This is a genomic window from Bradyrhizobium sp. WYCCWR 13022 (genome assembly GCF_030435535.1).
Classification (GTDB): Bacteria; Pseudomonadota; Alphaproteobacteria; order Rhizobiales; family Xanthobacteraceae; genus Bradyrhizobium.
The window spans coordinates 56,601-269,655 of sequence record NZ_JAUIZJ010000016.1 but is presented as its reverse complement, the minus strand read 5'-3'; the positions used below and the strand labels follow the sequence as shown (position 1 = coordinate 269,655).

Here is a 213,055-nt window from a genome sequence, read left to right as displayed (position 1 = left end):
TCACATCCGAGGAATGCGCCAACTACCTGAAAAACTCAGGCTATCGAACTTAATGCCATCATGCTTTAACCACCCGTTCACCATGACGCCCTGCGTTCTCATCCGAATGCGGGCGCGCACCCGCGTGTTTCTACGGGGGCCGGCGCCGCTCGAATAACGCGGCGTTCACCATCTGCCCAAAACGCACACAGTCACGGGGCATCACACTCGCCCTCGCAACACCCCTTATACTTTTACTCCCTACTCATCGATGCGGGGGAACCCGCCACGTGCGGTTCGAGTGCCCCGCGTAAGAGTAGAAGCGTATGAATACCGCACGCATTGTCGTTCTCGTCATCGCGCTCGGCGCCGGCGGCGTCGCTGCGTATCTGGCGAGCCACTACGACAACAAGCCAGCGCCCGTTCTCCCGGTTGCCGAGAAGCTGCCGACGGTCGAGGTGCTCGTCGCCAAATCCGACATCCAGCTCGGCCAGGCCGTGAAAGCCGAGGATCTGCAATGGCAGACCTGGCCGCAGGCGACCGCCAGCAGCGCCTTCATCCGCCGCGACAACCGGCCCGACGCGCAGACCCAGATCGCCGGCTCGATCGCGCGCGTGCCGCTGATGCAGGGCGAACCGATCCGCGAGCAGAAGCTGGTGAAAGCCGATGGCTCCGGCTTCATGGCCGCGATCCTGCCGACCGGCATGCGGGCCGTGTCCACCGAGATTTCAGCCGAGACCGCCGCCGGCGGCTTCATCCTGCCGAACGACCACGTCGACATCGTGCTGACGCGCCGCCTGAAGAACCCCGACGGCGCCAACACCAACGGGCAGACCGGCGGCAATGACCTGATCCTGTCGGAGGTCATCCTCACCAACATCCGCGTGCTCGCGATCGACCAGGCACCGAAGGAAAAGGACGGCCAGAGCTCCCTGCTCGGCAAGACCGTCACCCTCGAGCTGCGGCCCGACCAGGTCGCCGCGCTCTCGGCCGCGCGCCAGGGCGGCACGCTCACACTCGCACTGCGCAGCATCACCGATGCCAACGCCGCCGACGGCTCGCCCGAGGACCAGGCGCTGAAGCGTCCGGGCGGCATCAGCGTCATCCGCTACGGCGTGCAGGCACGACAACTGACGTCACAGAAGTGATGGGGACAGCATGAAGTATGGGGACTATCGGACGGGCCTGCGCATTCGGGGGAAGCGCGCCGGCTCGTTCTGGGCAGGGGCAATGCTGATGCTGGGGCTGATGGCAGCCCCCGATGTCGTCCGCGCCGCGGATGCGCCGGTCGGCGACCAGGCGCCGATGCAGGCACCGGACCTCGGCGTGGCGCCGGTCGCGTCCATCGCGCCCGCCAGGACGCGCTCGCTGTCGCTCGGCGTCGGCAAATCGGTCGTGATCGACCTGCCGCGCGAGGTCAAGGACGTGCTGGTGGCCGACCCCAAGATCGCCAATGCAGTGATCCGCTCGTCGCAGCGCGCCTATATCATCGGCGCCCAGGTCGGCCAGACCAACGTGGTGTTCTTCACCGCCGACGGCCAGCAGGTCGCCTCCTACGACATCGCGGTGAAGCGTGACCTCAACGGCATGCGCGCGGCACTGCGCCAGTCGCTGCCGGGCGTGCAGATCGAGGGCGTCGGCGACAGCGTGATGCTGACCGGCTCGGTGTCGAGCCCGGTCGAGGCCCAGCAGGCCGGCGACGTCGCCGCCAAGCTGGTCGGCAGCCCGGACAAGGTCGTCAACAACATCGTCGTGCGCGGCCGCGACCAGGTGATGCTGAAGGTCGTCGTCGGCGAAGTCCGCCGCGACATCGTCAAGCAGCTCGGCGTCGACCTCAGCGCCAGCCTGAATGCCGGCACCGCGGTGGTGAACTTCAACAATTCCAACCCGTTCACCGTTTCGGGCGGACCGCTGGTCAGCGGCAACGGGCTCGGCGTGAGCGGTCTCACCAAGGGCGTCGCCACCGTCACCGCCACCATGCGCGCGATGGAAAGCGCGGGCGTGATGCGGACGCTGGCCGAGCCGAGCCTGACGGCGATCTCGGGTGAATCCGCGACCTTCGTCGCCGGTGGCGAGTTCCCGATTCCGGCGGGCTATTCCTGTGATCCGACCACGCATGTCTGCACCACCCAGATCACCTACAAGAAGTTCGGTATCTCGCTGAACTTCACGCCGGTCGTGCTCAGCGAGGGCCGCATCAGCCTGCGCGTGATGACCGAAGTCTCGGAGCTGTCGAGCCAGAACGCCATCACGGTGTCGCAGGCACTGTCCTCGAACACCACGAACTCGATCACCATCCCCTCGGTCCAGACCCGCCGCGCCGAGACCACGCTCGAGATCCCCTCGGGCGGCTCGATGGCGATGGCCGGCCTGATCCAGCAACAGACCAAGCAGGCCATCAACGGCCTGCCGGGCCTCGACCAGGTGCCGATCCTCGGCTCGCTGTTCCGCAGCCAGGACTTCGTCAACAACGAGACCGAGCTGATGGTGATCGTGACCCCCTATGTCGTGCGCGCGGTCGCCCAGAAGGATTTGTCGCGCCCTGACGACGGCTTCGCACCGTCCTCGGATGCGCAATCGGCGCTGCTCGGCCGCATGAACCGCCTCTATGGCATCGCGCGCCGCGTCGATCCGATCGACGGCGACCGCGGCGATTTCGGCTTCATCATCGACTGACACGAACGGTTTGGGGACCGGGGCAAGACAGGGGCAGGAGGGGACCAGGCGATGACGAAGACATCGGATCGACGCCGCAATTTGCGCATCGCGCTCGCATTGACGGGGCTCTCCGTCATGCTGGGCGCGTGCAACACCACGGGTGACGTCGTCACCACCCAGACGGTGCCGACCGACTACCGTATGCGCCATCCGATCGCGGTGCAGGAAGGCAAGCGCTCGATCGTGATCTTCGTCGGCAAGGCGCGCGGCGGCCTCTCGCCCGCGCAAGCGGCGGACGTGATGGGCATCGCCCGGGACTGGCTGCGCGAAGGCACCGGCTCCGTCGTCGTCGACGTGCCCGTCGACACCGCCAATTCGCGCGCGGCGGCGGCGACCTATCGCGAGATCCGCGCCGTGCTCGGCAGCGGCGGCGTGCCCTCGCGCGTCATCGTCCAGCATTCCTATCGCCCCGAAGATCCCGGCCTGCTGCCGACCATTCGGCTGAGCTATTCCAAGATCACCGCGGTCGCCGGCCCCTGCGGGCTGTGGCCCGAGGACGTGGGCCCGTCGATCCTCGACCCCGGCTACAACGAGAACCGGCCCTACTTCAATCTCGGCTGCGCCACCCAGCGCAATCTTGCCGCGATGATCGACAACCCCGCCGACCTCGAGCAGCCGCGCGCCGAAACGCCGGCCTATACCGCGCGGCGCGATATCGCCTTCGACCGCTACCGCAAGGGCAATCCGACCACGACCACCTATCCCGAGGCTGACAAGGCCAAACTCAGCGAAACAGGCAAATGACGGGCATCGACGACGAAGGGGCGGACGATCCGCAACACCCCGAAGAGCACATTGCGCCGGTTCCGCGCATCTCGGTGCAGGCGTTTTGCGAGACCGAGCAGACGCTCGCCGCGGTGACCGCAGCCGGCCAGGACCGCCGTCTCGCCAAGGCGCATCTCACCGCGAAGAGCGGAGGTCTCGCTGCGGCGATCGAAGTCTATGACACGATGCCGACGCCGAACGTCATCGTGATCGAATCCGACGGCACGCGCGACATCCTCGAAGGGCTCGACGATCTCGCCGGCGTCTGCGATCCCGGCACGCGCGTGGTGGTGATCGGCAATCCCAACGACACCGCGCCCTATCGCGAGCTGGTGCGCCGCGGCGTCAACGACTACGTCGTCGGCCCGGTCGAGACCATCGACGTGGTGCGCTCGATCTGCAGCCTGTTCTCGGCCTCCGAAGCCATCATCACCGGCCGCATCATCGCGGTGGTCGGTGCCAAGGGCGGCGTCGGCGCGTCCACGGTCGCGCACAACGTGGCCTGGACCATCGCGCGCGACCTTTCGCTCGATTCCGTCGTGATCGATCTCGACCTCGCCTTCGGCACCGCCGGCCTCGACTACAACCAGGATCCGGCGCAGGGCATCGCCAATGCGGTGCTGTCGCCGGATAGGCCGGATACGGCGCTGATGGAGCGCCTGCTCGCCAAATGCACCGATCATCTCAGCCTGCTCGCTGCGCCTGCCACGCTCGATCGCGTCTATGATTTCGGCGCGGAGGCGTTCGATGCGATCTTCGACACGCTGCGCATGACCACGCCCTGCATCGTGCTCGACGTTCCGCATCAATGGTCGGCCTGGACCAAGCGGGCCCTCGTCAATGCCGACGACATCGTGATCGTGGCCGAGCCTGATCTCGCAAACCTGCGCAACACCAAGAACATGCTGTCGGTGCTCAAGGCGGCGCGGCCGAACGACCGTCCGCCGCTGTACTGCATCAACCAGGTCGGCATGCACAAGCGCGCCGAGATCGACGTCAAGTCCTTCGCCAAGACGATGGAGAGCCAGCCGTTGGCGGTGATCCCGTTCGATTCGAAGCTGTTCTCGGCGGCGGCCAACAACGGCCAGATGATCGCGGAGGTCTCCAAGAGCCACCGCACGAGCGAGCTGTTCCAGAGCATGGCCAACCGTCTCGCCGGGCGAGGCGAGGTGAAGAAGCCCAAGCGCTCGCTGCTCGGACCACTGCTGAAGAAACTCAAGGGCAGGGCCGGACGCGGCTCGGCGCCGCATCGCAAGGCGTCGTAAGCGCGGAAGCGTTCTTCAAACCAACACAACCGAAGCGGCGGAGATTTATTTCTCCGCGCGCTGCTGCTGTTTCTTGGACAGCAACTGGCGCAGCGCCGTGACCTTGGCCGCCGCCTGATCCGGCGGCAGGTCGGCCTTCACGATGGTCTCGGCCTCGGCCTGCTTGCCTTCCAGTCCCAGCACCAGCGCCAGATTGGCGCGCACGCGGGGATTGGCGGAATCGCGCTGATAGGCGCGGCGCATGGTTTCCTCGGCCCGCGGCAGATTGTTCTGGAGCATGTACGACAGGCCGAGATTGGACAGCACTGACGGCTCGTCCGGCACGATCTTCAGCGCGGTCGCATAATATTGTTGCGCCTCCTCGTTGCGGCCGAGCTGATCGAGCACGGCGCCCTGGGCCGAGAGGATATGCCAGTCGGGATCCTCGGGCGTATGCGCGCGGCTCAGCACGTCGAAGGCCTGCTGGAAATTGCCGTTGTCGGCGAGCGCGCGGCCGTAGCCGGCGAGCAGCGCCTTGTTGCTGGGATGGAGCAGCACGGCCTGCTCCATCACCGCGACCGCCTGCGCACGTTGGCCCATCTCGCGCAGCGCCCGGCCATATTGGAGAGCAATATCGGGATCGCTGGGCTTGGCGCGATAGCGCTCGCGCAAGCCGTCCATGTCGGGCCTGGCATCCGCGTTGGCCGCGGGGTCCGGCTTGCTGCTGACGCCGAGCGCGCCGGTCACGTCCTCCAGGCTCGTGGTCTGGCAGCCACCGAGGGCCAGCACCGCGAGCGCGGGAAGCAGGAATCTCGCCGGGAAAGAGGCAAGGGACGAACGCTTGGACATACTCTGATCACCGCCGGCGGACTGATCAGAGATGCTTTGCCGATTAACGCTAAAGTCCGGTTAAGGACGGGCCTCTGTTGGGCCTAGTCGGTAAATTCCGCACCGAATTCGCAACCGATGCGCCAGCGCAGGCGGCACTGACGGGAATAATCGGGCGCAAAGATGATGGTGAATTGCGGCGGCACTTCCAGAAACTCGGCCACGACCTTCACGCCCCCGTCCGAGATATCCGTGATGGTGCAGTCCCGCGGCAGCGATCCCGCGCCAAAATGAATCTTGGCAAGCCGGCTGCACACCCGTCGTTCGCTTCTGCGGCGATTTGCAAGCATTTGAATTCTTCACCCGTTAGATCACGGCCCATCCCGCAGGCTCAGGAGTAGCGGACATTCGTTGGAATGTGCTGAGGAGAGCCGCTCGCATTCGAGGCGTAGTCGACGCTTAATGTCGTCGTCCGGTTTACCTGTCGTTAGGGCTTGCGGCGCCATCTCCCGTGTTCCCGTATTGTTCTTGCCAGAGCCGCCCGGCTCTGCTACCCCTAATTGTGCAAGAGGGCAGCATGGTTCAGCGGGTTTCGACAGTCGCCTTTGAGGGGATCGAGGCCCGTGCGGTCGACGTGCAGGTGCAGGTCGCCCCCGGCCTGCCCGCCTTCGCCATCGTCGGCCTTCCGGACAAGGCGGTATCGGAGGCGCGCGAGCGGGTTCGCTCGGCGCTGATCGCCTCGGGCCTGGCCCTGCCGGCGCGGCGAATCACCGTCAATCTCGCGCCCGCCGACGTCCCGAAGGAAGGCAGCCATTACGACCTGCCGATCGCGCTCGGGCTGATGGCGGCGATCGGCGCGATCCCGCCGGACGCGCTGACCGGCTTCACCGTGCTCGGCGAGCTCGGCCTCGACGGCTCGATCGCGGCGGTGGCCGGCGTCCTGCCAGCCGCCTTCGGCGCCAATCTTCGCGAGGAAGGCTTGATCTGCCCGGCCTCTTGCGGCTCGGAAGCGGCGTGGGCGAGCCCGGACATCCAGATCATCGCCTCAAGCTCACTCATCCAGATCGCCAATCACTTCAAGGGCACGCAGGTGCTTTCGCGACCGGTGCCGAAGGTGCATGAGGCCGCCACCTCGCTGCTCGATTTGCGCGACATCAAGGGCCAGGAGAGCGCCAAGCGGGCGCTGGAGATCGCGGCCGCGGGAGGACATCATCTCTTGATGATCGGCGCGCCCGGTGCCGGCAAATCGATGCTGGCGGCGCGGCTGCCTTCAATCCTGCCGCCGCTGTCGCCGGGCGAATTGCTCGAGGTCTCGATGATCGCCTCCGTCGCCGGCGAGATCGAGGGCGGCGCACTGACGTCGCGGCGGCCGTTTCGTTCGCCACATCACTCCGCCAGCATGGCCGCGCTCACCGGCGGCGGCGCACGTGCCAAGCCCGGCGAGATCTCGCTGGCGCATCAGGGCGTGCTGTTCCTCGACGAGCTGCCCGAGTTCGATCCGCGCGTGCTGGATTCGCTGCGCCAGCCGCTGGAGAACGGCGAGGTCTCGGTGTCGCGCGCCAATCACCGCGTCACCTACCCTGCCCGCTTCATGCTGGTTGCGGCGATGAATCCCTGTCGCTGCGGCAACGCGTTCGAGCCCGGTTATGCCTGCAAGCGCGGCCGCGTCGACCGCTGCACCGGCGACTACCAGGCGCGCATCTCCGGCCCGCTGATGGACCGCATCGATCTGCGCATCGAGGTTCCCGCAGTCACAGCAGCCGATCTGATCCTGCCGCCGCCGGCAGAAGGCTCCGCGGAGGTCGCCGCGCGCGTGGCGGCCGCGCGCGACATCCAGCTCGCGCGCTACGTGGCTGCGGGCCTGCCGCAAATCCGCACCAATGCGGAGGCGCCGGCCGCGGCGCTGGAAGACATCGCCAGGCCCGACGCGCAGGGACAAAAGCTGCTGCGCGATGCCGCCGAGACCATGCGGTTGTCGGCGCGCGGCTATCACCGGGTGCTGCGGGTGGCGCGCACGCTCGCCGATCTCGATGGCGCCGAGAAAATCGGCCGGCTGCATCTCGCCGAAGCGCTGTCCTACCGCGCACTCGCGGAGGATGTACGCCAGCTGGCGTGATCATCCCACCCGTCAACCCTGCGGTAACGAGTTTCCTTTACGCTCTGCAAACCATAAGGCCCACAAGTTCCAGTCCGGCCTTTGGCGAGTTCTTGGCGAGTAGAGTGTCATGTTGCGTTTCAAGATCCTGGCCTCAGTGGTTCCCCTGTTGGCGGCTGCGGTGTTCGCCCGCAATGAGATCGGATCGGTCTCGCATCCCTGCATCGCCCTCGGCGACACCTCGGTCGAGCTGACATCCCTGTTCTGGAAAGCCGGCGTCCATGTCGCCTTCACCGACGATCTGTCGCGGGCCACGGTGCGGGTCCAGATCACCGACGATGCGAACGCCGCGGACTTCGCGGTCGTGGACGATGGCCTCGGCTCCGAGACCGAGTCCTGCCAGCCCAATCCGGCGACGCGCCTCGTCACGATTGCCGCGCAGCCGGTCGATGGCGGCCCGGTGATCTATCTATCCACCGACGGCCCGGCCGATTACCGCATCTATGTCCGCTCGAAGACGTTCTCGCAGCAGGAGGCCGCGGCCCTGATCGTCGGCGCTCATGGCGGCCACCCGCTGCCCCTCCAGGCCGCCTCGCTCTGAAACATTAAGATCTCGTCAACCCTGTTTCGAGGCCGCCCCAAAGCCTCAAGCTGTTCGCAAGGTCGGCAAGACATCGTCGCGCACGGCGGTGGCGGGTTTCGAACGAGAGTCGGGGTCGGTGGCAATGGGTCGGACGTTCCGGATCAAGGTGCGCATGCGCCGCTTCAGGCGACAGCACCCCAGGATTGCCTTCGCGATCCGCTCCTTCATGATCTTCTCTGCGACGTTCGGCGGCGCCTATGGTTTCGTCACCGGCAGCCGCTCGGAAAATTCCGGCTACGACCCCAACACCTTTGCGATCGGCGCGAGCTTCCTGTTCGCGTTGGCCTGCCTTGGCCTCGCCACGCTCAGCATGCGGCTGCGTTTCGTCAACAAGCGGATGAAGAAGCTCTCCGCGCACAACGAGGCGCTGATCGACCGCAATTGGGAGCTGAAGGAAGCCGAAGAGCGCGCCCGCAGCCTGTTCGAATCGCAGGGTGATCTGATCGTGCTGCGCGACCATCAGGGCCGCATCACCTTCGCCAACGACGCCTATTGCGCACTGGCCGGGCAGGCGCGCAGTGCGCTGGTCGGCACGCGGTTCGATTTCGACGTGCTGGAGCAGGGCGACAGCGCCCGCGAGAGCAACGGCACGCGCATTCACGACCAGAAGATCACCACCCCGCTCGGCGCGCGCTGGATCGCCTGGCGCGAAGGTTTCGTGCGGCTCGATGCCGGCCAACCGGCCGAACTGCAGAGCGTCGGGCGCGACGTCACCGACCGCACCGAGACCGAGCGCGCACTGTCCGATGCCCGCGACCAGGCCGACGCCGCCAACCGCGCCAAATCGCGGTTCCTCGCGATGGCCTCGCACGAGATCCGCACCCCGCTGAACGGCATCATCGGCATGGGCGGCCTCCTGCTCGACACCACGCTGACGCCGGAGCAGACCACGTATGCAAGGGCCGTGAAAACCTCGGGCGAAGCGCTGATGGCGCTGATCGAGGAGCTGCTCGACTACTCCAAGATCGAAGCCGGCAAGCTCGATCTCGACCAACGCCCCTTTGCGCTCTCGACCCTCATCGAGGAGGTCACCGAGCTGCTGGCGCCGCGCGCGCAGGCCAAGCAGCTCGAGATCGCGGCCTATGTCGACGAGCGGTTGCCCCTTGAAGTCACCGGCGATGCCGCGCGGCTGCGCCAGGTGCTGCTCAACCTCGCCGGCAACGCCATCAAGTTCACCGCATCGGGCGGCGTGGCGCTGATCGTCGAGCCCGGCATCTGGCCGAACGAGATCAGCTTCCTGGTCCGCGACACCGGCATCGGGATCGCGCCCGAAGCGCAGTCGCGCATCTTCCGCGAATTCGAGCAGGCCGACGACCGCGTCGCCCGCACCTATGGCGGCACGGGCCTTGGCCTCGCCATCAGCGAACGCATCGTCAAGCGCATGGGCGGCCGCATCACGCTGGAGAGTGCGCCCGGCAAGGGCTCGACCTTCGAGGTCGCAATTCCCTTCGCGCTCGCGCAGGGCGAGGCCGGGCAAACGACGTTCCCGAGTCCCGATCTCGCCGGCAAGTCGATCCTGCTGGTGGCCGAAGGCATCGAAGCATCTCTCATCGCACGGCGGCTGGAACGCTGGGGCGGCCAGACCTGCCTGGTCGCAGACGCGGCCGTCGCCGAAGCGTTGCTGCCGGAGCGCTCGTGGCATGCGGTGCTGCTCGATCGCGCGCTCGGCCCCGTCGTCACCGATCGCCTCGGCGCAGCCGCCCGCGCCCACGCGACGCAACGGCTCGTGCTGCTGACACCGAGCTCGCGCCATGAAAAGCTGTCGCCTGATTTCACCGGCTTCCTGGTCAAGCCGCTGCGTGCCGCCTCGCTCGCCGCGCGTCTCGCGCTGACGCCCGAAGTCGCCTCGCCCGATCTCGCACCCGAGCCTGTCGAGCCGGCTCACGGAAGAACGCCCGCGGGCGGCCTCTCGGTCCTCGTCGCAGAGGACAACGAGATCAACGCACTGCTGATGCGGTCGCTGCTCACCAAGCTCGGCCATCGCGTCGTCATCGCCGTACACGGCGAGGCCGCGCTGGAATCCTGGCTTTCGGCGAGCTCGGCCGGTACGCCCTATGACCTGGTTCTGATGGATATCCAGATGCCGCAGCTCGACGGCATCGAGGCGACCAAACGCATCCGCATCCACGAGGCCGCCACCGGCAGCCGGCACACGCCGATCCTCGCGCTGACCGCGAACACGCTGGTGGAAGATCGCTACGCCTGCTTCGACGCAGGCATGAACGGATTTCTGATCAAGCCGCTCGATCGCGAGAAGCTGGACGAGGCGCTGGCGGGACTGGCAGCGGCGCGGCAGTTGGCGGTGTAGCCCGCGCTCTCTCCTTGCGGCTTACAGCCTTCTGAGCGCCACGCTCTCCACCGCGTGATCCGCGCCCTTCTTCAGGATCAGCGTCGCGCGCGGCCGCGTCGGCAGGATGTTGTCCTCGAGATTGGCGAGGTTGGTGCGCTCCCAGATCGCGGTCGCCGTGGCGGTAGCCTCATCGTCCGACAGCAACGCGTAGCGGTTGAAGTAGGATTTTGGATTGGTGAACGCGGTGTCGCGCAGCGCCAGGAAGCGCTTGATGTACCAGCGCCGCAGCGCCTCTTCGTCGGCGTCGATATAAACCGAGAAGTCGAAGAAGTCGGAAACGACCGGCACCGCCTTGCCGTCACGCGGCAGCTTGCCGGTCTGCAAGACGTTGACGCCCTCGACGATCAAGATGTCGGGCTGGTCGACCTCTGCCCATTCGTTCGGCACGATGTCGTAGGTCAGATGCGAATAGACCGGCGAGCGCACATGGCGACGGCCCGACTTGATGTCGGACAGGAAGCTGAGCAGCAGCGGCAGGTCGTAGCTCTCCGGAAAGCCTTTCTTCTGCAAAATTCCTTGCTGCTCGAGCAGGGCCTTCGGGTAGAGAAAGCCGTCGGTGGTGATCAGCTCGACCTTCGGCCGCGGCGACCAGCGCGCCAGCAACGCTTGCAGCACGCGGGCCGTGGTGGATTTTCCGACCGCGACCGAGCCGGCGACGCCGATGATGTAGGGGACCTTGCGATCCCTGATGTTGAGGAACTGGCGCTCGGCGTAATACAGACGCTGCATCGCATCGACATAGATCGACAGCAGGCGCGACAGCGGCAGATAGATGTCCTCGACTTCCTTGAGGTCGAGGCGATCGTGCAGCGAGCGCAGCCGGTCGAACTCGCCCGGCTCCAGCGTCATCGGGGTATCGTCGCGCAGACGCGCCCACTCTTTGCGCGAATAGACGCGATATGGATTATACTGCTGCTCGGGTGCGCGGATATCCATGACGCCACCTTCTCCGTTGAGAGCCTGGCTAGTTGCTCTTGCGCGACGCTTTCTCTTCCAGTCCGGACATGTTCGTGCGCTTGTCGAGCGCCGCTTCGACCTCTTCCAGCTTTACGCCGCGGGCCTTGAGCAACACAAGGAAATGGTAGAGCAGGTCGGCACTCTCGGCGATCAGATGCGCGCGATCGTTTTCGACTGCTGCGATTACGGTTTCGACTGCTTCCTCTCCGAACTTCTTGGCGCAATGTTCGGCGCCCTTGTCGAGGAGCTTGCGGGTATAGGAGGCCTCGCCACCCGAGGCCGCGCGGGCATCGATGGTCTCGGCAAGGTCGTGGATGGTGAAACGCGGCATACGGAATACTCAGAAACACATCCGGCCAGACAGGCCGTTTCCCACCGGCCTGTGTAGCATTTTTATGAACGGGAGTCGTCAGGCATCCAGGCGCATCGGCAACCCGCGCCGGGCCATGTGCTCCTTGGCTTCGCGGATGGTGAATTCCCCGAAATGAAAGATCGAGGCGGCCAGCACGGCCGTGGCGTGCCCGTCGCGGATCCCGTCGACGAGGTGGTCGAGATTGCCGACGCCGCCCGAGGCGATCACGGGAACGGGAACGCTGTCGGCGATCGCCCGGGTCAGCGGGATGTCGAAACCCTGCCGCGTACCGTCGCGGTCCATCGAGGTGAGCAGAAGCTCGCCCGCGCCAAGCGAGACCACTTCCTGGGCATATTCGATGGCGTCGATGCCGGTCGAGTTGCGGCCGCCATGGGTGAAGATCTCCCAGCGGTCGCCGCCCGGGCGCTTGACCCGCTTGGCGTCGATCGCGACCACCACGCACTGCTCGCCGAATTTTTCAGCAGCTTCCTTGACGAACTCGCGGCGCGACACCGCGGCGCTGTTGATCGAGACCTTGTCCGCGCCGGCGCGCAGCAGCGTCTTGATGTCGTCCACCTTGCGCACGCCGCCGCCGACGGTGACGGGCATGAAACAGGCCTCGGCCGTGCGCCGGACCACGTCCAGCATGATGCCGCGGTTCTCGTGGGTCGCGGTGATGTCGAGGAAGGTCAGCTCGTCGGCACCAGCCGCGTCATAGGCGATCGCGGCCTCGACGGGATCGCCGGCATCCCTGAGATCGACGAAGTTGACGCCCTTGACGACGCGGCCGTCCTTGACGTCGAGGCAGGGGATCACGCGCACCTTGAACATCTGTCAGCTCCTGCGCGCGTCGCGGATCAAGGTGAGGGCGGCGGCGGGATCGAGCCGGCCGTCATAGAGCGCGCGGCCGGCAATCGCGCCGGCGAGCTTCTTCGCCCGCGGCGCCAGCATGGCTTTCACATCCTCGATCGAGGCGAGGCCGCCAGAGGCGATCACCGGAATGGAGATCGCGTCGGCAAGCGCGATGGTCGCATCCAGGTTCAGGCCCTTGAGAAGACCGTCGCGCGCGATGTCGGTGAAGATGATGGCGGCAACGCCGGCATCCTCGAAACGCTGTGCGATCTCCAGCACCGTGACCTGCGAAGTCTCGGCCCAGCCTTCGACCGCGACCTTGCCGTCGCGGGCGTCGAGGCCAACGGCGACGCGGCCGGGGAATTTTTTTGCCGCCGCCTTCACCAGTTCCGGATCGCGCACCGCCGCGGTGCCGATGATGACGCGGGTGATGCCCTTCTCGAGCCAGGCTTCGACGGTCGCGAGATCGCGAATGCCGCCGCCGAGCTGCACCGGGATCGGAATCGTCTTCAGCATCGCCTCGACGGCCCGCGCATTCACCGGTTTCCCGGCGAAGGCACCGTCGAGATCGACGACGTGGAGATATTCAAACCCCTGGGTGACGAAGCTTTGCGCCTGGGCGGCGGGATCGAGATTGAACACGGTCGCGCGCGCCATGTCGCCTTGCTCGAGGCGCACGCACTGGCCGTTCTTGAGGTCGATGGCAGGAAAGAGGATCACGGTTTCCATCGCAAAAAGTTCGAGATCAGGGCGAGGCCGAAGCGCTGGCTCTTCTCGGGGTGAAACTGCGTGCCGATGGCGGTGTCCTTGCCGACGATCGCGGTGACGGGCCCGCCGTAATCGGCGCGCGCGAGCACGTCCGCTTCATTGGCCGCGTTGAGGTGGTAGGAGTGCACGAAATAAGCGTGCTGACCCTTCGGCCCGAGCGGCAGCTTGTTGAGCACCGGATGCTCCTGCAGCAGCTCGAGCGTGTTCCAGCCCATGTGCGGGATCTTCAGGCCCTCGTCGCGCGGCGTGATCTTCTCGACGTCGCCGCCGATCCAATTCAAGCCTTCGGTGATGACATGCTCCTTGCCGCGGCTCGCCATCAACTGCATGCCGACGCAGATGCCGAAGAACGGCCGCGCCTTGACGCGCACGGCTTCGGTGATCGCCTCGACCATGCCGTTGACGGCGTCGAGACCGCGGCGGCAATCGGCGAAGGCGCCGACGCCCGGCAGCACCAGACGATCGGCCTCATAGGCCTGATCGGGATCGCTGGTGACGAAGACCTTTTGCGGATTCTCCAGGCTGCGCGCGGCGCGCTCAAAGGCTTTCGCGGCGGAATGCAGATTCCCGGAACCGTAATCGATGATGGCGACGCTCATCTTGACCCTCCCGGTTCTGGAAACAATCCAATGATGCCGCCAGCCGGAATCGGCGGCGGGTTCGAGAATGGCTGACCCGGCACGCTGCGGGTCGGCGGCGGGCCGCCACGATCGACGGCCCATTGATCGTTGACGATGCCACGCTGTGCCTTGCTCCAGCGCTCGAAGAAGCGCCGCTCGGCGGTGTCTTCGTCATCAGCGACGACGACGTCGAGCTGCCGCCAGCCGCCGCGCGACAACGTCCAGCGGCGCAGGCTCGAGGCCTCGAAACCCATCAGCAGCGCGACGATGACGTTGGCGAAAAAGATCGTGGTGCGGCCGAGGCCGAGACTGTGCAGGGCGGCATCGAACGCGGCGAGGAAGACGATCCAGCCGATCAGCGCCAGCCAAAGCCTGTTCCAGGCCAGCCAGACCGGGCCGAGCACCATCGCCCAGAAATGGAAGCTGTCGCGCACGAACACGAACTTGTCGGTCGCACGCAGATCGGCCCCGCCAGGGAAGGGAGCGTGAACTGTGTAGACAGGCATTTTCGATGCCCCGTTCTCGAGAATGAAGTCGAGGCCGCCGGCGGCGTCAGCCACCGAGACCGGAGATGTCAGCCGCCAAGCGAGCCCTTGGTGGACGGGATCTCGCCCGCCGCCTTGGGGTCGATCGCAACCGCGGTGCGCAGCGCCCGCGCCAGGCCCTTGAAGCAGGACTCGGCGATATGGTGGCTGTTATCGCCATATAGGGTCTCGACGTGGAGAGTCACGCCGGCGTTGATGGCGAAGGCCTGGAACCACTCGCGCACCAGCTCGGTGTCGAACTCACCGATCTTGTCGCGGGGAAAGTCGGCCTTGAACACCAGGAACGGGCGGCCCGAAATGTCGATGACCACGCGCGTTAGCGTCTCGTCCATGGGCATGTGCACGCCGGCATAGCGGGTGATGCCCGCCATGTTGCCGAGCGCCTGCTTGACCGCCTGGCCGAGCGCGATGCCGGTGTCTTCGGTGGTATGGTGATAATCAATGTGCAGGTCGCCCACCGCCTTGACCGTAAGGTCGATGCGGGAATGGCGGGCGAGGAGATCGAGCATATGGTCGAAAAAGCCGATGCCGGTCGCAATATTGGACACGCCGGTGCCATCGAGGTTCACGGAGACCTCGATGTCGGTTTCCTTGGTCTTGCGCTTGATCGTCGCGGTGCGCATTGAAAGCTGGCTTTCGCTTCTATTTGAGCATGATCCTTCTCGGAAAACCGGTACCCACTTTTCCGGGATCACGCTCGGGGCCGAAAACGCCAGTCTCTTAACAGCCAAATGACGCCTTCGCTACTGCGGGAACGGCTGGCCGGGCCTCTACTTCCGCCTATGGTGAGCGAATTTGGGTCCGGAACGGCCCGTTGGGTGCCGGTTGTCCCTTTGCCCCCGACGGCCTAAATCAGGCCGGACAACGAGGTATTTCATGCAGGATTCCCAGAACAGCTTGCCGGTCTGGCACGGCACTACGATTTTGACCGTCCGCAAAGGCGGCAAGGTGGTGATCGGCGGCGACGGCCAGGTCTCGATCGGTCAGACCGTGATCAAGTCCAATGCCAAAAAGGTCCGGAAACTCGGCAAGGGCGACGTGATCGGCGGCTTTGCCGGCGCCACCGCCGACGCCTTCACGCTCTTTGAGCGCCTCGAATCCAAACTCGAGCAGTATCCGGGGCAATTGACCCGGGCCGCGGTCGAGCTGGCCAAGGACTGGCGCACCGACCGCTACCTGCGACGGCTGGAGGCCATGATGATCGTGGCCGACAAGGACGTCTCCCTGGTGCTGACGGGCACCGGCGACGTGCTCGAGCCCGAGGCCGGCGTGATGGCGATCGGCTCCGGCGGCAATTACGCGCTGGCCGCGGCCCGCGCCCTTGTTGACACCGACAAGGACGCCGAGACCATCGTCCGCCGCTCCCTCGACATCGCCGCCGACATCTGCGTCTACACCAACCGCAACGTTACCATCGAAGCGCTGACGGCCGGCTAGAAGCGAATGACCTCGGCCCGCAGCGTCAGCCCGATCAAAACCGCGATACCGCCGCTCGCCTGGGCCGGCATCGCGCTGCTGCTGTTGGCGCTGCAGGCCTCGATCCTGTTTGCGATGGGGCGGGTGCCAATCTGCACCTGCGGCTACGTCAAGCTGTGGCACGGCGTGGTGAACAGCTCGGAGAACTCCCAGCACATCGCCGACTGGTACAGCTTCTCGCACGTGCTGCACGGCTTCCTGTTCTACGGACTGACGTGGCTGTTGTTCTCGCGACGCCTCGGCTGGCCTGCGCGCCTGATCATCGCAATGCTGATCGAGGGTGCCTGGGAGGTCGTCGAGAATTCGCCCGTGATCATCGAGCGCTACCGCGCCGGCACGATCTCGCTGGATTATTACGGCGACAGCATCGTCAACTCGGTCTCGGACACGCTGTTCATGGTGCTGGGCTTCCTCACCGCACGCGTGCTGCCAATCTCGGCCACCGTCGCGCTCGGGCTCGCCTTCGAGATCATGCTGGCGCTGCACATTCGCGACAATCTGACGCTCAACGTCCTGATGCTCGTCCATCCGATCGAAGCCGTGAAGCAATGGCAATCCGGTCCACCGATCATCTGACGGTCAAAAAAGCGGCTTGTCCCCGCCGGCTTCTAATCCTAGCTAAGGTGCCATGACAGACTTCTCTCCCCGCGAAATCGTTTCCGAACTCGACCGCTTCATCGTCGGCCAGGGTGACGCCAAGCGCGCCGTCTCGATCGCGCTGCGCAATCGCTGGCGCCGGCAGCAGCTCACCGGCTCGCTGCGCGAAGAGGTTCTGCCGAAGAACATCCTGATGATCGGCCCCACCGGCGTCGGCAAGACGGAGATCGCGCGGCGCCTGGCAAAACTTGCGAATGCGCCGTTCCTCAAGGTGGAGGCCACGAAATTCACCGAAGTCGGCTATGTCGGCCGCGACGTCGAGCAGATCGTGCGCGATCTCGTCGAGGTCGCGATCGCCCAGGTGCGCGAGCGCAAGCGCAAGGACGTACAGGCACGGGCCCAGCTCGCCGCCGAAGAGCGCGTGCTCGATGCGCTGGTCGGCGCCAATGCCAGCTCGGCGACGCGGGAATCCTTCCGCAAGAAGCTGCGCGCCGGCGAGCTCAACGACAAGGAAATCGAGATCGAGACACAGTCCTCGGGCGGCGGCATGCCGATGTTCGAAATCCCGGGCATGCCGGGCGCGCAGATGGGCGCGATCTCGATCGGCGACATCTTCGGCAAGATGGGCGGCCGCAGCAAGACGCGGCGCCTGACGGTGGAAGGCTCGCACGAGATCCTCGTCAACGAGGAGTCCGACAAGCTGCTGGACACCGACCAGCTGACGCTGGAGGCGATCAGCGCGGTCGAGAACAACGGCATCGTCTTCCTCGACGAGATCGACAAGATCTGCGCCCGGGACGGCCGCGTCGGCGGCGACGTCTCGCGTGAGGGCGTGCAGCGCGATCTCTTGCCGCTGATCGAGGGCACCACGGTCTCGACCAAGCACGGCGCGGTGAAGACCGACCACATCCTGTTCATTGCATCAGGCGCCTTCCATGTCGCAAAGCCGTCCGACCTGTTGCCGGAGTTGCAGGGCCGCCTGCCGATCCGTGTCGAATTGCAGGCGCTGACCCGCGACGACATGCGCCGCATCCTGACCGAGCCCGAGGCTTCGCTGATCAAGCAATATGTCGCGCTGCTGCAGACCGAGGGTGTCACGCTCGACATCACGGACAGTGCCATCGACGCGCTCGCCGACGTCGCGGTCGCCGTCAATTCGACGGTCGAGAACATCGGCGCCCGCCGGCTCCAGACCGTGATGGAGCGGGTGCTGGACGAGATCTCCTTCACCGCCCCCGACCGCAACGGCGAGACCGTCCGGGTCGATGCCGATTTCGTGCAGAAGCACGTCGGCGACCTCGCCAAGAACGCCGATCTGAGCCGGTTCATTTTGTAATTCCGGGCCAGTCCGCTATCTATCGGGTCGTCGTCCTGGCGAAAGCCAGGACCCATTACCGCCGACGGTCTTGTTGAAACAAATCCTCCAAAACCCCTGGCGGCTGCTGCTCGCGATCAACGCGGCGGTGATAGCAGGCGTGTTCGTTCACAAGATCCAGCTGCCGCCTTACGTCCCCTACATCCATCTCCTCGTCGACTACCATTTCGGCTTCATCAAGCGCGCGCTGATCGGAGCTGTTGTCGCGCTGTTTGCGGACAAGGTGCCGGTCTGGTGGGTGTTCGCGCTCGGCGGGGTGACGTGGCTGGTGACGTTGGGGCTCTACGCAAAACTGTTTCAGAGGACGTTCGGCTTCACGGCGAAGACGCTGCCTCTGTTCGTCTTCATCGCCGGCTCGCCGTTCTTCCTGAAGAACTTCATGCACACGCTCGGCCATTTCGACATCTATGGCTGTGCGCTCGCGATCATCCTGCTGCTGATGCCGGCGGGTTCGTTGCTGTTCGTGGCGACGGCGGCGCTGTTCTCGATTCTACTCGTCCTGATCCACCACATTCATCTCTTGATGTATGTGCCGACGATCGTCACCATCGTCGTGGCCAGGCACTACCTCGCTTACGGTCTCAATCGCGGCAATGTCGCATTCGGCATCGTCTCCCTTGCGGTCGTCTCCGCGCTGTTCTTCGCCGCGCAATTCCTTGGAACGATGCCGATCCCGGAGGCGGATTTCGTCGCGTACTTGAAGACAAGGATGGCCGATCCGTCGCGCACCGATCTGCTGCAATTCGCCTACATCTGGTACCAGCCGCTTGCGAAGGAGATCTCGGACACCTGGGGCCGCCTGCCGCACAACAGCCTCGGCATTCCCGTGTTTGCTCTGCTGATCTGGCTGCACACGCCGCTATGGCGCTATTTTGCGAGCCTGATCGGCGCGCTCGCGAACGAGATACACCGACGCCTCGTGATCGCGGCGCTGATCGGCGTCAGCCTCGCCTATCTCGTGATGTTCGTCATGGTATTCGACTATTCGCGCTGGATCTCGAACTGGGCAGTCTGCATGTTCCTGATCCTGCATGCGGTGAAGATGCTGCCGGCGAGGCAGGAGACCACGTTGATTCCGGAAGGGGATCAGAAGACCAACATCTTCGGCCTGATCATCACCTTGATCCCGCGCGTCGGGATCGTGCGACCGTTTTAGAAGCGCGCCCGCCGAATTCGCACATACAGCGCGCCCTCGCCGCCGTGGCCGATGGCAGCCTCCTCGAACCCGACCACGAAAGCGCGGAATTCCGGCAGGCTGAGCCATTCCGGCACCTGACGGCGGAGCACGCCGCTTTCACCACCGCTGCGGCCCTTGCCGGTGATAACCAGCACAAATGTCAGGCCATCATGATGGGCGCGGTGCAGGAAGCCGGTGAGAGCGCGGTGCGCGCGCATCTGAGTCATACCGTGCAGGTCGAGCCGCGCGTCGATCTCGCTGCGGCCGCGCGACAGTTTCGCGCGCTCGCGCTTGCCGAGCGGGGCGAGCGGTGGCATCGCCGGCTTGGACGGACGTGGGGCCGGGGCCGCAGCCAAGGGGCGCGGCGACAGCGTGGGCTTAGGAGCCGGCGCAGCGACCGAGGACTCGGCGCGCGGCGCGGTGTGCAGCTTCGTCGCACGATGCTTCCGCAGCGGCTTCACCTGCCTTGCGACGAGGTCCCACAGTTCGCGGTCTTCCTCGCTGAGCACCCGACGGCGCGGCGAGGGACGCGGATCCAGCACGGGCGGACGGGACGATCGCTTCATTGCTGGTGGGAACGGGTTTTCATGTGCCTGCCCGGTTCGCGGACAGGTTCTATCACAGGACGCGGCGCCGGTAACGGCACCGGGCTCGCAACGGCGACGGTCTCGTCCTTGCCGGAAGTTGCGGCTGATACGACCGGCTTCGCTGCGGGCGGCTGCGGAAACAGTTTTGCGATCTTCTCCGACGGCCGCGGATCCGGCACCGGCAGCCTGGCTGCGCGCAGATTGGGATCGAGGCTCTTCGGCACCAGCATCACGAAATGCATGGGATGGCGCAGCCGGCCCGAGACGCGGCCGGCCTCGGCGCCCGCGCCAAAATAGAGATCGGCGCGCGCCGGGCCGATGATGGCCGAGCCGGTGTCCTGTGCGATCATCAACCGATGGAACGGCGTCTTGGCGCGATCGGACTCGATCGGCAGTTCGCCCTCGATGAAGAACGGCGTGCCGTAGACGTGCAGCGACTTGTCGACCGCGATCGAGCGGCCGGCGGTCAGCGGAATGCCTTGCGCACCGACCGCCTCGTCCTTGTCGGACAGATTGACCTCGTGGAAGAAGATGTAGGAGCGGTTCTGCCGCCGCAGTTCCTTCGCGCCGTCGGGGTTCTGCGCCATCCACTCCCTGATCTTCTGCATCGACATCTCTTCCTTCGGAATGATGCCGCGCTCGATCAGGATGCGCCCCACGGCCGTGTAGGGATAGCCGTTGTAGGAATCGTAGTTGAGCCTGATGGTGCTGCCATCGTCGAACTTGATCCGCGCCGAGCCCTGGATCTGGGCAAACAACAGATCGGTCGGATCCTTCAGCCAGGCGATCTCCAGTCCGCGGCCGGCGATCTTGCCGTCCTCGATCTCGCCGCGGTCGTAATAGGGCACGAGCTTGCGGCGGCCGATCTTGCGATAGACCGGTCCCTTGTTGGGCAGGCTGACCGAGGCCTGGTTGAAGCCGCGCACGAACAGGTTAGAGGGGCGGCGGTAGACCGGAACGTTGTAGACATCGGTCTGCGTGCGCGATCCCTCCAGCACCGGCTCGTAATAGCCGGTGACGAAGCCGTCGGGCTCGCCGAGGCGCGAGATTCGAAGCGGCGAAAAATTGTTCTCGAAGAAACTCTTCGCTGTCGCTTCGTCGGTCGGCTGGAGCGACCTGGCGGCGCGGCAGGGCTCGCTCAGCGAGCCGCCCAGAGCCTTTAGTTCGAGGGACTTCGGCTCGGAGGCGCCGGTCTGCGCGTTGATCGAACGGCAGCTGGCACGAAACGTCCTGTAGGCGGCAAGATGATCGTCATCGCTCCAGCCCTTCACGTCCGCCCAGGCCAGCGGCAGATATTGCGCGCCGGGAATTTCGAACGGGAGAGGCAGCTGCGGATAGGGCAGCGCGCGCGGAGGCATCGCGGCCACTTCGGGATGGCGATGATGATGGCTGCGGTAGTGGCGCCGGGCAGCTTCTGCGCCAAGCGAAAACGAAGCCAGCACGACGAGGCCCGCGCAAAGCGCCGTCGCGCCGTTCTTCAGGAAACTCTTAATTCGCGCTTCCGGTGCCAACCAGCTTCCAGTTCGGATCGCGAGAGGTGGTGTCGCGGGCGAAAGTCCAGATGTCGGTGATGTCGGCGACCTTGTCGGCGTTACCGTCGACGATATTGCCGGCCTTGTCGCGGGTAACCGAGATCATCTGCGAGACGAAGCGCACGGTAAGCTGCGCCGTGCGGTCGCGCACGTCGGCGCCGACCAGCTCGGCCTTGTCGATCGAGACGAAGCGGGTTTCGGTCTTCTGGTCGTTCTTCTCGCGATCCTTGATCGCGGCGTCGAAGCTCTCATAGACCTCCGATGACAAGAGATCGCGCAGCGAGCGGCGATCGCCATTGGCGAAGGCCAGCACGATCATCTCGTAGGCGCCGCGAGCGCCGGACAGGAAGTGGCGCGGGTCGAAGGTGGAATCCTTCTCGACGATGGCGTCGAGGCCCAGGGCCAGCGCGGTGCCGGGCTCGGCCAGGCCCTTCCAGCGGTCGGAAGGCGGGGTCGCTTCCGCCGTCGGTGCCGGCGGCGGCTGGTCGATCACCTTGCCCGGCATGGTCACGACGTTCTTGTCGGGAGCACCACCCAGCGCATTGCGCGCCGTACGGTCGAACGGCGGCCGCTCGTTGCCGGTTCGCTGTCCCAGCACGCTGCGCAGCCGCAGGAAAATAAAGACCGCCAGCGCAAGGAAGATGATGGTGTAGATGTCCACGTCGTATCGCTTTCTGGTCTTTACTCAGGGCTTCTTTGGGGTCGCTACCGGGAAAATCAATCCGGCCAGTAGACCGTTCCATACCGGAACGGCAAGATGACATCACCATTTTAGGCCCGCGCGTCACGTCCGCCGATGTAGGCACGAAATTTGGCCCGGCCAATGGCGCCTTTTGGCACAGCGAGAAGTGTAGCGCGTTTTATGCTTAAGGGGAAACCCGATCCTGGGCGGAAATCGCGCATCTTCAAGCGTTTAACGCGCAATTTGGTATTCGGGGCGGGTGAAACGTCGCAGACGTGAAGCTGGCCTCGATCGACCCGCCGGGGCCGTTCGTCCTTGTGGAACGAGGCGGCCCTATGTTAGCCAACCGCCGCGAAATTCAGCCCCAATCGGGTAAGGAGACACTTTGATGACCAACGGTAACGGCACCCCTCCCGAGGCGGCCCAGGCTCCCCAGCTCAACGTGCTGGCGCAATATACCAAGGACCTCTCGTTCGAAAATCCGAACGCGCCGAGCTCGCTCCAGCCGCAGAGCCAGCCGCCCCAGATCAACATCCAGATCAATGTCAACGCCAACAATCTGAGCGATCAGGAGTTCGAGGTGACGTTGTCGGTCGAGGGCAAGGCCGAGACCGCGGGCAAGGTGATGTTCTCGTTCGAGCTCGCCTATGCCGGCGTGTTCCGTATCGCCAACGTGCCGCAGGAGAACCTGCACCCGCTGGTCATGATCGAATGCCCGCGCCTGCTGTTCCCGTTCGCCCGCGAGATCATCGCGACCGCCGTGCGCGACGGCGGGTTCCCGCCGCTGATGCTGGACCCGGTCGACTTCGTCGGTCTCTATCGCCAGAACATGGAGCGGCAGATGGCCGCCCAGGGTCAGGCCGGCCAGGCCTGATAAGCAGGCTTAGCCGGCGGGAGGAGCGGCTGGAGCGGGCAGGTATTCGTTCCAGATCGCCTTCTCGCCCATCGTTGCGATGAAGGCCCGATGGGCCTCTCGCTCGGCGTCCGACACCCGTGGCGTGAGCGGCACCAGCCGCTGCCGCCGTGGTGCGTCGCCGCCAGCATTCAGGCGAATCTCCTGGGTTTCCGACGCCAGCAGCAATTGCGACTGCCGCGCCCCGACCAGATCGACATAGACTTCAGCCAGCAGCTCGGAATCGAGCAGCGCGCCGTGCTTGGTGCGGTGGGAATTGTCGATCGAGTAGCGTGAGCAGAGATCGTCGAGCCGGTTCGACACGCCGGGATGCTTGCGCCGCGCCAGCAGCAACGTGTCGACCAGCCGCTCGCGCGGAATCGGGGCGCGCTTGATCCGGTCGAGCTCGGCGTTGATGAAGCTGATGTCGAACGAGGCGTTGTGAATGACCAGCGGCGCATCGCCGATGAACGCCAGGAATTCCTCGACCACCTCGTGGAACAGCGGCTTGGTCGAGAGAAACTCGGCCGACAGTCCGTGCACGGCAAAGGCTTCCGCCGGCATGTCCCGTTCGGGGTTGATATAGACGTGATACGTCTGACCCGTCGGCATGCGGTTGAAGATCTCGACGCAGCCGATTTCGACCAGGCGATCGCCGCGCAGCGGATCGAGGCCGGTGGTTTCGGTATCGAGAACGATTTCACGCATGATTTTAGGACGCCGCGCCGCAAGCCGTGGAAGTCGGCGAATCAGGCCCGCCGCTGCGGCATCTTAACGACCTCGGCCAGGATGTGCGTGATTTGCGCGCGCACCGGCTCGAGTCCGTGGGAGGTATCCACGACGAAATCGGCCCGCATGCGCTTTTCGGCATCGGGCGTCTGCTTGGCGATGATGGCGTCAAGCTTGGCCTCGTCCATGGTTCCCCGTGCCAGCACCCGCTCGCGCTGCATTTCCGGCGAGGTCGAGACCACGACCACGGCATCGACGCGTTTCTCGCCGCCGGTTTCGAACAGCAGCGGGATATCGAGGACCACGACAGGGGCTTTCGCGGCTTCCGCATCGGCAAAGAATTTTTGCCGGGAAGCGCCCAGCATCGGATGAACGATCTGCTCGAGCTGCTTGATCGCGGCAGGATCGTGCACCACACGCGCGGACAACTTGGGACGATCGACCTTGCCGTTCGTGGTGGTGCCGGGGAAGGCGGCCTCGATCGCCGGCGCAGCCTCGCCCTCGTAGAGCTGATGAACCGCGGCATCGGCGTCGTAGACGGGCACGCCGGCCTCCGCAAACAATTTCGCGGTGGTAGATTTACCCATCCCGATCGAGCCGGTCAGTCCGAGAATCCGCATCAGCGCCCAGCCATGTCTGTCATTTACACCGCAATTAGCCGTTCGCTTCGCAGGAACGCAAGCAGCGGCAGCAGCGGCAGGCCGAGGATGGTGAAATGGTCGCCCTCGATGCGCGCAAACAGATGGATCCCGAGACCTTCGAGCTGATAGGCGCCGACGCTCGTGGTCACCGCGTCGCCGGCCGCATCGAGATAGGCCGAAAGCTCAGCCTCAGACATTGGCCGCATCGTCATGCGGGCGACCGAGACATCCTCAAAGATAATCCTACCGTCGCGCGCCACGGCTACAGCGGAATTCAGCTCGTGAGTGCGGCCGGCGAGATCGTGCAGTTGCGCCAGCGCCTGCTCGCGGCCCGAGGGTTTGTTGAAGAGACGATCGCCAAGCGCCAGCGTCTGGTCGGCACCGATCACATAGCTTCCGGGACGATTGGCTGAAACCGCTTTCGCCTTTTCCCGCGCCAGCAGCAGGCCGATCTCTCGCGGGTTCGACAATTTCGACGCGGCCTGAATGCCGCGTTCATCGATGTCGGCCGTGACCGCCTCGAATGCGAGCCCGGCATTGGCCAGCAGCATTTTTCGCGCGCCGCTCTGCGAGGCCAGGATCAGAGGAGAAGTGCCGCGCCACAGACCCATCTTGTAAACTAGTCCGAGGGCCGGTTGCGCTGGCGATCGCTGTAAAGCTTCATGATTGCGGCGGCGGTTTCCTCGATCGAGCGCCGTGTGACATCCAGCAGCGGCCAGTCGTGCTTGGCGCTCAGCTTGCGCGCAAACGCGACCTCCTCGGTCACCGACTGCCTGTCGGTATAGGTGTCGCTGCCGGATCCGGATTCGGCACCCATCGAGAGCAGACGGTTCTGGCGGATCTGGATCAGGCGTTCCGGCGTCGCATGCAGGCTCACCACCAGCGGCCGCGTCAGCGTCTCCAATTGCGCCGGAACGGGAATGCCCGGAACCAGCGGCACGTTGGCGGTCCGGATGCCGCGATTGGCGAGATAGATCGACGTCGGCGTCTTCGAGGTGCGGGACACGCCGACCAGCACGACGTCGGCTTCCTCGAGCCCTTCCACATGCTGCCCGTCATCATGGATCATCGTGTAGTTCAGCGCGTCGATGCGCTTGAAATATTCGGCGTTGAGCACGTGCTGGGCGCCGACGCGCCCCGTCGTTGCAGCGCCGAGATAGGCTTCGAACATCTGCATGACCGGGCCGATGATCGAGAGGCTCGGAACATTGATCGCCTTGCACTTGTCCTCGAGCCTGGACACCAGGTCCTTCTCCAGCAGCGTGAACAGCACGATGCCCGGCGCTTCCTCGATCTCGTCGAGTACGCGGTCGAGCTGCTTCTGGCTGCGCACGAGGGGATAGACATGCTCGACCGGCGTGACGTTCGCGTATTGCGCGGCCACCGCGCGCGCGACCGTGATCAGGGTCTCGCCGGTGGAGTCGGAGACGAGGTGCAGATGAAAATAATTGTTCGAGGTCGGCACAAAAACTCTTTGAATTTCGTTGGGGTGGTTTGTGGATTTCTGTGGACCTTAACCCCTCGGAAAGGGATGCGCGACATCAGGGGCGGGATAAGTGCCGATTTTCTTCACACCACTGCCCCTCGGAACAAGTCTGACGCCCCGCGAGACGAGAAGCGGGATTACGCGGACAACCCGCTTGATAGATTGCGGACAGAAAGGCGCAAGCCTTTGAAGCCGCCGGGCTTATCCGGGACGGCTTGCGCTCGCCGGGATATGTTGATGGATGTGAACAAGCGCGCGCGAACGCTCGGACGGCGTTGCATGAGTCCAATCCACGGTCACTCAGACTCAAACCTTTAAGAATCTAAGATTCTAGATTTGAGGAAGGCGCACCGGACGGATATGTGTGCAGGTGAGACCTTAACGAGTTCTTACTATCCCCAGACCGCCAAGCGGCTGGGCGGAAAGTCGGATGCCGGGCATGTTTGAAGACGTCTATCTCTGGATCAAGGCGCTGCACGTCATCGCGGTCATCGCCTGGATGGCCGGCATGCTCTATCTGCCCAGGCTGTTCGTCTATCACTCGGAAGCCGAGATCGGCTCGAAGCAGTCTGAAACCTTCAAGGTGATGGAACGGCGGCTGTTCAAGGCGATCATCAACCCCGCCATGATCGTCACCTGGCTCGCCGGGCTCTATCTCGCCTGGGCCGGCCATTGGTTCACGTTCGGCTGGTTGCACGTAAAACTGGCAATGGTCCTGGCGATGTCCGCGGTCCACGGCTTTTTTTCCCGCTGGCTCAAGGACTTCGCCGCCGACCGCCGCCCCTACAGTCAGAAATTCTTCCGGATTATCAATGAGGTGCCGACCGTCCTGATGATCATCATCGTCATCATGGTGATCGTGAAGCCGTTCTAGGCAAGATTTGAGGCAAGGATCGTGAACGATCGCTCATCGCTTCGGCTTGCGGAGTGGAAAGCGATTTTCTATATTGTCGATATCCCACCCAACGCAGGCGGATGTGGTTGTGTCCGAGCTTTTTGAAGGCCGGACACCGCATCAGGTTTGAAGCCCCCACCGGCACTTAACCTTGCCAGACCTGCGGACCTTACCTTCTCACGTCCGCATTTCAGAGCCTCCTCGCACCCCCTCCCAAGGTTACCCCACAGGACCACCCCAATGCGGGAAATCAAACTCGAAGACCTCAAATCCAAGACGCCGGCCGAGCTCGTCTCGTTCGCGGAGGAGAATGGGGTCGAGAACGCCAGCACCATGCGCAAGCAGGAGCTGCTGTTCGCCATCCTCAAGCAGCTCGCGCTCGCCGAGACCGATATCGTCGGCCAGGGCGTCGTCGAGGTGCTCTCCGACGGCTTCGGCTTCCTCCGTTCGCCCGATGCCAATTATCTGCCGGGCCCTGACGACATCTACGTTTCGCCCTCGCAGATCCGCCGCTTCGGCCTGCGCACCGGTGACACCATCGAAGGCCACATTCGCAGCCCGAAAGAGGGCGAGCGCTATTTCGCGCTGCTGAAGGTCAACACGCTCAATTTCGAGGACCCGGAAAAGGCCAAGCACAAGGTCAATTTCGACAACCTCACGCCGCTGTTTCCGAATCAGCGTTTCCGCATGGAAATCGACGATCCGACGCGGAAAGACCTGTCTGCACGCGTGATCGACATCGTTGCCCCGATCGGCAAGGGCCAGCGCGCGCTGATCGTCGCGCCGCCGCGCACGGGCAAGACCGTGCTGATGCAGAACATCGCGCATTCGATCACGCACAACCATCCCGAATGCTATCTGATCGTGCTTCTGATCGACGAGCGTCCGGAAGAAGTCACCGACATGCAGCGCTCGGTGAAGGGCGAGGTCGTGTCGTCGACCTTCGATGAGCCGGCGGTGCGCCACGTCCAGGTCGCCGAAATGGTGATCGAAAAGGCCAAGCGCCTGGTCGAGCATGGCCGCGACGTCGTCATCCTGCTCGATTCGATCACGCGCCTCGGCCGTGCCTACAACACCGTGGTGCCGTCTTCGGGCAAGGTGCTGACCGGCGGCGTGGACGCCAACGCCCTGCAGCGCCCGAAGCGCTTCTTCGGTGCCGCCCGCAACATCGAGGAGGGCGGTTCGCTGACCATCATCGCGACCGCACTGGTCGATACCGGCAGCCGCATGGACGAAGTCATCTTCGAAGAGTTCAAGGGCACCGGTAACTCGGAACTGATCCTCGACCGCAAGGTCTCGGACAAGCGTACCTTCCCGGCCATCGACATCTCCCGCTCCGGCACCCGCAAGGAGGAGCTCATCACCGATCCGCAGGTGCTGAAGAAGATGTACGTGCTCCGCCGCATCCTGAACCCGATGGGCACCATGGACGCGATCGACTTCCTGCTCGACAAGCTGCGCTCGACCAAGAGCAATTCGGAGTTCTTCGACTCCATGAACACCTGAGTGCAGTGCAATATGATCTCAAGGGGCGCCTTCGGGCGCCTTTTTTGTTGTGCGGCTTTGCTGCGGGCAAGGTGCAGCAATTTGCGGGAGCGGGCTGGAAATCAGTATGTCCAGGAAGCTTTTGATAAATTTGCGTAATACTTGGACCCGGCCGTCAATCGGAGTTCGGGGGAGGCTGATTTTGCAGCAAAAATGCTGCAGCCGTATTGCATCGCAATAGCGGATTGCTGCGGGCTGGAGCGTCGCGAATAGTGCACCCTGCCTGGCGAAACGGGAGGTTTGCGTTTTCCCCGCGAGCCGGACAAATAGGCCATGCACCCGCGAGACCAGACCATCTTTGCGCTGTCGTCCGGCCGACCACCGAGCGCGATCGCCATAGTACGCGTCTCGGGTCCGCAAGCCGGCCCCGTCGTGACGACGCTAGCGGGCAAATTACCGGCGCCGCGCAAGGCCAGCCGTCGGCTGCTTCGCGACAGCACCGGCCAGCCGATCGACGATGCCGTCGTGCTCTGGTTTCCGGGGCCGGGGACAGCGACCGGCGAGGACGTGGCCGAATTTCATGTTCACGGCGGTCGCGCCGTGCTGGCCGCACTTCTGGCCGTAATTTCGATAATTCCGAATATGCGTGCGGCCGACCCTGGCGAGTTCACACAGCGCGCGTTCGAGAACGGCAAGCTCGACCTCACTGAAGCCGAGGGGCTCGACGATCTCATTCATGCCGACACCGATCGTCAGCGCCGCCAGGCGCTGCGGCAGTTGCAGGGTCTGCTCGGCGATCGTGCGCGGGACTGGCGCGAGCGCATCATCGAGGCCTCAGCCTTGATCGAGGCCGGCATCGATTTCTCCGACGAAGGCGATGTGCCCGCGGAATTGAGGGCGTCGGCCGTGAAGGCGATCAAGGCGCTGCACGCCGAAATCACAAAAGTCCTTGCGGCACAGGGACATTCTGAACGTCTGCGAGACGGCCTCGTGGTCGCAATTGCCGGCGAGCCGAATGTCGGCAAGTCGACACTGATGAATCAGCTCGCTCGCCGTGAGGTCGCGATCGTCTCACCGCATGCGGGCACGACGCGCGACGTGATCGAGGTGCAGCTCGATCTCGACGGCTATCCCGTCACCGTCATCGACACGGCCGGGATCAGAGAGACCGACGATCCCGTCGAGCAGGAAGGCGTGCGCCGGGCACGGGCACGGGCCGAAGCTGCAGACCTGGTACTTTGGCTGGTGGAGGGGGAGCGCGCAGCCAATCCAGACACAACGCGCTCACTTCGGAAATTCGCACAGGGGGACCGGCCCGGCGGGTCGGTCTGGATCGTGCGCAACAAGATCGATCTCGGCGGGGTCGGGCGGCGCGGGGAGTTCGGGATCTCGGCGAGAAGTGGCGATGGCATTCCCGAGCTGGTCGAGGCCCTCGTGACATTCGCGGCCGAGTTCTTCGGAACCACCGAGGGCGCATTGGTGACCCGAGCCCGGCAACGGGATCTGTTGAGCCGCGCGTCTGACAGCTTGCGTCGGAGTCTGGAGCTTGTAGAAGAGGGCGAAGAGCTCGCCGCGGAGGAACTACGTGCCGCCGCCTATGCTCTCGGCCGCCTGCTGGGCCGGGTGGACGTCGAGGACGTCCTGGGGGCCATCTTCCAGAAATTCTGTATCGGAAAGTAGTTCTAGTTCTTCAATGTAGAACTAGCGTTTGTTCCATTACTTGGTGTTTCACGTGAAACGATGCTCGGCAGGTTCCGGATTGTTTCACGTGAAACACTCGCTGCCTCGACCCGTCATTGGCCGTGGCGGCTGCCGTCCTCTAGCGCCGGGCGTCGACCCCTCTGTTTCACGTGAAACAGGAGCCACTCCAAATGCATTTCCTACTGTGCATGGGGTTGTTCTGCGGAACCCAGCAACGTGAAACATCCGACTCACCCAGTTTCCACTTCCGGCTTTCCGGCCTCTGAGCTAGAAGTCCGCCATGCGATCAGAACGAGAAAACTTCGACGTCATCGTCATCGGCGGCGGTCATGCCGGTTGCGAGGCTGCGGCTGCGGCCGCCCGGATGGGTGCGGCGACCGCTCTCGTGACGCACCGTTTCTCCACCGTCGGCGCGATGTCCTGCAATCCCGCCATCGGCGGTCTTGGCAAGGGCCATCTGGTCCGCGAGGTCGATGCTCTCGATGGTCTGATGGGCCGGGTCGGCGATGCCGGCGGCATCCAGTTTCGTGTCCTCAATCGCAGGAAGGGTCCAGCTGTCCGCGGTCCCCGGGCCCAGGCCGACCGGAAACTCTATGCCGCTGCGATGCAGGCTGCGATCCGGGAGACGGCAGGTCTTTCCGTCATCGAAGGCGAGGCCGACGAGCTGATCGTGGTCGATGGCCGCGTGACCGGACTTCGCCTGGCTGACGGCCGGGAACTCCGGGCAGGGGCCGTTGTCGTCACCACCGGCACCTTCCTGCGCGGTCTGATCCATCTCGGCGAGAAGAATTGGCCGGCTGGTCGGGTCGGCGAGGCCCCCGCGATGGGTCTTTCAGCCTCCTTCGGGCGCGCCGGTTTCACCCTCGGGCGTCTCAAGACCGGCACCCCTCCGCGTCTGGATGGTTCGACGATCGACTGGTCCGCAGTTGAAATGCAACCCGGGGACGAGCCGCCAGAGCCGTTCTCGGTGATGACGGATCGGATCACGACGCCGCAGATCCAGTGCGGTATCACCCGGACTACGGGCGCCACCCACGAGGTGATCCGGGCCAATGTCCATCGCTCCCCGATGTACTCCGGCCGGATCAAGAGCTCCGGTCCCCGCTATTGCCCTTCGATCGAGGACAAGATCGTCCGCTTCGGCGATCGCGACGGCCACCAGATCTTCCTGGAGCCGGAAGGCCTCGACGATACGACCGTCTATCCCAACGGCATCTCGACCTCGCTTCCTGAGGAGGTCCAGCTCGCGATCCTCGCCACCATCCCGGGCCTTGAGAGGGTGAAGATGGTCCGTCCCGGCTACGCCATCGAATACGATCACATCGATCCCCGCGAGCTCGATCCGACCCTCCAGACCAAGCGTCTGCGCGGTCTGTTCCTGGCCGGCCAGATCAACGGTACCACCGGATACGAGGAAGCTGCCGGGCAGGGCATTGTCGCTGGTCTGAATGCGGCGCTCTCCGCCAGCGGTGCGACTCCGACGGTGTTCGATCGCGCAGATGGCTATCTCGGCGTGATGATCGACGATCTCGTCACCCGCGGGATCAGCGAGCCCTATCGGATGTTCACCTCGCGGGCCGAGTACCGGCTGACCCTGCGGGCCGACAACGCGGATCAGCGCCTGACCGAGAAGGGGATCGCACTGGGATGTGTCGGGAATGCCCGGATGCAGTATCACCGGACCAAGATGGACGCCCTGAACGCGGCTCGCACACTCTCGAAGTCGCTGACGATCACCCCGAACGAGGCGATCAAGCACGGGCTGTCGCTGAACCGGGACGGGCAGCGCCGCTCGGCCTTCGAGTTGATGGCCTATCCTGACATCGGCTGGAGCCAGGTCCGGGCGATCTGGCCGGAGCTGTCGGCGATCGATCCCGTCATCGCCACCCATCTCGAGATCGACGCCAAGTACGATGTCTATCTGGAGCGCCAGAGCGCAGACGTCGATGCCTTCCGGCGCGACGAGGGAATGGTGTTGTCGGAGATCGACTACAGCCTCGTCCCCGGTCTCTCCAACGAAGTCCGTGCCAAGCTGGAGAAGGTGCGGCCCTTCACGGTCGGCCAAGCTGGCCGGATCGATGGCATGACACCGGCGGCACTCGGCATCCTCGCGGCCTATCTCCGCCGCGAAGCACGCAAGTCGTCCAAGGCAATCGCATAAGCCAATCGCATAGGCGTTTCACGTGAAACAGCGCGGACCGGGCGGGGACAGACCGCTATCGCGACGAGGGGGTGAGGGCGCCGGTCGTCGACCGGACCTGGCGCCGAGTAAACCGAAGATGGACAAGGCCAGCGCCAACGGTCAGGCGCTCGATTCCATCATCGCCGCCGACAAGCGCAAGGCGCTCAAGCTCGCCCCCGTTTCACATGAGACGGAAGCCCGCCTCGATCGCTACATCGCGCTGCTCCGGGAATGGCAGGCCAAGACCAATCTGGTCGCGCCCTCGACCCTGCCGCACCTCTGGACCCGGCACATCGCCGACTCGCTTCAGCTTGTCGATCTCGCGCCATTAGCCAAGCGTTGGGCTGACCTCGGCAGCGGCGGCGGTTTTCCAGGTGTGGTCCTCGCCTGCGCCATGGCCGGGACGCCGGGTGCGAGCGTTCATCTGGTCGAGCGAATCGCCAAGAAGGCCGCGTTTTTGCGCGAAGCTGTTCGCGTCACCACATCTCCGGGGATCGTACATCTCGCTGAAATCGGGGATAATGTGGATAGAATCACCGGCCCCGTCGATTGCGTCACCGCACGCGCGCTGGCTCCGCTACATCAACTCATCGGCTTTGCGGAGCCGCTGATGCGCCAGGGCGCAAAGGCGCTGTTTCTCAAGGGTCAAGATGTAGAGGCTGAATTGACCGAAGCCGCTAAATATTGGAATATTCAGCCGCAGCTTCACCAGAGCCGGACGGGTGATGGGTGGATCGTCGAGCTGACTTCGGTTGAACGGCGCAGGTGAGGCGCTCAGGGGTTGAGTTGGGGAATTTCGATGACCGTAGCTGACGAGCCGCAGCAAGACGAGACCGCCCAAGCAAAGGCCGAAGTTCCGCACGGGCACCCGCGCATCCTGGCGCTGGCGAATCAGAAGGGCGGCGTGGGCAAAACAACCACGGCGATCAATCTTGGTACGGCACTCGCTGCGATTGGCGAGCGTGTCCTGATCGTCGATCTCGATCCGCAGGGCAACGCCTCGACCGGCCTTGGCATCGATCGCCGCAACCGCTCCTGCTCGACCTACGACGTGCTGATCGGTGAAGCCCCCCTGCGCGAGGCCCTCGTCTCGACTGCGGTGCCCCGGCTGCACATCGCGCCCTCGACGATGGATCTTTCCGGCCTCGAGCTCGAGCTTGGTACCACGGCCGGCCGCGCCTTCAAGCTGCGCGACGCGATCGGCGCGCTCAACAACAACGTCTCGCCCGAGGCCGACTACACCTATGTGCTGATCGACTGCCCGCCTTCGCTGAACCTGCTCACGGTGAACGCGATGGCCGCATCGGACGCGATCTTGGTGCCGCTGCAGTGCGAGTTCTTTGCGCTCGAAGGTCTGTCGCAATTGCTCCAGACGGTGGAGCAGGTGCGCTCGACGCTCAACCCGAACCTGTCGATCCACGGCATCGTGCTGACCATGTTCGACTCGCGCAACAACCTCTCGAACCAGGTCGTTGCCGACGTCCGCCAGTTCATGGGCGAGAAGGTCTACAAGACCATGATCCCGCGCAACGTGCGCATCTCGGAAGCCCCGTCCTACGGCAAGCCGGTGCTGGTCTACGATCTCAAATGCGTCGGCAGCGAAGCCTATCTGCGGCTCGCCACCGAAGTGATCCAGCGCGAGCGCGAGCTGCGCGTCACGCATTGACGGAGAGAACCGTAGGGCGGGTTAGTGCCGCAGGGTGGGTTAGCCAAAGGCGCAGCCCACCACTGTCCATCTCCGCGGAAGCAGAAGAGGTGGGTTACGCTTTGCTAACCCACCCTACGATTCTACAGGTTTCGAAATTCAGTTCTGGAGTGCTGCAGCGTGAATCCAAGGGAGCTGGCGATGGCCGACGAAGCGCGTTCGCGATTGGGCCGGGGTCTTGCAAGTCTGATCGGTGATGTCGGCGGCGAGGCTCAGCACGTCGACCGTCCGCGCGCGCAGCGCAAGGTGCCGATCGAATTCATCAAGGCCAATCCGCGCAACCCGCGCCGCACTTTTTCGGACACCGAGCTCAAGGAGCTCTCCGAGAGCATCAGGCAGCACGGTGTGATCCAGCCGATCGTGGTGCGGCCCGTGAAGGGCACGCAGGATCGCTTCGAGATCATCGCGGGCGAACGGCGCTGGCGCGCCTCGCAGATGGCCGGCCTCCATGAAGTGCCCATCGTGCCGGTCGACATCAGCGACAGCGATGCGCTGGAGTTCGCGATCGTCGAGAACGTACAGCGCGAAGACCTCAATCCGATGGAAGAGGCGCAGGGCTATCATGCGCTCGCCAACGAGTTCAAACGCAGCCAGGACGACATCGCCAAGGTCGTCGGCAAGAGCCGCAGCCACGTCGCCAACATGATGCGGCTGACGAAGCTGCCGGCCGAGGTGCAGGCCTTCATCGCGACCGGTGAGCTGACCGCCGGTCACGCCCGCGCGCTGATCGGCGTGCCTGATCCGCTCGCCGCGGCCAAGCGCATCGTCGCGGAAGGTCTCAACGTCCGCCAGGCCGAAGCGCTGGCGCATGAAGAGGGCGTGCCGGAGCGCAAGCCGCAAAAGGCGCGCGCCACCGGGGCTAAGGAAAAGGACCCAGATACGATCGATCTGGAAAAGCGCGTCAGCGATGCGCTTGGCCTCAAGGTTACCGTCAATCACCGCGATCCCGGCGGCTCGGTCCAGATCAACTACCGCAACCTCGATCAGCTCGACGAGGTGATGAAGCGGCTCGCGAAGGGCGCGCTGTAGGCGCACCCTTGGTGTCGTCCTGGTGAAAGCCAGCTCTCCGCGCTTGCAACGATTTGCAGAGAGCGGGGACTTACCCCCTTCGCTTCGCATTCGCGGCGATCGCCATCAGCGTGCGTTGGGCAATGGCAGCAGCCAGGGTCGATTGCTTGCGGGTGTCGAGCGCGGCGGTTGCAAGCTGCTCGATGATGCCGGCGAGCCGTGCCGCGCTGAAGTTACGCAGCGCGGTCTCGACCATGGGTTTTCGTGAAAAATGCAGCCGCGGAAATCCGCCGTCGAGCACGGCGGAGGCGGGCTGGCCATCGGCGATCGCGAGTGCGGATTTGTGCAGCCACGCGGCCTGGCGCTGCGCGGCCGAGATGATGACACCGGGATAGGTACCCGCGATCATGGCCTTTGCGAATTCGGTCTCGACGATGTCGGGCCGGCCGGCGAAGGCGCCGTCGACGATCGGGTCGAGCTTCAGTTCGGACGCATCGGCGACGACGGACATCACGTCGTCGAGCGTGATCTCGCCTTTGCCATGGGCGTAGAGCGTCAGCTTGCGCAGCTCGTTGCGCGAGGCCTGGCGGTCGCCGCCGAGGAACGACATCAGCGCGGCGCGGGCATCCTGCGCGATGCGCAAGTTCGCGATGCGGAGCTCGTCCTCCATGAGCTTGGCGAGATCGCGCTCGGTGTCGGGATAGCAGCCGATCGCAACCGCGGTCCTGGCTTTCTCGCAGGCCTTGCGCAGCGGCGATTCCGGACGTAGCTCGCCGGCCTCGATCACGATGCGGCAATCCTTCACGCTCATCTCGGACAGCGTGTCGACGCCGGCGGCAAAGCTGCGCGAGCCGGCGCGGATACGAATGGCGCGGCGGCCGCCGAACAGCGGCACGGTCATGGCTTCGTCGACGAGGCGCGAGGGCTCGGCGGAGAGTTCGTCACCGTCGAGCTTCACCAGCGAGAAGGGATCGTTGGGATCGTCGACGGCGGACGCGATCAGCGCGTCGGCACGCTCGCGCACCAGGCCGGCATCGGGACCGTAGAGCAGGATGATCGGGCGGCCCGCATCGGGTCGAGCGAGGAAGGCGTCGATCTCTTTTCCGCGCAGCGCGACCAATCTTAGGTGCCTGCAGTGAAGAACGCGGCGAGCCTTGTGTTGATGTTCTCGGCGATCTCGTTGGCGGCACGATCCTCGGCGTCACGCACTGCGCGATTGCGGGCGAAGCGCTGGTAGGAACCGGGCAGGTCGTAGGACACGCGCGAGAACGTGGTGCCGGTCATGACCGACTTGCCGGTCGCAACCTCGATCAGATTGTACTGACAATCGATGCCGTAGTTCTCGGTGTTCGGCAGGCCGGTATTGGCATCGACGATCAGCGAAGTCTTGCTGGTGTTGAAGCGGATATCCAGCCGGTGGGTCGGCGGCATGCCAGTGGCCGAGCCGTAAAGCTTGAAAGCGAGGGCGTTGCGAACCTCGACGCCGACCCGGGCCTCGCGCGAGGCGTTGGCCTTGTTGATCGGAGGAAGCTCGACCCCCATCAGCTTCTCGCGCAAGCCCGGCGTGCCGTCGGTATGCTCGGCATACATCGGCTGGAAGCAGCCGGCCGTCGTCGCCGCCAAGGCGGCGACCGCGAGCAGGCGGGCTGCGATGCGGATCCTAGCCGACAACATTCACGATCCTCTTGGGGACGATGATCACCTTGCGGACGGGCTTGCCGTCCAGGGCCAGTTTTACAGCATCGAGGGCCAAAGCGGCAGCCTCGATTTCCGGATTCTGGGCCGCTGTTGCAACCGTGACCTCACCCCGCTTCTTGCCGTTGACCTGGACCACCAGTGTCACGCTGTCTTCAACCAGCAAATCGCGTTCGATTTGCGGCCAATTGGCCTCGGAAACCAGTCCAGATTGACCGAGAACCTGCCAGCACTCCTCGGCCAGGTGCGGCATCATCGGGGAGAACAGCTGGACCAGGATCTGGCTGGCCTCCCGGATCGCCCAGGCCAAATCAGCGGCGGGTTGGCCGGGTCGCTGGAGCACTTCCGAGAAGGTATTCGTGAATTCACGGATATGGGCGAGGCAGACGTTGAAGTGCAGCCGCTCGACGCCTGTCGTGACCTTGTCGAGCGCGCCATGGGCGGCCTTGCGCAAGAGGAGCGCATCGTCCCCGAACGAGGCCGGGCGGGTTGCCGGAGCAGACTTGCCGAGTTCCACCGCGTCGTTCACCAGCCGCCAGAGCCGCTGCACGAAGCGCGAGGCGCCTTGGACGCGTTCATCGCTCCAGATCACGTCGCGGTCGGGCGGGGAGTCTGACAGCATGAACCAGCGAGCGACGTCGGCTCCATAGGTCGCGATGATGTCGTCGGGGTCGACCGTGTTCTTCTTCGACTTCGACATCTTCTCGATCGGACCGATCGCGACGTCCTCGCCCGTGCCGAGCAGTGTCGCGCGGCGGCCGTTGCCGCCGACCTCGATCTTCACCTCGGCCGGCTGCACCCAGGTGCCGTCGGCCTTCTGGTAAGTCTCGTGCACGACCATTCCTTGCGTGAACATGCCGGCGAACGGCTCGTCCAGTGCGAGGTGTCCGGTTGCCTTCATGGCGCGGGTGAAGAACCGGCTGTAGAGCAGATGCAGGATCGCGTGCTCGACGCCGCCGATATACTGGTCGACCGGCAGCATCCGGTTGGCGACCGCAGGCGTCGTCGGTGCGGTCTCGTTCCAGGGGTCGGTGAAGCGGGCAAAATACCAGGACGAGTCCACGAAGGTGTCCATGGTGTCGGTTTCGCGGCTAGCCTTGCCGCCGCACTTGGGGCACGTGACGTGCTTCCAGGTCGGATGATGGTCGAGCGCGTTGCCCGGCTTGTCGAAGCTCACATCCTCCGGCAGCACCACCGGCAGGTCGGCGTCCGGCACCGGCACCACGTCGCATTTCGGACAGTGGATGACGGGAATCGGGCAGCCCCAATAGCGCTGGCGTGAAATGCCCCAGTCGCGCAGGCGGAAATTGACCTGACGCTCGCCGACCGGAGCGTTGCCGCGCAGCTCGCTCTCCAGGCGCTTTGCGACCTCGTCCTTGGCCTGCTCGATGGTCATGCCGTCGAGGAAGCGCGAATTGATCATGCGGCCGTCACCGTCATAGGCGGTGTCGGTGATGACGAACGATTTCGCATCCTGGCCTTCGGGACAGACGACCGGCGTATTGCCGAGGGCATATTTGTTGACGAAGTCGAGGTCCCGCTGGTCATGCGCGGGGCAGCCGAAGATCGCGCCGGTGCCGTATTCCATCAGCACGAAGTTGGCGACATAGACGGGCAGCTTCCAGCTCGGATCGAACGGATGCACCGCGCGAATGCCGGTGTCGAAACCCTGCTTCTCCGCGGTGTCGATGATCGACTGCGCGGTGCCGATCTTCTTGATGTCGGCGATGAATTCCGCGAGATCAGGGTTCTTCGCGGCGGCCGCCTGCGCCAGCGGATGATCCGCCGAGATCGCCATAAACTTGGCGCCGAACAGCGTGTCCGGGCGCGTCGTGAAAATCTTCAGCTCGCTCTCGCCGGCGGGCGTGGTCGCCGCATCCAGCGCGAAGCGGACCAGCAGGCCCTCGGAACGGCCGATCCAGTTGCGCTGCATCAGCCTGACCTTGTCGGGCCAACGGTCGAGGCCATCAAGCGCGGACAGCAATTCCTGCGAGTACTTCGTGATCTTGAAGACCCACTGGCTCATCTCGCGCTGTTCGACAACGGCGCCCGAACGCCAGCCGCGGCCGTCGATCACCTGCTCGTTGGCGAGCACGGTCATGTCGACCGGATCCCAGTTCAGCTTGCGCTTCTCGCGCTCGGCGAGGCCCGCGGCGAGCATGTCCAGGAACATCTTCTGCTGATGCTTGTAGTAGCTGGGATCGCAGGTCGCGAATTCGCGTGACCAATCAAGTGACAGCCCGATCGAGCGGAGCTGCTTCTTCATCGCGGCGATGTTGTCGTAGGTCCAGGCCTTGGGCGCAACCTTGCGCTCGATGGCGGCGTTCTCGGCCGGCAGGCCGAACGCGTCCCAGCCCATCGGGTGCAGCACGTTGAACCCCTTGGCGCGCATGAAGCGGGCCAGCACGTCGCCGAGCGTGTAGTTGCGGACGTGGCCGATATGGATGCGCCCGGACGGGTAGGGGAACATCTCCAGCACATAATATTTCGGCCGCGAATCGTCGTTCTTCGAGACGAAGATCGCCTGTTCGTCCCATTGGCGTTGCCAGCGCGGTTCGGCGTCGCGGGCGTTGTAGCGTTCGGAGGTCATGGAATCGTTGCGTTTTCGTGGTTTCGGCGGCCTGAAGAGGCCGGACTAGGCCATAGAAGTCCTCGGGGGGTCAATGGGTTGCCGCGGCAAGCCGAGCCACGCAATGCTGCTCCGCAAAAGTACGGATGAGGGCATTGGGATCGGATTAAGGGGTCGGTGCGAATTTGGCCGCCAACAGCACCCCGCGTCAGGCGATGGCCTCAGATTTCGACGATCCCGATTACGACTATGCCGCGTCCATCGCCGGACGGGCGGTGCGGAGCATGGCCGAACAGCGGATTCCGCCGACGCCGACCAATTTCGCCATCTGGTTCCAGTATTACGCCGGCAGCCATGACGATCTGCGCAACGCCGTCGACCTCCTGATCGACCACAACCGTCCCTTCGACACCAGGACCAACCAGGACCTGTTCGAGACCTATATCGCGCCTCAGGTCAGCGCCGTCGTGCTCGACACGTCCGAGCGGCTCCAGACCCTGATGGGAGCGGCGAAGGAGTTTCTGGCGACCGCAATCGCCGACAACCGCTCGCAGATGCAGGTGATCAGCCAGGTCGCCGACCAGGGCCAGGCCGGCGTCGACCCGAAGACGCTGGTCGCCCGGCTCATGAACGAGCTCGCGCGGGCGGCCACACGGACGACACGGCTCGAGGCGGGCTTTGCCGAAAAGGCCCGCGAGCTCGACGTGATCCGCGATTCGCTCAGCAAATCCGAGGAACGCGCGCGGACCGACACGCTGACGGGTCTGGCAAACCGGCGGGCGCTGGATGAATTCCTGCGCAAGGCGCAGACGACGGCGGATTGGGGCGAGCCGCTCAGCGTGCTCCTGCTCGACATCGACCACTTCAAGACCTTCAACGACAATTTCGGCCACGGCGTCGGCGATCAGGTGTTGCGACTGATGGCGAAAGTGTTGCGCGAAAAGGTTCGCCCGCAGGATCTGCCGGCCCGCTACGGCGGCGAGGAGCTCATCGCGGTGCTGCCGGATGCCGATCTTTCTGCCTGTGCGGAGATCGCCGAGCGCATCAGGCGCGCGATCGGAGAATGCACCATCACGCGCCGCTCCACCGGCGAGGTGCTGCCGAACATCACGGTATCGGTTGGCGTGGCGCAGTATCGGACTGGCGAGGCGACCGCCGATCTGATCGAGCGCTGCGATCGCGCGCTCTATCTCGCCAAGGGCGGCGGCCGCAATCGCATCGTGACGGAAAACGAGGTCGATCGCGCCGAGGCTGCGGGTTAGGCGCTCGCCGCTATCTTCATGCCCGGCGTGCCGCTCTCGATCGCCTGCACGCCGTGCTCGACGACATTGTTGCGGCCGCGATGTTTGGCGGCGTAGAGCGCAGCGTCTGCGGCTTCGATCAGATCGCCCGGACGCAAGGCCTCGTTGGGCCGCGTTGCCGCAACGCCGATCGACACCGTGACCACCATGTGAGCGGACGTGATGTGCGGCAGGCAGAGTTTCAGCACGGCCGCGCGCACCTGCTCGCCGATCTCGACGGCGCGGTTCACGTCGGTGTTCGGCAGCAGGAGACAGAACTCCTCGCCGCCATAGCGCGCCGCAAAGCCCATCGTGTCGGCACCGATTCCGGACAGCGATTCGCCGAGCCGGGTCAGGCAGGAATCGCCTTCGAGATGGCCGTAGGTGTCGTTGAACAGCTTGAAATGATCGACGTCGATCATCAACAGCGCGAGCTCGCTGCCATATTGCTGCGCGCGCATCCATTCGAAGTCGAGCCGGCTCTGGAAGCCGCGGCGGTTGGCGAGGCCCGACAGCATGTCGATCGACGCCATCACCGTCAGGCGGTCGTTGGTCGCGATCAGCTCGCGCTCGCGCTGGCTGAGCTGGGCCGCCATCGCGTTGAAGGCGCGCGCCAGCGGCACGAATTCCGACGGCAGGCTCTTGCGCGCGGCGCGGGCCGACAGATCGCCCTCGCCGAGGCGCTTGGCCATGTCGGCAAGCATCTCGATCGGCTTGATCACGAGCTTCTCGGCGGCGATCAACGCGCCGAGCAGCACGAACACGACGACGAAGGCGAGCTGGAGATAGGCGGTGCGGATGTCGCGGCTGACAGCCGCGGACACCTTGTCCTCGTCGATGCTGGCGATCAGGCGGGAATTGGTGCCGGCGATGCGGATGAAGCTGACCGCGCGGCGGGAGCCGTCGGCGGCGAGAAACGCCAGCGATCCCTCGTCCTGGTCGGAGCGCAGCGCCATGTCGGCGATCGCCGACATCAGCGGCATGTTGTCGAGGGGCCGTCCGACCGCGCTGTGCTGGTCGGCGGGCGCCGCCAGCACGGTGCCGGCGCTGTCGACCAGCACCGCCGTGATGCCGGCGCGGCCGCCGAGATTGTTCATCACCTTCGACATCCAGTCGAGGTTGACGGTCGCGAGCACGACGGCGTCGGCGACGCCGCTGAACGCGGAGACCGGATAGACCGCCATCACGGTCGGCGACTGCACCGGCCGCGACAGGATGAAGTCGGACAGCACGAAGCGGCCGGTCTTCTGCGCCTGCTGGAAATAAGGCCGGTCGGAAAGATCGAGGCCGACATACATGTTGTTGGTCGCGCACTGGATGCGGCCGTCCTGGCCGGCGATCAGGAGCGTGCGGATCCAGGGCAGGCTCGTCGGCAGGCTGGCGCGCAGCACGTCGCAGCTCTTGCTCACGCCGCCGGCGGAGGCGCGGATGAAGGCTTCCGATTTCAGGATGGTCTCGACCGACGAGATCACTTCGCGCTGCGCGTCTGCACTGTGCCGTGCGACGGTGGTGAATTCGGCGGTGGCCTGTGCGATCTGCTTGGTGCGGGCATCCTCGAGCGAGCGGATGCGCTCGAGCATCAAGGGCGCGACCAGAATCACCGCGAGCAATGCAAGCCGGGCCCTGATGCCCAGGACCTGCTTGAGTTTTGCTCGTTTGCGGTTGAAACTGACGTTTGCCATCTTCGCGACCCACCCCACGGGCAAGGTAAAACGAAGGGTTCAAAAACTCTTTCTTGAACTCGGTAAAATTGGAACTACCTCCGCTAAGCCCACAGTACAATCGACGTTATGACAGAAGCCAATGCCACGCCGGTAACCGGCGGTTCACCAAACGCGCTCGCCGCAGTCGAAGCGGAGATTGCGCGCGCCTGCAAGGATGCGCGGCGTGAGCGTGCCTCCGTAACGCTGATCGCGGTGTCCAAGACGTTCGCCGCTGATGCAATTATTCCGGTTATCGGCGCCGGACAGCGCGTGTTTGGCGAGAATCGCGTGCAGGAGGCCAAAGGCAAGTGGCCGGCGTTAACGGCTGATTACCCTGACATCGTGCTGCATCTGATCGGGCCGCTGCAATCCAACAAGGCGAAAGAGGCGGTCGCGCTGTTCGATGCCATCCATTCGGTCGACCGTCCGAGCATTTGCCAGGCGTTAGCCAAAGAAATCGAATCCCAGAACAAGCATCCGCAACTCTTCGTCCAGATCAATGTCGGCGAGGAGCCGCAGAAGGCCGGCGTCGCGCCCGGCGAGGCCGACGCGTTCATCAAGAGCTGCCGCGACACTTACGGCCTGACGATATCGGGTCTGATGTGCATCCCGCCGGTGGACGAACCGCCGGCCGCGCATTTCGCGCTGACCGCCAAGATCGCCGCGCGCAACGGTCTAGCGAACCTGTCGATGGGCATGAGCGCGGATTACGCGACCGCCATCATGCTGGGCGCAACCCATGTGCGCGTGGGAAGCGCGATCTTCGGGCACAGGTAGTGGTGAAGAGCGCCAATGCGTAGCCCGATGGAGCGAAGCCTTACGCAAACCTCACCGACACTTTCCCCAGCGCACCGAAATCCGCCGCGAAATGATCGCCGGCATGGATCGGCAGCGGCGGGTGGCAGGTGCCTGTCGTCACCACCTCCCCTGTCCGCAAGGTGATGCCGAGACCGCGCAGCTCGTTGGCCAGCCAGGCCAGGGCAATGCGTGGATCGCCGAGCACGTTCTTGCCGTGACCGAGATAGCGCTCGCCGCGCAACGTGATCTGCGGCCGTTCCTCGACCAGATCCATCGCGCGCCAATTGGCTGATGTCGCCGCGCCCAGCACGAACAGATGCGCGCAGGCATTGTCGGCGATCAGCTGCGCCTCGCCGGCGCTGGCGAAATCGGTGAAGCGCGAATCCGGAATTTCGATGGCGGGATGTAACGTGTCGACCGCCGCCAGCACCTCGTCAACGCTGTAAGGCGTCGGTCGCGGCGCCAGATCGTGTCCCATGCGGAAGCAGAATTCCGGCTCGCCGACGCGCATCGCATTGCCCTTCATCGACGCGGTGCCGCCATCGGCGATGACGGTGTCGCTCATGATGCGCCCGGCCAGCGGCCCAGCGACGTTGATGTGCTTCTGCCCGGCTTCACTGGTCGCCGCGATCTTCCAGCCGAACAGTTTTCCGAGTGATTGGCTTTCGAGCACGGCCTGCACGGCGTAACCATCCGCGCGGCTTTGCGGACGCAGCCGCGTCTCGAGCGCGTCGAACTTGCTGCCGTCACGCCAATGTTGAACGAGCGCGCGCGAAGCGGCTGTGACCTGTTCCCTGTCGAGCATGTGTCCTCACCCGATGATGATTTTTGTTCTTGGTCCTATCAGTCGCAGCAGATGCAGCATCGCGCCCCTGGTCATGGAGACGCAGCCCGCGGTCGGGCCGAAATTGTCGCGCGCCAGATGCAGGAACACCGCGCTGCCGCGGCCGGCGATGCGCGGCCTGGTGTTGTGGTCGATTTCGATGATGAAGTCGTAGAGATGATCAGCGCGCTTCAGCTGGTCGCCGCCCTCGCCCTCCCCGCGCCGGATCCACTGGTTGTAGTGGCGATCACCGGGGTCCTCGCACCAGGCGTCGGCGCCGGTGATGATCCGGGCCGGCAGAAACGTCTTGGGACGGCTGTGCCGGTCGCCCCGCCACCACAATTGCCGGGGACGAAATTGGCCTCTCGGGGTGCCGCCATCGCCTTCGCGCTTGTTGGCCAGAATGCCGCCGCGCCCGAGCGCCACCGGAATCGTCAGGCTGCCCGCCGTCAGCCAGCCCCGGCGCGGATTCCCGGCGGCAGGCTTAACGCGGATCGCAGACAGCGGCCCAAAGCCCCAATTTCTGGTGTAACCGACTGACACAGCTTTGTTTTTCATGTGAATGCGCGATGTCGAATTCATTACAGGACATTCATCGAACCGCCCTGCTATTCTGGGTTAGAGTAATTCCGGCTTGTGAATCGGTAACAGCCCACTACTTCAACACGAACAACAATAAAAACGGCGACCCCTAAACTTTCCCATCACGGTCGGGTGCGGCATGCATGCGCGCCTGGTCGACCCCAAAAGGATGATCCCCCATGGCCAATGCCCGCAAGATCCTGATCGTGGATGACGATACCGATCTGCGCGATACGTTGGTGGAGCAATTATCGCTGCACGAGGAATTTGAAGCCTCCGCCGTCGATACCGGCGCCAAGGGCGCCAGCGCCGCAAAGGCCAACGCTCCCGATCTCGTGTTGATGGATGTCGGCCTTCCCGACACCGATGGTCGCGAGGTGGTCCGCTCCCTGCGCAAGGGCGGCTTCAAGGCGCCGATCATCATGCTGACGGGGCACGACACCGATTCCGACACGATTTTGGGCCTGGAATCCGGGGCCAACGACTACGTCGCAAAACCCTTCCGCTTCGCGGTGCTGCTTGCCCGCATCCGCGCCCAGCTTCGCCAGCACGAGGCCAGCGAGGACGCGGTGTTCTCGGTCGGCCCCTACTCCTTCCGCCCCGGCTCCAAGATGCTGACCGCGGCCAATGCCCGCAAAGTCCGCCTCACCGAAAAGGAAACGGCGATCCTGCGCTTCCTCTACCGGGCCGGCCAGATGCCGGTCTCGCGCGAGACCCTGCTCCAGGAGGTGTGGGGTTATAATTCCGGCGTCACCACCCACACGCTGGAAACCCACATCTACCGCCTCCGCCAGAAGATAGAGAAGGATGCCGCCAACCCGGAAATCCTGGTGACGGAAGCCGGTGGCTACAAGCTGGTGCCGTGATACGTTCCAGGAACGCGCGATTCGTCGTAAATTAGCGCGTTCCTCGAGCCTCGGACCGGAATGTCGATCGACGATGACGTAGCGCTGCTTGAGCGTGTCCCGACACTGCGCCTGTTGGGAGACGCCTCGTTGCGCATGCTGGCGATCGGCTCCGAGCAGCGTGACTTCGTTCGCGGCGACATCCTGTTCAATCTCGGTGACGATGCCGACGCCGGCTTCGTGGTCCAGCGCGGCGCCTTTCGCGTCGATGACGGTGCCGGCGCCGAGATGATCGCCGGCCCCGGCACGCTGATCGGCGAACTTGCGCTGGTGGTGCCGATGAAGCGGCCGTCCGGCGCAGTCGCGCTGGAGCATTCCTCGGTCATCCGAATCGCCCGCAGCCTGTTTCAGCGCGTGCTCGAAAGCGATCCCGCCGCCGCGGTCCGTCTGCGCGACGAATTCGCGGTGCGCTCCAGCCAGATCGCCAGCGACATCCTGATGGCGGGCGCGAAGCTCAGCACGTAGCTCCTTCCACCCGTCATTCCGCGCCGCGCGTAGCGCGAGCCCGGAATCCATTTATTTCATCGCGCCCCGGAATGACGGCGGGCTCACACCTCTAGCGTCACCGTCACAGGCACATGGTCTGACGGCCGCTCCCAGCTCCGCGCATCGCGCAAGATCTTGAAATCGCTGACGGCATCCTTCAGCGCGCGCGAGACCCAGATATGGTCGAGCCGCCGGCCGCGGTCGCCGACGGTCCAGTCGGCGGAGCGATAGCTCCACCACGTGTAGACCTTTTCCGACATCGGGATGCGGTCGCGTGCGACGTCGACCCATTCGCCGGCCTCGAGCGCGGCCTTCAGCTTTTCGGTCTCGATCGGCGTGTGCGAGACCACTTTGAGGAGCTGCTTGTGCGACCACACGTCGTTCTCGTGCGGCGCCACGTTGAGATCGCCGACCAGGACGTGGCGATCTTCGCCACGCGGATGCAGCGGCTCGCACGCCTTCATCTCGTCGAGGAAGCGAAGCTTGTGGTCGAACTTTTCGTTCAGTGCGGGATCGGGAATGTCGCCGCCGGCGGGCACGTAGAAATTATGCAGCACCAGCGGCTTCGCGATGTTGGCTTTCTCGCCGAACGACACCGAGATGTGGCGCGAATCCACCTTGTCGCAGAAGGTGCGGATATCGGTGGACTCGAACGGGATCTTCGAGACGATGGCGACGCCGTGATAGCCCTTCTGCCCGTTCAGCGCGACGTGCTCGTAGCCGAGCCGCCTGAAACGCTTCAGCGGAAAGGCGTCGTCGATGCATTTGGTCTCCTGGAGACAAAGCACGTCCGGCCGCGCGCTCTTGAGAAACTTCGCGACCAGGTCGATGCGCAGCCGCACCGAATTGATGTTCCAGGTTGTCAGGGAAAGACGCATGGGAGCTGCGTCTTAGCATGGATTGGCGTCGGCGAAATGCTTGTCCACAGGGGCAGGAGTGCTCAGCCCGGTGACGGCACGCTGTAATTGGTGAAGTCGATCTTGAACATGTTGGGATCGAGCTTCTTGCTCGCATCGAGATTGTAGACCGCAACCGTGGTGTCGTAGCCCTGCGGGTCAGTGACGGTCCATTGCTTCAGCTGGCCGTCCTTGGCGCCGATCATCAGCAGCAGGCGGCTGGTGCCGACCAATGCCTGCTTCTCTTCGATCGTCACGCTGATGAAGAGATCGTCGGCGGTGACGTTGACGACGTTGGTGTCCTTCATCAGGTCGATGCGATCGGACAACAGGAAGCGCAGCGGCGTCTGCGACAGAGGATAGACGTCCTGCGTGGCGAGCTTGCGGTCGCGCACCACGACCGACGATCCGTCGGCGATGATGTCGATCGGGCTCGGCGGATCATATTCGAAGCGGACCTTGCCCGGCTTCTGGATGTAGAAATCGCCCTGCGTCTTGCTGCCGTCGGGGCCGACCTGGACGAAATTCCCGACCAGCGTCGACAGCGACGACAGATAGGCGCTGACCTTGGCCGCCTGCGCCTTCTGGTTCGCATCGAACGTCTGGAAGATGCTACTCGGCACGTTGCGGCGCGGATCGGGAATGATCGGATTCGGCGGCACCTGCGTTGCGCCCGTGATCGACGGTCCTGCCGAGGGCGCAGCGTTATCACGCCCCTTTGGTGCAGGCTTCGGCACCGGCACGTTCTGCGCAAACGATGCTGCGGTCGCCATCGCGGCGGTGACGAGAAGCACGCCCGCCACGCGCGCGCTGCGCGCGGCGAGAGAGGCAGCGAATCCAATGTCCGGATGTCTGGTCAACGCGTCGTCCTGTGTGGCTGGGCGTCGTTTTAGCGTGATTTCGGGCAAAAGCAGAGATCGATTTTGCGTGAGAATGGCGTTTCGAGGCGAGTCAGTAGCTCCTTGCCTCACATATGGCTGTCTTCTTCCTCGACCAGAATCTCGCGCTTGCCGGCGTGATTGGCGGGGCCGACGATGCCTTCCAGTTCCATGCGCTCCATCAGCGATGCGGCGCGGTTATACCCGATTTGCAGGCGGCGCTGGATGTAGCTGGTCGAGGCCTTGCGGTCGCGCTTGACGATCGCAACGGCCTGCTGGAACAGATCGCCGCCGCCATCCGCGCCCATGCCGCTGGCGTCGAACACGGCGCCGCCATCTTCGTCCTCGGTCGGCTCTTCGGCCGTGACGGCTTCGAGGTATTCCGGCTGGCCCTGCGTCTTGAGGTGGCGCACCACCTTCTCGACTTCTTCGTCGGAGGCGAAAGGTCCGTGCACACGGCTGATGCGGCCGCCGCCGGCCATGTAGAGCATGTCGCCCTGGCCGAGCAGCTGCTCGGCGCCCATCTCGCCGAGAATGGTGCGGCTGTCGATCTTCGAGGTGACCTGGAAGGCGATGCGGGTCGGGAAGTTCGCCTTGATGGTGCCGGTGATGACGTCCACGGAGGGACGCTGGGTCGCGAGAATCACATGCAGGCCGGCCGCGCGCGCCATCTGCGCGAGGCGCTGCACCGCGCCTTCGATGTCCTTGCCGGCGACCATCATCAGGTCGGCCATTTCGTCGACGATGATGACGATGTAGGGCAGCGGATCGAGCGAGAGCTTCTCTTCCTCGTAGATCGCCTTGCCGGTTTCCTTGTCGAAGCCGGTGTGCACCGTGCGGGTCGGCTCTTCGCCCTTGGCCTTCAGCTCGAGCAGGCGCGTATTGTAGCCGTCGATGTTGCGCACGCCGAGCTTGGCCATGTTCTTGTAGCGCTCTTCCATCTCGCGCACGGCCCATTTCAGCGCGACCACCGCCTTCTTCGGGTCGGTCACGACGGGCGTGAGCAGATGGGGAATGCCGTCATAGACGGACAGTTCGAGCATCTTCGGATCGACCATGATCAGGCGGCACTGGTCCGGGCGCAGCCGGTAGACCAGGCTCAGGATCATGGTGTTGATGGCGACCGACTTGCCGGAGCCGGTGGTACCGGCGATCAGCATGTGCGGCGTGCGCGCGAGGTCGATGATGACGGGGTCGCCGCCGATGGTCTTGCCAAGGCAGAGCGGAAGTTTCGCGACCGTGTCGGTGGCCTCCTTCGCCACCAGCAGCTCGCGCAAGTAAACCTTTTCGCGATGCGCGTTCGGCAGCTCGATGCCGATGGCGTTGCGGCCCGGCACGACGGCGACGCGTGCCGACAGCGCGCTCATCGAGCGGGCGATGTCGTCGGCAAGGCCGATCACGCGCGACGACTTGATGCCCGGCGCGGGCTCCAGCTCGTACAGCGTGACGACGGGCCCGGGATTGGCCTTCACGATCTCGCCGCGCACGCCGAAATCCTGCAGCACGCCTTCGAGCGAGCGCGAATTGGTCTCAAGCTCGGCCTTGCTGAGCGGCTGGCGATCGCCGGCCTTCGGCGCGGCCAGCATCGAGACGGAGGGAAGATCGAACTTGTCGGAGCCTTTCTTGGCCGCGACCTTCGGCGCAGCCTTCTTGCGCGATGCGCGCGCCGGCGCCTCTTCTTCCTCTTCCTCCTCCGCGTCTTCCTCTTCTTCCTCGTGCTCGTCTTCGTAATCCTCGTCCGCGGCCTGCGGCGAGATCGGAGGTGCTGCGCGGCCGCCGCCGAGATTCGGCTCCTGCCTGCTGAACGAAACCGCCTTGGCCTTCGGTCCGCTCGAAACCAGCGAGCGATAGGCCGCGCCAAACAGCCAGATCAGCCGTGCCTTGGTGCTCATCAGCGCGTGGAACAGCCAGCCCAGCGACACCGAACCGCGATCGTCATCTTCGTCGTCGTCGAGCGGCTTGTCGTCGTCCTCGATCTCCGAGAGCTCGTCGTCATGCGCGCGCGCGCCGAGCCCGCAGGCGACCAGGAAGGTCGCGGCCAGCGCGATGAACAGGATGGCGCCGAGCACCATGCGATAGATCGCGCCGGGCGGCCCGAAGATCACCGCAGGCGCGCGCACCAGCGCATCGCCGACCACGCCGCCTAAACCCGTCGGCAGCGGCCAGGCACCGCCATGCGGCCAGCAGCTGACGAAGCCTGCCGCGATGACCGTGCAGAGAATCCAGGAGCCGAGGCGCAGCGCCTCGCGGTCGAACGGACGATGGGTCATCATGCGCCAGCCCCACACCGCCACGGTCAGGATCAGCATGATCGCGCCGAGCCCGAGGATCTGCATCGCGAGGTCGGCGCCGATCGCGCCGGCATAGCCCAGAATGTTGTGGATCGGCCGCGAGGTCGCGTGGCTGAGGCTGGGGTCCTGCACCGACCAGGTCATCAGCGCGGCGGAGGCGACGCCCGACAGCGTGACGAGGCCGAAGCCGGTGAGCTCGCGCACGCGCCGGCTCAGCGCCTCGCGGATCGAAGGCGGCAGATGGCCGACCAGGGGAATCACACGTTCGATTGCCGACATGCTCATGGGCCCTGCCTAACCCAGAGTTTCGACCAGCCGGTGCAGCGCCTGCGCCGTGGTCTCACTGTCCTGCACCAGCGCCAGCCTGATGTAGCCGGCACCGGGATTGAAGCCGTCGGGCTGAAGCCGCGCCAGGTAGGAGCCGGGCACCACGCGCACACCGGCCTCCTTGAAGAGCTTGAGAGTCACAAAGACGTCGTCGCCGACCTCGGACGTGTTGAGCCAGACGCAGAACCCGGCGTCGGGCCGGCGATAGCCGTAACGATTGCCGATGATCTGGTCGGCGAGATCGAACTTGATCCGGTAGAGCCTGCGGTTCTCCTCGACATGTGCTTCGTCGCCGTAGGCAACGGTCGCGACATGCTGGAGCGGCACAGGAACCTGGGGCGCGGCGATGTTGCGCAGCTCCAGGAACATGCCGATGAACGTCTTGTCGCCGGCGGCGAAGCCGACGCGCAGGCCCGGAAGGTTGGAGCGCTTCGACAGCGACTGGAACGCAGCCACGCGGATGAAATCGGGGCCGGCACATTCGAGCGCGCTGCCCGGTGCCTGGCGGGTGTAGATCTCCGAGTAGCACTCGTCGCTGAGGATCATGAAGTTGTGGCGATCGGCGAGTTGCTTCAACCGCGTGAAATAATCGCGCGAGGCGACCGAACCCTGCGGATTGGCGGGCGAGGCCAGATAGAACGCGACGGTGCGCGCCAGCGTCGCCTCGTCGATGGCGCCGAGATCGGGCAGGAAGCCGTTTTCGACCGTGGTCGGCAGATAGACCGGCTCGCAGGCTGCTGCGCCGGCGCCGGCGCCATAGACCGGATAGAACGGGTTCGGCATCAGGATCGCGGGTTTGCCGGGCTTCGGCCCGACATAGCGGGCTGCCGCGATCGCGGCGAGGAACAGCCCTTCCCGGCTGCCGTTGAGGACGAGAAGCTCGGTCCTGGGGTCGAGCGCGCGCGGCAGCTTGAAGCGCGACGACAGCCAGGCACTCGCAGCGTTACGGAACGGCTCGGTGCCCTGGTTCATCGGGTAGCGACCGAAATCGGCGATGTGCTTGGCCAGCACGGGGCCGACGAAATCAGGCACCGGATGCTGCGGTTCGCCTACTGCAAGCGAAATCAAGGGCTTGCCGGGCTGATGCGGCGCCAGCAACTCGTTCAGCCGGACGAAGGGCGAGCGCTCGTTGCTGGAGCTTCCACTGGCCTGCGGCGCACGGGATGAAGCGGTCATGACCATTCTGGGCGCCAGTACTCTCGGAACGGCCGGTCGCGCGCGGGCGCCGGCGGGAAAGCGGTTCAGTTCACCATAGATAGGGCGAGGTTAAGACGCGATTAACCATCGGTGGGCCGTCCCGTCCAGAGCGGGAATATCGAGGCCGGACGACAACGGGATGCATGGCGGTTCCGACCCCTCCCGGTTGCGGGAGAGGTTGCGCATCTCTTGCCGGCAATCCGGTTCTCAGTGCCCCGGCAACCGTTCGAAGGTCTTCATGCCTGATGGGATCGTGTGAAACTCCTGGATGTCGCAGGTGTAGATCGCCATCTGCGGCTTGAACTGTTTCGGCTCGTCCAGCGTGCCGACCTTCACGATCGCGGCCGGCAGTCCCGGAACCCTGGTCACCAGATGGGTGCCGCACTCGGCGCAGAATTCCCGCGTCACGGCGCGCTCGAGGTCCTTGCGGGTGAACTGCTTGGGTTGTCCGGTGATGTAGGTGAAGCCGGCGGCCGGCATCGCGATGAAGGTGTTGGGCGCGCCGCCCGAGATGTACTGGCACTCACGGCAGTGACATTGGGCCTGCATCATCGGATCGCCTTCGGACACGTAGCGCACTTCGCCGCAATAACATCCGCCTTCCAAACGCATGACGACCTCCCGGTTTATTGTTCTTGAGGTCGATATTTCTGCGCCGGCCGGGCGGAATGGCAATCTTTTTCTTCGAGCCATTGGATCAAAAAGAAAGGGGCTCCAACTTGCGCTGGAGCCCCTCGACGGTCGGGGCATTGCCGGGTATGTGCCCGAACCGTAGGAGTGGACGCGGTCTCGGAAGAAACCGCGCCCGGGAGGAGTGCTTACATGTTGTAGGCGCGCTCGGTGTGGTCGGTGATGTCCAGACCTTCACGCTCGCTCTCGACATTGGCGCGGAGGCCAACGATCACGTCGACCACCTTGTAGAGGATCGCCGAACCGACGCCCGACCACACCAGCGTGGTGCAGACGGCTTCGATCTGGGAGAGCATCTGCGCGGCGAAGTCGTAATCGGCAACCTTGGGCGGGATCGCGGTGTAGTCGATGATGCCAGCACCACCGAGAGCCGGATTGACCAGGATGCCGGTGCCGAGGGCGCCGACGATGCCGCCGATGCAGTGCACGCCGAACACGTCGAGCGAGTCATCGTAGCCGAGCGCGTTCTTCACGACGGTGCAGAAGAACAGGCAGACCACGCCGACCACGAGACCGAGGACGATCGCACCCATCACGCCGGAGAAGCCGGCGGCAGGCGTGACGGCCACGAGACCCGCGACGGCGCCGGAGATGATGCCGAGCACCGACGGATGACCCTTCACGATCCACTCCGCGAACATCCACGACAGCGCGGCGGCTGCGGTGGCGACGAAGGAGTTGGTCATGGCGAGCGCAGCGCCGCCGTTGGCTTCGAGGTTGGAGCCGGCGTTGAAGCCGAACCAGCCGACCCAGAGCAGCGAGGCGCCGATCATCGACATGGTCAGCGAGTGCGGAGCCATCAGCTCCTTGCCGTAACCAACGCGCTTGCCGATCAGGAGAGCGCCGACGAGGCCCGCGATGCCGGCGTTGATGTGCACCACGGTGCCGCCAGCGAAGTCGATCGCGCCCTTCTTGAAGATCCAGCCGGCGTCGGCGTTGATCTCGTCGAGCTTGGCCTGAGCCGCAGTCTTCGCCGCCGCATCAGTCGCAGCAGCCAGAGCCTTGGCGGCGTCCTGGATCGCGTCCGGGCCGGGCCAGTACCAGACCATGTGCGCGATCGGGAAGTAGATCAGCGTGACCCAGAGCGGGATGAACAGAGCGATCGCCGAGAACTTCATGCGCTCGGCGAAGGCGCCGACGATGAGGGCGGGCGTGATCGCCGCGAAGGTCATCTGGAAGCACATATAGACGAGCTCCGAGATGTTGGCGTCGACCGAGAAGGTCGCGGCCTTCGAGTCGGTGGTGACGCCCATCATGAAGGCCTTGGAGAAGCCGCCGATGAAGTCGGAACCGCCGGTGAAGGCGAGGCTGTAGCCGTACACGGCCCAGATCACGGTGACGACGCAGACGGTGTAGAACACCTGCATCAGCACCGAGAGCATGTTCTTGGAACGAACGAGGCCGCCGTAGAACAGCGCGAGACCCGGGATCGTCATCAACAGCACGAGGACCGTCGATGTCAGCATCCAGGCGTTATCCCCCTTGTTGACCGTTGGCTCGGCATAGGCTGCGGTCGCAGCGAACAGGCCGACTGCGAGAGCCGCCAATCCCGCGCCATAGGGACGCTTAAACGTCATTTCATTTACTCCTGATTGGATTTTGGTTGAGCGCGAAATCAAAGGGCCGCGGCGTCGGCCTCGCCGGTGCGGATGCGAACCGCATGGTCGAGGTTGATGACGAAGATCTTGCCGTCGCCGATCTGTCCAGTTTTCGCAGCCGACGTGATGGCGTCGATGGTCTTGTCGACCTGCTCGGAGGCGACAGCGACTTCGATCTTGATCTTGGGCAGGAAGCTCACCGCATATTCGGCGCCGCGGTAGATTTCCGTGTGGCCTTTCTGCCGGCCATATCCCTTGACTTCCGTCACCGTGAGACCGTGAACGCCAATGGCGGTCAGGGCGTCACGGACTTCTTCCAGCTTGAATGGCTTGATAATCGCCATAACAATTTTCATGGGTCCTATCCCCGCTTGGGCCCGGTCCGGACGTGGCCGGGCGTTTCTCGACTGGTTCGCCACGAGGGAGAAGTTCACTACGCGGGCACAGCCGGGACCCTTAGAATCAAATGCCGTGCCAGATCGGGCGCGTTGCCTAACGGACTATGAAAACGGGTGTTTTCGCGTTCGATGGGTGTTGCGGTGCAGTGCGCTATTACGTCGCGCTCAATCCATGGTCACGTCTGATTAAAATAACGGCACGACAGGCTACCGACACAATGTTGCTCACGCGCCGGGCAGTCAAAAGGTATCTTGATAAGGTGATAGCTTGAGACAGGTCGGGACCGCGCGCCCTCTGCTCACGGGATACGCTGAAAGCCGTGGTCGGGGCCAAGCGGCCGAGCTGCCCCTATGGTATCCAGCTTGGCCGCTATCGCACCTTCAGGCGGCGTCGCGCACTGCAAAAACCCGGTCGACCAGCCCCCATTCGACCCCCTGCTGCGCGGTCATGAAGTGGTCGCGGTCCAGGGTCCGTTCGACTTCCTCTTCGGTCCGGCCGCAATGCTGCGCATAGAGGCGGATGATGCGCCGCTTGGTTTCCTGCATCTCGTTGGCATGGATCAGGATGTCGGAAGCCTGGCCCTGGAAGCCGCCCAGCGGCTGATGCACGTGAAGGCTAGCATTGGGCAAGGCGGCGCGGTGGCCGGGCTCGCCGGCCATCAGCAGGAACGAGCCCATCGAGCGCGCGGTGCCCATGCACAGCGTATGAACCGGCGCCTTGATGAACTGCATGGTGTCGTACATCGCGAGCCCGGAGGTGACCACGCCGCCATAGGAGTTGATGTAGAGATTGATCGGCCTGTTCGGATTCTCTGCTTCCAGGAACAAGAGCTGCGCGCAGACGAGGCCCGACATCGCATCATTGACTTCGCCGTTGAGGAAGATGATGCGCTCGCGCAGCAGTCGCGAGTAGATGTCGAAGGATCGTTCGCCGCGCGCGGATTGTTCGACGACCATAGGGACGAGCTGAAGCATGTCGCGCATCGGTGACCTCCATGTCTGCAGGTGAATGTAGTCTTGGTGGTGTCAGGCCGCCGCGCGCATCAGGCAGCAATTGCTGTTGGCCGGCTGCGGCGGTTTCACGCCGATCTCGCAGGCTTGCTGGATGATGCGAAAGCGGGTGCCGCCTGACACGTTCGGCTCGATCCGGAAGATGACGTGGCTCTCGCGAAACGGCGGTTCGGATTCGCGCAGTCGGTAGCGCACCTCTTCGCCAGGGATCGATGTTTCAGGCTCGGCGCCTGCGAGGTCGCAATCCGGCAGCCATCGTTCGCGCAATTCAGGAATGGTCACGGCGCGCCAGACCTTTGTCGGCGGAGCATCGAAATCGAATTCGAGCACCAGCTTTGCATCGGGGCGATCGGGCTTTGCGGTGTCGCTCATTGATCCATATCCTTCAGGAGGTCAGCGAGTGCGTTCATGCGCTTCGGCCAGTAGGCGCGGTAGCGCGCAAGCCATGCCCCGATGGCGAGGATTCCGTCGGGGTCGACTTCGTAATTCACAAAGCGGCCCTGCCGCTGCTCGCGCACGAGGCCTGCCGCGCGCAGCACCGAAAGATGCTGCGACATCGCCGGTTGGCTGATCTCCAATCCGTCGCGCAAGGCGCTGGCATTCAGGCTTCCGCCAGCGAGTTTCTCAAAGACCTTGCGCCGTGTCGGATCGGCCAGCGCCTTGAAGATGTCGGCTTCGATCATGGCAACACATAAGCACGTGCTTATGTGTTGCGCAAGCCCCTACTGACAAGTCCCGATCACTGCAGCGCTTCGCCGTGCTGCGAGATATCGAGCCCTTCGAGCTCGTGCTCGCGCGAGACGCGCAACGGCACGAACAGCCCGACCAGCTTGAGCAGGATGAAGCTCACGCCCGCCGACCAGACGAAGGTGACGGCGACACCATAGAGCTGGATCAGCAATTGCTGCGGATGGCCCTCGAGCAGACCGGCCGTGCCGCCGATCGCGCTGGTCGCGAACACGCCGGCGAGCAGCGTGCCGGTCAGCCCGCCGATGCCGTGGACGCCGAACACGTCGAGCGAGTCGTCATAGTTGAAGCGGTGCTTCAGCCAGGTGCAGGCCCAGTAGCAGATGGCGCCTGCGGCGATGCCGATGACGATGCCGTGCCACGGCGCGACGAAGCCCGAGGCCGGCGTGATGGTGCCGAGGCCCGCCACTGCGCCCGAGATCATGCCGAGCACGGAGGGCTTGCGCCGCGTCGACCATTCGATCGCGCCCCAGGTCAGTGCGCCCGAGCAGGCCGCCAGATGCGTCGCGATGATCGCCATCACCGCGCGCGAATTGGCCGCGCCCGCCGAGCCGCCGTTGAAGCCGAACCAGCCGACCCACAACAGGCCGGTGCCCATCACCGCGAGCGAAAGATCGAACGGCGACAGATTTTCGGTGCCGTAGCCGTGGCGGCGTCCCATCACCTTCGCGGCGACGAGGCCGCCGGTGCCGGCCGACAGATGCACGACGAGGCCGCCGGCGAAATCCATTACGCCCATGCTGTTGAGAAAGCCGCCACCCCACACCCAATGCGCCAGCGGAATGTAGACGAAGATGAACCAGGCGACCGAGAACAGGAGATAGGCGGAGAACCGCATCCGGTCCGCGACCGAGCCCGCGACCAGCGCCACCGTGATGATCGCAAACGTCATCTGGTAGAGCATGAACAGCGCTTCCGGAATCGTCTTGGCGGCCGGGTTGACGCTGTCCATGGTCATGCCGGCGAGGAACCAGCGGTCGAGCGAGCCGAGCCAGGGGCCGTCGCCGACGAAGCACAGCGAGTAGCCGAACGCGACCCAGAGGATGGAGATGATCGTCACCGCGGCAAGACTCTGCGCCATGGTCGCGAGCACGTTCTTCTTGCGCACCATGCCGGAATAGAACAGCGCAAGGCCGGGGATCGTCATCATCAGCACCAGCGCGGTGGCGACGATCATCCAGGCGGTGTCGGCGGTGTTGATCTCCGAGGCCGCGGCGTGCGCAGGCGAGACCATGATCGACAACAATCCGAGCGGCGCAGCCATAGCGGTTACGCGGCGCAACAATCCCGCCATGTCATTTCCCCCGGCATCGTAGTGGCGTCGCACGCTTTGGCGTCGTTGCCCGGTGCGATCGAAAAAGGCTTATTCAAATTTCAGAGTGCATCGCTGTCGGTTTCGCCGGTGCGGATGCGCAGCGCGTGATCGATCGGCGTGACGAAGATCTTGCCGTCGCCGATCTGCCCGGTGCGGGCGGTCGCGGTGATCACGCTCACGGCCTTGTCGGCGACGTCGGAGGCGACTGCGATCTCGATCCGCAGCTTGGGCAGGAAGTTCACGACATATTCCGCGCCACGATAGATCTCGGTGTGACCCTTCTGGCGGCCATAACCCTTCACCTCGGTCACCGTCATGCCGTGGACGCCGATCGCCGTCAGGGCCTGGCGGACCTCATCGAGCTTGAAGGGTTTGATGATCGCGACGACAAGTTTCATGGTCAGGCCTATTCCCCGGGATGCGCGGCGCCGCATGTCCCCGGCGCCGCGTCAATCTGGCATCTTTCCGGGCAAATGGCACAAAAAACTTGCAGATTGAAGCGGAAAAACGTTTGCCGGAGGTCGGTCATGTGAACGGCCGCCTCTGTACAGGGCAATGTTTCATCCCTCACAATGCGTTTTTGGCATGGATGCGGTGAACCCGCGCCTGCCGAACGGTACATAAGTATTTTGGGGGGCGTTTCATGGCGAGTTGGTTCTACGCATCCGAGGGCAAGCAGCAGGGGCCCTATCCGGAAGGGCAATTCCGCGATCTGATCGCGCAAGGGATCGTGCACCCCGATACGCTGGTGTGGTCCGAGGGCATGGCCGGCTGGCAGAAGGCCGCCGAAATTCCAGGTCTCATGTCGGGTGGCGGCGCGCCGCCGATCGTTCCTGCCGGAGGCCCGCCGATGATGGGCGGCGGGGGCTATGCAGGCAGCGGCAGCGCTGCCGGCGGATCGCTGTCGATCGATTTCGGCATCATCGACTTCACCTGGCGAACGCTCGCGCTCCTGATCGGCTCGTGCTTCATCATCCCGATCCCGTGGCTGTTCGTCTGGTACACGAAATGGATCGTGTCCTGCGTGACGGTGCCGGGGCGGCCGAACCTCTCCTTCACCGGCACCGCGATGACGGTCGTGCCCTGGTTCCTCGGCTTCTTCGTTCTGGCCGTCGTCGTCGGCTATAGCGGCGTCCAGGTGCTGAACTTCGTGCTCTTCATCGTCGAGATCGTGCTCTACTGGATGCTGATCAAGTGGATGGTCGCCAACATCGCCTCCAACGGGCAGGGGCTCGGCCTCAGCTTCACCGGCTCGATCTGGGGCTATATCGGCTGGAATCTGCTGTTCGCGGTGTCCATGATCACCATCATCGGATGGGCCTGGGTCGCCGCCGCCCAGCTGCGCTGGATGTATCGCAACATCGAGGGCACGCGCCGGGAGATCGTCTTCAAGGGCAGCGGCCTCGGGATTCTCTGGCGCGGAATCGTGGCTGCGATCCTGAGCAGCCTCATCATCCCGATTCCGTGGGTCTATCGCTGGATCATGAACTGGTTCGCATCGCAGACCGAGCTCGTACCGCGCCGTTCGATGTAAGCACGATCAGAGCACCTCGAGCGCGCTGAATTCGCGCTCGAGGTTATCAGCTCCGCCGCTCGCGCACGGAGCCTTCCTGCGCGACGGAGGCGACCAGCGTGCCGTCGGGCTTGAAGATCGAGCCGCGCGTCAGGCCGCGGCCGCCTCGCGCGCTCGGCGAATCCTGTGCGTAGAGCAGCCATTCGTCGGCGCGGAACGGGCGGTGAAACCACATCGCGTGGTCGAGGCTCGCCGGCATCATGCGCTTGTCGAACAGCGTGCGGCCATAGCGTGCCATGATCGCATCCAGCAGCGAGAAGTCCGACGCATAGGCCAGCGCGCACATGTGCAGCGCCGGATCGTCGGGCAGCGTCGCTGCCGTCTTGATCCAGACATGGATGCGGCCGTCCTCGATCTTCTGGCCGAAATAGCGGCCGAGCTCGACCGGGCGCAGTTCGATCGGCCGGTCGGATTCGTAGTAGCGGCGGATGAAATCGGGCATCTCGCGGAACATCGGCTGCTTCGCCACCTCCTCCGCGGTCAGTTTTTCCGGCGGCGGCACGTCGGGCATCTTGTCCTGGTGGTCGAACGCGCTCTCTTCCTCTGCATGGAACGACACCATGATCGAGAAGATCGCATTGCCGTGCTGGATCGCGGTGACGCGGCGCGTCGAATAGCTCTTGCCGTCGCGCAGACGCTCGACCTGGTAGATGATCGGGATCTGCGGATCGCCCGGCAGGATGAAATAGCAATGCAGCGAATGCGGCAGCCGGCCTTCGACGGTGCGGCAGGCCGCCACCATCGCCTGTCCGATCACCTGGCCGCCGAACACCCGCTGCCAGCTCGTCTTCGGGCTGTTGCCGCGGAACAAATTCACCTCGAGCTGTTCGAGGTCGAGGATCGAAATCAGGTCGATCAGGCTTTTGGACATGGAATCCAGCTTTCGCATCGTCATTCCAGCTGCGCTGCTCCGGAATGACACAATGGGGGCGTTCCGCCCTTGTTTCACCGCACTGTTTCGCCCACCTCAAGTCTGCTAGCAAGACCCGAGAACTGGCCGGGAAATTTCGTATGTCACAGAGCAGCATAGTCATTGGCGGCGGCGCGTTTGCGGGCCTCGCGCTCGCTTTGGCGCTGCGCCAGGGGCTCGGCCCCGAGATTCCCGTCATCGTCGCCGATCCGGCGCTCAGCTCGCGGCCGAGCCGCGATCCCCGTGCGACCGCGATCGTCGCGGCCTGCCGCCGGCTGTTCGAAGCGCTCGGCGCCTGGGACGACGTCAGCGCCGAGGCGCAGCCGATCCTCGACATGGTCGTCACGGATTCGAAGCTCGAGGACGCCACGCGTCCGGCGTTCCTGAATTTCGCCGGCGATGTCGCGCCCGGCGAGCCCTTTGCGCATATGGTCGAGAACCGCCGCCTGATCGATGCGCTGGTGGTCCGCGCCGAAGCAGCCGGCATCGATCTGCGCGCAACTGTCGTTGCGTCCTACGACGCAAGTGCGGACGGCGTTGAGGTGACGCTCGGCGACGGGAGCAGGATTGCTGCAAGCCTGCTGGTCGCTGCCGATGGCGCGCGGTCGAAACTGCGCGAGCGGGCCGGCATCGCCACCCACGGCTGGGAATACGATCAATCCGGCATCGTCGTCACCGTCGGTCATGAGCGCGATCACGAGGGCCGTGCCGAAGAGCACTTTCTGCCCGCGGGGCCGTTCGCGATTTTGCCGCTGACCGGCAAGCGTTCGTCGCTGGTGTGGACCGAGCGCCGAGCCGAGGCCGCGCGCATCATTGCGCTCAGCGACGTAGAATTCCACGCCGAGCTCGAGCAGCGTTTCGGTCTGCATCTCGGCGAGATCAAGGCGCTCGACAAGCCGCGCGCGTTCCCGCTGTCCTATTTCGTGGCGCGCTCCTTCGTCGCCGAGCGCCTTGCGCTGGTCGGCGATTCCGCGCACGTCATCCACCCGATCGCGGGCCAGGGCCTCAACATGGGGCTGAAGGACGTCGCCGCACTGGCTGAGGTCGTGGTCGATGCCGCGCGGCTCGGCATGGATATTGGCGGTGCCGACGTGCTCGAGCGCTACCAGCGCTGGCGCCGCTTCGACACCATGGCGATGGGCGTCGCCACCAACTCGCTGAACTTCCTGTTCTCGAACGAGTCGACCCTGCTGCGCTCGTTGCGCGACATCGGACTCGGCATCGTCGACCGCACCCCGCCGCTGAAGAACCTCTTCATCCGCCAGGCCGCGGGACTGACCGGCGAGATTCCGCGGCTGTTGAAGGGCGAGGCGCTGTAGCAAAAGGCGCCGCTGCAAACTCCGCTCGTTGTCCCGGCCTTCGCCGGGACGACAGCTTCCCTCAATCGATCTTCCTTGCCTCTTCCGGCAGCATGATCGGGATGCCGTCGCGGATCGGATAAGCGAGCTTGGCGCTGCGCGAAATCAGCTCCTGCTTGGCCGAATCGAATTCCAGCGGACCCTTGGTCAGCGGGCAGACCAGGATCTCCAGCAGTTTGGGATCGACGCTGTTTTCGGCACGTTCGGTCGGCGCGTTCATGGGGGTCTCCGGCATTCGCCTGCCTCTAACACAGAAATTCGCGGTCGCCCATCATCTCAGCCCGAGACCATCTTCTGGATCTCGTCGAGCAGGCCCTGGAGCCGCGCGGCCGGCACCGGCGCGGCCGAGAGTGCGAAGCCGAGAAACGTCCAGTACAGGACCTGCGCACGCGCCTGCGCGGCGGCTTCGGAGAGCCCGCGTCGTTCCAGCAGCGCCTCGATATAGTCGAGCCGGCGGCGGTCGATGGCGCGGACCGCCGCCTGCGCCGCCGGATCGAACGCCGCCCAGTTGCGCACTGCGCGCTCCAGCTCGAGCCGGGCGCCAAAGGTTCGGCGCAGCAGCGCCTTCAGCGGCTCGTCGCTGTCGGCCTCGACACCCGCGATGATCTCTTCGGCCGCGATCTCGCGCCAGCGTTTCAGTATCGCCGCGTGGAACGCGCCGAGATCGGCGAAATGCCAGTAAAAACTGCCGCGCGAGACACCCATGGCCTTTGCCAGGGGATCGGCCTTCAGCGCGGTGAAGCCGCTTTTGGTGAGCGCCTTGATGCCCTGGCTGATCCAGTCGTCGGCGGAGAGCTGTTCGGTCATGTCGGGTTCCGAAATCCCGACCATACACTAGTGTATTGACAGCCGGCGCGCCAGCGCCTATTTCACCATACACAGATGTATGGAGGTGATGATGCGTGATCTCTTGCTGCAGTGCGCCGGCGTCGGAGCCGTCATCGTGGCGTTGATCCATGGCATCCTCGGCGAGACCAAGGTCTTTCCCCGCGCCACCATCGAGCCCGAACGGCTCCGCACCCTGATCCGCCTGGTCTGGCAGGCCTCGACCGTCGCCTGGATTGGCTGCGGCGTGTTGCTGGTCGTCACGCCCTGGATGGAGTCGGCGCTCGCACGCCACTGGATCGTCATCATCATGGCTTGCGTGTTCGGCCTCTCCGCCTGCGCCAATGCATGGGCGACGCGCGGTCGCCACTTCGGCTGGATGGCGCTGAGCGTGGTCGTGGTGATGGCGATCGCAGGCTACTGATCGTCGCAACGGCAGCCACGCATTCAAGCGGAGTGACGCCATGGAAGATCGTGTTCGGCTGACCATCGTGGATGACGTGGCCCATGTCCGGCTCAATCGCCCGGACAAGATGAATGCCCTCGACCCCGCGATGTTCGAAGCCCTCATTGCAGCCGGCACGGAGCTCGGTCCACGCAAGGATGTCCGCGCCGTCGTTCTGTCCGGTGAGGGGCGGGCGTTCTGCGCCGGCCTCGATCTGGATCGGCTTCTCGCGACGACGCGAGGCGAATCCCTGATCCCGTCCGTCGACCTGACGCAGCGAAGCCACGACATGGCAAACTACGCGCAGCATCTGGTCTGGCTCTGGCGCGAGCTGCCGGTACCCGTCATCGCCGCGGTCCATGGCGTCGCCCTCGGCGGCGGCTTCCAGCTCGCGCTCGGTGCGGACCTTCGCTATCTGGCGCCGGCGACGAAGCTTGGCGTCATCGAGGCCGGATGGGGTCTGGTGCCCGACATGGCCGGCACCCAATTGATGCGTCACCTCGCACGCGAGGATGTCGTGCGCGAGCTGACCTATACCGGCCGCGTGTTCTCGGCGGGCGAAGCGCTGGCCTATGGATTCGCGACGGGACTGGCCGACGATCCAGTATCGGCGGCATTGGAGGTCGCACGCGAGATCGCCGGCCGCAGCCCGGACGCCGTTCGCGCCGCCAAGCGTCTGCTCAATCTCGCCGCGACCTCGGACGTCGCCACCGGTCTTGCCGCCGAGACCGCCGAGCAGGCCGCACTGCTCGGCACTCCCAATCACGTCGAGGCCGTGCGCAGCAATCTCGAAAACCGCGCACCGCGATGGAGCCAGGCATGAGCGCCCAAAGCTTCGGTGTCCAAAGCTTCGGTGTCCAAGGGTTTGATCTCCAAGCTCTCCGGGCAGTCAATTCGTCTGCCGCCTTCAATCGCAAGGCGGAGTTTGATGTCGCTGCGGCCGGTCGTGGCGAAGCAACGATCCGAATGACATGGCACGACGATTTCGCCCAATATTCCGGACACCTCCACGCCGGCATGATCGCAGCCCTTCTCGACACCGCTTGCGGCTTTGCCGCCGCGACGCTGGTCGGCCCGGTTACTGCATCGCATTTCGCGATGAACTGTCTCAGGCCGGCGATCGGCCGTCATTTCATCGCCAGGGGGACGACGGTGCGCGCCGGACGCCGGCAAGTGTTCGCGCGTGCCGAGCTGCTGGCGGCCGATGAGCAGGACCAACTGTCCCTCGTCGCAACCGGAGAAACCGTGCTCGTTCCTACCGGCGGACCATCGAGCAGGATTGACGGGAGCTGAAGCATGACGCTGACACTCGTCACCGGAGGCACGGGTCATCTCGGCCGTGACATCGTCGATCGCCTCGTTCGCGACGGGCATCGTGTCCGGCTGTTTGCACGCGCCCGAGGTACGCGGCCGGACGTCGAATGGGCCATCGGCGATCTTGCCACGGGCGCTGGCTTGTTCGACGCCTTGAACGATGTCGACACGGTCATCAACGCGGCGACGCATTCGCCGATCGCGCGGCGCGGCGGCGTTCGGCCGGTCGATTTCTTCAAATCGCCTTCGGCGGTGGACGTCGACGGAACGGAGCGTTTGCTGTCGCTCTGCGAGCAGCAATCCATCCGGCACTTTCTGCATGTGTCGATCGTCGGTCTCGATGACGCGACATTGCCGTATGCACGGGTCAAGCTGGCCGGGGAAAAGCTGGTTCGCGCCTCCAGCCTGCCGTGGTCCGTCGTTCGTGCAATGCCATTCTACTATCTGCTCGATAAGATGCTTGCGGGCCTCGCCTGGCTTCCGCTGTGGCCGATGCCGACGACGTCCTTCAATCCCGTCGATACCAGCGATGTCGCCGATCACGTCGTCGCCTGCGCCTTCGACGGGATGTCTGGCGAGCGCACGGAGATCGGCGGCCCTGAAGACCTCGGCGTCGCCGCGCTCGCCGGCCAGTATCGGGATGCGCGAGGGCTGCATCGAAAAATACTCCCGATACCGATGTCCGAGGCAAAGGCGCGCGGCATGGGCTTTGTCGTCAGCCGGGGCGTGCGTGGGCGGCTCGCATGGGCGGAATGGCTGCAACGCCGCTATTCCGGCACGCACCACGCCGCCTAGCGGAGTCCGCAACGCTCGCGGACGAATCCGGCCGTGAGGCTTAAGGCCGCAGCGCGCCGCCAAACACGCGTTGCGCGCGGAGCGCGCTGATGTTTTGGCGACGGTTAGAATATCTCTAACGCCGCACTGATCCGAACCCCGATTGACTTCACGGCGTCCCTGGCTTCCTTCGGCCCGCGTTTCGCGCACACGACACAGAGGAGATATCAGTGAGAGTCATTCGTGTTCTTGCCGTCGCACTGACGGTCGGGATCGGCATGGGGTCGACGGCGATGGCCGACGGTTTCAAGGATTGCACCAAGCTCGACAAGGCGTCTTGGAAGCCGGCGGGCGATGCCGAAGCCAAGGCCAAGGCCGCGGGTTATGAGGTGCGCCGCTCCAAGATCGAAGGCTCCTGCTATGAGGTCTATGGCGTCAAGGAAGGCAAGCTCTACGAGCTGTTCTACAGCCCGGAAGATCTCAGCCTGAAGCACACGATCGCCAAGTAAGGCTGTGCGCCAAGGTGTGAGGGTGGTCCCGTCTTGAACGACAAAGCGGTGCTAGACGTGCGCGGGGTGTCCGGTCGGACCCCCGCGGATAGAACGGTCGCGGTGTGGGACCTTCCGTTGCGCCTCTGGCACTGGGCTCTCGCAGCGTGCGTCTTGACCGCGTGGTTCACGCCGACCGTCCATGACAGGCTTCACCGCATCGTCGGTTATATCGTCATCGCGCTGCTCGCCTTCCGTCTGGTCTGGGGCTTCCGGGGCAGCCGCTACTCGCGCTTTCGCATGACCGGCGTCAGGCTTCGCGCCGCGCCCTCCTATCTCTGGAATCTGCGCCGCGGCATCACCGGCCGCTATATCGGGCTCAATCCCGCCGGCACGTTGATGCTGGTGGCGCTGCTGCTGTCACTCGCCGTCTCGGCGATCACCGGCGCGCTGTCGGTCACAGTCACATTCTTCGGCGTCTGGTGGATCGAGGACACGCATGCTTGGGCATCGGACGCAGTCATCGTCCTCGTCGTGCTGCATTTCGTCGGCGTGGTGGCGATGGGCCTGCTTCAGCGCGAGAACCTGATCCGCGCGATGATTACCGGCCGCAAGCGCATTCGCCGTCATTAGCGAAGTTGGTTTGCACCGCTCGCGCGGCGGGCTGGGTAACCTCTCCCGCAAGCAAGCGGGAGAGCGAGCACACCGTCCCTGTGTCACTGCAACGGCGGATCGCCGCTGGTGCGCTTCTTGGCGAGGTCCATCTCGGTCACCGCGATCAGGATCTCGGCGCGGGTCTTCAGATCAGGCGCTTCCAGCATCGCCTGCTTCTCCGCCGGGCCATAGGGCGACATCATCGCGAGAGCATTGACCAGCGCCTCGTTGGGGGCGCTCTCGACGCCTTCCCAGTCGACCTTGAGATTGTTGGCCTTCAGGAAATCCGCCAGCGCCACCAGCAGCGCCTCGCGGTTGACCTCGTCCTCGCCGAGCCGCGCCTTGAAGTCGTCGGTGAAGGCGAAGAAATCGACCTTGCACTGCCGGTAGGCGGTCAGCACCTCCAGCTCCTCGAGCACCCTGAAGCGCGCAACACCGGTCAGTTCGAGGATGTAGCGGCCGTCGCCGGATTCGGCGAACTGGGTGATGCGGCCGACGCAGCCGACGCGGAACAGTGCCGGCTTGTCGGAATTTTTCGGCGAATGCGCCACGTCAGGCTGGATCATGCCGATCAGGCGATGACCGTCGCGAAAGCAATCGTCGACCATCGCCAGATAGCGCGGCTCGAAGATGTTGAGCGGCATCTGGCCGCGTGGCAGCAGCAGGGCGCCCGGCAGCGGAAACACCGGAATGATTTCCGGAAGGTCGGCGGGGCCGCGATATTCGATGTTGATCGGCATCTGGTCCCCGCGTGGATTTGCGACCCGCGCTTACGAAAACAGGATCGTCGACAAGCGCTTGCGACCCTCGACGGTTGCATCATCCGTGCCGCCCCAGGCCTCGAAGAACTGCACCAGCTGCTTGCGGGCGCCGTCGTCGTTCCATTTGCGGTCGCGCTTGACGATCGCGAGCAACTGCTCGGTGGCGGCGGTGCGATCACCCTTCGCGTTCAGCGCGGTGGCGAGGTCGAACCGCGCCTGATGATCCAGCGGGTTTGCGGCGACTTTCTGTTCCAGTTCAGCGATGGGGCCGAGTTGCTCGGCCTGCTCGGCGAGATCGATCGCGGTCTGCACCGCCTTCACGGCGGGGTCGTTGCGCTTGGATTCCGGCACCATGGCCAGCGTCTGCTTGGCCTGCTCCATCGCGCCGGAGACGGCGTAGCATTTGGCGAGGCCCGCGAGCGCCGCGATGTTGGTGGCGTCATGCTGGAGGGCTTCGGCATAGATCTGCGCGGCGGCCGCAGCGTCGCCCTCGGCGAGCACCGCATCGGCTTCCTGCACGATCTCGGCGACGTTGACCTCGCCTGGCGCGGTGACGCCCTTGGTCAGCTTCTCGATGAAGGCGTTGAGCTGGCTCTCGGGCACCGCGCCCATGAAGCCGTCGGCGGGCTGGCCGTTGACGAAGGCGATCACGGCTGGGATCGACTGGATGCCCATCTGGCCCGGGATCGCCGGATGCTGGTCGATGTTCATCTTGACCAGCTTGACCTTGCCCTTGGCTGCCCGGACCGCCTTCTCCAGCACGGGGGTGAGCTGCTTGCACGGGCCGCACCACTCCGCCCAGAAGTCGATCAGCACCGGCTGGCGCTTCGATTCCTCGATGACGTCCTTCACGAAGGTCTGGGTGGTGGTGTCCTTGATCAGATCGGCCGCAGCCGGGCCCGCTCCGTTACCCTGGTCGATGATCGTCACGGGATCCCCTCGTCTGATGTCTGGAATGGCGGGTCTTTAGCACGTCGCCATCACATATGCTTCGTTTCAGGCCCTAAAATTGGGCCGGGACGGCCGAATTTCAATCCATCGCAGCCGATTCGCCGGTTCCGGGTCATTTTCGGTCGATTTGGCCGCCTCGGAGCGCATATTGGGGCTCCGAAAGCGAGATGATGCTGCCGGTAGCTGTTGCATTCGCCTCCCGCTTTTGGCATACGACAGCCGTTGCCGGCGCGTCACGCGACCGACACAGGATGCGGGTGTAGCTCAGTGGTAGAGCACGACCTTGCCAAGGTCGGGGTCGAGGGTTCGAGCCCCTTCGCCCGCTCCAATTTTTCCCAGAGCATCCAGCCCAATCAGGTCAGTCCGTGGTTCTCCACGCCGCTGGCGGCTGGCTTGGGTCTTCAATGACAATTCTGGTCACCGGCAGCGCCGGCCACCTCGGGGAGGCCATTCTGCGGACGCTTCGGCGCCGCGCGTCGCCTGCGCGCGGGGTTGATCTGAAGGCTTCGCCCTTCACCAGCGCCGTGGGCTCGATCGTCGATCCCACCTTCGTCCGGGCGCAGATGGACGGCGTCACGGCCGTGATCCACACCGCGACGCTGCACAAGCCGCATGTGGCGACCCACAGCAAGCAGGCCTTCGTCGACACCAATGTCACCGGGACACTCAATTTGCTCGAGGCGGCGGTCGCGGCCGGCGTGGCGAGCTTCGTCTTCACCAGCACCACCAGCGCGTTCGGTTCGCAGCTTCGGCCCGAAGCCGGGCAGGCGGCGGTTTGGGTTACCGAGGAGCTGCCGTCGGTGCCGAAGAACATCTACGGCGCCACAAAGCTGATGGCGGAAAATCTGTGCGAGCTGTTCTTTCGCGAGAGGGGCTTGCCGGTCGTGGTGTTGCGAACCTCGCGCTTCTTTCCGGAGGATGATGACGATCCCGCCATGCGGTCAGCCTACCCGCTCGACAACGCGCAGGCCAACGAGCTGCTCTATAGACGGCTGGATATAGCGGATGCGGTCAGTGCGCATCTGCTCGCCGTCGCGCGCGCGGGCGAGATCGGCTTCGGCCGTTACATCGTCTCGGCGACCAGCCCGTTTGGAAGACACCACCTCGCCGCGCTCGCCCGTGACGCCGCCGGCCTCCTGCGCGAGCTGTATCCGGATTGCGCGCAGCTCTATGCCGCGCGCGGCTGGCGGCTCTTCCCCGGGATCGACCGCGTCTATGTCAATGAGCGCGCACAGCGCGAGCTCGGATGGCATCCTGAATTCGATTTCGCCCATGTGCTGGCGAGCCTTCGCGCCGGCTCCGATTTTCGCAGCGCCCTGGCGCGCGAGGTGGGAGCGAAGGGCTATCACGACATGCGGTTCGACGATGGGCCGTACCCCGTCGCCAAATAGGCGCCGCTTTTGTCAATTCGCACGATGAATCAGGCGCGTGGCTCGAGTCACCGCGCTCCGTCAGGCCTTCGCCGTTCTACTGTGCATGGGGTTGTTTTCGCGGTTTTGCGTTGGTCTTCCTTTTCCTGCTCGCAAATGAGGCGCGCGCCATCTCGATTCCGCGTTGCAGCGAGGACGTTGTCATCGCCGCATGCGACGATGTGAGACGATCCGTCTCAATTTTTACGGAGCGCAATCACGGCGCATGCGACGCGCTTTTCACCGCTCGCAGATGTGCTAACCTTTTTGCGTCTGCCACCTCGGCAGACTCCGAACTTCGCCTACTCACAGAGCAAAACAAAGAACGTGCAGCCCTGACGGCTGCCTTAGGGGAGTGACGCGATGAAATCGATGATCCATCGGTCCGTGTTGGCGCTTGCAGCGGTTGCCCTTCTTGCCGGGACAAGTGCAGTCAGCGCGCAACAGCAGGACAAGAACCGTGCCCTGAAGAAGTACGAATCCGGCACCAAGGAATTCTGGACCCATCCGCCGGATGACTGGTTCCTCGGCGACGAGACCGAAGCGCAGAAGGGCCTCGCTCCGCCCTCGGGCCCGCCGACCGGCGCCTCCGACGCCGAGCTCGCCAACATCATCAAGAAGGTGAAGCTTCCGGCGGGCTTCAAGATGGAGGTCTACGCCTCCGGCGTGCTGGCCGCGCGGCAGATGGCCTGGGGCGACAAGGGCACGCTGTTCGTCGGCTCGTTCGGCCTCGGCAACGTCTATGCCATCAAGGACAATGGCGGGAAGAAAGAGGTCAAGACCATCCTCAAGGGGCTGAACATGCCCACGGGTCTGGCCGTCAAGGATGGTGCGCTCTACGTCATCGCGGTCGACAAGCTGATCCGCTACGACGACATCGAGAACAAGCTCGACAATCCCGGCCAGGGCAAGGTCGTCTATGACGACATGCCGTCCTATGCCGCGCATGGCTGGAAGTACATCGCCGTCGACAAGGAAGGCTGGTTCTACATTCCGTTCGGACCGCCCTTCAACATCGGCATTCCGCCGACCAGCGTCTCGCAGATCCGGCGCGTCGATCCCAAGACCGGCAACGCCGAGATCTACGCGCTCGGCGTTCGCAACTCGGTCGGCGGCGACGTCGATCCGCGCACGGGCAAGTACTGGTTCACCGAGAACGCACGTGACTGGGTCAGCGACGATCTGCCGAGCGACAAGCTGAACATGATCTCCAGGCTCGGCGAGCATTTCGGCTATCCCTACTGTCACCAGGGCGACCTTCCCGATCCGAAGTTCGCGATGGGCCACAAATGCTCCGAGTTCACGCCGCCCGTGCTGAACCTCGGCGCTCACGTCGCTCCGCTCGGCATGAAGTTCTATACCGGCGACCAGTTCCCCGCCGAGTACAAGAACAACATCCTGATCGCCGAGCACGGCTCCTGGAATCGTCACAAGTACCAGGGCGCCCGCATCATGCGCGTGATCGTCGGACCCGACGGCAAGAACGCCAAGCAGGAGGTGTTCGCCTCCGGCTGGATCGAGGGTGATCAGGGCTATCTCGGCCGCCCCGACGACATCATCCTCGCCAAGGACGGCTCGATCCTCGTCGCCGACGACTGGGCCGGCGCGATCTATCGTATCAGCTACAGCAAGAAGTAGCGCGACGTGACAGAGAGGCTGCGGTGGCCATGAAGCGGCCGCAGCCTCGTTCATTTGAAAGTCTCACTGTCGTTCCGGATTGCGCGCCACCTGCGTGCAAGTGCGGAACCCATGCCCACGAGCGGGGGTTATGGATTCCGGGCTCGTGCTCCGCACGCCCCGGAATGACGCGTTCGACAGATCGGAATCCTCACGATGCGCCGGCAATTCATCTCGCACGCAATCAGCGCGATGGCGCTCGTCACGCTCGGCTTTCTTCCGGCAGATGCCGCCGACAACGCCGCCCTCCAGGAGAAGGCGGCCGTGTGCTCCGGCTGTCACGGCGAGAACGGGATCTCGCAGACCGAAAACATCCCCTCGTTGGCAGGCCAGCCCGATCAATTCCTGCAATGGCAGCTCGTGTTCTTCCGCGCCGGCTCGCGCAAGAACGAGCAGATGCAGCCGATTGCCGAGCAAATCCCCAACGAGGACGTCCGCAGCCTCGGCGCCTATTTCGCGGCCATGACGCCGCCGAAACCAGCCGAGGACCGGGATCCGGACCTGTCGAAAAAGGGTGCGCAAGTGGCCGTCGGCCGCCGCTGCGCCTCGTGCCATACCGATAGCTTTGCCGGCACCAAGGCCGTCGCGCGACTCGCAGGGCAGCGCGAGGAATATTTGGTGAAAGCGCTGCACGACTACAAAAGCAGCCAGCGCGTCGGCGGCGGCGTCGCCGCAATGGCCGATGTCGCCTATCACATGAGCGACGAGGAAATCACCGCCGTCGCCCACTATCTGGCGTATTTCAAATAGCGCTGTACGGAGCCGCAAACCCTACTGTCGTCCCGGACAAGCCAAGCGTAGATCCGGGATGACGATCGAGTGAGAGGCCCTACCCCGCCCGTTGCTTCTCATACGCCTTGAGATGCGTATACGCGATGCGCAGCTTCGGCACCGGCACCTTGGCGGCATCGGCGCGCACGATGAGGTCGCCGATCACGTGATCGGCCTCGACCGGGAAGCCGGCCTTGATGTCGCGGAACATCGAGGCCGTCATCGGTGAGCCCTCGGTGGTGAGGTTGCCCTTGACGCGCTCGAAGAACGGTCCACCCGGCGGGTAGCCCGACGCGGTCGCGATCGCGCTGGTCTCGTCCAGCATGCCGAGCAGGAAGTCCCGGCCACCGGGCGCGGCGAGGATGTTGCCGACGGACGTGCGCATCAGGCTGGTGGAGGCCGCAAGCGAGGAGAGGAACACCCACTTCTCCCACATGTCCTGCATGATGTTCTGGCTGGCGGTGGCGCCGACAATGCCGCTCTTGAAGGCCTCGTCGATCGCCTTGACGCGGTCCGACATCGTGCCGTCGCGCTCGCCATAATTGATCGACTGCATCGGCTGTAGCTGCACCACCTCGCGCTTCTCGTTGAGGGTGGCAGCGATGGCGCAGAGGCCGCCGAGCACGCGCTCCTTGCCGAACCTCTGGTCGAGCGTGTCGAGATGCTTCATGCCATTGAGCATCGGGATGATCGCAGTGTTCGGCCCGACCGCCGGCGCAAACGACTTGATGGCGTCGTCGAGGTCGAATGCCTTGCAGCTCAGCAGCACGACGTCGAACTGGTCCTTGATCGCGTCGGCCTGCACGGTCGGCGGATTCTTCAAGGTCACGTCGCCATTCGGGCTCTTGAGGACGAGGCCGTCTTTGGCGAGCTCGCTGGCGCGCTTGGGGCGGACCAGGAAGGTCACGTCGCGGCCAGCCTGCAACAGCCTGCCACCAAAATAGCCGCCGATGGCGCCGGCGCCGACCACGAGGATACGCATGGGGAGGTCCTTGTTGTTGCTTCTTTCGTCGTCCTGGCTAAAGCCAGGACGACCTCGACGAGACTACTAGCTTTCCGGGAGATGCAGGAATCACTTCTCCAGCACCATCTCCTCGACCTCACGCAGCTGCTCCTTGCCGAAGAACATCTCGTTGCCGACGAAGAAGGTCGGCGAGCCGAAGGCGCCGCGTGCGACCGCCTCCTCGGTGTTCTTGATCAGCTTGGCCTTCACGTCGGGCTCCTGGGCGCGCGCGAACAGCTTCTGGGCGTCGAGCCCCGAGGACGCCAGCGCTTTTGCGGCGACTTCAGGATCGTCCATTTTCTTCGGCTCGCGCCACATATGATGGAAGGCGGCATCGACATATTTCTCGAACACGCCCTCGGCTTGCGCCGCGATTGCCATGCGCATCAGGTTCAGCGTGTTGACGGGGAAGTTGGGATTGAACACGTAAGGCTGGACCTTGAAGCGCTTGAGAAAGCGTTCGGTCTCGACCTGCTGGAATTCGCGCTTGTTCTTGATGCCGGCCAGCGTCTCCGCCGGCGACTTGTTGTTTGTCGACTTGAAGATACCGCCGAGCAGGATCGGCACATATTCGAACTTGACGCCGATGCGCTGCTCGATCGCCGGGATCGCCAGGTGGCTCAGATAGGCATTCGGGCTGCCGAAATCGAACAGGAATTGCGGGGCTGTGCGGGTCAAGTTCGTTCTCCCTGATGTCGCTTTCGAGTCATTGTGGCGCAGCGCGCGGCGCAGGTCCACCGTTTAATGATGGTCATAATATCTTGACGATCAGACCAGGCGCTTGATCGCCCGCTTGCGCCACACCAGAAGGTAATAGCCCATCTGCAAAACGAACATGGCGCAGAATACGATCGGATAGGCGGCCCACACGCCGCTGAGGCCGATCGTGCGGCTGAGGATCACCGCCGACGGCAGCTCGATCGCGAGAATCGCGAAGATCGACAGCAACATCGGTGTCATTGCGACGCCGGCGGCCCGCATCGCGCCGGAGAACGTCGTCGCAAGGCCGAACGGCACCGAGCTCCACAAGGCGACGAAGAGCAATCCTTTCGCCAGATCGAGCACGGCGCGGTCGGTGATGAAGATGCCCAGAACGGCGCGTGGTGCGAGATAGATCAACGCCACCAACCCGCCGGTCAGCACGAGGTTGAGCGCCAGGCCCGTGCGAACAATGCCGTCGAGGCGCGCCCGGTCGCCGCCGCCGACTGCCTGCGCGCCGAGGATCGAGACCGCAATCGAAATCGACATCGCCGTGAACTGCGTGTAGCCCATCACCTGGTTGACCGCACCGTAAGCCGCGGTGGCGTCGGAGCCGAAGCCGTTGACGAGACCAAGCAATACCAGCTCGGCAATCGCCATCACGACCATGCCGACCGCGCTCGGCAAACCGATGCCGAGGATCTGTCCGATCACCGCGCGATTGAGCCGCACATGGCGCAGCAGCGCGACGTCCGGCGCGAGCGCGTGCTGCTTCCGCAGCAGATAGGCCGCCAGCACGATCAGCGTTACCGTGTTGGCGATTGCGGCGGCCCAGGCGGGGCTGGTGATGCCGACGGTACCAAGGATCAGCATTGGCGTCAGGATCAGGCCGATCGCCGTCGACAATGCCAGAGCCAGCAACGGCGTCACTGTATCGCCGACGCCTCTGATCATCGCCGTCGTCAGCAGGAAGACGAAGCCGAGCGGCATCGTCAGCAGCATGATGCGCGCGTAACGGCTCGCCTGGTCGAGAATGTCCGCGGGCGTCGCGAGCAGCATCATCAGTTGCCGGCTGAACAGGCCCCCGACCAATCCCACCGAGATCGAGAGCAGCAAGCCGACCGCGAGCGTCGTGCCGGCGACGATCTTGATCCTGTCGTGCTTGCCCGCGCCAAAGGCCTGGCCGATCAGCACGGTGGCGCCGGTGCTCAATCCCATGACGAAGGCGAACAGGAAGAAGAACACCGGAAAGAAGGTCGAGACCGCAGCGAGTGCGTCCACGCCGATCATCTGGCCGAGATAGACATTGCTGACGGTGCCGAACAGCGACTGCAGCGCGTTGCTCAGCATGAGCGGTGTGAGGAAGCGCAGAAAAGTTCGCCAGAGCGGCTTCGGAGCGGACATGGGTTTGCCTTTCATCGGAGCGAGCAAAGCCGTTGCCGCGCGATGCAGACGCGGCGTGGCCGTTGATGGGGTTGTTGGAGATCGCGCTCTTAAGCGCGGTCGCTGTAGGCGAGCTTGACGATGTGATCGCGGATGTCGGCCGGCCAGTCGGCAATCAGTCCGGTGAAGCGCCGCCGGTCATCCGCAAACAGCGCGCGCGAGGCTTCCTCGAACTGCGCGAGATTGCCGGCCATGGTCGACATGAAGTGATAGGCCGCATCGCGCGCCTGCCGCTCGCGATCCCTGTCGCCGCTTGCGCGCCTGGCCTCGTCGACGAGCTTTCGCAGCGCGACCGAGGCGCCGCCGGGCTGGGCGTTGAGCCACTCCCAATGCCGCGGCAGCAGCGTCACCTCGCGCGCGACCACGCCGAGCTTTGGCCGGCCGCGTCCGCGCGGTTCAGTTGGTGGAGTGGCCTCCTCGACCGGTGGCGGGATCAGCTTCGCCAGGCGCGCCAGCACCTCGCGATCGCCGCCGCGCAGATCGAAGTCGATCGATCGGCCGGTGGCGTCCTCGAAGATGATGATCGGCTCGTCCGGCCGTGCCGCCACACGCTTGACGACCAGCGCGACCTCGCCAGCCGGCCCGGACACCAGGCGATGCTGTCCCTGGAAGGCGGTGAAAATCCTCTGCATTGAAATCATTGCCATATTGACGACATTGACGCCTTTAATACCCGGGTAAATAGCCGCGGTCAATATACCCGGATGAAAATATTCATCAGGGTGGCTCGACATTGCGCTGCCGGGCTGGCAGGTACGCGACCGACCGACCATGCCTACTCCTGGGGATCTCGCGATGCTGACCGTCCACCACCTCAACAACTCGCGTTCGCAGCGGGTGCTGTGGCTGCTCGAGGAACTGGGCGTGCCCTACGAGATCGTGCGCTATCAGCGCCAGCCCGACATGCGCGCACCAAAGGAGCTGCGTGCGATTCATCCGCTCGGCAAATCGCCCGTCATCACCGACAACGGCAACACCATCGCCGAGTCGGGTGCGATCATCGAATATCTGATCGCGACCTACGGCAACGGCCGGCTGATCCCGCCGCCCGATACGCCGGAGCGGCTGCGCTTCACTTATTGGCTGCACTACGCGGAAGGTTCTGCGATGTCGCCGCTGCTGCTAAAGCTGCTGTTCACGCTGATGCCGAAGCGCGCCCCGGCGCTGCTTCGTCCGCTGGTGCGCAAGGTCTCGAACCAGGCGCTCACTGCGCTGGTCAATCCGCAGCTCAAGCAGCACATGGATTATTGGGAAGGCGAGCTCGGCAAGAGCGAGTGGTTCGCCGGCAACGAGTTCACCGCGGCCGATATCCAGATGAGCTTCCCGCTGGAAGCAGCGCAAGCGCGCGGCGGGCTCGAGCAGGGCCATCCCAAGGCGATGGCGTTCCTCGATCGCATCCATGCGCGGCCGGCCTATGCGCGCGCGCTGGAAAAAGGCGGGCCGTACCAGGTGGGGCGGTAAGCTTCCTCACCGCCCCAATATCATGCTTCAGTCTGCGTGCAGTATGCGTCCGCGCGTCTCGGGCAGCGCGAAGGCAGCGATGAAGAACAGGGCGTAGGCGGCGACTGCGAAGATCGCGATCGCATTGGCCAGCGAGGTCGACGCCGACAGCGCCCCGACGAGGAACGGAAACAGCGCACCGATGCCGCGGCCGAAATTATAGCAAAAGCCCTGGCCCGAGCCGCGCAGCCGCGTCGGATAGAGCTCGGTCAGGAACGCGCCGACCCCGGAGAAATAGCCCGAGGCGAAGAAGCCGAGCGGGAAGCCCAGCACCCACAGGATCTCGTTGTTGAGCGGCAGCTGCGTGTAGAGCAACACCACGGCCATCGCGCCGATCGAGAAGATCAGGAACAGGTTGCGCCGCCCGATCCGGTCGGCAAGCCAGGCGCCGGTAAGATAGCCGATGAAGGAGCCGACGATCAGCGTCGAGAGATAGCCGGTCGAGCCGACGATCGACAGATGCCGCTCCTTGGTCAGGAACTGCGGCACCCAGAAGGTGATGGCATAGTAGCCACCCTGGCAACCCGTCGCCGCCAGTGACGCAAGGATCGTGGTTTTCAGGATCGGGCCCGAAAAAATCTCCCAGAGCGCCGGACGATCTCCGCTCGCGGCGTGCTTCGCGCGCGCTTCGGCGGCGATCTCCGGCTCGGTGACGGAGCGGCGGATGTAGAACACCAGCAGCGCCGGCAGCGCGCCGATCACGAACATCCAGCGCCACGCCGTTTCCGCCGGCATCGACGAGAACAGGATCGCCTGCGACAGCACCGCAAGGCCCCAGCCGACCGCCCAGCCCGACTGCACCGAGCCAACTGCGCGTCCACGATATTGCGGCCGGATCGCCTCGCCCATCAGCACGGCACCTGCGGCCCACTCGCCGCCGAAGCCGAGACCGAGCACGGCGCGCGCGATCAGAAGCTGTTCGAAATTCTGCACGACGGCGCAGACCAGCTAGAAGAACGAGAACCAGATGATGGTGATCTGGAGCGTCCTGACCCGGCCGATGTGGTCGGAGAGGTAGCCGCCGAGCCAGCCGCCGATGGCGGACGCGAGCAGCGTCACCGTGCCGGCAAGGCCTGCCGAGGCCGCGTCGACCTTCCACAGCGCGATGATGGTGCCGATCACCAGCGGGTAGATCATGAAGTCCATGCCGTCGAGCGCCCAGCCCGCCGCGCAGGCCCAGAAGGTTCGGCGCTCGGCCGCATTCATGTCGCGGTAGAAGGCGAGAAGGCTGGTGTCGTCGATCTCGGCGCGCTCGATGCGCTGGAGCGGATCGGCTGTGGTCATGTGCGTTTCCCCGGCAAAATCTTTTGGTCGGGCGGTGGTAGCACGCACGGAGGCCGGCGCAAGCCGGCGCGTGCCTCCTGCCATGCATCGACCGGGTTACTGTCCTGCGGCTTCCGTGCCGCGCGTCCGTGGATCGGGTGCGCCGAGCGGCCCGTTCGCTGTTACGGCAATCGAATTGGCGGAGGTTTGTCCCATCGGCTCGACGATGAGATGGTCCATCGCCTTCAGCGAGGACAGCACATCGTCGGGGAAGCCGCGCTCGACCCGTACCTCGTCCGGCAACCATTGATGATGCAGCCGCGGCGCGGCTACGGCGGCGGCCACGTCCATCTTGTAGTCGAGCACGTTGACGATCACCTGAAGCACGGTCGAGATGATGCGGCTGCCGCCGGGCGAGCCCGTCACCAGCACCGGCTTGCCGTCCTTCAGCACGATGGTCGGCGACATCGAGGACAGTGGCCGCTTGCCGGGCCCCGGCAGATTGGCTTCGTATCCGACGAGACCATAGGCATTGGAGGCGCCGACGGCCGCAGTGAAATCGTCGAGCTCGTTGTTGAGCAGCACGCCGGTGCCGTCGGCGACGAGGCCGACGCCGTAGCTGAAGTTGAGCGTGTAGGTATTGCTGACGGCGTTGCCGCTGCTGTCGACGACGGAGAAATGCGTGGTGTTGCTGCCTTCCCGCGGCGCGGGTGGGGCGGATACGATCTTCTTTGACGGCGTCGCACGATCGGTGGAGATGCTCGCGCGCAGTTTGGCAGCATAGTCTTTCGCCGTGAGCCGATCGATCGGCGCATTGACGAAGGCGGGATCGCCGAGATAGCGCGCGCGATCCGCGTAAGCGCGCTTCATGGCTTCGATCAGCAGATGCAGCGACGCCGGCGAGCCCTGCTTCAAATCGGCGAGCTGAAAGCCTTCGAGGATATTGAGCGTTTCCACCAGCACCACCCCGCCGGAGGATGGCAGCGGCATCGAGACGATGTCGTAGCCGCGATAGGTGCCGCGCACCGGCGCGCGGATGACGGCTTGATAGGCCTTCAAATCCGCCGGCGTCATGATGCCGCCGGCATCGGACACGGACTTGGCGATCTTCTCGGCCACCGGGCCCTCGTAGAAGCCGCGCGGTCCCTGCGCGGCGACGCTCGCCAGCGTGTCGGCGAGGTCGCTCTGCACCAGCCTGTCGCCTTCGCCAAACGGCTTGCCATCCGGCTTTGCGAAAGCTTTCGTCGAGGATGGCCAGCGCGCGAACCGCGGGTACCAGCCCGGCAGCGTATCGGCGATGTCATCGGTGACAATGAACCCGTCGCGAGCAAGTGCAATCGCAGGTTCGAGCAATTGCGCCAGCGTGAATTTGCCCGAGCCGTACTTCTCGAGTGCCAGCGAAAGGCCAGCGACCGTTCCGGGCACGCCGATGCCCAGCCCGGAATCCCGCGATTTGGCGGGATCAGGCTTGCCATCGGGTCCAAGGAAAATTTGCGCCGTGGTCGCCGCCGGCGCGGTCTCGCGATAATCGATCGCGATGTCCTCGTTGTGCTCGGCCGAATGGATCATCATGAAGCCGCCGCCGCCGATATTGCCCGCGCGCGGATAAGTCACCGCCATGGCGAAGCCGGTCGCAACGGCGGCGTCGACGGCATTGCCGCCACGCCGCAAGACGTCGGCCCCGACCCGCGCAGATATCTTCTCCTGCGCCACCACCATGCCATGCTCGGCTGGGATAGCGTGAACCGTGTCGAGCGCAGGAGGGAGATAGGCCCGCCGCGCATCCTGCGCGGTCGCCGATGCAAGACCGAACGCCAGAGCACCGACGAGCGCTAGGAAAGTCCGCCGTGTCGAAAATGACGCCATCATCAAAATTCCGCCGAGCCTTCTGGCCAATTCACACGCGTCACTGCAATGCTATACGGTTTGCGCTAAGAGGGACAAAACAGTTTGTGATGAGGACTGCGCAATGACGACGATTGCCTCGGATGCGCGCGTGACCGGCGCCCCGCGGACCTATCCGCCGCGCGCCGCCGTCATCAGCTGGATCTTCTTCGATTGGGCCGCGCAGCCCTATTTCACCCTGATCACGACTTTCGTGTTCGCGCCCTATTTCGCCACCAGCATCGCGCCGGATCCTGCCACCGGCCAATCGCTCTGGGGTTTTGCGATGGCAGCAGCTGGCATGGCGATCGCTTTGCTGTCGCCCGTGCTCGGCGCCATCGCTGATGCTTCCGGTCGCCGCAAGCCCTGGATCGCGGCGTTCGGCGCGGTTCTGGTGCTGGCCTCCTGTACATTGTGGATCGGCAAGCCCGGTGATCACGCCATCATTCCGCCGTTGCTCACGGCGGTCGCGCTCGCCAGCGTCGGCGCGGAATTCGCCACCGTCTTCAACAATGCGATGATGCCGACCCTGGTGCCGCCGGAGCGCATCGGCCGGCTTTCCGGCACCGGCTGGGCGACGGGCTATATCGGTGGCATCGTCAGTCTGGTCATCGTGCTCGGCTTCCTCGCCGCCAATCCCGAGACCGGCCGCACGCTGCTCGGCTTCACCCCGCTGTTCGGGCTCGATCCCGCCACGCATCAAGGCGATCGCGCTGCAGGGCCGCTGACGGGGTTGTGGTTCATCGTCTTCGTGACGCCGATGTTCCTGTTTACGCCGGATTATCCGGCGAAGCGCCCGATGGGCGAGGCGCTGTACGAAGGCCTCGCTGATCTCACGCGATCGCTGAAGGATCTGCCGCAGCAGAAATCGCTCGCCGCGTTTCTGCTCGCGAACATGATCTATACCGATGGCCTCGTGTCGCTGTTCGCATTCGGCGGCATCTATGCCGCCGGTACCTTCGGCTGGCACACGATCCAGATCGGCACGTTCGGGATCATCCTCGCCATCGCCGGAACCTTTGGCGCCTGGCTTGGCGGCAAGCTCGATGACTTCCTCGGCCCGAAGCGCGTGATTGCCGGCAGCATGCTGATCCTGCTGCTTGCGGTCGCGGCGATCCTGCTCGTCGACAAGGACAGCGTGCTGTTCGTCAAGGTCGCGCCGCCGGTACCGGGCGGACCGCTGTTCGGCGCCGCCGCCGAGCGTGCCTATATCGTGCTGGGGTGTTTGATCGGCGCGGCCGGTGGCCCGCTCCAGGCGGCTTCGCGCACGCTGCTGATCCGGCTCGCACCGAAGGATCGCATCGCTCAGTATTTTGGCCTGTTCGCGCTGACCGGAAAGGTCACGTCCTTCATCGGCCCGCTGCTGATCGGTGTGATCACCGCGGTCACCGCGAGCCAGAAGGCCGGCATGGCCGTGCTGGTCGTGTTTTTCGTCACCGGGTTCGCGCTGTTGATGCGGGTGAAGGAGTAGCATCTCCACCGTCATCCCGGGGCATCGCGGAGCGATGAACCCGGAATTTGGAGGTTGTCGCGCGAGATTCCGGGTTCGCGCTGCGCGCGCCCCGGAATGATGGCAGAATCAGTGTCGGAAGTGCCGCGTTCCCGTGAACACCATGGCGATGCCGTGTTCGTCGGCGGCCTTGATCACCTCGTCGTCGCGCATCGAGCCGCCGGGCTGCACCACGGCGGTGGCGCCGGCTTCGATGCAGGCAAGCATGCCGTCGGCGAACGGGAAGAACGCGTCCGACGCCACGACAGAGCCCTTGGTCAGAGGTTCCGCGAGTTTCAGCTCGTTGGCTGCATCCTGCGCCTTGCGCGCGGCGATGCGGGCTGAGTCGACGCGGCTCATCTGGCCCGCGCCGATGCCGACGGTGGCGAGACCCTTGGCGTAGATGATGGTGTTGGACTTGACGTGTTTTGCTACCCGGAACGCGAACTTCAGGTCGCGCATCTCCGCGTCGGTGGGCGCACGTTTTGTCACAACCTTGAACGTCATGTCGTCGACCACGGCGTTGTCGCGGCTCTGCACCAGAAGGCCGCCTGCGACCGTCTTGGCGGTGAGACCGGGCGAACGCGGATCAGGCAGGCTGCCGGCAAGCAGCAGGCGAAGGTTCTTGCGTGCGCCGATGATGGAAATGGCTTCCTCGCTAGCGTCGGGCGCGATGATCACCTCGGTGAAGATCTTGGTGATCTCGCGTGCAGTGTCGGCGTCGAGCGCGCGGTTCATTGCGATGATGCCGCCGAAGGCCGAGGTGGAGTCGCAAGCCAGTGCCTTGCGATAGGCCTCGACCAAGTTGGCTCCTTCGGCCACGCCGCAGGGATTGGCGTGCTTGACGATGACGCAGGCCGCGGTGCGCTTGGTGTCGAATTCGCCGATGCATTCATAGGCCGCGTCGGTATCGTTGATGTTGTTGTAGGAGAGCTCCTTGCCCTGCAGCTGCCGCGCGGTCGAGACGCCCGGGCGCTTGTCCGGCGTCGCGTAGAACGCCGCGGTCTGGTGCGGATTCTCGCCGTAGCGCAGCGACTGGATCAGCTTGCCGCCGAAGGCGCGGAAATCGGGCGCGTCGATCTCGAGCTGGCGGTTGAACCAGTTCGAGATCGCAGCGTCGTAAGCCGCGGTGCGCGCATAGGCCTTCGCGGCAAGCTGGCGGCGCAGCTTCAGCGTCGTGGCACCGTTGTTCGCGGCGAGCTCGTCGAGCACGGCCTTGTAGTCGTCGGCTTCCACAACGACAGCGACGTCGTCATGGTTTTTCGCGGCGGCGCGGATCATCGCGGGGCCGCCGATGTCGATGTTCTCGATGCAATCCTCGAAGCCGGCGCCTTTGTCGACGGTCGCCTCGAACGGATAGAGATTGACGACGAGCAGGTCGATCGGCGCGATGCCATGCGCCTTCATCGCCTCGGCGTGCTCCTTGTTGTCGCGGATCGCGAGCAGGCCGCCATGCACCTTCGGATGCAGCGTCTTGACGCGGCCGTCCATCATCTCGGGGAAGCCGGTGAGCTCGGAAACGTCCTTCACCTTGAGGCCCGCCGCGGCAATCGCCTTCGCGGTGCCGCCGGTCGAGACCAGTTCGACATCATGCGCGGCAAGCGCCTTGGCGAACTCGATCAGGCCTGATTTGTCGGAGACGGAAAGAAGGGCGCGGGTGACGCGGCGGGGATGGTCAGTCATGAGCAAGATCCTCTGCTAACGGAGTGTCTATGCCCAGGCGCGCGGCGGATATGTGTCGCGCTTCCCGATGGTGCTCCATCCAAGGTCGCCAGTCGCGCGAACGAGCGCTCGATAGCAGCTTTTGGCCGTTTTCACAACGACGAGATGAGCCGAATCGAGCGCGTCTACAGCGGAAGTTCCGGCTCCCGGCGAGCATTGCGGCGGGCGTTGGTCACCGCAGGCGAGGCGGTCGAACGCACAAAACTCCAGCGGATCGAGGGCGCCTGGCGGGCATCCTGGCGGATCACGATCTGGGCGGTGCGGCGGGGCCCGTCATTGCCGGCCAGGAACACGCTGTCCTCGAGATCGACCTTGTCGTCGAGCGCTTCGAAGGTCCAGACGTCGCGGTTCGGCAGCACCAGCATGACGCCGCGGGCATCCGACAGCCGGCTCGCCTTCACCGCCGGATGCAGATGGAAGCGCAACGCGAAATCGGCATCAGGGCCCTTGAGGCGCGCGCCTTGCGGCGGCGACAGCGTGTCCTCACCGTCGATTCGCGCGCCGTCATTGGCCACCATCAGCACGCGGCGATGGATCACGCCGAATTTGGCGAGATAGCCGTCATGCGAGGTCGTCAGCAGCGTGCCGTCCTGCACGATTTCGCGATAGCTCTCGACTTCATGGGGGCCGCTGATGATCGGCGCGCCGTGCAGCAGCCGCTTCATCGCCGACATCTCGACGAACTGGCAGGACGACGTGTCGTGATAGCTCAGCGTCGAATGCGCCACGGTGCCGCGCGCGAACGGTCGCCAATTGTCGCGGCCCGTGGTCGGCATGCCGCAATTGGTGACGATACGGCTGGTGCCGGATGACAGTTCGAACGACAGGCAACCGGCATGTGCATCGTGGCTCACGCCCGGCGGCGGCGGCGGGCCGGTGTCGATGATCACGGTGGTCGGGCCGGCATCGAGGCGCTGGAAGCCGGTGTGCGGCATGTTCGCCATCGGTGCGCCGTGGGCATCGTCATAAGCGAGCAGTGTCGCAAGCAGGTCCGACGGCGTCGCGCTCATGCCGTTGAACAGCGCGAAATTGCCGTCGCCATGCCGGAAGAAACGCAGCATCGGCATCATGCGATCGATCGCGTTGAGCAGCGCCGGCGGCGGCGCAATGTTGCGCGCGGCAAAGGTCTGCCGCAGCGGCAACAGGTCGATCAGCAGTTCGATCAGCGCACCGGGGTTGCGCGAGATGTGTCCGCCGTCGGGAAGGATCTGCCGCTGCAATTCGTCTGAGAGCTTTTTCGACGCGCCGCGGATGTGACGCGCCTGGTTGGCGAGGCAGAGCGTCGTGTAGCACAGCGCGATCTGCACCTGTAGCTTCGGCACCCCGTCGGGGATGTTGACCATGGTGTAGCGCAGGAAGCGGATCTCGCGCGCGAGCGCGCGCAGGTAGCGGCGATAGAACTTGTTGTCGGTGTCGTTGAGAACCAGCGGTGCCTGCGACAGCAATGAGATCACGCGCCGGGCCAGCACATCGGCGCGGCGCGCCACCGGCCGGCGCTTGTTGGCGGGATTGCTGATCCAGTCCTCGACCAGCGCCCGCGCATTCGCCCGCGTCAACGCGGTGTCGGCGGCGCGCAAGTGACGCAGCCAGCCGAAGCCGAGCAGCGCGACCTCCCAATCTTCCGAGGGCGGATCGAGATCGAAGATCGAGCGGCCGTGGCAATTGACGATCTTGCCGGCGAAGACGAAGCGCCCGGCATAGATCTCGGCAGCGCGTGTCGCATCCGCGGTTCGCAGATCATGCGGTGCGATGATCAGCCGATCGGTGCGGCCGGGCCAGACCCGCGACAACGCGACGGAACCGCCGCTCGCGCGCGCGAGCATGTTCCGCGCGAAGCGGTTCATGACCAGCGTCGAGATACGTCTGCGTTGAGCGACCGACACGCCTTGCCTTGAAGGGGGAGAGGATTCCGACGAATCCTTATTAATCCCAAAATCGGTCGGCTGACACCACCTTGAAAGGCTCCGAATCAGGGTGTCGGTAGCAAAATCCGGTGCAAAATCAGGATTTAACGAGCCGGGCCGCGTAAAATCCGTCGAGCCCGCCGAGCTTCGGGTCGGCGTGCGGCAGGTGGCTCGGCAGGGTCCGGAGATCGCCCTCAGGGGTGATGATCTCGCTGAGCCCGGAGACCTCGCTGGCATCGATCGGTACGCGGCGAAGCGCAGGCTCCGCGGCCAGCAGAGTGGCGACGGCCTGCTCCCCTTCTTCGGGTTCCAGCGAACAGGTGCAGTAGACCAGCGTCCCGCCCGGTTTGAGCAGCGATACGGATTTGCGCAGAAGCCGTTGCTGCAGAACGGTCATCGCGGCGACGTCGGATTCCTGCCGCAGCCATGCGACGTCGGGGTGCCGGCGGATTGTCCCGGTCGAGGTGCAGGGCGCGTCGATCAGGACTCCATCGAAGCCCTCTGCCGGCCCTGCCCATTCCACGGCGTCAGCGACGACAGTCTCGGCCTCGAGCGACAGCCGACTCAGGTTTTCGCGCAGGCGTGCCACCCGGGCAGGCGAGCGGTCGAGCGCCGTGACACGCGCGCCGGCTTGTGCAAGTTGTGCCGTCTTGCCTCCGGGCGCGGCGCAGAGGTCGGCGATGGATTTGCCCTTGATGTCGCCGAACAGCCGGACCGGCAGTGCGGCGGCGGCATCCTGCACCCACCATTGTCCCTCGGCGAAGCCGGGCAGCATCGTCACCGAGCCATGCAGCAGCGTACGCACCGATCCGGTCGGCAGCACTTCGCCGTGCAGCCGGCTCGCCCATTGCGCGGCGTCGGACTTCACGGTCAGGTCGAGCGATGGTTCGTGACCGAGCGCGAGCGCCATCTCCCGTGCGGTCGCCTCGCCGTAATGTGCGCTCCAGCGCGCCAGCAGCCAGGGCGGCAGGTCCAGCGATTGGGTCGCGACCTCCTCGACCAGCGCCTGGCCCTCGCGCGCGCAGCGGCGCAGCACGGCGTTGACGAGGCCGGCATAGCGCGCGGCGCGCCGGTCGGATTGCACAAGGCGCACCGAGAGATCGACCGCGGCGTGATCGGGCACGTCCATCCAGAGGATCTGGGCGGCGCCGATCAGCAGCGCGCTCTGCGCGCGCGGCGCGTCGGACGGGATGCCCTTGTCGAGCAGGCGCGACAGCACATGGCCGAGGGTGCCGAGGCGGCGCAGGATGGTTGCGACCAGGCGCCGCATCAGGGCGCGGTCGCGGTCGGCGAGCGTCTTCAGTCCGGGATGGGCACCGGAGCCATCGAGCTGGTCGTCGAGCGTGCGGTGCTTGTGCAGGACGCCATCGACGATGTCGGCAGCGATCCGCCGTGCCGCGAGACCGGGCACTTCGGACGGAGGGGCAAAACGTTGAGATGGCATGCGGAAGCAAGGTTCTGAGCGAGCGGCAGTTCCGCCGAGAGGGGCGCATGCCTAGAGAGCACAGTGTCTGGCACGCGAATATGCCAAATGTAAGAATGGCCTCTGGCGATTTCAGCCCTTAGCTGCCATTTCAGCAATGCGATATTGGATCTCGCGCCTGTCGCGATCCTGCGCTAGGAACCCGGACGATGAACGACCAACCTCCCGCTTCCAGTCGCAAGCCCTTGCCGCCTGCCGCGCAGCGCGCGTTGGCTGAGGCGGAGGAGCGTCGGCGGGCTGCGGCGGCACATGCCGAGGCTGCACCGAAAGAATTGCAGGGGCCGAAGGGGCCTGAGCCCACGCGCTACGGCGATTGGGAGCGCAAAGGCATCGCCTCCGATTTCTGAGGTTCGGCTTTTTCGAGGTCACTTGTCGGTTCGGCCGACTCAGCCCTAGCGTGCGCGGATGCCGCGCTTCGACCCAGATCGCTCCTATCGGTCGTCTTACGGCGGCTCCCCATTCGGCCGTCGCTTCTCCGGACTGTTGCCGTGGATGTTCGTGGTCGGCATCGTCACGGTGATCGTGCTCAGCTTCCGGCATGGCACCCACTGGCCCGTTCCGTATGCGGCTGACGACCGCGCCAGCGAGATCATCCTGCAGCATTCAGGCAATCCCGACGATCGCCTGCAAGTCGACGTCGTCCGCACCATCGATGGCGACACGTTTCTCGCGCGCGTGCATCAGCACGACGGACGCGATCTCGTCGCGCGGGTTCGCCTGCGCGGCATCGATGCGGCCGAGATGAAGGCGTCCTGTCAGGACGAACTGGACAAGGCGGAGGCGGCCACCAAGGCGCTGCGCAATCTGCTCGGTCAGGGTGGCGTCACCATCTACAATCTCGGCTCGGAAAAATACGGGCGCGTTCTTGCCGATGTCGCGACCAAGCGCACGGCAAACGTCTCGGCCGCGATGCTCGCCGGCGGCTACGCGCGCAGCTACAATGGCGGCCATCGTGGCAGCTGGTGCGCGCGCGGCTGGCGCTTCTGGTAACAAAAAAGCCGCGTCTGGCGACGCGGCTTTCGTTGTTCCTGTCTGAGATTTCGATCAGCGCGTCACGACTACCGTCGTGCCGACCGAGACGCGGCTGTAGAGATCGGTGATGTCGTCGTTGAGCATGCGGATGCAGCCATAGGAGACGAAGCCGCCGACCGAGCCCGGCACGTTGGTGCCGTGAATCGCATATTCGCCACCGGCCAGCGTCATCGCCGCAACGCCCATCGGGTTACGCGGCGAACCGCCCGGGATCACGTCGGGAAGCTGCGGCTTGTCGCGCTTCACCTCGGCGGGCGGCGACCAGGCCGGGTTGCGATACTTGCCGTCGATGCGGGTGGTGCCGGCCCACTGCTTGCCGGACTTGCCGACGCCCACCGGATAGCGCACTGCGTGGCCGCTATCGAGGATGAGATAAAGCCGACGCTCGTTGGTTTTGACCACGATGGTACCAGGCGAATAATTTTCCAGGTGCGCGCCCACCATTTCCGGCCGCGCCTCCGCCGCTGTCGAGATCAAGACTCCAGCCCCGATGGTGGCAGCGAGCGCCAGTGCAATCTTCATCGACATCAATTTTTCCCTCAACCCCGAACGGATCGTCCAAAATCACGCAAAACCGGCAATTGCCGCTTCGCCCAGACATCCTTAACCGCGCTTGTTGACCGGAGGGTTTCCACGCGAGGTCGCCGAGGGCGAGCCAGCAGGGGGAAGAAAGGAAATGTTCGAAACAAAGTAAATGACCTGAAAACAACACCCGGCGTGAAACATGCCGCCGTGCCGGCTCCCGCCCTGACAAATGCGTGAGGGTGTGAACGGCAGTCGTTTTGGGAGGTGTTGGCGCGAAGGGCGGCCTCATGTCCCGATGCGCTGCAGCGCCTCAGCGCTGCTGCGCAGAGCCGGGATCCAAGAGGCCACACGTTTCTGCCGTTATATGGGGCCCCGGCTCTGCGGCGCACCGCGAAGTGTGCGCTGCGCCGCGTCCGGGGCACGAGAGAGCTTACGCCGACTTCTTGTTCTGCCGGTTCTTCACGAGGTCATCGACCACGGCGGGATCGGCCAGCGTCGAGGTGTCCCCCAAGCTGCCCGGCTCGTCCTCGGCGATCTTGCGCAGGATGCGGCGCATGATCTTGCCCGAGCGGGTCTTGGGCAGGCCCGGTGCGAACTGGATCTGGTCGGGCGAGGCGATCGGACCGATCTCCTTGCGCACCCAGGTGACGAGTTCCTTCCGCAGATCCTCGCTCGGCTCGATGCCGGCCATCAAGGTGACATAGGCGTAGATGCCCTGGCCCTTGATGTCGTGCGGGAATCCGACCACGGCCGCTTCCGAGACTTTCTCGTGTGCGACCAGCGCGCTCTCGACTTCCGCGGTGCCCATGCGGTGACCGGAGACGTTGATGACGTCGTCGACGCGGCCGGTGATCCAGTAATAACCGTCGGCGTCGCGGCGGCAGCCGTCACCGGTGAAATACTTGCCCTTGTAGGTCGAGAAATAGGTCTGCTCGAAGCGGGCGTGATCGCCATAGACCGTGCGCATCTGGCCCGGCCATGAGCGGGTCAAACAGAGATTGCCTGACGTCTCACCCTCCAGAACATTGCCGTCGGCGTCGACGATCTCAGGCGCCACGCCGAAGAACGGTTGCGTCGCCGAGCCCGGCTTGAGCTTGGTCGCGCCCGGCAGCGGCGTGATCAGGATGCCGCCGGTCTCGGTCTGCCACCAGGTGTCGACGATCGGGCAGCGGTCGTCGCCGACGACGCGGTGATACCACTCCCATGCCTCGGGATTGATGGGCTCGCCGACCGAGCCGAGCAGGCGGAGCGAGGCGCGCGAGGTCTTCTTCACGGGCTCGTCGCCCGACTGCATCAGCGCGCGGATCGCGGTCGGTGCGGTGTAGAAGATGTTGACCTTGTGCTTGTCGATGACGTTCCAGAAGCGCGAATTGTCCGGATAATTCGGCACGCCTTCGAACATCAGCGTGGTCGCGCCATTCGCCAGCGGCCCGTACAGAATGTAGCTATGGCCGGTGACCCAGCCGACGTCGGCGGTGCACCAGTAGATGTCGCCGTCATGATAGTCGAACACGTATTGGTGCGTCATCGAGGCGAACACGAGATAGCCGCCCGAGGTATGCAGCACGCCCTTGGGCTGGCCGGTCGAGCCCGACGTATAGAGGATGAACAGCGGATCCTCGGCATGCATGTGCTCGACCGGGCATTCGGTCGTCACCATTGCAGCCGCCTCGTGATACCAGAGGTCGCGCGTCGGGTTCATGTCGATCTTGCCGCCGGTGCGCTTGACCACGACGACCCAGTCGACGCCGTCGGCCTTGGCGAGCGCCGCGTCGACATTGGCCTTCAACGGCACCTTCCTGCCGCCGCGCAAGCCTTCGTCCGCCGTGATGATGACCTTTGACTGACAGTCGTTGATGCGCTGGGCGAGTGAATCAGGCGAGAAGCCCGCGAACACCACCGAGTGGACCGCACCGATCCGCGCGCAGGCCAGCATCGCGTAGGCCGCTTCCGGAATCATCGGCAGATAAATCGTGACGCGGTCGCCCTTCTTGACGTTGCGGGTGCGCAGGATGTTGGCCATCCGGCAGACCTCGTCATGCAGCTCCTTGTAGGTGATGTGCTTCGACTGAGAGGGATCGTCGCCTTCCCAGATGATCGCGGTCTGGTTGCCGCGCTTGGCGAGATGGCGGTCGATGCAGTTATGGGCGACGTTGAGAATTCCGTCCTCGAACCATTTGATCGAGATGTTGCCGGGAGCGAAGGAGACGTTCTCGATCTTCGTCGGCGCGTGCATCCAGTCGATGCGCTTGGCATGCTCGGCCCAGAAGGCATTCGGGTCCGCGATCGAGCGCGCATACATGTCCTTGTACTTGGCCTGGTCGACCCAGGCTCGCTTGGCCCATTCCGCGGGGACGTCGTAGATCTTCTCGGACATGCTTCCCTCCACATACGGCAAGCCGAGCACAGCGGACTGGCGAGCCGACTTCATCGTTGAACGATTATGCGTCGGGCTAACCGGACCCGACAAGGACAACAAGCTGGACCTTCGGAGAGCGGGCCGCCATGCGGAGGATCAAGCTGCAACGACCGGCTGTCGCAATCTGAAACAGCCAGATCGGCGGCTTCCGGCCCTTTACCCAAATCCCGGGAATAAGGCTGTGCAGGGCGCCCATGCGTCGCAGGAGGTATTTGGAAACCGCTTTTCACTGATTCGGGACTCGCAATGCGGTTCGGAACACCCTAAGTGGCTAAACCGGGTCCCAAGAGGCCTTCCAGGCGAAGCTTGGAACAAAAATCAGAACAGCGGCATTGAACGGTACCAGACAGGGCCAAGGCTTAAGACTATGATGGATCAGCAGAATCTCGGGACGATGCGGCCTGCCTCGGCCGATCCTGCTGCCATTGCGCTGGCCAAAGCCCTCGGACAATGGCCGAAACCGGCCGGTTCCACCCGTCGCAGCCCGAAAAAAGTCTTCGACACGGCGCCCGCGGCGACGGTCGAGACCCTCGCCAAGGAGCTGGGCCTGCGGCTCGGCGACCAGAACGAGCTGACCATCCGGCGCATCCGCCGCGGCAAGGGCTATTCCTTCGTCCGCCCCAACGGCGCCCATATCCGTGACGCCCGCACTATCCGCCGGCTGCACGCCATGGCGGTGCCGCCGGCCTATCGCGAAGTGCGCTACTCGGCCGACCCGAGCTCGCATCTCCAGGCGGTGGGTCGCGATGCCGCAGGCCGGCTGCAGTATCGCTATCACGCCGACTGGGAGAAGGTCCGCGAGCATCGCAAGGCGCACCGCCTGGAAAAGCTCGTCGGCGCGCTGCCCAAAATCCGGCGCAAGGTCTCGGCGTTCCTGTCGGGCGACGCGCCGACGCGCGAGTTCGCGCTCTCGGCCGTGATCGAGCTGATCGCGCGCACCGCGATCCGTCCCGGCAACGAATCCTATGCCCGTCTCAACGGGACCCGCGGCGCCACAACGCTGCTGAAGTCCAACGTCACGCTTGAAGGGGATAGCTTCGTGCTGACCTTCAAGGCGAAGGGCGGCAAGGCCGTGCGCAAGGAGTGCGACGCGGCCAAGCTGGTCCGTGCCATCGGCATTTTGCAGGGCGTCCCCGGCAAGCGCATGTTCCAATATCGCGATGCCTACGGCATCGTGCGCGCCGTCAGCACCACGCAGGTGAACGCGTTCCTGCGCGAGATCGCCGGAATCAAGATCTCGCTGAAGGATTTCCGCACGCTGATGGCGTCCGCCGTCGTCGTGGAATCTCTCTCGCGGATCACGCCGGCGACCAGCCAGCGCGGCCGCAAGAAGCAGGTGCTGGATGCGATCCGCGCCGCCGCCGACAAGCTCTCGAACACGCCGGCAATCTGTCGCAAGAGCTACGTCCACGACACCATCGTCACGGCGTTCGAAGACGGCATTCTCGAACGTTTTGCGGCGACGATGAAAGGCCAGCGTTCGCAGGCCAGGCGCGAGCAGCTTTTGGCGCAGGTGGTCGCGACCGCGGCGGTTTGATCCGCCGCATCGCTACATATTGTCCGAAACACCTTTGTCGGGACCGGGATCGCGGCCGGCGGCGGCACTCGTGAGTCGCCCCAGATAATGCGCCCAGCCTTTCGCGTGCGCGGCCACCTGTTCCTCGGTCGGCAGCCCGCTATGAGTCATGCGCATCAGCGTGCCGCCGTCGCGTTCGATCAGGTCGATTTCGATCAGGCTCGAGCCGGGCGGCACTTCCTGACCGCCCTCCCAGCCGAACGTGTAGGCCAGTCGATGCACCGGGACGACCTCGCGGAAAGCGCCGCGGGCGACGCTGGCACGCGGGCCGATTCCCCTCAGCAGATAGAGCCCGCCGGGATGCGGCTCGGTGGTCGCATCCGAGCCCATCCAGCTCAGGATTTTCTCGGGATCGGTCAAATAGGCGAAGACTGTGGCGCGCGGGGCGGCGATCTGGGTCTCGCGTCGCAATACGAACGGCTCGGTCATCGGCGATCATCCCTGGCGTGTTGCTGGCACATGGCGGCGCCAACGCGGCCCGTCAAGGATTGCCCGTGACAAAGGCGGCCCTCCTTCGCCATCATCGGATCATGCAACTCTCACCGACCCTCGCCTGGCTTGTCGATGCCGCCTCGGACAGTTCCGGCGCCGATCGCCTGCTTGCGGAACTCGGCGCGCATCTGCGCGCCGATGGCGTGCCGCTTGCGGCGGGCGCCCTGACCCTGGAGGTGCCGCACCCGCTGATCGCGAAGCGGACATGGCTGTGGCGCGCGGACAACGGCCGGGTGATCGAGGCGCTGGGATTTGCGCCGGGCGGGCTGGCGCCCGATTTGCCTGACGATGCCGGCCGTCGCTGGCTGCGCGGCGTCGCGGGCGGCGACGTGCATGAAGACGTTGTCGGGCGCGACGGGCCGCTGCTCGGCTGGATCGGGCCGCAGCCGTTTACATCAGACGAAATCGGGCAATTGCGGCAGGCCGCGCGCTTTGCCGCGACACCGCTCGCTGTGCTCGCTGCACGCGCGACATTGCGAGCGACGCTGGAGGCCTATCTCGGCAAGCGCAGCGCCGAGCGGGTGTTGGCGGCACCTCTGCGGCGCGATCTCGGCGAGACCATCCAGGCTGCGCTGCTCTATGCGGATCTGCGCGGCTTCACTACTCTGTCCGAAAATAGTCAGCCGGCGGATGTCATCGCCGCCCTCGATGCCTGGTTCGACCGCATCGCCGGCGCTGTCCATGCCTTTGGCGGCGAGGTGCTGAAATTCATCGGCGACGGGGTGCTCGCGATCTTTCCGGTGGTCGAGGCATCACCGCGTCGCGCCTGCGAGGCCGCGCTGCGTGCTGCAGGCGCAGCCGAGGCCGGAATGGCGTATCTCAACGCGGAACGTGGCGCTCTGGGCTTGCCGCCACTGGCGTTCGGTGCCGCGCTTCACCTCGGCGAGATGCTCTGGGGCAATATCGGCGCGGCCAATCGGCTCGACTTCACGGCGATCGGTCCCGCCGTCAATCTCGCCAGCCGGCTCGAAGGCCTGTGCAAGCCGCTCGGCAGGACCGTGCTGGTCTCGGGCGCGCTTGCCGCCGAAACGGAGATGCCTTTGCTCGCGCTCGGGCTGCACAAGCTGCGCGGCATTGCCTCGCCGTGCGAAGTGCTGACGCTGCCGGAGACGCAAGCACGGACGTCGTAGCTCTTAAACCCCGCCCATCTTGCAAACGAGCTTCCACTCCTCGGTCGTCACCTGCTGCACCGACAGGCGCGAATATTTCACCAGCGCCATGTCGGCGAGCTTCTTCTCCGCCTTGATCGCGGCCATCGTCACCGGCGTCTTCAAGGGCTTGTCGGCCTTGATGTCGACGCAGACGAATTTCTCGGTCTTGTCGGTCGGGTCGGGATAGGCCTCCTTGATGATCTCTGCGATGCCGACGATCTCCTTGCCCTCGTTGGAATGATAGAAGAACGCCTTGTCGCCCTTCTTCATGTTCACGAGATTGATGCGTGCGGTGTAATTGCGCACGCCGGTCCAGGCTTCGCCCTTGGTGCCCTTGGCGACCTGCTGGTCCCAGGACCACACCGATGGTTCGGACTTCACCAGCCAGTACGCCATGCTCATTCCTCTGCCTTGAAGGGGCGGGTCAACAACCCCGAGATCGCGGCGTCGATCGTGCTCCTGCCGCTCAGGATCGAAGCGACCGCTCCTGATACAGGCATCTCGACGTTTTGCGAAGCGGCCAGCTCGATCAGCACCGGTGCGGTGGATTCGCCTTCGGCCAGCTTGCCGGCCGGCGGCTGCTCGCCGCGCCCGAGTGCCAGCCCGAGTGCGAAATTGCGCGACTGCGGGCTCGAACAGGTCAGGATCAAATCGCCGAGACCGGACAAGCCCGTGAGCGTCTCACCGCGCGCGCCGAGCGCGCGACCCAGCCGCGTCAGCTCGGCAAAGCCGCGCGTCGTGAGCGCGGCCTGGGCGGAGGCGCCGAGTTTGCGTCCGACAGAGATGCCGACTGCAATCGCGAGCACGTTCTTGGCGGCGCCGCCGATCTCGACGCCGCGAACGTCAGTGGTGTGATAGGGCCGGAAGGTCGCGGAGCCCAGCGCCTGGACCATCTGGCTCGCCAGTGGCTCGTCCCTCGCCGCAAGCGTCACCGCCGTCGGCAGGCCGCGGGCGACGTCGTCGGCAAAGCTCGGGCCCGACAGGATCGCAGGAATCGCATGCGGCGCGGCTTCCGCGATCACGTCGGTCATGAATTTGTGGGTGCCGTGCTCGATGCCCTTGGCGCAGGCGATGATCGGAACAGAGTTTGTGACGTGCGAGGCCAGCAGGTTCACCGCGCCGCGCAGATGCTGCGCCGGCGCTGCGATCAGCAGCATGTCGGCGCGCGCGGCGAGGGCCAGATTGCTCGTCACCGCAATCTCAGGCGCGAGCCGAACGCCCGGCAGCCGCGGGTTGTCGCGGGTCGATTGGATGCGCGCGGCGTGTTCGGCGTTGCGCGCCCACAGCGTCACGCTTCGTCCTGCGCGCGCGGCCACCATCGCCAGCGCCGTGCCCCAGGCACCGGCCCCGATCACAGCGACGGAGCGGAGCGCAGTCATTGCTAGTATCCCGCCCGCGTCTTGCCGTAACCGGCCGGCGCAGTGGCGTTGGCGTCGAGCAGCCAGCGCGCGCGGGGCTGCGCCTCCATCGTATCGGTGATGCCGAGGGCGAGGCGTTCGGCGCCGGCCCAGGCAATCATCGCGCCATTGTCGGTGCAGAGCGCAGGAGGCGGCATGATCAGTTGCGTCTGTGCTTGCTTGGCCACGTCAAACAGGGCGCCGCGGATCGCCTGATTGGCGGCGACGCCGCCGGCCGCGACCAGCGCGCGTGGCGCGCCGAACTGCTCGCGGAAAAGCCGCAGGCCAACGCGCAGCCGGTCGGCCGTGGAGTCCAGCACCGCGGCCTGAAAGCTCGCGCAGAGATCGTTGACGTCTTGCGGCGTGATCTCGGCGAGTCGGCTGGCCTCGGTGCGGACGGCCGTCTTCAGGCCTGACAGCGAGAAATTGGCGTCGGGGCGACCCTGCATCGGCCGTGGAAACGCAAAGCGCGTCGCATCGCCATTCGTCGCGGCGCGCTCGACCTGCGGGCCGCCCGGATATGGCAGGCCCAGCATCTTCGCGACCTTGTCGAAGGCCTCGCCGATCGCGTCGTCGACGGTGGTGCCGAGCCGCAAATATTGGCCGACGCCGGTGACCGCGACGATCTGGGTGTGGCCGCCGGAGGCGAGGAACAGGCAGTAAGGAAATTCGATACCATCGGTCAGGCGCGGCGTCAGCGCATGCGCCTCGAGATGGTTGACCGCGACCAGCGGCGTGTCATGCACCATCGCGATTGCCTTCGCGGTGGTGAGCCCGACGATGACGCCGCCGATCAGTCCCGGCCCCGCGGCGGCCGCGACGCCGTCGAGCTGGGCGAAACCTATGCCGGCCTCGCTCATGGCGCGATCGATGATGCCGTCGAGCAGGTCGACATGGGCGCGTGCGGCGATCTCCGGAACGACGCCGCCGAAGCGGGCGTGCTCCTCGACCTGCGACCGCACGATATTGGACAAGATCTTGCCGCTCCCGTTGGGCGCGCGCTCGATCACGGCCGCCGCGGTCTCGTCGCACGTGGTCTCGATGCCCAGTACCAGCATTGGCGAATTGTTATCCAATTTGCGCCCTTGCGCTCATCCGGAAAGCAGAGTTCTGGTAACGCGGTAGCATTCCGGGGTTGGCTTATGCAATCGTCACGCGCCGTCCTCCCTCGCGAATGCGTCGCCGCCACGCGGTTCGGGAACACAAGCGATGTCCATTCTTGTCACACGGCCGCATCCCGACAATGAGGCGACGGCGGAAAATTTGCGCGCGCGGGGGCATGTGGTGCTGCTCGCGCCGGTGCTCAAGTGCGAGCCGGTCGCTTTCCATGACGAGAGCGAGGCGGTTTACAGCGCCGTCATCGCCACATCGGCCAATGCGATCCGTGCCGTCGCGCCGCAATTGCGCGACCTCGGGCTCGTCGAGCTGCCGCTGTTCGCGGTCGGCGAGCACACGGCGTCCGTGGCGCGCGAATTCGGCTTTACGGATGTGATCGTCGCCGGTGGCGATGCCGCGTCCTTGCGCGACAAGGTGATGCAGAGCGCGCGCGACAAGGTGCTGAAGAAAAAGAGTACGCTGCTTTATCTGGCGGGCGCCGATCTGTCGCGGGATCTCGGCGGCGAGCTGGGCGCGGACGGGTTCAGCGTGGTCACGCAGACGACCTATCGGATGGCCCCGGTCAAGATTCTCCCGCGCGAGGTCTGCGAAGGCTTTGCCGCGCATGGCATCGAGGCGGTGCTGCATTACTCCCGGCGCAGCGCGCGCGCCTTCCTGGATGCGGCGCGGGACGAAGGCGTCGAAATCTCCGCGCTGGCGATTCCACAATGCTGCCTGTCCGAGACTGTCGCCAGCGTGCTGCGCGATGCCGGTGCGTCGCAGGTTCTGGTGGCCACGCGCCCGGACGAAAATGCCCTATTTGACGCCTTGGAGCGTGCTTTGCGGACCCGTTTGGCGTAAGAGGACGGGCCGAATCCGACGCAATCGGGCTCGTCTCTGGTATGCAAGTGTGAGGAACCGTCACGATGGCCGACGACAAGCCTGAAGACGCAGGATTGGCTCCCGAGTCCGGCCGTGCCAAGCGCACCCCGCCGACCATCGATCTCGAGGCGACCGAAGTCTCCACCCAGCCGCAGGATGTGGCGGGCGAGCCGGAGGCGCAGCCATCGGGCGAGCAGGCAAGCTCCGAGCAGGCCGCGGCTCAAGACGCCGAGGTCGAGACCGCCAAGGCTGAAACAACCAAGGCCGAAACGACCAAGGTCGAGCCGCAGCGCGAGGAGACGCAGGCCGCCGCTGCGCCCGCCGCCATTTCACCCTGGGTGATCGCGCCATTTTCCGGCGCGGCCGCGGCCGCGGTCGTGATCGCAGTCGGTTGGATGCTGGGTTGGCCCGCGGTGCAGGCCCCGCCTGCGGCGCCACCAGTGACGAGCGCCACTGTCGACGCACTGAGCGGTCGCGTCGCGGCAGTCGAAGCCAAGGCGGGCAAGCCCGCGGTCGATCCGGCGATGGTCGCGCGGCTCGATGCGCTGGAGAAATCCGTCGGCGCCCTGCGCAGCGACATGGCCGGTTTGCGGACGCAGTCCGACAAGACTGCAAGCGCAGTGAACGAAAAATCCACGCCGCGTGACTCGTCGGTCTCGTCCGACCTCGCAGCCCTCGGCGATCGCATCTCCCAGCTCGAACGTGCCAGCTCGACCGCACGCGCCGAGCTCGCGCAGCAAGGCGAAAAGATCGCCGATGCCAAGGCGGTGGACGACAAGCCGTTGCGCCACCTGGTCGCAGCCACTCTGCTCGACGTCGCCGTTCGTCATAACGATCCGTACGAAGAGCAGCTCAATGCTGCGCGGGCGTTCACAACCAAGCCCGACGTGCTCAAACCGCTCGATGCGTTTGCTGCGTCAGGCATTCCGACGCCGGTCGTGCTGACTCGCGAGCTCCTCAACATCGTGCCGAAGTTGTCACCGCCGCCGGAGGCGCCAGCCGCTGGCGCCGGCATCGTCGAGCGCCTTGAGGCGGGCGCGTCGAAGCTCGTCCGCATCGAGCGCACCGACGGGGTCGGCAACGATCGCGGCGCCATCGTAACGCGCATCACCGCAGCGGCGCTGCGGAACGATTTCGTCGAGGCGCGGCGCGAGCTGAAGGCGTTGCCCGAGACCAATCGCGCGCCGGCGCAGGCGTGGCTCGACAAGGCCGATGCCAGAGACGCCGCACTCACGGCGTCCCGCAAATTCGCCGACGACGCGCTGGCTGGTCTCAGCAAGCCCGCTCAATAGGATTCGCGCAACGATCCGCGCGTATAGGAACAGTCATGCTTCGCATCGTCCTCTTCCTCGTTCTGATTGCGCTCGCAGGCGCCGGTGCGGCCTGGGTTGCCGATCAGCCCGGCAATGTCGTGCTGACCTGGGGCGGCTGGCGAGCCTCGCCGAGCATTCCGGTGTTCGTGCTCTGCCTCGGCATATTCGCCGTCCTGATCGTCTTGCTCTGGAGCGTTCTGACCGCGATCTGGCGGATGCCCGGACGGATACGCAGCCGCCGGCATGAAAAGCGTCACGCGCGCGGCCGCCACGCCATCACCCAGGGCCTGCTCGCGATCGGTCATGGCGACACTGCGCTGGCCCGCCGTCACGCCGAGGCGGCGCGACGGCATGCGCCCGGTGACCCGCTCGCGCTGCTGCTGCATGCGCAGTCGGCCCAGCTCGAGGGCAATCGCGATGAGGCACAGCGCGCCTTCCGCGCCATGGCCGAGCGCGAGGATACGCGGCTTCTGGGCCTGCGCGGCCTATTCATCGAGGCGCAGCGCGCCGACGATGCGGGCGGCGCGGTGATGATCGCGGAGGAGGCGATCAAGCTGTCGCCGTCCTCGACCTGGGCCTCGCACGCGGTGCTCGGTTTCCGCTGTGCGCGCGGCGACTGGAGCGGTGCGCTGGCGATCCTCGATTCGAATCTGTCGGCGGGCCTGATCGACAAGCAGGCCTATCGTAGGCAGCGCGGCGTGTTGCTGACGGCTCGCGCGCTCGAGCTCGAGACCATGGATCGCGACGTCGCGCGCGAGAGCGTGATGGAAGCCGTCAAGCTCGCGCCGACCCTGGTGCCGGCCGCCGTGCTGGCAGCAAAGTTCGAGAGCGAGGCCCATCAGGTACGCCGCGCGATGAAGCTGGTCGAAGCCGCCTGGCTCGCCAATCCGCACCCCGATCTTGCCGACGCCTATGCGCACGTCAAACTCGGCGATGCCGCGCGGCAGCGCTTGCAGCGGGTGGAGACCCTTGCGGCGAAAACGCCGGCGGACAAGGCCGGCCATGTCGAGGGCCAGCTCGCGATCGCGCGCGCCGCGATCGATGCCACTGAATTCGCCCGTGCGCGCGAGGTGCTCGCGCCCTACGTCAACGATCCGACCCAGCGCGTGGCGTTGCTGATGGCCGAGCTCGAACGCACTGAGCATGGCGACGGCGGCCGCGCCCGCGCCTGGACCTTGCGTGCGGTGCGCGCCCGTCACGACCCGGCCTGGACCGCGGACGGCTATGTCAGCGACCGCTGGCGACCGGTGTCTCCCGTCACCGGCCGTCTCGACGCTTTCCAGTGGCAGACGCCGGTGGCGAGCCTGCCCTCGGACAAGGGCACGACGATCGAGACCTCCGCCTTCGAGGAAGCCATGCTCGCGGCTCCGCCGCCGAAGCGGGTGACGGTGGCCAGTGAGGTGCCGGCGGAACCTGTCGTGACGGCACCTGCTCCGACCCCCGCTCCGGCCGCGCAGGACAATGCGCCGCCAGCCGCCAAGGAAGAGGCGGCGGTGACGCTTGCGGAGCCGGTCAAGCCGGCGCCTGAGGTCGCCGAATCATCGCCGGTGGCGGAAACCCCGGTGTTTCGGACCCGCGCCGACCTCGGCAAGCCCGCACAAGCGCCGATCCAGGCCGTCATCCCGATCGTCCGTGCGCCTGACGATCCCGGGATCGATGACGACGGTCCGAGCGACGAATTTACGGAACAAATCGGCACGCCAAAGGCCCAGGCCGGCGGCTGGCGCGGATTCTGGTCCCGCTGGGGCGCGTGAGGCGCATTTCGCCTCCCGCTTGTCCTTGCCAATTCGGGCCATGCCCGATATCAGGAGCGCGCGTATCGGGGCCGGCATCGCCCGGGCCCCGGCAGGGTTCGCCGCAATAGCTCAGTCGGTAGAGCACGTCATTCGTAATGACGGGGTCGGGGGTTCGAATCCCTCTTGCGGCACCAGCCCCTTCCGTTCATCCGATCGCCCACAGGCCAGGCGATGTCCACTGGGACCGCAAGCGGCCGCGACCAGGCCTGCCCTGAAGACGACGGCGAAGGCCGAAAAGCCTGGGCACAAGCGGTGGAGCGAGGGCCGCATCATCGCCGGGCTGCAGCGTCACGGTACTTTTTGGTAAGCGGCGCGCCCCTCCCAAAATGAAAATGGCCGGACAGAGCCCGGCCATTTTGCTTGTCGAAAACCTGACGCGCCTAGACTAGCGTTGCGAAATCGTCTGCACCACACTCGACACCGGGCGTGCGTTCGTCGCATTGGTCGCCGGCACTTTCAATTCCTTGAGCACGGCTTCGTCATACTCGGGCAGCGAGTCGAACGTCGTCTTCGCCTTGATCTGCACGACCTTGTAGCCGCCGGCCTTGAGACGCGCGAGCAGCGTCGGCAGTGCTTCGCCGGTGCGCTTCTGGAAGTCGTGCATCAGGATGATGCCCTTGCCGAGCTTGTCGAGCTTGGTCATCACGTTGCTGATGATCTTGTCCGGCGTGCTCTCCTTGCGGAAGTCGAAGGAGTCGAGGTCGGTCGAGAAGATGCCGATGTTGCGGCTGCCGAGATAGCTCACCAGTGCCGGGTTCTGCGACAGCTGCGGGAAGCGGAAGAACGGCGACGGATTGGTGCCGAGCGCCCATTTCACCGCGCTAAAGCCCTTCTCGATCTCGTCCTTGGCCTGCTGCTCGGTCATCTTCTTGCCGGCGAGATTGAGGTGCGACCAGGTGTGCGTGCCGACCGTGTGACCCTGGGCCAGAACCTGGCGAAGGATTTCCGGATGCCAGGTGGCGTGCTTGCCGACCGAGAAGAACAGGCCCTTGGTGCATTCATCGGCGAGTGCCTTGAGCACGGCCGGCGTGTTGTGCGGCCAGGGACTGTCGTCGAAGGTCAGCACGACCTCCTTGTCGGCGAGGAAATCAAACTGCTTGTACTGCTCGAAGCCAAAGCCCGGACCGCCGGTGGTGTCGATCTCGACCACGCGCGAGACGCCCAGTGCGTTTGGATTGGTGCAGGTCGACGACTGTTGAACCGGTACCACGGCCGGCGCCGGCGCAGGAGCGGGCGCGGCGGCAGGCGCGGCGGGCTTGCCCGCGATCGTCGCGGTGGTCTCGACGTCATCCTTGGCGGCAAGCTTGGCCTGTGCCGGCAGGGGATCGGCGGCACGAGCGGCTGTTGTCTTGGGGGCGCCCTGATCGGAGCGCGAGGAATAAAAATACCAGCCTCCGGCGATCACGACCGCCGCAAGGACACTGGCCAACATCAGGCCCAACGCATTACGCATCGCTACTCTTTCCAAATACGCAACCAAACCAGCGGAATGTCCGCGCGCCCGGCCATTAATGCGAAGGAACAGTTAACGTGACACCAACACGACAGCGGTTGCGGAGGAATTTCAGGCAGGCGCGCCAAAGTGACCGGGGTCACAGAGGGTAGGCCGCCCGTGACGGTCATCACAGTCGAAAGGATGTTCCCGGAGCATGGTCGTTCCCATCAACAACGGGCCCGCGCACCCGCGGCGCCAATGGGAGCTTCAAATGACGACGTCCTTTACCGCCAAGTCCTTTACCCCCAAGTCCTTCACGGCGAAGATCCGCGACACCAGCCTGGCTCTGGGCTTTGCCGCGATCGTCTCGATCGTCTCGACCACATCGAGCTTCGCCTTCTCCGCCGAGGCGCAGCAGATGTGCACCGGCGACGCCTTCCGCCTGTGCTCGTCGGAAATTCCCAACATTCCGAAGATCACCGCGTGCATGGTGAAGCATCGCTCGGACCTGAGCGCCGGCTGCCGCGCGGTGATGGACAAGGATCTGGTCAAGGGCGCCTCTCGCAAGGTCGCCGACGCCCAGGATGGTCAGTAAAAGACGGTCAGTAAAGGTCGCGCTTCAAAGCTCCCGCGCGATGTGCCCCGGCGTAATGCCGGGGACCATCGGCCGGCGCAGGCCGCCCGGCAATAAAGCCGTTGCGGCCCTGGGATCGTCGCACTAGCTTCCCCCGCACATATCGAGGGTACGAGGCATTACGCGATGACCAGAGTTCTTTTCATTGTTTCCTTGATTCTGTGCGCATCGGGCGCTTCGGCGCAGCAGCAGCCCGGCCATGACGCCTGCGCGCGCGACGTCACGCGTCATTGCCGCGCCGTGATGAACAATGGCGATAGCGCCGTGCTCGCCTGCCTGAAGCAGAACCGTGCCAAGCTGACCAAGGCCTGCGACAAGGTGCTGACGGATCACGGACAGTAAGGGTCACTGCTAGCGACTGATGGTGCTGCCCGCCGCGGTCGCGACGACAGGCAATACCTCGGCGCTGGCGCGGTCCGGCGTCTCTTCCTTCCAACGCACCGAGCCGAACGGCCGCTCCAGCATGCGGCGGATCCGCACCGGCTCGGGACCGACGTGGAAATCGATCGCCTGCTGATGCAGCGCGCGTTCGGACTGGGTCGAGCGGTTGCGCTGGCGCAGATAATCGAACCACGTCGGGCAGTGATAGCGCTCGGTCCACAATTCCGGATCGGCGATGTCGCGTGCGATCGACCAGCCATAGGCGCCGTTGCGCTGCCGGGACAGCTGCACGTCCTGCATCACGTTGTGGAAGGCCCGCGCGTTCTCCTGCGAGACGCGATATTCGATCTCGACCACCAGCGGGCCGCTGCGTCCTGTCAGCGACAGCTTGACTTCGGGATCGGCGAGTACTTCGGCATCCTCGTTGCGGGCGCCGACGCGCGGCATCGTCAGCCAGATTCCCAGCAGCGGCGAGACCAGCATCAGGCCGGCGGCGGTGAGCAGCGCGACCTCGACGCCGGCGTAGTCGGTGAGATGGCCCCATCCCCAGGCGCCGATCGCGATGCCGCCGGAAATCGAGGCCTGGAACGCGGCGAGCGAGCGTCCGGCGACCCAGCGCGGAGCCGACAACTGCACGCCGATGTTGAACAGCGCCACCGCGGCCATCCAGACCGCGCCCGCAAGCACCAGCGCGGCCGCGGTCAGCACCGGCTCGGTGCTGAGGGCAAGCGCAGCCATCGCGAACGCCATCGAGAGCGTGCAGGCGCGGATCGCCGCCTCGCCGCTCATGCGCTTGCGCAGCTCGTGGATGTTGAGCGCGCCGACCACGGCGCCCATGCCGAAGGCGCCCAGCATGATGCCGTAGGTCTGCGCGCCGCCGTGCAGCAGGTCGCGCGCGACCAGCGGCATCAGCGCCATGATCGCACCGCCGATCAGGCCCATCACCAGCGTGCGCAGCAGCACGATCTTGATCGGCGGCGAATTGGTGATGTAGCGGAAGCCCGAGACCATGGCGCGGTTGAGCTTCTCCCGCGGCAGGCGCGACGGCTCCGTGGTCCGCCGCCAGAGCAGCAGCACCACGAGCAACGGCAGATAGAGGATCGCGTTGCAGGCGAACGCCGCGACTGCACCCGCCGCGGCAACGATGACGCCGCCGACCGCAGGACCGAAGCTGCGCGCGATGTTGTAGCTGATGCCGTTGAGCGCCACCGCCGACGGCAGCGCATCCGGCGGTACCTGCTCGCTGACCGAGGATTGCCAGGCCGGTCCGAACAGCGCATTGCCGCTGCCGACGACGAAGCAGAAGGCCAGCAGCGATTCCGGCGCGATCAGCTTGAGCCCGGCGAGGATCGTGAGTGCCGATGCGCCGGTCAGCGCGATCATGAGTGCGACCAGCGTCACGACGCGGCGGTCGTACATGTCGGCGATGGCGCCTGCGGGCATCGAGATCAGCATGATCGGCAGCATCAGGGCGGTCTGCACCAGCGCCACCTTGTCGGCGGAAGCCGCCATCTGCGTCATCGCCCAGGCGGCGCCTACGCCCTGGATCAGGAGACCGAGATTGGAGAGCAGGCTTGCGAGCCAGATGCGCCGGAATACGGTGTACCGCAGGGGGGCCGTGATGGCGTCGGCGGAACGTCTCTGGCGGTTCGTCTGCTCGGTCATATCCTCTTCCAAGTCGTCTGGCAGAAATGGCTTCAATGATTCCGGCGGCTTCAGTGATGCATGCGAAAGTCCTTCGCTGTCCAGTGGTTAGGCCGCTATAAGCGGTGCAAAGACATGGTTTTACCGGGGAGGAGCAGATGATGCTGTCACGACGGACGATCTTGCAAGGTGCGGGTGGGCTGGCTTTCGCGGTTGCGAACTTCCGGACGCATGCGCTGGCACAAACGCCCTCCGTGGCCCAAGGCACCGAGGTGCCGCCGATCCTGTTCGTCCACGGCAACGGCGACTACGACGCGCTGTGGATGACCGCGTTGTGGCGGATGGAATCCAACGGCATCGCGCGCGACCGCATGATGGCGATCAATTTCACCAATCCGACGGCGCGTGCCGACGATACGGTCGAGCAGGCCAACCGCTCCTCGACCGAGGATCAGCGGCGTGAGCTCGCTGCCGCCATCGCCGAGTTGAAGCGCCGCACAGGTGCGGCGCGCGTAGCCCTGGTCGGCAATTCGCGCGGCGGCAATTCGATCCGCAACGTCATCAAGAACGGCGGCGCGGGCGATGTCAGCCACGCCGTGCTGTGCGGCACGCCCAATCACGGCGTGTTCGCGCTCGATGCACTGCTCGGCAGCGAGTTCAACGGACGCGGGGCCTTCCTGCGCGGCTTGAACGAGGGAGAGAGCGAGGTGACGCCGGGCGTCGCCTTCCTCACCTTGCGCAGCGATGGCATGGACAAATATGCGCAGCCCGACGGCCGCTTCATCGGCAAGCCGGGCGTGCCGACCAATGTCACCGCCGAGGGGCCGGAGCTGAAGGGCGCGACCAATCTCGTGCTCGGCACGATCGACCATCGCGAGACGGCGTATCACCCGCGCGCGTTCCGCGAGATCTACAAATTCATCGCCGGTCGCGAGCCGGCGCGCATCGCGATCACGCCGGAGCAGACCGTCCGCCTCGGCGGATTGGTCACGGGCGTGGTCGACGGTGTGCCGACCAACCGCCCGGTGGCCGGGGCGACGGTGGAAATTCATCATGTCGACCGTGAGAGCGGGGAACGCAGGGGCGATGTGGTTCACCGCTCGACGACGGGCGCCGACGGCCGCTGGGGGCCGGCCACGGTCGATCCGACCTCGCCGCTCGAAATCGTCCTGACCTCGCCGGACGCCCCGATCACGCATTTCTACCGTTCGCCCTTCCCGCGCTCCTCCGACGTCGTGCATCTGCGCGCCGCGCGCCCGTTCATCCCCGCGGACAAGGATGCCGGTGCGGTCGTGATCATGTCGCGTCCGCGCGGCTATTTCGGGTTGCCGCGGGACATCGTCCTGCTCGACGGCAAGGAGCCCGCCGACGTCCATCCGGGCGTGCCCACGGATGCGGCAGCAACCCTGCGCCTTCCGGCCAGCGAGATCGGGCGTAACGTCGTGGCCGAATTCAATGAAGAACGGATTGTGGCACGCGCCTGGCCGGCCTCCGAGAACAGGATTGCGGTTGCCGAGCTGACTTACTAGCTATCTGCCTGTGCAAGCCCTTACTGCGACGACCTCCGCGGGAGAGAGCCATGAATATCGCCAGCGTGCGTCGGCCCATCATCCCTCCGACCCCACCGCGCGCGCCGGACAATTTGTCATTCTTCGGCCGGCTTGCGGTGATCCGGCAGAACATGATTGCGACCTGGGGGCAGCGCGCCTACGAGGAAGAGATCATCCAGGGCCGCTTCTTCCTGCACAAGAGCTTCATCCTGAATCAGCCGGATGCGATCCGGCACGTGCTGCTCAGCAATTACGAGAACTACTCGCGGACGCCGGCGGGCATCCGCATGCTGCGGCCGGTGCTCGGTGAGGGTCTTCTGCTCGCCGAGGGCCACGCCTGGACGCATCAGCGCAGGACGCTCGCGCCCGCCTTCACCCCGCGCGCGACCGCAAACCTCGTTCCGCACATGACGGCGGTGCTCGACGAGACCATCGCGAAGCTGGATGCGCGCACGAACGAGCCGGTCGATCTGCGCGAGATCATGCAGCGCATGACGCTGGAGATTGCCGGACGCACGATGTTCTCGTTCGGCATGGATCGGCATGGCCCGACCTTGCGCAACTTCGTCATGGAATATGGCGAACGGCTCGGACGGGCTTATTTCCTCGACATGGTGCTGCCGGTGTCCTGGCCGACGCCGATGGATCGGGCGCGCGCCCGCTTCCGTACGCGCTGGACCGAATTCGTCGCGAGGCTGATCGCCGAGCGGCGGGCAGCGGGCAAGAAGGACGGCGCCCCACCGCGCGATCTGTTCGATCTCATGGACGAGTCGCGGGACCCTGAAACCGGCAAGGGCTTTTCCGACGAGCAACTCGTCGACGAGGTCGCAACCATGATCCTGGCGGGTCACGAGACCACCGCGACCGCCTTGTTCTGGGCGCTCTATCTGCTGGCGCTCGATCCCGACACGCAGGAGGAGGTTGCCTCCGAGACCCGCGGCGAGCATCTCGACAGCATGGCCGATATCGATCGCCAAAAATTCACCCGTGCCGTGATCGAAGAGACCATGCGGCTGTATCCACCTGCGTTCCTTGTTGCGCGGGCCGCGCGCGACAAGGACAACGTCGCTGGCGCCGAGGTGAGCAGGGGCGACATCATCATGATCGCGCCCTGGCTGCTGCACCGGCACGAGAAGCTGTGGGATCAGCCGAACGCGTTCATCCCAAAACGCTTCATGTCGAAAGAGCCGCCCGATCGCTTTGCCTATCTGCCGTTCGGCGCAGGCCCGCGCGTTTGTATCGGCGCGCCGTTCGCGCAGGCCGAATCCGTGCTGGCGCTGGCGCGGCTGATCGGCGCGTTCCGCATCGGGCTGGCGGACGAGGCGCCGGTCATTCCATATGGCGTCGTCACGACCCAGCCGGACCATTCACCCATGTTCCGTATCACGCGCCGATGACGGGCGGTCGTCCGGCCGCCGGCGTGATCCACCCCAAATAGAGTTGCGCCATGAGCGACATCCAGGCCCAGTTTTCCGTTCTGAAGCAGACCGCCGATCCGGTCGTCGTCGAGGCCATCGCCGAGCTGATCGCCAATGGGCATGATCGCGATCTCAATCGCATCAATGCCCTGGATTTTGCCGATCGTACCGGGCTCGATCAGGAGAAGGTCATTTCCGGGCTCCTGCACGCCTCGCGGCTCGGCCTGTTCGACATGAGCTGGAACGTGCTGTGTCCCGGCTGCGGCGGGGTTTTGGGCGCGCATGCGACGCTGAAATCGCTGAAGCACGAGGACTACAATTGCGCGCTCTGTGCAGCCGGATACGAGGCGTCAGTCGACGAGATGGTCGAGGTGGCCTTTACCGTCAGCCCGCGAGTACGCCGCATCGGTGCTCACGATCCCGACACCCTGCCTATCTGGGAATATGTGCGGCAGATGTTCTGGAGCTCCGGCGTCGACATCAACGAAGAGGCGTTCTCGCGCCTGATCAACGAAGTGACGCTCGAAGCGCTGGAACTGCCCGCCGGCGAAAAGGCGATCCTGTCGCTGAACCTGCCGAGCCAGTTCATCATCGTCTTCGAGCCGGTCACCCATTCCGCCCATTTCCTCGATGTCCAGGGTGATCCGACGAGCGAACGCCAGCAGCTTTCGATCATGTTCAACAAGCTGGAGGCGCCGACGGGGACCACCGTGGTGCGCCCGGGGCCATTGCGACTTACACTCGAAAATCAATCGGGCAATCGCGTATTGCCCTCGGTCTGGATCGCTGCCGACGCGCTGCACGAGATGATCGGCAAGCGCAAGCCGATCCTGACCGCCAAGAGAATGCTGTCGAACCAGACGTTCCGCGACGTCTTCAAGGCCGACAATCTCAACGTCGATCAGCGGTTGAAGATCACGTCGCTGACGTTCCTGTTCACCGACCTGAAGGGTTCGACGGCGCTGTACGAGCGGGTCGGCGACCTCAGCGCCTTCGACCTGGTGCGGGCGCATTTTCGGGCGCTGCTGGAGATCATCGCCGCCGAGAAAGGCGCCGTCGTGAAGACGATCGGCGATGCCGTCATGGCGACCTTCGTCAGGCCTGAGCATGCAATTACCGCGGGGCTGCGCATGCGCGCGGCGATGGATGATCTCAACAAGCAACGCGGCGCCAACGATCTCGTTCTCAAGATCGGCATCCACGAAGGCCCGTGCCTTGCGGTGATGCTGAACGAGCGGCAGGATTATTTCGGTCAGACCGTCAATATCGCCGCACGCGTGCAGAGCCTGTCGACCGCGCAGGAGATCCACATCACCGGCCCGGTGCTGGATGCGCCGGCGGTTGCCGAGATCCTTCATCGGCGCGAGATCAAGCCGATCCAGAAGCGGGCGGCCCTCCGCGGGATCGCCGACAAGATGGTGGTGTACGAGATACCGTGAACAGATTGCCGAAACGTAATGCAGCGCGCGGAACCGACGCACGTTGCGCCGGTTGAGTTTCCCGCTCATATAAAGCTGCTGGCGACCGCGCTTCTCGCGGTGCCATCGATTTCGGTAGGACCTTATGCTCGACGGCTTGCGCCAATTCATCGCCGACATTGTTGCCCCCCATGCCCAGGACCGCGCCTTCGGCGACAGCGACTACCGGCTCGCGGCCACCGCGCTGCTGGTCCACGTGGTGTCGCTGGACGGGCAGCCGTCGGCCGCCGAAAAGGGCAAGCTGCACAACCTGATCGAAAGCCATTTCAAGCTCGATCGCGGTACGGCTGACCGGCTGATCGCGGATGCGACCCAGGTCGAGGGCGAGGCGGTTGACCTCTATCACTTCACCAGCGTCATCATGCGCTCGCTCGACGAGGAGGGCCGCAAGCGCATCGTCCAGATGATGTGGGAGCTGGTCTATGCCGATGGCCAGGTCACCGAATTCGAGGACAATGTCGTCTGGCGCGCCTCCGACCTGCTCGGGATTTCCCAACGCGACCGGATCGATCTCAAGCATGCCGTCGCGGACCGGACTGGCGGTCAGGTCAAGGATGGCGCTCTCGGCGGCTGAGTGATCGCCAATGCCGCATGATTGCCGGTTGTATCGACCACATGACAAAACTTTAATGTAGCCGCCGAACGTCCCGGTTCCGGATGTCCCTGTAAAATCGCGATTTTCCCGCAGTCCCTGTCGGTCGATCAGGCAGCCATGCTGCCAGCGCCGCTTGCCTGCCGCGCGCGGCCTATGCTCCAGTTCCCGCCATTACGGGGCCAAAAAATTCAATTCAAGAGACTGCGATCGTGACTGAGCGGGTAACATTGATCACCGGTGCCTCGGCGGGCATCGGCACGGAGCTGGCGCGCGTGTTTGCCGCTAATGGACACCGGCTGGCGCTGACGGCGCGACGCGCCGACCGGCTCGAGGCGCTCGCGAACGAGCTCACCTCCACATGCGGCAAGAAGCCGATCGTGATCGCCTGCGATCTCCAGCAATCGGATGCTGGCGAGCGGATCGCCGCCGCGCTCGCTGCCGAAGAGGTCGAGCTCGACAATCTCGTCAACAATGCCGGCTTCGGCGTGTTCGGCGATGCCATCGAGCGCGACCGCGACGAGCAGGTTGGTATTGTCGACGTCAACGTCCGGGCGCTGACCGATCTGTCGCTGCGCTTCGCCGATCAGCTCATCAGGAACAAGGGAGGCCTGCTCAATGTCGGCTCCGTCGCGGGCTTCCTGCCGGGCCCCGGCATGGCCGTGTATTACGCGTCCAAGGCCTATGTGATTTCGCTCACCGAGGCATTGCGGGCGGAGCTCGCGCCGCGCGGCGTTCGCGTCACCGTGCTCTGCCCGGGGCCGGTGCAGACCGAATTCCAGGGACGCGCCGGCGTCGGCGCCGGGCATGATACGGCCATTCTCAACGTCCCGGCTGCCGACGTCGCGCGGCAGGCCTATCGCGGGCTGATGGCGAACAAAAGGGCAGTGCTGCCAGGGCTCGGCATCAAGATTGTGCCGTTCGCGCTGCGCTTCTTCCCGCGCGGCTTCATCCTGTCTGCCACCAGCCGGTTCCAGCGACAGAGGAATTGAAGAAAGCCTCAAGTCTCCGTAGTGGCCCGGAGCTTGCTTCAGGATGGGGGCGTGTGTGCGCAAACTCACACGATGTTAACCAGCGCTTAGCTATGCTGGCGGCTTGAACCGATAGCACTCGCAAAAGGCCATGTCGTTTCGGACCAACAGGTTTGGTGGCGCGGAATTGGTGCCCTTCCCCCGAAGGACGCCGAGCGCGACCGCCTCCGAACCCCTCCTCCCGGTTCTGATCGTCCTGCATCAGGAATCCTCGACGCCCGGCCGCGTCGGTAACGCACTGCGCGCGCTCGGCCATCGTCTCGATATCCGCAGACCGCGCTTCGGTGATCCCCTGCCCGATACGCTCGACCGGCATGCCGGGGCCGTGATGTTCGGCGGTCCGATGAGCGCCAATGATTCGGACGACTACATCCGCCGCGAGATCGACTGGATCGAAATTCCGCTTCGCGAGCAGCGGCCGTTCCTCGGCATTTGCCTCGGTGCGCAGATGCTGGCGATGCAGCTCGGCGCGCGCGTCGCGCCGCATGCGCAGGCGCTGACCCAGATCGGCTACTACCCGATCCGCCCCACACAGGCCGGTCACGCGTTGTGTCCGGACTGGCCGGCTCAGGTCTATCATTGGCACCGCGAAGGATTTCAGCTGCCGCGCGGCGCCGAATTGCTGGCGGAAGGCGATGACTTTCCGATCCAGGCGTTCCGTACGGGCAATGCCTTCGGCGTGCAGTTTCATCCCGACGTGACTTACGCCATGATGCATTGCTGGACCACGCGCGGCTATGACGGTCTCAGCGCGCCCGGCGCGCGCGAGCGGCACCATCATTTTGCAGACCGCGCGATTTACGACGCGGCGGAACGCGCCTGGCTCGATCATTTCATCGATGGTTGGCTGGCGCGCCGGCCGGTGCTGGCGCAAGCCGCCGAGTAATCGCGCCTTCGCCGGTTCTTGGCGGAGATCCTCGGTGCGGATACTTGGCGCAAGTCCTCGCCTCACTCCTGGATATGCTAGGCTCGTTCCTAACGAGCGCGCGCGAACGCGTGCCGGCAATCAAGGGAGAGCGCGGTGGCTTATGAACACATTCTCTATGAGGTGAGCGACAAGATCGCGACCATCACGCTCAATCGTCCCGATCGCATGAATGCGTGGACGCCCATCATGGAGCGCGACGTGCGTCACGCGATGGAAGCCTCGAGCGCCGACGACAATGTCCGCGTCATCGTGCTGACAGGCGCGGGCCGGGCGTTTTGCGCCGGCGCCGACATGGATGCCCTGAAGGGGCTCGATCCCAATGACGTCAGGCGCGCCTCGAACCTGCCGCCCTTCGACATGAACCGCCGGCCGGACTGGCAGACGCGCTACGGCTTCTATCCGTCGATCGGAAAGCCCGTCATCGCGATGCTCAACGGCGCTACCGCGGGGATCGGTCTTGTCCACGCGCTCTATTGCGACCTGCGCTTTGCCGCCGACAATACCGTGTTCACGACGGCCTTTGCGCGGCGCGGCCTGATTGCCGAGCACGGCATCAGCTGGATGCTGCCGCGCATCGTCGGTCACGCCAACGCGATGGATCTGCTGCTCTCGGCACGCCGCGTGGGAAGCGACGAGGCGCTGCGAATCGGACTGGTCAACCGGCTCTGCCCGCCCGAGAAATTGCGTGAGGAGACCTACGCCTATGCCCGCGACCTCGCCGATTTCGTTTCGCCGAGCGCGATGGCCGTGATCAAGCGGCAGCTCTACGAGGTGCCGTTCCAGACGCTCGCCGAGGCCACGATCGAGGCCAACCGGGAGATGATGGTGGCGCTCAACGGCAGTGATTTCAGGGAGGGCGTCGCGAGTTTCATGGAGAAGCGGCCGCCGAGGTTTGCCGGGAAGTAGGGGGGTCATCAGTCAGAGCCCGGCTTCGCCCTTCGGGCTACGCCGGACACCACGCTTCGCCCGTCAGGCTCCCCGTGGCTGCGCCACGCGTAGCCCGAAGGGCGAAGCGTGGTGGAGCCAGGCGGGATCGAACCGCCGACCTCGTCATTGCGAACGACGCGCTCTCCCAGCTGAGCTATGGCCCCTTTTGCTGGCCGCTCTGGTAAACGCGGCCGACAACCGGGCGCCATTTAAGTCCCCGCCAAGGTCAAGTCAAGGACGGGTGTAACTGGGTTTTAGCCATTCCGGCACCGACTTCCCTTGTTTGGGCCGGGGGGAACCGATATCTAGCGATGATCACCCCATGACACTGTCCCAATGACACCGGCCCAGAGAGTGTTTCGCTGATGCGCCCGATAGTCTTCATTCTGATCCAGATCATCAATCTCTACATCTATCTGCTGATCGCATCGGCAATCCTGTCCTGGTTGATCGCGTTCAACGTCGTGAACACCCGCAATCAGTTCGTCGGGGCGATCGCGGAGTTTCTCTATCGGATTACCGAACCGGTCCTGGGGCCTATCAGGCGCAGGCTGCCCAGCATGGGCGGTCTCGATATCTCCCCGATCGTCGCCTTCTTCATACTGTGGTTGATCCAGCTCTATCTTGCCGAGTACGTCTATCCGAACGTGCCCTAGGCCGGCGGAACCATGATGGAGCCTTGATGGCCGCTTGACCGAACCCTGGCGTACATCCACCACAGGCGTCAGCGTCGCGTTGCGAGTGACTCCGCGTGGCGGACGTGACGGCATCGACGGGATCGAGCAGATGTCCGACGGCCGCAGCGTGCTGAAGGTGCGCGTGCGTGCCATCGCCGATGGCGGCGAGGCCAACCGCGCCGTTCTGGCGTTGCTGGCGAAATCGCTCGGCGTGCCCAAGGCCAGCGTCAGTCTCCTGTCGGGAGCGACGTCGCGGCTGAAGCAGGTGGCCATCGCGGGCGATCCGGCACGACTTGACGAAGCACTGCGCGCGCTCGCGTCGGTCAAATCGAAGAATTAGGGAACTGACATGACGGCCAAGATCATCGACGGAAAAGTCATCGCGGCGGACCTTCGCGCACGCGTCGCCGAGGAAGTCGCCCGCGTCAAGCGCGATCACAATCTGGTGCCGGGCCTCGCCGTGGTCCTGGTCGGCAATGATCCCGCCAGCGAAGTCTATGTCCGCTCCAAGCATACGCAGACCCAGGCGGCCGGCATGGCCTCGTTCGAGCACAAGCTGCCGGCGGACGTCTCGCAGGCAGACTTGCTCGCGGTGGTCGCGAAGCTCAACCGCGATCCCTCCGTACACGGCATCCTCGTGCAGCTGCCGCTTCCCAAGGGCTTGAACACCGAGGCCGTGATCAACGCCATCGATCCCGCCAAGGACGTCGACGGCCTGCATCCGAACAATGCCGGCCGTCTCGCCGGCGGCTTCGAGGCGCTGTCGCCCTGCACGCCGCTGGGCTGCATCATCCTGACCAAGAGCGTTCACCCTTCCCTCGAAGGCATGAACGCCGTCGTGATCGGCCGCTCCAATCTGGTCGGCCGTCCGCTGGTGCAATTGCTGCTGAACGAGAACGCGACGGTGACGATCGCGCATTCGCGCTCGCGCGACCTGCCTGGGATCGTGAAGCAGGCCGATCTCGTCTATGCCGCGGTCGGCAGGCCCGAGATGGTGCGCGGCGACTGGCTGAAGCCGGGTGCGACCGTGATCGATATCGGCATCAACCGCATTCCGAAGGACGACGGCAAGACCCGCCTCGTCGGCGATATCGCCTATCAGGAAGCGCTCGCAGTCGCCGGTGCGGTGACGCCGGTGCCAGGCGGCGTCGGCCAGATGACCGTCGCCTGCCTGCTGGTGAATACGCTGCGCGCGGCCTGCGCGATTGCGGGCCTGCCGAAGCCGACGGTGTAGTTGTCATTCCGGGGCGATGCGTGGCATCGAACCCGGAATTTCGCGCCATAACTTCTGGGTTCCTGGTTTGCGCCAAGGCGCGCCCCGGAATGACGATCACGCTTTCTTCTTCTTCTCGCGCTCGATGCCTTCGAGGATCAGCTTCTGCGCTTCCTCGGGACCGCCCCAGCGCGTGATCTTCACCCACTTGCCCTTCTCGAGATCTTTATAGTGCTCGAAGAAGTGCTGGATCTGCTGCAGCGTGATGTCGGGCAGGTCGGAATACGACCTCACCTTGTCGTAGCGCTGCGTCAGCTTCGACGACGGCACCGCCAGGATCTTCTCGTCGCCGCCGGCCTCGTCTTCCATGAACAGCACGCCGACCGGGCGCACGCTCATGACGGCGCCGGGGATGATGGCGCGGGTGTTGACGATCAGCACGTCGCAGGGGTCGCCGTCGTCGGACAGGGTGTGCGGGATGAAGCCGTAGTTACCGGGGTAACGCATCGGCGTGTAGAGGAAGCGGTCGACCACCAGCGTGCCGGCCTCCTTGTCCATCTCGTATTTGATCGGTTCGCCACCCACGGGGACTTCGATGATGACGTTGACGTCCTCAGGGACGTTTTTCCCGATCGAGACCGCATCGATACGCATTAGAAAAGCTCCGTTATTGCCGAAGTTAAATCTCGCCCGGCAGCGATTTTCGGCGCTGTCATACGCGGGCTTGGCCCGCTGATCCATCGTGTTTTTGTGAAAAAATGAATCCCGCGATCACCGGCGCAACAGGCTGATGGTATCGACGGATGGGAAGTGCTGCGGCTTAAGGCGTCAGCAGCTCAAATCGGTCCGAACCTTAGTTGGCCCAGGCGAAGGCGACCTTGTCGAGCGACTTCGGTCCGAATCGCTCCGAGGAGCGCGCCACCATCCGGCCACCCAGGGCCCGGTAGAACTCGGTGGCGGGATCGTTGTCCGAAAGCGCCCACACCACCATGCTCTTCAGATTGCTCTGCATGAGGTCGCGGCGGGCGGCGGTGAAAAGGCGGCGGCCGAAGCCGAGGCCCTGGAATTCCGGACGCAGGTAGAGTTCGTAGATCTCGCCGTCGAAATGCAGGCTGCGGGCACGATTGCGGCCGTAGTTCGCATAGCCCGCGATCTTGTCGCCGAACACGAGCACGCTGACGCGGCTGCCCTTGCGGATTGCGCTGTCCCACCACTGCGGACCGCGACGGTTGATCAGCTTTTCCAACTCGGCGCCGGGAATGATGCCCTGATAGGCAGAACGCCACGCTTCGTCATGGGTGGACGCCACCGCAGTTGCATCTGCAGCTTTGGCCGGCCGGACCTCGATCAGGGTTGTGCTCATGAAGGCGATCAAACCAAGTCGCCGCGCCGGCGGCAAGACCTATCGTTAATTATCGGTTAACCTGTGGACTTTCTGCATCAGTATTTTCACTATGTTGTACCGAAAAAAGACAAGCGGCCGCGTCGAACGGCGCCGGCGTGCCGTACGTCGGTGCAAAACGGCTTTGCGACAACGAATGAACGGCGATGGCAGCGCAGAAAGTCCGCCCCAAATGATTCGTTCCTACTAGTGTGGCCGTCGTTGTCCGTGCTCGCCTTCGGCAATTCATGCGGCTCTTCAACGCGCTTGCGTTCCTGCCTCTGCTGGTTCTGCTGACTGCGTCGCCTGTGTGCGCGGGGGTCACGTTTGGGCCATCGGGACCAGAGGGTGAGCCGTTACGCCGGCAGGAATGGCGCGTGCCGTCGCCGGACACCGACATTGCCGCGCGTGCGTTGTTGTTTCGTCCCGCCGGCGCGGGCCCGTTCCGGCTTGCAGTGATCGCGCATGCGTCGACGCAGAACGTGCTCCGCCGTGCGCAGATGCCGCAGCCGGAATATCGCGCACTCGCAGGGTTTCTCGTCGCACGCGGCTTCGCCGTGCTGGTGCCGGAGCGCCTCGGCCATGGTGCCACCGGCGGCCGCTATGCCGAGGACCAGGGCGGCTGCGACGAGGCGGATTACGCACGCGCCGGCCGCGCCACGGCGGAAGAAATTTCGCTCGCGCTCGATTATCTGCGGAAGCAGGATTTTATTCGCATGGATGCCGCCGTCGTGATCGGACATTCAGCAGGTGGCTGGGGCGCGCTGGCGCTGGCGAATGGCGATCCGAAAGAGATTTCAGCCATTATTGCATTTGCGCCCGGACGTGGCGGCCACGCCAACGACGAACCGAACAAGATCTGTGCGCCCCATACGCTGCTTGGCGCGGCTACCGAATTCGGCAAGGCGGCGCACATTCCCGTCACGTCGCTGGTTGCAGCCAATGACAGCTATTTTGCGCCGACGTTTTCGAAGACCTTGGCGGATGCATTTCGCAGCGGCGGCGGCAAGGACGATTTTCGCACGCTGCCGGCCGTCGGCAGCGAGGGGCACTGGATGATCGAGACCGAGGCTGGCGTTAAAGCGGCAGGCAGCGAACTCGCGCGGGCGCTGAACCTGCTAGCGCCCGGGGCGACCAAAAAGCGATGACGCTGTATTTCCTGGTCAAATATCTGCATGTGCTCGGCGCCATCGTCATCCTCGGCACCGGAACCGGTATCGCCTTCTTCATGCTGATGGCGCATCGCACCGGTCATGCGGAGTTCATCGCGCGCACGGCGTCGGTGGTGGTGATTGCAGATGCGATCTTCACGCTGTCGGCCGTGATCCTGCAGCCGGTCACCGGCGGCCTATTGATGATGCTGTCGGCCACATCGATCGCCGAGCGCTGGCTACTGGCCTCGCTCGCGCTCTACGCCGTCGCGGGAATGTTCTGGATCCCCGTCGTCTTCATGCAGATCGAGATGCGCGATCTCGCGCGCAAGGCTGCCGAACAGCGCAGCGCGTTGCCTGCGCGCTACTTCGTGCTATTTCGCCGCTGGTTTGCGTTCGGCTTCCCCGGCTTCGGCGCCTCGATGCTGATCCTCTGGCTGATGATCGCAAAACCATTTTGAAGGGCGCGATGACCCAGCGAACCATTCTTGTGCTTGGCGCCTCCGGTTTGATCGGCCGCTTCATCACCGATGACCTGCGCGCGCGAGGGTTTCGCGTGGTTGGTCTCGCACGAAAGCTGTCGCCGGCGCAGAGGATGAGCGCGCTCGATCTCGAGCTGCCGATCCTGACGCTCGATACGGCCGCGCTGATGCGCCTGATGAGCGAGCATGCCGTGGATGTCGTCGTCAACTGCCTCGGTGTGCTCCAGGACGGGCCCGGCGGCAACACCAGCGCCGTGCATCGCGATTTGGTTGCGCGTCTGCTTCAGGCCATCGCCGGCAGCGGCCGCGCGATCCGGCTGGTGCATATCTCGATCCCCGGCACTGCGGAAGCCGATCGCACTGCCTTCGCCACGACCAAGCGCGAAGCCGAGCGGCTGATTGCGGCATCGGGCATTCCCCACGCCATCATGCGGCCCGGTTTCGTGGTGGCGCCGTCAGCCTATGGCGGCAGCGCGATGCTGCGCGCGCTTGCGGCCCTCCCGCCGGATCTTCCGGCTAAGGAGATGGCGACGCCATTCCAGCCCGTCGCAGTCGATGATATCTCCGCAACCATCGCCTGGCTCGCGGCGCGCGATATCGAAGATAAGTCCGTAAAGGCGGTGAACTGGGACTTGATGCAATCCGAGCCGATCACGATGGCCGGTGTCATCGAGCAATTCCGATTTGTCTTCGGCACGGCCGGCTGGCCGCATGTCGCGATGCCGCCCTTCATGCTCGATCTCGGCGCAAGACTTGGTGATCTCGCCAGCACGCTCGGCTGGATGTCGCCGATGCGCTCCACCGCGATCGCCGAGCTGCGCCGCGGCGTAACGGGTGATCCCTCGGCCTGGACCGCCGCCACGGGGATCGTACCGAAAACGCTGGCTGACACGATCGGGCGCCATCCCGCCACCATCCAGGACAAATGGTTTGCGCGGCTGTTCCTGATGAAGGCGCTGATCCTTGCCAGCCTGATCGCGTTCTGGCTGGTGTCCGGCTTCATCGCATTGTTCGTGTCCTACCGCGCTGCTGCCGGTATCCTGACCGCGCACGACTTCCCGCCCGCGCTGGTCGATCCCGTCACCATCGGCACCAGCCTGATGGACATGAGTATCGGCGTGCTGATCGCCTTCCGCCGCACGGCTGCGGTCGGCCTGGCTGCGAGCATCATAGCCTCGCTCGGCTATATGTTCGGCGCGGCAATCCTGACACCGGATCTCTGGATCGAGCCGCTCGGTGCGTTGGTGAAGACCGTGCCTGCGATCGTGCTGATGCTGGTCGCGCTTTTGACGCTGGATAATCGCTAATGAGCAAGTGGTCCGACGATGACGTGATCCTGTACGACGGCGTCTGCATCTTCTGCTCGCGCTGGGTGAGGTTCGTAGCGGCGCGCGACACAGCCAAGCGGTTTCGCTTCACGCCGATCCAGTCGGACTATGGCGCGAAGCTCGCGCGCGCCTTCGGGATCGATCCTGGCGATCCCGATACCAATGCCGTCGTCCACGGCGGCGAAGCGTTCGTGAAATCGGACGCCGCGCTGACAGTGCTGTCGCAGCTTCCCGGCTGGGGTTGGGTGCGGATGCTGTTCGCCGTGCCGAAGCCGCTGCGCGACCGCGTCTACAGCCTCATCGCGCGCAACCGCTATCGCATCTTCGGGAAGTACGACGCGTGCTTCGTGCCCGATGCGGAGCTGCGGGCGCGCGTGATCGAGTAGCACTCGCAACGACGGAGCGTGCGGTTACGGCTTGCCAAGAGCCGCCAGCGCTTCCTTCGCCGCCCGCTCCCCACTGTCCCGTGCCCCGTGCGCCGTCGTGAAGAAATTCGGCGAGGTCGCCTCTCCCGCAAAGAACAGTCGCCCGTCCACTGGCTCCGCCAGCACGGCGCGATCTCCGGCGTGACCGGGCAGCGCGTGCGAGTACGAGCCTCTTGCAAACGGATCATGCCCCCAGCGTGACTCATACAGCGGCTTCAGCTTGCGGCGGATGTCGTTGCCGAGAAAGCTTGCGATCTCGTCGATGCTGTGTGCGGCGATGGCGCCCTCGCCGGCGGCTTCCAGCTGGCGGGCAAAACTGCCGCCGAAAAAACCTTCGATGCAGGGCTGGCCGAACGGGCGGATGTGATAGGTGCCCATCCCGGTGCGCATGGTGGCGCCGCGCAGGTTCCCTTCTTTCGGGAAGGCTTCGGCGCCGTCGAGCGCCAGCGTCACCTTGTCGTCGAGGCCGAGCGGCAGGCCGGCTGCGGCATCGATCTTGGCGGGGAGCGGCGGCGAGAAGCGGATCGCTTGGTCAGCGATCAGATTGGTCGGCACGGTGACGATCACCTTGTCGGCAGCAAGCGTGCCCTGTGATGTCTCGATGCGGATGCGCTTCGCTGAATGATCGATCAGCGTGACGTTGCAGTTCAGCGCCACCGGGCATGGCGCGCCATAGGCCGCGATGAGCGCGCCGTAGCCGCGGCGGAGGCGCCAGTTGAGTTCGCTGTCCTCATAGGCGTCCCAGTCGAGCGTCGACATGTCCTCGAGTTCGCAGCCGTTGATGTAGGTCGAGATCGCGTCGATCATCGGGTTCCAGCGATTGCCGGGCTCGAGGCTCAGGCTCGCGGGCTCGTCCGTGCCTTTCTGCGCGGCCTGCCAGAGCCGCTCGTAGAAGGCCTCCATCGCGCGCATGAAATCGTCGCGCTCGCCTTGCGGAAACGCATTGCCATAGGCGCGCTCGCGCCAGGGCGGCAGATCCTTGTTGAGCTCGAAACCGAGTTGCCTTGCGACGGCGACGAAGGAGTTCTTGTCCGCGGAGTGCAGCCAGCCGCAGCCGACGTCGAAGGTCACGTCAGGCGAGGCTTGCACGGTCCAGGCGCGGCCGCCAAGCCGGTTGCGTGCCTCCAGCACGATCACGCAGAGGCTGGAGCCCGCCAACGCGTGTGCTGCGCCAAGGCCGGCGGCACCGGCGCCGATGATCGCGACGTCGACGGAGGAGGGCAAGGACATGGGTGGGCTCTAGCACGTTCGCTGAAAGCCCACCACAAGACGAACTGTCATCGCCCGGCAGCCGGGGCATGACAGTGAGTGAGACCGGCGGCCTTACGCCACCGCTTCCTTGGCCTTTTCCGCGCGCTTGCGTTCGTTTGGGTCGAGGTGCTTCTTGCGCAGGCGGATCGACTTCGGGGTGACCTCGACGAGCTCGTCGTCCTCGATATAGGCGAGCGCCTTTTCGAGGGTCATGCGGATCGGCGGGGTCAGGCGCACGGCTTCGTCCTTCGACGTCGTGCGGATGTTGGTGAGCTGCTTGCCCTTGAGCACGTTGATCTCGAGATCGTTGTCGCGGGTGTGCTCGCCGACGATCATGCCCTTGTAGACCTTCCAGCCGGGCTCGATCATCATCGGGCCGCGGTCTTCCAGCTTGAACATGGCGTAGGCCACCGCCTCGCCCTGGTCGTTGGAGATCAAGACGCCGTTACGGCGGCCCTGGATCTCGCCCTTGTACGGGGCATAGCCGTGGAACAGGCGGTTCATGATCGCGGTGCCGCGGGTGTCGGTGAGCAGTTCGCCCTGGTAGCCGATCAGGCCGCGGGTCGGCGCGTAGAACACCAGGCGCTGACGATTGCCGCCCGAGGGCTTCATCTCGATCAACTCGGACTTGCGCTCGCTCATCTTCTGCACGACGACGCCGGAATGCTCCTCGTCGACGTCGATCACGACCTCCTCGATCGGCTCCATGGTGGCGCCGGTCGCTTCGTCCTTCTGGTACACGACGCGCGGGCGCGACACCGAGAGCTCAAAGCCCTCACGACGCATGGTCTCGATCAGGATCGCGAGCTGCAATTCGCCGCGGCCGGACACTTCCATCGCATCCTTGTCGGCGGACTCGACGACGCGCAACGCGACGTTGCCCTCGGCTTCACGCAAGAGACGGTCGCGGATCATGCGGCTCGTCACCTTGTCGCCTTCGGTGCCGGCGAGCGGGGAGTTGTTGACGATGAACGACATCGACACGGTCGGCGGATCGATCGGCTGCGCCGGCAGCGGCACTTCGACGGTGGGATCGCAGAAAGTGTCGGCGACGGTGCCTTTGGTCAGGCCGGCAATGGCGACGATGTCGCCGGCTTCGGCTTCATCGAGCGGCGTGCGCTCGAGACCGCGGAATGCCAGGATCTTGGTGATACGCCCGGTCTCGACCAGCTTGCCGTCGGCATGAAGCACCTTGACCTGCTGGTTCGGCTTGAGCACGCCGGACGAGATGCGGCCGGTGATGATGCGGCCGAGATAGGGATTGGCTTCCAGGATGGTGCCGATCATCCGGAACGGCCCTTCCTCGACCGTCGGCGGTGCGACGTGACGCAGGATCAGGTCGAACAGCGGCTCCATGCCCTTGTCCTGCGGACCCTCCGGGCTCTCGGCCATCCAGCCCTGCTTGGCCGACCCGTAGAGGATCGGGAAGTCGAGCTGCTCCTCGCTTGCGTCGAGCGCCGCGAACAGGTCGAACACCTCGTTGATGACTTCGGTCGGGCGCGCGTCGGGGCGATCGACCTTGTTGATGACGACGATCGGCTTGAGGCCGACCTTGAGCGCCTTGGAGACCACGAACTTGGTCTGCGGCAGCGGGCCTTCGGCCGCGTCCACCAGCACCAGCGCGCCGTCCACCATGTTCAGGATTCGCTCGACCTCACCGCCGAAATCGGCATGGCCGGGAGTGTCGACGATGTTGACGCGGGTGTCCTTCCACTGCACCGAGGCCGCCTTGGCCAGAATGGTGATGCCGCGCTCGCGCTCCAGGTCGTTGGAGTCCATGGCGCGATCCGTCACCTTCTGGTTCTCGCGGAACGTGCCGGACTGCTGGAGGAGCTTGTCGACGAGGGTCGTCTTGCCATGGTCGACGTGGGCGATGATGGCGACGTTACGAAGGTTCATGAGTGAGCTTCTTTGCGGTCGGACAATGGGTTAAGCGCGATCTCGCCGGTCAAGCCGGGACCTCTTCACGGACAACGCTGAAACGTGGAAAACGGGGCCTGCTACGCCCAAAAAGGAAACCCGGCCATATCGACCGGGCACCCCATGCGTTTGCGCCGCAATATAGGGAAAAAACGCCAAAAAACAATGCGTTCTTTCGAGGTTGGTTGATTGAATTTTGTCCGGGAATCCCCGGGGCTTAGAATATCCCGGACCAAACCGGCCCTTTATTCGCGGGACAAGTGCCCCAACTAGCCCTGTGCGGAGCTGTGGTTCGGCTCCTCTGTCGGATAGACCCCGCGCAGCACCTCCTCGAAGTGCATCTTGACGGCGTCGTTGCAGAGGCAGGCGCGCAGGCGCAGGCCGTCATGGTTGCGGACCAGGATCGAGCCGCGCCGCGTGTCGAGCACGCCTTCGGCCTTGAACGATTGCAACACGCGGCTGGCATAGCTGCGCCCCACGCCGAGCAACGTGGCGAGCTGCTCATGCGTCAACGGCACGCTGCTCTCGTCGCCGGTTCGCTCCATCGCCGCGATGATCCATTTCGCCGTGCGCTGCTCGATCGAGTGAATGGCGTTGCAGGCGGTCGACTGGAAAATCTGCGCCAGCATGCAGTCGGCATAGCGCGCGAAGATGTTGCGCAGTGACGGCGAGCGCGCCTTCGCCGCTTCCAGCTTGCCGACGTGAATGCGCGCGAACGGGCCGCCGAACTTGACGCAGATGCGGGTATAGGCCGGCAGAAATCCTTCGCTGACGATGCCGCCCACCGCGCCCTCACGGCCGACCAGGATGGTCTCGACGTCGCGGCCGTCCTCGTTCGGAACGAGGAACGTCGCGAGCGAGGGCCCGCACGGAAAGTGCACGACCTGAACATCGTCGCCGGGACTGTAGAGCAGATGGTTCGGGCCGACCTCGTCGACGGCGAAATGTGGTGCGAGCAGCGCATAGTCCGGCGCATTCAGCCGCCGCAGCAGATTGTTGGCAGGGCGGCTCTCGATCTCGCTTGTCTTGCTGATACGCGCATCCATCGCAAACTCCCCATCCTCCCCTCCACCTTAGCGAGTTCCGTCCATGGCTTGTGTGCACATGTGGACAGACGTCAAAACTGTTCTGTGGTGAGTTTCGTTCCGGGAACCCTCCGATGCGCTGGGCGCAGGCGTCGGCATGGGCTGTCCTGATTGGTGACAACATGCAGCCCTCAATAGCCAGGATCATGATACCTGCTTCCCCCGACGGCTCAGCCGTGAGCCCTGCCGATGTGCTGATCGTCGAGGACGATCCGATCATCGCGATCGATTTCGAGGATCGCCTGCTCGGCTTTGGCGTGAGCAGCGTGCGCACGGTGGGCTCGGTGGCGCAGGCCCTGAACGCCATCACGGCACGCGCGCCCGACTTCGCGCTGCTCGATGTCGAGTTGATCCGCGAGAAGAGTTTTGCGATCGCCGAACGGCTTGCAGCCTTGGATATTCCCTTCGTCTTCGTCACCGGCTACGGCGCGGAGACGAGCATTCCGCCGGAGTTTGCCGCACGGCCACGGCTGCAAAAGCCCTGCTCCAGCGATGCGCTGGAGGCGGCGTTGCAGGCGCGCGGCGGCTAGATCGGCCTCAGGCGAGTTTCGGATCGAGCGTGGTCGACCACAGCGCGACGTCGGCGCGGTCGCGCAGCGTCACCGTCATCTGGCCGGAAGTGCCGTGGATCTTGACGTGACCGAAGAACTGCATGCCCGCTGACGGCGGCAGGTTCTGCTTGTCGAGGCCGGGTGCCCTGACGAAGCGCACCTCGGGGCCGAACGTGTTGTCGAGCTCGTTCGGGCCGAACGTGCCGGCGTGCAGCGGGCCCGAGACGAACTCCCAGAACGGCTCGAAATCCTGGAACTGCGCCTTGTTCGGATCGTAATAATGCGCGGCGGCGTAGTGCACGTCCGCCGTCAGCCACACCGTGTTCCTGATCGGCGCCACCTTGATGAAGCGCAGGATGTCGGCGATCTCGAGTTCGCGGCCGCGGGGCGGGCCGTCGCTTTGCGCGAAGGCTTCCGAACCCTTCTTGTTCGCGGCATCATCGTAAACGAGGATGCTGAGCGGCATGTCGGAGGCGATCACCTTCCAGGTCGCGCGCGAATTGAGCAGTTCGCGTTTCAGCCAGGCCATCTGCTCGAGCCCGAGGAAATAGCTGGCCGGGCCGTACTCGGTTTCGAGATTGGCGCCGTTCGGGCCGCGATAGCTGCGCTCGTCGAGCACGAACACGTCGAGATGCGGGCCGTAGGAGATCTTGCGATAGACCCGGCCCGGCTCATTGATGCTCTCGCGCATCGGATACATCTCGTGGAAGGCGCGGCTCGCGCGCGCCGCGAGCAGCGAGATGTCGCGCACCTTGTAGGTCGCCGGCAGATCCTTCGACTGCGACCAGTTGTTGGTCACCTCGTGATCGTCCCACTGCACGAAAACAGGCACTTCGGCATTGAAGGCGCGGACGTTGTCGTCGGTGAAATTGTATTTGTGCGCCGCGCGGTACTCGTCCAGCGTCTCGGCGACCTTGGCCTTTTCGGGGATGGTGAGGTTCTTCCAGATATTGCCGTCGGCGAGCTTCACCTCGGAAGGGATCACGCCGTCGGCGTAGATGGTGTCGCCGGAGTGCAGCAGGAAATCCGGCCGGTGCTTGCGCATGGCTGAGAAGGTGAGCATGCCGCCGTCATCGGGATTGATGCCCCAGCCTTGGCCGGCGACGTCGCCGCCCCAGACGAAGCTGACGTCGCGGCGGTCGGCCGGCGCGGTGCGGAAGCGGCCGACCACCGGCTCGCCTTCGATCGCAGTATGGGAGAGATCGCGGAAGCGGACGCGGTAGAAGATGTCCTGTCCGCCGGGCAGATTCTCCACCAGCATCTTCGCGGTGAAGTCGCTCTCGGGCAGCGCCGCGATCGGCGGCAGCGCACGGGAGTCCTTGAACGATTCCGTCGTCGCCATCTCGACCAGCATCTGCGCGGGACGGTCGGTGCGCGCCCAGACCACACCGCCATCGACGGTGACGTCGCCGGACTGCACGCCGTGGGTGACCATAGGCCGGTCGGCGGCGCGCGACAGATGCGGCATCGCGATCGCGCCGAGTGCGCCGGCGCCGGTGGTGAGGAATTTGCGGCGGGAGAATTTGATCTTCATGGCGTGGGGCTCGCGGGCTGGCGCATCTTGAGCTGTCATTCCGGAGCGCGCGAAGCGCGAATTCGGAATCTCGAGATTCCCCGGTGCGCAATGGCGCACCTGAGGTCTGGTCCTTCGGACCATCCCGGAATGACGACGGAACCTATATTGAGACATTGTGACGCGGCAATTACGCGTGCAGACGTTATGCGTTGCCGGCCGCTCGGAATTGCGCACCGGCGCGCTGCAGGTTCTGCGGCAGGCTGGACAGCACCGCCTTGCGGTCGGCGACCGCGGTGTGGAATTGGTCGAGCGCGATGTTGAAGGCCGCCAGTGCGCCTTCCTCGATGGCACCGTGATCGAAGCAGCGCAGCGTGTCGCGCAGGATCTCGTCGGCCTCGGCCTGCATCTGGTCGAGCTCGTCGGTCGTCTCGCTCTTCCGGGCTGCGGTGAGCATGTCGAGCAGGCGCTCGCGCAGATGGCTGTTGTTGTCGCGCTCGTCCTTTTTGAGGTAGCCCGCGAACCAGGCGCCGAGCGAGCCCGTGGCCGAGAGCGCCATCAGGCTCCACCAGATGTAATCGCTGTACTTGTCGAGGAAGGTCTTCTCCTCGCCGTCGACGAAGGCGGCGGCGCCCGGATGCACGGGGATCACCGCGTCCTTGTCGGTGTCGGGCGTTTCGATCTTCGCGGCCTGCGGGAAGTCGGTCAGCAATTGCTGGCGCACGGCGAAGAGCTGCCGGGTGAAGGCCGCGACCGTGGTCTCTGACAGGCCTTTGCGCGCCACGATATGATGCGAGAAGCTGATGGTCTTGACCTCGTCGTCGGGACGATCGGGCGAGCCGCCATAGGTGCCGGCGGGAATTTCCGAGGCTTCATAGACCGGATGATTCTGCGCGATCGCATCCGCCGAATCGATCGCGAGGAAGATCGGCGTGCCGCCGTCCCTGGCGGAGGCCGCAATCGCATCCGATGTGATCTTGCTGTTGACCGGGCCGGCCGCGAGATAGACGTCGGCCTTCTGGGCCTTGATCGCTTCCACGACCTCACTTGCCGGGAATTGCACGATCTCGACCTTGGCGGGATCGATGCCGTATTGCTGCAGGATCACTTTCAGCAGATTGACGTTGGCCTGCGTCTTACCGACCACGCCGACGCGGTGGCCGGCGAGCTGTGCGATCTTGGTGATCTTCGCGCCCTTCTTCTTGCCCTTGCCCGGCACCGACCACAGCACCACGACGTTCTTGCGCAGCGTCGCAACGGCCTGCGCGTTCTTGGGAACGTCGAGATCGCCGCGCACGATGGCAAGATCCGCCTTGCCTTCGGCGAGCTGGCCCGCGCTGGCGGTGGCGCCCTCGGTCGGGATCGGGCGCAGCCGCACGAAGCCTTTGCTCTGCGCGAAGGCCTGCGTCAGTGTCTGCACGACTTTGAGATCGTCGCTGTTGGCTGGGCCGACCGCGATCTTCAGCGTGACCGGTCGCATCGCGAAATAGTAGCCGCCGGCGAGCGCGCCGATGATGGCGAGCACCAGCGCCAGAGACACGAGCGCGGTCTTCCGCGCCGCGGATCGCGGCGAACGCGGAGGGGGCGTCTCGGCCAGGTTCAAGTCCCCGGTCATCGATCTCCCAAACAGGCGCTTCAGGCTCAGTTTCATCTTGGCCGGCGATTTACGCCCGCAATTGTAGCAAATTTCTTGTCCGGCGGGGTTACATCTCCGTCATGGTTAGCGGATGCGCGAAATCCCCGATGAACCCCAGGCGTAAGCGGGGCGTTAGGGTAAAGTTCCCCTGAAGAACGGAGGCGGTCATGGCAGAGCGATTGGCGGCGGACGCACGCAAGCAGGCGCTGGGCGGTATCCCGGGCTGGACCGAGGTCCAGGGCCGCGACGCCATCGGGAAAACCTTTGTCTTCAAGGATTTCAACGAGGCCTTCGGCTTCATGACCCGCGCGGCGCTGATCGCTGAAAAAATGGATCATCACCCGGAATGGCGCAACGTTTACAAGACGGTGGAGGTGGTGCTCTCGACCCACGACGCCGGCGGCGTCACCAGGCTCGACGTCGAGCTTGCGACCGCGATGAACGCCATCGCCAAGCTTACATCGGGCTGACATCTTGCAGGCAAAATGCGCATCCCCATGTTGTGATCGGCATGCGATGCGGCGATCCGCCGCGTCCGGCTGAACGGGGAGTTCTCGGCCATGGCTGCCGAACACGGTGTCGGCTTCGAGCCGGCCGATCGGCTCGCGGAAGATCGTGACAGCGTGCGCCGCCGCTTCTGGCGCAAGCTGAAGCGCGTCGCCGCGCATCTGCCGTTCACCGAGGATCTGCTCGCGGCCTATTACTGCGCCTTCGACCGGCAGACGCCGCGCCATGTCCAGGCGTCGCTGTTGGGGGCGATCGCCTATTTCATCCTCCCGTTCGACTTCATCCCCGACGTGATGCCGGTGCTCGGCTTCACCGATGACGCCGCGATTCTCGCCACTGCCATTCGCATGGTCGCCAGCCACATCACCTCGGAGCACCGCGAAGCCGCGCGTGCCGCGCTGAAGCGCGGCGTGGATGAGGCGGAGGAATAGCAGGGCCCCATATTCCGCTGTTATTCTCCGCGAAGGCGGAGAATCCAGTACGCCGCGGCTTCTCGATTCAATCACGGCCGTCTCGGAGTACTGGATCGCCCGGTCAAGCCGGGCGATGACAGCGAGAGTGTGGCCGTCCGCTACCTCTTCTCCGCGCGCGCCTTCTCCGCATCCCATGCCTGGAATTGCCTGAACAGCGTCTCCCGCTCCGCGTCGGACACCTTCGCGCCCGCCGGGCTCTGCTTCAGGAATGCTTCGAAGCGTTGCTGCGTTACCGGTTCGACGCCGTGCCGGTCGAGCCATTGCTGCGCCACCGGCAATCTGCTCCAGCCCGCCAGGGGAGCCGCGAGCGACACCTCTTTCCATTTGGGATGGAAGGGTGCGTTCTGAAGCGCCGGGAATTTCGTGAAGAAGGCATCCACGAACAGCGCGAGCTTGCGATAGCGCTCCGTGTTGGGTGCCCAATTATAGGCCGCTAGCACAGCAGGCACGGCGATCGTATCCACGCTCTCGCCCTCCTTGATCAGGTTCGGATAGTCCTTGGCCGTGAGCGTCGCCGGCAGATAGTCGTTCTGGAGCGGCTTTGCATAATCCACGCGCGCGAGATGGAAGCGACCGTCATTGCCGAAGGTCGAGACCGATTTGTACGGCTTGCCGCCGACCACGATGACGGCGTCGATCTCGCCGGCCTTCAATTTCTCCATCGCAATGCGCTGCTCGACATAGACAAACTTCGCCCTGATCCCGAGCCGCTCGAACACGGTGAGTGCGGTGACGAAAGTGCCGCCGTTCGGCAAGTCGACGCTGACCGTCTTGCCCTCGAGGTCTTTCAGCGTCGCGACCGATTTCGGTGCGATCACCTGCATCTCCTCGTTGTAGAGCTTGGTGACATAGGTGAACTGCCGCTTGATGTCCTTCGCGAATCCCTTTCGCTCGAGGTAATCCAGCGTATCAGCGCGCACCACGCCGAGATCGACGCCTTGCAGGAACAGGATGTCGGCCACGCTCTGCACCGAGCCGCGGCCGACGATCGGCAGGACGCGGATCTTGTTGCCGTCGTCGAGCACCGAGGCGAGGTCGGCGCCGAATTGCACATAGGTGCCGCCGATCGTGCCTGTTATCAGCGTCACGGTGTTGGCGTTCAGCGCCTGTTGGGTCGAACTCGAGCCGAACTGGAAGATGGCCTTCAGGCTGTCGGAGACCTTGGCCGGATCATATTCGGTCTGTTCAGCATGAGCCGCGAAGGCGCAGATCGTCGTGACGGCGGCAAGCGCCATTCTCAAAGCGTTACGCATGATGTCCCCTGAAAAGTTCTAGTTCGAAAGCTGGGCGAGGCGCTGCTGCGCCTCGGCGGATCCGAGCGTTGCGGCCTTCTGGTACCAGTCGCGTGCCGCGCTCGCGTCGGCACTGACGCTGCGTGTGTCCCTCGTGCCGAGCACGGCCGGATCATAGGTCTGCGCCAGCAGAAGTGCGGCCGTTGCGTCCCCCGCGCTCGCGGTGCGTTCGAGCAGCAGCCGCGCTGCGGCGATGTCGCCGACGCCGATCAGGCTCCTCGCCCGCGTCATCAACCCTGCCAGCGTATCGGCATCGAGCGTCTTTGCCGGCGGAGATGGAGGTGACGCGGGTTGCACGGCGGCGACGGGCACAGGCGTCTGGGCTTGCAGCGCACTCTGGTAGGCCGTCGCAATCGCTTCACGGCTTGGCGTCGATGGGGCCGGCAGGTTCTGCATGTCGGCGCTCGCCAGCGTCGGCCTGGTGGCGCGAGCAGGGTCCTTGAGCGCGGCCTGCCGCGCAACCGGCGCATTGGCCGGCATCGCTGGCTGCTCAGGAGTTGTGGCCGTTGCGCCACCGGCATTGGCGGCGACGAGGCTGCGCAGGTCGGGCTGAAACAGCGCGGCCAAAATCGCCAAGAAGCCTACAACCACAACAGCGGCGAGAACGCGCGGGAAGATCTTCCGTTCTGAGCGCAAATCCAGCGGTGCAAATTCGCGCGGATCGGGTGTACCGAGCGGGTCGCACAGAAAGAGTGGGATCGGATCGACCTGTGAAAGATCGGCGCGTTGTGCGCGCGCGCGGATGTAGGACGCGGTGGATGATTGTGATTCCGTTCGATTGGAGTCGAGCGCGCTCGACCCCCTGGACGGACGGTGTGCCGTCGACTCCATGGTGATGCTCCCCATTACTGACGCAACGCAGGGGCCGTCCCGGCTTCAGTCTTCTTGTTGTTGTCCAGAAGCGCCCCGCAAACTGGAACCCGTAAATCGCAGTTTGAATCAGCCCAAAAAACGACGGCGGTTGGCGCGATCAGGGAGATATTTGGGTTTGATTGGGGCGAGGCGGCGGAGTGCACCGCAATTTCTGCGCGAATGGTTGAGGGGGACTTTACAGTGCAGCGGTGGGCACACGGCCCGCCCCGCGCTCGCTGTCATTCCCCGCGAAGGCGCGCGAAGGCGGGGAATCCGGTACGTCGCGGCCCATCGCTTCGGCTACGACCGTCTCGGAGTTACTGGATCGCCCGGTCAAGCCAGGCGATGACGGTTGAGTATGTGGCGACTACGCCGCATCCTCACGGATGCAGGATCACCTTGCCCATGGCCTGCCGTCCCGCGAGCACCTTCAGCGCGTCGGCGGTCTGCGCCAGCGGGAAGGTGCGGTCGACATGAGATGAGATCTTTCCTTCCGCCGTCCACTTCACGAGCTTCTCGAGATTGGCGCGGTTCTTCTCGGGATTCTGTCGGGTCCAGGCGCCCCAGAACACGCCTCTGATATCGCAGCCCTTCAGCAGCGCGAGGTTCAGCGGCATCTTCGGAATGTCGCCGGCGGCAAAGCCGATCACGAGGAAGCGGCCTTCCCAGGCGATCGAGCGCAGCGCCGCTTCCGCATACGCGCCACCCACTGGATCGAAGATGATGTCGACGCCCTTGCCGCCCGTGAGCTTGCGCAGGCCTTCCTTCAGATCTTCCTTGGCGTAATTCAGCGTCAGCTCGGCGCCGTGAGCCTTGGCGAATTCGAGCTTCTCCTCGGACGAGGCGCAGGCGATCACTTTCAGGCCCATCAGCTTGCCGAGCTCGCACGCGGCAAGCCCGGTGCCGCCGGCAGCACCGAGCACCGCGAGCGTCTCGCCCGGCTTCGGGCTGGCGCGATCTTCCAGCGCATGCAGCGCCGTGCCGTAGATGATGATGATGCCGGCCGCGCGGTCGTAGTCGAGATTGTCCGGGATCTTCACGATCCCCGAAGCAGGCAACGCGATCTTCTCGCGCGCGCCGTTGTGGCCGCAGGACGCGACCACGCGATCGCCGACCTTGAGATCAGTGACACCAGGGCCGATGCTCTCGATCACACCGGCAACTTCGGCGGCGGGCGAGAACGGGAACGGCGGCTTGATCTGGTACTTGCCCTGGATCATCAGGATGTCGAAGAAATTCAGCGCCGCCGCCTTGATCGCGATCACGGCCTCGCCGGGACCTGCCACCGGATCCGGCACGTCGGCGAGCACGAGATCGTCGGGCTGGCAATATTGCGAGCAGAGGATGGCTTTCATGGCGGCACCTGGGGCGTTTCGAGTGGAGTTCTAGTTAGGGCGGTTTTGCCGGATTTGGGGCGACCCTACAATCGGGATTCTTTGTCTGAGGAGCGCGCTGGCCTATCCTCGTCATTGCGAGCGTAGCGACTATTTTCCGCGGTGCGGACTCTGGATTGCTTCGCCTCGCTCGCAATGACGGAGCAAGAACAAAAAGAAAGGATTCAAACCATGTTTGAAACAGGTCTGCTCAAGGACAAACGGATCCTCGTCACCGGCGGCGGTTCGGGCCTCGGTGCTGCGATGGGACGCCGCTTCCTCGCGCTTGGCGCAGAGCTCGTGATCTGCGGCCGCAAGCTCGATCGGCTCGAAGCAACTGCGAGCGAGATGCGCAAAGAGATCGGCGGCAAGGTCACCGCGATCGCGTGCGATGTTCGCGACGGTGCCGCCGTCGACGCGATGATGGATGCGATCTGGCGCGAAGCACCACTCGATATTCTCGTCAACAATGCCGCCGCGACCTTCATCGCACAAAGCGAGCATCTGTCGTTCCGCGCGGCCGATGCGATCCTGGCGCCAACGCTGCACGGCGCGATGTACTGCACGCTCGCTGCTGGCAAGCGTTGGATCGATGGCAAGCACAATGGTGTCGTACTCTCGATCCTCTCGACCTCGACCATCACCGGCCGCGCCTTCACCGTCCCTTCCGCGATGGCGAAATCGGCGGTGTTGGCGATGACCAGGAGTCTCGCGGTGGAGTGGGGTCCGAAGGGCATCCGCACGGTCGCGATCGCGCCGGGCCCGTTCCCGACGCCGGGCGCGTCCGGCCAGTTGCGGCTCCAGGGACGCGACGACAGCCTGCTGCGCAACCCGATGGGGCGCAATGGCGAGCACAGCGAGCTTGCCGACCTCGCCAGCTTCCTGGTCTCGGACCGTGCTGCTTACATCAACGGCGAGATGGTGGTGATCGACGGCGGCGCGCATTTGCGCAGTTCCGGTGCCGAGGACCTGTTGCAATGGACCGACGCGCAATGGGCCGAACAGCGCGCCGCGCGGTCCAAAAGCTAGTCCTGTTGCTCGGCTAACTGCCTTCCCAAATTGGACTTTCCCGGTTATCCCTGACTCGGGGACAACGCACGGCCGGGCCATCTTCCAGTCACAATATTGAGGGAACCACTCCAGCATGTGGCGGGCGCTCTTTTTGGCTTTGATGACTGGCGTGGCGGCGTGGGGATTGAGTGATTCCGCGCGCGCTCAGACGGCGCAACCGGCGCCGAAGGCGGCGGCAAAGCCGGCCGCAACTGCGTCCAAGACGGCCGCCAAACACGATACCAAGCCGGTGGCGCCGCCCGCGGCGGTTGCCGGCGGCGCGGAGCCGACGCTGATCGGCCAGTTCGGCACCTGGGGGGCCTATTCGGCGGCACCCAACGGCAAGAAAGTCTGCTTCGCGCTGGCCAAGCCGTCGTCGTCGAAGACCAATCCGCCGAATCGGCCGCGCGATCCCGCCTATGCCTTCGTCTCGACCCGCCCGGCCGAGAAGGTGAACAACGAAGTTTCGGTCATGATCGGCTACGCGCTGAAGCCGGGCTCGGAATCGACCGTCGAGGTCGGCGGCGCCTCCTTCGCGATGTACACGCAAGGCGACGGCCTCTGGATCAAGAACGCGGCCGAGGAGGAACGGATGGTCGAAGCCATGCGCAAATCCGCCGATCTGGTGGTCAAGGGCGTCTCGACCAAGGGGACGGAGACGACCGACACGTTCTCGCTGAAGGGCCTCGCCCAGGCGCTGGACCGGATCTCGCAAGACTGCCGAAGATAGGATTGCAGGCGTTAAGGCTGCAGGCGAGAAGGTCGCAATCGGCGGTTCAGGTTGCTATATAGGGCCGGTTCCAGATTTTCTTCCGTCATTCCGGGGCGATGCGTAGCATCGATCCCGGAATCTCGAGGTTCCTGGTTCAGCTCTTCGAGCTGCCCCGGAACGACCACAGCAATCAGGCCCTATCGATGCAACCGATGACCCAGCCGCGCGACGCAATCCTGGTGGAGAAGACTCCGCTTGAAACCTATGTGCCGCCGGCGAGACCCTCGCTGATCGGTCTGTCGCGCACCGAACTTGCCGATCGCCTCGGCGAGATCGGCGTCGCACCGGCGCAGCGCAAGATGCGCGTGCAGCAGCTCTGGCACTGGCTCTATTTCCGCGGCGCCCAAGGCTTCGACGACATGACGTCGATCTCGAAGGGCATTCGTGCCGAGCTCGCCCAGCACTTCACGGTCGACCGGCCCGAAGTCGTGGCCGAGCAGATCTCCAATGACGGCACCCGCAAATGGTTGCTGCGGCTGCCGAGCGGCGACAATGTCGAGAAGGCGCATGAAGTCGAGTGCGTCTACATCCCCGAGACCGATCGCGGTACGCTCTGCGTCTCCTCCCAGGTCGGCTGCACGCTCAACTGCTCTTTCTGTCACACCGGAACACAGCGTCTGGTGCGCAATCTCACCGCCGGCGAGATCGTCGGCCAGATCATGGTTGCGCGCGACCGCCTGAACGACTGGGCCGATCGCGAGGACGGCACGCGCCGCGTCACCAACATCGTCATGATGGGCATGGGCGAGCCGCTCTACAATTTCGATGCGGTGCGCGATGCGCTTTTGATCGTCGGCGACAACGAAGGCATCGGCATCTCCCGCCGCCGCATCACGCTGTCGACCTCGGGCGTGGTGCCGAACATCGTGCGCGCCGGCGAGGAGATCGGCGTCATGCTGGCGATCTCGCTGCATGCGGTGCGCGACGAACTGCGCAACGAGCTGGTACCGCTCAATCGCAAATATCCGATCAAGGAGCTGCTTCAGGCCTGCCGCGACTATCCCGGCGCCTCGAACGCGCGCCGCATCACCTTCGAATATGTGATGCTCAAGGGCGTCAACGATTCGCTCGACGATGCCAAGCTGCTGGTGAAGCTGCTCAAGGGCATTCACGCCAAGATCAATCTGATTCCGTTCAATCCGTGGCCCGGCACGGCCTATGAATGCTCGGACTGGGACCAGATCGAAAAATTCTCCGAATACATCTTCAACGCGGGCTATTCCTCGCCGGTGCGCACCCCGCGCGGCCGCGACATCCTCGCCGCCTGCGGCCAGCTCAAGTCGGAGACGGAGAAGCTGTCGGCCCGCGAACGCCAGGCGCTGCGCGCAATGGCGATGACGGATTAGCTTGTCATGTGCGCGCTCGCGCCTCCTCGTCAATGCGAGCGAAGCCAAGCAATCCAGAATGTCACGGCGGAAGCAGTCCGGATTGCTTCGTCGCAAGTGCTCCTCGCAATGACGACAATCGTGGCTTTTTTCGCATGTCCCTGATCGGCCGCCTCATCGTCATCTTCATCGGCTTTCTCGCCGCATGCTTCGTCGGCGGCATGATCGTCGTCGGCGCGCTGCTGTTTCCGGAGTTTTCCGATCTCGGCGCCGGTCCCGTCGACCAGGGTGCGATCGACATCCTGCTCGGCTTCGGCTTCATCTTCGTCTCGGGCTTCGCGCTGGTGCCTGCAGCGGTGATAGTGGCGATCACCGAGGCGCTCTATATCCGCAGCGCCCTGGCCTATGCCGTCGGCGGCGGCCTCGTCGGCCTTGCCTGCTATCTCGGTCTCATCCCGTTCCATACCGATACATTCGAGTTCGAAGGCATCGTGCGCCGGCACCTTGAGATCATGACCGGTGCGGGCATCGTTGCCGGCGTCGTCTATTGGCTGGTCGCCGGCCGCAATGCCGGCGCTTGGCGCATCCCGCCGCCGCCGCGCCAACCACCTCCGCCGCTGCCGTCGAATTCGCGGCCAGATGTGCGATAAGTCACGCCGATTCCGGGGTTTTCATCCCCCCTCCGCTCCGCTAAACCGCGCGCCATGAACCGTACCGGACTCTTCATCGCCCTGGCGCTGTGGCTCGTGATCGGCGTCGTCTTCGGCCTTTATCCGGAGCTCGATCTCAAGCTCGCCGCACTGTTCTTCGATCCCGAGACGAAAACCTTTCCGATCAAGCTGAACGGCTGGGCCGGCTTCGCGCGTGACGCTGCGATGTGGGTGTCCTGGGCCTTCGTGTTGCCGCCGCTGATCGCGCTCGTGGTCAAGATGATCAGGCCCGACCGTCCCTTGATGGTGTCGGGGCGCGCGATCGTGTTCCTGCTGGTCACGATCATCCTGTCGGCCGGCGTTCTCACCAACCTCACCTTCAAGACCTATTGGGGCCGGCCGCGCCCGGTGGTGGTGACCGAGTTTGCCGGCGATCAGCAGTTCGTGGCGTGGTGGGATCCGCGCGGCGATTGCGCGCGCAATTGCTCGTTCTTCTCGGGTGAAGGCGCGACCGCGTTCTGGACGCTGGCGCCGGCCGCGCTGGCGCCGCCGGCGTGGCGGCCTCTCGCCTATGCAGGCGCGGTGCTGTTCGGTGCCGTGACCAGCGCCCTCCGCATGGCCTTCGGCGGCCACTTCTTCACCGATGTCGCGACCGCCGGCCTCGTCACCTTCGTCGTGATCTGGTTCGCCTTCGCGCTGATCTATCGCTGGCCGCGGACCCGGTTTTCGGACGAGGCGGTCGATGCCGCCCTGACCCGGTTGAACATGCCCGCCTACCGGCTCCGCAAGCGTCTGTTCGGTGGCAAGACTGGCCCGGCAGCGTCGATCTGAGCCATTAAATGCGTGCCGAGCCCTGCGAAATTTGATATTCGCGCGGTCAAACCATTCCCCCTGTCAGCCCCCTTAAGCCCCGATTGGAAGCGCCATGACCACGATCCTGAAAAGCCTGCCCAAGGGCGAGAAAGTCGGCATCGCTTTTTCAGGCGGCCTCGACACCTCGGCTGCGCTGCTCTGGATGAAGCAGAAGGGCGCGCGCTGCTACGCCTATACCGCCAATCTCGGCCAGCCCGATGAGGCCGACTACAACGAGATCCCGCGCAAGGCGGAAGCGTTCGGTGCCGAGAAGGCCGTGCTGGTCGACTGCCGCACGCAGCTGGTTCACGAGGGCATCGCCGCGATCCAGTCCGGCGCCTTCCACATCTCGACCGGTGGCATCACCTATTTCAACACCACGCCGCTCGGGCGCGCCGTCACCGGCACGATGCTGGTCGCGGCGATGAAGGAAGACGGCGTCAACATCTGGGGCGACGGCTCGACCTTCAAGGGCAACGACATCGAGCGCTTCTACCGCTACGGCCTTTTGACCAATCCGTCCCTGCGCATCTACAAGCCCTGGCTCGACCAGCAGTTCATCGACGAGCTCGGCGGCCGCGCCGAGATGTCGGCGTTCATGACCGCGCAGGGCTTTGCCTACAAGATGAGTGCCGAGAAGGCGTACTCGACCGACAGCAATCTGCTCGGTGCCACGCACGAGGCGAAGGATCTCGAAAGCCTCGACAGCGGCATCAAGATCGTCAACCCGATCATGGGCGTGCCGTTTTGGCGCGACGATTGTGCCGTGAAGGCCGAGAAGGTCGTCGTGCGCTTCGAGGAAGGCCAGCCCACCGCGCTGAACGGCCAGACCTTCTCTGATCCCGTCGCGCTGTTCCTCGAGGCCAACACCATCGGCGGCCGCCACGGCCTCGGCATGAGCGACCAGATCGAGAACCGCATCATCGAGGCCAAGAGCCGCGGCATCTACGAAGCGCCCGGCATGGCGCTGCTGCACATCGCCTACGAGCGCCTCGTCACCGGAATCCACAACGAGGACACCATTGAGCAGTACCGCATCAGCGGCATGCGCCTGGGACGCCTGCTCTATCAGGGTCGCTGGTTCGACTCGCAGGCCCTGATGCTGCGCGAGACCGCGCAGCGCTGGGTCGCGCGCGCCGTCACCGGCGAGGTCACGCTGGAGCTGCGCCGCGGCAACGACTATTCCATCCTCAACACCGAGAGCCCGAACCTCACCTATGCGCCTGAAAGGCTCAGCATGGAGAAGGTCGAGGATGCCGCCTTCACGCCGGCCGACCGCATCGGCCAGCTCACCATGCGCAATCTCGACATCGCCGACACGCGCACCAAGCTCGGTCTCTATTCGAAGACCGGCCTGCTGTCGGGCAGCGAAGGTTCGCAGATCTTCCGGCTCGAGAGTGACAAGGGCTGAGGTTCGCAGGGCGGGTTCGCGAAGCGTAACCCGCCACGTCTGCCGCTGCGGAGATCAAAGAGGCGGGTTACGCCTTCGGCCAACCCACCCTGCAAGGCAAAACAAAAATGGCCGGGATCGCTCCCGGCCATTTTCTTGTTGCGACGCTCTTACTGGCGCGGTGGCGGTGCCGCGTTGGCCTGGCCGCCGTTGAGCAGCGGGGTGATGCGGCGGACGGTGACGCGCCGGTTGATCAGGCTCGGTCCTTGCGTCTGCTCCTTCAGGTACTGCTCGCCGTAGCCCTGCGACGTCAGGTTCTCCGCGGGCACGCCGAACTGCTGGGTCAGCAATTCGGCCGCGGCCTGCGCCCGGCGGTCCGACAGCGACAGATTGTCGACGTCGTTGCCGACCGCGTCGGTGTGGCCTTCGATCAGGAACACCTCCTGCGGATTGGCCTGGATCGCCTGGTTGATGCCGTCGGCGATCACCTGCAACCGCGCCGCCTGGTCCGGCGGAATGGTCCACGATCCCGTCGCGAAGTTGATCGTGTTGACGTCGACGCTCGGCATCTGCATACGAACATTGGGGCTGTAGCGGATCTCGTCGAGCGAGTAGCGCCGATCGATTCGCTGCACCGGCGGCGCCCGCATCGTGTCGTAGATCACCTGCGGCGACGCCTCCTGGGCGTCGACGATGTAGCGATCGTAGGGGATGCTGACCACCGGCGGCGGGACATCGACATAGAAGCCGCCGACCGCGCGCGGATCGCGATAGGTGTTGTCGATGATCACGATCTCGCGGCCACGCGCATCCCTGCGGATACGTCGCATCAAGCTCCCGTCCGGACCGACCACCGTGATGATCTCGGTTCCGTCAGGACGGATCACGACCGTGCGGGTTTCGCCGCCGACCGTCTCGGTGCGGATGTCGCGGGCGCCATAGCGGAAGCGATAGAGATCGTTGCCGCGGACATAGGCCTGCCCGCCGGGATCACGGATGATGATGCGGTCCGGCTCGGTGTAGACGGTGCGGCCGCCTTCCACGACCTCGTGCCGCTCCTTGTGCAGGTCCGCGATGGTGGCGCCGATCACGGCGCCGGCCACCACGCCCGCGCCGATCGCGAGCGGCGTCAGGTCACGCTGCGGCGGACGCGGCGGCGGCGGCAGCGGTGCTGCGACCGTCGGCGCGGCGCGGAACGCCGGTGCAACCGTCGGCGGCGCGTACTGAGCCTTGTTGGGCGGCGGAGCTGCGGCCGGCGTGGCCGGCACGACAGTCGGCGCCGCGACGCCGGGCGGAGGCGCCGGGGGACGCGGCACGGCGCCTGCCTGCGGTGCCGCGGGCGGTGTTCCGGCAGCGGGCGCGCCGGCTGGCGGCGTTCCACCCTGGCGTCCGGGAGGCGGTGTCACCGCGCCGGGCGCGGGCGTTGCCGTCGGAGCAGGGGTTGCGCCCGGAGCCGGTCCCGCGGCCGGCGGTGCGCCGGGACGTCCCGGAGGCCTGGTGCCAGGTGCCGGCGTTGCCGACGGCGCGGGTGTGGCTGTCGGGGGCGGAGGCGTCGCCGGACGAACGGCGGGCGCCGGAGGCGTCGTCGGGGCTGGCGTTGCGGTTGGCGCAGGCCGCACTGCAGGGGCCGCGGACGGCGGCGTGGTTGCAGCAGGCGGAGGTGGCGGCGGGGCAGCCGGACGCGCTGCCGCGGGCGGAGGCGGTGGTGGGGTCGGCGCATGCTGCTGCGGAGCCGCTGCGGGAGGCGGCGGCGGTACATGCTGCTGCGGGGCCGGAGGCGGCGTTGGGGCCTTCGGTGCAGCAGGCGGCGGCGGCGGCGCCTGACGGGCCGCGGGCGGCGCAGCCGGCGGGGGCGGCGGTGTCGGGCGCGACGGCGCTGCGGCCGGCGGAGGTGCAGCGGGCGGATGCGGGGGTGCAGCCGCGGGGGGCGGGGCGCTTGGTGCCTTGGGCGCAGCAGGCGGAGGCGGCGTCGCCGGGCGCGCCGCGGGCGGCGGTCCCTTCGGCGCCTCCTTCGGAGGCTGCTTCGGTTTTCCGTCAGGGCCCTTCTCGGGCTGGGCCTGCGCGACCACGAGCGGCGGCGCGCTTTGCGCGTGCGATGCGGAGCTTGCGAATTGCATCGCGGTCAGAGCCGTCGTGGCAAGCAGCACGAAGCGAAGATTGGTCATGTCGTGAAATTCCCCGGAAGGTTCTTTGACGAGGTGAAGTCGGGTGATGAACAGCTACGCGTTAGGCCGGATTGTGGCGGGCAAAGACATTGCGTCGCGATTTATTTCTGCATGCAAATCATGTCACACGAGCAACGTTCATTGCGCATTCAGGCCCGGCTTGCAATCGCGTCACGTATGAGCCTGCGACGAATTGGCATCCGTCGCAGGATTCGGCGCGAGCGGACCGCTCGGTCCGCGCGACGGAATCTCCTCGGGCGCGCGACCCGGCAATTCATCCGGGCGCGGCGATTCCCCGGGCTCGCGCACAGGCGGCGTGATCTCCGGTTGCGGATTGCCCGGCGGAATGCCCGGTGGCGGCTCGGTCGGCGTGCCGGGTGTCGACGGCGGTATCTCGGGCGGTTCGATCGGCATCGGCATCATCGAGATCAGTTATCGGGAGAACGACAACGATGATGCGGCGCCGATGTTCCGAGAGCATGATCCGGAAAAGCGCGTAGCGGTTTTCCGAAAGGATCACGCTCGAACAACGGACGGCGTCCTATTCGGGCGCGTGACAGACCGCCTCGATGTTGTGGCCGTCGGGGTCCAGCACGAAGGCGCCGTAATAGTTCGCGTGATAATGCGGGCGGATGCCGGGCGGCCCGTTGTCGCGGCCACCGGCGGCCATCGCAGCCTCGTAGAACGCATCGACCGTCGCGCGGTCCTTCGCCAGGATCGCGACATGCACCGGCTTGTTCATCGCGCCCTTGCCGTCGATCCAGAAATCCGGCTTGCCGCCGGCGCCGAAGCCGGCGGCTGCGGCATGGCCGGTCTGCTCTTCCGTCACTTCCATGATCAGGCTGTAATCGAGCGGCGCCAGCGCCCTGGCGTAGAACGTCTTCGCGGCCTCGTAGTCGGAAACCGACAAGCCCAAATGATCGATCATCGATAGCCTCCGCCGTTCAGCGTGACAGGAACGTATTGCTTCTCGTCTTGCGCGCGATCGCAAAGCCGCGCGTGACCATGTCAGCAATACAATCCTGCTGCCATTCGTTTTGTGACAGATGCTCGATCACCACCGCACGCGGCCACAGCGACGGCGGCGCGTCGCGGAAGAAGCCGATCAGCACGCGGTCCTCAAAACCCTCGACGTCGATCTTGAGCGAATCGACCTGGCGGACGCCGGCATCTTCCAGAATGCGCGTGAGCCGCAGCGACGGCACCTTGATGGCCTCGGCGCTGGCGGCGCCGGTGACGACATGCGTGGCGCCGAGATTGCCGCCGCCGCTCTCGATCATCAACTCACCGTCGGCATCGCCCGCGGCGGCCTGGACCAGGCGCACCTGCGTTGCCTTCGACGCGGCATGGTTGAACGAGAGCCGGCCAAAGGTGAGGGGATGCGGCTCGATCGCGACGACCTTGCCTGATGGCCCGACCTGCCGCGCCATCACCAGCGCAAACGTGCCGACATTGGCGCCGACGTCGACGAACGTCCCGCCGGCCGGCGTGTGCTGGCGCAGGAAGTCGAGCTCGTCGATGTTGTAGTCGGGGTTGAACAGCGCGCCGCGTTCGGTCGCGCTGCCCTGATGATAGAAGCGGAACGAGGCGCCCTGATATTGCACGTCGACCGGGCCGCCGCGCAGCAGATTGACCAGCCGCGACATCCACGGCCGGAACGCGCCGCGCTTCAGTCCCGATCGTTGCGCGAGGCTGATGATCGCGGCCTGCGCTGCGTTCGGCGCATACGAGCCGAACGGCGCGGTCGAAAGAGTGGTGTCGGGCGTCAAGCAGGCGGTCCTCGTTGCAAGCGGCGCATGCATAGCCGGTTTTGGTGAGGGCTACAATTTCAGTGTCGTCCCGGAGCGCGAAGCGAGCCCGGGGACGAGAGTGCCTCACGCCGCCTTTTTCGCCGCCGGCTTGCGCTGGCGCAGGAAGCGGCCGAGCAGCTTGCGCTTGCCCTTGCGCGGGATCAGGTCGATGTCGCTGACGAGCTTGGCGCCGCCCTTGTGGCGCTCCAGCACGATCTTGCGGCTATGGAAGGCTTCCAGCTCGACACGATGTGCGACGCTGACGATGGTCGCCTTCGGCAGCTCGTCGGTGACCATCTGCATCATCTTGTCCTGGCTCTTCTCGTCGAGAGCCGAGGTCGCTTCGTCCAGCACGACGATATCGGGGTTGTGCAGCAGAAGCCGCGCGAAGGCGAGGCGCTGCTTCTCGCCGCCGGAGAGCGTCTGGTCCCACGGCCCCTCCTCCTCGATCTTCGCTTTGAGGTGATCGAGGCCGACCTTGTCCAGGGCCTCGCCGATCTCCGCCTCGCTCCAGTTCTCGGCTGCGCCGGGATAGGCCACGGCACGCCGCAGCGAGCCCGAGGGCACATAGGGTCGTTGCGGCAGCATGAACAGCCGGCGGTCGGGATGGAAATTGACGTTGCCGCCGCCCCATGGCCAGAGGCCCGCGATCGCGCGCACCAGCGTGCTCTTGCCGGTGCCGGATTCGCCGGCGACCAGCAGCCGCTCGCCCGGCTCGATCGCCACTTCGGTCTCCCCGACCACCGCGGTGCCGTCGTCGAGCGTGACGGAGAGGTCGTTCAGCTCCAGCATCGTCTGGTTGCTGGTCTCGCCGCGCTTGATGCGGCCGAGGCCGTCGCCCTGCTCGGCGCGTTCGAGGCCGTCCAGCGACATCATCAGCGACGCGATGCGGCGGGCACAGGCGTTCCAGTCCGCGAGCCGCGGATAGTTGTCGACCAGCCAGCCGAACGCGCTCTGCACGATGGTGAAGGCGGACGCCGCCTGCATTACCTGTCCGAGGCTCATGCTGCCGTCGAGGAATTTTGGCGCGCAGAGCAGCAGCGGCACGACGGGAGCAACGAGGCTCGAGCCCTGCGACACCAGCGTCGTGCGCATGTGCTGGCCGGCGAGCCGCGCCCATTGTCCGAGGACACTGGTAAAATTGCGGTCGATGCCGCCGCGTTCTTCGTCCTCGCCGCCGAGCAGCGCAATGCTCTCGCCATTCTCGCGCACGCGGGTCAGCGTGTAGCGGAATTCGGCTTCCGCCTGGTTCTTGTCCTCGGAGACCTGCACGAATTGACGGCCGATCACCAGGATCGAGCCGGAGGCGATCGCCGCGTAGAGCATTGCGGCAATCACGAGAAAGCCGGGAATGGTGATCGTCGATCCGCCCAGCGTCACGGTGAGCGCGCCGCCGATGGTCCAGAGCACCACGATGAAGGTCGCGGCCGACAGCAGCGCCGAGGTGACGCCGGCGAGAAAGTCGACCGGCGAATCCGTTGCGACGCGCAGATCCTCGGCGATCCGGTATTCCGGATTCTTGTGATCGCCTCCGACGAGGTTGAGCTGGTAGTAGCGCCCGTTGGCGAGCCAGCGCGTCAGCACGCTGTTGGTGAGCCAGGCGCGCCAGCGCCGCTGGATGCTCATCCGCGCAAACACCTGCGCGACACCGAGCACGATGCTGCCGATCGCGAGCGGGAAGAACACGGCCGTGAGATGGAAGACGGTGGTTGCGTCGCGCTTCTCGATGGCGTCGAAGATCGCGCGATTCCAGACATTGATGCCGTATTGGAAGCCGACGGTGAGGACGATCAGCACGACGAGGCCGATCGAGAACGGCCAGGCGAGACGGTCGCCCTTGCGGCTCCAGAAGCCGCGCGCGCTGATCCAGAATCGCGTCAGCAGATAATCCTTGCGCGCCCGCTCGACCTCTTCAGGCGTCAGCTCGGGATCGGGTTCGAGCACTTCGGGCGGCGGCGCGGCAACGTCCTCGCCGTCCTCGCCCTTGATGTCGACGATGGGCGGCTTCCTGGCCCCTTCGCGCTTTTCGGCTGGTTTTTCCATGGCCGGGTAACGCGAGACAAATCGGCCGGTTCCCCTCGGGTTCCGCCGGCGTCCTCACTCGGCGGCGCCGTCGCGGACCCGTTTCAGCCGCGCGGCCTTGTGCAGGACACGCGACAGCTCCTCGATCGAATAGGGCTTTTGCACGAGCTCGAAGCCGGTGACGCCGTCCTGGGACAAAGCGTGGCTGTAGCCCGTGGTCAGAACGACAGGTACGCCGATGCCGCGCTCGCGGATCGCCTGCGCCAGATCGAGCCCGGTCATCCCGGGCATCACGACGTCGGAGAACACGACGTCGAACCGATCGGAATCGCCGACCAGTTCGGCGAGCGCGTCGGTGGCGTTGTCGACGAGCGTGACGCTGTAGCCGAGCTCGGTCAGCCCGTCGGCGGCGAAATTGCCGAGCTCGATATTGTCCTCGACGACCAGCACCGACATACCGCTGCCGGCGACGGCAGGGGCGGTGGTCGGCGCCTGGCTTCGGGGCAGGAGAGCTGCCGGCACGCGCGGCAGGTAGAGCGAGAAGGTGCTGCCCTGACCGACCTCGCTGATCACGGTCACCTCGCCGCCGGATTGCCGGGCGAAGCCGAACACCTGCGACAGGCCGAGGCCGGTGCCCTGACCGACCTGCTTGGTGGTGAAGAACGGCTCGAAGATGCGGCCCAACTGGGCGGCGGGAATGCCGATACCGGTGTCGCTGACGGCGACGCAGACGAAGCCATGGCCGTCCGAGAGATGCGCGAGCGTATCAGGAACGGTGGTCGCCGGGTGCACCGTCAAGACGATCCGGCCCTTGCCCTGCATGGCGTCGCGCGCGTTGGTCGCCATGTTGATCATCGTGGTCTCGAACTGCCCGGCATCGGCGTTGACGAGGCAGGGCTCGCCCGGCAGCTGCATGACGATCTCAATCGCAGGTCCAAGCAGCGTGGCGAGCATGTCGCGCAGCGACTGCATGCGATCGCCGACGTCGAACACTTCGGGCTTCAAGGTCTGGCGCCGCGCAAAGGCGAGCAGCTGCGAGGTCAGCTTGGCCGCGCGTGCGACCGCTTCCGCGATCGCCGTGATGTAGCGCTGCCGCCGCTCCTCGCTCAGTTGCGGGCGGTTCAGGAGGTCGACGGAGGCGCGGATCACGGTCAGGAGGTTGTTGAAATCATGCGCGACGCCGCCGGTGAGCTGGCCCAGCGCCTCCAGCCGTTGACTATGCTTGAGCGCCTCCTCGGCCTCGCGCCGCCTTGCCGCTTCGAGCTGGAGATGCTGGGTGCGCCGGAAGGCGAAGGCCAGAAGGACGAACAGCAGCGCGGTGGCGGGCACGCCGAACACCAGGTGCTGGCTCATGGTGGCGAGCCAGCGCGCGCGGATCGCCGAGGTCTCCAGGCCGGCGCTCACATAGATCGGATATTCGGCGACGCGCCGGTAGCCGATGCGCCGTTCGATCCCGTCCGTTGGCCAGGCGATGGTCATCAGCCAATGATTGGGATGGGCTGCGATGGCCCGGCCGACCGGGCCGTTCGGATCGAGCCGGACGTCGCGATCGAGCCGCGGGAAATGTGCCAGCAACGTGCCGTCGGCGCGTCCCATCGCGAAGAAGCTGCCGGGTTCAGTGCCGATCCTGGCGTAGAAGTTCTCGAAATATTCCGGCAGGACCGACGCCTGGATCACGCCGGTGAAGCTGCCGTCCTCGGATTCGCGGCGGCGGCTCATGCTGAAGAACCGCGCGCCCTGATAGGGCGGGCGCGGCGTCAGCGAGGCGCCGATGAAGGTGCCGATGCTCTGGTCGACATGGGCATAGAAATAATCGCGGTCGGCAAAGCTCAGCTCCGGCGGCGGCGAGGCCAGGCTGTTTACCAGCGACTTTCCGCTCGCATCGAAAATCCAGGCCGATTTCAGCTGCGGCAGTGCGTCGGTGAGCTGCTTCAGGCGCTTGTGCAGCGCGCCTTCCCGTGACCGGATGGCGTCGTCTGGCAGGTCGCGCACGACCTCGTTGAGCTCGGCCAGGCTCCGGTCGATGGTCTCGAACACCTTGAGCGCGTGCTCATGCGCGACATCGAGCGTCCGCTCGATCTCGCGGTCGGCGGTCTGAAGCGTCGAATTGTAGGAAATCGTGGAAGCAATGGCGAACAGCGCAACCGGCAGCGCCAGGGATGCAACCATCATCCACTGCAACAGTCTCAGCGAATTGCGTTGTGCGCCCTGCACGGTCGCTCCGGTCCCCCGACCGGAGAGCTTACTTGAATTTGACGCCGGGAAGGAAGCGGCTTGTGACGGAACCGGAGGTTGCAATGCACCGGCTCGCCCGCCTCGCGGGACGGGTCGACTTGACTCCGAACCGCGCTCCCCGGCCGCTCGGGCCGGGGCCGTCGCGTGGAAAAGACCCTAGATCTGGCGCTCGACCATCTTGAGCTTGAGCTCGGCGATGGCCTCGGCCGGGTTCAGGCCCTTCGGGCAGGCCTTGGCGCAGTTCATGATGGTGTGGCAGCGGTAGAGCCGGAACGGATCCTCGAGATTGTCGAGCCGCTCGCCGGTGGCCTCGTCGCGCGAATCAGACACCCAGCGGTTGGCCTGGAGCAGCGCGGCGGGGCCGAGATAGCGGTCGCTGTTCCACCAATAGCTCGGGCACGAGGTCGAGCAGCAGGCGCACAGGATGCACTCGTAGAGGCCGTCGAGCTTCTCGCGGTCCTCGTGGGTCTGGCGCCATTCCTTCTGCGGCGTCGGCGAGGTCGTCTTCAGCCACGGCTCGACCGAGGCGTACTGCGCGTAGAAATTGGTCAGGTCGGGGACCAGGTCCTTCACGACCGGCTGGTGCGGCAGCGGGTTGATCTTCACCGCGCCGTCCTTCACGTCGTGCATCGAGCGGGTGCAGGCCAGCGTGTTCTGGCCGTCGATGTTCATGGCGCAGGAGCCGCAGACGCCTTCGCGGCAGGAGCGGCGGAAGGTCAACGACGGGTCGATGTGGTTCTTGATCCAGATCAGGCCGTCCAGCACCATCGGACCGCAGTCGTTGACGTCGACGTAGTAGGTGTCGACGCTCGGATTCTTGCCGTCGTCGGGATTCCAGCGGTAGACGCGAAACTCGCGCGTCTCGGTCGCGCCCGTGGGCTTCGGCCAGGTCTTGCCGCCGGTGATTTTCGAGTTCTTCGGAAGTGCGAATTCAACCATTTCGATGAGGCTTTCGCTGTTCGCTCAGTACACGCGCGCTTTCGGCGGAATGTACTGCACGTCGTTGGTCATGGTGTAGTCGTGAACCGGGCGGTACTCGATCCTGACCTTGCCGGACGAGTCCAGCCAGGCCAGCGTGTGCTTCATCCAGTTCTTGTCGTCGCGCTCCGAGAAGTCCTCGCGCGCATGCGCGCCCCGGCTCTCGGTGCGGTTGGCGGCGGAGTTCATCGTCACCACCGCCTGCGAGATCAAATTGTCGAACTCGAGCGTCTCGACGAGGTCCGAATTCCACACCAGCGAACGGTCGGACACGGCGATGTCGGTGATGCCGCTGTGGACCTTCTCGATCAGGTTCTGGCCTTCGCTCAGCACCTCGCCGGTGCGGAACACGGCGCAGTTGTTCTGCATCACGTGCTGCATGCCTTCGCGCAGCTTCGCGGTCGGCGTGCCGCCCGAGGCGTAGCGATAGTGGTCGAGGCGGCCGAGCGCGAGGTCCGACGAATTCGCCGGCAGCTCGGGCTGCTTGGCGTTCGGCGTCAGCTTCTCGGCGAGACGGAGCGCCGCGGCGCGGCCGAACACGACGAGGTCGATCAGCGAGTTGGAGCCGAGGCGGTTGGCGCCGTGCACGGAGACGCAGGCGGCTTCGCCGATCGCCATCAGGCCGGGGATGATGGCGTTGTCGTCGCCGTCCTTCTTGGTCAGAACTTCGCCGTGATAGTTCGTCGGGATGCCGCCCATGTTGTAATGCACGGTCGGCACGATCGGGATCGGCTCGCGCGTCACGTCGACATTGGCGAAGATCTTTGCGGATTCGGAGATGCCCGGCAGGCGCTCGGCGAGCACTGCGGGATCGAGATGGTCGAGGTGAAGGAAGATGTGGTCCTTCTTCTTGCCGACGCCGCGTCCTTCGCGGATCTCGATGGTCATCGCGCGCGAGACGACGTCGCGCGAGGCGAGATCCTTCGCGGACGGCGCATAGCGCTCCATGAAGCGCTCGCCTTCGGCGTTGACGAGATAGCCGCCTTCGCCGCGCGCGCCCTCTGTGACGAGACAGCCCGAACCGTAGATGCCGGTCGGGTGGAACTGCACGAACTCCATGTCCTGCATCGGCAGGCCGGCGCGCAGCACCATGCCGCCGCCGTCACCGGTGCAGGTGTGCGCTGAGGTGCAGGAGGCATACGCGCGGCCGTAGCCGCCGGTCGCGAGGATCACGGTCTGGGCACGGAAGCGGTGCAGGGTGCCGTCGTCGAGCTTGAGCGCAATGACGCCGCGGCAGGTGCCCTGGTCGTCCATGATCAGGTCGATGGCGAAGAACTCGATGAAGAACTCGGCCGCGTGGCGCAGCGACTGGCCGTACATCGTGTGCAGCATGGCGTGACCGGTGCGGTCGGCGGCGGCGCAGGTGCGCTGTGCCTGGCCCTTGCCGTAGTCCATGGTCATGCCGCCGAACGGGCGCTGGTAGATCTTGCCGTCCTCGGTGCGGGAGAACGGAACGCCCCAATGCTCGAGCTCGTAGACCGCGTCGGGCGCGTTGCGCACCATGTATTCGATCGCGTCCTGGTCGCCGAGCCAGTCCGACCCCTTCACGGTGTCGTACATGTGCCAGCGCCAGTCGTCCTTGTGCATGTTGCCGAGCGAGGCGGAGATGCCGCCCTGTGCCGCGACCGTGTGCGAGCGGGTCGGAAACACCTTGGTGATGCAGGCCGTCTTCAGGCCGGCCTCGCTGCAACCGACCACGGCGCGCAAGCCCGCGCCGCCGGCGCCGACCACGACGACGTCATAGGTGTGGTCTTCGATCGGATAGGCTTTGCCGTTGGTGGCGGGAGCGCTGTTGCCCTTGCCATTCGTCTCAGCGGCCATGGGTTACACTCCGGATGAGATCTTGAGGATCGCGTAGGTCGAGGCGAGCGCGACGGCGATCGAGAAGAAGTTGTTGAGCATGATCGAGACGAGCTTCAGCTTCTCGTTGTGGACGTAGTCCTCGATCACGACCTGCATGCCGATCTTCATGTGCCAGGCGCTGGCGATGATGAAGAGCAGCATGATCACCGCGATCGGCAGCGAGCCGAGGATCACCTTGGCGCCGGCCTGGTTGCTGCCGAGCAGCATCATGACGACGACGATCACCGGGATCATCAGCAGCGTCATGGCGACGGCGGTGAGGCGCTGACGCCAGAAGTCGGAGGTGCCGGAATGCGCGGCGCCGAGATTGCGGACGCGGCCGAGCGGGGTGCGCATGCTGCGCCTGGGCGTTTCGCCGGCGCTCATCGGACGCCTCCGATCGCGTAGGCGATGATCCAGATCAGGATCGTCAGCACGATGCCGCCGATCAGGGCGGCCCAGGTCAGCGCCTCGCGCTCATTGGCCTTGAAGCCGAAGCCGAGGTCCCAGACGAAGTGCCGGATGCCGCTCAGCATATGGTGCATCAGCGCCCAAGTGTAGCCGAACACGATCAGCCGGCCGATGATGCTGCCGGTGAAGGCCTGCACGTTGGCATAGGCCCCGGCGGAGTTTGACGCCGCCGCGATCAGCCACCAGGCCAGCAGCAGGGTCCCGACGTAAAGCGCGATACCGGTGGCGCGATGGACGATGGACAGCGCCATCGTCAACGTCCAGCGGTAGACTTGCATGTGTGGTGAAAGCGGTCGTTCGATCCGTGCGGTCATGGGCTTTTGATGTGTGTTGCGGCCCAGCATGGGGCGCGCGGGGATCGCGAAAGGTCGGCTCTATTTACGGAGTCGATTTCACCTGCGCAATCACCAAATCGCCATAAATCGAACCGTCGTTCAGCTCTAGACCCTTGATGAACCAAGGCCAATCAGGGGCTTGGTATACCAGCATGATGGTCGACCGATAAAGAATAGAACATTAATTCACTCTTTGGTCGAGCGGGCGAGGTGCATTGAAATCACTATTGGAACGGCTCCAGGCCGCCAGGCGGAGGCTCCGGTTCGAACCAGTCAGTTCATGACATCAGGCGCCATGCGGACGGCGGACCGACGATCTGAGATTTCCGTCCTGTGCATCGATTTTCCGTCATGCGGCGGACATGCGCACCCTGCATTCCACCTCAGCCCAAAGGCCCGGCGTGCCGACCGCGCAAATCGGATCGCCTACAGCTTCAAAAAGCATCTCATTCCGATCGACCGAATCGGAAGGAGATTGCAACTGAGGGGACAGTCCGGGTGATCGCAGGTTCGCAGCGCTTGATCGGAGCGCCCGCCCCTCACTTCTTCGCGTAAATATCCTTGTAGGTATCCCGCAGAACGTTCTTCTGCACCTTGCCCATCGTATTCCGCGGCAGCTCGTCGACGACGAAGACGCGCTTGGGCATCTTGAATTTGGCGAGCCTTCCGTCGAGCGCCTTGAGCACGGCGGCCTCGGTGACATCGGCGCCCTTGTTGCAGACCAGCACGGCCGTGACGCCCTCGCCGAAATCGGCGTGGGGCACGCCGATCACGGCGGATTCGATCACACCAGGCATGGCGTCGATCTCGGTCTCGATCTCCTTGGGGTAGACGTTGAAGCCGCCGGAGATGACGAGATCCTTGCCGCGGCCGAGAATGTGGACGTAGCCCTTGTCATCGATCTTGCCGAGGTCGCCGGTGATGAAGAAGCCGTCGGGTCGAAATTCCGACTTGGTCTTCTCGGGCATGCGCCAATAGCCCTTGAACACGTTCGGGCCCTTGACCTCGATCATGCCGATCTCGTCGCGCGGCAGCTCCTTGCCGGTCTCGGGCTCGGTGACGCGCAAGGAGACGCCGGGCAGCGGAAAGCCGACGGCGCCGGGCACGCGCTCGCCCTCGTAGGGGTTCGACGTGTTCATGTTGGTCTCGGTCATGCCGTAACGTTCGAGGACGGCGTGGCCGGTGCGCGCCGACCATTCGCGGTGGGTTTCGGCCAGCAGCGGCGCCGAGCCCGAGATGAACAGCCGCATGTGCCTGGTGGTCTCGCGCGACAGCGCGGGATTTTGCAGGAGGCGCGTGTAGAACGTCGGCACGCCCATCAGCACCGTCGCCCGCGCCATCAGCTTGATGATCCGATCCGGATCGAGCTTCGGCAGGAAGATCATCGATGCGCGCGAAAACAGCGTCACGTTGGTCGCCACGAACAGGCCATGGGTGTGGTAGATCGGCAGCGCGTGGATCAGCACGTCCTTGTCGGTGAAGCGCCAGTAATCGACGAGCGAGAGCGAGTTCGACGCGAGATTGTCGTGGCTGAGCATCGCGCCCTTGGAGCGGCCGGTGGTGCCCGACGTGTAGAGAATCGCGGCGAGATCGTCGTTGGCGCGCGAGACGGTCGTAAATTCGCTATTCGCCTTGTCGGCGGCCTCGGTCAGCGAGCCCTTGCCGTCAGGCCCGAGCGTCTCGACCTTGGCGTTCACCTTGGCGGCGATCGGGGCGAGGCCCTCGGCCTTGGAGGGATCGCAGACCACCAGCGCCGGCTCGGCGTCGCCGATGAAGTAATCGAGCTCGTTGAGCGTATAGGCAGTGTTGAGCGGCAGATAGACCGCGCCGGCCCTGACCGTGCCGAGATAGAGCACGATATTGGCGACGGACTTCTCGACCTGCACCGCGACGCGGTCGCCCGGCTTCACGCCGCGCGCGACCAGCACATTCGCCATCTGCCCGGCCCGTGCGATCAGATCGCCATAGCTGATATGGGCGCCGTCCTGCGTCTCGATCGCGAGGCGTTTGGGATCGTCGAGGCCATCGAACAGGCGGGAAAACAGGTTGGCGTTGGCTGCGTGGTTCATGCAAGATTTCCTCGACCGCAGGACTGACAAGGCCGGTCAAAACCGAGGGCTGGATTAGCAAAAACCGCCCCAATGAAGCAACGGAGACAGTTGGCATGGCAAAAAACGGGAAACGCGTGGCCTGGGTTACGGGCGGCGGCAGCGGAATCGGGGAGGCTGGCGCCGAGGCGCTTGCTGCCGATGGCTGGACGGTGGTGGTTTCCGGTCGCCGTAAAGACGCCCTGGACACCGTTGTTGCCAAGATCGCCAAGGACGGCGGGGCCGCCGAGGCGCTGGCGCTGGACGTGTCCAATGCGACCGCGGCCCAGACGGCGGCCGATCAGATCGTTGCGAAGCACGGCCGCATCGACCTGCTGGTGAACAATGCCGGCATCAACGTCCCCAGGCGCAGCTGGAAGGACATGGAACTGGAGGGCTGGGACAAGCTCGTCCAGGTCAATCTGAACGGTGTGCTCTATTGCATGCGTGCGGTGCTGCCGACGATGCGCAAGCAGCAGGACGGTTCGATCATCAACGTCTCGTCCTGGGCCGGCCGCCACGTCTCGAAGATGCCGGGCCCGGCCTACACCACGACCAAGCATGCGGTGCTGGCGCTGACCCATTCCTTCAACATGGACGAATGCGTCAACGGCCTGCGTGCCTGCTGCCTGATGCCGGGTGAGGTGGCAACGCCGATCCTGAAGCTGCGCCCGGTGGTGCCGAGCGAGCAGGAGCAGGCCAAGATGCTGCAATCCGAAGATCTCGGCCGCACCATCGCGTTCATCGCCAGCATGCCGCCGCGCGTCTGCATCAACGAACTCCTGATCAGCCCGACGCACAATCGCGGCTTCATCCAGACGCCGTTGAGCAGGGATTGAGGCGCGAAGACCGCGCGGCAAACTCGCCTCGTCGTCCCGGATCTGCGCTGCGCTTGTCCGGGACGACAGCGGATGTTGTGGCGCTCTTGCACCCCACACGAACTCCCCCGCCCATAGTTTCACGCATCACAATAAATTATTCCTCGAAACCGCTTCGCAAACCCTCCCGTAGTTCGGCCAACGACGCGCTGCTGCTTCACGTCAAACTGTCGCAGATGCCGTTGTTGCCCCAACGCCAACGCCGGTGATCGCCGGTCATCATCGAAATCGGGAGTTTCTCCATGTCGAAGCGCATTGCCTATCTCACCGCTGCTGCCTTCAGCGCCCTGGCCATCACCGCGACCGTCATCGCGCCCGCCCGCGCCGAGGAAAAGACCGTCATGGTCGGCGGCGCCGCGATGTTTCCCTCGAAGAACATCGTCCAGAACGCCGTCAATTCGAAGGACCACACCACGCTGGTGGCTGCGGTGAAGGCGGCCGGCCTGGTTCCGACGCTGGAAGGCAAGGGTCCGTTCACGGTGTTCGCGCCGACCAATGCCGCCTTCGGCAAGTTGCCGGCCGGCACCGTCGACACCCTGGTCAAGCCCGAGAACAAGGCAACCCTGACCAAGATCCTCACCTACCATGTCGTGCCCGGCAAGCTCGAGGCCTCCGACCTCACCGACGGCAAGAAGCTCAAGACCGTCGAGGGCGAGGAACTGACCGTCAAGAAGTCGGGCAGCTCCGTGATGATCGTCGATGCCAAGGGTGGCACCTCCACCGTCACGATTCCGAACGTCAATCAGTCGAACGGCGTGATCCATGTCGTCGACACCGTCTTGATGCCGGCTAGCTGATCCGGGAGCGCCTTCGCTGTATCTCCTCCTGCCGGAGGCGCGACCAGCGGGCCGGGGGTCTCCCCGGCTCGCTTTTTTGTGACTGCGATAGCCCGGCGGCATCGATCTCATCGGAAACCGGGCGTAACGAAGGCGGCCAGACCGGCGTATAATTACCGACACACGACGTTCAGGACGGAACCATCATGTCGAGCCTTATCGTGACCGACGAGCAGATCAGCGCCACCAAGGCCAAGGTGATCCAGCCGGCCTGGGTTCGGGTCATGCACTGGACCAACGCGGTCGCCATGGTCCTGATGATCCTGTCCGGCTGGCAGATCTACAACGCCTCGCCGCTGTTCGGCTTCAGCTTCCCGCGCGACTACACGCTCGGCGGCTGGCTCGGCGGCGGCCTGCTCTGGCATTTTGCGGCGATGTGGCTGTTGATGATCAACGGCCTCGCCTATCTCGTCACCGGGTTTGCGTCGGGTCGCTTCCGGAAAAAGTTGCTGCCGATCACCCCGGCGGGCGTGATCCACGACGTCAAGGCTGCCCTGACCTTCAAGCTCAGCCATGACGATCTCACCGTCTACAATTACGTGCAGCGCATGCTCTATGCCGGCATCATCGTGGTCGGCGTGCTGATCGTGCTGTCGGGCCTGTCGATCTGGAAGCCGGTGCAACTGCATTGGCTGGTGACACTGTTCGGCGACTATCCGACCGCGCGCTACGTCCATTTCTTCTGCATGGCGGCAATCTGCGCCTTCCTCGTCATTCACGTCCTGCTCGCGCTGCTGGTGCCGAAGAGCCTGCGCGCGATGATCATCGGTCGCTGAGGGAGAACCACAATGGCCAAGCGTTCGTTCCTGATCCCCGGCGTCGACAAGCGGCTGCTGATCAAGGACTCCCTCAAGGTGATGCCTGATGTCACCCGCCGCCGCTTCATTGCGGGCGGCGCCAGTCTCGGTGCGCTGACCCTGCTCACCGGCTGCGACGTGGTCGACTCGTCTTCGGCCGATGCCCTGCTGACGAGGATCTCGAAGTTCAACGACGCCGTGCAGGATTTCATCTTCAATCCCGATGCGCTGGCGCCGACCTTCCCCGAGAGCGCGATTACGAAGCCGTTCCCGTTCAACGCCTACTACGATCTCGACGACGCGCCTGACGTCGACGGCGACGCATGGAAGCTCGAGGTGCGTGGTCTCGTCGACAACAAGAAGTCGTGGACGCTTCAGGAGCTCACCAAGCTGCCGCAGTTCACGCAAATCACCCGCCACATCTGCGTCGAGGGCTGGAGCGCGATCGGCAGCTGGACCGGCACGCCGTTGCGCGATTTCCTGAAACTTGTTGGCGCCGACACGCGTGCGAAATATGTCTGGTTCCAGTGCGCGGACAAGGACGGCTACAATTCGCCGCTGGACATGCGTACCGCGCTGCATCCGCAGACGCAGATGACGTTCAAATTCGCCAACGAGACCCTGCCGCGCGCCTACGGCTTCCCGATGAAGATCCGCGTGCCGACCAAGCTCGGCTTCAAGAACCCGAAATACGTGGTCTCGATGGAAGTCACCAACGACTACAAGGGCGGCTATTGGGAAGACCAGGGATACAATTCGTTCAGCGGGAGCTAGCTGCCGGCCCCACCTTCCGTTGCAGCAGCGCCAGCACCGCCCCCAGCGCCAGCAGCGCCGCCGAGACATTCAGCGCATAACTCAGGCTTCCCAGCGCGTCGGTGATGGCGCCGACGACGATCGGGCCGAGGGTCTGGCCGATACCGAACGAGATCGTCATGGCCGCGATCGCGGTCGGCCACATCTCGGGCGGGTAGTTGAAGCGGACGAAGGCGGTGGTCGAACCGACCACGGCGAAAAAGGCGACGCCGAACACCACGGCCGAGATACCGAGCCAGGCGGGCGAATGCCCGAGGATCGGCAGGGCGGCCCCCAGCGCGTTGGTGCCGAGGATGATCGCGGTGGCGAGGCCGCCGCGGTCGAGCGCGAGCACGCGGCGCCAGGCCCAGGGCGTCACGAACGCACTCATGCCGATCAGGCCCCAGAATGCCGCCTGCGCCGCGGCCCCGCCGCCGCCGTCGCGCACATAGGCGATCATGAAGGTCATGTAGGCGATGTAGCCGGCGCCGAACAGGAAGTAGGCGGCGAGATAGATCAGCACGGGCAAAATCGCGAAGGCGGCGTGGCTGCCCTCCGAAAAGCGCGCCCCGCTCTCGATCCGGACCAGGAACAGCGGCACGGTCATCGCCGCTGAAAGCAGCGTCATCGCCCACCACACGATCCACCACGAGCCCGGGCCGAAATGCTGCAGCGTGAACGGTGCGATCAGGCCCGAGGCGAGAATGCCGATGCCGGGCCCGGCGTAAAACAAACTCAGCAGGAAATTGGCCCGCTCGGGGCGCGACTGCGCGATGGTCGCAGCCAGTGCGCCGCCGGCGACGAAGCCGGCTGCCGCGCCCAGGCCGAGCACGAGACGCGCCAGGCTCAGCGCGATGAAATTCCCCGTCAGCGCGCAGGTGGCGAGCGCGGCGACGCAGGCCACGGTTCCGCCGCGGATTGCGGCCGACCAGCCGACGCGCTGGATCAGCCGGGACGCCATCAGCGCGCCCACGAGGTAGCCGACCGCGTTGATGGTGTTCATGAAACCCGCCGCCGAGTAGGACCAGCCGAGGTCCTCCCGCATGTCGGGCAGCACCAGCGCGTAGGCAAAGCGGCCGATGCCGAGCCCGACGGTGGCGGCCAGCGACAGGGTCAGGATCAGCCGCGCGGGATGTGCGACGGGTGGGCGATCTGGGGCGAGCAACGGGTACTCCGGCCCGTACAGTGTGGCAGGCCCTGCCCGCCTTGCACAGCCGCGGCGCTGCAATGGTGTCTTGCCAAGCGCACAACGCCGCTCTAGCACTCCGGCCGAATTTCGATCTCAGAGGAAACTGATATGGCGACCCACAAACTGCTGCTGCTCCCCGGCGACGGTATCGGCCCCGAGGTGATGGGCGAGGTGAAGCGGCTGATCGATTGGCTCAATTCGGCCGGGATCGCCAAATTCGAGACCGATACCGGCCTCGTCGGCGGCTCCGCCTATGACGCCCACAAGGTGTCGATCTCCGAGGGCGACATGGCCAAGGCGCTGGCCGCCGACGCCATCATCTTCGGCGCAGTGGGCGGCCCGAAGTGGGATGCCGTTCCCTACGAGGTGCGCCCCGAAGCCGGCCTGCTGCGCCTGCGCAAGGATCTCGCTTTGTTTGCCAATTTGCGTCCGGCCGTCTGCTATCCGGCGCTGGCGGATGCCTCCAGCCTGAAGCGCGAGGCGGTCGAGGGCCTCGACATCGTCATCGTGCGCGAGCTCACCGGCGGCGTCTATTTCGGCGAGCCCAAGACCATCACCGATCTCGGCAACGGCCAGAAACGCGCCATCGATACCCAGGTCTACGACACCTATGAGATCGAGCGCATCGGCCGCGTCGCCTTCGAGCTTGCCAGGAAGCGCAAGAACAAGGTGACGTCGATGGAAAAGCGCAACGTCATGAAGTCGGGCGTGCTCTGGAACGAGGTCATGACGGCGCTCCACAAGCGCGAATATCCCGAAGTCACGCTCGAGCACCAGCTCGCTGACTCCGGCGGCATGATGCTGGTGAAGTGGCCGAAGCAGTTCGACGTCATCGTCACGGACAATCTGTTCGGCGACATGCTGTCCGACATCGCCGCGATGCTCACCGGCTCGCTCGGCATGCTGCCCTCCGCCTCGCTCGGCGAGGTCGATGTCAAGAGCAAGAAGCGCAAGGCGCTGTACGAGCCCGTGCACGGCTCTGCCCCTGACATCGCCGGCAAAGGTCTCGCCAATCCGATCGCGATGATCTCGTCGTTCGGCATGGCGCTGCGTTATTCCTTCGACATGGGCGATCTCGCCGACAAGGTCGACGCCGCGATCGCAGCGGTCCTCGCCAGCGGCCTGCGCACCGCCGACATCAAGTCGGAAGGCACGACCGCCGCCTCGACCACGCAGATGGGCGAAGCGATCCTGAAGGAACTGCAGAAGCTGCACGCGTAACGCGGGCACAACTCTCGTAGGGTGGGTTACGCTGCGCTAGTCCACCCTACGGTATCTCGCAAAACAAAAAGGCCGGGCATCAGCCCGGCCTTTTGATTCGGTCGCTTCGCCGCTCAGTACAGCGGGAAATTCTGCGGATAGCCGCCGACATCGGCCGGGGTCGCCAGCGGCTGGCGGTCGATCGGGCGGTTGAGGTTTTCGCGGGCGAAGGATGGATAGCCCACGGCCGGCGGGAAGGCGTAGTCGGTGAACTTGCGGTCGCCTGGATTGACCTCGGTGCCGCCGTCGAGCCAGGAGCGCTTGCTCACGTAGATACGGGTGCGGCCCTGCTGGTAGACGGCATTGGGGCCGCTCGGACCGTAATAGTGCCGGCCGCGCTCGTCATAGCGCGGCTTGGTCCTGGTGTCGGCCGACGCCGGCGCAGCGAAGGCCATCGCAACCACGGCGCTCGCCGCAAGCAACGTCGCCAGTTTGTTCGCCGCAGAGAAATTCAAGCTCATCACGTCCCCTTCAGGCGGCAAGCCGCCAGTCGATTTCACCCCATACTAGCCCGGCCGGGGGGACCACAACTAGGTCAATTCAGTCACACCAGGACGGAATAATCGGGCGCGCCGGCAAAAGTTGCATGGATACCAGCGACTTGAGCTTGATGAGGATCAAAGCGTCCCGCGCAATTGCGCATTGGCGGCGCCCAGCAGCCAGTCCGCCGAGCCGCCGGGCTCGCAGGAGCGGCGCTTCAGCTCCGCATGTGCGAACATCTCCGCCAGCTTCGGCTCGTTGCCCGCGGTCAGCAGCGTCAGCCGATTCAGCGTGCAGGCGATCGCCGCACGCCGGGCCGGCATGGTCTCGCCCTGACAGGAGAAGCCGGAGATCTGCAGCGCCGGCTCCTCGTTACGCTTGAGGTAGCCGAGGCAGGAGGGCGTCCCGTCAGCCGTACCCGATGGCCGGAACAGGGCGACGGGTCCGAATTTGGTGTCGATCAGGCCGGCCTGCTCCAGCGCGGTGGCCGCACCCAGGCCCATCTGGATGGCGAGGCCTGATGTTGCGGGCCGGGTTACGTCGAACTCGCTGCCTTCGCGGTAGATCTCGAGCTCGGCCACAGGCTTGTCGGCATCGCCGGCCCAGCGCATCACATCGCGCCGGCCGCCCTCGGGGTGCCGGAGGATGGTGTAAGAGGCTGTTTTTTCTGATGAATCAATCCGGCTGAGAGCAAAGGCCGGATGTGACCGGTCGGCAACGGCCCAACCCGGCTTGTCGGCGGACCCATCGTCGCGCAAATCGGGCAACTGGCCGAGACCGGCCAGGGCCAGGATGGCAAACAGGGCCAGCGCCCCCACATAGGCGAACAGGTGCGCCAGCGTGCCGACCACCTCGTCGGCAAAGTTGGCGAGCGCCAGATGGATCTGGGTGGGGCTAACGGCCGTGCTGGCCTCAGGCGACTGCATCCACGGCCTTCAGGCATGGTCCAACGTTGTCTTGAGGCCGGTTCTCGCATAGAAGCGCTGCTCTTCCTGTTTAAGCGTCAGCTTCAGGAACGGGCTTTTTCATCGGAGAGTGAACGATGGGTTACAAAGTCGCAGTCGTCGGCGCGACCGGCAATGTCGGACGGGAAATGCTCAACATCCTGGATGAGCGCAAATTCCCCGCGGACGAGGTCGTGGCCCTGGCGTCACGCCGCAGCGTCGGCGTCGAGGTTTCCTATGGCGACCGTACCCTCAAGGTCAAAGCGCTCGAGCATTACGATTTCTCCGACGTGGACATCTGCCTGATGTCGGCCGGCGGCTCGGTGTCGAAGGAGTGGTCGCCGAAGATCGGCGCCGCCGGCGCGGTCGTGATCGACAATTCGTCCGCCTGGCGCATGGATCCGGACGTGCCGCTGATCGTGCCCGAGGTGAACGCGGCTGCGACCGAAGGCTTCAAGAAGAAGAACATCATCGCCAACCCGAACTGCTCGACCGCGCAGCTCGTGGTCGCGCTGAAGCCGCTGCACGACAAGGCGACCATCAAGCGCGTCGTGGTCTCGACCTATCAATCGGTGTCGGGTGCCGGCAAGGACGCGATGGACGAACTGTTCTCGCAGACCAAGGCCGTCTACACCAACAGCGAGCTGGTCGCGAACAAATTCCCCAAGCGCATCGCCTTCAACGTCATCCCCCACATCGACGTCTTCATGGAAGACGGCTTCACCAAGGAAGAGTGGAAGATGATGGCGGAGACCAAGAAGATCCTTGATCCCAAGATCAAGCTCACCGCGACCTGCGTGCGTGTGCCCGTCTTCGTCGGCCATTCCGAGGCCGTCAACATCGAGTTCGAGAATCCGATCACCGCCGACGAAGCGCGCAACATCCTGCGCACGGCGCCCGGCTGCCTCGTCATCGACAAGCAGGAGCCCGGCGGCTACGCCACGCCGTATGAAGCGGCCGGCGAGGACGCGACCTATATCAGCCGCATCCGCGAGGACGCGACGGTGGAGAACGGCCTCGTGCTGTGGTGCGTGTCGGACAACCTCCGCAAGGGCGCGGCGCTCAACGCGATCCAGATCGCGGAAGTGCTGATCAACCGCAAGCTGATCAGCGCGAAGAAGCAGGCGGCGTAGGAAGTTTGTAGGTGGGTTAGCCCGCGGCTGCGCGAAGCGCAGTCCGCACGGCGTAACCCAGCTCTTTCGTTTCCGCGGTGACAGAAGTGGTGGGTTACGCCCAGCGAATTGCGCTTCGCGCAATTGCAAGGCTAACCCACCCTACGAACCTTCGAGAACGGCGCCCTACACCACGCTCCGCGCGCTCTTGAATTCCTTGCTCGCCTTGTCCAGCACGAACAGCGTTCCCTCCGCGACGCCGAAATAGGCGCCGTGCAGCTGCATCTGGCCGCTCTCGACGGCCTTGCGCACGAACGGGAACGTCATCAGGTTTTCCAGGCTGCGGAACACCGCGGCCTTCTCGATGCGTTCGACGAATTGCGCCATGCTCTCGTGGTCGCGCTGCTCGACCACCTCGCCGGGCTTGATGAACATCTGCATCCATTTGCCGATGAAGTCGCCGGGCGTGAGCGGCTCGATCTTGTCGATGAAGGCGCGGATGCCGCCGCATTGCGCGTGACCGAGGATGACGATGTGCTTCACCTTCAGCACCGTCACGGCATATTCCAGCGCGGCCGAGACGCCGTGCGCGTTGGCGTCGGGCTGATAGGTCGGTACCAGATTGGCGATGTTGCGGACCACGAACAATTCGCCCGGACCGACATCGAAGATGGCCTCGGGCGCGACGCGGCTGTCGCAGCAGCCGATCACCATCACTTCCGGGAACTGCCCCTTTACCGACAGCTCGCGATAGCGGTGCTGCTCGGCCGGCAACCGGTTGGTGGCGAAGGCGTTGTAGCCGTCCAGCAAGGACTTCGGGAATGTGATCATGGCCTATGCCTAATCATATACCGGTAGCGTGAACAAGCCTTTCGAATAGGCAGGCCAGATGCTATCGCCTCCGGCTAGAAGAGCCCGAGGGAAACCGGAAGGAATGTCAGCATGACCCGCCCGCGCCGCAGCCATCTGTTCATGCCCGGCTCCAACCCTCGCGCCCTTGAAAAGGCGCGGAATCTCGCCGCCGACGGCCTCATTCTCGATCTGGAAGATTCCGTGGCCCCTGATGCCAAGGCGGTCGCACGCGACGGCATCGCCGCCGCGATCGCTGCAAAAGGGTTCGGCAAGCGCGAGATCCTGATCCGGACCAACGGCCTCGACACGCAATGGTGGGCCGATGACGTCGCGATGGCCGCCAAGGCCTCGCCCGACGGCATCCTGGTTCCAAAAGTTTCAAGCATCGAGGATCTCCAGACCATTGGCCGCGACCTCGCCGGACTCGGTGCCGCGCCTTCAGTGAAGGTCTGGGCGATGATCGAGACCGCGCGCGCGGTGCTCCATGCCGAGGAGCTGGCCGAGGCTGGACGCGACCCATCGAGCCGCCTCGCAGGCTTCGTGTTCGGCCCGAACGACATCTCGCGCGAGACGCGCATCAAGATGCTGCCCGGCCGCGCCGCGATGATCCCGATGATCACCCATTGCATCCTGGCGACGCGCGCCGCCGGCCTCGAGATCCTCGACGGCCCCTACAGCGACATCGCCAACCCCGACGGCTTCGCCACCGAATGCGCGCAAGCGCGCGACCTCGGCTTCGACGGCAAGACCCTGATCCACCCCTCGCAGATCGAGGCCTGCAACGCGATCTTCACCCCGCCCGAAGAGGAAGTCGCACGCGCGCGAAAAATCATCGCCGCGTTCGAGTTGCCGGAAAACGTCTCGCGCGGCGCGATCCGGCTGGATGGTGCGATGGTGGAGCGCCTGCATGCCGACATGGCGCGGCGCACGATCGAGATCGCGGATGCGATCGCGGCGATGAGCAAGGGCTAAGGCCTGCTGTCGGCTTTGGGGGCGATGCCGTGCCATATGGCATCCTTCAAGGCGATGAGAGCGGGCGGTGGAATGGTGGGCGGATCGGCAGGTCCGTTTGCCGCTCCCGGCACCAGGACGGCAATGTGTCTCTCGCCGTCGGTATAGTAGGGATCGCCGCCACCGTTTCGGCCGAACATCGTCGGGCCGATGCCCGAGATCTGAAAGAAATTGCTGACAACACGTGCCTCGTGCAGGTCGGTCATCAGGAGATCTCGTTCGGCATCGATGTTGGCATCGATGTGATGGGTCACCTGTCCGGTGTCGTGGCTTAGCCCGACACCCCGGTCGAAAGTCGCTGCGCCGAGCCAGACTGGACGGCCGTCATCGCCCTTCTCGAGGGCCTTCCAGAACCGGACGTGATTGCGCCGATCCGCGCTGTTTCCTGCAGGCTTCTCGAAAGCGTATTGCTCCTTCTTGCCCAGGTAATAGAGCGGGCTGGCGGGAGCATTGCGATAGGGCCGATCCAGCACCACGCTCCCGACGATCTCGATGCTCGAGCGCAGTGTCACGGCGTCGGCCGCAAACCATCCGGCCGCGTTCATGGCGCGGACGACGTCCTCGCCACTGCCGACAAGTCCAACGTTCAGGGGATCAGCGGGGATGTCGTCCGACGTCCTGGTGACCATCGGCAACGATGCGAGCCCAGCCTCGCGCTCGTGGTGGATCCACAGCAGGGGCGCAAGAAAGTAAGCGAGAGCCAAATAGGTGAGCAGGACAACTGCCAGGCGGTAACGCCACCGCCGCTTCCTCGTTCCGCTCTTGGCGATATTGGTCATGCGCGATGGTTCGAGCCAGATGCTCGATACCATACCCATCCCGCATGCCTGGTCACAGCGCCATCGAGTGGATGAGCGAGAACGGCTCTCACGAGGGTCTCTCGCGCCGTCTCAACGCGGCGCGACCTCAGTGCGATCGAGCGATTCCAGCGTCGCGGCGTTGCCGCAATAACCGTGATAGTTCTCCGCAGCGGTGCCGTCGGCGAGGTCACGGTCGCATTGCGCCTTGTGCTCGCAGAGCGAGCAGACCCGCTCCATGTCCCGCAGCAGGAGCGGCTGCACCTGACCGAGCCGCTCCTCGTTGATGCCGAGCTGCTTCAGCATCTTCGGCAGCTCGTCGGCGGAGTGGTGGCCGTGACGGACCAGCTCCTCGAGGTCGTCAGGCGCGATCCTGAGATCGTTGGCGATCCGGTCGAAATCCGAGCGATCGAGCTGCCGCAATTCGTTCAGCTCGCGGCGATGCTTCAGCCAGCCGGCAAAGGACTCGATGAGGTCCTGGACGATCGGATAAGGCCTGCTTGCGGTGCTCATGGCGAAGCTCCCTAGGGTCGTGCGATGGCAGCAAGACTAGGCACAATGATGCAGGAGCGCGTTGCGCTGGATCAAATTGGGAAGGGGGGCGCTGCCTCTCCGCTGCACCTCTCCCGCTGCGGGAGAGGGGGCGCACCACCTCCGCGGAGACTACGCAAACCGCTCCGTCGCCCAGGCATAGAGGCTGCCGTGAATCGGCTTCTCGCCGCCGCGGCCCTTGGGCGAGACGTGCAGGCCGATGATCTCGGGGTTGGTGACGAGGCCGAGATAGCTGGAGGGATCGAAGAACAGTTTCGGCTCGGCGTGCACGGCGTAGAACGATTGTTTCGGCAGCGCATTCTTCAATTCGCCGGTGCGGCGCGCCAGTGCGGTCAGCGCGGCGGGCCCATAGATCGCGACGCGAATATCGGAGAGCCGGTTGGAGCCGCCGCGCAGGCGGCGCATCATGAAGGTGATGCGGTGACGAACCGACAGCCAGTTCGGTGTCAGTTCCTCCTGCTCCATCAGCTCTTCGAACGCCGTGACGATGCCGTGCTCGGGCGGCAGGTAGATCACGGAGTTGCCGAGCTGGCGAGGCCGCTCCCAGGCGAAGTAAGGCTTTGCCGGATCGATCTCGACGGGTTTGAGCAGCAGCACGTCGGCATCGAGCCAGAGGCCGAGATTCTTCGCCATCAGCTTCATGCGGAAGAAGTCGCTGAACTGGAGCGTGGTCCAGTCGCGCCAGCTTCCGTCCGGCTGCGGCGGCCGCAATCGTTCGGAGAAAGTGTGCGGCAGGATCGCTTCGGCATCGGCGTTGTCGACGCCTGCGGGCAGGCCGGGGATGGTATCGAAGCTGTAGACCGTGACCTTGTGGCCGGCCGCGAGCTGCGAGCGCAGACAGGTCTGGCGCAACGCGTCCATCGGGCCATGCCAGAAGGTGACGATCTCGGGCAGCATGGGCGTCAGAAATTGGCTTGATCGGCTAACCCGAAGCGGATGATGTCTTCCTTCTGCTTAAGACCAATGCGTTCCAAAAATTCAATCTGATAGCGAGGCGGCACGAAATCATAAACCGCCGGCACTCTTTCAACTATGCGGTCAACATAGTTGGCCAAGTTGGCCTTTTCCTCGCTACTGCCCAACTTGGCGAGCTCGTCGTCAGTAAGTGGAACGAGGACGATACCAATTCTGTATTGCTCGGCGTAGCGATCCATTTCGTCCGGAAGTTTAACGGTCTCAAGTCTTGTCCGGAAAATGTAGTAGACCCGATTTGCAAATCGCTTGTGTGAGACGGCTTCGAATATAAATCTCCGCCAGTCTTTCTCGGACAGCTTTACTTCGGCGGAGACGATTTCTACGTCAAAGAATCCGAGCCGATCGGTTGAAGAAATTCCGACAATGTCCGGATTGCCCCATATCCCGCCGGCTTTGAGCTGAGAGATATCCTTCGCTGGAAGGTCCTTCTTTGCTTGAAGCCAGTACCGAACCAACTCGTAAAGGTGTGCCTCCCTCGGCGTCGGTACAACAACCGATGCCTCCTCTTGAGCCGGAGCCTCGAACTCTTCGTTGAACCAGTAACCGCCTCTCGGTCCGCCCGTATCTATCTTCGTCAGGATGTCGTGATTGGCGGCGTAACTAAGATAGCTGAGGATCGTGGGGTCACCGATCGTCAACGAATGGTTTTCAGTCCTGATCCGAGCAATTAGATCCTTCGCCGAAAGGGCTTTCCCTTGGCTTGCGCTGAGCGCGCGGAGAATCCTCTCCGCGGCACTCACGATCTGCAAATATGTTTGGTTTTCGCGATAGTTATAAGCCATCGCGGAATATCAGGCCCAGGCGCGTTCGTGCTTGAGCTTCTCTTCATAGGTGTCGATCGAGGTCTTCTTCTCCATCGTGAGGCCGATGTCGTCGAGACCGTTGATCAGGCAGTGCTTGCGGAACGGGTCGATCTCGAACTTGACCTTGCCGCCGTCGGGGCCGCGGATCTCCTGGTTCGGCAGGTCGATCGTCAGCGTCGCGTTGGCGCCGCGCTCGGCGTCGTCGAACAGCTTGTCGAGGTCTTCCTGGGAGACGCGGATCGGCAGAATGCCGTTCTTGAAGCAGTTGTTGTAGAAGATGTCACCGAACGAGGTCGAGATCACGCAGCGGATGCCGAAGTCGAGCAGCGCCCAGGGCGCGTGCTCGCGGCTCGAGCCGCAGCCGAAATTGTCGCCGGCCACCAGCACCTTCGTGTTGCGATAGGCGGGCTGGTTGAGGACGAAATCCGGGTTCTCGCTGCCGTCGTCCTTGTAGCGCTGCTCGGAAAAGAGCCCCTTGCCAAGCCCGGTCCGCTTGATGGTCTTGAGGTACTGCTTCGGAATGATCATGTCGGTGTCGACATTGATGATCTTCAGCGGCGCCGCGACGCCTTCCAGCGTGGTGAACTTGTCCATGGTTGCGCTTCCCGAGAGTGGTTAGGGACCGCGTATTTATCGCGATCGCACGCCGAATCCTAGGCCCAATTGGGCAGATCTCGTCTGCTGGGCGGGTCTGGTGCGACGTCGGGATTGCACCTCTCCCTTGGGAGATGTGAACCGGGACCGTCCTACCCTGCCTGAGCCTCGATCGCGGCCATATCGTCGTCCGACAGGCCGAAATGGTGGCCGATCTCGTGGATCAGGACGTGGCGTACGATATGGCCGAGGCTTTCGTCGTGCTCGGCCCAGTAGTCCAGGATCGGCCGGCGGTAGAGCCAGACCATGTTGGGCAGCCGCGCCACGTCGCCAAAGCTCTGCTGGGGCAGGCCGATGCCCTGGAACAGGCCGAGCAGGTCGAACTCGCTTTCGCATTCCATCTCGTCGAGCACCTCCTCGGTCGGGAAGTCGTCGACGCGGATGATCAGGCCTTCGCAGAGCTTTCGAAACTCCGCCGGCAGGCGCTCGAAAATGTCGTGCGCCGTCATTTCCATCTCGGCCAGCGAGGGCGCTTTCAGGTCCGTCCACATCCGCCTCTCTTACCGCGGGTTCCGCGGCGATGCATCCGGCTTTATGGGACCGGGCGAAGAGTTGACGTCGCGCGCGAAAACGAGGAGCGTACGGCGCCTCAAGGGGTTGGCTGAGCTGGGTGGTGTGAAATGCGGGCAGGAACAGCGGGACTGGTTCTACTGTGCATGGGGTTGTTTTCGCAGTTTGGCGAGAGTGGTGCCCAAGCGCAGACGGTTGGCACGGAAGTCCGTGTGGCCCAGGCCGCCTCACCCGACGACATCCCGCCGCCGCGCAGGCGGCCCCAGACGCGCCTGCGCGTCACGCCCTACTACACTCCAGACGGCGTTTATCCACGCTACAATCCGGGCCCCGATGCGGTCCGCGAATGCAGCGTCGCCTATGTGCAGGAACACAGGCCCAGCGGCACCGTGATCACGCCGCATATGAGCTGTTACTGGCGCCGCGGCTGAGATCGTCATGGCGAGATGGATCGCACTGGCCGTTGCCGTCGGGCTTGCTGCGAGCCTGTCTCAGGCTTCCGCCGCGCAGAGGCTGACGAAGCTGCCGGACGCATCCGCCGGGCGCGCATTGTTCGATGGGCGACGGCATGCGCGATACGACATCACGCGATACACGCCGCGCCCTGATCCGCATTATTACGCGCGGCCCGTTTACTACCGTCCCTATCCCTACGGTGTGCCCGCGCCGTTCGTCATCGGCTACGGGCCGTTCTGGTGACGCGAGCAACTCGCTCGTTCATGGCGCGTTCACGTCCCTGTCCTTAAGTTTAATCTCGGGAGCGACTGCAATTGGACAGCGATGGCGCGAGACCGCTGCGCCGCAATTTTCGCTGTCCACATTCAGGGAGACATTCCATGTTGAGGAGATTGGGCCCAGCGACCAGTTCGCTGCGCTTGCTCGGGCTTGCCGCATTTGCAGTTCTGATGTTGTCGTCGGGGACCGCGCGTCGCGCTGAAGCGATGACGCCGATCAATCCGACCGCGCTGCCCGCGGCGAAGGCTGCAAGCGATGACATGATGATCCAGGTCCGCCACGGCGGCGGCGGTGGTGGGCATGGTGGCGGCGGACATTTCGGCGGCTTCCACGGTGGCGGTGGTCACTTCGGTGGTTTCCACGGCGGCGGCTTCCGCGCCGCGCCGGCCTTCCATGGCGGCGGGATGCGCTACGGCGGCATCCATTATGGCGGCTATCATCGTCATTGGGGCGGCGGCTACTATCGGCCGTATTACGGCTATCGCCACTTCCACCGGCGCCATTACTACGGCGGCTACTATCCCTATTACCACTATCCGCGCCGCTGCCGGATCGTCTGGACCTATTACGGCCCGCGCCGCATCTGCCGCTGGCATCGTTGGCACCGCTGGCACTATCCGTACCGCTATTGGTGAGTGCGGTCGAAATGAAAGGGCGCCTCGGGCGCCCTTTGTTTCTAGAGCCAGCCCTTCACATTCCACGAGGTCGCCTTCCACCGCATCAGCGTCTCGATCTTCCATTTCCTGAACATGGCCGGCGGCCAGCGGCTGAGCTTCGAGGCCTCCTCGGCTTCGGGCTTGGCGACGATCGGCAAGCGCGTCGCGCGCCGCCGGTGCTGGCGGGTCGCATCGCCGATCAGGTCGACATATTCAGGCTTGTTGGCCATGGCTCTCGTCCCCGCGGAAACCGTCGCGAGGACGAGAGTGTGGGCGAAGCCGCTTAACGGCCGTTTGCCGCGATCACTACAATTGCAGGGAGTGGCTCAGCGCCAATCCCGGACGTCGACGAAGTGACCCGCGATCGCGGCTGCCGCCGCCATCGCCGGCGACACCAGATGCGTGCGGCCCTTGAAGCCCTGGCGTCCCTCGAAATTGCGGTTCGAGGTCGAAGCGCAGCGCTCTTCCGGCTTCAGCTTGTCCGGGTTCATCGCGAGGCACATCGAGCAACCGGGCTCGCGCCATTCGAAGCCGGCCTTGATGAAGATCTTGTCGAGACCCTCGGCTTCCGCCTGCTCCTTCACGATGCCGGAGCCCGGCACGACCATGGCGTTGACGCTGCCTGCGACCTGCTTGCCTTCCGCGATCTTCGCGGCGGCGCGCAAATCTTCGATGCGGCCGTTGGTGCAGGAGCCGATGAAGACGCGATCGAGCTTGATGTCGGTGATCTTCGTTCCCGCCGTCAGGCCCATATATTTCAGCGCGCGATGCTTGGAGAGACGCTTGGCCTCATCCGCGATCTTGTCGGGGTCGGGCACGATGCCGGTGATCGAGATGACGTCCTCGGGGCTCGTGCCCCAGGTCACGATCGGGGGCAGTTTTGCCGCATCGAGGCGCAGCTCGTGGTCGAAATGCGCGCCTTCGTCGGAACGCAAGCCCTCCCAGTAGCGCATCGCCGCGTCCCAGGCCGCGCCCTTCGGCGACTTCGGACGGTCACGCAGGAAGTCGTAGGCCTTCTGGTCGGGTGCAACGAGGCCGGCGCGAGCGCCGCCTTCGATCGACATGTTGCAGACCGTCATGCGGCCTTCCATGCTGAGCGAACGGATCGCATCGCCGGCGTATTCCAGCACGTAGCCGGTGCCGCCGGCCGTGCCGATCTCGCCGATGATGGCCAAGATAATATCCTTGCCCGTCACGCCTTCAGGCAGCTTGCCGTCGACGGTGACGCGCATGTTCTTCGCCTTCTTCTGGATCAGCGTCTGCGTCGCCAGAACGTGCTCGACTTCCGAAGTGCCGATGCCGTGCGCGAGCGCGCCGAACGCGCCATGCGTCGAGGTGTGGCTGTCACCGCAGACGATGGTGGTGCCGGGCAGCGTAAATCCCTGCTCGGGGCCGATGACGTGGACGATGCCCTGGCGCTTGTCGAACTCGTTGTAATATTCGATGCCGAATTCCTTGGCGTTCTCGGCCAGCGCCTTGATCTGCTCGATGCTCTCCGGATCCGGGTTCGGCTTGGTGCGGTCGGTGGTCGGCACGTTGTGGTCGACGACGGCGAGCGTCTTCTCGGGTGCGTGCACCTTGCGCCCCGTCGCGCGCAGGCCTTCGAACGCCTGCGGCGAGGTCACCTCGTGCACCAGGTGACGGTCGATATAGAGCAGGCAGGTGCCGTCCTCGGCTTCGTGCACCAGATGGTCGTTCCAGATCTTGTCGTACAGGGTGGTCGGCTTGGACATGAGCTTGAGCTCCGAAGGAATGTGTGAAGCAGTTGAGCGCGGCTCGCGCGCGGGCAACAAAATCGTCAACGCAGCTTTTAGGCTGCGCGCGTAAGCTCTGACGTTGCCGAGGTCGCGAAACGTCCGAAGAACCGGCCAGGCAGCCGCGAGCGATCGTCGATGACGATGCGCTGAGGGCTTACGAAGCTGGTCGGATCTGGAAACATTCCAGGAATATATAGCAGGCCGATTTGGAAGCGCGAGTGGTTTGACGCGCACGGCTGACGCAACAAAAAAGCGCGGGGTTTTGCCCCGCGCTCTCGAAAACTCGTCTGGTCGCGAAGCTTACTCGTTGACGGCCTTGGCGTGCTCGGTCTTCTCGACGATGCGGGCCGACTTGCCGCGAAGGTTGCGGAGGTAATAGAGCTTGGCGCGACGCACCTTGCCGCGGCGCACCACCTTGATCGAGTCGATCATCGGCGACATCACCGGGAACACGCGCTCGACGCCTTCGCCGTAGGAGATCTTGCGGACGGTGAAGCTCTCGTTGAGGCCACCGCCGGAACGGCCGATGCAAACGCCTTCATAGGCCTGGACGCGGGTGCGGTCGCCTTCGACGACCTTCACGTTGACGATCACGGTGTCGCCGGGACCGAATTCCGGAATGTCCTTGCCGGCGGACAGCTTGTCGAATTGCTCTTGCTCGAGCTGCTTGATCAGGTTCATGGGTAAATCTCCATCGGCGCGCCCAGCCTTGGAAACGGGGGCTGCGCGAAATTCGTTTATCCAGCCATTGCGGATGTGGGCGCTCCTATAAGGCAAGCCGGAGCGTTTGTCACCCGTCTGTCTTGTTTTTTGGCGTTTTTTGGCGTCCGGGCCGATTCGGGGTTTTCGGCGGGATTTGCGCCCATAAATCAGGTCGCCGGGCCGCCGTCAGGGCCTCGGATTGCTCTCGCCGCCAGCTGGCGACCTTGGCGTGGTCGCCCGAGGTCAGGATCTCCGGGATCGGAGCCCCCTCGAACAGTTGCGGGCGGGTGTATTGGGGGTATTCGAGCAGGCCGTCCGAGAAGCTTTCCTCGGTTCCCGAAGCTTCCTTGCCCATCACGCCGGGCAGCAGCCGGACGCAGGCGTCGATCAGCGCCAAGGCTGCGATTTCACCCCCCGAGAGCACGTAGTCGCCGATCGAGACCTCCTCCAGGCCGCGGCCATCTATCACCCGCTGGTCGATGCCCTCGAACCGACCGCAGACGACCAGCGGGCCGGGGCCCTGGGCCAGCTTCGCTACGCGGGCCTGGGTCAATGGCCGACCGCGAGGGCTCATCAGCAGGCGAGGGCGGTCCGGTGCGATCTCAGCGGCGTCGATGGCGGCCGCTAGGACGTCGGCTCGCAGCACCATGCCCGGGCCGCCCCCGGCCGGGGTGTCGTCGACGCTGCGGTGGCGGTCGGTGGCGGAGGCCCGGATGTCGCGCGCCTCGATCTGCCAGAGGCCGGAGGCCAGCGCGCGGCCGGCGAGGCTCACACCGAGCGGCCCCGGAAACATCTCCGGAAACAGCGTCAGCACTGTTGCACGCCAGGGTGAGGGATTGGTCATGTCAGTCAGCTTAGCCAAAAACCACGGCCCGTGGTTACGGGTCGCCGCCTTCGCGGGGACGGCTCATGGAGGGCTCGTCACCCTCGATCTCCTGCGGCAGCGCGATCACGACGCGGCCGCCCTTGAGGTCGACCTCCGGCACCCCCGCGTTGGTGAACGGCAGCAGCATCGTCGCGCCCTTGAGCGGCGCGATCTCGATGATGTCGCCGGCGCCGAAATTATGGATCGCAAGCACGCGGCCGAGTTCGTCGCCATCCGTGGTGACGGCGGCGAGCCCGATCAGATCGGCGTGGTAATATTCGTCCTCATCGGTCGCGGGCAGCTTTTCGCGCGCGACGTAGAGTTCGATGCCGTTGAGGCGCTCCGCCTCATCGCGGGTCGCGATGCCCTTGAACGTCGCGACCAGATGGTCCCTGGCTTCGCGGACCTGCGCCAGTTCGAACTGGCGCCTGCCGTCCTTGGAGAGAAGCGGCCCGTAGCGCTTCACGGCAAATGGATCTTCGGTGAAGGTCCACAACTTGACCGCGCCGCGTACTCCATGCGCGGCGCCGATCCGCGCGACGCAGATCAGCGCCGACATGGCCTAGCCTCAGCCCTTCGCGGCGGCTTCGGCCTGCGCCTTGCGCTCCTTGCGCGGCACGGCCTTCTCGGGATTGTTGCGCGCTTCACGCTTCTTGACGCCGGCGGCATCGAGGAAGCGCATCACGCGGTCCGACGGCTGCGCACCCTTGGCGAGCCAGGCCTTGACCTTGTCCATGTCGAGCTTCAGGCGGGTTTCGTTGTCCTTCGGCAGCAGCGGATTGAAATAGCCGAGACGCTCGATGAAGCGGCCATCGCGGGGAAAACGCGAGTCGGCGACGACGACGTGATAGACGGGACGCTTCTTGGTGCCTGCGCGGGAGAGGCGGATAACGACGGACATTCAGTTCTCCTTGAAAGTGTGGTTTGCAAAGTACGTTTGTTCGGTTGATTGGTATTTCGCGCCGCGCGGGACAACTTACGGCCCTCGCGACGATTTCCTCATTTCTTCTTGCCCGGGAAACCGCCGAGACCCGGCAGCGTCGGCTTGCCGCTCAGCCCGGTCAGTCCGGGCAGGTTCGGCAGGCCGGTGCGAAGGCCAGGCGGCAAATCCTTCGGCAGGCTCGGCAGACCCTGTCCGCCGCCGCTCTGCATCTTCTCCTGCAGCGCCTTCATCTCTTCGGGAGACGGCATCTTCATGCCGCCGCCAAAGCCCATCGCCTGCGCGATGCCGGCGAGCGGGCCGCGCTTGCCCGAGCCCATGGCCTTCATCACGTCGGCCATGTTCCGGTGCATCTTGAGCAGCTTGTTGACCTGCTCGACGCTCTGGCCGGAGCCAGCGGCGATGCGCTTCTTGCGGCTGGCCTTGAGCAGATCGGGATGACGGCGCTCCTCGCGCGTCATGGAATCGATCACCGCGACCTGGCGCTTCAGGATCTTGTCGTCGATGCCGGCGGCCGCGATCTGGTTCTTCATCTTGGCGATGCCGGGCATCATGCCCATCAACCCGCTGATGCCGCCCATGTTCGCCATCTGCAGCAGCTGCTCGCGCATGTCGTTGAGGTCGAACTGACCCTTGCGCATGCGCTCGGCGGTGCGCGCGGCCTTCTCGGCGTCGATGTTGGCGGCAGCGCGTTCGACCAGCGACACGACGTCGCCCATGCCGAGGATGCGGCCGGCGATACGATCAGGGTGGAAATCTTCCAGCGCATCGGTCTTTTCACCGGTGCCGATCAGCTTGATCGGCTTGCCGGTGACCGCGCGCATCGACAGCGCGGCGCCGCCGCGACCGTCGCCGTCGACGCGGGTCAGCACGATGCCGGTGAGGCCAACGCGCTGGTCGAACGAGCGCGCCAGATTCACGGCGTCCTGGCCGGTGAGGCTATCCGCAACCAGCAGCACTTCATGCGGATTGGCTGCGGCTTTGATCGCAGCCGCTTCCGCCATCATCTCTTCGTCGAGCGTGGTGCGGCCGGCGGTGTCGAGCAGCACGATGTCGTAGCCGCCGAGCTTGCCGGCCTCCAGCGCGCGCTTCGCAATCTGCGGCGGCTGCTGTCCCGCGACGATCGGCAGCGTCGGAATGTCGAGATCGCGGCCGAGCACCGCGAGCTGCTCCATCGCCGCCGGGCGATAGACGTCGAGTGAGGCCATCAGCACCTTGCGCTTGTCGCGCTGGACCAGGCGCCGGGCGAGCTTGGCGGTGGTGGTCGTCTTACCCGAGCCCTGCAGGCCGACCATCATGATCGGCACCGGCGGCACGGAATTGACGTCGATGGTCTGGCTTTCGGCGCCGAGCGTGTTGATCAGCTCGTCATGGACGATCTTGACCACCATCTGGCCTGGCGTGACCGACTTGACGACGGTGGCGCCGATCGCCTGCTCGCGGACGCGCTCGGTGAAGCTGCGTACGACTTCGAGCGCGACGTCTGCCTCGAGCAGCGCGCGGCGCACCTCGCGCATCGCGGCATCGACGTCCTTTTCGGTCAGCGCACCGCGCCCCGTCAGACGATCGAGAATGCCACCAAGCCGTTCCGACAGATTGTCGAACAATGCCGTTGTCCTTGTCCTGCTCGCCAGAATGGCGATCTTCCAAACACCTTTGCGCCCGAGGGCGCATCGCGCTGTCGGGCGTTGACCTCTGGCCTCAAGGGCCAGTCGGCGGGTCGAAAAGAAAGCCTTTCCGAGAAAGTCGCGGGGTTAAACGCCGCTCACGCCCAAAAGTCAAGGAAAGTTAGGCGCGCAGGACGCCCTTGCCAGGGTAAGGCCTTGAAAGCAGGGCATTTCCGGCCACGGGTTCCTTTTTCGGCGGCTCCGCCCATATAGCGGTGATGACTTACCATCCCAATCATCCCTAGAAGCCTGCCCCGCGCTGATCACCCGTCGCCGCTGTTCGGACTGCTTGCCGGGGCTGGCGCGCTGGTCGGCGTTCCCCTCTGGATATCCCGCATGAAAACCTATGACGGCCCGGTCTCCGACCATTTCGATGGTCTGAACTTCTTCGATCCGGACGGCGTGCCGCCGAAATCCCTTGGCGAGGTGCTGCGCTGGCAGTTCGGCGGCGGGCGGGAGCGAACGAAATGGCCGGATTGGGCCCCGAGCCCCCACGCCGACACCCCGCCGGAGCGTGTCGACGGCGGCAAGGTGCGACTCTCCTTCGTCGGTCACGCCAGCTGGCTGATCCAGACCGGCGGCCTCAACATCCTCGTCGATCCCGTCTGGTCGATGCGGGTCTCGCCGGTCAGTTTTGTCGGGCCGAAGCGGCACAACGATCCCGGCATCGCCTTTGACGAGCTGCCGAAGATCGACATCGTGCTGGTGTCGCACGGTCACTACGATCATCTCGACATCGCGACGCTGTCGCGGCTCGCCAAGAATTTCGCGCCGCGCGTGGTCACCCCGCTCGGCAATGATGTGACGATGCGGAGCTACGATTCGACGATCAAGGCTGAGGCGTTCGACTGGCACGAGCGCGTCGAGCTCGGCAACGGCATCGCCGCGACGCTGGTGCCGACACGGCACTGGACCGCGCGCGGCATGTTCGATCGCAACAGGGCGCTGTGGGCGAGCTTCGTGCTGGAGACGCCGGCCGGGAAAATCTACGTCGTCTGCGATTCCGGCTATGGCGACGGCAGGCATTTTCGCCGCGTCGCCGAGCGGCACGGGAAGCTGCGTCTTGCGATCCTGCCGATCGGCGCCTACGAGCCGCGCTGGTTCATGCGCGACCAGCACATGAACCCGGAGGACGCGGTGAAGGCGTTCGCCGATTGCGGCGCGGAGCAGGCGCTCGGCCATCATCACGGCACGTTCCAGCTGACGGACGAGGCGATCGACGCACCGGCCAAGGCGCTGGTGGAAGCGCTCGACGCTGCGAAGATTCCGCAGGAGCGGTTCGTGGCGATGAAGCCAGGGCAGGTGATGGAGATTTAGTAGTCTCTGCACATACAGCTCGCGCCCCGGACGCAGCGCGGCGGGACACGAGAGCTACTGCTCTTTCGGCTTGATCGACCAGCTCACGTTCACCGTTACCGCCAGCGTTTCCTCACCCGGCGCAACGGCAGCAGGCGCGGCCATCGGGGCTGCGGCCATGCGGCCCTTGAACAGCGGCATTGGAGCGCCGCCCTCGGACACACTGAGCGGCGCGCCCAGCGTGACGCCGGTGGCCTTGGCGTAGATCTCCGCTTTGCGGCGCGCATCGGCGACCGCCTGCTCGCGGGCATCGTCGAGCAGCTTTGAGGCCTGCGTCACCTCGAACGAGATGTTGCCGATGTCGTTCGCGCCGGCGCTGACCAGCGTGTCGATGATGCCGGCGACCTTGGTCACGTCGCGGATCTTGACGGTGACGCGATTGGAGGCGCGGAAGCCGACCACGGGCGAGGCGCCGGTCGAGCGGTTCGGCGCATATTGCGGCTGCAGCGACAGGCGCGAGGTCTGATAATCCTTCTCCGGGATGCCGGCGCCCTTCAGCGCCAGCAGCACCTTGCCCATCGCAGCGTTGTTGGCGTCGGAAGCTTCCTTCGCCGACTTGGCGTCGTTGGCGACGCCGGCATCGATCTGCGCGAGGTCGGGCGCGGCCGAGACGGTCGCCTCGCCACTGACGGTGATGGCGGACGGGAAATCATCGGCGAATGCGGGCGATGCCAGCAGCGCGGCGGCGAAGATGGTGGCGAGGGTGGCAGGCTTAATCATCGGTCTCACTTCAGCGGCACGAATACGTTGATCACGAGCTTGTCCTCGGCCGTCTTGAGGGGGTCGGTGAGGTACTCCTCGATGAAGGTGTCCTTGGCTTCCAGCTTCTTGTCGTCGAGGTGATTGGTGATCGCCTCATAGGTGTTGTCCATGTTGTCGTAGGAGCCGCGATGGACGAATTTCAGCGCCTTGCCCTCCGGCGATTTTCCGATGCTCATGTCCTTGGTCAGGTTCTTGGGGTCCTGATCGACCGGGATCTCGGCGAGGAAGGTGAAGCCGGTGTCGTCAGTCGAGGTGTAGACGATCATCGCATTGCCGGCGTGCTTGATGCCCTGCTTGTCCAGCAGCGCGTTCAGCGTCTTGAAGGCGTCGACCAGGGTGTCGAAGGCCGAGTCCCAATTGGCGGTGCCCTTGACCATCACGACCTTCTTGGCCTCGAGCGTGATCTCCTGGCCAAAGGGATCGGCGGTCTGCACCGGGGCCGGAGTGGCAGCCGCTGCGGGCGGCGGTGCTGCGGGGCTTGGTGAGGCGCTGGCCGCAGGGGAAGGCAACGGAGACGGCGTTGCCGCCGGCGCGGGCGAAGCACTTGCGGCCGGGGACGGCGAGGCCGACGGGGACGGTGAGGGGCTTGCCGAGGCGGCCGGCGCCGGGCTCGGGGTCTGCGCGAGGGCGCCGGACAGGCCAAGCGACAAGGCCGCTGCCGGGATCAGCGCGGCCAGAGCAAGACGACGAAACCCAATCATTCCATTCTCCCCAAGGCTTTGGCTCCCAAAGCCCAAATCCGGTCGCGCATCCCTGATCGCGCGAACCGCGCGGTTCTAACACGCGGGCGCCAAATTCGTCCCATGACAGATGCGTCATGGCAGTTCATCATGGCCGTCCGCTCTGGCTGCCGCAGCCAAATCACTGGCCAAGCCGGTCAGGATCGCCATATAAGGCAGGCAAAATTCGGGAATTTTCATGAGCGCGCTGGCCAACCACGCATTCGCCAAGATGAACGGCATCGGCAACGAGATCGTCGTCGTCGACATGCGCGATTCTGCCGGCCGCATCACGCCTGATGATGCCCGGGCGGTCGCATCCGCGCAGGGCGGCGTGCCCTATGACCAGCTCATGGTGCTGCAGAAGCCGCGGCTCGACGGCACCGAAGCGTTCATCAGCATCTACAACAATGACGGTTCGGAGGCCGGCGCCTGCGGCAACGGCATGCGCTGCGTGGTGCGCCGGATCTTCGAGAAGAGCGGACAGACCACGGCGACCTTCGAGACCGCGGCCGGCCTGCTCAATGCCTGGCAGGGCCCGGCGCACGATCTCTACACCGTCGACATGGGCGTGCCGAAGTTCGGCTGGCAGGACATTCCGCTGGCGGAAGAGTTTCGCGATACCCGCTACATCGAATTGCAGATCGGACCGATCGACAATCCGATCCTGCATTCGCCGTCCGTGGTCAGCATGGGCAATCCGCACGCGATCTTCTGGGTCGACGACGTCAACGCTTATGATCTCGAGCGTTTTGGTCCGCTGCTGGAAAATCATCCGATCTTTCCCGACCGTGCCAACATCACGCTCGCCCACATCGTCGATCGCGAGCACATCACCATGCGCACTTGGGAGCGCGGCGCCGGGCTGACCCGTGCCTGCGGTTCGGCGGCCTGCGCGACCGCGGTTGCAGCTGCGCGGCTGAAGCGCACCGAGCGCAAGGTCGAGATGACGCTGCCGGGCGGCAAGCTCGGCATCGAATGGCGCGAGCGCGACGACCACGTGCTGATGACGGGTACGGCGACCTTCGAATATGAAGGCAAGTTCGATCCGGCGCTGTTCGCGCCGGCCGGCTGATGGCCGTCGACATCGTCACCTTCGGCTGCCGCCTCAACGCCTTCGAGGCCGAGGTGATCCGCAGCAAGGCAGAGAGCGCGGGGCTCGAAGACACCATCGTCATCAACAGCTGCGCCGTCACCAACGAGGCGGTGGCGCAGGCGCGGCAGTCGATCCGCAAATTGAAGCGCGAGCGGCCCAATGCGCGCATCGTCGTCACCGGCTGCGCGGCGCAAACCCAAAGCGCGATGTTTGCCGGCATGACCGAGGTCGATCGCGTCGTCGGCAACGACGACAAGATGCGCAGCTCCGCGTGGCAGGAGACGCGCAACGCCTTCGATCTTGGCACCAGCGAAAAAATCGCCGTCAGCGACATCATGGCTGTCAGGGAGATGGCGCCGCATCTGATGGACGGCTATGCGAGCGGCCTGCCGCGCGTCTTCGTGCAGGTGCAGAACGGCTGCGACCATCGCTGCACCTTCTGCATCATTCCCTATGGCCGCGGCAATTCACGCTCGGTGCCGATGGGCGCGGTGGTCGATCAGGTGCGGACGCTGGTGGAGCGCGGCCATGCCGAGATCGTGCTGACCGGAGTTGATCTCACCAGTTACGGCACGGACCTGCCCGGCGCGCCGAAGCTCGGCCTGCTGACGAAGCAGATCCTGCGGCACGTGCCGGAGCTGAAGCGGCTGCGCATCTCCTCGATCGATTCGATCGAGGCAGATGGCGACCTGCTCGATGCCATCGCCGACGATGCGCGCCTGATGCCGCATCTGCATCTGTCGCTGCAGTCGGGCGACGACATGATCCTCAAGCGCATGAAGCGGCGGCATTCGCGCCAGGATGCGATCGCATTCTGCGATCGGGTGCGCCGCCTGCGGCCGGATATTGTCTTCGGGGCCGACATCATCGCTGGCTTCCCCACCGAGACCGAGGAGATGTTTTCGCGCTCGCTCGATCTGGTCGGGGAATGCGGACTGACGTTCCTGCACGTCTTCCCTTATTCGCCGCGCCCCGGCACGCCGGCTGCAAGGATGCCGCAGGTGGCGGGGCCGGCGATCAAGGAACGCGCGAGGTGCCTTCGCGCCGCCGGCGAAATTGCGTTACGGCTGCGGCTGCAGGCCGAGATCGGCGCAACGCGCGATGTCTTGATCGAGAGCGAAGGGCAGGGGCGTACCCAGCACTATCTGCCGGTGGCGATTGCAGGCGAGCGCGTCGGTAGCGTCGTGCCGTTGACGATCGCAGGCAGCGACGGCGAGCGGCTCACGACATAGCTACGAGGCCCGCACCTGCCAGAAGCGCAGCGTCCGCCGCGCATTCTCCGGCGACATACGTGCGAAATTGTTTTGCGCCCTCGCAAGATCCGCCGGCTTCATCGCGCCGGTCGCAAACCGGCTTTCGAGCACGGCGGCTGTCGTTTCCCAGCTCAGCAGCGCCGCCTTGCACGGCACCAGCAGGCCGTCTTCGCGCAGGCTCTGCATCAGCGGGCGAATCACCTCGACGGTCGACCCGGACAGCGCCGCCAGCGCAGCCACGGCTTCCTCGTAGCGCCGATGTCTCGCGAAGCCGAGCAGCGTCGCCTCGTTGAGTTGGCCGGTTGCCTTGAGATTTGCGATCGCCCGCTTGGCGCCTTCGAAATCGCGCACGCCCGACATCTCGCGCTCGACACCGACGGTGACGGCGGCGATCGCGCTCTGGATTTCCTCGAACAGATCGGGCGGCGCGCGTGACAGCAGGCGGGTGCGGACGGCATCCGTTGCGGAACGCAGCAAGCGGCGGCGCAGATCCGACGGCAGGTCGACGCGGACGCCGATGCTCACGGCGAGCTCGGGATCGCTTTCGGCTTGTCCAACGATGACCGCGAATCCCTTTCCGGACATGCGCGCACCGGGATTGGTGGCAAGGCGCCTGCTGACGCTGGGATAGCGCCGCGCCAACAGCGCGTCGGTGACGATCTCCTTCAGCCACCAGCGACCGGCAACGGCGAGCAGATGCGGCTCGCCCTTGCTGGAGGCGATCTTCACCAGATCGTCCTCGTCGAGGCGGGCGGATTCCTGGAGCACGGGACCTGCGATGCGGATCTCGTCGTTGTTGGCGAGGCGGCGGATCACGGAGGGCGGCGCCTGCGCGATCGGCGCGAGCTGGGCGCTGATTTCGGCGAGCGCAATGCGCGCGCCCATGTCGGCGATGGCGCGCAGCTCGATGGTGCCGATCAGCCGCTCGAGCACGTCGTCGAACAGCGCGACCTGCTCGTCGTTGAAGCTTCCGGCGGAGGACAGGAACAGGTCGGTGACGCGCCGGGCGGTCTCCAGGCCCTTTTCCGCCGAGCCGGTCCGGATCGCGGACTCGACCTCGTCGATGATCGATAGCTGGGCCGTGGACATGACGCGTTGCTCGTCCTGAGCGGATGGGAAGCTTGTTCTAAGCAACCGCTATCATTAGCGACGAGCACTGAACGTTTCGTAAACCATGCCTCCTTGAGGTCACTATTCCCCGTTCCACCCGCAAGCCTTGAGCTTCTCGTGCATGTGGGGTGGCGCCGGCGCGACCACGCGGATCGGTTCCTTGTTCCTGGAGATCGGGACCACGATCTCGCGGGAATGCAGATGCAGCTTCGGCTCGCCGAAGCGCGGGCCGTTGCCATAAATGTTGTCGCCGAAGATCGGCCAGCCGGTCGCGGACGAATGCACCCGCAATTGGTGGGTCCGCCCGGTCACCGGTTCCATCGCGAGCCAGGTGAAACCTGCGCCCCGGCCCATCACCTTCCAGTTGGTGACCGCCTTCTGTCCCTCGGGGTCGGGCTTCTGCCACCAGCCGCGTTCCGCATTGAGCCGGCCGAGGGGCATGTCGATGGTGCCTTCGTCCTCGGCAGGGCCGCCCTCGACCACGGTCCAGTAGGTCTTGCCGATCTTGCCGTGCTTGAACAGGAGGCCGAGCGAGGCGGTCGCCTTGCGGTGGCGGCCGAGCACGAGGCAGCCGGAGGTGTCCTTGTCCAGCCGGTGGGCCAGCACCGGCGGACGCGGCAGGCCGAACCGGAGCGCGTCGAAGGAGTCCTCCAGATTGGGCCCGCCCTTGGGGCCGCGATGTACCGGTAGCCCGGCCGGCTTGTCGATGATCAGCATCAGGCCGTCGCGGTGGAGCACGCGGCCCAGGATCTCATCGGCGGTCAATTCGGGAACATCGAGCAATTGCAAGACTTTCGTTTGGGGGCGGGAACGGCTAACACACGCCCGCCATGAACGATACCACGTCAGATCCCCCCAAGCTGAGCTGGTGGCGCCGCCTGTCCAACGGGCTGAAGCGCACCTCGTCCTCGCTCGGGACCGCGGTTGCCGATCTCGTCACCAAGCGCAAGCTCGACCGCGCCATGCTCGACGACATCGAGGACGTGCTGCTGCGCGCCGATCTCGGCACCTCTGTCGCGGTGCGGATCGCGGATGCGGTCGGCACCGGGCGCTATGACAAGGCGATCTCGGCCGACGAGGTCAAGGACGTGGTCGCGACCGAGGTCGAGAAGGTGCTGGCACCGGTGGCGAAGCCGCTCGAGATCGATACGTCCAGGAAGCCGTTCGTCATCCTCGTGGTCGGCGTCAACGGCTCCGGCAAGACCACGACGATTGGAAAACTCTCGCAAAAGTTTGCCTCCGAAGGCCGCAAGGTGATGCTGGCCGCCGGCGACACGTTTCGCGCGGCCGCGATCGAGCAGCTCAAGGTCTGGGGCGAACGTACCAGAACGCCGGTCATCGCGGGCGCCCAGGGTTCGGACTCGGCCAGCCTCGCCTTCAATGCGCTGACCGCGGCGAAAGAGCAGGCCATCGACGTGCTCCTGATCGACACCGCCGGCCGCTTGCAGAACAAGGCCGAGCTGATGAACGAACTCGAGAAGGTCGTGCGCGTCATCCGGAAGGTGGACGCTTCGGCGCCGCATGCGGTGCTGCTCGTGCTCGACGCCACCGTCGGCCAGAACGCGCTGTCGCAGGTCGAGGCCTTCCACCGCACTGCGGGCGTGACGGGCCTGGTCATGACCAAGCTCGACGGCACCGCGCGCGGCGGCATCCTGGTGGCGCTCGCGGAGAAATTCAAATTGCCGGTGCATTTCATCGGCGTCGGCGAAGGCGTCGACGATCTCGCGCCGTTCACCGCGCGCGATTTCGCCCGCGCGATCGCCGGAATCGAAAGTTAGAGAATGGACAAGACCCAGCCGCATCCGCTGTTCAAGCTTGCGACCGAGCTTGGTCCGCTGCTCGTGTTCTTCTTCGTCAATGCGAAGTTCAACCTGTTTGCCGCGACCGGCGCCTTCATGGTCGCGATCGTGGCGGCGATGATCGCGTCCTATGTGGTGACGCGCCACATCCCGATCATGGCCATCGTCACGGGCGTGATCGTGCTGGTGTTCGGCACGCTGACGCTGGTGCTGCACGACGAGACCTTCATCAAGGTCAAGCCGACCATCATCTACGGCCTGTTCGCCGCGATCCTCGGCGGAGGTCTGTTGTTCGGTCGCTCCTTCATCGCCGTGATGTTCGACCAGATGTTCAACCTGACGCCGCAGGGCTGGCGCATCCTCACGCTGCGCTGGGCGCTGTTCTTCACCGGCATGGCGGTGCTGAACGAGATCGTCTGGCGCACCCAGAGCACGGACTTCTGGGTGAACTTCAAGGTGTTCGGCGTCACGCCCATCACCATGATCTTCGCCATCGCCCAGATGCCGCTGACCAAGCGTTACGGTGTCGAGCCGGCCTCGCTGGAAACCAGCGAAGCCGAGGCGGGGGATATCAGGAAGGGGTAGTCGGATGGAGTCATTCCGGGTTCGATGGTGTCGCATCGCCCCTGAATGACGATGACTACTTCAGCGCCTTTTCCATCTGCGGCAGCAGCACCGTCCGGTAATTGTCCGGCGTGATCGGACCGACCAGCTTGTAGACGATGGTGCCTTCGCGGCCGACGACGAATGTCTCGGGCACGCCGTAGACGCCCCATTCGATCGAGGCGCGGCCGTTGGCGTCGGCGCCGACGCGGCCGAACGGGTTGCCGTAGCGGCCGAGGAAGCGGCGCGCGTTGTCGGGCGCGTCCTTGTAGTTGATGCCGACGATCTGGAAGCGCTTGTCCTTGGCGAGCTCGGTCAGCAGCGGCGCCTCGTCGTGGCATGGCACGCACCAGGAGGCCCAGACATTGACGAGGCTGACCTTGCCCTTGAACGCGGCGGGATCGAGTCCCGGCACCTGCGCGCCGCCGGCCTGCAATCCCTCGAGCGGCGGCAGCGCGGTCTGCGGCGCGGGGTGGCCGATCAGTGCGGAGGGAATCCGCGACGGATCGCCGCTGCCGAGCCGGAACCAGAACAGCACGGCAAGTCCGAGGAAGGCGAGCAGCGGCAGCACCATCAGGAAGGTGCGGCGCTGCGGCGGTGCCGAGGTCGTTTGGTCGCTCATGGCGTGTCCATAGCGCGGCGGCTGGAGCGGCGGGTGACGCCGCTGCGCTCGAGCTGGCGCAGGCGCTCCGTCTGGTTGCGATAGTCGATGATGACCCAGCCGATCAGGAGCGCGACCACGATTCCGGCCGCGACATAGGACGTCACGATGAAGGAGGCGTATGGACCGAGCGACATCTTATGCAGCCCCTTCTGGCGCGTTTTCCTGGCGCGAACCCGGATCCACCGAAAATGCGACGCGGCTCGCCTGCATCATCTGCAGCGAGCGCACGCGCCGGCGCAAGATTTCGTTGCGCATCGCAGCCAGATGCAGCGTGACGAACAGCAGCGTGAACGCGACCGCCATCACCAGCAGCGGAATCAGGAACGCCTTGTCGAGCGTCGAACCGCCCATGCGCATCACCGAGGCCGGCTGATGCAGCGTATTCCACCAGTCGACCGAGAACTTGATGATGGGAAGATTGAGTGCGCCGACCAGTGTCAGCACGGCCGCGGCGCGCGCCGCGCGCGAGGGATCTTCCACCGCGCGCCACAGCGCCATCAGGCCGAGATACATCAGGAACAGGATCAGCACCGACGTCAGCCGCGCATCCCATTCCCAATAGGTGCCCCACATCGGCCGGCCCCACAGCGAGCCCGTGAGCAGCGCCAGGAAGGTGAAGCTGGCGCCGATCGGAGCTGCGGCTTTCGCAGCGACGTCGGCGAGCGGATGCCGCCACACCAGCGTGCCGAGCGAGGCCACGCTCATCACGCCCCAGACGAACATCGACAACCACGCATTGGGCACGTGGATGAACATGATCTTCACGGTCGCGCCCTGCTGATAATCGTCGGGCGCAACGGCGGATTGATAAAGGCCGATCGTGAGCAGGATGATTGTCGCGGCCACAAGCCATGGCAGCACCCGCGCCGAGAGCGCGAGGAACCTGGTGGGGTTGGCGAGGTCGATCAGCGACATGGTATCCTGATAATCACCGGGGGCTGCTCACGCAATCAGCATGAAAGCGCGCAGCGAAAGTTGATCGGGGTCAAGGCAACCGGCTAATTTCAATCCAGTCCATGCTTCAGGCTCGCCGCCGCCGCGAACGGGCCGATCACGAGGCTGACCAGCGACAGTGCGCAGAGGATCGAGAACGGCGCGCCGAATGACAACGGCCCGGTGATCGCGGCCTGCGAGGCCGCAACCCCGAAGATCAGCACCGGGATCGACAGCGGCAGCACCAGCACGGCCATCAGCAGCCCGCCGCGGTGCAGCGTCACCGCCAGCGCCGCACCGATCATTCCGGTGAAGGTCAGGGCAGGTGTGCCGGCCAGCAGCGTCAGCGCCACGGCGCCGGTCGCGACCATGTCGAGATTGAGCAAGAGGCCCAGCACTGGGGTTGCAATAATCAGCGGCAGGCCCGCGGCCAGCCAATGCGCCAGCGCCTTGGCCGCGCAGGCGAGTTCCAGCGGCGTCCGGCTCATCGTGATCAGGTCGAGCGAGCCGTCCTCATGGTCGGCCATGAACAGCCGGTCCAGCGTGAGCAGGCTCGCCAGCAGCGCGCCCAGCCACAGGATCGCCGGCCCCAGCCGCGACAGCAGCGCCAGGTCCGGCCCGACCGCGAACGGCATCAGCACGACCACGGTCAGGAAGAACAGCACGCCGATCAGCGCTCCGCCGCCGACGCGGAGCGCGATCCGGATGTCCCGGCGGATGAGCGCGGAGAGAGCGGTCATGGGGAGGCTCCGGCGGCCGCGGCGAGGCGGCCATGAGTGCCCGGCTCGCACTCCAGACCAACTGCGCTCCCTCCCCCCTTATGGGGGAGGGTGGGGGAGAGGGAGAGGGGTAGCAGAGGAAATTGTGCGCTTGATCGCAGGGAGGAACGTCGGCCGACTGAGAAAGTCCGCGTGTGGCACCCCCCTCCCTGACCCTCCCCCACAAGGGGGGAGGGAACGGAGGGAGCCGTGCCTAGCCGCTTGGAAAACTGAGGGTCGTACCGCCTCACGTCACACCCCCAATCCGAAGCTCCCGCGATTCGATGCCGAGCGGCCCATGGGTGGCGGCGATGATCAGGCCGCCGCGCGCCAGATGGTCGCGCATGAGCCCGCTAAACATCTCTTGGCCTGCGGCATCCAGCGCCGTGGTCGGCTCGTCCAGCAGCCAGACCGGGCGGCGGACCGTCAGCAGCCGGGCCAGCGACAGCCGGCGGCGCTGGCCGGCGGACAGGAAGGCGGCGGGCAGATCGGTGGCATGGTCGAGGCCGACGGTGGCCAGGCTCTCAGTCGCGTCACAGCGCACGCCGCCCAGAAATTCAGCCCAGAATGACAGATTTTCAGCCACGCTCAGCGCCGGCTTCAGGGCATCGCGATGACCGAGATAGTGGCACTGCTCGGGCAGCGTCATGTCGGTGTCGCCCCCGTGCAGTACGATCGTGCCGCCGGCCGGCATCAGCAGCCCGGCGATCAGCCGCAGCAACGAGGTCTTGCCCGCTCCGTTGCGTCCCACGACCGCCACGGCTTCGCCGGAGACCGCCTCGAAATCGAGCCCGGAAAACACCTCGCGGCCGCCCCGCACGCAAACCACCCCGCGTCCGGACAGCTTCATCTGACCTGGTACCAACCCGTTCAAAGCCAGGCCTCAGGAAATCTTGGGGTAGCGCATCAGAATTTTTGGCTCGCGACTTGCTGGGTTCGATTGTGGCTGTGGCGGCGCGGTTAGAAAGCTTCTATAAGCCCGGAACTACTTGATGCAGCAACTCAACCTGTCCCTGCAAGCGACCCAGCCTGCTTCGCTGACGGTGTTAAAATACCCTGCCGGGTATAACTAACAATTGGGATTTCCTACATGACCTCGCTCGACAGCTTCAAATGCAAAAAGACCCTCAAGGTCGGCGCCAAGACCTATGTGTATTACAGCCTGCCCACGGCGGAGAAGAATGGTCTGAAGGGAATTTCGAAACTTCCCTATTCGATGAAGGTCCTGCTCGAGAACCTTCTGCGCAACGAGGACGGCCGCTCGGTCAAGAAGGAAGACATCGTTGCGGTCTCGAAGTGGCTGCGCAAGAAGTCGCTGGAGCATGAGATCGCGTTCCGCCCGGCCCGCGTGCTGATGCAGGATTTCACGGGCGTCCCGGCCGTGGTCGATCTGGCTGCGATGCGCAACGCCATGCAGAAGCTCGGCGGCGACGCCGAGAAGATCAACCCGCTGGTTCCGGTCGATCTCGTCATCGACCACTCCGTGATCGTGAACTTCTTCGGCGACAACAAGGCTTTCGCCAAGAACGTCACCGAAGAGTACAAGCAGAACCAGGAGCGCTACGAGTTCCTGAAATGGGGCCAGAAGGCGTTCTCGAACTTCTCCGTCGTGCCGCCCGGCACCGGCATCTGCCATCAGGTCAATCTCGAATATCTCTCCCAGACGGTCTGGACCAAGAAGGAGAAGATGACGGTCGGCAAGAAGACCGGCACCTTCGAGGTCGCCTATCCCGACTCGCTGGTCGGCACCGACTCCCACACCACCATGGTCAACGGACTCGCCGTGCTCGGCTGGGGCGTCGGCGGCATCGAGGCGGAAGCCTGCATGCTCGGCCAGCCGCTGTCCATGCTGCTGCCCAACGTCGTCGGCTTCAAGCTGAAGGGCGCCATGAAGGAAGGCGTCACCGCGACCGACCTCGTGCTCACCGTCACGCAGATGCTGCGCAAGCTCGGCGTGGTCGGCAAGTTCGTCGAGTTCTTCGGCCCCGGTCTCGACAATCTCTCGGTCGCCGACAAGGCGACCATCGCCAACATGGCGCCGGAATATGGCGCGACCTGCGGCTTCTTCCCCGTCGACGCGGCCGCGATCGACTATCTCAAGACCTCTGGCCGCGCGCCTGCGCGCGTCGCGCTGGTGCAGGCCTATGCCAAGGCGCAGGGCCTGTTCCGCACCGCCAAGTCGGCTGATCCGGTGTTCACGGAAACGCTGACGCTCGACCTCGCCGACGTCGTGCCGTCGATGGCCGGCCCGAAGCGTCCCGAAGGCCGCATCGCGCTGCCCTCGGTCGCCGAAGGCTTCTCGCTCGCACTCGGCACTGAGTACAAGAAGGCCGAGGAGCCCAACAAGCGCTTCGCCGTCGAAGGCAAGAACTACGAGATCGGCCATGGCGACGTCGTCATCGCCGCCATCACCTCCTGCACCAACACCTCGAACCCGAGCGTTCTGATCGGCGCCGGTCTCTTGGCCCGCAACGCCGCTGCGAAGGGCCTCAAGGCAAAGCCGTGGGTGAAGACCTCGCTCGCCCCGGGCAGCCAGGTCGTCGCCGGATATCTTTCCGATTCCGGCCTCCAGGCCGATCTCGACAAGGTCGGCTTCAACCTGGTCGGCTTCGGCTGCACCACCTGCATCGGCAATTCCGGCCCGCTGCCGGAGGAGATCTCGAAGTCGATCAACGACAACGGCATCGTCGCTGCTGCCGTGCTCTCCGGTAACCGCAACTTCGAAGGCCGCGTCTCGCCGGACGTGCAGGCGAACTATCTGGCCTCGCCGCCGCTGGTCGTCGCCCATGCGCTCGCCGGCAGCGTCACCAAGAACCTCGCGGTCGAGCCGCTCGGCGAAGGCAAGGACGGCAAGCCGGTGTACCTGAAGGACATCTGGCCGACGACGAAGGAGATCAACGCCTTCATGAAGAAGTTCGTGACCGCGTCGATCTTCAAGAAGAAGTATGCCGACGTGTTCAAGGGCGACACCAACTGGCGCAAGATCAAGACGGTCGAGAGCGAGACCTATCGCTGGAACATGTCTTCGACCTACGTGCAGAACCCGCCCTATTTCGACGGCATGAAGAAGGAGCCGGAGCCGGTCACCGATATCGTCGAAGCGCGTATCCTCGCGATGTTCGGCGACAAGATCACCACCGACCACATCTCGCCGGCCGGCTCGATCAAGCTCACCTCGCCCGCCGGCAAATATCTCAGCGAACACCAGGTGCGTCCGGCCGACTTCAACCAGTACGGCACGCGTCGCGGCAACCACGAAGTCATGATGCGCGGCACCTTCGCCAACATCCGCATCAAGAACTTCATGCTGAAGGGCGCGGATGGAAATATCCCCGAAGGCGGTCTGACCAAGCACTGGCCCGACGGCGAGCAGATGTCGATCTACGACGCCGCGATGAAGTACCAGCAGGAGCAGGTGCCGCTCGTCGTGTTCGCCGGCGCCGAGTACGGCAACGGCTCCTCGCGCGACTGGGCTGCGAAGGGTACGCGTCTGCTCGGCGTTCGCGCCGTGATCTGCCAGAGCTTCGAGCGCATCCATCGCTCCAACCTGGTCGGTATGGGCGTGCTGCCGCTGACCTTCGAGGAAGGCACCTCCTGGTCCTCGCTCGGCCTCAAGGGCGACGAGAAGGTCACGCTGCGTGGCCTCGTCGGCGACCTCAAGCCGCGCCAGAAGCTGACCGCCGAGATCGTGTCGGGCGACGGCAAGCTCCAGCGCGTTTCGCTGCTGTGCCGCATCGATACGCTGGACGAGCTCGACTACTACCGGAACGGCGGCATCCTGCACTACGTGCTGCGCAAGCTCGCGGCCTAGAGCATGATCCGGACCCGAAGGGCCGCGTTAGCGCAAAGTGCGCAGCGGTTTTCCGGAAAGATCATGCTCCAACGACAATCTAAAGTGCGCTGGGCGCACTTTGGCGCGCGAATTTGTGAACGGTGGCTCACTGCGACGTGAGTAGAAGGTTAAACGAAGGCGGCCTATCAAAAGGCCGCCTTCGTACGTTTGCGGCATGCTTCAGATGGGCCCGCCCGGCGCAAAGCGCGTGTTGGACGGTTGAACGTGCCGCGCCCGTAAGACTACGGTGACCATCCGGCGATAAGATCTCCCCCACGAGCTACCATGTGTGACGTTCGACATGACTGGAATGATGGCCTCTAATTTCGTCTCGCGCTGGTCCGGTGCATTCTGGTCGGGAGCACTCGGCATCTGCGCCATCGTCGCCGTTGTCCGTCCCGCCGAGGCCGACCCGCGCGCCGTGGTCGAGCTCTTCACATCCCAGGGCTGCTCGTCCTGCCCGCCCGCCGACAAGGTCATCGGCGACCTCGCCAAGGATCCCTCGATCATCGCGCTGAGCATGCCGATCGACTATTGGGATTATCTCGGCTGGAAGGACACGCTGGCGGATTCACGTTTCTCGGCGCGGCAGCGCGCCTATTCACGCATGCGCGGTGACCGCGAAGTCTATACCCCGCAGGCCGTGGTCAACGGCGCCGTGCATGTCATCGGCAGCGACCGCTCCGGCATCGAAAACGCGATCGACAAGACGGACCTGGGCGCGGGCGTGATGAGCGTGCCGGTGACGATGTCGCTCGCGGGCAAGCAGATCAACGTGTCGGTCGCAGCGAGCAGGGAGCCGACGGTCTCGCATGGCGAAGTCTGGATCTGCTCGATTGCGAAATCGGTGCCGATCGAGATCGGCCGCGGCGAGAATCGCGGACAGCAGATCACCTATCACAACGTCGTGCGCAATCTGCTCAAGGTCGGCGACTGGAACGGGCGTCCCGAAAGCTGGAGCGTGCCGCTCGAGAATCTGACGTCGCGCGATGGGGTCGACGGTGCGGTGGTCTATGTCCAGGACGGTAGCCGCGAGAAGCCCGGTGCGATGCTGGGCGCGGCGTATACGTCGCTGCACTAATTCGAAACTCTCCAGTGTCGAGATTGCTCTCGCTCCTCATGGTGAGGAGCGCGTTCATGCGCGCGTCTCCCTGAGGATCAGGGGCGAGAGTGATGGCGCCGATGAGGGAGCAGGTCATCGAGGCAGACACACCCGGACACAAACAAAAAAGGACCAACTCGCGTTGGCCCTCCTTGTCGCGCGTACAGACCCGATCCTGTTCGACCCCGGGGGGCTGGGGGCTGAGGAATCCGGAACCGAAAGGACCGGGTCAACGCACACCAGCCTTTTCGCAACGCAGGGCGGCAGGCGATGGGCGGAAAAGCGGCGATCCTGTGATTCCTGCTAACGATCCCGTGACGCTTTGCCGCCGGGAATTTCAACCGTTGCATGTGTCATGATTCGCAACCGGCCGGCGAGATGGCCCCCAGTTCTCATGTGGTTCTAAAGTGGTTCTCATGTGGTTCTCGTGGGCACTTCAAGAGCCCCTTGCGGCGGGGAACGGTTGGCGCAATCATGCAATTGTCATGATCCGCGGCTCCGGGGACGGTCTTCGCGGGGGCGGTCATGCTGACACGACAGGAGGCGCCCCATGAGTTTGACGTCGGAGGATGCCGATCCGAGCGAGCAGCGCGCAGTGGCGCGCCCCGCCGCTGCGAATGCCCAACCCGGCCGGGTGACGTTCGACCGGCTCGAACTGCACCGAATTCTCAATCTCTATGGCCGCATGGTCGCCGACGGCGAGTGGCGCGACTATGCCATCGACTTCCTGAAGGACCGCGCGGTGTTCTCGGTCTATCGCCGGGCCTCCGAAGTGCCGATCTACCGCATCGAGAAAGATCCGCGGCTCGCGCGCAAGCAGGGCATGTACAGCGTGATCTCGGCGACCGGCCTGATCCTGCGCCGCGGCCACGAGCTCGAGCGCGTGCTGCTGGTGATCGACAGGAAGCTGGCGGTGGTGTGACGACCTTCGGTCGTCATTCCGGGGCGCGACCGAAGTCGCGAACCCGGAATCTCGATCCGCTTTTGCGAAGGAAACTTCTGGATTCCGGGTTCGATGCCGACGCATCGCCCCAGGAATGACGAATGAACCTACTTCGCCGGCACGTTCTTCGCGCCCTCGCCGAGGTCGCGCTGCATCATCACCGTATCCAGCCAGCGGCCGAATTTCAGGCCGACATTGGGATGCGTGCCGATCATCTTGAAGCCGCCTCTGGTGTGCACGCCGATCGAGCCGGCATTGGCGGAATCGCCGATCACGGCGATCATCTGGCGGAAGCCACGCGCTTCGCATTCGCTGACCAGCCGCTCCAGCAGCAACGAGCCGATGCCGCGGCGGTGGAAGCCCGGGTCCAGATAGATCGAGTTCTCGACCGTGAAGCGATAGGCCGGGCGGGGCCGATAGGCGCCGGCATAGGCGTAGCCCGCGAGACGGCCGTCGAGGATGGCGACGAAATAGGGATAGCCGCCGTCGACCAGTGCGCGATAGCGGCGCGTCATTTCGGCGAGGTCTGGCGGATCCAGCTCGAACGTCGCGGTGCCCTCGCGGACGGCCTGCTGGTAGATGGCGGTGATGGCGGGGAGGTCGGCCTCGATAGTGGGCCTGATTTCGGGTGCGGACATGGGGAGAGATTAGAGCGTTCCCGTGGTGGCTGGAAGGGGCAGCGCTCCTTCCACACCGTCATTGCGATCGTAGCGAGGCAATCCAGAAATGCATCCATGGAGGGACGCTGGACCGCTTCGCTGCGTCCGTAATGAGCGGATAGGCAGCGGGCAAACAAAAACCCCGGCCTTTCGGCCGGGGTCGGTGTCCGTTCGCTCTGGTCCGGCGCTTAGTCGCGCTGGCCGAGGAGCTGCAGCAGCAGCGTGAACAGGTTGATGAAGTTCAAGTACAGCGACAACGCGCCGGAGATCGCCGCACGTTCGGCGATGTCACCGCCGGCCGAAGCGTAGCCGTAGATGTAGTCGTTCTTCAGCCGCTGGGTATCCCAGGCGGTGAGGCCCGCGAACACCAGCACGCCGACCACCGACACGATGAACTGCAGCGCGGTGCTGGCCAGGAACAGGTTCACCAGGCTCGCGATGATGATGCCGATCAGGCCCATGAACAGGAACGAGCCCATGCCGCTCATGTCACGCTTGGTGGTGTAGCCGTAGAGGCTCAGCGCGCCGAAGGTCGCCGCGGTGATGAAGAACACCCGCACGATCGAGGTGTGCGTGTACACCAGGAAGATCGAGGACAGCGAGATGCCCATCAGCGCCGAGAACACCCAGAACAGGATCTGCGCGGTCGAGGGCGCCAGGCGGTTGATGCCTGCCGAGATCACGAACACCATGGCGAGCGGCGCGAGCATGAACAGGTATTTCAGCGGGCTCACGAACATCGCGTAGCCGAACGGCGTCAGGAACAGCTTGCCGACGCGGACGGCTTCCGCCGTCGGAACGTCGGTGACGGCAGCCATGTAGACGCCGAGCGCGGCGAGGCCCGTGATGGCGAGGCCGATGCTCATATAGTTGTAGATGCGCAGCATGTAGGCGCGCAGGCCGGCATCGACCGTCGCGGCGTCAACACGCCCGGCGGCCCTACCGAAAGGAGAAGTGTAATTGCGGTCCAGGTCCGACATGGTCGAATTCCCATTGGTTGGTCCGGTCCGGCATAGGGGTTGCCATGCCGCCGGTTCGTCAAATTCTATCTCGGAAACCGATGTCTGCCGACATTAACTTTAGCTAACAATCGGGGCTCCGAACCCATCCGATATGTGGGAAACTAACACATTCGCTGCAACCGTCCACGCGCGGCCGAATGTCGCCCTCTACGTGTGCTCCTGACGCAAACCTGACAAGCGGGCGGGGTTAATCGCGGAAATCACGCGATTCCGATCCCGCGCCGCCATCCGCTACCTTTTGTCACAAATTGCGCAACACCGTGGCGGGCTTTTTGTTCAACGCCAGCAACGTGCCGGCAAGCCCGAGCCCGACGGTGACGACCAGGGCGGCGGCAACTACGCCGGCCGCGCTCGCAGCCTGCCAGACGAAGGTCAGCGTCATCAGCCGCGTGACGATCATCCAGGCCGCGATGCTGCCGGCGATCACGCCGAACATTGCGGTGGCAAGGCCGATCAGCAGATACTCCAGCGCATAGGCACCGAGCAATCGCAGCCGCGTGGCGCCGAGCGTCTTCAGGATCACCGCATCATAGACGCGGTGGCGATGGCCGGCGGCGAGCGCGCCGCCCAGTACCAGGATCGCCGAGATCAGGGTCACGGCGCTGGCGCCGCGGATCGCCAGCGCGAGATTGGTGACGACCGCGCCGACCGTCTCCATCACCTCGCGCACGCGCACGCTCGTCACCATCGGGTAAGCATCCGCGACCTGCTTGATGATCTTGCCGTCGCCGGTCGCATCGCCGCCGGCTTCGGTCAGCGTCGCGATGTGGGTGTGCGGCGCGCCCTTGAAGGCGTTCGGCGAGAACACCAGCACGAAATTGATGCCGAGCCCCTGCCAGTCGATGGTGCGCAGATTGCCGATCTTCGCCGGGATGTCGCGGCCGAGCACGTTGACGACGATCTCGTCGCCGAGCTTGAGGCCGAGCCCGTCGGCGATCTTCTTCTCCATCGAGACCAGCGGCGGGCCGGAATAGTCGGCGCTCCACCACTTGCCCTCGACCACCTTGGAGCCCTTCGGCAGCTCGCCGGTATAGGTGAGGCCGCGGTCGCTCTGCAGCACCCATTCGGAGTCGGTCGTCGGCTTGAGGTCCTCGGCGCGGACGCCGCCGGCGGCGACGATGCGCCCGCGCAGCATCGGCACGTCCTCGACCTTCGATCCCGGTGCGATCTGGCGCAGATAATCGTCGAAGGGTGCGGCCTGCGTGCTCGGAATGTCGATGAAATAGAACGACGGTGCGCGGTCGGGCAGTGCGGCCAGGAACTGCCGGCGCAGATTGCCGTCGATCTGGGTGATGGTGACGAGCACGGCCAGGCCAAGACCGAGCGAGAGCACGACGGACGGCGTCAGCGCCCCCGGGCGGTGGATGTTGGCGATCGCGAGCCGCAGCATGGTGAAGCGCGTGCGCGGCAGCCGGCGCGCGATCGCCATCAGCACCGCAGCGACACCGCGCAGCACGGCGAACACGACCACGGAGGAGACCACGAACACCGCGGCGATGCGCTTGTCGAACGACAGCCCGATCACGACGGCGACGAGCAGCGCGACGACGACGCCCATGAGCACGAGATAGCCAAGGCGCGGCCGGTGCCATTCGGCCGCGATGGTGTCGCGGAACAGCGCTGCGACCGGCACGTCGTGCACGCGCCCGAGCGGCCACAGGCCGAAGGCGAGCGCGGTCAGCAGGCCATAGACGAAGGACAGCGCGAGCTCGTCGGCATGTACGGCCGGCACCACGGGCAGCGGCAACAGTTTTCCGAACAGGCCGACGATGGCAAACGGCATGGCCGCGCCGAGCGCAAGGCCAATCACCGAGCCGATCGCGGCGAGCAGCACGACTTGCGCCAGATAAATGCCGAACACGTCGCGCCCGGTGGCGCCGACGGCCTTGAAGGCCGCGATCACCTCGAGCCGGCGATCGATATGGCTCTTGACTGCGTTGGCGACGCCGACACCGCCGACCAGCAGCGCGGCGAGGCCGACCAGCGTCAGGAACTGCGTGAAGCGGCCGATATTGCGCTCGAGCTGCGGCGAAGCGTTGGAGCGGCTGCGGATCTCCCAGCCGGCCTGCGGCGCGGCGTTCCGCGCGTCCGCGATGAAGGCGTCGGTGGCGCGGTCGCTGTTGGCGCTATCAGGCAGCTTTACGCGATAGACCCAGCGCACCAGGCTGCCGGGCTGAACGAGGCCGGTGGCGCGCAAGGCCGCTTCGCTGATCAGGAAGCGTGGCCCGAAACCAATGCCGCTGGCGAGCTTGTCGGGCTCGGCCTCGACGCTCGATCGGATCTGGAAGGTTGCCGAGCCGATGGTGACGCGGTCGCCGATCTTGAGCGACAGCCGCGCCAGCAGCGTCGGGTCGGCAGCCGCGCCGAACGCGCCGTCGCGTTCGGCGAGCAGGTCGCTCAGCGGCAGCTGCGGCGCCAGCGTCAACTGGCCGAGCATCGGATAGGTGTCGTCGACCGCCTTCATCTCGACCAGCGCCAGCTTGCCGTCGGTCGAGCGCGCCATGCCGCGCAAGGTGGAGGCAACGGAGACGGTGCCGCGCGAGCGCAGGAAGGCAACTTCGTCGGGTTTCGCCTCGCGCTGGAACAGCACGAACGAGACGTCGCCGCCGAGCAGCGTGCGGCCCTCGCGTGCAAGACCTTCGCTCAGGCTCGCCGAGACCGAGCCGACACCCGATATCGCCATCACGCCGAGCGCGATGCAGGCGATGAAGACGTAGAAGCCGCGCAGGCCTCCGCGCAATTCGCGCAAGGCATAGCGCAGCGACAGCGCGACGCCGTTCGGCTTCGCAAACGGTTCGACAGCGACGCTCATGCGTTGGTCGTCTGCGTTTCGATGCGCCCCGAGCGCAGGCGGATCACGCGATCGCAGCGATGCGCGAGCGAGGAATCGTGCGTGACCAGCACCAAGGTCATGCCGCGCTCGGCATGCTTGTTGAAGAGCAGGTCGACGATCTGCTTGCCGGTCGCCTCGTCGAGATTGCCGGTCGGCTCATCCGCGACGAGGATGGCGGGATCCGGTGCCAGCGCACGCGCGAGCGCGACGCGCTGCTGCTCGCCGCCCGAGAGCTGCGTCGGATAGTGATGCAGGCGGTCGCCGAGCCCGACCGATTGCAGCTCCTCGGCCGCGCGCCTGCTCGCGTCGGGATTGCCGGCAAGCTCGAGCGGCACCGCGACGTTTTCCAGCGCCGTCATGGTCGGGATCAGGTGGAAGGACTGGAAGACGATGCCGACCTGGCGGCCGCGGAAGCGGGCCAGCGCGTCCTCGTCGAGGGCATTGAAAGGCGTGCCCGACACCACCACCTCTCCGCTATCAGGACGCTCCAGCCCCGCCATCACCATCAGCAGCGTGGATTTGCCCGAGCCTGACGGGCCGATCAGGCCGATCGTCTCCCCCGAGCCGACGCGCAAGCTGATATCCTTGAGGATATGAACGCGTGCCGCCCCCGACCCCAATGAGAGATTGACGTTGGAGATGGCGATGGTGTCCGGCGCAGTGCCGGCGAGCGAAGAGGGAGAGGTGCTGATGTCCATGGTCCGGTCATATGGCAACTCCGCACGCGCGGTCGAGAGGCGTTACGGATTGTTCATGCACATAGCCGTGTTGATGCTCGCTTTGATGACGTTCGCCAATCCCGCCTGGGCGGACGCAACGAAGCCGATCAAGCTGGTCGTTCTCGGCGATTCCTTGAGCGCCGGTCTGGGCCTTTCGGCCCAGGACGCGTTTCCCGCGAAGCTTCAAAAAGCCTTGCAAGCCAAGGGCATAACGGTCGACATGATCAACGCGGGAGTGTCGGGCGACACCTCGTCCGGCGGCCGCGACCGGCTCGACTGGTCGGTGCCCGACGGAACCGAGGGTGTCATCCTCGAGCTCGGCGCCAACGACGCGATGCGCGGCATCGACCCTGACTTGACGCGGGCGGCGCTGACCGACATCGTTCAGCGTCTCAGGGCGCGCAAGATCGCCGTGATGCTGTGTGGGATGCTGGCGCCGCCGAATTTCGGCGCGGATTATGGCGCGCGCTTCAATTCGATTTATCCGGATCTGGCGAAACAGTTCGACGTGCCGCTCTATCCGTTCTTCCTCGACGGCGTCGCGGCCGACGCCAAGCTCAACCAGGCCGACGGCATTCATCCGACCGCCGAAGGCGTCGACATCGTCGTCAACAACATGCTGCCCACGGTCGAGGCATTCGTACGCACGATCGGCGAGCAACGCCGTTGAAAAGCAGGCAACGCCAACCGTAATACCCAGGGTTTTCCCGGTGTAGCCGTGGCAACACTTCGCAGAGTCACACAACTGCGATAGGAATCAGGGTACCGGTGATTCGTCGCCGGCTCTAATTTGGATAGGGTCCTGCTCAGGGACCGTACCCAAGCATCGGGAGTACGAAACGATGCCGCGTTTGTTCACTGGTCTGGAAATTCCGGCCGAGATCGGCCAGTCGCTTTCCAATCTCAGGGGCGGCCTTCCCGGCGCCAGGTGGATCGATCCCGAAAATTATCACGTCACTCTGCGCTTCATCGGCGACATCGACGGCGTCTCCGCCAACGAGATCGCGTCGATGCTGTTTCGCGTCGACCGCAAGCCGTTCGAGGTCAAGGTGCAGGGGTTGACGAGCTTCGGCGGCCGCAAGCCGCGCGCGGTGGTCGCCACCATCGCGCCGAGCAAGCCGCTGATGGATTTGCAGGCCGAGCTCGAACGGATGATGCAGCGGATCGGTCTCGATCCGGAAGGACGCAAGTTCATCCCGCACGTCACGCTGGCCCGTTTGCACGACGCCTCCGACCGCGACGTCGCCGATTATCTCTCGATCCGCGGCTACTTCCCGAGCAAGGCGTTCACTGCGGAGCGGTTCGTGCTGTTCTCCTCGCGCGCATCGACCGGCGGCGGGCCGTATGTCGTCGAGGACGCCTACGAGCTGTGTGAGTAGATCGCTTTCGGCGATGTACGAAGCGGTGGGTCCCCCGGCTCTGCGCCGCAGCGTTACACGCTGCAGCGCGCCCGGGATACGGCGCGCATAGCGCCCCGCACCAATTGACGGCTTGCAATTTCCGCCGGTCTCTGGCGGTAAAGGGCGATGCTCTCCACTCCAGATTCCTCCTTCAGCGAAGCGTATCAGGCCCAGATCGCCTCCGGCGCGATCGAGCCCGATGCCGCGCAGGCCGAGGTCGCCGAGGCTTATGCGGCGCTCGATTTGCGGCTGGCGAACTACAAGCCGAACCGCAAGCAGGGGCTGCTCGCCCGCCTGTTCAGCGGTGGCGACAAGGACGAGGCTCCGCGCGGGCTCTACATCCATGGCGAGGTCGGCCGCGGCAAGACCATGCTGATGGATCTGTTCTTCCAGCACTCGACCGTCGCGCACAAGCGCCGCTCGCATTTCCACGAGTTCATGGCGGAAGCGCACGAGCGTATCTACGACTATCGCCAGGGCATCGCGCGCGGCGAGATCGCCGACGGTGACGTCATTGCGCTGACGGCGAACGCGATCTTCGAGGAGAGCTGGCTGCTCTGCTTCGACGAATTCCACGTCACCGACATCGCGGACGCGATGATCCTCGGGCGCCTGTTTGCCAAATTGTTCGAGCTCGGCACCGTCGTGGTCGCGACCTCGAACGTCGCGCCCGACGATCTCTACAAGGGCGGCTTGAACCGCGCGCTGTTCCTGCCCTTCATCAAGCAGATCACCGACCACATGGACGTCTCGCGGCTCGATGCGCGCACCGACTTCCGGCTGGAGAAACTCCAGGGCGTGCCGATGTGGCTGACGCCGGCGGATGGCGATGCCGACGCCGCGCTCGATCGCGCCTGGGCGAAGATGACCGGCAACGCCAGGTGCAAGTCGCGCGACATCCAGATCAAGGGCCGCACTTTGCACGTGCCGTGCTCGGCCCATGGCGTGGCGCGCTTCAGCTTCGCCGATCTCTGCGAGAAGCCGCTCGGCGCATCCGACTACCTCAGGCTGGCGCACGACTATCACACCATCCTGGTCGACCAGATTCCAGTGATGGACTTCTCCCAGCGCAACGCCGCCAAGCGGTTCATCACGCTGATCGACACGCTCTATGACAATGCCGTGAAGCTGATGGCCTCGGCCGATGCCAACCCGATCTCGCTCTACATTGCGGACGAGGGCACCGAGGCGATGGAGTTCAAGCGGACCTCGTCGCGCCTGATCGAGATGAGCTCGGAATCCTATCTGGCGCTGCCTCACGGCCGCAAGGATTCCACCGCAAGCGGCTCGACCAAGGGCCTGGTGGAGACTTAAGTCCTATTTGCCAGCGCTGTCATTCTGGCCGCTCCCGCGGTCGTCGGCACGCCTCGGAATCTGCCGCGTGACTTTCGGGTTAACGCCTGCGCGCCGGCGGGAATGACAGGGTTGCGCTTGTATACGCGGCAAGCCCGACAATTGGGCATCCACCGACTTGAACGGCGGAAGCGAAAGGGATAACCACCCTCTCAGTTTTCCCCTCCTTAACGTGTCTAAAGGACAGGTTCACATGGCGCGCGACAAGATTGCTTTGATTGGCTCCGGTCAGATCGGCGGAACGCTGGCTCACCTCATCGGCCTGAAAGAACTGGGCGACGTCGTGATGTTCGACATCGCCGAGGGCGTGCCGCAGGGCAAGGCGCTCGACATCGCACAGTCCTCGCCGGTCGACGGCTTCGACGCGCACTACACCGGCGCGAACTCCTACGAGGCGCTCGACAACGCCAAGGTCTGCATCGTCACCGCCGGCGTGCCGCGCAAGCCCGGCATGAGCCGCGACGACCTCCTCTCCATCAACCTCAAGGTCATGGAGCAGGTCGGTGCCGGCATCAAGAAGTACGCGCCCGACGCGTTCGTCATCTGCATCACCAACCCGCTCGACGCCATGGTCTGGGCGCTGCAGAAGGCCTCCGGCCTGCCGCACAAGAAGGTCGTCGGCATGGCCGGCGTGCTCGACTCCGCACGCTTCCGCTACTTCCTGGCCGACGAATTCAACGTCTCGGTCGAAGACGTCACCGCCTTCGTGCTGGGCGGCCATGGCGACACCATGGTGCCGCTGGTGAAGTACTCGACCGTTGCCGGCATTCCGCTGCCCGACCTCGTCAAGATGGGCTGGACCTCGCAGGCGCGCCTCGACGAGATCGTCGACCGCACCCGCAACGGCGGCGCCGAGATCGTCAACCTGCTCAAGACCGGCTCGGCCTTCTACGCACCGGCCGCGTCTGCCATCGCGATGGCCGAGAGCTATCTGAAGGACAAGAAGCGCGTGCTGCCCTGCGCCGCGTACCTGAACGGCGAATACAGCGTGAAGGACATGTATGTCGGCGTGCCCGTCGTGATCGGTTCCAAGGGCGTCGAACGCGTCGTCGAGATCGAACTCGCCGGCAAGGACCGCGAGGCCTTCGACAAGTCGGTCGGCGCCGTGCAGGGCCTGGTAGACGCCTGCAAGAAGATCGCACCCGATCTTCTTGGCCGCTGAGGGCAAGCAATCCCCGCCGAAGATCGAAACCCGGTCTTCGGCGGTTTCATTTCCGGACCCCTGATGACCGGGCGGGTTCCGGGTCCAAGATTTCGATGTCAAAGAATCCGGGTTGCAGTTCCTGTGGTATATGGTATGCCAGCCACAAGACTGAGGTGGGCCTTTAGGGGTCACCGCCCGCGGGTTCAGGGAGCGACCATATGAATATCCACGAATATCAGGCCAAGGCGCTGCTCGGTGAGTTCGGCGTTCCGATCTCCAAGGGCGTACCGGTGCTCAAAGCCGCCGACGCGGAGGCCGCCGCCAAGGCGCTGCCCGGTCCGGTCTATGTCGTGAAGAGCCAGATCCACGCTGGCGGCCGCGGCAAGGGCAAGTTCAAGGAAGCCTCGGCCGGCGACAAGGGCGGCGTGCGCATCGCCAAGTCGGCCGCGGAGGTCTCCGAATTCGCCAAGCAGATGCTCGGCGCCACGCTCGTGACCGTGCAGACCGGCCCCGCCGGCAAGCAGGTCAACCGCCTCTACATCGAGGACGGCTCCGACATCGACAAGGAATTCTATCTCTCGATCCTGGTCGACCGCGAGACCTCGCGCGTCTCCTTCGTCGTCTCGACCGAAGGCGGCGTCAACATCGAGGACGTCGCGCACAACACCCCCGAGAAGATCGTGACCTTCTCGGTCGATCCCGCGACCGGCATCATGGGCCATCACGGCCGCACCGTCGCCAAGGCGCTGAACCTCTCGGGTGACCTCGCCAAGCAGGCGGAAAAGCTCACCGCGCAGCTCTACGCGGCCTTCGTCGCCAAGGACATGTCGATGCTGGAGATCAACCCGCTGGTCGTGACCAAGCAGGGCCAGCTCCGCGTGCTCGACGCCAAGGTGTCGTTCGACGACAACGCGCTGTTCCGTCATCCCGAGGTGCTGGCGCTGCGCGACGAGACCGAGGAAGACGCCAAGGAAATCGAGGCGTCCAAATACGACCTCAACTACGTCACGCTCGACGGCAACATCGGATGCATGGTCAACGGCGCGGGTCTTGCCATGGCGACGATGGACATCATCAAGCTCTACGGCATGGCGCCGGCGAACTTCCTCGACGTCGGCGGCAGCGCCAGCAAGGAGAAGGTCGCGGCCGCGTTCAAGATCATCACCGCGGATCCCAACGTGAAGGGCATCCTGGTCAACATCTTCGGTGGTATCATGAAGTGCGACGTGATCGCCGAGGGCGTCACCGCCGCCGTGCGCGAGGTCGGCCTCAGCGTGCCGCTGGTGGTTCGCCTCGAAGGCACCAACGTCGAGCTCGGCAAGAAGATCATCCGTGAATCCGGTCTGAACGTGGTGCCGGCCGACAATCTCGACGACGCCGCGCAGAAGATCGTGAAGGCCGTCAAGGGAGGCTAACGCCATGGCCCAGGACCATCTCTCCGCATCATCCCCGCTTGCAGAGCATACGCGTCTCGCCGCGTTCGCCGGCGAATGGAATGGTGAAGAGATGGTCTTCCCGTCGCGCTGGACCAGCGGCGGGCCGGCCACCTCGCACACCGTCGCGCGCATGGATCTCAACGGATTTTATCTGATCCAGGACAGTGTCCAGATGCGCGACGGCAAGCAGGCCTTCGCCACCCACGGCCTCTTCACCTACGATCGTGACGACCGGACCTACAAATTGTTCTGGTACGACTCGCTCGGCTACACGCCGCCCTCGCCCGCCTCCGGCGGATGGGTCGGCAAGACCCTGACGCTGGTGCGCGGCTCGCTCCGCGGCAATGCGCGCCACGTCTACGAGATCATCGACGACAATTCCTATTCGTTGAAGATCCAGTTCTCGCCGGACGCGGAAGGCTGGGCTGACGTGCTCACCGGCGTCTACCGCCGCATCCACTGACCTCTCACTCGTTAGTTTCGCGAAAGCAGACCTCATGTCCATCCTGATCGACAAGAACACCAAGGTCATCTGCCAGGGTTTTACCGGCAAGAACGGTACCTTCCATTCCGAGGCCGCGATTGCCTACGGCACCAAGATGGTCGGCGGCACCTCGCCCGGCAAAGGCGGTTCGACCCATCTGAACCTGCCGGTGTTCGACACCGTGCGTGAGGCGCGCGAGAAGACCGGTGCCGATGCGTCCGTGATCTACGTGCCGCCGCCGGGCGCGGCCGACGCGATCTGCGAAGCCATCGACGCCGAGATCCCGCTGATCGTCTGCATCACCGAGGGCATCCCCGTCGTCGACATGGTGCGCGTGAAGCGCTCGCTGATCGGCTCCAAGTCGCGCCTGATCGGGCCGAACTGCCCGGGCGTCATGACCGCAGGCGAGTGCAAGATCGGCATCATGCCGGCCAACATCTTCAAGACCGGCTCGGTCGGCATCGTCTCCCGTTCGGGCACGCTGACCTACGAAGCGGTGTTCCAGACCTCCCAGGAAGGCCTCGGCCAGACCACCGCGGTCGGCATCGGCGGCGACCCGGTGAAGGGCACCGAGTTCATCGACGTCCTGGAAATGCTCCTCGCCGACCCCAAGACCGAGTCGATCATCATGATCGGCGAGATCGGCGGTTCCGCCGAGGAAGACGCCGCCCAGTTCCTCAAGGACGAGGCCAAGCGCGGCCGCAAGAAGCCGATGGTCGGTTTCATCGCCGGTGTCACGGCCCCTCCCGGCCGCCGCATGGGCCACGCCGGCGCGATCATTTCGGGCGGCAAGGGCGATGCCGGCTCCAAGACCGAAGCGATGAAATCCGCAGGGATTACAGTGTCTCCGTCGCCGGCACGGCTCGGCCATACGCTTGCCGAAAAGTTGAAAGGCTAATTCACTCCTTCGTGCTTTTCCGGGCGAAGTTTCGCAGCAAATAGGGTAAAGGGTGCCTGTCGCGTCGAGTCCTGTCGGGGAGCTCGGCGCCAGCGCCGTTTGTTATGCGCGAACCGAAATCGCCAGGAACCCAGTATGTCTCGCCAGGACGCGAACGCAGCCTTTGCCCTGTCATCCTTTTTGCAGGGCACCAACGCCACCTACATCGACGAAATCTACGCCCGCTACGAGAAGGATCCGTCCTCGGTCGACGCCGAGTGGCAGGAGTTCTTCAAGAGCCTCAACGACCAGCCCGCTGACGTCCGGAAGAACGCCGAGGGCCCGTCCTGGGAGCGCGACAACTGGCCACTGACCCCGAAGGACGACCTGACCTCCGCGCTCGACGGCAATTGGGCCGAGGTCGAAAAGGCTGTCGGCGCCAAGATCGCCGCCAAGGCGCAGGCCAAGGGCGCGGATGTCTCTTCCGCCGACGTGCTCCAGGCCACGCGCGACTCCGTCCGCGCCTTGATGCTGATCCGCTCCTACCGCATGCGGGGCCACTTCCACGCCAAGCTCGATCCGCTCGGGATCGAGGCCCCGCGCAACCGCGAAGAGCTCGACCCGCGCACCTACGGCTTCACGGAAGCCGATTTCGACCGCAAGATCTTCCTCGATCACGTGCTCGGTCTCGAATACGCCAACCTGCGTGAAATCACCGCGATCTGCGAGCGTACGTACTGCCAGACGCTCGGCGTCGAGTTCATGCACATCAGCAATGCCGCGCAGAAGGCCTGGATCCAGGAGCGCATCGAGGGGCCGGACAAGGAAATCTCCTTCACCCGCGAAGGCCGCCGCGCCATCCTGATGAAGCTGGTCGAAGCCGAGGGCTTCGAAAAATTCTGCGACACCAAGTTCACCGGCACCAAGCGCTTCGGCCTCGACGGCGGCGAATCGCTGATCCCCGCGCTCGAGCAGATCATCAAGCGCGGCGGCAATCTCGGCGTGAAGGAAGTCGTGCTGGGCATGCCGCATCGCGGTCGCCTCAACGTGCTGACGCAGGTGATGGGCAAGGCTCATCGCGCGCTGTTCCACGAGTTCAAGGGCGGCTCGGCCAACCCCGACGCGGTCGAAGGTTCGGGCGACGTCAAGTATCACCTCGGCGCCTCCTCGGACCGCGAGTTCGACGGCAACCGCATCCATCTGTCGCTGACCGCCAACCCCTCGCATCTCGAGATCGTCGATCCCGTCGTGCTCGGCAAGGTCCGCGCCAAGCAGGACCAGCATGGCGATCCGCCGGACCAGCGCATCTCGGTGATGCCGCTGCTCATGCACGGCGACGCGGCGTTCGCGGGCCAGGGCGTGGTTGCCGAATGCTTCGGTCTGTCGGACCTGAAGGGCTACCGCACCGGCGGCTCCGTGCATTTCATCGTGAACAACCAGATCGGCTTCACCACCTATCCGCGCTACTCGCGCTCCTCGCCCTATCCGTCCGACGTGGCGAAGATGATCGACGCGCCGATCTTCCACGTCAACGGCGACGATCCGGAAGCCGTGGTGTTCGCGGCCAAGGTCGCGACCGAGTTCCGGCAGAAATTCCACAAGCCCGTCGTCATCGACATGTTCTGCTACCGCAGGCATGGCCACAACGAAGGCGACGAGCCGGCGTTCACCCAGCCGGTGATGTACAAGAAGATCGCGGCTCACCCCACGACGCTGGAGCTCTACTCCCGCCGTCTGGTCAGCGAAGGCGTGATGACCCAGGGCGAGGTCGACAAGGCCAAGGCCGATTGGCGCGCCCGTCTCGATGCCGAGTTCGAGGCCGGCACCTCCTACAAGCCGAACAAGGCCGACTGGCTCGACGGCAAGTGGGCGGGCTTCAAGATCGCCGACCAGGAAGAGGATGCGCGCCGCGGCGTCACCGGTGTCGAACTCACCGAGCTGAAGGACATCGGCCGCAAGATCACCAAGGTACCGGACGGTTTCCGCGTCCACCGCACCATCCAGCGCTTCCTCGAGAACCGTTCCAAGGCGATCGACACCGGCGCCGGCATCGACTGGGCGACCGGCGAAGCGCTGGCGTTCTGCACGCTGCTCGCCGAAAACCATCACGTCCGTCTGTCCGGGCAGGATTCGGAGCGCGGCACCTTCTCGCAGCGTCACTCGGTCCTGATCGACCAGGAGGACGAGAGCCGCTACACGCCGTTCAACCATCTCGGCAACGAGCAAGGCCATTACGAGGTCATCAACTCGCTGCTGTCGGAAGAAGCGGTGCTCGGCTTCGAATACGGCTATTCGCTCGCCGAGCCGAACACGCTGACCCTGTGGGAAGCCCAGTTCGGCGACTTCGCCAACGGCGCGCAGGTCGTGTTCGACCAGTTCATCTCCTCGGGCGAGCGCAAATGGCTGCGCATGTCCGGCCTCGTCTGCCTCCTGCCGCACGGCTATGAGGGCCAGGGACCGGAGCATTCCTCGGCGCGTCTGGAGCGTTACCTGCAGATGTGCGCGGAAGACAACATGCAGGTTGTCTACCCGACCACGCCGGCGAACTACTTCCACGTGCTGCGCCGCCAGCTGCATCGCGAGATCCGCAAGCCGCTGATCATGATGACGCCGAAGTCGCTGCTGCGTCACAAGCGTGCGGTCTCGCGTCTCGAGGAACTCGCCAAGGGCACGACCTTCCACCGCATCCTGTACGATGACGCCCAGATGCTGCCGAACGAGCCAATCAAGCTCGTCCCGGACGAGAAGATCCGCCGCATCGTGCTGTGCTCCGGCAAGGTCTATTACGACCTCTACGAGGAGCGCGAGAAGCGCGGCATCGACGACATCTATCTGATGCGCGTCGAGCAGCTCTATCCGGTGCCGCTGAAGGCGCTGGTGGCCGAGCTGTCCCGCTTCAAGAAGGCGGAAGTGATCTGGTGCCAGGAAGAGCCGCGCAACATGGGTGCCTGGCACTTCATCGAACCCTATCTGGAATGGGTGCTGAACCAGGTGAACGGTGTGAGCCGGCGTCCGCGTTACGTCGGCCGCGCCGCTTCCGCCGCGACCGCCACTGGCCTGATGTCCAAGCATCAGGCGCAGTTGAAGGCGTTCCTGGACGAAGCATTGAGCTGAGAAGTTTTTAGGACGCTGTCATCGCCCGCGAAGGCGGGCGATCCAGTACGCCGTGACGGTCGTGATGACCACGACCGCCGCGGAGTACTGGATGCCCCGCCTTCGCGGGGCATGACACCAGTAGAATTCATGACCGCATTGGCGATCCCTTAAGGAAAAGACCATGACTGAAATTCGTGTGCCGACGCTCGGCGAATCCGTCACCGAGGCCACCATCGGCCGCTGGTTCAAGAAGGCTGGCGACCCGGTCGCCGTCGACGAGCCCTTGGTGGAGCTCGAGACCGACAAGGTCACCATCGAGGTCCCGGCGCCCTCCGCCGGCACGCTGAGCGAGATCATCGCCGCCGACGGCGCGACCGTTGCTGTGGGCGCGCTGCTCGGCCAGATCACCGATGGCGCCGGTGCCGCCAAGCCCGCCGCCGCGCCGGCCAAGCCTGCTGCTGCTCCGGCACCCGCTGCTGCCGCTCCGGCTGCTGCTCCCGCCGCAAAGGCGCCGCCGGCCGACGCGCCGCTCGCCCCGTCCGTGCGCAAGCTCTCGGCTGAGAGCGGCGTCGATGCCTCGACCGTCCCGGGCTCCGGCAAGGACGGCCGCGTCACCAAGGGCGACATGCTCGCCGCGATCGAACGTGCGGCCTCCGCGCCGACCCCGGTCAACCAGCCGGCCGCCGCCGTGCAGGTCCGTGCGCCGTCGCCGGCCGATGACGCCGCCCGCGAAGAGCGCGTCAAGATGACCCGCCTGCGCCAGACCATCGCGCGCCGCCTCAAGGACGTGCAGAACACCGCGGCCATGCTGACGACCTTCAACGAGGTCGACATGACCAACGTCATGGCGCTGCGTGCCCACTACAAGGATGCGTTCGAGAAGAAGCACGGCTCCAAGCTCGGCTTCATGGGCTTCTTCACCAAGGCCGTCGTGCAGGCGCTAAAGGACATCCCGGCCGTCAACGCCGAGATCGACGGCACCGATCTGATCTACAAGAACTACTATCACATCGGCGTCGCCGTCGGCACCGACAAGGGTCTCGTCGTGCCCGTGGTGCGCGACTGCGACCACAAGTCGATCGCCGACATCGAGAAGGGCATCGCCGATTTCGGTCGCCGCGCCCGTGACGGCCAGCTCAAGATCGACGAGATGCAGGGCGGCACCTTCACCATCACCAATGGCGGCATCTACGGCTCGCTGATGTCGACCCCGATCCTGAACGCGCCGCAATCCGGCATCCTCGGCATGCACAAGATCCAGGATCGTCCGATGGTCGTCGGCGGCAAGATCGAGGTCCGCCCGATGATGTATCTGGCGCTGTCCTACGATCACCGCGTGATCGACGGCAAGGAAGCCGTCACCTTCCTGGTTCGCGTCAAGGAGAGCCTGGAAGATCCGGCGCGCCTGGTGCTCGATCTCTGATCCCTGATGCTCTGCGAGCGCCGTCGCGATCGTAGCGGCGGCGCCTGTCGAACCATGGAGGCGCGCGTGACGGATAAAGTCGTTGTCATCACCGGCGGCAGCCGCGGCATTGGTCGTGCGACTGCGATTGCGGCGGCCGCGCGCGGCTACCGCGTCGTGGTCGGCTATGCCAGCAACAAGAAGGCCGCCGACGAGGTCGTTGCCGAGATCGAAGCCAGCAACGGCAAGGCGATCGCGGTGAAATGCGATGTCGCCGAGGAACGCGACATCATCGACCTGTTCAAGCAGGCCGACAAGTTCGGCACGCTCGGTGCGCTCGTCAACAATGGCGGCATCGTCGGCCAGAGCGGGGTGCGCGTCGACGAGATGTCGGCCGAGCGTATCCAGCGCGTGCTCGCGGTCAACGTCACCGGCTCCATCCTCTGCGCGCGCGAAGCGGTGAAGCGGATGTCGACCAGGCATGGCGGCAAGGGCGGCGTCATCGTCAACCTGTCGTCGGTTGCCGCCAAGCTCGGCGCGCCCAACACCTATGTCGACTACGCCGCATCCAAGGGCGCGGTGGATTCCTTCACCATCGGACTCGGCTACGAGGTCGCGGCCGAAGGCATCCGCGTCGCCGCGATCCGCCCCGGCCTGATCGATACGGAGATCCACGCCTCAGGCGGCGAGCCCGACCGGCATCATCGCCTGGCCCATATGGTGCCGATGAAGCGCGTCGGCACCGCGGATGAAATCGCCAACGCCATCGTCTGGCTGATGTCGGACGATGCCTCCTACGTTACCTCGGCCATTCTCGATGTGTCCGGCGGACGCTGACGCGCCGCGCGGACGCTGACACATCCTCACAACGCCAAACCTACGGGACTTTCTCTCATGGCTACCTACGATCTCGTCGTCATCGGCACCGGACCTGGCGGTTATGTCTGCGCGGTGCGCGCCAGCCAGCTCGGCATGAAAGTCGCCGTGGTCGAAAAGAACGCCACGCTCGGCGGCACCTGCCTCAATGTCGGCTGCATGCCCTCGAAGGCGCTGCTGCACGCCTCCGAAATGTTCGAGGAAGCCGCGCATTCCTTCGCCAAGATGGGCGTCAACGTCTCCGCGCCGAAGCTCGAATTGCCCGCGATGATGAACTTCAAGCAGCAGGGCATCGACGGCAACGTCAAGGGCGTCGAGTTCCTGATGAAGAAGAACAAGGTCGACGTGCTCAAGGGCACCGGCAAGATCCTGGGCACCGGCAAGGTCGAGGTCTCCGCCGACGGCAAGTCGCAGGTGATCGAGACCAGGAACATCGTGATTGCCACCGGCTCGGACATCGCGCGCCTGAAGGGCATCGAGATCGACGAGAAGCGCATCGTCTCGTCGACCGGCGCGCTGTCGCTCGACAAGGTCCCCGGCAAGCTGTTGATCGTCGGCGCCGGCGTGATCGGCCTCGAACTCGGCTCGGTCTGGAAGCGGCTCGGCGCCGAAGTCGTCGTGGTCGAATTCCTCGACCGCATCCTGCCCGGCATGGACGGCGAGATCGCCAAGCAATTCCAGCGCATCCTCGAGAAGCAGGGCTTCGCGTTCAAGCTCGGTGCGAAGGTCACCGCTGTCGATACTTCAGGCAAGACGCTGAAGGCGACGATCGAGCCCGCCGCCGGCGGCGCCGCCGAGACGCTGGAGGCCGACGTCGTGCTCGTCTGCATCGGCCGCGTGCCCTACACCGACGGGCTCGGCCTGAAGGAAGCCGGCGTTGCGCTCGATCCGCGCGGCCGCGTCCAGATCGATCCGCATTTCGCCACCAGCCTGAAGGGCGTCTATGCCATCGGCGACGTCGTCGCCGGTCCCATGCTCGCGCACAAGGCCGAGGATGAAGGCGTCGCCGTTGCCGAGATCATCGCAGGCCAGGCCGGCCACGTGAATTACGACGTCATCCCGGGCGTGGTGTATACCAGCCCCGAAGTGTCCTCCGTCGGCAAGACCGAGGAAGAGCTAAAGCAGGCCGGCGTCGCCTACACGGTCGGGAAGTTTCCCTTTACCGCCAACGGCCGCTCCAAGGTCAACCAGACCACCGACGGCTTCGTGAAGATTCTCGCAGATGCGAAGACCGATCGCGTGCTCGGCGTGCACATCATCGGCCGTGAAGCCGGCGAAATGATCCACGAGGCTTGCGTTCTCATGGAGTTTGGGGGCAGTGCGGAAGATCTCGCCCGCACCTGCCACGCGCATCCGACCCGCTCGGAGGCCGTCAAGGAAGCCGCGCTTGCAGTCGGCAAGCGGGCCATCCATATGTAGGACCGCGCCTAAGCCGAATCGGGCGGGACATCACATGCTGCGCCGCCTTCTTCAACCGGTCTGGGTCCTGCTGGCGATCATCTTCCTGATCGAAGCCTGGCTGTGGGACCATCTCGAGCCGATCGTCGCGCGGGTTGTCGCACTGATCCCGCTCGCCCGGTTCAAGGCCTGGCTGGCGGATCGCGTCGACGCACTCTCGCCGGCGATGACGTTGATCGTCTTCGCCGTCCCGATCATCCCGCTGTTTCCGCTCAAGCTGGTCGGCCTGTGGCTGCTCACGCATGAATACTGGACCAGCGCGGTCTTCACGATCCTGTTCGCAAAGATGCTCGGCGTCGGCGTCACCGCCTTCGTGTTCGACGTCACGCGCGACAAGCTGCTGGAGATGCACTGGTTCGAGCGGCTCTACGAGCTGATCCTGAGATTGCGCGCCAGGGCGACCGAGCTGGTCGAGCCGATCAAGCAGCGCCTCCGCGAACTGATCAAGGGCAACGGCGAAGGCTGGTCAGCGCGCACGCTCCGTCTGATCCAGCGCTTCCGCAAGAGCGTGCACGAGGCGCGCTGATCTGCTCGCTCCACACTCACCGTCATCGCCCGCGAAGGCGGGCGATCCAGTGTTCCAGAGGCATCGAGATTAGAGCCGAGAAGTCGCGGCGTAGTGGGTGGATGCCCCGGTCGAACCGGGGCACGACAGCTGTGCGTGTGGCGGCCTCAGTCACCCGTGCAGATGCAGCAGGTGCGGCGCCCAGGCGCCGAGCACGGTCATGCCCAGGCCGGCGAGCGTCAGGAGTCCCGCGATCCAGGCGAGCGGCAGCATGCCGGTGATGATGGTGGCCGATGCCAGCACGATGCCGATCTGGAACGCAGCCGACGCCAGCTCGAAGTGATGATATTTCGCGGTCGCCTCGTCGCGCGCGTGCTCGGCTTCCTTGGCTTTCTCGGAGAGCTGCTCGGTGCCTTCGCCGGTCTCGGGCTCGGAGCGGTAGCGCGCCGCGGTCTTCTGCCAATCGTCGATCTGCTTCTGCACCGTGGCCTTCATGGCGTCGTCGCTGGCGCTGCCAAGCGTCAGCTTGCCCTGGTCGGCGGCGGTCTGGACCACGGTGCGGCGGATGCTCTTGGCCTGGAAGAACGCCCAGAGATTGGAGGCCTCGACATTCTTGCTGATCGACTCGGTCTGGGCGCCCTTGCCGAGCGTTTCCGAGATCGCCAGGAACAGCGCCAGCACAGCGATCAGGAGGGCGATCTTCTTGTTCTCGCCGGATGCGTGCTCGGCATGCTCGGCGTGCTCCATGCTTTCGTGTGCGCTCATGAATCCCCTCCTGTTCGGTTCCGCAACGATTGACCGAACCGAGCGACCTGCGCAAGAGGCATGCCTTGTGATGACAGCTTGATGTCAGGAATCAGCGCCGTGGATGCGCGTTCGCATAGACTTCCAGCAATCGTTCAGAGTCGATGCCGGTATACACTTGCGTCGTCGAGAGCGAGGAATGGCCGAGCAATTCCTGGATCGCGCGTAAGTCCCCGCCGCGCGACAGCAGATGCGTGGCGAAGGAATGGCGGAGCGCGTGCGGCGTGGCGCTGTCGGGCAGGCCGAGCGCGCCGCGTAAGCGCTCCATCGCGAGCTGGATGATGCGCGGGCTGAGCGGGCCGCCGCGCGCGCCGACGAAGATCGGCCCCTCCGGCGGCAGCGCGTGCGGGCACATCGCGACATATTCGTCGATCAGCGCGAGCACGTTCTGCAGCACCGGCACCATACGCGTCTTGTTGCCCTTGCCTGTGACGACCAGCACGTCGCCTTCACCCGCCTTCGGCACCTCGCGGCGCTTCAGGCCCAGTGCTTCGGAGATGCGCAGGCCCGATCCATAGAGCAGCGCCATCACCGCGGCATCGCGCACCAGGATCCAGGTCTCGCGCTCCTCGCCGGCGCGCTCGTCGGCGTCGGCGAGGCGTTTTGCCGATGCCATCGGCAGCGGCTTCGGCAAGGTTTTTGCGACCTTCGGCGCGCGGATCGCCGAGAGGGCTCCGACCTTTCCCTTGCCTTCGCGTTCGAGGAAGCGGCCGAACGAGCGCAGGCCCGCGAGCGCCCGCATCAGTGAACGGCCGGCAATATCGTCGGCACGGCGCATCGCCATGAAGGCGCGCACATCGGTCGCTTCAAGCGAGGCGAACCGTTCCAGCGTCACGCGCTCGCCCCAATGGCTGCACAGGAAATCCAGGCACTGCCTGAGGTCGCGGCCATAGGCCTCCAGCGTCTTCGGCGACAACCGCCTCTCGGCGCCGAGATGCGCCAGCCAGCGCACCATCTCCTGCGCGATCGAGGGATCGGCGCTGGCGAGCTCGAGGGGTGGGACGGCGGCCTTGCTCATGCGCTCTGGACGGAATGATTCCGCACAGTATATCGCATCTCACCGGTTTACCGTTCGCTAAGGCCGGCCCGGGGCGCTAGCCTCAAAGCCCCAAGGTTCCGATTCTCTTTCAATGGATCATTCGTCGCGCAGCTCGACCGCCCCCGCCAACGCGACCCGCATGGTCGACGTGCTGGTGCCGGTCGCGCTCGACCAGACCTATTCCTACAGGGTGCCGCGCGGCATGGAGCTGAAGGCGGGCGATCTCGTCGGCGTGCCGCTGGGCGCCCGCGAGGTGCTCGCCGTGGTCTGGGGCGAAAACGCCAATCCCGATCCGCGCCTGCACAACCGCCTCAAGGAGGTCAGCGAGAAGCTCGACGTTGCGGCGCTGAAGCCCGAGCTGCGTTCGGTCGTCGACTGGGTCGCCAATTACACGTTGAGCCCGCGCGGCATGGTGCTGCGCATGTGCCTGCGCATGGGCGAGAATCTCGGCCCCGAGCGCGTGCGTCCCGGCGTGCGCCTGGTCGGCGATCCCCCGCGGCGGCTGACGCCGGCGCGGGCGCGCGTGATCGAGGTGCTGTCGGACCGGCTGCTGCACGGCAAGTCCGAGGCGGCCAGGGAAGCCGGCGTCTCGGCCGGTGTGATCGACGGCCTCGTCGATGAAGGCACGCTCACGGTCGAGCCGATGCCGCCGCCACCGCCGCCGCCGGCGCCCGATCCGGAGTTCGGCCGGCCGGATTTCTCGCCGCTGCAGCGCGCCGGCGTCGATGCGATGCGCGCGCTCGCGGCCGACGGCACCTTTCACGTCGCGTTGCTCGACGGCGTCACCGGCTCGGGCAAGACCGAGGTCTATTTCGAGGCCGTGGCGGAAACCATTCGCCGCGGAAAACAGTCGCTGATCCTGATGCCGGAGATCGCGCTCACCGGCCAGTTCCTCGACCGCTTCGCGCAGCGTTTTGGCGTGCGCCCGATCGAGTGGCACTCCGAGCTGACGCCGCGCACCCGCGCGCGCAATTGGGCGGCGATCTCGGAAGGCACTGCGCCGGTCGTGGTCGGCGCCCGCTCGGCGCTGTTTCTGCCCTACGCCAATCTCGGCCTCATCGTGGTCGATGAAGAGCATGACCAGGCCTACAAGCAGGACGAGGGCGTGCATTATCACGCCCGCGACATGGCGGTGGTGCGCGCGCATATCGCCAAAATCCCGATCGTGCTGGCGTCCGCGACGCCTTCGGTCGAATCCGAGGTCAATGCGCGCAAGAACCGCTATCAGCGCATCGCGCTGCCCTCGCGCTTCGGCGGCCAGCACATGCCGCATATCGAAGCCATCGACATGCGCCGCGAGCCGCCCGCGCGCGGCCGCTATATCTCGCCACGGCTTGCAAGCGAGATCAGAGTTGCGATCGAAAAGCGCGAGCAGGCGCTGCTGTTCCTCAATCGCCGCGGCTATGCGCCGCTGACGCTGTGCCGCGGCTGCGGCCATCGCTTCGCCTGCACCATCTGCGATGCCTGGCTGGTCGATCACCGCTTTCGCCAGCGTCTCGTCTGTCACCATTGCGGCTTCTCGATGCCGCGCCCGCATGTCTGCCCGAACTGCTCGGCGGAGGAATCGCTGGTCGCGGTCGGTCCCGGCGTCGAGCGCTTGCAGGAAGAGGCGGCCGCGCTGTTCCCCGACGCGCGCACCATGGTGCTGTCGAGCGATCTCATCACCTCGATCGAGACGATGCGCAGCGAGCTTGCCGAGATCGCGGAAGGACGCGTCGACATCATCATCGGCACGCAGCTCGTCGCCAAGGGCCACAATTTCCCGCGGCTCAATCTCGTCGGCGTAGTCGATGCGGATCTGGGCTTGAGCAATGGCGATCCGCGCGCCGCGGAGCGCACCTGGCAATTGCTCAACCAGGTGATCGGCCGCGCCGGGCGCGAGCAGGGCCGCGGGGTCGGCTATCTGCAGACGCACCAGCCCGATCATCCCGTGATGAAGGCGCTGATCGCCTGCGACCGCGAGGCCTTCTACGACAGCGAGATCGATCTGCGCGAACGCACGCTCTACCCGCCGTTCGGGCGGCTTGCGAGCCTGATCATTTCGGCGGGCGATCGTCCGAGCGCCGAGGGCCTGGGCCGCAGGCTCGTTTCACTCGCGCCGCGCGACGAGCGCGTGGTGGTGCTGGGCCCGGCGGAAGCGCCGCTCGCGGTGATCAAGGGCCGCTACCGGTTCCGCATCCTGGTGAAATCGGCGCGCGGGTTTGATCTGTCGGATTATCTGCGCAACTGGCTCGCGGTGTGCCCGAAGCCGAAGGGCAACCAGAAGCTCGAGGTCGACGTCGACCCGCAGAGCTTTTTGTAACAGCCACCGCAGCCATACTCTCCGTCGTCATTCCGGGCTCGCGACTTCGTCGCACTCCGGAATGACGGGGTATTGGTGGCGATGAACCAAACAAAAAAGCCCGCCGTCCCCCAAAGACGGCGGGCTTATTTCACGCGAAGCGCGCTGTTACGAAACCACTTCCGCGGTGACGCGGCCGACGCCGGCACCGGTGAGGCCGATGGCGCGGGCAGCGCCCGTGGAGAGGTCGAGCACGCGGCCGCGCACGAACGGGCCACGGTCGTTGATGGTGACGATGACGCTCTGGCCGCCATGGGTGACGCGGAGCTTGGTGCCGAATGGCAGCGAACGGTGCGCTGCGGTCATGGCGTTCTGGTTGAATCGCTGGCCCGACGCGGTGCGGCTGCCGGACTCGTTGCCGTAATAGGAGGCCATGCCGGAGAAGCTGCGGCCCGTGCCCGACGATGGCGTCATCGACGCATTGGCGTTGCGCCAATCGGAGGTCGCGTTGGAATCGTCCTGGGCGTGGTGGCGGTGATGATGGTGAGAGTAGCGGTGGTGATGCCTGGACTTGGCGGAAGCCTCGGTGGCAGTTCCACCGACGAGGAGAGTTGCAGCGACGAAAGCGAGCGCCGTGCGCGGCCGGGTCACAGTGCCCAGCATCTTCAAAGACAGCATTTAGTGGTCCCTACGCTAGTAATGCCACATATGTGGCAAGTGAAGCCCCCATCAGTTTGTGAGCGGGTTGGCGTTTCGATTCCCAATGAGGCGTGAATTGGGCAGTAAATCCCTTCCATGTCCCTTTGAAATATCTTGTGATCTGAATCGATATTCAGCCGAAGTTCCGT

At 64.9% G+C, this 213,055-nt stretch carries 208 protein-coding genes, 3 tRNA genes, 1 pseudogene and 1 riboswitch; of the genes and pseudogenes, 101 read left to right on the top strand and 111 right to left on the bottom strand.

The window, feature by feature from the left end; all coding sequences use genetic code 11:
- Window positions 1-305: 305 nt before the first annotated feature.
- Genes cpaB through QY049_RS24130 form a run of 4 tightly spaced genes read left to right on the top strand, consistent with a single transcriptional unit; the run spans window position 306 to window position 4,727 of the window.
- Window positions 306-1,127: a Flp pilus assembly protein CpaB gene (gene cpaB, locus QY049_RS24145; protein ID WP_194478767.1), complete on the top strand. Its 822-nt coding sequence runs from the start codon at window positions 306-308 to the stop codon at window positions 1,125-1,127.
- Window positions 1,128-1,137: 10 nt separating this feature from the next.
- Window positions 1,138-2,655 carry a type II and III secretion system protein family protein gene (locus QY049_RS24140; RefSeq protein ID WP_194478768.1) on the top strand — a complete coding sequence of 506 codons (1,518 nt, stop codon included), beginning with the start codon at window positions 1,138-1,140 and terminating at the stop codon, window positions 2,653-2,655.
- Window positions 2,656-2,706: 51 nt separating this feature from the next.
- Window positions 2,707-3,441, top strand: coding sequence for a CpaD family pilus assembly protein (locus tag QY049_RS24135; protein WP_194478769.1), 735 nt, complete (start codon window positions 2,707-2,709; stop codon window positions 3,439-3,441).
- A complete protein-coding gene (locus QY049_RS24130; RefSeq protein ID WP_258764434.1) occupies window positions 3,438-4,727 on the top strand; it encodes an AAA family ATPase in 1,290 nt (429 codons plus the stop codon). The genes QY049_RS24135 and QY049_RS24130 overlap by 4 nt, the downstream gene beginning before the upstream one ends.
- A gap of 45 nt (window positions 4,728-4,772) precedes the next feature.
- Here the strand turns inward: QY049_RS24130 and QY049_RS24125 are convergent, their stop codons facing one another.
- A complete protein-coding gene (locus QY049_RS24125) occupies window positions 4,773-5,555 on the bottom strand; it encodes a tetratricopeptide repeat protein (RefSeq protein WP_194478771.1) in 783 nt (260 codons plus the stop codon).
- 83 nt (window positions 5,556-5,638) lie between these two features.
- Window positions 5,639-5,884, bottom strand: a complete 246-nt coding sequence (locus QY049_RS24120) for a PilZ domain-containing protein (protein WP_011083489.1) — start codon at window positions 5,882-5,884, stop codon at window positions 5,639-5,641.
- Window positions 5,885-6,111: 227 nt separating this feature from the next.
- Here QY049_RS24120 and QY049_RS24115 point away from each other — a divergent pair, with 227 nt between their 5' ends.
- From QY049_RS24115 to QY049_RS24105, 3 genes are all read left to right on the top strand, one after another.
- Window positions 6,112-7,650: a YifB family Mg chelatase-like AAA ATPase gene (locus QY049_RS24115; RefSeq protein ID WP_301269976.1), complete on the top strand. Its 1,539-nt coding sequence runs from the start codon at window positions 6,112-6,114 to the stop codon at window positions 7,648-7,650.
- A gap of 109 nt (window positions 7,651-7,759) precedes the next feature.
- The gene (locus tag QY049_RS24110; protein ID WP_258764435.1) at window positions 7,760-8,230 is read left to right on the top strand and encodes a hypothetical protein; all 471 of its coding nucleotides are present in this window, start codon (window positions 7,760-7,762) and stop codon (window positions 8,228-8,230) included.
- 124 nt (window positions 8,231-8,354) lie between these two features.
- A complete protein-coding gene (locus QY049_RS24105; RefSeq protein ID WP_258764436.1) occupies window positions 8,355-10,580 on the top strand; it encodes an ATP-binding protein in 2,226 nt (741 codons plus the stop codon).
- A gap of 21 nt (window positions 10,581-10,601) precedes the next feature.
- On the opposite strand, the gene coaA is transcribed toward QY049_RS24105, so the two are convergent.
- From coaA to hisB, 7 genes are all read right to left on the bottom strand, one after another.
- Complete coding sequence (coaA, locus tag QY049_RS24100; protein WP_194478775.1) at window positions 10,602-11,558, bottom strand: type I pantothenate kinase; 957 nt, start codon at window positions 11,556-11,558, stop codon at window positions 10,602-10,604.
- A 28-nt stretch (window positions 11,559-11,586) separates the two neighbouring features.
- Complete coding sequence (locus QY049_RS24095) at window positions 11,587-11,910, bottom strand: phosphoribosyl-ATP diphosphatase (protein ID WP_194478776.1); 324 nt, start codon at window positions 11,908-11,910, stop codon at window positions 11,587-11,589.
- 78 nt (window positions 11,911-11,988) lie between these two features.
- Window positions 11,989-12,762: an imidazole glycerol phosphate synthase subunit HisF gene (gene hisF / locus QY049_RS24090; RefSeq protein WP_194478777.1), complete on the bottom strand. Its 774-nt coding sequence runs from the start codon at window positions 12,760-12,762 to the stop codon at window positions 11,989-11,991.
- Window positions 12,763-12,765: 3 nt separating this feature from the next.
- Window positions 12,766-13,512, bottom strand: coding sequence for a 1-(5-phosphoribosyl)-5-[(5-phosphoribosylamino)methylideneamino]imidazole-4-carboxamide isomerase (gene hisA / locus QY049_RS24085; RefSeq protein WP_258764437.1), 747 nt, complete (start codon window positions 13,510-13,512; stop codon window positions 12,766-12,768).
- Window positions 13,500-14,150: an imidazole glycerol phosphate synthase subunit HisH gene (gene hisH, locus QY049_RS24080; protein WP_258764438.1), complete on the bottom strand. Its 651-nt coding sequence runs from the start codon at window positions 14,148-14,150 to the stop codon at window positions 13,500-13,502. Before hisH ends, hisA begins: the two co-directional genes overlap by 13 nt.
- Window positions 14,147-14,677 carry a DUF2628 domain-containing protein gene (locus QY049_RS24075; protein ID WP_258764439.1) on the bottom strand — a complete coding sequence of 177 codons (531 nt, stop codon included), beginning with the start codon at window positions 14,675-14,677 and terminating at the stop codon, window positions 14,147-14,149. Before QY049_RS24075 ends, hisH begins: the two co-directional genes overlap by 4 nt.
- A 68-nt stretch (window positions 14,678-14,745) precedes the next feature.
- The gene (gene hisB, locus QY049_RS24070) at window positions 14,746-15,339 is read right to left on the bottom strand and encodes an imidazoleglycerol-phosphate dehydratase HisB (protein ID WP_258764440.1); all 594 of its coding nucleotides are present in this window, start codon (window positions 15,337-15,339) and stop codon (window positions 14,746-14,748) included.
- A 253-nt stretch (window positions 15,340-15,592) separates the two neighbouring features.
- On the opposite strand from hisB, the gene hslV reads away from it, so the two are divergent.
- From hslV to QY049_RS24050, 4 genes are all read left to right on the top strand, one after another.
- The gene (gene hslV / locus QY049_RS24065; protein WP_258764441.1) at window positions 15,593-16,153 is read left to right on the top strand and encodes an ATP-dependent protease subunit HslV; all 561 of its coding nucleotides are present in this window, start codon (window positions 15,593-15,595) and stop codon (window positions 16,151-16,153) included.
- 6 nt (window positions 16,154-16,159) lie between these two features.
- Entirely contained in the window at window positions 16,160-16,768 is a 609-nt protein-coding gene (locus QY049_RS24060) for a DUF2585 domain-containing protein (RefSeq protein WP_258764442.1), read from the top strand.
- A gap of 52 nt (window positions 16,769-16,820) precedes the next feature.
- A complete protein-coding gene (gene hslU / locus QY049_RS24055; RefSeq protein ID WP_194478782.1) occupies window positions 16,821-18,125 on the top strand; it encodes an ATP-dependent protease ATPase subunit HslU in 1,305 nt (434 codons plus the stop codon).
- 70 nt (window positions 18,126-18,195) lie between these two features.
- Complete coding sequence (locus tag QY049_RS24050) at window positions 18,196-19,320, top strand: hypothetical protein (protein WP_258764443.1); 1,125 nt, start codon at window positions 18,196-18,198, stop codon at window positions 19,318-19,320.
- On the opposite strand, the gene QY049_RS24045 is transcribed toward QY049_RS24050, so the two are convergent.
- Genes QY049_RS24045 through QY049_RS24035 form a run of 3 tightly spaced genes read right to left on the bottom strand, consistent with a single transcriptional unit; the run spans window position 19,317 to window position 22,121 of the window.
- Entirely contained in the window at window positions 19,317-19,907 is a 591-nt protein-coding gene (locus QY049_RS24045) for a Smr/MutS family protein (protein WP_258764444.1), read from the bottom strand. The genes QY049_RS24050 and QY049_RS24045 overlap by 4 nt on opposite strands.
- Complete coding sequence (locus QY049_RS24040; RefSeq protein WP_301269975.1) at window positions 19,904-21,439, bottom strand: murein transglycosylase A; 1,536 nt, start codon at window positions 21,437-21,439, stop codon at window positions 19,904-19,906. The genes QY049_RS24045 and QY049_RS24040 overlap by 4 nt, the downstream gene beginning before the upstream one ends.
- Window positions 21,417-22,121 carry a Tim44/TimA family putative adaptor protein gene (locus QY049_RS24035; RefSeq protein ID WP_194478786.1) on the bottom strand — a complete coding sequence of 235 codons (705 nt, stop codon included), beginning with the start codon at window positions 22,119-22,121 and terminating at the stop codon, window positions 21,417-21,419. The genes QY049_RS24040 and QY049_RS24035 overlap by 23 nt, the downstream gene beginning before the upstream one ends.
- Before the next feature lie 409 nt (window positions 22,122-22,530).
- Between QY049_RS24035 and secB the strand changes: the two genes are divergently transcribed.
- On the top strand, window positions 22,531-23,016 hold the full coding sequence (secB, locus tag QY049_RS24030) for a protein-export chaperone SecB (RefSeq protein ID WP_194478787.1): 486 nt from the start codon (window positions 22,531-22,533) through the stop codon (window positions 23,014-23,016).
- Between the two features lie 9 nt (window positions 23,017-23,025).
- Here the strand turns inward: secB and dnaQ are convergent, their stop codons facing one another.
- From dnaQ to QY049_RS24010, 4 genes are read right to left on the bottom strand one after another with little or no spacing between them, the layout of a single operon-like run.
- Entirely contained in the window at window positions 23,026-23,742 is a 717-nt protein-coding gene (gene dnaQ, locus QY049_RS24025) for a DNA polymerase III subunit epsilon (protein WP_258764446.1), read from the bottom strand.
- Window positions 23,743-23,783: 41 nt separating this feature from the next.
- A complete protein-coding gene (gene coaE / locus QY049_RS24020) occupies window positions 23,784-24,383 on the bottom strand; it encodes a dephospho-CoA kinase (protein WP_258764447.1) in 600 nt (199 codons plus the stop codon).
- Between the two features lie 23 nt (window positions 24,384-24,406).
- Window positions 24,407-25,015 (bottom strand): Maf family nucleotide pyrophosphatase, encoded by a 609-nt coding sequence (locus QY049_RS24015; RefSeq protein ID WP_258764448.1) that lies wholly within the window; start codon window positions 25,013-25,015, stop codon window positions 24,407-24,409.
- A gap of 8 nt (window positions 25,016-25,023) precedes the next feature.
- The gene (locus QY049_RS24010) at window positions 25,024-25,869 is read right to left on the bottom strand and encodes a pyruvate, water dikinase regulatory protein (protein ID WP_258764449.1); all 846 of its coding nucleotides are present in this window, start codon (window positions 25,867-25,869) and stop codon (window positions 25,024-25,026) included.
- Between the two features lie 460 nt (window positions 25,870-26,329).
- On the opposite strand from QY049_RS24010, the gene hemJ reads away from it, so the two are divergent.
- The 7 genes from hemJ to QY049_RS23975 all read left to right on the top strand — a co-directional run bounded on the left by hemJ (window position 26,330) and on the right by QY049_RS23975 (window position 34,887).
- Complete coding sequence (gene hemJ, locus QY049_RS24005; protein WP_258764450.1) at window positions 26,330-26,764, top strand: protoporphyrinogen oxidase HemJ; 435 nt, start codon at window positions 26,330-26,332, stop codon at window positions 26,762-26,764.
- 261 nt (window positions 26,765-27,025) lie between these two features.
- Complete coding sequence (rho, locus tag QY049_RS24000; protein WP_008133567.1) at window positions 27,026-28,291, top strand: transcription termination factor Rho; 1,266 nt, start codon at window positions 27,026-27,028, stop codon at window positions 28,289-28,291.
- A 312-nt stretch (window positions 28,292-28,603) separates the two neighbouring features.
- On the top strand, window positions 28,604-29,950 hold the full coding sequence (gene mnmE / locus QY049_RS23995) for a tRNA uridine-5-carboxymethylaminomethyl(34) synthesis GTPase MnmE (protein WP_301269974.1): 1,347 nt from the start codon (window positions 28,604-28,606) through the stop codon (window positions 29,948-29,950).
- A 301-nt stretch (window positions 29,951-30,251) separates the two neighbouring features.
- Window positions 30,252-32,132 carry a tRNA uridine-5-carboxymethylaminomethyl(34) synthesis enzyme MnmG gene (gene mnmG, locus QY049_RS23990; protein ID WP_301269973.1) on the top strand — a complete coding sequence of 627 codons (1,881 nt, stop codon included), beginning with the start codon at window positions 30,252-30,254 and terminating at the stop codon, window positions 32,130-32,132.
- 118 nt (window positions 32,133-32,250) lie between these two features.
- Window positions 32,251-32,922: a 16S rRNA (guanine(527)-N(7))-methyltransferase RsmG gene (gene rsmG, locus QY049_RS23985; protein ID WP_258764453.1), complete on the top strand. Its 672-nt coding sequence runs from the start codon at window positions 32,251-32,253 to the stop codon at window positions 32,920-32,922.
- Window positions 32,923-32,952: 30 nt separating this feature from the next.
- Entirely contained in the window at window positions 32,953-33,819 is an 867-nt protein-coding gene (locus QY049_RS23980) for a ParA family protein (RefSeq protein ID WP_258764454.1), read from the top strand.
- Between the two features lie 180 nt (window positions 33,820-33,999).
- On the top strand, window positions 34,000-34,887 hold the full coding sequence (locus QY049_RS23975; protein WP_194478797.1) for a ParB/RepB/Spo0J family partition protein: 888 nt from the start codon (window positions 34,000-34,002) through the stop codon (window positions 34,885-34,887).
- 70 nt (window positions 34,888-34,957) lie between these two features.
- On the opposite strand, the gene holA is transcribed toward QY049_RS23975, so the two are convergent.
- From holA to leuS, 3 genes are read right to left on the bottom strand one after another with little or no spacing between them, the layout of a single operon-like run.
- Complete coding sequence (gene holA, locus QY049_RS23970) at window positions 34,958-35,986, bottom strand: DNA polymerase III subunit delta (RefSeq protein ID WP_194478798.1); 1,029 nt, start codon at window positions 35,984-35,986, stop codon at window positions 34,958-34,960.
- A 2-nt stretch (window positions 35,987-35,988) separates the two neighbouring features.
- On the bottom strand, window positions 35,989-36,540 hold the full coding sequence (lptE, locus tag QY049_RS23965; RefSeq protein ID WP_194478799.1) for an LPS assembly lipoprotein LptE: 552 nt from the start codon (window positions 36,538-36,540) through the stop codon (window positions 35,989-35,991).
- Window positions 36,527-39,151: a leucine--tRNA ligase gene (gene leuS, locus QY049_RS23960; protein WP_258764456.1), complete on the bottom strand. Its 2,625-nt coding sequence runs from the start codon at window positions 39,149-39,151 to the stop codon at window positions 36,527-36,529. Before leuS ends, lptE begins: the two co-directional genes overlap by 14 nt.
- A 194-nt stretch (window positions 39,152-39,345) precedes the next feature.
- Here leuS and QY049_RS23955 point away from each other — a divergent pair, with 194 nt between their 5' ends.
- The gene (locus tag QY049_RS23955) at window positions 39,346-40,392 is read left to right on the top strand and encodes a GGDEF domain-containing protein (RefSeq protein ID WP_258764457.1); all 1,047 of its coding nucleotides are present in this window, start codon (window positions 39,346-39,348) and stop codon (window positions 40,390-40,392) included.
- Here the strand turns inward: QY049_RS23955 and QY049_RS23950 are convergent.
- Window positions 40,389-42,092: a diguanylate cyclase gene (locus QY049_RS23950; RefSeq protein ID WP_258764458.1), complete on the bottom strand. Its 1,704-nt coding sequence runs from the start codon at window positions 42,090-42,092 to the stop codon at window positions 40,389-40,391. The two genes, QY049_RS23955 and QY049_RS23950, sit on opposite strands and share 4 nt — an antisense overlap.
- Window positions 42,093-42,200: 108 nt before the next feature.
- Between QY049_RS23950 and QY049_RS23945 the strand changes: the two genes are divergently transcribed.
- The gene (locus QY049_RS23945) at window positions 42,201-42,890 is read left to right on the top strand and encodes a YggS family pyridoxal phosphate-dependent enzyme (RefSeq protein ID WP_194478802.1); all 690 of its coding nucleotides are present in this window, start codon (window positions 42,201-42,203) and stop codon (window positions 42,888-42,890) included.
- 40 nt (window positions 42,891-42,930) lie between these two features.
- Here QY049_RS23945 and QY049_RS23940 read toward each other — a convergent pair whose 3' ends face one another.
- Together QY049_RS23940 and QY049_RS23935 are read right to left on the bottom strand one after the other, a co-directional pair.
- A complete protein-coding gene (locus tag QY049_RS23940) occupies window positions 42,931-43,716 on the bottom strand; it encodes a 2-keto-4-pentenoate hydratase (RefSeq protein WP_258764459.1) in 786 nt (261 codons plus the stop codon).
- A gap of 6 nt (window positions 43,717-43,722) precedes the next feature.
- A complete protein-coding gene (locus QY049_RS23935) occupies window positions 43,723-44,292 on the bottom strand; it encodes a L,D-transpeptidase (RefSeq protein WP_258764460.1) in 570 nt (189 codons plus the stop codon).
- A gap of 203 nt (window positions 44,293-44,495) precedes the next feature.
- Here QY049_RS23935 and QY049_RS23930 point away from each other — a divergent pair, with 203 nt between their 5' ends.
- Entirely contained in the window at window positions 44,496-45,182 is a 687-nt protein-coding gene (locus QY049_RS23930; protein ID WP_007598630.1) for a response regulator transcription factor, read from the top strand.
- Window positions 45,183-45,242: 60 nt separating this feature from the next.
- Window positions 45,243-45,686: a cyclic nucleotide-binding domain-containing protein gene (locus QY049_RS23925; protein WP_194478805.1), complete on the top strand. Its 444-nt coding sequence runs from the start codon at window positions 45,243-45,245 to the stop codon at window positions 45,684-45,686.
- An 83-nt stretch (window positions 45,687-45,769) separates the two neighbouring features.
- Here the strand turns inward: QY049_RS23925 and xth are convergent, their stop codons facing one another.
- From xth to QY049_RS23865, 12 genes are all read right to left on the bottom strand, one after another.
- Complete coding sequence (xth, locus tag QY049_RS23920) at window positions 45,770-46,585, bottom strand: exodeoxyribonuclease III (protein WP_258764461.1); 816 nt, start codon at window positions 46,583-46,585, stop codon at window positions 45,770-45,772.
- Between the two features lie 62 nt (window positions 46,586-46,647).
- A complete protein-coding gene (locus QY049_RS23915) occupies window positions 46,648-47,406 on the bottom strand; it encodes an outer membrane lipoprotein carrier protein LolA (RefSeq protein WP_194482550.1) in 759 nt (252 codons plus the stop codon).
- A 164-nt stretch (window positions 47,407-47,570) separates the two neighbouring features.
- Complete coding sequence (locus QY049_RS23910) at window positions 47,571-50,057, bottom strand: DNA translocase FtsK (RefSeq protein ID WP_258764462.1); 2,487 nt, start codon at window positions 50,055-50,057, stop codon at window positions 47,571-47,573.
- 9 nt (window positions 50,058-50,066) lie between these two features.
- Window positions 50,067-51,281, bottom strand: coding sequence for an aminotransferase class I/II-fold pyridoxal phosphate-dependent enzyme (locus QY049_RS23905; protein ID WP_194478808.1), 1,215 nt, complete (start codon window positions 51,279-51,281; stop codon window positions 50,067-50,069).
- Window positions 51,282-51,503: 222 nt separating this feature from the next.
- Complete coding sequence (locus QY049_RS23900) at window positions 51,504-51,908, bottom strand: GFA family protein (protein WP_194478809.1); 405 nt, start codon at window positions 51,906-51,908, stop codon at window positions 51,504-51,506.
- Between the two features lie 206 nt (window positions 51,909-52,114).
- Entirely contained in the window at window positions 52,115-53,563 is a 1,449-nt protein-coding gene (locus QY049_RS23895; protein WP_194478810.1) for an ammonium transporter, read from the bottom strand.
- A gap of 38 nt (window positions 53,564-53,601) precedes the next feature.
- Window positions 53,602-53,940, bottom strand: coding sequence for a P-II family nitrogen regulator (locus tag QY049_RS23890; protein ID WP_027535364.1), 339 nt, complete (start codon window positions 53,938-53,940; stop codon window positions 53,602-53,604).
- A 423-nt stretch (window positions 53,941-54,363) separates the two neighbouring features.
- A complete protein-coding gene (locus QY049_RS23885) occupies window positions 54,364-54,966 on the bottom strand; it encodes an ATP-dependent Clp protease proteolytic subunit (protein WP_258764463.1) in 603 nt (200 codons plus the stop codon).
- A 42-nt stretch (window positions 54,967-55,008) separates the two neighbouring features.
- Window positions 55,009-55,365, bottom strand: coding sequence for an SRPBCC domain-containing protein (locus QY049_RS23880; RefSeq protein ID WP_258764464.1), 357 nt, complete (start codon window positions 55,363-55,365; stop codon window positions 55,009-55,011).
- Window positions 55,362-55,676, bottom strand: coding sequence for a helix-turn-helix transcriptional regulator (locus QY049_RS23875; RefSeq protein ID WP_194478813.1), 315 nt, complete (start codon window positions 55,674-55,676; stop codon window positions 55,362-55,364). The genes QY049_RS23880 and QY049_RS23875 overlap by 4 nt, the downstream gene beginning before the upstream one ends.
- 56 nt (window positions 55,677-55,732) lie before the next feature.
- Window positions 55,733-57,034: an ammonium transporter gene (locus tag QY049_RS23870; RefSeq protein WP_258764465.1), complete on the bottom strand. Its 1,302-nt coding sequence runs from the start codon at window positions 57,032-57,034 to the stop codon at window positions 55,733-55,735.
- An 80-nt stretch (window positions 57,035-57,114) separates the two neighbouring features.
- Entirely contained in the window at window positions 57,115-57,453 is a 339-nt protein-coding gene (locus tag QY049_RS23865) for a P-II family nitrogen regulator (RefSeq protein ID WP_028176997.1), read from the bottom strand.
- Between the two features lie 245 nt (window positions 57,454-57,698).
- Here QY049_RS23865 and QY049_RS23860 point away from each other — a divergent pair, with 245 nt between their 5' ends.
- Entirely contained in the window at window positions 57,699-58,589 is an 891-nt protein-coding gene (locus tag QY049_RS23860; protein ID WP_301269972.1) for a DUF4339 domain-containing protein, read from the top strand.
- A 46-nt stretch (window positions 58,590-58,635) separates the two neighbouring features.
- Here QY049_RS23860 and tesB read toward each other — a convergent pair whose 3' ends face one another.
- Window positions 58,636-59,499, bottom strand: coding sequence for an acyl-CoA thioesterase II (gene tesB / locus QY049_RS23855; protein WP_194482551.1), 864 nt, complete (start codon window positions 59,497-59,499; stop codon window positions 58,636-58,638).
- A gap of 140 nt (window positions 59,500-59,639) precedes the next feature.
- Between tesB and QY049_RS23850 the strand changes: the two genes are divergently transcribed.
- The gene (locus tag QY049_RS23850; protein WP_194478816.1) at window positions 59,640-60,857 is read left to right on the top strand and encodes a ubiquinone biosynthesis hydroxylase; all 1,218 of its coding nucleotides are present in this window, start codon (window positions 59,640-59,642) and stop codon (window positions 60,855-60,857) included.
- A 61-nt stretch (window positions 60,858-60,918) separates the two neighbouring features.
- Here QY049_RS23850 and QY049_RS23845 read toward each other — a convergent pair whose 3' ends face one another.
- Window positions 60,919-61,116 carry a Trm112 family protein gene (locus tag QY049_RS23845; protein WP_194478817.1) on the bottom strand — a complete coding sequence of 66 codons (198 nt, stop codon included), beginning with the start codon at window positions 61,114-61,116 and terminating at the stop codon, window positions 60,919-60,921.
- A gap of 56 nt (window positions 61,117-61,172) precedes the next feature.
- Window positions 61,173-61,703 carry a TetR/AcrR family transcriptional regulator gene (locus QY049_RS23840; RefSeq protein ID WP_301269971.1) on the bottom strand — a complete coding sequence of 177 codons (531 nt, stop codon included), beginning with the start codon at window positions 61,701-61,703 and terminating at the stop codon, window positions 61,173-61,175.
- Between the two features lie 91 nt (window positions 61,704-61,794).
- On the opposite strand from QY049_RS23840, the gene QY049_RS23835 reads away from it, so the two are divergent.
- From QY049_RS23835 to QY049_RS23810, 6 genes are all read left to right on the top strand, one after another.
- Window positions 61,795-62,145: a hypothetical protein gene (locus QY049_RS23835; protein WP_258764468.1), complete on the top strand. Its 351-nt coding sequence runs from the start codon at window positions 61,795-61,797 to the stop codon at window positions 62,143-62,145.
- A gap of 40 nt (window positions 62,146-62,185) precedes the next feature.
- A complete protein-coding gene (locus tag QY049_RS23830; protein WP_258764469.1) occupies window positions 62,186-62,989 on the top strand; it encodes a crotonase/enoyl-CoA hydratase family protein in 804 nt (267 codons plus the stop codon).
- Window positions 62,974-63,459, top strand: a complete 486-nt coding sequence (locus QY049_RS23825) for a PaaI family thioesterase (RefSeq protein ID WP_367401199.1) — start codon at window positions 62,974-62,976, stop codon at window positions 63,457-63,459. Before QY049_RS23830 ends, QY049_RS23825 begins: the two co-directional genes overlap by 16 nt.
- A gap of 3 nt (window positions 63,460-63,462) precedes the next feature.
- The gene (locus QY049_RS23820) at window positions 63,463-64,275 is read left to right on the top strand and encodes an SDR family oxidoreductase (RefSeq protein ID WP_194478822.1); all 813 of its coding nucleotides are present in this window, start codon (window positions 63,463-63,465) and stop codon (window positions 64,273-64,275) included.
- Window positions 64,276-64,484: 209 nt separating this feature from the next.
- Window positions 64,485-64,763 (top strand): PepSY domain-containing protein, encoded by a 279-nt coding sequence (locus tag QY049_RS23815; RefSeq protein ID WP_194478823.1) that lies wholly within the window; start codon window positions 64,485-64,487, stop codon window positions 64,761-64,763.
- Between the two features lie 33 nt (window positions 64,764-64,796).
- Complete coding sequence (locus QY049_RS23810) at window positions 64,797-65,375, top strand: cytochrome b/b6 domain-containing protein (protein ID WP_258764471.1); 579 nt, start codon at window positions 64,797-64,799, stop codon at window positions 65,373-65,375.
- Window positions 65,376-65,458: 83 nt separating this feature from the next.
- Here QY049_RS23810 and QY049_RS23805 read toward each other — a convergent pair whose 3' ends face one another.
- Both QY049_RS23805 and trxA read right to left on the bottom strand, forming a co-directional pair.
- The gene (locus QY049_RS23805) at window positions 65,459-66,136 is read right to left on the bottom strand and encodes an LON peptidase substrate-binding domain-containing protein (protein WP_258764472.1); all 678 of its coding nucleotides are present in this window, start codon (window positions 66,134-66,136) and stop codon (window positions 65,459-65,461) included.
- Window positions 66,137-66,166: 30 nt separating this feature from the next.
- Complete coding sequence (trxA, locus tag QY049_RS23800; protein ID WP_194478826.1) at window positions 66,167-67,087, bottom strand: thioredoxin; 921 nt, start codon at window positions 67,085-67,087, stop codon at window positions 66,167-66,169.
- Window positions 67,088-67,361: 274 nt separating this feature from the next.
- Between trxA and QY049_RS23795 the strand changes: the two genes are divergently transcribed.
- From QY049_RS23795 to QY049_RS23780, 4 genes are all read left to right on the top strand, one after another.
- Window positions 67,362-67,436 (top strand) — tRNA-Gly (locus QY049_RS23795).
- Window positions 67,437-67,512: 76 nt separating this feature from the next.
- Window positions 67,513-68,499 carry an NAD(P)-dependent oxidoreductase gene (locus tag QY049_RS23790; RefSeq protein ID WP_258764473.1) on the top strand — a complete coding sequence of 329 codons (987 nt, stop codon included), beginning with the start codon at window positions 67,513-67,515 and terminating at the stop codon, window positions 68,497-68,499.
- Window positions 68,500-68,880: 381 nt separating this feature from the next.
- Window positions 68,881-70,155: a sorbosone dehydrogenase family protein gene (locus QY049_RS23785; RefSeq protein ID WP_194478828.1), complete on the top strand. Its 1,275-nt coding sequence runs from the start codon at window positions 68,881-68,883 to the stop codon at window positions 70,153-70,155.
- Window positions 70,156-70,350: 195 nt separating this feature from the next.
- The gene (locus tag QY049_RS23780; protein ID WP_258764474.1) at window positions 70,351-70,944 is read left to right on the top strand and encodes a cytochrome c; all 594 of its coding nucleotides are present in this window, start codon (window positions 70,351-70,353) and stop codon (window positions 70,942-70,944) included.
- Between the two features lie 79 nt (window positions 70,945-71,023).
- Here QY049_RS23780 and panE read toward each other — a convergent pair whose 3' ends face one another.
- The 4 genes from panE to QY049_RS23760 all read right to left on the bottom strand — a co-directional run bounded on the left by panE (window position 71,024) and on the right by QY049_RS23760 (window position 74,757).
- On the bottom strand, window positions 71,024-71,947 hold the full coding sequence (gene panE, locus QY049_RS23775) for a 2-dehydropantoate 2-reductase (RefSeq protein WP_258764475.1): 924 nt from the start codon (window positions 71,945-71,947) through the stop codon (window positions 71,024-71,026).
- Window positions 71,948-72,037: 90 nt separating this feature from the next.
- Window positions 72,038-72,646: a 2-hydroxychromene-2-carboxylate isomerase gene (locus QY049_RS23770; protein ID WP_258764476.1), complete on the bottom strand. Its 609-nt coding sequence runs from the start codon at window positions 72,644-72,646 to the stop codon at window positions 72,038-72,040.
- A gap of 90 nt (window positions 72,647-72,736) precedes the next feature.
- On the bottom strand, window positions 72,737-74,071 hold the full coding sequence (locus QY049_RS23765) for an MATE family efflux transporter (protein ID WP_258764477.1): 1,335 nt from the start codon (window positions 74,069-74,071) through the stop codon (window positions 72,737-72,739).
- A gap of 89 nt (window positions 74,072-74,160) precedes the next feature.
- Window positions 74,161-74,757, bottom strand: coding sequence for a DUF2239 family protein (locus tag QY049_RS23760; RefSeq protein ID WP_258764478.1), 597 nt, complete (start codon window positions 74,755-74,757; stop codon window positions 74,161-74,163).
- A 148-nt stretch (window positions 74,758-74,905) separates the two neighbouring features.
- Here QY049_RS23760 and QY049_RS23755 point away from each other — a divergent pair, with 148 nt between their 5' ends.
- Window positions 74,906-75,571, top strand: a complete 666-nt coding sequence (locus tag QY049_RS23755; protein WP_258764479.1) for a glutathione S-transferase family protein — start codon at window positions 74,906-74,908, stop codon at window positions 75,569-75,571.
- A 27-nt stretch (window positions 75,572-75,598) separates the two neighbouring features.
- On the opposite strand, the pseudogene QY049_RS23750 reads toward QY049_RS23755, so the two are convergent.
- A pseudogene (locus QY049_RS23750) lies at window positions 75,599-76,894 on the bottom strand (MFS transporter).
- Window positions 76,895-76,990: 96 nt separating this feature from the next.
- Window positions 76,991-78,742: a gamma-glutamyltransferase gene (gene ggt, locus QY049_RS23745; RefSeq protein ID WP_258764481.1), complete on the bottom strand. Its 1,752-nt coding sequence runs from the start codon at window positions 78,740-78,742 to the stop codon at window positions 76,991-76,993.
- 100 nt (window positions 78,743-78,842) lie between these two features.
- On the opposite strand from ggt, the gene QY049_RS23740 reads away from it, so the two are divergent.
- Entirely contained in the window at window positions 78,843-80,228 is a 1,386-nt protein-coding gene (locus QY049_RS23740) for an MFS transporter (protein ID WP_258764482.1), read from the top strand.
- A 108-nt stretch (window positions 80,229-80,336) separates the two neighbouring features.
- On the opposite strand, the gene purH is transcribed toward QY049_RS23740, so the two are convergent.
- The 3 genes from purH to QY049_RS23725 form a co-directional block, all read right to left on the bottom strand.
- Window positions 80,337-81,929, bottom strand: coding sequence for a bifunctional phosphoribosylaminoimidazolecarboxamide formyltransferase/IMP cyclohydrolase (gene purH, locus QY049_RS23735; protein ID WP_258764483.1), 1,593 nt, complete (start codon window positions 81,927-81,929; stop codon window positions 80,337-80,339).
- Window positions 81,930-81,953: 24 nt separating this feature from the next.
- Window positions 81,954-82,035, bottom strand: a riboswitch (ZMP/ZTP riboswitch).
- A gap of 58 nt (window positions 82,036-82,093) precedes the next feature.
- Window positions 82,094-83,812, bottom strand: coding sequence for a heparinase II/III family protein (locus QY049_RS23730; protein ID WP_194478839.1), 1,719 nt, complete (start codon window positions 83,810-83,812; stop codon window positions 82,094-82,096).
- A 157-nt stretch (window positions 83,813-83,969) separates the two neighbouring features.
- Window positions 83,970-85,316, bottom strand: coding sequence for an RsmB/NOP family class I SAM-dependent RNA methyltransferase (locus tag QY049_RS23725; protein WP_194478840.1), 1,347 nt, complete (start codon window positions 85,314-85,316; stop codon window positions 83,970-83,972).
- Between the two features lie 188 nt (window positions 85,317-85,504).
- On the opposite strand from QY049_RS23725, the gene QY049_RS23720 reads away from it, so the two are divergent.
- Together QY049_RS23720 and QY049_RS23715 are read left to right on the top strand one after the other, a co-directional pair.
- The gene (locus QY049_RS23720) at window positions 85,505-85,702 is read left to right on the top strand and encodes a DUF1674 domain-containing protein (RefSeq protein ID WP_194478841.1); all 198 of its coding nucleotides are present in this window, start codon (window positions 85,505-85,507) and stop codon (window positions 85,700-85,702) included.
- Between the two features lie 58 nt (window positions 85,703-85,760).
- On the top strand, window positions 85,761-86,345 hold the full coding sequence (locus tag QY049_RS23715; RefSeq protein WP_258764484.1) for a thermonuclease family protein: 585 nt from the start codon (window positions 85,761-85,763) through the stop codon (window positions 86,343-86,345).
- Between the two features lie 54 nt (window positions 86,346-86,399).
- Here the strand turns inward: QY049_RS23715 and QY049_RS23710 are convergent, their stop codons facing one another.
- Together QY049_RS23710 and acs are read right to left on the bottom strand one after the other, a co-directional pair.
- Entirely contained in the window at window positions 86,400-86,915 is a 516-nt protein-coding gene (locus QY049_RS23710; protein ID WP_194478843.1) for a L,D-transpeptidase, read from the bottom strand.
- A gap of 427 nt (window positions 86,916-87,342) precedes the next feature.
- On the bottom strand, window positions 87,343-89,289 hold the full coding sequence (gene acs / locus QY049_RS23705; RefSeq protein WP_258764485.1) for an acetate--CoA ligase: 1,947 nt from the start codon (window positions 89,287-89,289) through the stop codon (window positions 87,343-87,345).
- Between the two features lie 409 nt (window positions 89,290-89,698).
- Between acs and QY049_RS23700 the strand changes: the two genes are divergently transcribed.
- A complete protein-coding gene (locus tag QY049_RS23700) occupies window positions 89,699-90,868 on the top strand; it encodes a DNA topoisomerase IB (RefSeq protein WP_194478845.1) in 1,170 nt (389 codons plus the stop codon).
- Between the two features lie 12 nt (window positions 90,869-90,880).
- Here QY049_RS23700 and QY049_RS23695 read toward each other — a convergent pair whose 3' ends face one another.
- Window positions 90,881-91,336 (bottom strand): SRPBCC domain-containing protein, encoded by a 456-nt coding sequence (locus QY049_RS23695; protein ID WP_194478846.1) that lies wholly within the window; start codon window positions 91,334-91,336, stop codon window positions 90,881-90,883.
- A gap of 101 nt (window positions 91,337-91,437) precedes the next feature.
- Here QY049_RS23695 and QY049_RS23690 point away from each other — a divergent pair, with 101 nt between their 5' ends.
- Entirely contained in the window at window positions 91,438-92,529 is a 1,092-nt protein-coding gene (locus QY049_RS23690; RefSeq protein ID WP_258767096.1) for an adenylate/guanylate cyclase domain-containing protein, read from the top strand.
- A 3-nt stretch (window positions 92,530-92,532) separates the two neighbouring features.
- Here the strand turns inward: QY049_RS23690 and QY049_RS23685 are convergent, their stop codons facing one another.
- The 3 genes from QY049_RS23685 to tsaD are packed head-to-tail and all read right to left on the bottom strand — an operon-like array spanning window position 92,533 to window position 95,005.
- Window positions 92,533-92,946 carry an EVE domain-containing protein gene (locus QY049_RS23685; RefSeq protein ID WP_258764486.1) on the bottom strand — a complete coding sequence of 138 codons (414 nt, stop codon included), beginning with the start codon at window positions 92,944-92,946 and terminating at the stop codon, window positions 92,533-92,535.
- A gap of 2 nt (window positions 92,947-92,948) precedes the next feature.
- Window positions 92,949-93,929, bottom strand: a complete 981-nt coding sequence (locus tag QY049_RS23680) for an NAD(P)H-dependent glycerol-3-phosphate dehydrogenase (RefSeq protein WP_258764487.1) — start codon at window positions 93,927-93,929, stop codon at window positions 92,949-92,951.
- A 2-nt stretch (window positions 93,930-93,931) separates the two neighbouring features.
- Window positions 93,932-95,005 carry a tRNA (adenosine(37)-N6)-threonylcarbamoyltransferase complex transferase subunit TsaD gene (gene tsaD / locus QY049_RS23675; protein WP_258764488.1) on the bottom strand — a complete coding sequence of 358 codons (1,074 nt, stop codon included), beginning with the start codon at window positions 95,003-95,005 and terminating at the stop codon, window positions 93,932-93,934.
- Window positions 95,006-95,156: 151 nt separating this feature from the next.
- Between tsaD and QY049_RS23670 the strand changes: the two genes are divergently transcribed.
- The 4 genes from QY049_RS23670 (at window position 95,157) to QY049_RS23655 (ending at window position 99,167) form a co-directional block, all read left to right on the top strand.
- Window positions 95,157-95,903, top strand: a complete 747-nt coding sequence (locus tag QY049_RS23670; protein WP_258764489.1) for a uroporphyrinogen-III synthase — start codon at window positions 95,157-95,159, stop codon at window positions 95,901-95,903.
- Window positions 95,904-95,968: 65 nt separating this feature from the next.
- Entirely contained in the window at window positions 95,969-97,216 is a 1,248-nt protein-coding gene (locus QY049_RS23665) for a COG4223 family protein (protein WP_258764490.1), read from the top strand.
- A gap of 35 nt (window positions 97,217-97,251) precedes the next feature.
- Window positions 97,252-98,991, top strand: coding sequence for a heme biosynthesis protein HemY (locus QY049_RS23660; RefSeq protein ID WP_301269970.1), 1,740 nt, complete (start codon window positions 97,252-97,254; stop codon window positions 98,989-98,991).
- 100 nt (window positions 98,992-99,091) lie between these two features.
- Window positions 99,092-99,167: transfer RNA gene (locus QY049_RS23655), tRNA-Thr, on the top strand.
- Window positions 99,168-99,418: 251 nt separating this feature from the next.
- On the opposite strand, the gene QY049_RS23650 is transcribed toward QY049_RS23655, so the two are convergent.
- Complete coding sequence (locus QY049_RS23650) at window positions 99,419-100,486, bottom strand: polysaccharide deacetylase family protein (protein WP_258764492.1); 1,068 nt, start codon at window positions 100,484-100,486, stop codon at window positions 99,419-99,421.
- Between the two features lie 253 nt (window positions 100,487-100,739).
- Between QY049_RS23650 and QY049_RS23645 the strand changes: the two genes are divergently transcribed.
- Together QY049_RS23645 and QY049_RS23640 are read left to right on the top strand one after the other, a co-directional pair.
- Window positions 100,740-101,063, top strand: a complete 324-nt coding sequence (locus QY049_RS23645; RefSeq protein WP_258764493.1) for a hypothetical protein — start codon at window positions 100,740-100,742, stop codon at window positions 101,061-101,063.
- Window positions 101,064-101,228: 165 nt separating this feature from the next.
- Window positions 101,229-101,444, top strand: a complete 216-nt coding sequence (locus QY049_RS23640) for a hypothetical protein (RefSeq protein ID WP_194478855.1) — start codon at window positions 101,229-101,231, stop codon at window positions 101,442-101,444.
- Between the two features lie 9 nt (window positions 101,445-101,453).
- Here the strand turns inward: QY049_RS23640 and QY049_RS23635 are convergent, their stop codons facing one another.
- Window positions 101,454-103,148: an MFS transporter gene (locus QY049_RS23635; protein WP_194478856.1), complete on the bottom strand. Its 1,695-nt coding sequence runs from the start codon at window positions 103,146-103,148 to the stop codon at window positions 101,454-101,456.
- 137 nt (window positions 103,149-103,285) lie between these two features.
- On the opposite strand from QY049_RS23635, the gene QY049_RS23630 reads away from it, so the two are divergent.
- From QY049_RS23630 to QY049_RS23600, 7 genes are all read left to right on the top strand, one after another.
- Window positions 103,286-104,656, top strand: a complete 1,371-nt coding sequence (locus QY049_RS23630) for a hydrolase (RefSeq protein ID WP_258764494.1) — start codon at window positions 103,286-103,288, stop codon at window positions 104,654-104,656.
- A gap of 50 nt (window positions 104,657-104,706) precedes the next feature.
- Entirely contained in the window at window positions 104,707-106,074 is a 1,368-nt protein-coding gene (locus tag QY049_RS23625; RefSeq protein WP_258764495.1) for a cytochrome P450, read from the top strand.
- A gap of 50 nt (window positions 106,075-106,124) precedes the next feature.
- Entirely contained in the window at window positions 106,125-107,534 is a 1,410-nt protein-coding gene (locus QY049_RS23620; RefSeq protein ID WP_194478859.1) for an adenylate/guanylate cyclase domain-containing protein, read from the top strand.
- A gap of 124 nt (window positions 107,535-107,658) precedes the next feature.
- Complete coding sequence (locus QY049_RS23615; protein WP_301269969.1) at window positions 107,659-108,147, top strand: TerB family tellurite resistance protein; 489 nt, start codon at window positions 107,659-107,661, stop codon at window positions 108,145-108,147.
- Window positions 108,148-108,377: 230 nt separating this feature from the next.
- Window positions 108,378-109,157, top strand: coding sequence for an SDR family oxidoreductase (locus QY049_RS23610; protein ID WP_194478861.1), 780 nt, complete (start codon window positions 108,378-108,380; stop codon window positions 109,155-109,157).
- Window positions 109,158-109,287: 130 nt separating this feature from the next.
- Complete coding sequence (locus QY049_RS23605) at window positions 109,288-110,082, top strand: glutamine amidotransferase (protein WP_258764497.1); 795 nt, start codon at window positions 109,288-109,290, stop codon at window positions 110,080-110,082.
- A gap of 135 nt (window positions 110,083-110,217) precedes the next feature.
- Window positions 110,218-111,030, top strand: a complete 813-nt coding sequence (locus QY049_RS23600; protein WP_258764498.1) for an enoyl-CoA hydratase — start codon at window positions 110,218-110,220, stop codon at window positions 111,028-111,030.
- A 109-nt stretch (window positions 111,031-111,139) separates the two neighbouring features.
- On the opposite strand, the gene QY049_RS23595 is transcribed toward QY049_RS23600, so the two are convergent.
- A tRNA-Ala gene (locus QY049_RS23595) sits at window positions 111,140-111,215 on the bottom strand.
- 201 nt (window positions 111,216-111,416) lie between these two features.
- Here QY049_RS23595 and QY049_RS23590 point away from each other — a divergent pair.
- Genes QY049_RS23590 through folD form a run of 3 tightly spaced genes read left to right on the top strand, consistent with a single transcriptional unit; the run spans window position 111,417 to window position 112,962 of the window.
- Window positions 111,417-111,707: a YggT family protein gene (locus QY049_RS23590; protein ID WP_057740594.1), complete on the top strand. Its 291-nt coding sequence runs from the start codon at window positions 111,417-111,419 to the stop codon at window positions 111,705-111,707.
- A 34-nt stretch (window positions 111,708-111,741) separates the two neighbouring features.
- Window positions 111,742-112,068, top strand: coding sequence for a DUF167 domain-containing protein (locus QY049_RS23585; RefSeq protein WP_194478864.1), 327 nt, complete (start codon window positions 111,742-111,744; stop codon window positions 112,066-112,068).
- Between the two features lie 9 nt (window positions 112,069-112,077).
- Window positions 112,078-112,962, top strand: coding sequence for a bifunctional methylenetetrahydrofolate dehydrogenase/methenyltetrahydrofolate cyclohydrolase FolD (gene folD, locus QY049_RS23580; protein WP_258764499.1), 885 nt, complete (start codon window positions 112,078-112,080; stop codon window positions 112,960-112,962).
- A gap of 96 nt (window positions 112,963-113,058) precedes the next feature.
- Here folD and ppa read toward each other — a convergent pair whose 3' ends face one another.
- On the bottom strand, window positions 113,059-113,595 hold the full coding sequence (ppa, locus tag QY049_RS23575; protein WP_194478866.1) for an inorganic diphosphatase: 537 nt from the start codon (window positions 113,593-113,595) through the stop codon (window positions 113,059-113,061).
- Window positions 113,596-113,794: 199 nt separating this feature from the next.
- On the bottom strand, window positions 113,795-114,304 hold the full coding sequence (locus QY049_RS23570; protein WP_194478867.1) for a GNAT family N-acetyltransferase: 510 nt from the start codon (window positions 114,302-114,304) through the stop codon (window positions 113,795-113,797).
- A gap of 266 nt (window positions 114,305-114,570) precedes the next feature.
- Here QY049_RS23570 and QY049_RS23565 point away from each other — a divergent pair, with 266 nt between their 5' ends.
- From QY049_RS23565 to QY049_RS23550, 4 genes are read left to right on the top strand one after another with little or no spacing between them, the layout of a single operon-like run.
- Window positions 114,571-115,470 carry a dienelactone hydrolase family protein gene (locus QY049_RS23565; RefSeq protein ID WP_258764500.1) on the top strand — a complete coding sequence of 300 codons (900 nt, stop codon included), beginning with the start codon at window positions 114,571-114,573 and terminating at the stop codon, window positions 115,468-115,470.
- A complete protein-coding gene (locus QY049_RS23560) occupies window positions 115,467-115,934 on the top strand; it encodes a DUF2269 domain-containing protein (RefSeq protein WP_258764501.1) in 468 nt (155 codons plus the stop codon). Before QY049_RS23565 ends, QY049_RS23560 begins: the two co-directional genes overlap by 4 nt.
- Window positions 115,935-115,942: 8 nt before the next feature.
- Window positions 115,943-117,262, top strand: a complete 1,320-nt coding sequence (locus QY049_RS23555) for an SDR family oxidoreductase (RefSeq protein ID WP_258764502.1) — start codon at window positions 115,943-115,945, stop codon at window positions 117,260-117,262.
- Window positions 117,262-117,669, top strand: coding sequence for a thiol-disulfide oxidoreductase DCC family protein (locus tag QY049_RS23550; protein WP_258764503.1), 408 nt, complete (start codon window positions 117,262-117,264; stop codon window positions 117,667-117,669). Before QY049_RS23555 ends, QY049_RS23550 begins: the two co-directional genes overlap by 1 nt.
- Before the next feature lie 24 nt (window positions 117,670-117,693).
- Here the strand turns inward: QY049_RS23550 and QY049_RS23545 are convergent, their stop codons facing one another.
- From QY049_RS23545 to QY049_RS23535, 3 genes are all read right to left on the bottom strand, one after another.
- On the bottom strand, window positions 117,694-118,938 hold the full coding sequence (locus QY049_RS23545; protein WP_258764504.1) for an NAD(P)/FAD-dependent oxidoreductase: 1,245 nt from the start codon (window positions 118,936-118,938) through the stop codon (window positions 117,694-117,696).
- Between the two features lie 93 nt (window positions 118,939-119,031).
- Entirely contained in the window at window positions 119,032-120,858 is a 1,827-nt protein-coding gene (gene typA / locus QY049_RS23540) for a translational GTPase TypA (protein WP_194478873.1), read from the bottom strand.
- Between the two features lie 290 nt (window positions 120,859-121,148).
- Entirely contained in the window at window positions 121,149-121,925 is a 777-nt protein-coding gene (locus QY049_RS23535) for a Crp/Fnr family transcriptional regulator (protein ID WP_194478874.1), read from the bottom strand.
- A gap of 185 nt (window positions 121,926-122,110) precedes the next feature.
- Here QY049_RS23535 and QY049_RS23530 point away from each other — a divergent pair, with 185 nt between their 5' ends.
- Entirely contained in the window at window positions 122,111-122,494 is a 384-nt protein-coding gene (locus tag QY049_RS23530) for a response regulator (RefSeq protein WP_258764505.1), read from the top strand.
- A 7-nt stretch (window positions 122,495-122,501) separates the two neighbouring features.
- Here QY049_RS23530 and QY049_RS23525 read toward each other — a convergent pair whose 3' ends face one another.
- Complete coding sequence (locus QY049_RS23525; protein ID WP_258764506.1) at window positions 122,502-124,049, bottom strand: alkaline phosphatase; 1,548 nt, start codon at window positions 124,047-124,049, stop codon at window positions 122,502-122,504.
- 184 nt (window positions 124,050-124,233) lie between these two features.
- Window positions 124,234-125,679 (bottom strand): TAXI family TRAP transporter solute-binding subunit, encoded by a 1,446-nt coding sequence (locus tag QY049_RS23520; RefSeq protein WP_258764507.1) that lies wholly within the window; start codon window positions 125,677-125,679, stop codon window positions 124,234-124,236.
- A gap of 152 nt (window positions 125,680-125,831) precedes the next feature.
- On the opposite strand from QY049_RS23520, the gene QY049_RS23515 reads away from it, so the two are divergent.
- On the top strand, window positions 125,832-126,134 hold the full coding sequence (locus QY049_RS23515; protein ID WP_258764508.1) for a 4a-hydroxytetrahydrobiopterin dehydratase: 303 nt from the start codon (window positions 125,832-125,834) through the stop codon (window positions 126,132-126,134).
- Window positions 126,135-126,224: 90 nt separating this feature from the next.
- Entirely contained in the window at window positions 126,225-126,602 is a 378-nt protein-coding gene (locus QY049_RS23510; RefSeq protein ID WP_258764509.1) for a YkvA family protein, read from the top strand.
- 140 nt (window positions 126,603-126,742) lie between these two features.
- On the opposite strand, the gene QY049_RS23505 is transcribed toward QY049_RS23510, so the two are convergent.
- The 3 genes from QY049_RS23505 to QY049_RS23495 all read right to left on the bottom strand — a co-directional run bounded on the left by QY049_RS23505 (window position 126,743) and on the right by QY049_RS23495 (window position 130,143).
- Window positions 126,743-127,897, bottom strand: a complete 1,155-nt coding sequence (locus QY049_RS23505) for a TAXI family TRAP transporter solute-binding subunit (RefSeq protein WP_258764510.1) — start codon at window positions 127,895-127,897, stop codon at window positions 126,743-126,745.
- An 18-nt stretch (window positions 127,898-127,915) separates the two neighbouring features.
- Window positions 127,916-128,767, bottom strand: a complete 852-nt coding sequence (locus tag QY049_RS23500) for a sel1 repeat family protein (RefSeq protein WP_194478881.1) — start codon at window positions 128,765-128,767, stop codon at window positions 127,916-127,918.
- A gap of 401 nt (window positions 128,768-129,168) precedes the next feature.
- Complete coding sequence (locus QY049_RS23495) at window positions 129,169-130,143, bottom strand: NADPH:quinone oxidoreductase family protein (RefSeq protein ID WP_258764512.1); 975 nt, start codon at window positions 130,141-130,143, stop codon at window positions 129,169-129,171.
- A 210-nt stretch (window positions 130,144-130,353) separates the two neighbouring features.
- Here QY049_RS23495 and QY049_RS23490 point away from each other — a divergent pair, with 210 nt between their 5' ends.
- From QY049_RS23490 to argG, 6 genes are all read left to right on the top strand, one after another.
- Window positions 130,354-131,190 (top strand): SDR family oxidoreductase, encoded by an 837-nt coding sequence (locus QY049_RS23490; RefSeq protein WP_258764513.1) that lies wholly within the window; start codon window positions 130,354-130,356, stop codon window positions 131,188-131,190.
- Between the two features lie 115 nt (window positions 131,191-131,305).
- Window positions 131,306-131,941, top strand: a complete 636-nt coding sequence (locus tag QY049_RS23485) for an invasion associated locus B family protein (protein ID WP_258764514.1) — start codon at window positions 131,306-131,308, stop codon at window positions 131,939-131,941.
- 185 nt (window positions 131,942-132,126) lie between these two features.
- A complete protein-coding gene (gene rlmN / locus QY049_RS23480) occupies window positions 132,127-133,329 on the top strand; it encodes a 23S rRNA (adenine(2503)-C(2))-methyltransferase RlmN (RefSeq protein ID WP_258764515.1) in 1,203 nt (400 codons plus the stop codon).
- Window positions 133,330-133,463: 134 nt separating this feature from the next.
- Entirely contained in the window at window positions 133,464-133,958 is a 495-nt protein-coding gene (locus QY049_RS23475; protein WP_258764516.1) for a hypothetical protein, read from the top strand.
- A gap of 54 nt (window positions 133,959-134,012) precedes the next feature.
- Window positions 134,013-134,789, top strand: a complete 777-nt coding sequence (locus QY049_RS23470) for a phosphatase PAP2 family protein (RefSeq protein ID WP_258764517.1) — start codon at window positions 134,013-134,015, stop codon at window positions 134,787-134,789.
- 94 nt (window positions 134,790-134,883) lie between these two features.
- Window positions 134,884-136,221 (top strand): argininosuccinate synthase, encoded by a 1,338-nt coding sequence (gene argG, locus QY049_RS23465; protein WP_194478888.1) that lies wholly within the window; start codon window positions 134,884-134,886, stop codon window positions 136,219-136,221.
- 149 nt (window positions 136,222-136,370) lie between these two features.
- Here argG and QY049_RS23460 read toward each other — a convergent pair whose 3' ends face one another.
- From QY049_RS23460 to QY049_RS23410, 11 genes are all read right to left on the bottom strand, one after another.
- Window positions 136,371-138,365, bottom strand: coding sequence for an OmpA family protein (locus QY049_RS23460; RefSeq protein ID WP_258764518.1), 1,995 nt, complete (start codon window positions 138,363-138,365; stop codon window positions 136,371-136,373).
- Window positions 138,366-138,536: 171 nt separating this feature from the next.
- Complete coding sequence (locus tag QY049_RS23455; RefSeq protein ID WP_258764519.1) at window positions 138,537-138,779, bottom strand: hypothetical protein; 243 nt, start codon at window positions 138,777-138,779, stop codon at window positions 138,537-138,539.
- Window positions 138,780-138,906: 127 nt separating this feature from the next.
- Window positions 138,907-139,293: a VOC family protein gene (locus QY049_RS23450; RefSeq protein ID WP_258764520.1), complete on the bottom strand. Its 387-nt coding sequence runs from the start codon at window positions 139,291-139,293 to the stop codon at window positions 138,907-138,909.
- A gap of 16 nt (window positions 139,294-139,309) precedes the next feature.
- On the bottom strand, window positions 139,310-140,167 hold the full coding sequence (locus tag QY049_RS23445) for an FkbM family methyltransferase (RefSeq protein ID WP_258764521.1): 858 nt from the start codon (window positions 140,165-140,167) through the stop codon (window positions 139,310-139,312).
- A gap of 72 nt (window positions 140,168-140,239) precedes the next feature.
- On the bottom strand, window positions 140,240-142,198 hold the full coding sequence (locus QY049_RS23440; RefSeq protein WP_258764522.1) for an ABC transporter ATP-binding protein/permease: 1,959 nt from the start codon (window positions 142,196-142,198) through the stop codon (window positions 140,240-140,242).
- A gap of 54 nt (window positions 142,199-142,252) precedes the next feature.
- Entirely contained in the window at window positions 142,253-144,391 is a 2,139-nt protein-coding gene (locus QY049_RS23435) for a hybrid sensor histidine kinase/response regulator (RefSeq protein WP_258764523.1), read from the bottom strand.
- A 177-nt stretch (window positions 144,392-144,568) separates the two neighbouring features.
- Window positions 144,569-145,351 (bottom strand): succinate dehydrogenase iron-sulfur subunit, encoded by a 783-nt coding sequence (locus tag QY049_RS23430; RefSeq protein WP_194478895.1) that lies wholly within the window; start codon window positions 145,349-145,351, stop codon window positions 144,569-144,571.
- A gap of 24 nt (window positions 145,352-145,375) precedes the next feature.
- Window positions 145,376-147,211: a succinate dehydrogenase flavoprotein subunit gene (gene sdhA / locus QY049_RS23425; protein ID WP_194478896.1), complete on the bottom strand. Its 1,836-nt coding sequence runs from the start codon at window positions 147,209-147,211 to the stop codon at window positions 145,376-145,378.
- Window positions 147,212-147,214: 3 nt separating this feature from the next.
- Window positions 147,215-147,619 (bottom strand): succinate dehydrogenase, hydrophobic membrane anchor protein, encoded by a 405-nt coding sequence (gene sdhD, locus QY049_RS23420; RefSeq protein ID WP_258764524.1) that lies wholly within the window; start codon window positions 147,617-147,619, stop codon window positions 147,215-147,217.
- Window positions 147,616-148,017, bottom strand: coding sequence for a succinate dehydrogenase, cytochrome b556 subunit (sdhC, locus tag QY049_RS23415; RefSeq protein ID WP_194465440.1), 402 nt, complete (start codon window positions 148,015-148,017; stop codon window positions 147,616-147,618). Before sdhC ends, sdhD begins: the two co-directional genes overlap by 4 nt.
- A 560-nt stretch (window positions 148,018-148,577) precedes the next feature.
- The gene (locus QY049_RS23410) at window positions 148,578-150,107 is read right to left on the bottom strand and encodes a malonyl-CoA synthase (RefSeq protein ID WP_258764525.1); all 1,530 of its coding nucleotides are present in this window, start codon (window positions 150,105-150,107) and stop codon (window positions 148,578-148,580) included.
- 95 nt (window positions 150,108-150,202) lie between these two features.
- Between QY049_RS23410 and QY049_RS23405 the strand changes: the two genes are divergently transcribed.
- The 4 genes from QY049_RS23405 (at window position 150,203) to QY049_RS23390 (ending at window position 153,410) form a co-directional block, all read left to right on the top strand.
- Window positions 150,203-150,964, top strand: coding sequence for an SDR family oxidoreductase (locus QY049_RS23405; RefSeq protein WP_258764526.1), 762 nt, complete (start codon window positions 150,203-150,205; stop codon window positions 150,962-150,964).
- 281 nt (window positions 150,965-151,245) lie between these two features.
- Window positions 151,246-151,800 (top strand): fasciclin domain-containing protein, encoded by a 555-nt coding sequence (locus QY049_RS23400; protein WP_194478900.1) that lies wholly within the window; start codon window positions 151,246-151,248, stop codon window positions 151,798-151,800.
- 185 nt (window positions 151,801-151,985) lie between these two features.
- Window positions 151,986-152,615 (top strand): cytochrome b/b6 domain-containing protein, encoded by a 630-nt coding sequence (locus QY049_RS23395; protein ID WP_258764527.1) that lies wholly within the window; start codon window positions 151,986-151,988, stop codon window positions 152,613-152,615.
- Between the two features lie 12 nt (window positions 152,616-152,627).
- Window positions 152,628-153,410: a molybdopterin-binding protein gene (locus tag QY049_RS23390; RefSeq protein WP_194478902.1), complete on the top strand. Its 783-nt coding sequence runs from the start codon at window positions 152,628-152,630 to the stop codon at window positions 153,408-153,410.
- Here QY049_RS23390 and QY049_RS23385 read toward each other — a convergent pair.
- The gene (locus QY049_RS23385) at window positions 153,397-154,593 is read right to left on the bottom strand and encodes an MFS transporter (RefSeq protein ID WP_258764528.1); all 1,197 of its coding nucleotides are present in this window, start codon (window positions 154,591-154,593) and stop codon (window positions 153,397-153,399) included. The two genes, QY049_RS23390 and QY049_RS23385, sit on opposite strands and share 14 nt — an antisense overlap.
- 132 nt (window positions 154,594-154,725) lie before the next feature.
- Between QY049_RS23385 and leuB the strand changes: the two genes are divergently transcribed.
- A complete protein-coding gene (gene leuB / locus QY049_RS23380; protein WP_258764529.1) occupies window positions 154,726-155,838 on the top strand; it encodes a 3-isopropylmalate dehydrogenase in 1,113 nt (370 codons plus the stop codon).
- A 113-nt stretch (window positions 155,839-155,951) separates the two neighbouring features.
- On the opposite strand, the gene QY049_RS23375 is transcribed toward leuB, so the two are convergent.
- Window positions 155,952-156,338, bottom strand: coding sequence for a hypothetical protein (locus QY049_RS23375; protein WP_194478905.1), 387 nt, complete (start codon window positions 156,336-156,338; stop codon window positions 155,952-155,954).
- 156 nt (window positions 156,339-156,494) lie between these two features.
- Window positions 156,495-157,283 (bottom strand): hypothetical protein, encoded by a 789-nt coding sequence (locus QY049_RS23370; protein ID WP_258764530.1) that lies wholly within the window; start codon window positions 157,281-157,283, stop codon window positions 156,495-156,497.
- A 116-nt stretch (window positions 157,284-157,399) separates the two neighbouring features.
- On the opposite strand from QY049_RS23370, the gene QY049_RS23365 reads away from it, so the two are divergent.
- Window positions 157,400-158,434 carry an aspartate-semialdehyde dehydrogenase gene (locus QY049_RS23365; RefSeq protein WP_194478907.1) on the top strand — a complete coding sequence of 345 codons (1,035 nt, stop codon included), beginning with the start codon at window positions 157,400-157,402 and terminating at the stop codon, window positions 158,432-158,434.
- Window positions 158,435-158,599: 165 nt separating this feature from the next.
- Here QY049_RS23365 and QY049_RS23360 read toward each other — a convergent pair whose 3' ends face one another.
- A complete protein-coding gene (locus QY049_RS23360; protein ID WP_194478908.1) occupies window positions 158,600-159,244 on the bottom strand; it encodes a carbonic anhydrase in 645 nt (214 codons plus the stop codon).
- 111 nt (window positions 159,245-159,355) lie between these two features.
- Between QY049_RS23360 and QY049_RS23355 the strand changes: the two genes are divergently transcribed.
- Window positions 159,356-160,237 (top strand): CoA ester lyase, encoded by an 882-nt coding sequence (locus QY049_RS23355; protein ID WP_258764531.1) that lies wholly within the window; start codon window positions 159,356-159,358, stop codon window positions 160,235-160,237.
- Here the strand turns inward: QY049_RS23355 and QY049_RS23350 are convergent.
- The 6 genes from QY049_RS23350 to QY049_RS23325 all read right to left on the bottom strand — a co-directional run bounded on the left by QY049_RS23350 (window position 160,234) and on the right by QY049_RS23325 (window position 164,548).
- Entirely contained in the window at window positions 160,234-161,088 is an 855-nt protein-coding gene (locus QY049_RS23350) for an LssY C-terminal domain-containing protein (protein WP_301269977.1), read from the bottom strand. The genes QY049_RS23355 and QY049_RS23350 overlap by 4 nt on opposite strands.
- Window positions 161,089-161,166: 78 nt before the next feature.
- Complete coding sequence (locus QY049_RS23345) at window positions 161,167-161,586, bottom strand: DUF6455 family protein (protein WP_194478910.1); 420 nt, start codon at window positions 161,584-161,586, stop codon at window positions 161,167-161,169.
- Between the two features lie 150 nt (window positions 161,587-161,736).
- A complete protein-coding gene (locus QY049_RS23340) occupies window positions 161,737-162,522 on the bottom strand; it encodes a capsular polysaccharide synthesis protein (RefSeq protein WP_258764532.1) in 786 nt (261 codons plus the stop codon).
- A 5-nt stretch (window positions 162,523-162,527) separates the two neighbouring features.
- Window positions 162,528-163,382 (bottom strand): DUF1825 family protein, encoded by an 855-nt coding sequence (locus QY049_RS23335; protein ID WP_258764533.1) that lies wholly within the window; start codon window positions 163,380-163,382, stop codon window positions 162,528-162,530.
- A 9-nt stretch (window positions 163,383-163,391) separates the two neighbouring features.
- Entirely contained in the window at window positions 163,392-163,997 is a 606-nt protein-coding gene (gene leuD / locus QY049_RS23330; RefSeq protein WP_194478912.1) for a 3-isopropylmalate dehydratase small subunit, read from the bottom strand.
- Window positions 163,998-164,149: 152 nt separating this feature from the next.
- The gene (locus QY049_RS23325) at window positions 164,150-164,548 is read right to left on the bottom strand and encodes a metallopeptidase family protein (RefSeq protein WP_194478913.1); all 399 of its coding nucleotides are present in this window, start codon (window positions 164,546-164,548) and stop codon (window positions 164,150-164,152) included.
- A 165-nt stretch (window positions 164,549-164,713) separates the two neighbouring features.
- Between QY049_RS23325 and QY049_RS23320 the strand changes: the two genes are divergently transcribed.
- The 3 genes from QY049_RS23320 (at window position 164,714) to QY049_RS23310 (ending at window position 165,937) form a co-directional block, all read left to right on the top strand.
- Window positions 164,714-164,998 (top strand): hypothetical protein, encoded by a 285-nt coding sequence (locus QY049_RS23320; protein WP_258764534.1) that lies wholly within the window; start codon window positions 164,714-164,716, stop codon window positions 164,996-164,998.
- 7 nt (window positions 164,999-165,005) lie between these two features.
- The gene (locus QY049_RS23315) at window positions 165,006-165,266 is read left to right on the top strand and encodes a hypothetical protein (RefSeq protein WP_258764535.1); all 261 of its coding nucleotides are present in this window, start codon (window positions 165,006-165,008) and stop codon (window positions 165,264-165,266) included.
- 137 nt (window positions 165,267-165,403) lie between these two features.
- Window positions 165,404-165,937 (top strand): hypothetical protein, encoded by a 534-nt coding sequence (locus QY049_RS23310; protein ID WP_258764536.1) that lies wholly within the window; start codon window positions 165,404-165,406, stop codon window positions 165,935-165,937.
- 41 nt (window positions 165,938-165,978) lie between these two features.
- Here the strand turns inward: QY049_RS23310 and QY049_RS23305 are convergent, their stop codons facing one another.
- The 7 genes from QY049_RS23305 to ffh form a co-directional block, all read right to left on the bottom strand.
- Window positions 165,979-166,188: a hypothetical protein gene (locus QY049_RS23305; RefSeq protein WP_258764537.1), complete on the bottom strand. Its 210-nt coding sequence runs from the start codon at window positions 166,186-166,188 to the stop codon at window positions 165,979-165,981.
- Window positions 166,189-166,284: 96 nt separating this feature from the next.
- Complete coding sequence (leuC, locus tag QY049_RS23300; protein ID WP_194478918.1) at window positions 166,285-167,691, bottom strand: 3-isopropylmalate dehydratase large subunit; 1,407 nt, start codon at window positions 167,689-167,691, stop codon at window positions 166,285-166,287.
- A gap of 324 nt (window positions 167,692-168,015) precedes the next feature.
- Window positions 168,016-168,396, bottom strand: coding sequence for a 50S ribosomal protein L19 (gene rplS, locus QY049_RS23295; protein ID WP_092233923.1), 381 nt, complete (start codon window positions 168,394-168,396; stop codon window positions 168,016-168,018).
- A gap of 109 nt (window positions 168,397-168,505) precedes the next feature.
- A complete protein-coding gene (trmD, locus tag QY049_RS23290) occupies window positions 168,506-169,261 on the bottom strand; it encodes a tRNA (guanosine(37)-N1)-methyltransferase TrmD (protein WP_258764538.1) in 756 nt (251 codons plus the stop codon).
- A gap of 34 nt (window positions 169,262-169,295) precedes the next feature.
- The gene (gene rimM, locus QY049_RS23285; RefSeq protein WP_301269968.1) at window positions 169,296-169,841 is read right to left on the bottom strand and encodes a ribosome maturation factor RimM; all 546 of its coding nucleotides are present in this window, start codon (window positions 169,839-169,841) and stop codon (window positions 169,296-169,298) included.
- 9 nt (window positions 169,842-169,850) lie between these two features.
- Complete coding sequence (rpsP, locus tag QY049_RS23280) at window positions 169,851-170,183, bottom strand: 30S ribosomal protein S16 (RefSeq protein WP_194478921.1); 333 nt, start codon at window positions 170,181-170,183, stop codon at window positions 169,851-169,853.
- Between the two features lie 98 nt (window positions 170,184-170,281).
- On the bottom strand, window positions 170,282-171,829 hold the full coding sequence (gene ffh, locus QY049_RS23275; protein WP_194478922.1) for a signal recognition particle protein: 1,548 nt from the start codon (window positions 171,827-171,829) through the stop codon (window positions 170,282-170,284).
- 396 nt (window positions 171,830-172,225) lie between these two features.
- Here ffh and QY049_RS23270 point away from each other — a divergent pair, with 396 nt between their 5' ends.
- Complete coding sequence (locus QY049_RS23270) at window positions 172,226-173,206, top strand: MBL fold metallo-hydrolase (protein ID WP_258764539.1); 981 nt, start codon at window positions 172,226-172,228, stop codon at window positions 173,204-173,206.
- Window positions 173,207-173,260: 54 nt separating this feature from the next.
- On the opposite strand, the gene QY049_RS23265 is transcribed toward QY049_RS23270, so the two are convergent.
- Both QY049_RS23265 and QY049_RS23260 read right to left on the bottom strand, forming a co-directional pair.
- A complete protein-coding gene (locus QY049_RS23265; protein WP_258764540.1) occupies window positions 173,261-173,965 on the bottom strand; it encodes an SIMPL domain-containing protein in 705 nt (234 codons plus the stop codon).
- A 5-nt stretch (window positions 173,966-173,970) separates the two neighbouring features.
- Window positions 173,971-174,708, bottom strand: a complete 738-nt coding sequence (locus QY049_RS23260; RefSeq protein ID WP_258764541.1) for a GyrI-like domain-containing protein — start codon at window positions 174,706-174,708, stop codon at window positions 173,971-173,973.
- 217 nt (window positions 174,709-174,925) lie between these two features.
- Here QY049_RS23260 and dapF point away from each other — a divergent pair, with 217 nt between their 5' ends.
- Window positions 174,926-175,801 (top strand): diaminopimelate epimerase, encoded by an 876-nt coding sequence (gene dapF / locus QY049_RS23255; protein WP_194478926.1) that lies wholly within the window; start codon window positions 174,926-174,928, stop codon window positions 175,799-175,801.
- A complete protein-coding gene (mtaB, locus tag QY049_RS23250) occupies window positions 175,801-177,054 on the top strand; it encodes a tRNA (N(6)-L-threonylcarbamoyladenosine(37)-C(2))-methylthiotransferase MtaB (protein ID WP_258764542.1) in 1,254 nt (417 codons plus the stop codon). The genes dapF and mtaB overlap by 1 nt, the downstream gene beginning before the upstream one ends.
- Here the strand turns inward: mtaB and QY049_RS23245 are convergent, their stop codons facing one another.
- Together QY049_RS23245 and QY049_RS23240 are read right to left on the bottom strand one after the other, a co-directional pair.
- Entirely contained in the window at window positions 177,055-178,164 is a 1,110-nt protein-coding gene (locus tag QY049_RS23245; RefSeq protein WP_194478928.1) for a DUF2336 domain-containing protein, read from the bottom strand.
- A gap of 102 nt (window positions 178,165-178,266) precedes the next feature.
- A complete protein-coding gene (locus tag QY049_RS23240) occupies window positions 178,267-178,968 on the bottom strand; it encodes an RluA family pseudouridine synthase (protein ID WP_258767098.1) in 702 nt (233 codons plus the stop codon).
- A 47-nt stretch (window positions 178,969-179,015) separates the two neighbouring features.
- Here QY049_RS23240 and ftsY point away from each other — a divergent pair, with 47 nt between their 5' ends.
- Together ftsY and QY049_RS23230 are read left to right on the top strand one after the other, a co-directional pair.
- The gene (ftsY, locus tag QY049_RS23235) at window positions 179,016-179,963 is read left to right on the top strand and encodes a signal recognition particle-docking protein FtsY (RefSeq protein WP_258764543.1); all 948 of its coding nucleotides are present in this window, start codon (window positions 179,016-179,018) and stop codon (window positions 179,961-179,963) included.
- Window positions 179,964-179,966: 3 nt separating this feature from the next.
- The gene (locus QY049_RS23230) at window positions 179,967-180,569 is read left to right on the top strand and encodes a septation protein A (RefSeq protein ID WP_194478931.1); all 603 of its coding nucleotides are present in this window, start codon (window positions 179,967-179,969) and stop codon (window positions 180,567-180,569) included.
- A gap of 55 nt (window positions 180,570-180,624) precedes the next feature.
- Here QY049_RS23230 and QY049_RS23225 read toward each other — a convergent pair whose 3' ends face one another.
- The 5 genes from QY049_RS23225 to ccmA all read right to left on the bottom strand — a co-directional run bounded on the left by QY049_RS23225 (window position 180,625) and on the right by ccmA (window position 183,792).
- The gene (locus QY049_RS23225; protein ID WP_194478932.1) at window positions 180,625-181,209 is read right to left on the bottom strand and encodes a DsbE family thiol:disulfide interchange protein; all 585 of its coding nucleotides are present in this window, start codon (window positions 181,207-181,209) and stop codon (window positions 180,625-180,627) included.
- Entirely contained in the window at window positions 181,206-181,385 is a 180-nt protein-coding gene (gene ccmD, locus QY049_RS23220) for a heme exporter protein CcmD (protein WP_258764544.1), read from the bottom strand. The genes QY049_RS23225 and ccmD overlap by 4 nt, the downstream gene beginning before the upstream one ends.
- Window position 181,386: 1 nt before the next feature.
- Window positions 181,387-182,166, bottom strand: a complete 780-nt coding sequence (locus QY049_RS23215) for a heme ABC transporter permease (protein WP_258764545.1) — start codon at window positions 182,164-182,166, stop codon at window positions 181,387-181,389.
- An 89-nt stretch (window positions 182,167-182,255) separates the two neighbouring features.
- Complete coding sequence (ccmB, locus tag QY049_RS23210) at window positions 182,256-182,924, bottom strand: heme exporter protein CcmB (protein ID WP_194478935.1); 669 nt, start codon at window positions 182,922-182,924, stop codon at window positions 182,256-182,258.
- 265 nt (window positions 182,925-183,189) lie between these two features.
- Complete coding sequence (gene ccmA, locus QY049_RS23205) at window positions 183,190-183,792, bottom strand: heme ABC exporter ATP-binding protein CcmA (RefSeq protein ID WP_258764546.1); 603 nt, start codon at window positions 183,790-183,792, stop codon at window positions 183,190-183,192.
- Between the two features lie 240 nt (window positions 183,793-184,032).
- Between ccmA and acnA the strand changes: the two genes are divergently transcribed.
- The 3 genes from acnA (at window position 184,033) to QY049_RS23190 (ending at window position 188,798) form a co-directional block, all read left to right on the top strand.
- A complete protein-coding gene (acnA, locus tag QY049_RS23200) occupies window positions 184,033-186,753 on the top strand; it encodes an aconitate hydratase AcnA (RefSeq protein ID WP_194478937.1) in 2,721 nt (906 codons plus the stop codon).
- 322 nt (window positions 186,754-187,075) lie between these two features.
- Window positions 187,076-187,855 carry a thioredoxin family protein gene (locus QY049_RS23195; protein ID WP_194478938.1) on the top strand — a complete coding sequence of 260 codons (780 nt, stop codon included), beginning with the start codon at window positions 187,076-187,078 and terminating at the stop codon, window positions 187,853-187,855.
- Between the two features lie 571 nt (window positions 187,856-188,426).
- Window positions 188,427-188,798 (top strand): DUF2794 domain-containing protein, encoded by a 372-nt coding sequence (locus tag QY049_RS23190; RefSeq protein ID WP_258764547.1) that lies wholly within the window; start codon window positions 188,427-188,429, stop codon window positions 188,796-188,798.
- A gap of 128 nt (window positions 188,799-188,926) precedes the next feature.
- Here the strand turns inward: QY049_RS23190 and QY049_RS23185 are convergent, their stop codons facing one another.
- The 4 genes from QY049_RS23185 to QY049_RS23170 form a co-directional block, all read right to left on the bottom strand.
- Window positions 188,927-189,457: a GNAT family N-acetyltransferase gene (locus QY049_RS23185; RefSeq protein ID WP_194478940.1), complete on the bottom strand. Its 531-nt coding sequence runs from the start codon at window positions 189,455-189,457 to the stop codon at window positions 188,927-188,929.
- A gap of 209 nt (window positions 189,458-189,666) precedes the next feature.
- Window positions 189,667-190,458: a Bax inhibitor-1/YccA family protein gene (locus QY049_RS23180; RefSeq protein WP_194478941.1), complete on the bottom strand. Its 792-nt coding sequence runs from the start codon at window positions 190,456-190,458 to the stop codon at window positions 189,667-189,669.
- Between the two features lie 283 nt (window positions 190,459-190,741).
- Window positions 190,742-193,312, bottom strand: a complete 2,571-nt coding sequence (locus QY049_RS23175; protein WP_258764548.1) for an ABC transporter permease — start codon at window positions 193,310-193,312, stop codon at window positions 190,742-190,744.
- On the bottom strand, window positions 193,309-194,031 hold the full coding sequence (locus tag QY049_RS23170) for an ABC transporter ATP-binding protein (RefSeq protein WP_194478943.1): 723 nt from the start codon (window positions 194,029-194,031) through the stop codon (window positions 193,309-193,311). Before QY049_RS23170 ends, QY049_RS23175 begins: the two co-directional genes overlap by 4 nt.
- A 55-nt stretch (window positions 194,032-194,086) precedes the next feature.
- Between QY049_RS23170 and QY049_RS23165 the strand changes: the two genes are divergently transcribed.
- The 12 genes from QY049_RS23165 to QY049_RS23110 all read left to right on the top strand — a co-directional run bounded on the left by QY049_RS23165 (window position 194,087) and on the right by QY049_RS23110 (window position 208,104).
- Complete coding sequence (locus QY049_RS23165) at window positions 194,087-194,722, top strand: arylesterase (RefSeq protein WP_258767099.1); 636 nt, start codon at window positions 194,087-194,089, stop codon at window positions 194,720-194,722.
- Between the two features lie 172 nt (window positions 194,723-194,894).
- On the top strand, window positions 194,895-195,431 hold the full coding sequence (gene thpR, locus QY049_RS23160) for an RNA 2',3'-cyclic phosphodiesterase (protein WP_194478945.1): 537 nt from the start codon (window positions 194,895-194,897) through the stop codon (window positions 195,429-195,431).
- A gap of 147 nt (window positions 195,432-195,578) precedes the next feature.
- Window positions 195,579-196,766 (top strand): cell division protein ZapE, encoded by a 1,188-nt coding sequence (gene zapE / locus QY049_RS23155; protein ID WP_258764549.1) that lies wholly within the window; start codon window positions 195,579-195,581, stop codon window positions 196,764-196,766.
- A gap of 232 nt (window positions 196,767-196,998) precedes the next feature.
- On the top strand, window positions 196,999-197,967 hold the full coding sequence (gene mdh / locus QY049_RS23150) for a malate dehydrogenase (protein WP_027572983.1): 969 nt from the start codon (window positions 196,999-197,001) through the stop codon (window positions 197,965-197,967).
- 200 nt (window positions 197,968-198,167) lie between these two features.
- Window positions 198,168-199,364 carry an ADP-forming succinate--CoA ligase subunit beta gene (gene sucC, locus QY049_RS23145; RefSeq protein WP_258764550.1) on the top strand — a complete coding sequence of 399 codons (1,197 nt, stop codon included), beginning with the start codon at window positions 198,168-198,170 and terminating at the stop codon, window positions 199,362-199,364.
- Window positions 199,365-199,368: 4 nt separating this feature from the next.
- On the top strand, window positions 199,369-199,848 hold the full coding sequence (locus QY049_RS23140; protein WP_258764551.1) for a DUF1579 domain-containing protein: 480 nt from the start codon (window positions 199,369-199,371) through the stop codon (window positions 199,846-199,848).
- 34 nt (window positions 199,849-199,882) lie between these two features.
- Window positions 199,883-200,767 carry a succinate--CoA ligase subunit alpha gene (sucD, locus tag QY049_RS23135; protein WP_080139562.1) on the top strand — a complete coding sequence of 295 codons (885 nt, stop codon included), beginning with the start codon at window positions 199,883-199,885 and terminating at the stop codon, window positions 200,765-200,767.
- A 135-nt stretch (window positions 200,768-200,902) separates the two neighbouring features.
- Complete coding sequence (locus tag QY049_RS23130; RefSeq protein ID WP_194478950.1) at window positions 200,903-203,860, top strand: 2-oxoglutarate dehydrogenase E1 component; 2,958 nt, start codon at window positions 200,903-200,905, stop codon at window positions 203,858-203,860.
- 163 nt (window positions 203,861-204,023) lie between these two features.
- Window positions 204,024-205,265: a 2-oxoglutarate dehydrogenase complex dihydrolipoyllysine-residue succinyltransferase gene (odhB, locus tag QY049_RS23125; protein ID WP_258764552.1), complete on the top strand. Its 1,242-nt coding sequence runs from the start codon at window positions 204,024-204,026 to the stop codon at window positions 205,263-205,265.
- Between the two features lie 66 nt (window positions 205,266-205,331).
- The gene (locus tag QY049_RS23120) at window positions 205,332-206,081 is read left to right on the top strand and encodes an SDR family oxidoreductase (protein WP_258764553.1); all 750 of its coding nucleotides are present in this window, start codon (window positions 205,332-205,334) and stop codon (window positions 206,079-206,081) included.
- 57 nt (window positions 206,082-206,138) lie between these two features.
- Window positions 206,139-207,539 carry a dihydrolipoyl dehydrogenase gene (gene lpdA, locus QY049_RS23115; protein WP_194478953.1) on the top strand — a complete coding sequence of 467 codons (1,401 nt, stop codon included), beginning with the start codon at window positions 206,139-206,141 and terminating at the stop codon, window positions 207,537-207,539.
- A gap of 34 nt (window positions 207,540-207,573) precedes the next feature.
- The gene (locus QY049_RS23110; RefSeq protein ID WP_194478954.1) at window positions 207,574-208,104 is read left to right on the top strand and encodes a hypothetical protein; all 531 of its coding nucleotides are present in this window, start codon (window positions 207,574-207,576) and stop codon (window positions 208,102-208,104) included.
- 150 nt (window positions 208,105-208,254) lie between these two features.
- On the opposite strand, the gene QY049_RS23105 is transcribed toward QY049_RS23110, so the two are convergent.
- Window positions 208,255-208,848 (bottom strand): DUF4337 domain-containing protein, encoded by a 594-nt coding sequence (locus QY049_RS23105; protein ID WP_258764554.1) that lies wholly within the window; start codon window positions 208,846-208,848, stop codon window positions 208,255-208,257.
- A 91-nt stretch (window positions 208,849-208,939) separates the two neighbouring features.
- Window positions 208,940-209,905: a tyrosine recombinase XerC gene (locus QY049_RS23100; protein ID WP_301269967.1), complete on the bottom strand. Its 966-nt coding sequence runs from the start codon at window positions 209,903-209,905 to the stop codon at window positions 208,940-208,942.
- A gap of 112 nt (window positions 209,906-210,017) precedes the next feature.
- On the opposite strand from QY049_RS23100, the gene QY049_RS23095 reads away from it, so the two are divergent.
- A complete protein-coding gene (locus QY049_RS23095) occupies window positions 210,018-212,228 on the top strand; it encodes a primosomal protein N' (RefSeq protein WP_258764556.1) in 2,211 nt (736 codons plus the stop codon).
- A gap of 147 nt (window positions 212,229-212,375) precedes the next feature.
- On the opposite strand, the gene QY049_RS23090 is transcribed toward QY049_RS23095, so the two are convergent.
- On the bottom strand, window positions 212,376-212,885 hold the full coding sequence (locus QY049_RS23090) for a septal ring lytic transglycosylase RlpA family protein (protein WP_194478958.1): 510 nt from the start codon (window positions 212,883-212,885) through the stop codon (window positions 212,376-212,378).
- Between the last annotated feature and the right edge of the window lie 170 nt (window positions 212,886-213,055).

Bases quoted from the DNA above. Each gene is read 5' to 3' on its own strand.
- cpaB (WP_194478767.1), top strand. From the start codon at position 306: ATGAATACCGCACGCATTGTCGTTCTCGTCATCGCGCTCGGCGCCGGC.
- QY049_RS24140 (WP_194478768.1), top strand. From the start codon at position 1,138: ATGAAGTATGGGGACTATCGGACGGGCCTGCGCATTCGGGGGAAGCGC.
- QY049_RS24135 (WP_194478769.1), top strand. From the start codon at position 2,707: ATGACGAAGACATCGGATCGACGCCGCAATTTGCGCATCGCGCTCGCA.
- QY049_RS24130 (WP_258764434.1), top strand. From the start codon at position 3,438: ATGACGGGCATCGACGACGAAGGGGCGGACGATCCGCAACACCCCGAA.
- QY049_RS24125 (WP_194478771.1), bottom strand. From the start codon at position 5,555: ATGTCCAAGCGTTCGTCCCTTGCCTCTTTCCCGGCGAGATTCCTGCTT.
- QY049_RS24120 (WP_011083489.1), bottom strand. From the start codon at position 5,884: ATGCTTGCAAATCGCCGCAGAAGCGAACGACGGGTGTGCAGCCGGCTT.
- QY049_RS24115 (WP_301269976.1), top strand. From the start codon at position 6,112: ATGGTTCAGCGGGTTTCGACAGTCGCCTTTGAGGGGATCGAGGCCCGT.
- QY049_RS24110 (WP_258764435.1), top strand. From the start codon at position 7,760: ATGTTGCGTTTCAAGATCCTGGCCTCAGTGGTTCCCCTGTTGGCGGCT.
- QY049_RS24105 (WP_258764436.1), top strand. From the start codon at position 8,355: ATGGGTCGGACGTTCCGGATCAAGGTGCGCATGCGCCGCTTCAGGCGA.
- coaA (WP_194478775.1), bottom strand. From the start codon at position 11,558: ATGGATATCCGCGCACCCGAGCAGCAGTATAATCCATATCGCGTCTAT.
- QY049_RS24095 (WP_194478776.1), bottom strand. From the start codon at position 11,910: ATGCCGCGTTTCACCATCCACGACCTTGCCGAGACCATCGATGCCCGC.
- hisF (WP_194478777.1), bottom strand. From the start codon at position 12,762: ATGTTCAAGGTGCGCGTGATCCCCTGCCTCGACGTCAAGGACGGCCGC.
- hisA (WP_258764437.1), bottom strand. From the start codon at position 13,512: ATGGAAACCGTGATCCTCTTTCCTGCCATCGACCTCAAGAACGGCCAG.
- hisH (WP_258764438.1), bottom strand. From the start codon at position 14,150: ATGAGCGTCGCCATCATCGATTACGGTTCCGGGAATCTGCATTCCGCC.
- QY049_RS24075 (WP_258764439.1), bottom strand. From the start codon at position 14,677: ATGCCTGTCTACACAGTTCACGCTCCCTTCCCTGGCGGGGCCGATCTG.
- hisB (WP_258764440.1), bottom strand. From the start codon at position 15,339: ATGCGCACCGCGACGATCAAGCGCAAGACCAAGGAAACCGACATCGAG.
- hslV (WP_258764441.1), top strand. From the start codon at position 15,593: ATGCAGGATTCCCAGAACAGCTTGCCGGTCTGGCACGGCACTACGATT.
- QY049_RS24060 (WP_258764442.1), top strand. From the start codon at position 16,160: ATGACCTCGGCCCGCAGCGTCAGCCCGATCAAAACCGCGATACCGCCG.
- hslU (WP_194478782.1), top strand. From the start codon at position 16,821: ATGACAGACTTCTCTCCCCGCGAAATCGTTTCCGAACTCGACCGCTTC.
- QY049_RS24045 (WP_258764444.1), bottom strand. From the start codon at position 19,907: ATGAAGCGATCGTCCCGTCCGCCCGTGCTGGATCCGCGTCCCTCGCCG.
- secB (WP_194478787.1), top strand. From the start codon at position 22,531: ATGACCAACGGTAACGGCACCCCTCCCGAGGCGGCCCAGGCTCCCCAG.
- dnaQ (WP_258764446.1), bottom strand. From the start codon at position 23,742: ATGCGTGAAATCGTTCTCGATACCGAAACCACCGGCCTCGATCCGCTG.
- coaE (WP_258764447.1), bottom strand. From the start codon at position 24,383: ATGCGGATTCTCGGACTGACCGGCTCGATCGGGATGGGTAAATCTACC.
- QY049_RS24015 (WP_258764448.1), bottom strand. From the start codon at position 25,015: ATGGGTCTGTGGCGCGGCACTTCTCCTCTGATCCTGGCCTCGCAGAGC.
- hemJ (WP_258764450.1), top strand. From the start codon at position 26,330: ATGTTTGAAGACGTCTATCTCTGGATCAAGGCGCTGCACGTCATCGCG.
- rho (WP_008133567.1), top strand. From the start codon at position 27,026: ATGCGGGAAATCAAACTCGAAGACCTCAAATCCAAGACGCCGGCCGAG.
- mnmE (WP_301269974.1), top strand. From the start codon at position 28,604: ATGCACCCGCGAGACCAGACCATCTTTGCGCTGTCGTCCGGCCGACCA.
- mnmG (WP_301269973.1), top strand. From the start codon at position 30,252: ATGCGATCAGAACGAGAAAACTTCGACGTCATCGTCATCGGCGGCGGT.
- rsmG (WP_258764453.1), top strand. From the start codon at position 32,251: ATGGACAAGGCCAGCGCCAACGGTCAGGCGCTCGATTCCATCATCGCC.
- QY049_RS23980 (WP_258764454.1), top strand. From the start codon at position 32,953: ATGACCGTAGCTGACGAGCCGCAGCAAGACGAGACCGCCCAAGCAAAG.
- QY049_RS23975 (WP_194478797.1), top strand. From the start codon at position 34,000: ATGGCCGACGAAGCGCGTTCGCGATTGGGCCGGGGTCTTGCAAGTCTG.
- lptE (WP_194478799.1), bottom strand. From the start codon at position 36,540: ATGTTGTCGGCTAGGATCCGCATCGCAGCCCGCCTGCTCGCGGTCGCC.
- leuS (WP_258764456.1), bottom strand. From the start codon at position 39,151: ATGACCTCCGAACGCTACAACGCCCGCGACGCCGAACCGCGCTGGCAA.
- QY049_RS23955 (WP_258764457.1), top strand. From the start codon at position 39,346: ATGGCCTCAGATTTCGACGATCCCGATTACGACTATGCCGCGTCCATC.
- QY049_RS23950 (WP_258764458.1), bottom strand. From the start codon at position 42,092: ATGGCAAACGTCAGTTTCAACCGCAAACGAGCAAAACTCAAGCAGGTC.
- QY049_RS23945 (WP_194478802.1), top strand. From the start codon at position 42,201: ATGACAGAAGCCAATGCCACGCCGGTAACCGGCGGTTCACCAAACGCG.
- QY049_RS23940 (WP_258764459.1), bottom strand. From the start codon at position 43,716: ATGCTCGACAGGGAACAGGTCACAGCCGCTTCGCGCGCGCTCGTTCAA.
- QY049_RS23935 (WP_258764460.1), bottom strand. From the start codon at position 44,292: ATGAAAAACAAAGCTGTGTCAGTCGGTTACACCAGAAATTGGGGCTTT.
- QY049_RS23930 (WP_007598630.1), top strand. From the start codon at position 44,496: ATGGCCAATGCCCGCAAGATCCTGATCGTGGATGACGATACCGATCTG.
- QY049_RS23925 (WP_194478805.1), top strand. From the start codon at position 45,243: ATGTCGATCGACGATGACGTAGCGCTGCTTGAGCGTGTCCCGACACTG.
- xth (WP_258764461.1), bottom strand. From the start codon at position 46,585: ATGCGTCTTTCCCTGACAACCTGGAACATCAATTCGGTGCGGCTGCGC.
- QY049_RS23910 (WP_258764462.1), bottom strand. From the start codon at position 50,057: ATGAGCATGTCGGCAATCGAACGTGTGATTCCCCTGGTCGGCCATCTG.
- QY049_RS23905 (WP_194478808.1), bottom strand. From the start codon at position 51,281: ATGGTCATGACCGCTTCATCCCGTGCGCCGCAGGCCAGTGGAAGCTCC.
- QY049_RS23900 (WP_194478809.1), bottom strand. From the start codon at position 51,908: ATGCGTTTGGAAGGCGGATGTTATTGCGGCGAAGTGCGCTACGTGTCC.
- QY049_RS23895 (WP_194478810.1), bottom strand. From the start codon at position 53,563: ATGACGTTTAAGCGTCCCTATGGCGCGGGATTGGCGGCTCTCGCAGTC.
- QY049_RS23890 (WP_027535364.1), bottom strand. From the start codon at position 53,940: ATGAAAATTGTTATGGCGATTATCAAGCCATTCAAGCTGGAAGAAGTC.
- QY049_RS23885 (WP_258764463.1), bottom strand. From the start codon at position 54,966: ATGCGCGACATGCTTCAGCTCGTCCCTATGGTCGTCGAACAATCCGCG.
- QY049_RS23880 (WP_258764464.1), bottom strand. From the start codon at position 55,365: ATGAGCGACACCGCAAAGCCCGATCGCCCCGATGCAAAGCTGGTGCTC.
- QY049_RS23875 (WP_194478813.1), bottom strand. From the start codon at position 55,676: ATGATCGAAGCCGACATCTTCAAGGCGCTGGCCGATCCGACACGGCGC.
- QY049_RS23870 (WP_258764465.1), bottom strand. From the start codon at position 57,034: ATGGCGGGATTGTTGCGCCGCGTAACCGCTATGGCTGCGCCGCTCGGA.
- QY049_RS23865 (WP_028176997.1), bottom strand. From the start codon at position 57,453: ATGAAACTTGTCGTCGCGATCATCAAACCCTTCAAGCTCGATGAGGTC.
- QY049_RS23860 (WP_301269972.1), top strand. From the start codon at position 57,699: ATGGCGAGTTGGTTCTACGCATCCGAGGGCAAGCAGCAGGGGCCCTAT.
- tesB (WP_194482551.1), bottom strand. From the start codon at position 59,499: ATGTCCAAAAGCCTGATCGACCTGATTTCGATCCTCGACCTCGAACAG.
- QY049_RS23850 (WP_194478816.1), top strand. From the start codon at position 59,640: ATGTCACAGAGCAGCATAGTCATTGGCGGCGGCGCGTTTGCGGGCCTC.
- QY049_RS23845 (WP_194478817.1), bottom strand. From the start codon at position 61,116: ATGAACGCGCCGACCGAACGTGCCGAAAACAGCGTCGATCCCAAACTG.
- QY049_RS23840 (WP_301269971.1), bottom strand. From the start codon at position 61,703: ATGACCGAACAGCTCTCCGCCGACGACTGGATCAGCCAGGGCATCAAG.
- QY049_RS23835 (WP_258764468.1), top strand. From the start codon at position 61,795: ATGCGTGATCTCTTGCTGCAGTGCGCCGGCGTCGGAGCCGTCATCGTG.
- QY049_RS23830 (WP_258764469.1), top strand. From the start codon at position 62,186: ATGGAAGATCGTGTTCGGCTGACCATCGTGGATGACGTGGCCCATGTC.
- QY049_RS23825 (WP_367401199.1), top strand. From the start codon at position 62,974: ATGGAGCCAGGCATGAGCGCCCAAAGCTTCGGTGTCCAAAGCTTCGGT.
- QY049_RS23820 (WP_194478822.1), top strand. From the start codon at position 63,463: ATGACGCTGACACTCGTCACCGGAGGCACGGGTCATCTCGGCCGTGAC.
- QY049_RS23805 (WP_258764472.1), bottom strand. From the start codon at position 66,136: ATGCCGATCAACATCGAATATCGCGGCCCCGCCGACCTTCCGGAAATC.
- QY049_RS23790 (WP_258764473.1), top strand. From the start codon at position 67,513: ATGACAATTCTGGTCACCGGCAGCGCCGGCCACCTCGGGGAGGCCATT.
- QY049_RS23785 (WP_194478828.1), top strand. From the start codon at position 68,881: ATGAAATCGATGATCCATCGGTCCGTGTTGGCGCTTGCAGCGGTTGCC.
- QY049_RS23780 (WP_258764474.1), top strand. From the start codon at position 70,351: ATGCGCCGGCAATTCATCTCGCACGCAATCAGCGCGATGGCGCTCGTC.
- panE (WP_258764475.1), bottom strand. From the start codon at position 71,947: ATGCGTATCCTCGTGGTCGGCGCCGGCGCCATCGGCGGCTATTTTGGT.
- QY049_RS23765 (WP_258764477.1), bottom strand. From the start codon at position 74,071: ATGTCCGCTCCGAAGCCGCTCTGGCGAACTTTTCTGCGCTTCCTCACA.
- QY049_RS23760 (WP_258764478.1), bottom strand. From the start codon at position 74,757: ATGGCAATGATTTCAATGCAGAGGATTTTCACCGCCTTCCAGGGACAG.
- QY049_RS23755 (WP_258764479.1), top strand. From the start codon at position 74,906: ATGCTGACCGTCCACCACCTCAACAACTCGCGTTCGCAGCGGGTGCTG.
- ggt (WP_258764481.1), bottom strand. From the start codon at position 78,742: ATGATGGCGTCATTTTCGACACGGCGGACTTTCCTAGCGCTCGTCGGT.
- QY049_RS23740 (WP_258764482.1), top strand. From the start codon at position 78,843: ATGACGACGATTGCCTCGGATGCGCGCGTGACCGGCGCCCCGCGGACC.
- purH (WP_258764483.1), bottom strand. From the start codon at position 81,929: ATGACTGACCATCCCCGCCGCGTCACCCGCGCCCTTCTTTCCGTCTCC.
- QY049_RS23730 (WP_194478839.1), bottom strand. From the start codon at position 83,812: ATGAACCGCTTCGCGCGGAACATGCTCGCGCGCGCGAGCGGCGGTTCC.
- QY049_RS23725 (WP_194478840.1), bottom strand. From the start codon at position 85,316: ATGCCATCTCAACGTTTTGCCCCTCCGTCCGAAGTGCCCGGTCTCGCG.
- QY049_RS23720 (WP_194478841.1), top strand. From the start codon at position 85,505: ATGAACGACCAACCTCCCGCTTCCAGTCGCAAGCCCTTGCCGCCTGCC.
- QY049_RS23715 (WP_258764484.1), top strand. From the start codon at position 85,761: ATGCCGCGCTTCGACCCAGATCGCTCCTATCGGTCGTCTTACGGCGGC.
- QY049_RS23710 (WP_194478843.1), bottom strand. From the start codon at position 86,915: ATGTCGATGAAGATTGCACTGGCGCTCGCTGCCACCATCGGGGCTGGA.
- acs (WP_258764485.1), bottom strand. From the start codon at position 89,289: ATGTCCGAGAAGATCTACGACGTCCCCGCGGAATGGGCCAAGCGAGCC.
- QY049_RS23700 (WP_194478845.1), top strand. From the start codon at position 89,699: ATGATGGATCAGCAGAATCTCGGGACGATGCGGCCTGCCTCGGCCGAT.
- QY049_RS23695 (WP_194478846.1), bottom strand. From the start codon at position 91,336: ATGACCGAGCCGTTCGTATTGCGACGCGAGACCCAGATCGCCGCCCCG.
- QY049_RS23690 (WP_258767096.1), top strand. From the start codon at position 91,438: ATGCAACTCTCACCGACCCTCGCCTGGCTTGTCGATGCCGCCTCGGAC.
- QY049_RS23685 (WP_258764486.1), bottom strand. From the start codon at position 92,946: ATGGCGTACTGGCTGGTGAAGTCCGAACCATCGGTGTGGTCCTGGGAC.
- QY049_RS23680 (WP_258764487.1), bottom strand. From the start codon at position 93,929: ATGACTGCGCTCCGCTCCGTCGCTGTGATCGGGGCCGGTGCCTGGGGC.
- tsaD (WP_258764488.1), bottom strand. From the start codon at position 95,005: ATGCTGGTACTGGGCATCGAGACCACGTGCGACGAGACCGCGGCGGCC.
- QY049_RS23670 (WP_258764489.1), top strand. From the start codon at position 95,157: ATGTCCATTCTTGTCACACGGCCGCATCCCGACAATGAGGCGACGGCG.
- QY049_RS23665 (WP_258764490.1), top strand. From the start codon at position 95,969: ATGGCCGACGACAAGCCTGAAGACGCAGGATTGGCTCCCGAGTCCGGC.
- QY049_RS23660 (WP_301269970.1), top strand. From the start codon at position 97,252: ATGCTTCGCATCGTCCTCTTCCTCGTTCTGATTGCGCTCGCAGGCGCC.
- QY049_RS23650 (WP_258764492.1), bottom strand. From the start codon at position 100,486: ATGCGTAATGCGTTGGGCCTGATGTTGGCCAGTGTCCTTGCGGCGGTC.
- QY049_RS23645 (WP_258764493.1), top strand. From the start codon at position 100,740: ATGACGACGTCCTTTACCGCCAAGTCCTTTACCCCCAAGTCCTTCACG.
- QY049_RS23640 (WP_194478855.1), top strand. From the start codon at position 101,229: ATGACCAGAGTTCTTTTCATTGTTTCCTTGATTCTGTGCGCATCGGGC.
- QY049_RS23635 (WP_194478856.1), bottom strand. From the start codon at position 103,148: ATGACCGAGCAGACGAACCGCCAGAGACGTTCCGCCGACGCCATCACG.
- QY049_RS23630 (WP_258764494.1), top strand. From the start codon at position 103,286: ATGATGCTGTCACGACGGACGATCTTGCAAGGTGCGGGTGGGCTGGCT.
- QY049_RS23625 (WP_258764495.1), top strand. From the start codon at position 104,707: ATGAATATCGCCAGCGTGCGTCGGCCCATCATCCCTCCGACCCCACCG.
- QY049_RS23620 (WP_194478859.1), top strand. From the start codon at position 106,125: ATGAGCGACATCCAGGCCCAGTTTTCCGTTCTGAAGCAGACCGCCGAT.
- QY049_RS23615 (WP_301269969.1), top strand. From the start codon at position 107,659: ATGCTCGACGGCTTGCGCCAATTCATCGCCGACATTGTTGCCCCCCAT.
- QY049_RS23605 (WP_258764497.1), top strand. From the start codon at position 109,288: ATGTCGTTTCGGACCAACAGGTTTGGTGGCGCGGAATTGGTGCCCTTC.
- QY049_RS23590 (WP_057740594.1), top strand. From the start codon at position 111,417: ATGCGCCCGATAGTCTTCATTCTGATCCAGATCATCAATCTCTACATC.
- folD (WP_258764499.1), top strand. From the start codon at position 112,078: ATGACGGCCAAGATCATCGACGGAAAAGTCATCGCGGCGGACCTTCGC.
- ppa (WP_194478866.1), bottom strand. From the start codon at position 113,595: ATGCGTATCGATGCGGTCTCGATCGGGAAAAACGTCCCTGAGGACGTC.
- QY049_RS23570 (WP_194478867.1), bottom strand. From the start codon at position 114,304: ATGAGCACAACCCTGATCGAGGTCCGGCCGGCCAAAGCTGCAGATGCA.
- QY049_RS23565 (WP_258764500.1), top strand. From the start codon at position 114,571: ATGCGGCTCTTCAACGCGCTTGCGTTCCTGCCTCTGCTGGTTCTGCTG.
- QY049_RS23560 (WP_258764501.1), top strand. From the start codon at position 115,467: ATGACGCTGTATTTCCTGGTCAAATATCTGCATGTGCTCGGCGCCATC.
- QY049_RS23555 (WP_258764502.1), top strand. From the start codon at position 115,943: ATGACCCAGCGAACCATTCTTGTGCTTGGCGCCTCCGGTTTGATCGGC.
- QY049_RS23550 (WP_258764503.1), top strand. From the start codon at position 117,262: ATGAGCAAGTGGTCCGACGATGACGTGATCCTGTACGACGGCGTCTGC.
- QY049_RS23545 (WP_258764504.1), bottom strand. From the start codon at position 118,938: ATGTCCTTGCCCTCCTCCGTCGACGTCGCGATCATCGGCGCCGGTGCC.
- typA (WP_194478873.1), bottom strand. From the start codon at position 120,858: ATGAACCTTCGTAACGTCGCCATCATCGCCCACGTCGACCATGGCAAG.
- QY049_RS23535 (WP_194478874.1), bottom strand. From the start codon at position 121,925: ATGGATGCGCGTATCAGCAAGACAAGCGAGATCGAGAGCCGCCCTGCC.
- QY049_RS23530 (WP_258764505.1), top strand. From the start codon at position 122,111: ATGATACCTGCTTCCCCCGACGGCTCAGCCGTGAGCCCTGCCGATGTG.
- QY049_RS23525 (WP_258764506.1), bottom strand. From the start codon at position 124,049: ATGAAGATCAAATTCTCCCGCCGCAAATTCCTCACCACCGGCGCCGGC.
- QY049_RS23520 (WP_258764507.1), bottom strand. From the start codon at position 125,679: ATGAAACTGAGCCTGAAGCGCCTGTTTGGGAGATCGATGACCGGGGAC.
- QY049_RS23515 (WP_258764508.1), top strand. From the start codon at position 125,832: ATGGCAGAGCGATTGGCGGCGGACGCACGCAAGCAGGCGCTGGGCGGT.
- QY049_RS23510 (WP_258764509.1), top strand. From the start codon at position 126,225: ATGGCTGCCGAACACGGTGTCGGCTTCGAGCCGGCCGATCGGCTCGCG.
- QY049_RS23505 (WP_258764510.1), bottom strand. From the start codon at position 127,897: ATGCGTAACGCTTTGAGAATGGCGCTTGCCGCCGTCACGACGATCTGC.
- QY049_RS23500 (WP_194478881.1), bottom strand. From the start codon at position 128,767: ATGGAGTCGACGGCACACCGTCCGTCCAGGGGGTCGAGCGCGCTCGAC.
- QY049_RS23495 (WP_258764512.1), bottom strand. From the start codon at position 130,143: ATGAAAGCCATCCTCTGCTCGCAATATTGCCAGCCCGACGATCTCGTG.
- QY049_RS23490 (WP_258764513.1), top strand. From the start codon at position 130,354: ATGTTTGAAACAGGTCTGCTCAAGGACAAACGGATCCTCGTCACCGGC.
- QY049_RS23485 (WP_258764514.1), top strand. From the start codon at position 131,306: ATGTGGCGGGCGCTCTTTTTGGCTTTGATGACTGGCGTGGCGGCGTGG.
- rlmN (WP_258764515.1), top strand. From the start codon at position 132,127: ATGCAACCGATGACCCAGCCGCGCGACGCAATCCTGGTGGAGAAGACT.
- QY049_RS23475 (WP_258764516.1), top strand. From the start codon at position 133,464: ATGTCCCTGATCGGCCGCCTCATCGTCATCTTCATCGGCTTTCTCGCC.
- QY049_RS23470 (WP_258764517.1), top strand. From the start codon at position 134,013: ATGAACCGTACCGGACTCTTCATCGCCCTGGCGCTGTGGCTCGTGATC.
- argG (WP_194478888.1), top strand. From the start codon at position 134,884: ATGACCACGATCCTGAAAAGCCTGCCCAAGGGCGAGAAAGTCGGCATC.
- QY049_RS23460 (WP_258764518.1), bottom strand. From the start codon at position 138,365: ATGACCAATCTTCGCTTCGTGCTGCTTGCCACGACGGCTCTGACCGCG.
- QY049_RS23455 (WP_258764519.1), bottom strand. From the start codon at position 138,779: ATGCCGATCGAACCGCCCGAGATACCGCCGTCGACACCCGGCACGCCG.
- QY049_RS23450 (WP_258764520.1), bottom strand. From the start codon at position 139,293: ATGATCGATCATTTGGGCTTGTCGGTTTCCGACTACGAGGCCGCGAAG.
- QY049_RS23445 (WP_258764521.1), bottom strand. From the start codon at position 140,167: ATGCATGCGCCGCTTGCAACGAGGACCGCCTGCTTGACGCCCGACACC.
- QY049_RS23440 (WP_258764522.1), bottom strand. From the start codon at position 142,198: ATGGAAAAACCAGCCGAAAAGCGCGAAGGGGCCAGGAAGCCGCCCATC.
- QY049_RS23430 (WP_194478895.1), bottom strand. From the start codon at position 145,351: ATGGTTGAATTCGCACTTCCGAAGAACTCGAAAATCACCGGCGGCAAG.
- sdhA (WP_194478896.1), bottom strand. From the start codon at position 147,211: ATGGCCGCTGAGACGAATGGCAAGGGCAACAGCGCTCCCGCCACCAAC.
- sdhD (WP_258764524.1), bottom strand. From the start codon at position 147,619: ATGAGCGCCGGCGAAACGCCCAGGCGCAGCATGCGCACCCCGCTCGGC.
- sdhC (WP_194465440.1), bottom strand. From the start codon at position 148,017: ATGACCGCACGGATCGAACGACCGCTTTCACCACACATGCAAGTCTAC.
- QY049_RS23410 (WP_258764525.1), bottom strand. From the start codon at position 150,107: ATGAACCACGCAGCCAACGCCAACCTGTTTTCCCGCCTGTTCGATGGC.
- QY049_RS23405 (WP_258764526.1), top strand. From the start codon at position 150,203: ATGGCAAAAAACGGGAAACGCGTGGCCTGGGTTACGGGCGGCGGCAGC.
- QY049_RS23400 (WP_194478900.1), top strand. From the start codon at position 151,246: ATGTCGAAGCGCATTGCCTATCTCACCGCTGCTGCCTTCAGCGCCCTG.
- QY049_RS23395 (WP_258764527.1), top strand. From the start codon at position 151,986: ATGTCGAGCCTTATCGTGACCGACGAGCAGATCAGCGCCACCAAGGCC.
- QY049_RS23390 (WP_194478902.1), top strand. From the start codon at position 152,628: ATGGCCAAGCGTTCGTTCCTGATCCCCGGCGTCGACAAGCGGCTGCTG.
- leuB (WP_258764529.1), top strand. From the start codon at position 154,726: ATGGCGACCCACAAACTGCTGCTGCTCCCCGGCGACGGTATCGGCCCC.
- QY049_RS23375 (WP_194478905.1), bottom strand. From the start codon at position 156,338: ATGAGCTTGAATTTCTCTGCGGCGAACAAACTGGCGACGTTGCTTGCG.
- QY049_RS23370 (WP_258764530.1), bottom strand. From the start codon at position 157,283: ATGCAGTCGCCTGAGGCCAGCACGGCCGTTAGCCCCACCCAGATCCAT.
- QY049_RS23365 (WP_194478907.1), top strand. From the start codon at position 157,400: ATGGGTTACAAAGTCGCAGTCGTCGGCGCGACCGGCAATGTCGGACGG.
- QY049_RS23360 (WP_194478908.1), bottom strand. From the start codon at position 159,244: ATGATCACATTCCCGAAGTCCTTGCTGGACGGCTACAACGCCTTCGCC.
- QY049_RS23355 (WP_258764531.1), top strand. From the start codon at position 159,356: ATGACCCGCCCGCGCCGCAGCCATCTGTTCATGCCCGGCTCCAACCCT.
- QY049_RS23350 (WP_301269977.1), bottom strand. From the start codon at position 161,088: ATGGTATCGAGCATCTGGCTCGAACCATCGCGCATGACCAATATCGCC.
- QY049_RS23345 (WP_194478910.1), bottom strand. From the start codon at position 161,586: ATGAGCACCGCAAGCAGGCCTTATCCGATCGTCCAGGACCTCATCGAG.
- QY049_RS23340 (WP_258764532.1), bottom strand. From the start codon at position 162,522: ATGCTGCCCGAGATCGTCACCTTCTGGCATGGCCCGATGGACGCGTTG.
- QY049_RS23335 (WP_258764533.1), bottom strand. From the start codon at position 163,382: ATGGCTTATAACTATCGCGAAAACCAAACATATTTGCAGATCGTGAGT.
- leuD (WP_194478912.1), bottom strand. From the start codon at position 163,997: ATGGACAAGTTCACCACGCTGGAAGGCGTCGCGGCGCCGCTGAAGATC.
- QY049_RS23325 (WP_194478913.1), bottom strand. From the start codon at position 164,548: ATGTGGACGGACCTGAAAGCGCCCTCGCTGGCCGAGATGGAAATGACG.
- QY049_RS23320 (WP_258764534.1), top strand. From the start codon at position 164,714: ATGGGGTTGTTTTCGCAGTTTGGCGAGAGTGGTGCCCAAGCGCAGACG.
- QY049_RS23315 (WP_258764535.1), top strand. From the start codon at position 165,006: ATGGCGAGATGGATCGCACTGGCCGTTGCCGTCGGGCTTGCTGCGAGC.
- QY049_RS23310 (WP_258764536.1), top strand. From the start codon at position 165,404: ATGTTGAGGAGATTGGGCCCAGCGACCAGTTCGCTGCGCTTGCTCGGG.
- QY049_RS23305 (WP_258764537.1), bottom strand. From the start codon at position 166,188: ATGGCCAACAAGCCTGAATATGTCGACCTGATCGGCGATGCGACCCGC.
- leuC (WP_194478918.1), bottom strand. From the start codon at position 167,691: ATGTCCAAGCCGACCACCCTGTACGACAAGATCTGGAACGACCATCTG.
- rplS (WP_092233923.1), bottom strand. From the start codon at position 168,396: ATGAACCTGATCAAGCAGCTCGAGCAAGAGCAATTCGACAAGCTGTCC.
- trmD (WP_258764538.1), bottom strand. From the start codon at position 169,261: ATGACCAATCCCTCACCCTGGCGTGCAACAGTGCTGACGCTGTTTCCG.
- rimM (WP_301269968.1), bottom strand. From the start codon at position 169,841: ATGTCGGCGCTGATCTGCGTCGCGCGGATCGGCGCCGCGCATGGAGTA.
- rpsP (WP_194478921.1), bottom strand. From the start codon at position 170,183: ATGTCCGTCGTTATCCGCCTCTCCCGCGCAGGCACCAAGAAGCGTCCC.
- QY049_RS23270 (WP_258764539.1), top strand. From the start codon at position 172,226: ATGAAAACCTATGACGGCCCGGTCTCCGACCATTTCGATGGTCTGAAC.
- QY049_RS23265 (WP_258764540.1), bottom strand. From the start codon at position 173,965: ATGATTAAGCCTGCCACCCTCGCCACCATCTTCGCCGCCGCGCTGCTG.
- QY049_RS23260 (WP_258764541.1), bottom strand. From the start codon at position 174,708: ATGATTGGGTTTCGTCGTCTTGCTCTGGCCGCGCTGATCCCGGCAGCG.
- dapF (WP_194478926.1), top strand. From the start codon at position 174,926: ATGAGCGCGCTGGCCAACCACGCATTCGCCAAGATGAACGGCATCGGC.
- mtaB (WP_258764542.1), top strand. From the start codon at position 175,801: ATGGCCGTCGACATCGTCACCTTCGGCTGCCGCCTCAACGCCTTCGAG.
- QY049_RS23245 (WP_194478928.1), bottom strand. From the start codon at position 178,164: ATGTCCACGGCCCAGCTATCGATCATCGACGAGGTCGAGTCCGCGATC.
- ftsY (WP_258764543.1), top strand. From the start codon at position 179,016: ATGAACGATACCACGTCAGATCCCCCCAAGCTGAGCTGGTGGCGCCGC.
- QY049_RS23230 (WP_194478931.1), top strand. From the start codon at position 179,967: ATGGACAAGACCCAGCCGCATCCGCTGTTCAAGCTTGCGACCGAGCTT.
- QY049_RS23225 (WP_194478932.1), bottom strand. From the start codon at position 181,209: ATGAGCGACCAAACGACCTCGGCACCGCCGCAGCGCCGCACCTTCCTG.
- ccmD (WP_258764544.1), bottom strand. From the start codon at position 181,385: ATGTCGCTCGGTCCATACGCCTCCTTCATCGTGACGTCCTATGTCGCG.
- QY049_RS23215 (WP_258764545.1), bottom strand. From the start codon at position 182,166: ATGTCGCTGATCGACCTCGCCAACCCCACCAGGTTCCTCGCGCTCTCG.
- ccmB (WP_194478935.1), bottom strand. From the start codon at position 182,924: ATGACCGCTCTCTCCGCGCTCATCCGCCGGGACATCCGGATCGCGCTC.
- ccmA (WP_258764546.1), bottom strand. From the start codon at position 183,792: ATGAAGCTGTCCGGACGCGGGGTGGTTTGCGTGCGGGGCGGCCGCGAG.
- acnA (WP_194478937.1), top strand. From the start codon at position 184,033: ATGACCTCGCTCGACAGCTTCAAATGCAAAAAGACCCTCAAGGTCGGC.
- QY049_RS23195 (WP_194478938.1), top strand. From the start codon at position 187,076: ATGACTGGAATGATGGCCTCTAATTTCGTCTCGCGCTGGTCCGGTGCA.
- QY049_RS23190 (WP_258764547.1), top strand. From the start codon at position 188,427: ATGAGTTTGACGTCGGAGGATGCCGATCCGAGCGAGCAGCGCGCAGTG.
- QY049_RS23185 (WP_194478940.1), bottom strand. From the start codon at position 189,457: ATGTCCGCACCCGAAATCAGGCCCACTATCGAGGCCGACCTCCCCGCC.
- QY049_RS23180 (WP_194478941.1), bottom strand. From the start codon at position 190,458: ATGTCGGACCTGGACCGCAATTACACTTCTCCTTTCGGTAGGGCCGCC.
- QY049_RS23175 (WP_258764548.1), bottom strand. From the start codon at position 193,312: ATGAGCGTCGCTGTCGAACCGTTTGCGAAGCCGAACGGCGTCGCGCTG.
- QY049_RS23170 (WP_194478943.1), bottom strand. From the start codon at position 194,031: ATGGACATCAGCACCTCTCCCTCTTCGCTCGCCGGCACTGCGCCGGAC.
- QY049_RS23165 (WP_258767099.1), top strand. From the start codon at position 194,087: ATGCACATAGCCGTGTTGATGCTCGCTTTGATGACGTTCGCCAATCCC.
- thpR (WP_194478945.1), top strand. From the start codon at position 194,895: ATGCCGCGTTTGTTCACTGGTCTGGAAATTCCGGCCGAGATCGGCCAG.
- zapE (WP_258764549.1), top strand. From the start codon at position 195,579: ATGCTCTCCACTCCAGATTCCTCCTTCAGCGAAGCGTATCAGGCCCAG.
- mdh (WP_027572983.1), top strand. From the start codon at position 196,999: ATGGCGCGCGACAAGATTGCTTTGATTGGCTCCGGTCAGATCGGCGGA.
- sucC (WP_258764550.1), top strand. From the start codon at position 198,168: ATGAATATCCACGAATATCAGGCCAAGGCGCTGCTCGGTGAGTTCGGC.
- QY049_RS23140 (WP_258764551.1), top strand. From the start codon at position 199,369: ATGGCCCAGGACCATCTCTCCGCATCATCCCCGCTTGCAGAGCATACG.
- sucD (WP_080139562.1), top strand. From the start codon at position 199,883: ATGTCCATCCTGATCGACAAGAACACCAAGGTCATCTGCCAGGGTTTT.
- QY049_RS23130 (WP_194478950.1), top strand. From the start codon at position 200,903: ATGTCTCGCCAGGACGCGAACGCAGCCTTTGCCCTGTCATCCTTTTTG.
- odhB (WP_258764552.1), top strand. From the start codon at position 204,024: ATGACTGAAATTCGTGTGCCGACGCTCGGCGAATCCGTCACCGAGGCC.
- lpdA (WP_194478953.1), top strand. From the start codon at position 206,139: ATGGCTACCTACGATCTCGTCGTCATCGGCACCGGACCTGGCGGTTAT.
- QY049_RS23110 (WP_194478954.1), top strand. From the start codon at position 207,574: ATGCTGCGCCGCCTTCTTCAACCGGTCTGGGTCCTGCTGGCGATCATC.
- QY049_RS23105 (WP_258764554.1), bottom strand. From the start codon at position 208,848: ATGAGCGCACACGAAAGCATGGAGCACGCCGAGCATGCCGAGCACGCA.
- QY049_RS23100 (WP_301269967.1), bottom strand. From the start codon at position 209,905: ATGAGCAAGGCCGCCGTCCCACCCCTCGAGCTCGCCAGCGCCGATCCC.
- QY049_RS23095 (WP_258764556.1), top strand. From the start codon at position 210,018: ATGGATCATTCGTCGCGCAGCTCGACCGCCCCCGCCAACGCGACCCGC.
- QY049_RS23090 (WP_194478958.1), bottom strand. From the start codon at position 212,885: ATGCTGTCTTTGAAGATGCTGGGCACTGTGACCCGGCCGCGCACGGCG.